This is a genomic window from Flavobacterium phragmitis, assembly GCF_900112575.1.
GTDB lineage: Bacteria > Bacteroidota > Bacteroidia > Flavobacteriales > Flavobacteriaceae > Flavobacterium > Flavobacterium phragmitis.
Genome location: NZ_FOMH01000002.1, coordinates 57672 through 288357, shown reverse-complemented (window position 1 = coordinate 288357; position 230686 = coordinate 57672). Strand labels below are relative to the sequence as shown.

Below are 230686 nucleotides of genomic sequence, written 5' to 3'. Positions count from 1 at the left end.
TCAAAAGCTTTTCAGCCAGATCGAGTTTATCATCATAAACCAGCATTTCTACTTGTACTAATTTTAAGCCTGTAGATTTTGGATGTTGGTCTAATGCAAGTTTTAAGGCCTTTTTTGCTAAATTAGCCTTACCTATGTCTAAATAATGAAGAATGATTTCTTCGAATTCTTCAGAATCAAAAAAGAGTACTTTGTTCGTTTTTAACATCGACTCAAATTTGGATAGGGATAGGTTATAATCTTCTTCTTCGTTGCTTAATTGCATACTTCGTATATTTGAAATTAGCCTGATATAAATTTAGGCAACCATATAATTGTTGTAAGGATAAGAAATTAATTGTTTTGAACAATTTAATTAACAATATATAGCGTTTTTTATTCTGTTTTGGGAAGAAATCTCTTTTATTATCAAGAGATTAGCTTCGATTTTGTCTTTTTTCTGTTAATGCTGAAAATGTTTTAACGAAATTAAAATACAGATAAAACAACAGTATCCATTTGAAAAAATCCGAAGTTCTATTTAGAATTCTTTTTCATTATTTCATCCATTACTTCTAAAATAATGGCACAGCCTTCACGAATTTCATCTTCTGAAATTGTCAAAGGAGGTGTAATTCTAATCGCACAACCTTCAAATAAAAGCCAGAATAAAATAAGTCCTCGATCTTGGCAGGTCAAAATTACTTCATTTGTAATTTCAGCCGATTCTGCCATAGCGGCCAGCATTAATCCTTTTCCTCTAACTTCTGTTATCAAAGGATGTACCAAAAGCGATCTGAAGAGTTTTTCCTTTTCGAGTGCTTCTGCCATTAAATTTGTTTCAGTTAATTCCTGCAAAGTAGCTAAACAGGCTGACGCAATGACAGGGTGACCGCCAAAAGTAGTGATATGACCTAATTTTGGGTTTTCGGTTAAAAGATCCATTCTTTCAGCAGATGCTGTAAAAGCTCCGACAGGCATTCCGCCTCCCATTCCTTTACCCATTACTACAATGTCTGGAACGACATCATAATTCTGAAAACCAAATAGTTTCCCCGTTCTACCAAAGCCTGGCTGGATTTCGTCGACAATCATTAAGGCGCCAACTTCTTCACAGCGTTTTTTGACTTTTTGAAGAAAATTATTTTCAGGTTGAATAAAACCAGCACCGCCTTGAATGGTTTCTAAAAGAATGGCTGCTGTTCGAGTGGTTATTTTTTGTAAATCTTCTTCGTTATTAAAAGTGATAAAATCGACATCTGGAAGCAGAGGTCTAAAAGCTTGTTTGCGTTCTTCAAATCCCATAACGCTCATCGATCCCATGGTATTTCCATGATAGGCGTTATGACATGAAATAAGCTGACTTCTTCCAGTCGTTCTTTTGGCCAATTTTAAAGCGCCTTCAATAGCTTCTGTTCCTGAATTTACTAAATATGTTTTGTTTAAAGATTCAGGAAGGAGTGAAGCCATCATTTTGCAATATTGAACCGCCGGACTTTGTGAATATTCGCCATAAACCATTACGTGAGAATATTTATCCAGTTGATTTTTTATAGCTTGATTTACTCTCGGATGCTGGTGTCCAAGCGTACAAGCCGAAACTCCGGCAACAAAATCTAAATATTTTTTATCGTTTGTGTCGTATATGTAAGACCCAATGGCATGAGAAACTTCCATTCCTAAAGGATAAGGAGAAGTTTGTGCCTGGTATTTTATAAAATCTGGATTCATTTTTTCTAAGATTCTAAGTTGCTGAGATTCTAAGATTCTGAGATTGATTTCAGCTCTTAGTATTTGAAATGGAAAACTGTGACTGCGACTGCAACTGAAAACTATTTTTGCTTAGGTGTTATTGCAGGTTTTACAGCGGGTTTCTTCTTGTCGTAATCTAAAGTTTCCTTTCTGACTTTCATTGGGACATTTTTGCCTTTTTCCTCTTCTTCTTTTCCTTGCTGAATTAGTTTTTCATTCATTTCATTTTCTTCTGCGGTGAAAATATCGTCTTTGGATTTGATACGTTCATTGCCACGCCAGACCATTCCTCGAAGCTTTCTTGCATTTTCCGGAAGCTCATCTTCAGGAAACATATCGCCGTCAACATTATTGAAAAGTGTAAGGGTTTCAATTTTATTGTTCTCCAAAATCAAATTGATTTTACTGCTTACGCTTTTATCAATTCCAACAAGTTCGTTTTGATCATTTCGGCTGTAATAAATGACCTCGGTGTTCTTGATTATATCAACGTAATGGAGTTTACCATCCTTAAATTTTCCAAACAAATTGAGTCCTTTGACTTGATTAAAACCTGTTCCGAGGGTGTCCCGCGAGATTAAAAAGGTGTTGTTGAGCACTTTTAAGGAATCTAATTTTCGTGTATTATTATCGCCAATTAGGTGCATGACATCGCCAGTTATCTGATTTTCTCCATTCCAAATAATTGGATTTCCGATCAATTTAGTTAAGGCTATTTTGGAATCAGAATGTATAGAGTCGCATTTTCCGCTCATATCAATTTTAAAGAAACGTACATTTTTATACGCTCTTAAAATTCTTTCGCCTTCTTTTCCGGTAACCATTAATTTTTGTCCGTGAATGTAAACCGAGTCATTTTCAACTAAATTGATTGCAACGGCTCTTTTGGTTACAAACATGGAATCTTTCAGTTTGTATAGCTCTGCATAATGCCCTTTTACAATTCCTTTATTGATAGAATCTGTAATCTTCACATTTCGTGTCGCCGATGCAAATTCGGTATTTCGGTTATAAAATAAACTATCGCCTTCTATGAGCCGATCATCATATTTGATATAGGATTTTCGGAGAAAATGTGCCAGGTTTTTCTTTGTGTCGTAAAACCCTTTTTCGGTATAAATATAGTTTTCTTTACTGGTAATAGTTGAAGGACCAAGCAGATAAGTATGCCCGGAATTACTGTAGTAATCCAAATGATTGGATTTAATTACATATTTAGGATTTGTAATAACTACTTCCGTCAGGAACTGAAACTTCTTTTGTTCGGCATAATATCTTCCGGATTTACTCACTAGAGTATTGTCCTTGTTTACGATAGTTCCTTTAGTATTATAGAAGGCTTCCTGAACATTTCGGTCAAAATTAATCGTGTCAGTTCGCAATGTAGCATCAGGCGAAGTTAAAACGGCATCTCCAGTTGCAAAAGCTTTTTTCGCATTCCCGCTATACTCTGCGTATTTACTGTTTAAGAATAAAGTATCTCCCTGTACTAATTGTACATTTCCAAACGCTTTTAAATAATTCTCTTTTTGAAAAAAATAAGCTTTATTGCACGTAAGCACAACGCCGTCATGATTTATTTTTACGTTTCCAGTTAACAAAAGCGCGTCTGGAGCATTAACCTGATCTACATCAGAATAATCAGCATTTTCAATGACGATTGTTTTCGGAGTTTGTGCAGGTTTTTTTTTTGCTTGAGCGAAAGTGAATTGAACGCTTAAAAAAGACAGACAAATGAATATGAAAAAGAGTGATTTCTTCAACTGATTAAATTTTTGTCAAATTTATAAAAAAGGTTAGAACCTGTGGTGGATATTAGCATTAATTTATAATAAGTCATCAACATTCCAATTGGAAAAATCGAGGGTATTTATTTTTTCAACAAAACAACGAACTCTCACGTTGTAGTTAAATTGTTTCGGTCTTAGAACGGTATAAAACGTATTAAAGTTGTTCTGAGTTTTAAAAAATGAGCTACATTTAGAAAATTGTTTTTTGAGCCTTTAGAGGTTTTTAGAGAATTATAAGCTATATTTAGATTAACCCATTATATGATAAGCAAAAGATTAATTACAGCTGGAATTACATTAACTGTACTGTTTTCAGCATGTAAAACACAAGATTTAAAAATGAGTACAGCAAAAAAAGAGACTACTGCAGAAAAGAAAGTTGTAGTTTATCAAGTTTTTACACGCCTGTTTGGAAATAAAAATAAAACGAATAAACCCTGGGGAACCATCGAAGAAAATGGAGTTGGAAAATTTAATGATTTTACAGATAAAGCACTTCATGAAATAAAAGATTTAGGAGTTACCTATATTTGGTATACTGGCGTACCTCATCATGCTTTGGTGCGTGATTATACGGCGTATGGAATTTCAAATGATGATCCTGAGGTAGTAAAAGGAAGAGCAGGTTCTCCTTATGCGGTAAAAGATTATTATAACGTAAATCCTGATCTGGCTGTTGATCCGGCAAAACGTCTTGAAGAATTTGAAGCCTTAATAAAACGTACTCATAATGCAGGTTTAAAAGTAATTATAGACATTGTTCCAAATCATATTGCGAGAAAATATGAAGGCAAATCTAATCCTGTAGGCGTAAAAGATTTTGGTGCAGATGATGATGTTTCAGTTGAATACAAACGGGATAATAATTTCTATTATATTCCAAGAGAGCATTTTGAAATTCCTGATGGAGATATTCCGTTAAACGGAGAAAAAAATCCTCTTATTGATGGGAAATTTGATGAAAACCCTGCGAAATGGACAGGAAATGGTTCACGTAAGGTAAAACCAGATCAAAATGACTGGTATGAAACTGTTAAAGTGAATTATGGCGTTCGTCCTGATGGCAGTAAAGACTTTCCAGAACTTCCAGCTGGATTTGACCAGAAAAATTATAAAGAACATTTTGCTTTTTGGCAGGACAAAGACGTTCCGGATTCTTGGGAAAAATTCAGAGATATTGCTTTGTACTGGACAGCAAAAGGAGTGGACGGATTTCGCTATGATATGGCCGAAATGGTTCCGTATGAATTTTGGAGTTACATGAACTCTTCAATTAAAATGAAGAATCCAAATGCTTTTTTATTGGCAGAAGTTTACAATCCGAATGAATATCGCAATTACATCCGTTTAGGAAAAATGGATTATCTATATGATAAAGTAGAAACTTACGATAAACTGAAAGATATTATTCAGGGAAAATCTTCTCCGGATGAATTAAATGATATTCAGAAAAGAATGACAGATATTGAACATCATATGCTTCATTTTTTGGATAACCATGACGAACAACGTTTGGCTTCGCCAGAATTTGCAGGAACTCCTGAAAGAGGAAAACCTTTGATGGTTGTTTCTGCGACATTGAGTACTTCGCCAACTATGATTTATTTTGGTCAAGAAGTAGGGGAGGCTGGAAATGAAGATGCCGGTTTTGGTAAACGCTCCAGAACCTCTATTTTTGATTATATCGGAGTTCCAAATCATCAGCGCTGGATGAATGAAGGTAAGTTTGACGGAGGACAATTATCTGATTCAGAAAAAAATCTGCGTGATTTTTACAAACGATTATTGAATTTTATAATCAACAGCAGTGCTTTAATGGGAAGTTTTGAAGAAATTCAATCTGCAAACCGTCAAAATCCGAATTATGATGCGTTATTGTATTCTTACGTTCGATGGTCAGAAAAGCAAAAACTGATTGTAATTGCTAATTTCTCTTCAGAAAAAGAAAGCGAATTTGAATTGAAAATTCCTTCGACTCTTATTTCAAAGTGGAATTTAAAAGATGGTTCTTATGTGCTCGTAGATAAATTATATTCAGTCAGTAAAACTTATCTTACCGTTAAAAATGGTGAAGGTTCGGCAAGAGTTAAAATCAAACCTTCTGAATCATTTATTTATGAAGTAAACTAAAATGAGATAAAATAAAAGAGAGCTTGCTTAAAACTGATTAAGGTTTAAGCAAGTTTTTTGTTTTTAAACTTCTTTTAAAAGTGAAAGGATTTCTTTGATTGAAAATTGAGCACCACAGACAAATTCGTCTGAAGCGCCATAATAAATAGTCAGCGTATCTCCGTCGGGTTCTATAATGTGACCATTTGTAAATACCACATTTCCAAAAAAGCCACTTAATTCGTAATCTGTTGTGGGAAACATAATTGGAACTTCGGTTCTTGAAATGACTTTGGCAGGATTTTCTAAATCTAAGAGAAAAGCACCCAGACAATATTGATGGGCTTCATTTGCTCCATGATAAATCTCGAGCCAGCCTTTTTCCGTTTTAATAGGTGCTGCACCGGCACCAACTCTTTTGCTGTCCCAATTTCCTTTTCTGGTTGTGATAATACATTGATGATTTCCCCAATGAAGACCGTCAGGAGATGAAGCAATCCAAATGTAATTTCCGCCGATATCAACACTGCTTGGACGGTGTAAGGCATAAAATAGTCCATTTATTTTTTCTTCAAAAATAGCGCAGTCTTTATTATGAGGAGGAAATATCATTCCATGTTTTTCGAAATTTTTCCAGTCGGTTGTAGTGCGCAAACCAACTCCAACGCCATTATTGGAGACCGAAGTAAAAGTCAGATAATATTTTCCTTCAATTAAAGAAACACGGCAATCTTCTATTCCAAAAGTTTCCAAAATTCCTTCACCTGCTAAATAGGGATAATTCTCAGGTTCATAGAAATGTTTTCCGTCTTCACTGCATAATAATCTGATATGAGATAAAGTGGTTAAATAATCAATTCCCTGATAATTAATAACTCGGGCATCAGTTGCTATAAGTTCGGGATGATCTTTTAGAATTTCTATGATTTCGATTAAACCATTTTCTGTTAGTATTGGAAAAGAAATAATATTTTCAGCTTGTTTTGGTCTTTCAGCAACTCTTACGGCCAGCCAGATTTTATTTTCAAATCGAAAAACGCCGGGATTTAAAAGACAGGTAATTTCTAATCCTTCTCTGCTTGGAGGTAAATCTGATGGTGATAATAAAGGGTTTTCTAAAAAACGATTGGCAATATCTTTCATGTTATTCGTGTTTAGAGTTACCCTTAAGGTATAAAAAAAAGCTGATACTTTTTTGGGTATCAGCTTTTTGTTTTATACTTTTTTGACCTTTTTCAGCGCTTCGACATAATATTCGTTCACTTTTTCCCAATTAATATGGTCGTAAAAAGCGTCAATATAAGTTCCTTTTCTGTTTTGATAATCCAGATAATATGCGTGTTCCCAAAGATCAATTCCTAAAATTGGTGTTCCTGGAATCAGAGCATTTTTCATTAAAGGATTATCTTGGTCTTGTGTCGTGGTGATCTGTAATTTTCCGTAACGATCCACAACAAGCCAAACCCATCCAGATCCAAATTGCTTTTCAGACTGCGCTTTAAACTGATTGGTTAGGTTACTGAAAGAACCAAACTCTTTGTTGATAGAACCTGAAAGCGTATCTTTTGGGGTTTGCTCTTTTGGAGTTAAAATATTAAAATAGAGTGTGTGATTGTAATAACCTCCAGCGTTTTGACGAAGTTTAGCGTTGTTTAAATCCATCTTTTTTAAAATATCCTCAATTGGCATATTTTCAAATTCTGTAGAAACAATTTCTTTGTTGAAATTGTTTGTGTAAGAAAGATAGTGTTTAGAATAATGCGTTTCCATGGTCAGTGACCTTATTGCAGGAGAAAGGCCATCATAAGCAAAAGGCAGTTTGGTCATTTCAAAAGAACCGGGATCAGCTTTAACTTCATTAGGTGAGCCTATAGTGATTTTTTCTTCTTTGGTTGGAAGAGGAACCTCAACTACTTCTGTCAGCTTGTCTTCTTTACAGGAAAATAATAGTAAAAATGAAGTTAAAGCAGTAAAAAGAACAACGTTTTTCTTCATAATGTTATTTATTTTGATGTTAATGAATTAATGATCTCGATATAATTTTCTTTCGCCTCATCAATCGACATATGGCTGATCTGCATCCAGGCATTGGTTTTGAAAGCGTCTCTCAAATCAAAATTTTCAGATTGATTATAGACAGCTGTACCAAAAGTTGCCTGTTTGTAAAAAGCATAAAGTCTTAACTGCACATCTTGCGGCAGTGAAGCCTGAGTCATTGTCATGGCAATTTCTACGGCTTCTGCAAAGCGAGTATCTAAATCTTTTTCAGTCATTTATGCTTTTGTAGCAATAATTGTTTTTCCACCAATCGCTTTTTGATTTAACTCAACGTTGATTGGGGTACCTAAAGGTAAAAATAAATCTACTCTTGATCCAAATTTAATGAAACCAGCGTCAGTTCCCTGAACAACCTGCATTCCTTCTTTAGCATAATTTACAATTCTTCTAGCTAATGCACCTGCAATTTGTCTGTACAAAACAGCGCCAAAAGTTTCGTTTTCGATAACTACAGTAGTTCTTTCGTTTTCTTCACTTGCTTTTGGATGCCAGGCAACAAGAAATTTACCAGGGTGATATTTACTGAATTTAATGATGCCATCCATTGCATAACGTGTTACGTGCACATTGATTGGTGACATAAAAATAGAAACCTGTAAACGTTTGTCCTTAAAATATTCTCCTTCATAAACTTCCTCGATAACCACAACTTTTCCATCGACAGGAGCCAGAATGTGATCACTGTTTCTAATTGCAATTCTTTTAGGATTTCTAAAAAATTGTAAAATAATGATCAAAATCAAAACCGCCGCAAATTGAACAAGCATTCTAAGCCATGCAATATCAATGAATTTATCAGCAATTAAAAGTACAGCTACAGTAAATACAGTACCTAGTAAAATGGACGGGCCTCCTTCTTTATGAAACATAATATAAAATTTGATAAAATAAAAATATAATGGGTGCTACAAATATAACACTATCTAATCGATCTAAGATACCTCCGTGGCCGGGCATTATGGAACCGCTGTCTTTTACACCGGCAATTCTTTTAAATTTAGATTCAATCAAATCTCCAATAGTACCAAAAATGCTGACAATTAAAGCGATGATGGTCCAAATTAAAATTGACATATTGCTAAACTCAGGTTTAGCCTGAATATAAAATTTCGAAATTAAAAAACCTGCAAATGCTGCAAAAACAACACCGCCAAGAAATCCTTCGATTGTTTTTTTAGGAGAAACACGTTCAAATAATTTATGTTTTCCCATTGATTTTCCAACCAAATAGGCAAAAGTATCATTGGTCCAGATTAAGACAAATAATCCAATGATAATTTTCGGATTATAATCGTTCGTTCCAAATGAAATTTTAACGATAAAGATAAAGGGAAGTGTAATGTATCCTAATAAATAGAGATATTTAGAAGAAGTACTTATTTTTTGAACAGAGTCGTAAAATAAAAAAATGATGCATTTAATGGAGACAACAATAGTAATAGCCAGAAGAATTAAATCCAGCTGTTTAATGTTGGTTTCTAAACTTATGTTCGAATTAAAAGAATCATTAAGATATTTACTTGTTTGTTTATTGTAATGACTAACGAGAATTGTTGATGTGTAAATGAGTAAACCGAAAAGAATAGAAAACACCTTATTTAGATTTACAATATTCGAAAACTCGTAAATCGTGATGATTAGGAAAACACCAAAAAGGATAATGAAGCTTTCAGTTGAAAACAGTATCGAACTTAATAATAGAGCGATATAAACAGCACCAGAAATGGTTCTCTTCAGCGTTTCGTTCATCTTAAAGGTCTTCTAAAAGCAGTAAATAAAGGTTTTTGGCAACACTTCCGTATTGCGTGAAGTCTTCTTCTTTAGCTTTTTCGAAATATTTTATTGTAGTGATGTTAGTAGGTATGTCTCTGTCGTACTTGCGTTTTATAGCGCTCAATCCATCACTTTTCATTGGAAGAATTTGGCTTGTTGTAGCTATAATAACAATATTTGCAGGTAATTCGTTTGGTTTATTCTGTCGAATTTGTTTAGATGAAAATAATATAGAACCTTCGTCGGCTATAAGATTTTCACAGCTGGCTAATAAGAATTTTGGATTTGAAGGCGCAATGTAAAATAATTTGTTTTCGTCTAATAAACCAAATAGTGCAGGTTCATAGCACAAAACTTCTTGTTCAAACCAGTCATTTTCTTCTAAAATGTTTTCAAACTGCTCAGTTACTTCACTTTTGTTTTCACAGTACAAAAATTTACCTCCATTTTTCTTGAAATTGAAAATAAATTGTTCGTCTAAAGATAAATGACTGTTCTGTGCAGAGGTACCTGCATATTCGCTTTCGTTCTCTTCGTCAGAAGGGGCTTCACTCGAGCCAAATATTTTTTTGAAAAAATTCATTTTTTATATGAAATACTTTACATGTTAATTGAAAACGTTCAAAGATAAAAAAATCTTAATTCAAAAGGGTGTTTTGAATTAAGATTTTGAAAAATATTGTGTATTTCTTGATTATTTATGAAACTACTTCTTCTAGATTTTTATCAAAAGTTCGTTTTCCAAAAATGTTTTCTAAGTCATCTTTAAAGATTACTTCTTTTTCAATCAGGATATCAGCAAGTTGGTTTAACTTGTCTTTGTTTTCTTCTAATATCTGAATGGCTCTCTGGTATTGGCCTTCGATTAATTCTGAAATTTCAGCGTCAATAATTTTTGCTGTTTCATCAGAATATGGTTTAGAGAAGTTGTACTCACTTTGACCAGTAGAATCGTAATAAGTAACGTTTCCGATTTTATCGTTTAGTCCGTAGATAGTTACCATAGCACGAGCCTGACGAGTTACTTTTTCTAAGTCACTCAAAGCACCAGTAGAAATTCTGTCAAAAGTTACTTTTTCAGCCGCTCTACCTCCCATAGTAGCACACATTTCGTCCAGCATCTGATCTGTTCTAACGATTTGTCTTTCCTCAGGTAAGTACCAAGCCGCTCCTAAACTTTGTCCACGAGGAACAATAGTCACTTTGATAAGTGGTGCAGCATGCTCTAACATCCAGCTTACAGTAGCGTGACCAGCTTCGTGAATTGCAATTGCTCTTTTCTCTTCTGGAGTAATGATTTTGTTTTTCTTTTCAAGACCACCAATAATTCTATCTACAGCATCAAGGAAATCTTGTCTGTCAACTGCTGGTTTATTGTTACGAGCAGCAATAAGCGCAGCTTCGTTACAAACATTCGCAATATCAGCACCAGAGAAACCTGGAGTTTGTTTAGCTAAGAAATCTAAGTCAAGACCTTCCACTTTTTTGATAGGAGCCAAGTGTACCTTGAAGATTTCAGCTCTTTCTCTAATGTCTGGTAAGTCAACAAAAATTTGTCTGTCAAAACGTCCTGCACGCATTAAAGCTTTGTCTAATACATCGGCTCTGTTTGTTGCAGCCAGAACAATTACGTTTGAGTTTGTACCAAAACCATCCATTTCTGTTAGTAATTGGTTCAAAGTATTTTCTCTTTCGTCATTTCCGCCAGACATATTGCTTTTTCCACGAGCTCTACCAACAGCATCAATCTCATCGATGAAAATGATAGCAGGTGATTTTTCTTTTGCTTGTTTGAATAAGTCACGTACACGTGAAGCACCAACTCCAACAAACATCTCAACGAAGTCAGAACCTGATAAAGAGAAGAAAGGTACTTGTGCTTCACCGGCAACAGCTTTTGCCAATAAAGTTTTACCAGTCCCCGGAGGTCCTACCAATAAAGCTCCTTTTGGAATTTTACCTCCCAGATTGGTGTATTTTTCTGGATTTTTAAGGAATTCAACAATTTCCTGAATTTCTTCTTTAGCACCTTCTAAACCAGCAACATCTTTGAATGTTGTTTTGATGTCTGTTTTTTCATCGAATAATTTAGCTTTCGATTTTCCAATGTTGAAAATCTGTCCGCCTCCGCCAGCGCCTCCGCCAGACATTTTACGCATAATGAAAATCCATACACCCACAATGATGATGATAGGAAGTAAGCTGATTAAAATATCGCTCCAGTTGTTTTTTTGAAGGAAATTAAAATCTTTTAGTTTGCCTTCGTTAACTGCTTTTTCCAGTTTAGTCTGAAAGATCTGATCATTACCAATTTCCAAAGTATAATGTGGACCTTTGTTTGGTTGTTTGAAAATATCTTCAGCTACTTTTTTATTAGCCGGGTCTTTAAGAGCAGCGGCATTTAAATATACTTCAGCTTCTGCTTTGTTGTAAACGATAACTTTTTCAATCTGACCTTTTTCTAATAAGGTGTTGAATTTAGAAGAAGTTAATTGTGCAGGTTCGCTTAAGCTAGATCCTCCTGTGGCAAAACTTATGAATAAAAAAACTAAAAGTATTGCGGTGTATATTAACCAAGGACTTATTTTAAATTTATTCGGATTTGGATTATTATCTTTAGCCATTTAGTGAAAGTTTCTTTAGTATTTGTTTTCGATTGTAGTGATCTTGGCGTCGCCCCAAAGGCTTTCGATGTTGTAATATTCGCGAATATGCTTTTGGAAAACATGTACTACAATGTGTACATAATCCATTAAAACCCATTCTGCGTTATCTGTACCTTCTACGTGCCAAGGTTTATCTTTTAAGTCTTTTGATACTGTTTTTTGAATTGAGTTTACGATGGCGTTAACTTGGGTGTTGGAGCTACCGTTGCAAATAACAAAATAGTCGCATACAGCTGTATCTATTTCTCTTAAGTCAAGAATATCGATATCATTTCCTTTTACTTCCTCAATCCCTTTGATTATGTTCGCCAGTAGAACATCATTATTAATAGTCTTTTTCGCCATGAATTATTTTATATGTGAATTTGTAAAGTTACCAAATTTTGTGATTATTTTTGAACCTTAACAAAATATTAAATTAAGATATTTAAATTATTTAATGAAACTAATCAAACTCGATGCCATAGATTCGACAAATGATTTCCTGAAAGCCTTGTCAAGTCAGGATGAACTGGAGAATTTTACAACGGTAACCGCTGAAAATCAGACAAAAGGCAAGGGGCAAATGGGCGGAAAATGGCAGTCTGAAATTGGTAAAAACTTAACTATGAGTGTGTTGGTGAAGGATTTTCTGTTTGACAACGAACAGGTTTTTAATTTAAGTGTTGCCGTTTCCCTTGCCGTTTCAGAGGTTTTAAAATCGTTAAATATTCCTGATATTTGTATTAAATGGCCAAACGACATTCTGTCATACAATAAGAAATTGGTTGGCATATTAATAGAAAACACCATTAAAAGCGATGGCAGAATAGTGTCAGTTGTCGGAATTGGGATTAATGTCAATCAAACCGATTATACAGATTTACCAAACGCTTCTTCTCTTGCCGTAATTTCGGGTAAAACTTTTGAGAAAGAAGAAATTGCTGTTTTAATTGTAGAAAAATTAAAAGAGAAAATTGAACTTTGGAAAACTTCTGCGGCGCTTTTATGGGATGATTATTTCAATTCTTTATTTAAAAAAGGTGTTCCAATGCCTTTTAGCAATCTGGACAATAAAAACTTCATGGGAATTATTCAGGGCGTTTCTTCTGTAGGAAAATTACAGGTTTTGTTGGAAGATGATTCTGTTGCTGAATTTGAGATTAAGGAAGTTAAGATGCTTTACTAAGTTACTAAGGTTCTGAGATGCTAAGATGCTAAGATTTTTTGCCACAAAGGCACTAAGTCGCAAAGGTTTTCTGTAGAGACGCACTTCAGTGCGTCTGTGTATTTTTGAAATCTCGCAAAGACGCTAAGTCGCAAAGTTTATAATTAAATTAATCTGCTTAAATCTTTTAAATCTGCGTGAAAAATGCTGCGTGTTTACGGAAAATTAATCTGCTCAATCAGCCAAATCTGCGTGAAACAAAAAAAACTTTGTGCCTTAGCGCCTTCGCGGCAATAACAAAAAAAAGCCCGATCGTTAAATCAGGCTTTTCATTTATAATTCACAATTAATAATTTATCATTATTATAGTTTGTTCATATTGTTTGCTAGAGTTTCAATAAACTTGCTTATTGGACCTTTAACCATCATGGCCATCATAGCATTGAATTCACCTTCAAAGAACAATTGAACAGCACTTTCCGAATCAGAAATACTATCAATTTTTGAAGTTAGTGTAAACGGAAGTTTATCACTTGCAGCACCCAAAACAATTTTGTTTGGAGCTACTTTGTCTTTCATTTTCAATTTGATTTCCGGCATGCCTTTTAATCCAAAAATAAAAGCATCTTCGCCAGTCACTTCAAATTTAGCGATGTTATCCGGCATTAATTTTTCAAAATTTTTAACATCAGTCAATTGATCGAATAAATCTTGAGCTGATTTCTGAACAGTAACTTTTGGACTTTCTAAGTTCATATAGTGTTTTTTGTTTTTGTTTTATCATGCGTTTTTTTACCGCAAAGTTCGCAAGGTCTTTTTGCTTTACTTTACTTTGGCTTTAGTTAAGTTCGCAAAGCTTGGATTAAATGAAATCCAAAATTTCTAAATCCAAATTCCCGAAAAAGGAGCGAAGCGACTTTTAGAAAATCTAAAATCTAAAATCTACTCCTGTCCCCAAGTTGATGGGCTAACGCTCCATTCTTGCAGAGTTGATTGTTGGTCTTCTGTGATATATTGTTTCTGAACCGCTAAATCCAATAGATTTTCGTAGTTACTTAAAGTGAATAAATCAACATTTGCTTCTTTGAAGTTTTCTTCTGCAACACTGAATCCATAAGTAAAAACGGCAGCCATACCTTTAATATTGGCACCTTCGTTTCTTAAAGCTTCTACAGCCATTAAGCTGCTTTTTCCTGTGGAGATTAAATCTTCGACAACCACAACATTTTGACCTTTTTGTAAAAAACCTTCGACTTGGTTTTGTCTTCCGTGTTTTTTAGGCTCTGGACGGACATATACGAATGGAAGACCTAAACTTTCGGCAACCAAAATACCAACTCCAATGGCTCCAGTGGCAACACCGGCGATTACATCAGGTTTTCCAAATTGTTTTTCGATGTTTTTGGCAAATTCATCACGAACATAGTTTCTGATGCTCGGAAATGAAAGAATTAACCTATTATCACAGTAAATAGGGGATTTCCAACCAGAAGCCCATGTAAAAGGATTTTCGGGATTCAATTTAATTGCATTTATTTGCAAAAGCAATTCGGCTGTTTTTTCGGCAGTATCTTTATTAAAAATCATAATACAAATGTATAAAGTTTTTGTAAACGACAAACCACTTTTTTTGACAAATGAAATCTCAAAGGAAACAGATTTCCAATTGTTCTTGTTGGAGAGTATTGATATCGAACAGCTTATCATAAAAATTTTTCAGAATAAAATTCAAAAAGCGATTCTATATCATCCAGACGAAAGTGAAATGATGAAAACCCTTAAAGCCAAAATTCCCGTTAATAAAGCAGGCGGAGGCTTTGTCTATAATAAGAAAGGAGAGGTTCTGTTTATCTTTAGAAACGGAAAATGGGATTTACCAAAAGGCGGAATAGAGAAGGGAGAGGACATTGAAACGACTGCAATGCGCGAAGTCGAAGAAGAAACTGGAGTAAATAAGTTAAGAGTTACCAATAAACTTCAGAAAACGTATCATATTTTTAAACGTAACGGAAAATACAAACTTAAAATTACACATTGGTTCGAAATGTTTTCTGATTTTGAAGGAACGCCACACGGCCAATTAGAAGAAGGAATCGAAAAAGTAGCGTGGTTAAACCCAGAACAAATTAAAGAGGCGCTTAAAAATTCATACGAAAACATTAAATTGTTGTTTGAAGAAGAAAAACCAATAGCAAAAATAGCTACGACTGTCCCGTATCATTCAGATAGAAATTCTAATAGTTAAATTTTTAGAGTTTTAAACTGAAATTTGTTCCAATATTTTTGGAAGTAAAAGCTAAATATTTAAGCCAAGCTAATATTACAAAAGTCTCGATAGATAATTCTAATCGAGACTTTTTACAAAAATGAAACTAATTCTATTTATATTCGTAAACAGACACAATCTTCATAGCAATATTTGAAGAAGACACGTATTCTGTTGTCGTTTTCGAAATTTTGCCATTACTATATTCGCGGTTAATTGTGGCATTTCTTGTACCCTCTTTGTAACTAGAAACTATATTTTCAGAAACTTGTGAAGTGTAATTTCCTCCATTTACTATTACCATAAAAAAACTATTCATTTTCCAAGCCTTTCCATACATATGTTTGGAAGGATCTGCTTCATTTTTTTCAGTGCCGTAAGTATAAGTCACAAGAGGCGTCGTAACATTTGTTTCAGCATTAAAAGAAGTTACAGCGACCAAATTTTGTCCTTCGTAGGTATATTGATACCTTAAAGAATTTGCTCTAGGAGGAGCGCCGTTTACCGAGATTGTTTTTTTACTAATAATCTGTTTGTTTGCATTTAAACCAAATTCGTATACTATAGCGTTACCATTGTAGTGCTTGTAAGTAACAAGAATAGTAGTTTCGTTATAGGTTATAGTATATTTTATCTCGCTATTATCACTAAAAACTACTGCAAATTCAGTTAAACGATCATTACTGTCAAAAGTATATTTGTTGGTAGAGAATAAAAAACCGTCAGGTTCATAATTAGAAGCTGTAGCAATTAAATTATTATTGTAGCTGTAATTTGTATGGCTCTTGTCTAAGTTTTTCACATCTTCCAGTTTACTATTTGAGTAATAGTATTTTGAAGAATCCCATAAAATATTATCTGCATAGTAATCTGTTGTAATAGAAACCAATTCAGATTCTTTAGAGTCATCATTTGTGCAGGAAACAGCTAAAAATCCAATTAGAAGAATTATTATTTTTTTCATTTTTTTTTCCTTTTAAGTTATATCTAGTAGTAAAATATTTTTTAAAAGGTTGCGTAGAAAAGCAAAAAAAATGTAAGAATTTAGAATTGACTTAAGTAAAAAAAAGCTCTAAATAACTTTACGTTTATTAGAGCCTTTTTACATTTGGTTTATGTTGGTTTATGGATTCTGTATTTAGGTTGTAAATGATTTCGTGTTTTGCTTTATCTGAAAAAATTACGGTTTAGAAAAATTCAAAATTGGCCCCCATGTTTCTCCTGAGATACTGTTGCCAACAGCCATTATTGAGCCACTTTTAAAGTCTGACGCAAAATGCACCGTAACCGTTGTTCCAGAAGCGGTTAATGAACCGTTATCGAAAGTGATACCGCTTCCTGAATAAACTTTCCATTCTCCAGGTGTGGCAAGTCCTCTAATATAGAGAGTATACTTGCTGGACTTAGATTTCACAATTGCCATTGAATTTGGCTCACAAGGATTCTCTCTTGTATATTGCGTTAAAGTCACAATTTTTGGATCAGCATCTTCAATACTCGAGGTGCATTTGAGATATAAAGGAGGTGAAAAATAATCATCTGGCACGTTGTAGGTCATTACCTCTTCATTGGAACATGAAGAAATTGTCAAGCTTATTGAGATCGTAACTAAAGCGAGAATCATATATTTTAGTGAGCTTTTCATTAGTATAGATTTTGAAGTTTATATTTAACAGTAAAATATTTTTTAAAAGGTTGCGTGCAAATGCAAAAAAAAATGAGAATAAGAAACAGATTTATTTTAGAATTAAAAAAGCCCAGCAAACTTTAGGTTTACCAGGCTCAATTTAAATTTTAAAAATCTCTTATTTATACTCGTAGATAAATTCAGATCTTTCTACATCTGTCGTTTCTCCTTCGATCGTTTCAGAATGTTTTCTCGTTTCTTTTACTAATTTATTTTGACTATTAAATTCATAATCAACCACCATATCGTAAACAGAGTCGTCATCAAGAATTGTAGTAGAAGATGCAATCAGATTTTCAGATGTTTCACCTTCAAACATATAAAGACGGTTAGTTACTTTTAAGCCAAGCAGATTCAATAAAAAGTTATTTTGTTTCCATTCTTTACCCAAAAGATCTTTTTTATAACTGTTGTCATTTTTTATTGCGCTATAAGTAATTTTTGCGTTCGATTTCGAGACAGCTGCAAGATTTCCGTTTTCATAATCAAATACCTCATCATCATTATAACTAATAATCTGATTATTGGCATCAAGCTTAAATTCATACGTTTTTGTACTAACAACAGGAGAAGTCGTCACTGTCGCAGTTATTTTATCGGCACTGTAAGCAAAAGTAATTTTTTTAGCAACGATACTTTTATCAGAAAAAGGCATTTCCTGAAAATCAATTATTCTGCCTGCGCTGTCATAAGCCAATTTTGTTGTTGTTGCCATTACACGTCTTGCATCATAATTTTGTATCTCACTTACCAAATTGTTGGTATAGGTATATTTACTGTAAGATCCGTCATTGTATTGAAAGAAAATAAGTTTTTCTCCAGAAAAGTACAATTTATCAGTCTGATAATTTTCGTCCTCTTCATCGTAATATTTTTGAGTTATAGTATACGAAATTGCATGTGCTCCCGGATCAAATGGTTCGTCCAAATTTAAATATGGTTCATAAACAGGATCATTGTTCGAGCAGGAAACAGCTAGGATTCCTACGATAAGAAATAACATTTTTTTCATATTTATATTTTTTAAATTATATCAATTAGTAAAACATAATTCAAAAGGTTGCGTAAATAAATAAGAAAAATTGTAAAAATAAATAGCTGGGCGTGCCACCATCCCGATAAGAGGGCAAATATACTTTGAGCTTATACGCCCTCTTATCGGGAAGCTGTCGGGCTTTCGCTGCTACTTCGGTAGCTTAGCTCTATCCCTCACGCGGAGACAAACTTTGTGGTTAGTTTGTTTTAAGTTTCAGGTTTCAGGTTTGAAGTTTTTACTTAAGAATTATTACCGTTTAAGTTGGTCAAAAGGTTGTTTTCATTAAAAACAGCATTGATAACATTTCCGTCTTTTTCTGCTTTAACTTCGTTTCCATTCGAAGTCAATTCGTAACCTTTTTGAGACAGATAATGGGTAAAAGCATTTTTATGATTCTGAATTTCAAATGTCGAAATCAGTTCAGGAAAAACAGTTAAAATTCTGGAGAATTCTTCACTTTCAGCTTTATCAATCAGATCCGATTTAATCGTAACCACCATTGTTCCCTGACCGTAATTTCCAAGATAATAACCGCTTCCATCAAACATTTCGGTTGCAATCATTCCAATTAAATGCAAATCATTTGGAACAGCGTCAAATTTGCCAACAGTCAATAAATCGATATTGTTTTCTTCGCCGTATTGTTTTAATAAAAGCGCTTGTTTCATAACAGATTCAGCATAACCGCCCGCTTTATTTTCCCAAAGCCAAAGCCAGGTTTCAGAAGAATGCGAAAACGAACCCAAAACCTGCATTGGAAATGTCAAATCGTCTCCAAAAGTTATTTCTTCTTTATTCATGTCAACATTCCATGAAAGTCCTCCAGTTACAGCATAAAGATTTCTTTGTTTTTCTAAAGCCAAAGCTCCGTATTTTTCTAAAAAATCATTCTCAGATACAAAGTGTTTCCTGCCATTTTGCTGATTAGTAGTTGATTCTGTATTTTCTTCTTTCTTTTTAAAAAGATTGTTGAATAGTCCCATTTTGTTACGATTTTTTAGAATTTTAAAATTGATGTTTTCAAATATAAGATTTTTAAAATAAGTCAGAAAAACATTAATTAAATATAAGTTTATTGTTGGAAGATTGAATTGCGTCCAGCTTTAGCTGGATAATAAAAATTAAAGAAGAAAAGGGCTTTAGCCAAACTTTCGCAGATTTGGCTAAAGCCTTTTTCAATTCGTATTTTGGTCCTCTAGCTAAAGCTAGGGGCTATTGAAATTACTTTGAGTCTTTGCTTGCTTCTACTTCTTTGTTTGTAACTTTTTTGATTTAGATAAAATTAACCGTTGAGAAAGAGAAGATTAAATAATAAGAAACAAAACTTAGTAACTCAGAATCTCAGAAACTTAGCAACTTATTTAATTTCATATATCAAAATCGTATTTTTGTTTAACAAGTAATATTTTAGAATTACGAGCACACTATCAAAACCAAGCCATATTAGGAAGAAAAACAAGTCGTATTCGTGAACTTCGTGATATGAAACAAGAAGCTTTGGCTCAGGCTTTAGGAACAAACCAACAAGCGATTTCTGCTTTAGAAAACAGCGAAACGATAGATGATGAAAAGCTAAAACAAATTGCAAAAGCTTTAGGAGTAAGTGTTGAAGCTCTTAAGAATTTTTCGGACGAAGCTGCAATTAATTATTTCAATAATTTTTATGATAATAGTGCACAAGGACAAATATTAAATAACTCTTGTACTAATCTTACTTTTAATCCTTTAGAAAAGTTAATAGAATCTTACGAAGAAAATAAAAAGCTTTATGAACGTCTAATTCAGGCAGAAAAAGATAAAGTAGAGTATTTAGAGAAGATATTGAAGGATAAATAGTTATTCTTTTTTACAATTTGAAAAAGCCTAATAAAATTTGTTTTTTTATTAGGCTTTTTGATTTTATATATTGTCGCTGGCGCGAGCGTCCCGCTCGTGTCCGTTTTACGTAATGATTTAGATTGCGTTCACGAGCGGGACGCTCGCGCTAGCAGGGGGAATTTTGAAATTATAAATTAGCTCCTAAAAGTTCTCGAAATTCTGTTCTAATGGCAATCATAATAGGTTGGATGTTTTCGTTGAGCCTTTTATAAGCTGATACAGTATTCTCTTTAATTTCTCTATTAGGAAATACTAATTTGTTAACAGGGTGATTTGGTTTATAGTCAATAGAGATTTGAAAAGATTCTTCCATAAACTCGGCAAGCATCGATTCAAGATTATTACTAAAAAAAATTAAATTGTCATCTATGTATTTTATCAGCTCTTCGTTTGAAGCTATAAAATTCATATGTAATCTTTCCTCGTTTTTTTCAAACGTTGTATTGCTTGGGATAAGTTTGATTTCAGCAACGAAAAGACCCAAATCGTTTCTAGTCTTATTTAATAATGAGTAAGTTTTTTTTAATACATTAAAACGCTCTTCGTGTAACTTGGTAAACTTGAAATTTTCCTTTGCTATTAACGAATCCAATTCTCTTTGAAATTTTGTAATTTCTAAAGAATGTTCTTTTTTGGTGTTTTCAAGTTTCTTGTCAAAAGAGCTTTTTATTCTTCCTTCAGTTATTTTTGTAATAATTAAAGTAATCAATGTGGGAACAATTGAATAGCTAAGAATATTAGTTAATAAGTTTTCCATATAGTAATATTTTAAATTAAACTTTTAGGAGGTTCTGAACGTATAGCTTTGCGTTCTTATCGCAAGCCCAGCCTAATCAAAAGCAAAAAAACTTAGCGCACTTTGCGTTAAAAAAAATTAGGCAATCCAATAGCGCGGATTTGCAATCCGTGCCCACAAAGTAAAGCAAGGTTGCTTTTTACAATTGTTTTCTTTACAAGTATAGATTAAAAACCTGTACTATTGTAATCTCAAATGTCTAATATAATTATCAAGTAAACCCTGAATCTGCTGGCTGGCAACAGGATTTGCAGAATGTACATTGAATTTTAGATTTTGTAAATCAATTCCGGATTCATAAACCAGCCATTTGGCGCAAGCGTAACCATCTTCGGCAACTTGATCATTTGCATCGAGACCTAAATCATTATCAAAGCTAATTAACTCAGGAAGGCCTTTTTCTAGAATTACCGCTTTAAAATCCTCAAAATTTCTAACTATAACAAAATCGTTGTTAGTGAGATTTTTGTAAACCATATTTACATCTCTAATATCGTCAAGAAAAAGTTTGTATGACATTTTTAAAGGCTTAAAAATTATTGAATATTTTGTCATTTCGAGTAACGAGAAATCGCACTATCCCGAAGCCTCGGGACGCGGAGAATTTTGACAATCTTTGTCGAGCTACGAGTGTGATTTCTCGTTCCTCGAAATGACATACTTTGTGCAAAAAACTTTAAGTAAGGACTTTGACGAAGTTCTAAGCATACAGCTTTGCGTTCTTATCGCAAGACAAACCCAATCAAAAGAAAAAAATCTTAGCGTACTTTGCGTTAAAAAAAAATCAGGCAATCAATAGCCATGCTCAATCAAAATTAAAAAAACTTAGCTTCCGATAGCTATCGGGATTGCGTTTAAATAAGCAGCATTCCAATCTGAACACTAAAAACTGTAAACTGCCAGCTATTTTTCTCTACTTTTGCAAAATGAACAAAAAACACCATTCCAACGATATACTTTCGAATTTAGGCATTGAAAACCTAAACGAAATGCAGGAAACTGCAAAAGACGTAATTCTTCACGATAATAACACTTTGTTGCTTTCTCCAACAGGATCTGGAAAAACATTGGCGTTTTTGCTTCCTGTTTTAGAATTATTGCAACCTGAAATCTTATCAGTTCAATGTTTGATTTTGGTTCCGTCGCGTGAATTGGGACTTCAGATTGAACAGGTTTGGAAAAAAATGGGAACGCAGTACAAAGTCAATATTTGTTACGGTGGCCATTCGATTGAAACGGAAATGAAAAACTTAAGCAATCCGCCGGCAGTTTTAATTGGAACGCCTGGAAGAATTGCAGATCATATCGACAGAGAAACTTTCAGAACAGATAAAATTCAGACTTTAATTTTGGACGAGTTTGACAAGTCGCTTCAATTAGGGTTTCATGAGCAGATGTCTTTTATTATCGGGAGATTACCGAAAGTTAATAAAAGAGTTTTGGTTTCGGCAACGTCAGATATTGAGATTCCGAAATACACACGAGTTGTAAATCCGACCGTTTTGGATTTTATTCCAGAAGAAGAGGAGAAAGAAAACCTTTCGATGAAAATGGTGCTTTCGCCAGCCAAAGACAAATTGCAGAGTTTGTTCAATTTGATTTGTTCGCTGAAATCAGAATCGGCTATTATTTTCTGTAATCACCGAGATGCAGCAGAACGTATTAGCGATACTTTAAACGAAAAAGGAATCTATTCGGTTTATTATCACGGCGGCATGGATCAGGAAGAGCGGGAGCGTGCTTTGATTCAGTTTAGAAACGGAAGTGTGACGTATTTGGTGACGACAGATTTAGCCGCCAGAGGTTTGGATATTCCAGAAATGAAACATGTTATTCATTATCATCTGCCTTTAAAAGAAGACGAATTCACCCACCGTAACGGACGTACAGCGCGTATGCAGGCAACGGGAACGGCCTATATTATTATTCACGAAAGTGAAAAACAATTCGATTATATCGATTACAAAATGGATGTTTTAGATGTTGAAGGAAATGTTTCACTGCCAAAACCACCGCAATTTCAAACAATCTACATCAGTGGCGGAAAGAAAACGAAACTGAATAAATTTGATATTGTGGGGTTCTTTTCGCAAAAAGGAAAACTAGAAAAGGACGATTTAGGTTTAATTGAAGTAAAAGATTTTGTTTCGTTTGCAGCTGTAAAATACAATAAAGTAAAAGACCTTTTGAAAAACATCAAAGAGGAGAAAATGAAAGGCAAGAAGTTTAAAATCGAAGTTGCCCGAAATGTCATCAAGAAAGTAGAAGACGAAAAGAGAGGAAAGTACTGATTTTGGATTTTAGATTTTACATTTTACATTTTGGAATTTTTGAAATTTATCCCTTTGTTTATCAGTGTTTTAGAATTGTGTAACTAAGTTTTACAATTTTATGTTAAAAAAATAATGTTTTGATAGGTGTTTTTTCAATATTTCTATGTTTTTTTGCTACAGAAAATTGTAAACCCCAAATTCCATTATGAAAAACATTATTACCCTTGCTGCTATGTTCTTTAGCTTCGTTTCGTTTGCACAAGTTAAGGTTCTTGAAACTGTTCCTGTTGAGAAATTAGGGAAAGTAAACAACAATTACATTCAAAAAGTTGGAGATGAGTATACGGTGTATTACACTATTATCCAAACTGATGAGGATTCTTCAAACCTAAGAAAATTTTCATTCAAAAACATTGACAACGCATACAACAATCTTTACAATATTATTGTTGGAGGATTTAATGCAACGCCTTTGTATGATATCAAATTAGAATTACCAAACAACTACATTTGGTTACACTATACAGGAAATGTTGTTCCAGACAAAGCAACAGTACAATTTATGGTTTCAAGTAAAGAAAGAGACGCAGATACAAACAATGTTTCTGAGCCATTCGTAAAAGACCAAATCAGTAAATTATTCCAGAAATAATTCCTTGAAGGTTCAAAGATTCAAAGTAACAAAGGGACAAAGTTTTTAAGCTTAGTTCTCAACACATAAAAACAAAAAAAGCTGTTCGATTGAACAGCTTTTTTTTTGTTTTAGGCTCAAAGGTTTGATTTCAGTTAGGAAACTTTGCCTCTTTAAACCTTTGTTACTTTGTCACTCAAAAGAATTATATTTTCTTAACATACTGTGTAATAATCACAATCTGCTGTCCGTCTACTTTTCCTTCGATATATTCAGCGTTTTCGTGGTCTAAACGAATGTTTCTTACGGCGGTTCCTTGTTTGGCAACCATGCTAGATCCTTTCACTTTAAGATCTTTAATTAAAACGACAGAATCTCCGTGTTGTAGTACTACGCCGTTGCTGTCGCGGTGAACCAATTTATTTTCGTCATCTTCTCCTTCTCCTGTTGCTTTTGCCCATTCCAACGTATCATCGTCTAAATACATCATGTCTAGCAATTCTTGAGGCCATCCTGCAGCGCGCATACGGCTTAACATTCTCCAAGCTACAACTTGAACCGGAATATTTTCGTTCCACATGCTGTCGTTTAGGCATCTCCAGTGATTTAAATCTACGTTGTCGGGATTTTCAATTTGGTCAATACAAGTGTTACAGGCAAATACAGATTCATCAAGGCCTCCTTTTCTAGTTGGAAGTACTTGATAAACTTTTAAATTCTCTTCAGCACCACAAAGTTCGCATTTAGCGCCACTTCGTTTGCTTAATTCTCTTTCGATACTCATTTTTTGGTGTTTATTTTGAAAATGCGAAATTACTTATAATTTGCTTCGCTTACAAGTTTATGTTTAGTTTGAAAATTATTAAAAGCGTTTGATAATTTTATTCTTTTGACGCACAAAATCTATGTGTTTCAAGAGCATTTTTTGTCTTATTTTTCCTTTACTCTAACAGCTTTTGGAACCAATTGTTCATATTCACCACCATGACGCAATACATCACGCACAATGCTTGAACTGATAAAAGAGGTACTTGCAGCCGTCAACAAAAAAACGGTTTCTATTTTTGAAAGTTTTCTGTTGGTGTGTGCAATGGCTTTTTCAAACTCGAAATCGGCTGGGTTGCGAAGACCTCTTAAAATAAAATTGGCTTTTTCTTTTTTAGCCAAATCAATTGTTAGTCCTTCATAGGTAATAACAGAAACTTTGGGTTCGTCTTTGAAGGTTTCTTCGATAAAACGTTTTCTTTCTTCTAAGGAAAACATGTATTTTTTTTCGGCATTGACACCAATCGCAATTACAATTTCATCAAACAAAGGAATTCCTCTTTTGATAATATCTTCGTGTCCAAGTGTAATAGGGTCAAATGATCCTGGAAATATGGCTTTTCGCATTTTTTTTCTTTTTTAAGGTTCAAAGCTGCAAAGGCACAAAGGCTCAAAGTTTTTATAAATTGACTGAAGCTTTGTTTTTTGAGTTTAAAAATTTTTATAGTTTGGAATTTGGTATTTTATTTTTGGAATTTAAATCTACGTTATTCTTTTGGTATTGATGGAGGGAACCCATTCGTCTTTATGGCAATCTTTACAAGTGGAAGTTCCTTTTTCTAATTTTTCAGTATTACCGCAAAAGGAACAGGAATATACTCCGTCTTCTGGGATAATTTTATTTTTTTTCTCAAAAAGTAAAGGCAGAATCGGCAATCCGTAGCCAACGTCTTTGTCTTCATAATAAAAAACACTGATTTCGCCGCTGGTTTCGATAAAAGCGTGTTTTACTTGTCCTAAATGCTCAATTGATTTGATTCGTAATTCTGCAAAAAACTCATCTTGTGCTAGACTTTCTTTCTTAAAACTGGTTATAGAAAACTTTCCGTCGTTAATCAGACATTCGGTTTTACCTTCTATAAATTCTTCGAATTTTTTGCTTTTTCCAGTAAGCCAGGTTACGGTTCTGTACAAAATGATTATGGTAGTAAAAACTATTGCTGCTGGAATAATTCCAACATCTTCATAAAACATAGGATCGCCTGCAGCAGAACCTAATGCAATGATAATTACAGTTTCAAAAATAGATAATTGTTTTACACCTCGTTTTCCTGCCAGTTTTAAGGTTAGCAACAAAATGGTAAACATAACAGTCGAACGAAAAATCACTTCCAAAAGAAAACTTTCCGGAAGACTGTTAAAAAAGACTCTATCCCATTCGAATATTTGGTTCATTTTTTTGAGGTGCTAAGTTGTTAAGGTTCTGAGATGCTGAGTTTTTATTTTGTTACTGGAATTTTGTATTCCGGTTTTTGTATTTCTAATGGATATTTTGCTCGCCTGATTTTTATTATTTCATTATTTTCATAAAGCTTAATGATTGCTTTTTTTGAATAAGAAACTTTTCGATCAGAGTAGTTTTCATTTTTATCCAAATCATCTACTTCATAAGGCAGATAAGCGTCAAAATCATTATGTGTTGTAAAAATACTGTCGGTTGTTATTTTGTCTATTTTCATGGTTGAATAATAACCGTTTGAGAATTTTAAATTATAGACATCTCCAACTTCTGGTTTTTTTATTAAAACAGCGGTTTCATTATTGTTTTTAATATAAACGTTTATGCTGTAAATAATAGCTAAAAATATTATAATACTTCCAGAAAACATCCAGACTGCACTTTCTAATTTTTCATTTCGTAATTTTTCTTGTGCGCCTGAAGATAAATCATCATAATCGAATAAACTTTGGCATTTATCACATTGTACATTTACATATTTTCCAACAGGAAAAAGAGGAATCGTTGTAATATGAGTGTACCTTTTGTATATACTAAAATATAGCGTATTGAAATTGCCACATTCAGGACATTTTTCATTTGAAAGTATCCCGTTTTTTACATTTGAATCTCGAGTTCCAACTAGAAAGATCATATTTATTTTAGGTTCGGAAATGCAAAGTTTAAATTTTTCTATAAAAAATAAGGTGCTAAAATCTTAGAATCTTAGCACCTTAGTATCTTAGCGACTTATTTCAAAGCTAACTCAATTGCATTTGTAAACAAATCTTCCAGAGAAATTCCTGCAGCTTTTGCTTGTTGTGGAATCAAACTTTCTGTTGTTAGGCCTGGAATGGTGTTCATTTCAAGCATATGAGGTTCGTCATTTACGATAATGAATTCGCTTCTTGAGAACCCTTTCATTTTTAAAACTTCATAAGCACGTTTTGCTGTATCTGCTACTTTTTTAGTTAGTTCGTCGGAGATTCTTGCTGGCGTGATTTCTTGCGATTTTCCTTCGTATTTTGCTTCGTAATCAAAGAAATCATTGTCTGATACAATTTCTGTAATTGGCAATACTTTAATTTCACCTTGGTAATTGATTACCCCTACAGAGACTTCAGTTCCGTCAAGGAAACTTTCGATGATGATTTCGTTGTCTTCTTTGTAAGCTACTTCAATGGCAATTGGAAGTTCAGCCTCAGTTTTTACTTTTGAGATTCCGAAACTTGAACCTGCTTTGTTTGGTTTTACGAAACAAGGCAATCCTACTTTTTTAACGATTTCTGCTGTATTGATTTCGTCTCCTTTGTTCAGGTAATAAGAAACTGCTGTTTTGATTCCGTATGGTTTTAAAACCGATAATAAATCTCTTTTATTGAATGTCAGAGCCGATTGGTAATAATCACAAGAAGATTGTGGCATTCCGATTAATTCAAAATAAGCTTGCATTAATCCGTCTTCGCCCGGAGTTCCATGAATGGCGTTGAAAACACAGTCAAAAGTGATTTTTTCACCATTTACAGTTACAGAAAAATCATTTCTATCAATTGGGAATTCGGCATCTTTATCGTCTACATAAACCCATTTTTCTTTAAAAATATGAATTCTGAATCCGTTGTATTTTGTTTTATCAAGATATTGATACACGACATTCCCGCTGATTAAAGATATTTTGTATTCGCTGGAATAGCCGCCCATGATGATGGCAATGTTTTTCATGTTTTTGTTTCAGGTTTTAATTTGTTTCAGATTTCAGGTTTCAAGTTTCAAGTTTTGTTGCGATTGTGAAAACTGATTGTTGAATCTTTTTTATTGAGTATATGATTTTTTAATAAATAACGTTCTTATGAAACCGAGAGTTCTAGCCCTGATAGAAGCGGCATCCTTTTGTGCCGGGGTTCGGCGCAAAAGATACAGCGGATAGCAGGAAACAGCTCCTTAAATTTGTCCTTCGACTTCGTTCAGGATTACAATTTAGGCACTTTCTTGTTTTAAACAAAATTATCATTTTTTTTGAAACGAAATACTTTATCTTTGTCGCTATTAAAAATAAATTTATGAGTTTACGTCAGTATTTAACAAGCCGAGTTTTTTTCTTGCAATTGCTTGCGGCCGCAGCTATTATCGCGGTAATTGGTTATTTATTTATGCATTGGTTGACTTTTACGACCGATCACGGACACGAAATCGAGGTTCCGAATTTGTCTAAATTAACTGAGGAGCAAGTTGAAAATAAATTGGACGAATTGGATTTGGATTATGTTCTATTAGACAGTGTTGATTACAGAAGTGAATACCCAAAATATAGTGTTGTAGAGCAAGATCCGTTGCCAGGAACAATGGTTAAAGTGGGTAGAAAAATTTATATCAAAATTAATGCGTCTGGATTTTCTTCTGTTAAAATTCCTGATTTAATTGAAAAAACATATCGTGAAGCAGTGCCAACTTTAAAAGCGTTAGGACTTGAGCCGGGAACGATTACGTATATTCCGAATCTTGGAAAAGATATGGTTTTGGAAATGCGTTTAAAAGGCAGAAATTTGAAAGTAGGAGACCGTGTTTTGAAAGCGTCTAAAATTGATTTGGTTTTAGGTGACGGAAAAGCAAGTTATGTAGATGATAGCCAGGCAGACAGTACTGCAGTGCCTGTAGAAACCCCACAAGATGAACAATAATATTGAAGAAAATTTAGATCTGGAAGACGAATTATTCGAACATTACAGATTTGAAGTCCCTAAAGGTCAGGCGTTTTTGCGTATTGACAAATATTTAATGTATTTGATTCCGAATGCCACACGAAATAAGATTCAGAATGCGGCAACGGACGGAAATATTTTTGTAAATGATATTCCTGTAAAATCAAATTATAAAGTTAAACCTTTTGATGTGATTACGATTATGTTGTCACATCCGCCATTTGAAAACCATATTCTTCCTGAAGATATTCCGTTGAATATTGTGTATGAAGACGATGCTCTTTTATTAATCAATAAAGAGCCGGGAATGGTAGTGCATCCGGGTCACGGAAATTATACCGGAACTTTGGTAAATGCTTTGGCGCATCATTTTGATAATCTGCCAATGAACAGTAGTGAACGTCCTGGTTTGGTGCACCGAATTGATAAAGATACTTCAGGACTTTTGGTGGTTGCCAAAACGGAAGCTGCGATGACGCACTTGGCAAAACAGTTCGAAGCCAAAACTACAGAGCGTGAATATATTGCTTTGGTTTGGGGGAATGTTACTGAAGAAAGCGGTACAATTGAAGGAAACTTGGCAAGACATTTAAAAGACCGTATGCAAATGGCAGTTTTTGACGATCCAGAAATTGGAAAACCGGCCATTACACATTATAAAGTTTTGGAACGTTTTGGTTATGTGACTTTGATTTCTTGTAAATTGGAAACGGGAAGAACGCACCAGATTCGTGCACATATGAAACATATTGGACATCCTCTGTTTAATGATGAGCGTTACGGCGGTCATTTGATTTTAAAGGGAACAACTTTTACGAAATACAAACAATTTATCGAAAATTGTTTTAAAGCTTTACCACGTCAGGCTTTACACGCTAAAACGCTTGGATTTGTTCATCCAAATACAGGAGAATTAATGCGTTTTGACACGGAGTTGCCAGACGATTTTAAAGAATGTATCGAAAAATGGCGTAACTATGTGAAGTCGCATAATACGGATGAAGAAAATTAAAATTGGATAATTTCTTAAACACAAATTCCACTAATTTTCACAGATTAATTTCGTGTAAATTAGTGGAATTTGTGTTTTAATTATAGTTGTTCTATTTTATTTAAATAGTTTTAATTTTTAGGTCTATTATTTTTACTTCTCCGTTGGTTATAAAACCTAATTTTCCTGTTTGGCTTAGGTTTTTATTTTCTAAAGAACATTCTAAGGAGGTTTTATTGTCTACTGAAAATAATAATTGGTTGTTTTGAACTTTAATTTTTACAGAATACCATTTGTTGTTTTGCAGTTCAATAGGTTTGTTGAAAAGGCTTTTTCCTCCTCTTTTACCATATTCGTTACTGTTTTTGTCGTAAACACCTTTTCCAATTACGATATTTTGATCTATTTGATAAAGATAGGTCCTGATGTAATTTCCTTTTTCTAAATTCAACATGACTTCGAATAAAGATTCCTTGGTCATATTGGCTTTAAATTCTATTTCATAGTTTTTTGGCAGTTTCTTTTTTGATTCTAAAACACCCCATTCCGAAGGAGATCCAGTTCCGATAATGGTGTCATTTTTTAAAATCCATTCTTTTGAATTAATTCTCCAATCTGACTTTAATTTTAAAGATGTATTAAGAGTATATTCTTTTTTTACTGTTGAAATTGTACCTGAGCAGGAAAACAATAACAGCTGTAAAAGAAACACTATAGAAATCTGGTTTCTCATTTTATTTTATGTAAATATTATTTTATTTGTCCTGTTGAGCCTGTTTCAGATGGTAGAAGTTCGAATACTGAAGTAGGAGCCAGGCCTTGTTCGATTCTATGTGAAACGTAGAGAATACTTACGTTTGTTTCTTGTTTAATAGTATTGATAAGCTGAATTACCAAATCTACGTTTTCGTCGTCTAAACCTTCTACAGGTTCATCTAGAATTAATAATGGCGGATGTTTTAAAACGGCACGGACAATTAACCCAACTCTTTGTTGTCCAATAGAAAGATCGATGAAACGTTTTTTACGCAAATGGGTCATTTCGATTACTTCCAGCCATTGCGTCACGATATTTTTTTGATGTGTTGTAGGTTCTGTGTAAAGTCCGATTTGGTCAAAGAATCCTGAGAGAATCATTTGTTCCAAAGTATGTCCTTTTTGAAACAAATCCATCATTGCAGTCGTATAAATTCCGATTTGTTTTTTGATGTCCCAAACGCTTTCTCCTGTTCCTTTTTTTCTTCCAAACAAAAATAAATCCTGTCCAAAACCTTTTGGATTATCTCCTGTGATTAAGGATAAAATAGTACTTTTTCCGGAACCGTTTGGGCCAATTAACTGCCAGAATTCACCTTGTTTTATCGTCCAAGAAATGTTGTCAAGAATCTTTCTTTCGTCATAACTTACCGAAACATTTTCCAGTCTGATTAATTCGTTTTCTGGAAAAGTATGAATTTCGGTCGCTTTAGGAATAGCAGTTGTATTTAAGGTTTTGAAATGATTTTCGCTTTTTACGAATGGATGCAGTTCAAATGTATTGTCTTTGATTTGCGCTTTGTTGGGAACAAATTCTAATACATCAACCGTACGGTTTAAAAGCTGAATAATGGCAATATCATTCGTCAGATCTTTTAAAGAATCGGCTAAAACTACTCTTGACGCCTGATCTAAATGGTCGAATGGATTGTCAAAAATGATGAAATCCGGTTTTTGATTGATACAGTATTTTAAAAACTCTTTTTTGCGTTCGCCTGAAGAAAACGTTCTGAGTTGTCTGTTTGAAGTAGTTGAAGCTTCTACGCTGTCGTATTGAAATTCTTTTTCGATGAATTTTTCAATCGCAATATCAGAGAATAATATTCCTTTTTGAGTGTTAAAAACGGCTAATTCTCCAGTTGCTTCGCCATTTAATATGTTGTCTATTAATTTCTTTTTATTTACCTGATTTGATAAAAGTATATCCCAGTGTTGCATTGTAATTTTTATTTGTATTATTTTTTTGCCACAGATTTTACAGATTAAAGTGATTTTTTTTAGCCACGAATTTCACGAATTCGCACGAATTTTTTCTCAGTTCTAATTCGTGGAAATTCATGTAATTCGTGGCAACGCATTTTTTTAATCCTTTTAATTTATAAATCCCGATAGCTATCGGGAGTGGCAAAAAATTATTCTTTTTGTTGAGTTGCCATTTCGCGGTCATTTCTTGACCATTCGCTCCACGAGCCTACATATAATTTCGGAATTGCAAGTCCGGCGTAATCCATTGCTAACAAGGTATGGCAGGCTGTAACTCCAGATCCGCAATGTACGATTATGTTTTCGTCTTTTTTATCTCCAATTATGGATTTGTATTTTTGAGCTAATTCTTTGGCAGATTTAAAGAATCCGTTTTCATCTAAGTTTTCTGTTAGAGGAATATTTACTGCGCCTGGAATATGCCCGGCGATTAAATCCAGCGGTTCTGTCAGTCCGTCAAACCTGTTTTTATCCCGAACATCAATGACAAGATTTTGATCGTTTTTACGCGCTTTTTCGACTTCTTCAATATCAGCTAATGGTAATTTCCATTCTTTAATTGGATAAGTTGTTTTTTGAACTATTTCATTTCCTGAATTAGTTGGAAAGCCATTCTGTAATGCTGCTTGATAACCACCATTTAAAACCTGAATTTTTTCATGTCCAACGGCACGCATCATCCACCAGAATCTTGCAGAGAAATTAGAACCATTTTTATCGTCGTAAACAATAATATGGTCTGAGGGTGAAATTCCTAAGTTTGAAAGAGTTTCTGAAAATTGCTCAACAGTTGGTAAAGGATGTCTGCCTCCATTTGCCGGATTTGCCGGTATCGAAGCCAAATCTTGGTTTAAATCTACAAATCGGGCACCTTTTAAATGTTGTTTCTGATAAACGTCAAAAGCATTCGAACCCGCTCTGGCATCAATTAAAATGACTTCAGAAAAATTTAATTTGTTCAATTCTTCAGCAGAAATGATGGGAGAAAGAGAAGTTGACATTTTATTATTTTTTTGAATTACCAAGCCAAAGCAATGCGTTCAGAATCATTTGACTTTGTGTTTTGTTTTCAAAAGTGTACGATAAGGTTTTGTTTGTTCCTCCTTCATAATCAATATCATTGTGTCCCATATTCACGTACAGCATTTTATATTTTTTGTTTGTCCAAACAACGGGATAATAACCGCTATGCCAGATTTCATGAGCTTTTGGACCAGTTCCTAATGGAAAACTAGATTCATCAATAGCCAATAAAATTTCAATGTCTGAATTTTTGGTTAAATCATTCGACCATCTGTACCATTCATTTGGAGCAGAAGTAAACTTTGTAGGCAGGTTTTTGGTTACAGCATGTTGACTTTCTACTCTCAAAACTGCTGAAGTTGGTTTCCAAGTATTGCTTCCATATTCGCCAGAACCCAAGAAAGTGTTATGATACCAATTCCAATCTTGTGGATAACTCGAATCATTTAAAGCAAATGCCGAAAAATGAAATCCGATGAAACCGCCACCGTTTTCCATATATTTTTGAAAAGCTTCTCGCTGTTCTTTTTTCTCAGGTCTTGTATCTAAAAACAAAACAACTTGATATTTTGCTAAAAACTTAGCGTTTAAATTATCCCAATTGCTGGTCGAATCGTACTGAAAATGATTCTCTGCCGCTAATTGCGGAAAGTATTTATTGGCTTCATGCACAAAACTAATATGTGCTTGATCGTTTTTTGCGGTATAAAAAGCAATCACTTTAAATTTTGAATGTTCTTTTTTATTTTGAGAAAAGCCAAAAAAAGAAACAATTAAAGCTAAAAGTAAAATGCTTTTTTTGAAGATGGTTTGGTGGTTTTGGTTGAAAATAGTCATGAATAGTGAAGCGATTAAACAGGAATTTTTTCGATTAAAATTTCATTTTCAGATTTGTCAAAATAAGTGCAGGTCATTTCTACAATATCCACACGCCATTTTGCTATACCACATTGTGCACAGTGATTGCAAAAGGTCATATAATCGGTTTCGCCATGCTGATGTTTTACCAGATTTTCTATAAACAATTCTTTGTTTGGAAAATCGGCTACTTTTATTTCAGGGTATTTTTCTTCGGCTTCAGCGGTATAATTATTTAAGCCATAGTAAACGACGCTTCCATCGTGTACATAAGTGTCATATCCTTTAACGCCTAAAATGATTAAGTCCTGAATGTAATTTGGAAAATCTGCTCCAGTTTTTACTTTAGCGTGTGCTTCTTTTATTTGGTCTATTGTAAACATATTTATATAGTTTTTTAGGTTAGGTTTTTTTCGCCACGAAATACACGAATTTGCTCTGATTTCTTTTTTATTTTGCCACAGATTAAAAAGATTAGCACAGATTAAATCATTTTAATCCTTTAATCTGTGGCAAAAAAATAATTCGTGGAAATTAGTGCAATTCGTGGCAAACAAAAAAAATATTATTTCAAAAATACGATTAATGATTTTATAAAAGGATCAAAAGATTCAATATGTGGTAAATGTCCGGTATTTGGAATTTCTACCAGTTTTGAATTCGGAATTGCCTTTTGTGTTTTCTTACCCAGCTCAGCATAATTTCCCATTGTTTTTCTTATTTCTTCAGAAACTAAAGGTTTTCCTAGAGCAGTTTTATCTCTCGTTCCAATTATTAAAAGTGTTGGGGTTTTAATGTTTTTAAATTCATATAAAACAGGCTGCGTAAAAATCATGTCATATAAAAGAGCAGAATTCCAAGCTACACGATCGTAGTTTGGAGCAGTTGTCCAACCAGCGCCGAGTTCTGCCCATTTTTGATAATCGGCATTCCATTTTCCGTCATAATAATTGGCCATTTGGTATTTTTTGATGCCCTCGTAATTTTGTTTTAATTCCGATTCGTACCACCAGTCAACAGGTTTATAAGGCACAATTAATTTCCAGTCTTCTAAACCAATCGGGTTTTCTAATACCAGTTTTTCTGTTGTTTCAGGATATAATAATGCGAAACGGGTTGCCAGCATTCCGCCCATAGAGTGCCCTAAAACAGTCGCTTTTTCGATTCCTAAATGATCTAAAAGCTGTTTGGTGTTTTGGGCTAATTGCTGAAAAGTGTATTGAAAATTATCCGGTTTTGTCGATTTTCCAAAACCAATCTGATCTGGAACAATAACACGAAAACCTTCTTTTGTTAAGGCTTTTATCGTCGTTTCCCAATAAGCACCATTGAAATTTTTTCCGTGAAGTAGTACAATATTTTTATTATTGTAATTGCTTGGTTTTATGTCCATGTAAGCCATTTTAAGCGCTTGACGCTGATTGCTTAATTCTAAAAAATGAACAGGAAAAGGGTATTCGTAATTGGTTAAATTAATGTCTAATTGCTTGATTTTTTGCTCTTGTGCCAAACAAAAAACAGGCAATAAAAGTATGAAGAGTTTTAAGTTTTTCATTTCAAAACGGTTTTTTATTAACAAACATAAAATTACCGCTATGCATTTTTAAAACCAAAAAATACGTTCTTAAAGTTATTACAAAAAAGCGATTGAGTTAACAATTAAGCCATTACAGCAATAATGTTAAGCGCAACTCTGCCAAGGTCTTTATCTCCTGTAATTTCCACTTTTTCCAGCGCTTCAATTGGCGACATTCCTTTAGAAAACAAAAGCCAGGCATCCTGCGGATTAATTTTTACAGTTGAAGCTGAATTGTCTTGAAAAGAATCTATAAATTCCCAGTTGTTTTCTTTTTTAATGATACTCCACTGACCGCCAATTTCTGTCGTAACAATCAAGGTTACAACTGAATTTACTGGAGCTTTTGTATTCCTGTAAGTATGCGGTAGCGCCTGTATAAAGGTCTCAATAAACGGATGGAATAATTCTTTAGTCATTAAACCTTGTTTTCCAACAGCGTCTCTAATTTGTTGCTGATGCAGGAATTTTTCGGTATATTCTCTCGCAATATGAAACCAGTTTAATGAAGTTTCCTGTCCAGCCCAAGCCACAGAAAATATCGCATTTTCAAATGGATCTAATATTTGTAAGTGTTCCGAATATTCTTTTCCTGTGCTTTCCAGTAAACTAATTAATACAGTTGGACTCAGTCTTTTTGTAGCATTCGTCCAAGTCATATTCAGCTGATTTAGGAAATCGACCAAATCTGGGTATGAATTGATGTTTTCCGGATTTTCTCCAAAATACCGATCTCTGGAAATCGATAATCCTCTTAAATTTCCGTCCAATAAATGGGATGCAATATCTTTAACCTTCCATTTTTTTGCTACAGTTTGGGCATTCCATTCTTCTTCTGTTAATGATTTTAAAAGATCAATTAACAAAGTATCCAAAATAGGGAAGAGGTGTAAAGTCTGAATCGGAATTATTTTTGAAGATTTCATTTCATTTATTTTTGATCAGGAATTTTGAAATCGCTGTTTTTTAAAGTCACAACACGCTGTGGGTATGGAATATCAATATTATTTTCGTCAAATCTTTTTTTGATGCTTTGCAGTAGATCACAATACATTACAAAACCATCGGTTGAGTTTTTTGCCCAAGCCCAGGCTTTTAGATTGACGCTTGAATCGGCTAAAGCGACTACGCGTGCCACAACCAGGGGCGTTTTTTCTTTTTTGGCTTCTGCAGTTCGCGTATCAATAAAAAGAGGATGTTTGGCGATTTCCTCTTTCATTATTTCTAATGCTTTATCCATATCAGAATCATAACCAATTCCGATTTCGATTATTTTACAGCATTTGGTATCGTGCATATTGGTATTGACAATAATCTGCGTACTAATTACGGAGTTAGGGATTATGATGCGATTGTTTTCGGCATCTTTCAAAACAACCTGTCTCAGATTAATATCTTCAACAGTTCCAACAAAATTGTTAATGGTGATTTTATCATTGATTTTAAAAGGTTTGAAAATCACTAAAAAAATACCGCTTACAATGTTACTCAAAGCTTGTTGAGAAGCCAGACCGGCAACAAGAGAAATAACACCAGCACCCGCTAAAAAGGAATGCCCAATGATTTTAAATTCTGGAATCTGAATCAACGCAAAAGCAAATCCCAGAATGTAAATTATCGTTATAATTAAATGTTTTAGGAACTTGAAACCAGTCGCATCATACTCTTTATTGGTTTCTTTTTTATATAAAAAATAACGAAGTACACGATCTGTAATTGCGCCAAGAATGATTGTAATTATTGCAATTATTGCTATAAAAATACCTATTCTGAAATCTTTTATATAATCAATCATAATTTCTGATTTTGTGAAAAAAAATCCAAAAAACAAATGATAGAATATTGCTTTTTGGATTTTATAAAGTTAAGATAAAAATCTACCTGTTGTGTGAAATTAATTGAAACACATAGAGACATAGATTTTTGCAGTCACCAAAGGCATTTCACTCCTAATAAAACACATATGTGTTAGAAACTAGTTTCTTTTGATTTCCTTTTTTAGATAAAAACAGAACTATGTTTCTATGTGTTTAATTAACCGCAATCAAATTAAAAATATTAGTGTTTTAGAGCCCTACAAAATCATCGCTTTTAGGGAAAATACTCAATGCCTGAATCGCAATTTCAGGAGTTGGAGAAGCCAGTTTACGCAGTTTAGTGTCCATCCAGGCTCCGTCAACCGTAATAGTGGCGCAAAGTGTATCGTCTTCTCTTCTAAACTCATGAATGATTGACCAGCGCGAAGCATCGGCTTTCATTTTGGATGTTTTGGTATGAATGAAGATTTTATCCGAAAGTTTTAATTCTTTTCTGAAAACACATTCTTCTCTAAATAAAACAGGTCCAAAACCTTGTGTCTGCATTACCTTTAAAGTTAGTCCTAATTCCTCAAGGATTTCAATACGATGCTGTGCACCAAAATCATAATAAGCACTGTGACGAACATGAAAATTAGGGTCAAGATCTGACCAGCGAAAAGATATTTCTTTTGTAAATGAAGCCATTTTGTAATTGTAATTTTAATTTGAAACCGAAATTACAAATAAAAAACGAGTTTTGTTAAGGTGTCATTTTTGATAATTCTATTTCTAACCTATCAAAATTCTCTTCATTCTTATCCACCACATACGGCTTAAGTTTTTGACATTCTTCGGCTGTTTCAAAAAGCATTTTAAAAATGACTTTTGTTTCGTTTTCAGAAATAGCTTCAAAGGTTGTCAGAATTTGAAAAAGTGGTTTCGAGTGACGTTTCCAAGCAATAAGATTCGGTTTTTCTATTTTTATGAATTCACATTCGTTTGCATAATTTCCAACTTCTGGACCATGCATAATAAAACGCCATTTTCCGCCTTCGCAAAAATTAAATTCATGAAAAGTATTGGTAAAACCTTTTGGTCCCCACCAATTTATCAAATGTTCTGGAGTGCTCCAAGCCTTAAAAACAAGTTCCTGCGGAAAATTTAAAACTCGTGTTGTAACGATTTCTGAATTGGGCGTTGTGGAAAGGATTTGTGAAGTCATTTTTTTATTCTTGAGGTTCCTCAAAGTTGTCGTAATAGGTAAAGTCTTTAGTGATTTTTCCGTTTTCAATTGTGAAAATGGTGCAAATCGGCAATTCAAATTTGGATTTGTCAGGAGCAGTTCCAGTAGAAACAAACTCTACAATAATATGTTTTTCGCCTGAAGGATAAATTTGCAGGATTTTATCATGAACATCTGGAAACATATCGCTCAATTCGGTATATTTTGTGATGATTTGCTGATGCGATTGTTTTACGATTCCGTTTCCTAGAGAAGGATCTTTAAATTCGGCATTTTCGACATACATTTCTGCCATTTCTTTCCATTTGTGCTGATTAAAAAGCTCGAAATATTCTTTTACTAGTTTTTCATTTTCGGATGAAGATACTGGAGTCATTTTTTCAGATTTTACATTATTACAGGAGGAAAAGGAGATTAAAATAATAAGAACGATTAAAATGTTTTTCATATTGGTTATTTTTAGAATAATAAAAAACTAATTTAGTAATTGTTTTTCAATTGGTTGATTTTCAGTATTGTTTTTCTGATTGTCCTTTTTATTTAATGTTCTAACAATCCAAGGAAGTGTAAGTCCTTGCCCGATTAAGGTAAAAAGTACTACAGCTACGGAAATAAATATAATAGCATTTCTTTCGGGAAAAGGGCTTCCGTCTTTCAGAAATCTGGGAAGTCCAATAGCGATAGCAAGAGATACTATGCCACGCATTCCTGACCAGCCTAAAATAATACTGTTTTTGAAATCGAGAAGTGCATCTTCACTGATTTTTCTTTTTCCTTTTCTAATTTTTTCAAAACCTTTCTGAAGATTAATTCTTTGAAGAAATATTCTAACAAATCGAATGAGTAAAGCGACAATCGTAATGATAAAGGCATAACCAATATAAGGAAGCAACATATCATTCTCAATATCTTTCAGTACATATCTAAAATTAAGACCAATTAGGATAAAGATTAGTCCGTTTAATAAAAAGATGATAATGTCCCAAAGATTTCGTGAACTGTTTTTTAAGCTCTCTGGAAATATCTTTTTACTAAAACGAGCAATCGCTAACCCTGAAATTACAACTGCGATTACTCCCGAAACATGCAGATGTTCTGCAATCAAATAGGTCACAAAAGGCATTAAAAGCATAAAACTAATGGTAACATTAGAATTTTTATGTACTTTTTTCAAGATGACAGCCAGAATTTTGGACATGACAAAACCAACTAAAAATCCGCCTCCCAATAATAAAACAAATTGCAAGGTTGCCTGCCAGATTACAAAAGCAGAACCCATTACGGCTGCAACAGCAAACCGATAAGCTACCAATGCAGAAGCGTCATTTATCAAACTTTCGCCTTCTAAAATGGTTATGGTTTTATGCGAAATATCCAGTCCTTTTGTGATACTTATAGCGGCAACAGCATCGGTTGCAGAAAGAATTGCCCCCAATACAAAGGCAAGAGGCCAAGTTATATTTGGGATTAAATAATGTGCCACAACAGCAATCCAAAATGTAGTAAGAAAAACTAAAGTTATTGCTAAAGTACTAATGGTGCTGATGTTGGTTTTGAAATCTTTAGGTGAAATATTAAAAGAAGCATCATACAGCAACGGAGGAAGAAATAGAAGAAAAATAATCTCTGGATTAATTTCTATTTCATTCATTGTTGGAATAAAACCAATTCCAACTCCCACAATTACAAGCAAAATAGGGTAGGGAAGTTTGGCTTTATCAGCAAAGGCAGATAATCCGATGACAATGGCGAGTATAAATATAATGATGCTGTAGTTTTCCATTATAATGAAGGAAGGTTTTTAAGATGGATTATTGTCTTCATTAAAAAACTCTATAATAGAAGTATTTTCAAATGAATGTATTTTCTTTTTTACTGGAGTTGTTGAAGAAGTTGTAGGTTCATCTTCTTTCATTGTGTTGGTTTCGGTTTCAGTTATTTCTCCTTTTTCAAAATCATAGGTAAGTCCAGAACGACCTCCGGCACCGCTATAGTAAGCCTCCATATAATTCAGAACAAGATCTTTTCCAACATATTTAAAAGTAGTTAATAGAGTACCGCTTGGTCCCATTCCGTATAGATTTATAAGCAGTTTGTCTTTTTCAATACTTATGTCTTCCGTATCATATAGCTTAAAATCATATTCATTATATGCTGCTGGCATAACTACATCAGAAACTTTATCCAAGCGATATGATTTGTCTGTATTTTGCAAAAGAATCAGCATAGGTCTTTTGGCAGTTTTGACGTCTTTGTGTTTTAAAACAACGGCAATGTCTTTTAAACCGTCATTATTTAAATCACCTTCAGCTTCATATTGAATTTCATAAATACCAAGTTTTGGAAGGAAATCAGTAGCTTTTTTTCCTGTTTCTGGATAGATAATATCAGCTTCCTCGGGATCGTTTTCTTCATATTCTTCGCCTGTTTCCTCAAATTCTTTATTGGCTGGAAGACTGTCGGTAACAGTAGTATTTTCTGAAGTGGTTTGGGTGTCTTTTTTACAAGATTGTATGATGAAAACAAGAAAAAGAGACAGTATGTATAGGATTGAGTTTTTCATTAATTTGGGCTTTTAGTATATTCTTCAAATATAAAATATTTCATGTAAGGTTTCTATGAGTAAAAGTCTATTTGTTTTCGGTCAGCTGTTTTTCTAAATTTTGAATTTCCGATCCGCCGCTTAGTTTTTTGTTTAAAACAGTTCCGTTTTCATCTACAAGAAAATGCCACGGAATGGCAAGTGATTGACTGCCAAAAATATTTCTTAAATCGTCGTCTAATTTTTTATTGGCTCTTATATGATATCCTTCTAAGTTGTAAAAATGTGCCATATCACGCCATTGTTTATCCTTGCCTTCTTTGTCTATCGAAATGTAAACCATTGTAATGTTTTTAGATTTCAGCAATTCATATAGCTTTGGGTTGTCTTTAAATTCTTCTTTGCAGGGACCACACCAGGTTGCCCAAACATCGATATAAAATGGTTTTCCATTTAATTTTTTTACCAGATCTTTTACGGAGTTTATTTCGGAAGTATTTTCTACAAATTTCACCTTCTCATTTAAAGGTTCTTCTTTTTTCTTGTGGAAAGAAATAATAGGAATAATTACGGGTTCAAGAAAATGAGTGTAAGAACTGGAAGGATATTCTTTTTTGAATTCTTCAAAAAGTTTTATTAGTTCCTGTTCATAGTTATTATTGATTGCTTCGTAATAAATATACGCTGCAAAATAATATTCTAATTGAGAACCGGATAAATGTTTTTTTGCATTCTCAATGTTATGAGTATGAATAAGTCCTTTTTTATTAAGTTCACTAAGAAAAGTAGTATTTATGTTATCCAGAATTAATTCATTATATCGTAAATAATTTTCTGTATAAAAATAAAACCAGGGAGATTTTAAAAGTTCAGGATTGGTTACCGGATTAGATTTGAAAATTGCAGACCAGAGTTCCGTATATTGAGTTTTATTTAAAGTATTCTTATTTTGAGATTCATTTAAATAATTGATAAAAGCGAAACTTCCCTGCGCTCCTTTATAGAAATAATCTCTGTCTGTTTCAACGAGACGGTAAAAATCTTTAGAAATAATCTTCTCTTTCAAAAGATCTTTAAAGCTTTGTAATTCATTTGTTCTGCTTGCTTCCAGTTTTTGTTTGATTACAGATGGAACACTGTCTTTGCTGTATTTTCTGGATTCGAGTTCAAAATGTCCTCCAACGATCATGCTTCTGTTTGGAATCTGATTGTATAATAGTTGCCCTTTTGCATTTTTTGATTCTACAATGAATTGATTTTTAGAATCTTCAGTGTTAATATGAACTTTATAAGTCATTCCAGGGTCAACAATTAAAGTTCCGAATGATTTGTATTTGTACGATAAATCAATAAAACAGGTTTGATTCACTTTGAGATTGATTTGAAAATTCCCTGAAGAATCCGGCTGAACAGAATCTGTAAAACCGAAATAATCAATTCCGCCGATTGGCAAAGTATATTCTATTGTTTCAGGAATCTTACCATTTATATTTCCTAAGATTTGAATACTATTTTTGGTCTGACCTATAAGAAAGGCAGGAAATAGAACGAATAAAACTGAAGAGAACCATTTCATTTTTTCATTTTTAAGGATTTTAAGTATCTCAAATATAATTTTTTTTGAGAGAAATTAAGAAGTATAATTGGGTTAATAAGTAAATAATGACATGTAAAACAGCGATATGCCAAGAATGTCAGGTTTGAAAAATGTCATGTTGGCAGATGAGATTTAGGCCTAGACAGTAAAACTGACAAATTATATTGCTTTTTTATATTGGCACAAAGATTGACTTATGCCACCTGAGTTATTAAAATAAAATCAAAAATTAAATATATAAAAAATGGGTAAAATAATCGGAATTGACTTAGGTACGACGAACTCTTGTGTTTCTGTAATGGAAGGTAACGAAGCAGTTGTTATCCCTAACGCAGAAGGAAAAAGAACTACACCATCTATCATCGCTTTTGTTGAAGGTGGAGAAATCAAAGTAGGTGATCCTGCAAAAAGACAAGCAGTAACGAATCCTACAAAAACGATTGCTTCTATTAAACGTTTTATGGGACACACTTTTGCAGAAACTGAAGGTGAAGCAAAAAGAGTTCCTTACAAAGTGGTAAAAGGTGACAACAATACTCCACGTGTGGATATTGACGGTCGTTTATACACTGCTCAAGAATTGTCTGCAATGACACTTCAAAAAATGAAAAAAACTGCTGAAGACTATTTAGGTCAAACAGTAACTGAGGCAGTTATTACAGTTCCTGCTTACTTTAACGATGCGCAACGTCAGGCTACAAAAGAAGCTGGTGAAATCGCTGGTCTTAAAGTTATGCGTATCATCAACGAGCCAACTGCTGCTGCACTTGCTTACGGATTGGATAAAAAAGGAAACGATCAAAAAATTGCTGTTTACGATTTAGGTGGAGGTACTTTTGATATCTCTGTTCTTGAATTAGGAGACGGTGTATTTGAAGTATTATCTACAAACGGTGATACTCATTTAGGTGGTGATGATTTTGACCAAGTTATTATTGACTGGTTAGCTGACGAATTCAAATCTGAAGAAGGAATTGATTTACGTTTAGATCCAATGTCATTACAACGTTTGAAAGAAGCTGCTGAGAAAGCTAAGATTGAATTATCATCTTCTGCTGAAACAGAAATCAACTTGCCATACGTAACGGCTACTGCTTCTGGACCAAAACACTTAGTGAAAAAATTATCTAGAGCTAAATTTGAGCAATTATCAGATGCATTAGTAAAACGTTCTATGGAGCCAGTTGCTAAAGCATTAAAAGATGCAGGTTTATCTACATCTGATATCGACGAAGTAATCCTTGTAGGAGGTTCTACTCGTATGCCAAGAATCGCTGACGAAGTGGAGAAATTCTTCGGTAAAAAAGCATCTAAAGGTGTTAACCCTGATGAGGTTGTGGCTATTGGAGCTGCTATTCAAGGTGGAGTTTTATCTGGAGATGTAAAAGATGTATTGTTACTTGACGTAACACCTCTTTCTTTAGGTATCGAAACTATGGGTGGTGTATTGACTAAATTAATCGAGTCTAACACAACTATCCCAACTAAAAAATCTCAAGTATTCTCTACTGCTGCTGATTCTCAACCATCTGTTGAAATCCACGTATTACAAGGAGAAAGAGCAATGGCTGCTGATAACAAAACTATCGGTCGTTTCCACTTAGATGGTATTCCACCAGCACCAAGAGGAGTTCCTCAAATCGAAGTAACTTTCGATATCGATGCTAATGGTATCATCAAAGTTTCTGCAACTGATAAAGGAACAGGAAAATCTCACGATATCCGTATCGAAGCTTCTTCTGGATTAACAGCTGAAGAAATCGAAAAAATGAAAAAAGATGCTGAAGCTAACGCTGATGCTGACAGAATTGCAAAAGAAAGAGCTGAGAAATTGAACGAAGCTGACAGTACTATCTTCCAAACTGAATCTCAATTGAAAGAGTTAGGAGATAAATTGACAGACGATCAAAAAACAGCTATCGAATATGCTTTAACTGAATTGAGAATGGCTCACCAATCTCAAGATCTTGACGCAATCCAAAAAGGATTAGACAATGTAAATGCAGCTTGGAAAACAGCTACAGAAGCAATGTACGCTCAAGGTGGTGAAGGTCAACAAGCAGCTCCACAACAAGAGCAGTCTTCTGGAGATAACGTGGAAGACGTTGAATTCGAAGAAGTCAAATAAGTGCTGATTAACATCAGTTAACAATAAGTGTTAAACCGCTGTAAACGTAAAGTTTACAGCGGTTTTTCTTTTTTATGCATTTTTGTTTCTGCTGTTTTTTAATCGTTTTTTATCATATATTTGTACCATATTTGTACCGGCACTTAAAAGGCGATAATGTGGCACTTATGTATACTTATGGCACTTAAATTGGAGATAAAGGCGATGAAAAGAATAAACAAACAATGTATCGTATGCGGGGAAGTGTTTCTGCCCAAGACCGTAACTTCTGTCTACTGCTCGCCAAAATGCAGTAAAAAAGCATACAAGCAGAAGATGAAGCAGCTTAAAAATGAAGCAGACATCAAAGCGATGATAGAGAAAATACCACAGGATAGGGCATTTCTTTCCGTCTCTGAGGCTGGCATGCTTTTTGGGATTGCCAAAAGAACCCTCTACAGGTTTGTGGGGCAGGGAAAAATTCCTTCGGTTAATTTGGGAACCCGCCTTGTAAGGATCGACCGCAGAGTCATGGAAGGGATGTTCGGCCCTGCCCGAAGCCTGCCGCAGGCTGAGAGCGCACCGAAGAAAAAATTATACAGCCTTGAAAAAGAAGACTGCTATTCGATTGGTGAAATTGCTCAGAGATTTCAGATATCTGAAGGTTCTGTCTACAGCCATATCAGGAAATATTCAATACCTACCAGGCAGATCGGAAAGCATGTATATGCTCCAAAAAGCGAAATTGATAACTTGTATAATGGAAATGATTTTATATGAAACAATTAGCAAAAACCAAGGTGACTGTGCGTCTTCGAAAAGCAGAAGACCGAGAGGAATGGTATGTCTACATAGAAAGCTATCCTGTTGAGGTTTCCGGAAAGAAAACGCCACAGAGAATCCGTGAATACTTAAACAGAACCGTAAAGACCGTGGAGTGGGACAAGCAGAGAACCGCCCGTACTGATGCGCAGGGCATAAAATCCTATAAGCCCAGACGCAGCGATAACGGAATAATAATCACCAGAAGCGAAACCGACCGTGAAATTATGCTCTATGCCGACGGAGTGCGTAAAATCAGGCAGAAAGAATACGATAATACAGATCTGTACAGTGATGCCGAGAACCTATTGGCTGAACAGAAAGAAAAAGCAAAAGAGGATTTTATCAGATACATTGCCTCTGTGGCAGCAAAAAGGCATGCCCGAAGCTCAAAATCCATTATGATCAATTGGGAGCGGACCAAAGAGTTTTTAAAAAGCTATTCCAAAGGCAGGCTGGTGTTTTCCCAGATTGACAGCAGAATGGCGGAAGATTTTAAGCTGTTTCTGCTGGCTGCGCCGCTCGGAGGAGGCAAAAAAGGGATACTTTCCCGCAACACTGCAGCAAGGTATTTTTCCATATTTAAAGCGGTTTTAAAACAGGCCTTTATCGACGGATATCTAACCGTTGATTTGTCTTCAAAAATAAAAGGCATACCTGAGCAGGAATCAAGACGCGAATATCTTACCATTAAAGAATTGAACGTGCTGGCTGAAACGCCCTGCGAAAAAGATGTCCTTAAAAGAGCCGCGCTTTTCTCAGCGCTTACCGGCCTGCGGCATTCCGACATCCAGAAGCTCCGCTGGAAAGAGATAAGCCTTGAAGACGACATGGCCAAACTGCATTTCACACAGAAAAAAACAAGGGGTGTCGAATATATGCCTATTTCCCAGCAGGCTTTGCAGCTCTGCGGAGAGCCAAGGCTTCCCGGGCAGCTTGTTTTTGAGGATCTGCCGGACCCGTCGTGGATTTCACGTCCTCTGAAAAAATGGGTTGAATCTGCCGGCATTAAAAAAAACATTACCTTCCACTGCTTCCGCCATACATTTGCAACACTGCAGCTGTCCAGCGGGACAGACATCTATACGGTCAGCAAAATGCTGGGGCATACCAACGTAAAAACGACTCAAATCTACGCCAAGGTAATAGATGAGAAGAAGAACAGAGCTTCTCAGGCAATACAATTGGAATCTTTAAAGAAAAGAGCGCAATGAAAATAAAGTACTTTGAATATATTGCAGTTTACCTGTCTGTTTTTTTAGTCTGTGTTTTTGTCGGTGCAATCGGAAGACTGGTGCTTTTGGAAAAAGGTGCGGATGAATATACGGCCGGCGTTTTCTTTTGGATCAGCACTGGATTTGGAGTTTTAATGTTTGCAATTCTAAGTTTATTTCTAAATGGTCTGGCTGAGAGATTGGTTAATCGTTTTTTGAAGGCAGAAAAAAATGAATCGCCTGAAAGCTGCATTGCAAGTAAGGACCATGTAAAAATAGAAGAGGAACGGCAGGATGCTTTAATCAAGTCAGAAATTCCTGAAAATAAGAATGCAGCCATTGATATTGAGAAGATAAGGAAAGAGCGGCAAAATGCAGCCAGAGATCAAAAACAGGCCAGAATTGATATCGCCATGCGATATGCGCATCAGGAGTTCGCGCCTTACATGTCGGATGATGATCTGGAGCAATTGGGCAGCAACGTAATTATATATGCTGAAGGCCTAAATTTTGAAAAGATTAAACCGGTAAAAGTAAAACAGCTGTCCAATCTGGATCTGTATCATTTTGGCTGGAATATCTGGAATTGCTTTAAAGCCACCAGACAGGACAGAGCCGCGGAATTTCTAAAACTGACTTTTGCTGAAGCTCTAAAAGATGTCGAGCAGAACAGCATTAAAACACATCTCAAAGATGATGAACAGAAAGGGCTTATAAAGATTATGGAAGATCTTGCAGATTTTTAAATACCAATAGGTTTAAAGCACTGTGTTTTTTAGGTGTTTCTGCTGTGAAGAAAGACACAGAAGAAACACTTTTTTCATTTGCACCATAACTGTTAAAAACGATAGCTATGGACATTAACGAAATCTCTTTTGAGAACCTGCCCAAAGCAGTAGCGCATTTAGTGAAAGAAATTGCCGAGATCAAACTTCTGATTCAGAATGTGCAGGTATATGAATCTAAAGAAAAAAGCATTCCTATCGGGGTTGAAGAAGCAAGCCGGCTGATAGGGAAAGCAAAGCCTACAATTTACGCTCTTGTAAAGCAGAGAGAAATTCCCTGCTATAAATATGGCAAAAAGCTGTATTTTTTTGAAGAAGAGCTTTTAGAATGGATTTCTAAAGGGAAAAGGAAAACCATGCAGGAAATCGAATCAGAAGCAATGAAATACAATGATAATCGAAATAAATAGAGAGATAAAAGCTGGCAAGAATACTTATATCACTTCATTGCATCATCAAAAAACATTTAATGCAAAGCGATAAGTTATTTTAGACTAAATACAGCTTTCTATTCAAATTTATTGATTTGATACGATTTCAACCGTTTCAAGGAGAGCAGGATTTGAACCTTAAGCCCGGAACCCCCTTATTTGCTGCGTTTGTCGTTTTTTAAAACCTAAGTTGCCATTAAACAAAATGGTTGATTTTTAAGTGTTAATACTTTGATTTTTAATGTGTTATTTTGTTTTTTGTTATTGTAATTCTTTTGCAGGTAATTTAATTGTTTTTCTTGTCAAATTGATTGTTTCGTCCTGTTTTTTTTTACCTGTATTGTATCTCGAAATAATTTAGTATTGATTTGTAATTATCCTGAGCAGTGAGACATGTGTCCATCAGGTATTCTTTTATATTATTCCATTCCTGAAGCCCCCTGTAATAAAACAGTTTTAGTTTTTCATCTATTATAAATGGGACTATATTGTTGGCCAGGCATTCCTTAAAAATGATTAATCTCCCTACACGGCCGTTTCCGTCTTGGAAAGGATGTATAATTTCAAATTTATAATGAAAATCGATAATGTCTTCGATACTTTTATTTTTTATCGCATGGTAATCCGACAATAGTTCTTTCATCTTTTGGGAAACTTCTTTCGGCGGACAGGTCTCATTGCCCCCCACTTCATTTGGCATTCTTTTGTATTCCCCTACATTAAACCAATCTTTTCCGCTATCAGAAGTTCCGGACTTTAATAAAAAATGGAGTTCTTTAATAATGGATTCATTAAGCTTGTTATTTGCTTTTTCAATAATAAAATCAATGCATCTAAAGTGGTTAGAAGTTTCAATAATGTCATCTACATTTACACTTTCTTTAGATGCCCCAATTGTATTGGTTTCAAAAATATATCTCGTTTGATCATGGGTTAGTCTGCTGCCTTCAATTTTATTCGAATTGTAGGTTAAATCTATTTGCGTGCGGTGGTAAATACCTCCTTTTAGCTTCATATTCTTTTGTTCTTTCAGAATTTCCAATAAAACATTTGCACTTCCTTTTTTATTTTCTTTTTGTGATATTACGGCATCTTCAGGAATATTCCATGTTTTACCGGTTAGGAAAGCCCCTTTTAATTTTCCTGTAGAACAATAATTACGAACCGTCCTTTCAGAGAGATTCAGTTTTTTTGCAAATTCGACTACTGAAAGATACTTCATGTTTTTATATATGATTCCGTTATCGGCAAATATACGTTAAAAATCTTGGGGAATAAATGTTTTTTTTTGCCGATATCGGAAATGTGTTGAACCAAACACTTTTTCAAAGTTAATTGCTCAAGGATATTATACAATGAAAAAACAGCTTCCTTCATTATAAATTTTATTTAAACCGCCTTAGCTTTTTGTGGCAAAATTGAAGGCAACTCCAGTCCTTTGTTTATTGCTAATTGAATTAAATAATAGTTTAGTATCTTAATTACGGCGAACCTTCCTTTACATTAAGTGATGCGTTATCAGAGCAGTTTTGCAGAATTTACATATTATAATTATTATATTTACTGAAATAACAGCTGTCAGTCTATGTACGAGGAATTAAAGTATTGGTATTTAAGGGATCATAAATTATTTAGAACACTTAGCTATTCGCAAATTAAGCAATTATGCATTATTACTGGTTTTAAAAAAGCAGCTAAAGGGGAGATTATTTATTTTTCCTCTTCAGATGTACCTCGTATTTTTTTACTCAAAAAAGGAAACATAAAAATTGTGGCTATTGATGATGATGGCAATGAAACAATAAAAGACATTATTCAAAAAGGAGATTTGTTTGGCGAATTGACTTTGGAAGCTGATAGTAAGGAAGAAGAATATGCAAAAGTACTTTCTGATGATGTTGTAATCTGCAGTTTTTTAATGTCTGATTTTGAAGATTTATTGCTGCGAAATCCTACTCTCGCAATTTCATATACCAAATTTGTTGGTTTAAAAATGAAACGGGTCAAGAACAGCTATGCCAATTTAATTTCTAAAGACGCCAAAACCAGAATGTATCAGTTCCTTAAAGACTGGGCAGAAAAAGAAGGTGTTAGAAATGGAAATACGGTAGCAATCGAAAATTATTTAACCCAAAATGATATTGCCCAGATTATCTGCACTTCGAGGCAAACCGCTGTACAATTACTGAATGAAATGGAAATTAACCAGCTGTTGAGTTACAACAGAAAGGAAATTATCATTCCTGATATTACCAAACTATAATTATTTTAGGCAAAGTGTAAATTAGACGACATTTTGCTTTTTCGCAGTGCTATAATTTTACATCATCAAAAAGATGTAAAACAAATACACTATGAAAAAAATACTTTTAATTTTTCTGACAGCCCTGACTTCGGCTGCTTATGCACAAAAACCGACTCCTAAATCGGCAGCGGATATTGCACCTTTATTGATTGGTGAAAAAATTCCAAATGCAAGTTTGAAAACACCTGAAAATGTAGATGTTAGTATTTTAGACCTGCTTAAAAAGAAAAAAACGGTTCTTGTTTTTTACCGCGGCGGCTGGTGTCCGTATTGCAATATCCATTTGCAGTCATTGGCCGGAGCCGAAGAACAAATTATCGATTTAGGTTACCAGATTATTGCTGTAAGTCCGGATTCTCCTGAAAATCTAAAAGCAACAGCAGAAAAAGACAAAGTAAAATACAGTTTGCTTTCAGATTCAAAAGGAACATTCATAAAAGCAGTAGGAATTGATTATCAGGCTCCCGAAAACTACAAAGAGGTAATTAACGTACATTCTAATGGAATCAATAACAGTTTACTGCCGGTTCCATCAGTTTTTGTAATAAGCACAGATGCTGATATACTTTTTGAATACATCGCACCTGATTTTAGACAGCGTATCTCAACAGAATTATTGGTATCAGTATTAAAAAACTTAAAATAGAGTAAAGATGAAAAAGCTGGCATTATTGTTATTGATTTTAATTTCAGGCAGTTCATTTGCTCAAAACGATGCAAAAAGAATCAGCCAGTATAATTTAGAAAACAAGATAGGTATCCAGGGTTATGATCCTGTTGGATATTTTAATCAGGGAAAAGCAGTTAAAGGGAAAAAAGAAGTTTTGGTTTCGTATCAGGGCGTGACTTATAATTTTTCTTCTGCTGAAAATAAAAATGCATTCTTAAAAAATCCATCAAAATACGAACCTCAATATGGCGGCTGGTGTGCTTATGCCATGGGGAGCACCGGAGAAAAAGTCGAAATAAATCCGGAAACTTTTAAAATTGTTGATGGCAGACTGTATTTGTTCTACAATGCCTATTTTAATAATACATTGAAAAGCTGGAACAAAGATCAGGATAATTTAAAAGGGAAAGCAGATACGAATTGGAAAAAAATATATAAAAACTAGGGTCATGAAAACACAAGTATTAACATGGGTTTTGAGGCTGACGGCATCTGTAATTTTACTGCAGACTTTGTATTTTAAATTTACAGGAGCACCAGAAAGTGTGTATATTTTTTCGACTTTAGGGATTGAGCCCTACGGGCGATTAGGATCTGGAATTGCCGAACTGATTTTTGCGATTTTAATTTTGATTCCTAAAACAACGTGGCTAGGCGCTTTAGGCGGAATTGGTGTTATGACGGGCGCTGTCTTTTCGCATTTTTTTGTTTTAGGAATTGAAGTTAAAAACGATGGCGGGCTTTTGTTTACTCTCGCTCTGATTACGTTTCTATGCTGTTTAGGATTGCTTTATTTAAATAAGAACAAAATAATTAACCTTCTAAAAACAAAATAATCATGCTGATAAAATCAATAAACCAAAGTTTAGATGAGTTAACAGATTTATTAAACCAGTTATCTGATCCATTATATTCAAAGCCTTGTGCGGCTTTGAGCAGCTCAAGTATTGGAGAACACATGCGCCATATTATTGAAATGTTTCAATGTCTTGAAAACAGTTATGAATCTGAAGTTTTAAATTATGACAGCAGAGAACGCAGCAAACGTATTGAAACCGAAACTCAATTTGCAATTGAATGTATTCTGAAAATAAAAAAAGGTCTAAAGTCACACAATAAAATTCTTTTTTTAGAACAAATGATTGACGGACTTACTTTCAGGATTCAGAGTAATTATTATAGAGAACTGCTTTATAATTTAGAACACTGCATCCATCATCAGGCTTTAATAAAAGTAGCTGTTTTGCAATTTGAAAATGTCTCATTAAATGAAAATTTTGGTGTAGCAAGTTCCACAATCGAATATAGAAAACAATGTGTACAGTAAGTTTTGTAAATAATAATGGGGCTGCCATTATTACCTCAAACAGGGATGAAAAAGTAATTCGGCCGGGCGCAATTGTGCCGCGAAATTACAGTCGCAACGGAAAAAAAATTATGTATCCTAAAGATTCAAAAGCGGGAGGAACCTGGTTTGCCGTTGATGAAAACGGAACGGTCGCGGTTTTATTAAATGGAGGAATTATAAAACATACGCCAATTCTTCCGTATCGAAAAAGCCGCGGATTAATTGTACTGGATATTATCGAAAATGATTCTCCAAAAGATTTTTGGAAACAGATTAATCTCGAAAACATAGAACCTTTTACGCTGGTTTTGTATCAGCAGAAAAGTTTATACGAACTGATCTGGGATGGTTCCGCCAAAAGAACAGCAAAGCTGGATGAAACGCAGAGTTACATTTGGTCCTCGGTTACTTTGTATCCCGAAGAGGTTAGAAAAAAACGATCTGATTGGTTTTTTGAATTCATCAAAGACAAAAATGAAATCTCGGCTCCGGATATGCTTCATTTTCATAAAAACACTCATACTGATGATGTGCAAAACGGTTTAATCATCAACAGAGAAAATATAATGAAAACCTTAAGTGTAACTCAGGTAGTAACAGAGCAAAATAAAGGTGCCATGAAATATTATGATTTAGTTAAAAACAAAGATTTTTCGGCCTCTTTTATTCAAATTTAAAATCGAAAACAATGAAGTTATTTTTTCATAAAGTTACCAATTGGGAATACTGGCCGTTTCAGGTTTTATATTTTCCCATTTATTTTCTTTGGGCCTATTACGCTATAAAGGCCAGATCTGTTTTTTTCTTTAATGCTTCCAATCCCAAAATTAAAAATGGCGGGTTTATGATGGAAAGCAAAAAACAGATTTACGATCTGCTGCCCAAAAAACATTATCCGAAAACTATTTTGATTCACGAGAATTCTGATTTTAAAGAGATCCTAAATCTATTGGAGGAAAATGAAATTGATTTTCCGTTAATCGCAAAACCCGACATTGGACTGAGGGGTTCTGGGGTAAAAAAAATCAAATCTGTTTCTGAGCTGGCTGATTATGCAGGTAAAGCAAACTTTGATTTTTTACTGCAGGATCTCATTTCGTTTGAAAAAGAAGTAGGGATTTTTTATGTACGCCTTCCGTTTCAGAAAAACGGAAAAATCACTGGAATCGTTTCTAAAGAATTTTTGATTGTGAAGGGAGACGGTAAATCTACCATTGAAGATTTGATTAAACAGAATCCAAGATTTGAACTCCAAATGGATGCTTTAAAAAAAGAATATGGAAAACAGCTGCAGCAGATTTTACCTCAGGATGAAACATTGAATTTAGTTCCTTTCGGCAATCATGCGCGCGGAGCAAAATTTCTTGACGGCAGTGAGTGGATAACGCCGGAATTAACCGAGACAATTAACAGGATTGCTGTTCAGATTCCGGAATTCTATTTCGGACGTTTTGATATCATGTATCATACTTTCGAAGAATTAGAACAGGGAAAAAATTTTCAAATAGTCGAACTAAACGGTGCGGCAAGCGAACCTACTCATATTTATGATCCCAAACATTCCCTATGGTTCGCATGGAATGAACTGGCCAGACATATAACCTATATGTATGAAATAAGTACGCAAAACCATAGAAGAGGAGTACCCTATCTGGATTATAAAACAGGCATCAAAGAATATAAGCTGCATGTAAGACACAACAGTAAAATTATAAATTTTTAAGATGAAACAGTTCATGAATTTTACCTCTGGATTTGTGGTAGGCTTTTTAGGATCGGTCCTGCCCGGGTATTTAAGTTTTGCCGGATTGGAAATTTATTCAGATTCAGGGCTGTATCATTTAATGCTTTTTTTATTGGGGATAATTTTTGTGGAATCTTTTGTTGTTTATTTTACCCTTTATTTTGCTGATGGCCTGGTAAGGATCAGGAAACTTTTAGTAATAATAGATATATTTTCAATAGTATTAATGTTTGCAATAGCCTATGTCTTTTATAAGGGGAGTGGCCATCAGACATCATCTTATGAATTTCTTATGCGATCCAGAAGCTATTCCCCTTTTGTAATGGGACTAGTTTTAAATGCTTTTAATTTTTTGCAGCTGCCTTTCTGGACAGCTTGGAATTTGTATCTGCTAAAAAAGGGGTATATTGATCCTAAAAAAAAATTGAAGCACTATTATTTAGCCGGAACTATGATTGGAGTTTTTCTGGCAATGTTGATCTTCATCGTCGTTGTGCATGCCGTTTTTCAGAACATAAATCCGTTTTATAAGTCTGCATTTTCTAATATGATCTCTTTATTTTTTATAGGTTTAGGAATTAACAATTTATATAAAGCATATCAGAAATATTTCAAATCTCATCCGATTAATTTAATGGATCGATAGAGAAGTGCCCGATCAGGATTATTCTGACCAGTCCCTAATCCATTTACCCACTGTCCGGCACCATTGGTCGTCGTCATTCAAACATGGAATTGCCAAAAACTCTTCTCCTCCTTTTGCTTCAAAATCTTCTTTGGCGCGCATGGCGATCTCCTCTAAAGTTTCTAAACAATCCGAAACGAAAGCCGGTGTTACAACCGCCAATTTCTTGATTCCTTTTGCCGGCATGTTATCAATTTCAACATCTGTATAAGGTTCCAGCCATTTATCGCCGGCTAAGCGGGATTGAAATGTCAGACTGTATTTGTCTTCTGAAAGACCTAATAATTTTACGACTTGTCTTGTTGTTTCGTAACATTGGTGACGGTAGCAGAATTCGTGCGCCGGCGATGGTGTGCTGCAGCAGGATCCGTCAATTTTACAATGCGATTTGGTCACATCGGTTTTGCGAATATGACGTTCTGGAATTCCGTGGTAAGAAAACAATAAATGATCGTAATCAAAACCATTTAAATGTTTCTGAATGGAATCGGCTAAGTTTTTGATGTAATCCGGTTTATTGTAAAATGCCGGAACATCTATAAATTTCATGTGAGGGAATTTCTTCTTGCGAATTTCTTCGGCCTTTACTAAAATAGTTAAAGTTGAAGCCATTGCATATTGCGGATACAAAGGAAAAAGCATTACGTCTGTAACTCCTTTATCACTTAATTCCTGAAGTCCTTTTTCTATTGTCATGCTTCCGTAACGCATCGCTAAAGAAACTGGAACATTTACAAGAGGCTGAACCTTTTTCTGCATTCTTTCAGACAATACTACCAAAGGAGAACCTTCATCCCACCAAATTTTTGCGTAAGCGTGCGCTGATTCTTCTGGTCTTTTTCTTAAAATAATACCGCGAACCAATAATGCTCTCAATAAATAGGGAACGTCGATCACGTATTTATCCATTAAAAATTCATCTAAATAAGGTTTTACATCTTTTGGAGTTGGACTTTCTGGAGACCCAAGATTTACTAATAATACGCCTTTCATTATCGTTTTTGTTTTAATTTTCCTCAAACTCAGTACTTGTTGCTTCTTAAAATTAATCAATATATTTTATTTATGCCCTAATCTATAAAAGCGATACTGTTCTTATGATTGGTATTAATGGACATCAGATATCTTTTTGGGGTTGTGGAAAATTTTTTCTTGAATCCAGCAATAAAGTGGCTTCCGGTGCTGTATCCTATTTTCAGCCCGACTTCATTTACATTGTAAGAACCGCTGTCCAATAGTTTTAAGGCGAAATCCATTTTGTAGTCAAACAGAAAACCGTATACCGTATCACCATAAATTTGTTTGAAGCCTATTTTTAATTTTTTCATATTCAGTCCAATTTCATCTGCCAGCTGCTGCAATCCTGGCGGTTCGGCCATATTAGCGATAAGTATTTCTCTGGCTTTTTTGATTTTCAGCACGTTATCTTCATCAATCAAAAATGGACATTGCAGTGCGTTTGGATCTTCCATTTTATTGAAATACAAACTCAATAATTCATATCCTTTTCCTTTATAATAAAGGTTCTTTAGGGAAGGATGAAGGCTGTAATGAAACAGCTGGCTCAAAACAACAGCCATAGAAGGACAAATGGTCCCTTCGGCATAATACTTTTTTTTCTTCTTATCGGGGCTTAAAATAGAAATATAATCTGCCTGAACGGAAAATAACGAGTGAAATTTATTAATCGAAACAATAACAGAAATCACCCATGAATTTGGAGAAAGTTCTAACTTAAGCAATGACTGATGCTGCAGATTGCACAAAATCAGGGATTTTTCCTCTTTCAATTCTAAAGCACAATGATCATGATTGGACAAAAACAATGCATTGCCTTTTAGTCCGAAATGAAACTGTAACAGGCCAGCACTAATTTCGTGCTGTGCAAAAAAAGATTCTGAACTGTCGTTCTGGAAACGAATAAGGGTAAGACCGTCCTCAATTTTTATTTCTTCCTGCATTTTTTTTATATAAAAAATTATTGACTTTTCAAGATAGTTTTTAGGCGGTTATTGCCTATTGGACCCTAAGACTGCGGCAACCTGGATATTTATTTTATTGGAAAGCTTGCTTTTAACCAAATTTGGGATTTCAATATTAAAATCACTGGCATTTACGCTGAAATTACATGAAATGCTGACCCCTGATGGTGATCTGCTTATCCTTGCAGCAGTATTTATATCCCTGGATTTACCGTGGAGTTGTAATTTGCCTTTAATGATAAAATCCTTAGCATCTGCGCTTAGGCTTTGAAGATCAAAACCTTCTATTTTTCCTTTAAATACTGCTTTTGGATATTGGTCACTTTCGATGTAATTTTCATTAAAGTGTTCTTCCATTAAAGCAACCTTAAACTGGAAACCTTTCATCAGGGCCAAACTTGCAATCTCTCCTGTTGCTGGATTCAAAACAAAAGTAACATTCTTGTTTACTGCTTTAACTTCTTCAAAAGAAGGAACGGAAGCTTCAAAAATGACTTTTGCTGATTTACTGACCATTTTTTCTTGTGATACGCCAATGGCGCAAACACACAGCATTGCAATAAGTATTGTTTTTTTCATTATTTCGCCTTTATTTTTTTATAAAATCATCCTGTTTTGCGCAGTCTTATTTTAAAACTGCAATAATTTGAATTTTGACTTTATTATCCAGTTTATATTTAATAAGCGCTGGAATTGGAATGTTGAAATCACTTGCATTTACTTCAAAATCAGATATAAGGGTGACTCTGGAACCCGATCTTGTAATTTTTGCATCGGCACTTATATCCCTGGATTTTCCATGCACTTCTAATTTTCCTTTTATGATATAATCTTTATAATCTTCAGTTAGATTTTTAATGTCGAATCCTTCTATTTGCCCTCTAAAAATAGCTTTTGGATATTTATCGGTTTCCATGTAATTTTCATTAAAATGTTCTTCCATCAATGCAATTTCAAACTGGAATCCTTTCATTAAAGCCAGACTTGCTACTTCTCCAGTTGCGGGATTCAAAACAAAAGTTACATTGCTGTTAGTTCCTGCAACCGGCTGAAAAGAAGGTACTGAAGCTTCCAGAGTTATTGTTGCAGATTTAGTTACTATTTTTTCCTGTGAAAAGACAATAAAAGAAGCCAATAGCATTGGCATTATTATGATTTTCTTCATGTTGCTGTTATAGATTATTTTTCTAATAATCCATCCTGATTCCATTTTTTTATAATGTCGATAGTAGCTTGAGGCAATCTTGGTCCACCTTGCGGCATTAAGGAACTATCTCCATTTTCTAAAGAAATTCGTGTCAGCAGTCCACGGTTTAAAACTGCATTTTTTACCTGTTCATAAGTAACTAAAGACATTGGCGCGCCATTTTTAGGAACTGCCGCATGGCATACAACACAGTTATTATCAATAATAGATTTTACATTTTGGTTGTATGTTGCCAAACCATTCATTGGTGTAGAGTCAATTAAAGTACTTGGATCGTCATTGGCACAACTTACAAAAATTGATGCTAATGATGAAATGGCGAAAAGGGTTTTTAAATTCATAAGATTGGTTTTTAGTTATAAATAAATGCATGATTTTTTTAAGGATCATCAGGCATTTCAAAATCATATACGTTGAAAAGAATAATACAGATTTGGCAAGAGGCATATTTAATGTTTTAAATCCAATAGGTATTTTTTAACGTAGATAATTTGAAATACTAAAAACCAGTTATGAGAAAAAAAATACTAATTGCAATTTTCCTTTTTATAATAATCGGAATTTCAGCGTACCTCTACATCTACAAAGGGCATAGAAATATAGAATCAGAAACTGCCGATTATGCTGTAACGGTCAGCGGACTGGAGAGAGAGTATACTTCAAACGACTCTCTGGCTTACATCAAATATCAGGACAAAACAATTGAACTATCTGCAAGGGTAACTAGTATCGATAAAGCCGGCAATGGTATTGTTATGGGCGAAAAAGTATTTGTGACATTCAAAGACCGTTTGCCGCAAAATATTATATCCGGGAAAAACCTAAAAATTAAAGGGCGTTTTTTAGGATATGACGAACTGCTCCAGGAATTTAAAATAGACCAATCTTCAGTTGTACACTAATGCAAATAACAATTTAAAACTAACCACATGAAAAACTTTATTCTACTACTTTTTTTATTTCCGCTGTTAACCTTCTCTCAAACCGATTTGCTTAATGGGGTAGAAACTCCTTCTGTAAAAGAAAAAGTGACTTCTGCATTCAAAGCCTTAAAAATTGTTAATCTCGAATCTACAAAATTGGCAGCAAAAGGCGATTTGTATTTTGTTGTTGCACATCGTTTCGGCTCAATTAAAGACGGCTTTGAAGGGTTTTACGGACTCGATAATGCCAATACGCAGATTAAATTTATTTACGGTCTAACAAATGGACTCAACCTAAGTGCCGCCAGGAGTGAATTTGCTTATGATTTTGCGACAAAGTATATGCTGTTTCCTCAAATAAAAGACGGTTTTCCTGTTACTATCGCGGGCTTTAATAGTTTGTCTATTAATAACACATTAAAAGAAAGCCTGTATCCGAAACTTCAATTTAAAGACAGGCTGACTTATGTAGCGCAGCTGCTGATTTCCAGAAAATTTTCTGAAAAGCTGTCTTTAGAAATTGTGCCGTCATTCTTTCATCAAAATTTTGTTGAAGACGTAGACCAAAGCAATTCCCAATATGCCATAGGATTTGGAGGGAGGTATAAATTCGCAAAGCGCTGGTCTTTAAATATGGATTATGCGGCGCATTTAAACAGGGCGCCAAATTCTCTTTATAAAAATCCGCTGTCTATTGGTTTTGATCTGGAAACCGGCGGTCATGTTTTCCAGATGCATTTTACCAGTTCACAGGCAATTGATGAGGCTGGGTATCTGGGAAGAACCACTGGCGACTGGACAAAAGGAGATATATTTTTTGGATTTAATCTTGCCAGGGTTTTCTAGTATCTGCTTTATAATTAAATTATTAGGTAATTTCTGTATTTAAAATGATTCTAAATTGATCGATTTATTGCTATTTCTAAAACCGCATTGATCAAGTACACGTAGATAATTTTAAAACCATAAAAATTATGAAAACTAATAAAATAATCAAAAAAGGACTTTTAATTCTGAGCGGCATATTTGTACTGTTTGCCGCGATTTTGCTTTTTCACATTATAACGGCCAAACCGCCCGTTTATGACACCCCGAATCTTCAGGTAAGCAGAATCGATTTTAAATCAGACATCGATTCTCTGCAGGCCAGAAAAATCTGTGCCGACCTGAGAACCATAAAAGGCCTGACATCAGATTCTATCATCGTTAAAAGAAATGTTGTGGTGTACTTTCACAATAATAAAATTACAAACTCTGAGAAAGTTTTCAACGAGCTGATGGCTAAAGGACGTTACGATGCGAAGCGTTATATACTGCCGGCAAATTTAGCAGACAAAGAAGTCTGCCCAATGAATCAAAATAGTTTGAGCTATAGACTGTCTCAAAAGATAAATCGTTTTTTTAATTAACCCTTTAATACTTTAAATTTATGAAAGTTTATTCAAAACTTACACTTAGTGTACTAATTGCTGCATCGGCAGCTATGATTTCCTGCAGCAGTAATGACGACGAAACCCCAGCACCGGTTAAAGCTTCTATCTACGAGCGTTTAGGCGGAACTAAAATGGTTTCTGATCCTGATAATTCCGGCCAGATGATCGAGCAGGGACGTTTAAGTTTCCGCAAAGTGGTAAATTCAACTATCGGATTGATTGTTGCTGATATCCAATCGAACGCATCAGGCAATCTGCAGGCACATTTTGCTCCTTTGCTGGCAGAAACGGGAACTACCCAGTCTACCAATATTGCTAAATTATCAGATAATCTGACTGATTTCTTTTCGTTTAATACGGGAGGAACAAATGCTGTAAATACATATTCTGGTTTGAGTATGTCAGCTGCTCATGATCCTGCAAAAAATCCTCGTATGGGAACAAAATCCAGCAATGCAGATTATACAAAATTTGAAGGATATGTTGGAGCTGCTGCCAATGCGAATGGCGTTGCTTCAAATACAGAACTTTATACCGATATAGTTGCTGTTTTGGAATCATTGAGAACTCCTATAGTTCAAAAATAAATTTCTTCTCAAAACGCTGCCTGAAAAAGGCAGCGTTTTATATTTCAATACTATTTGAAGTATATAAATATTTTTCAAAACCTGTTAGTTAGCTTTATAATACCTGGAAATTATCTAAAACCGCAGTTTAAGTACATTTATTCCATAGTGATCTAAAAAGCATTTCCGGCGCTGTTATATAAATCTGCAGTTACTAATTTTTGAACTTTTTAAGGAAACCATAAATATGGAAAATTTTACTATGTCCGGATCCACTACTTTTTACGCATTAGGGCTAAGCTATAAGAAAGCAGATGCAGTTATAAGAGGAAAATTTAGTCTAGATTCTAAAGCACAATCTGATTTATTGCAGCAGGCCAAGGCAGAAGGCATAGAATCACTGGTTGTTACTTCTACCTGCAATAGAACTGAAATTTATGGTTTTGCCCATCATCCTTATGAACTCATCAAACTGCTTTGCGAGAACAGCAATGGCTCTGTAGAAGAATTTCAGCAGGCTGCTTATATATATAAGAATGAAGAAGCTGTCAGCCATATGTTCCGGGTAGGAACAGGTTTAGACAGTCAGATTCTGGGTGATTTTGAAATCATCAGCCAGATTAAAACCGCCTTTAACAATAGTAAACGGGAAGGTTTGGTCAATACATTTCTGGACCGGCTGGTAAATACAGTTATTCAGGCGAGCAAAAAAGTTAAAACGGAGACGAAAATTTCTTCCGGTGCAACGTCAGTTTCTTTTGCATCAGTGCAGTATATCATCCGAAATGTGGCGGATATTGGAAACAAAAATATTTTGTTATTCGGAACGGGGAAAATAGGAAGAAATACGTGCGAAAACTTAGTAAAACATACTAAAAACAGCCATATTGCCCTTATAAACAGAACAAAAAACAAAGCCGAATTATTGGCTGGCAAGCTGAATGTTATTGTAAAAGATTATGCTGATTTAAAACAGGAACTGCAGCAGGCCGATGTGCTGGTTGTAGCTACAGGAGCACAAAATCCCACTATTGACAAAACATCGCTTGCTTTACAGAAACCCTTATTGATTCTGGATTTATCCATCCCGCGCAATGTAGATGCCAATGTAGAAGAAATACCCGGTGTAACTTTGATACATCTGGATGATCTGTCTCAAATTACGGATGACACGCTGGAAAGAAGAAAACTGCATATTCCTGCTGCAGAAGCCATTATTGATGATCTGAAATTAGAACTGAATACCTGGGTGAACGGCCGAAAATGTGCTCCGACTATTCATGCCTTAAAATCCAAGCTAAATGATATTGTATCAGCAGAATTTGCTTTTCAAAAAAGGAAAACAGCCCATTTTGATGATGCACAGATGGATTTAATCAGTTCAAGAATTATTCAAAAATTAACAAACCATTTTGCGAGCCATTTAAAAAATGAAAACACTTCAGTGGATCAAAGCATTGAATTCATTGAAAAAGTATTTCAGATAGGAAAGCTTGCACCGGATAAGGCTTCTTCACCAATAGAAGAAAAATACAAAATCAATCTGTCATAAATGCTTAATCAGCTTCAATTTCAAAGCTTACCAGAGTACTGAAACAAGCCATGCAAAAATAGAACCCGTCAGCTGCGCTGCACGCTGCGACGGGCTTGTCCATAAACATAATCTTCCAAAAAATGTTTACTTAATTCTGCATGGGAGTAATCAATTCCCCATTTTGTAAAGTTAGACCAATTGATTTGGTGATAATTACATAATTATTAATTAATTTTATAATTAGCTTTTCTACTAAAAATTGCCTTACATCATTGATTCATGTTATAAAAAAGGCGGGCCGTCGCACCAAACGCTTGAGGAGAAAACTAATTTTTTGTCTCAGCTGAGCAATAATTGATAATCGGAGAGTGAGAGCGGAAAATTCAATAAATTATAAATAGTTAACCATTTATAATGGATTTTCATTATTTCAATTAAATAGAAATTTAAATAAAAGGAGTATGGGGCTATTCCATTTTTGGTGTTCGAATCCTGTTGGCTTTTAACTTAGGCTGCGCTTCAGTTTATCTTATTTTTAAAGTGAATTTGGAAGATTACTATTTGAAATTATTGGTCAAAAACGTTTTATAAGCATCGTCGGCGTTGAACGCTAAAACGTAAACTTTTTAATTAAATAAAGTATCAGTCGAAAGTGTCTAATTATTTAAAGCAGGCTTTAAAATTCTACTTACGCTGCACAAATTTAAAATATTATCATTAGAAACTATTCAAATCAAAATTTGACGATGATTTTAGATTTTTTTACTACGACTAAGGGATTTGGGTAAAGTTCCGCCATTGAATCCCAAAAAGCGCATATTGAAAAGGATCAATATGCGCTTTTTAGTTAGGATTTTTATAGAATTAGACTTTTCCTAAAGTATAAAGCTGTTCCATTGTAGGTGTAAGGCTTCCCCCTGCAGGTTCCAGCGTGATGCCAAAAGCTTCAGCTGAATCGGTTTGGCTTACAGCGAAGATTTTTTGAGAGTTTTCTTCAAAATTATCCAGCAGACCAATACTTGTAGGAGTAAGCACCGGACTTAGTTTTAAAGACCAAACCTGGTAAACCATTCCTTTTGGTGGGTTTGGCAGACCTGCCGCGTCGATATAAGTCGTTTTTGTTTCTTTGTTCCAGTACACTTTTGCAAATGATGCCGGAGATATGGATTGTCCGTCCAGAGCAACGCTTGTGTTTTTAATGTCTCTCACAATGCTCAGATTTTTCTCAGTCTGTTTATTCTGCTGGTCTAAAAAAGCATATTCTCTTTCAATTTTATTTTTCTCGCCTCCAGCCTCAGAGAATGCCTGTTTGGATTTTGCCAGTTCTAAAGTCTGATATCCAAAACCTAAGAGCAGTAATACGGCAGCCGCCCAGCCCAAGTATTGCGGCAGGTTTGATGCTGGTTTTATATCGACAACTTTAGTATGTTTAAGCTCTAAACGCGCTTTTATTTTGTCGAAATTGGCAACCGAGTAGAAAGGTGAGAAGCTTGATGATAAGGCTGAAAGAGCTTTTTCTATAGCAATGATTTCACTTTTAACCTCAGGGTTTCCTCTGGCAAGTTCGGCGATTTCCAGGTTCTCTTTTTCTGTAAGCAGGCCGTAAACGTACAGTTCTAAAATGCCTGATTCAATATATTGCTTCACTTCCATTATATCTTTAAATAATTTCTTAAATCGTTGATACAGTTCCTATTTTGTGTCTTTACAGTTCCCAAAGGTATCGCTAACTCTTCTGAAGCTTCCTTCTGGGTATATCCTTTAAAGAACAGCAGATCAATAATCTCAATACATTTTGGTTTCAGTTTTTTAACGAACTCCTGAATACCAATTGCATCTAGTTTATTAGCTAATTTATTGCTGTCATCTAACATATTTACGAAATTATCCGAGGAAAGGTTTTTTCGGGTGTTGTTGAAATTTTTGGACCGCAGCTTGTCAATCGATGTATTCCTTGCAATATTAAGGATCCATGTGTAGAACCTGCCCTTGCTTTCACTGTAGCTATCGATATTTTTCCAGATTTTCACAAAGACTTCCTGCAGGACATCTTCGGCTTCTTCCCGGTTTTTTACCAGAACATTTATGACCGAAAACAAGCTTTTTGAGTACATATCGTAGAGATGGGTGAAAGCTCTTTCATCTTTTTTGCGGATTAATACCAATAATTCTTCTTGGCTCATAGGATTGGATTTAAAGCTTAAATAAATTTTAATTTCTCATAAAGCGGTAATGCCCGATAAAGGTAATTTATTTTTTACGCAAATAATCCAAAAGCAGAAATATAGAGTATCACTTAAAAAAAAGCCAATTTTCGAAGGTTTATGCCTTGAAGCTGTTTTTGCCTCGCACCACTTTTTATAGACTTCGTTAACAGTCTAGCAGTTGCTGCTGCGTTTTTTTTTTGTATTATACAGCGGCATTGGCGATAAACCTCTGGTGCAGAAGCGCATAATTCTGCACGGACTAAATTAACAAGGAATTTGGAACTGTCAGCCGGCATCTGATATCAGAGGCCGGCACAGTTTTTTTTGACATTATTTTTCAGCTGCTCTTCCCGAGATGCTTTCTTCCCGAGTGCTATAGAACTTGCGAAGCGATCTTTTGTCCCGAACATCGGCACAAAAGTATTTCCAATGCAGCCGGGCTGATATCATTGATTCGATTGCAGGGATAAAACTAAGATTATCCTAAAGGGCAGCTTTTTCAACTTATTTACTGGTAAACATTTCGTTTGACTGCTCTGCAGTAATATCAATGAATCTTTCGTAATGCTTCAGGACATCACTGATCAGTTCATTTTTAGTAAAATATTGCACATCGTATCCTGCTCTGGTATCGCCAAAGTAAGTTTTAGGATAGTAAGTTCTGCTGTTTTGGAATTCAGGCAGATTCTGCTCTTCAACGAGATTATTTGAAACCATTTTTGATTCGAGCTTAACGCCGTATATGAAATTATGCACCAAATCATGCGAAATTTTGAGCTCCACACTAAAAGGATCTGATAAAGATCTGATTGATGCCTGAATTCCCCTCAAAGCAAATTCATCCTTCAGTTCGGTAAAGGCCTGTTCTGCCTTAATGATAATAAATTCCTCTACAGAGCGCTTGTCTTTGAAAGCAACAATCTGTTTTAAGCGCTCTTTCCATAATTTTCCCGACCAAGGTACGGTCGATACGGAAAAATTGCGCTGGTAATATCTGTCATCGATAAAGAGGCCTTTCATTAGCGCAGCAGCCATAAAAAGCATGATCGCTGCAAAAGGCAGGGCAGTTATAAGTGTCATAGTCTGGAGTGCTTTCAGCCCTCCCGCCTTTAAAAGCATAAGGGCCAGAGCAGCAAGCAGTACGCCCCAAAATATTTTCTGCCATGTCGGGGAGGATTGAGAGTTTTTTGTAGCAATGCTGTCCATCACCAAAATTCCCGAATCGGCAGAGGTCATAAAAAATATAATTACAATCATGATAACCAGTGCCTTTGAAATCAGGGGAAAAGGCAGGTACTCCAAAAAGCTGAACATCAAAGCTTCAGAATTATTTACCAGGCTGCTTAGTCCTCCTGAGGCTATATGAAAGTCTGTCCAGATGGCGCTGCTGCCAAAGACGGACATCCAAATCAAATTGAATATTGTCGGCAGAAGAAGTACTGCCGCTATAAATGATTTTATAGTACGTCCCTTTGAGATGCGCGCTATAAACAATCCCACAAATGGTGCCCACGAAATCCACCATGCCCAATATAATATCGTCCAGTTGTAAAACCATGGCAGGGACTTTTCGTCATACACGTGTGTGTTGAAAGATATGGTGAAAAAGCTGCTTATATAATTCCCCAGACCCTCGGTAAAGCTTCCAATAATATATACGGTTGGTCCTGCAATGAGCACAAAAAGCATTAAGACTATCGCGGCCGTTGTATTAATATTGCTTAAAATTTTAATTCCTCTGCTGACTCCAGAAATGGCTGAGAAAATAGCCAGTGAGACCAATACGGCAACAATGCTCACCTGAGATATGAAGTTAGTGTCGGATACTATATTTAAAGCCTTAAGGCCTGAATTAATCTGCACTACTCCGAAACCTAATGTGGTTGTAATTCCAAAGAAAGTGCTGCACAGCGCAAAAACATCTATGGCATTGCCCCATCCGCTGTTAATTTTGTCTTTTAAGAGCGGATAAAGGCAGCTTCTAAGGGATAGAGGCAGGCGATAGCGATAAGTAAAATATGCAAGTGAGAGCCCCACCAGGCCATAAACTGCCCAGGCATGAATGCCCCAGTGAAAAAAAGTATATAATTGCGCATTTTTTGCCTGATTGATGTATTGATCGGCAGCAAATGCATCATCAGAATAATGGGACATAGGTTCCGCAACGGCAAAGTACATCAGACCGATTCCCATTCCCGCCGCGAAAAGCATGGATATCCAAGAGAAGAAAGAATGTTCAGGCCTGCTGTCATTATCTCCCAATTTGATGCTTCCATACTTGCTGAACATGAGATATACCAGAAAGATTACAAATATTGTAACGGACCAGACGTAAACCCAGTTCAGATTTATAAAAATGAAATTTTTAATATTTTCAAGTATTATTTCAGTTGGTTTGGGAAATAACACTGTAAATGCGCAGATTCCCAAAATAAATAGCAGTCCGGGAATGGTGACTCCTTTATCAAAAGTTGTTTTTTTATTATTTTTTTCCATATTAAGAGTTTTATGCAGACTGATCAGATAGCTTCCATTGTTGCTCGTATGTCCTTGTTTAGAAATCTGCATTACTGAATACAGCCTTAAGTGGTAGTTTCAGCGCTGCTTCGAATTTTGGTAAAGCGTATTAGAATTATAGCCGGAATTGAGAATTTAAACAGAATGCCATTCAGTTCAATCTGGATTCTTTGTCCATAACGATGGTTTGGGTAGGATAAGCAAAATCGATACCCCGATTCTCAAAAGCAGAAAAAATTTCAAGATAGACCTCCTGCTGGTTATCCATATAAAGGTTATAATCCGCATCAAGCACGTAATACACAAATTCAAAATTCAGGCTGAAATCGCCGTATCCCGAAAAGTGCCCTCTGTCAAATTGGAGCTGGGGCTTTGAGGATATAACTTCCCTTACAATTTTAGGTATTTCTGATAATTGGGAATGCGTGGTCTGGTAGGTAACCCCGAGAGAAAAAACAACACGTCTTTTTTCCATTCTTTTATAGTTTCTCAATCTGGAATTGGTAAGGTCCGTATTGGAGCAGATCAGCTGTTCTCCGCTTAGCGTGCGGATACGTGTGGTCTTGATGCCAATATATTCTATCACTCCATTGTCAGATCCCAATTGCACGAAATCGCCAATTTCAAAAGGTCGGTCAAAAAAGATGACAAAATAGCTGAAAAGATCCCCCAGAACGGCTTGTGCAGCAAGGGCAATTGCAATACCTCCGACACCCAGTCCTGCAATAAGCGTAGTGACGTTGTAGCCCATATTATCAATAAGGAATATAATGCCGCAAATCCATATAATAATATTGACAATGGCAATAAGCCCCCCTGCCTGTTTTTGTTTGCTTTCGCTTTCTTCGGATCTCTGGATAAAAGAATATACAAATTTTTTAAAGGCGGCACTGATAATTTTAAGGACAAAAAATGTAAAAGCAAACATGTAGGCGGTATGGATGACTTTAGCAATGTCCTCTGGAAGCTTAAGTGTGAGCAATGCAAAATAAAAAGCAGTGATATACAATATAGGCAGCACAGATTTATCTACCACTTCGATAATAAAATTATCCCAGGTAGTCTTGGTGTTCATAGCCCAGCGATTAAGCCTTTTAATTACGGTAGCTCTGACAGTCTTGACAATAATTACAGAAGCTATTATTATTCCGGCTGCTATTAGCCAGCTTATCATAGTGTTGTCTAAAAAGGTTGTTTTTAAGATATCCATAGAAAATTTTTAATATTTCGATTGAAAAAGATTAAACTAATGGAACACCTTCAATTACAGAAGCATAAAATAGATGCAAATTTTGCCATCAATATTTTTAGTTGAAAAAAGCTCAAAGAGTGCTGTCTCAAGACAGTGAAAGCTAGGAAATAATGATAAATATTAGATCAACGGTTATTGATATAAGCAGCAACGAATTATTTTTACACAACTACAATTTTGCAATAGGTGAACTGATAATTAGTATTTTCAAAGTTACCCATATAAAAAACCGATTCCAAGAAAAATTCTGAATACTTCTATTTTTTGAATATTTTCAGATAGCAGATGAATCAGCCTTATTGGACTTTTAGAGCTTTTGTTGGGTAAATTATTAATTTAGGCTTAACTTTGTGATTAGAGGTATTAAGCCTTATAAAAAAAAATAAAGGTTTAAAAGCCTTAAGCCATAGCTGATAATAACCTTTAATTTTTATGAAAAATCATATTGCTAAAAAACTGAATGAACTTCAGGCAACTGCCATCTGCGGCAATGACATTACCTCTTCCTGTCTGTACGTCTCTGCTCTTACCATTGGTTATGCAGGCCAGTATGCTTGGATCTCACTTTTAATTGTAGCATTTGTGCTGCTGCTTTTTCGGAAAATTTATGGTGAAGTTGTTGGCGCACTGCCTCTTAACGGAGGAGCTTATAATGTGCTGCTTAATACATCAACAAAAAAAATAGCTTCATTTGCCGCTATTCTGACCGTACTGTCCTATATGACAACAGCAGTTATATCAGCCACCGAGGCCATGCACTATCTCCATACCATATTTGACGGACTCAATATCCTTATTGCGGCGGCAGTCGTATTGGTTTTATTTACCATGCTTGCAATTATAGGAATAGGCGAATCGGCTACAGTCGCTGTGTGCATATTTGTAATTCATTTGGTTACACTGATACTCCTTGTAGTATTTTCAGTTTTTTTCGTTTTAAACAATGGATTAAATACTTTTAATCTTAACTGGGAACTGCCATTGAATTCAAATGGTATCTTATATACGCTTTTTTTGGGCTTCTCGGCAGCAATGCTTGGTATTTCAGGTTTTGAAAGTTCTGCTAATTTTGTGGAAGAACAAAGGGCAGGGGTATTTCCTAAAACCCTCAGGAATATGTGGGCGATTGTCAGTTTTTTTAATCCTGTGATTGCCCTTCTGTTAATTGCAATAATACCTATTGCCCGTCTTGGAGAGCATAAGGAATCGCTTTTATCGTATATGGGGCATGCCACAGGCGGAGAATGGCTTTCATGGCTGATCTCCATTGATGCAGTTCTTGTTTTGTGCGGAGCAGTTCTTACTTCTTTTGTAGGGGTATCAGGACTTCTTAAAAGAATGACTCTGGACCGTATACTGCCTAATTATTTTCTTAAAGAAAACAAAAGGGGATCAAGCTACAGGATCATAGTCAGCTTTCTGGTGCTCTGCCTGTCTGTTATGGCCGTTACTAAAGGGAGACTTGAATCATTGGCCGGTGTTTACACTTTTTCTTTTCTTGCCGTTATGGCGCTTTTTGGAATTGGAAATCTGCTTCTGAAAATAAAGCGCAGAAAACTGCCCAGACCTGAAAAAGCAAGGGGAATAGCGGTAGTGGTTGCGATAGCATTTATAATAATTGGATTTGCAGGAAATATTCTTCTAAATAAGACGGCTTTTTACACTTTCATTAATTATCTAGTGCCAGCAGCTTTATTTGTACTCATTATGCTAAATCGATCCATGCTGATACAGACTATGGTCGATATTTTGGAATATTTCTATGAACCTGTCCGCAGATTTGCCATTATAAGTAACCGCTATCTGCGAAAATTACAGCATAAAATCCATTCCCAGGAATTTGTATTTTTTACAAAAGGGGATGACGTGGCGATACTAAACAAAGTAATGCAGTATGTGCAGAACAATGAGACTACCAGAAGGCTTAAGATTGTAAATGTCCATCATGAGGGGAATAGCAATGAAGAACTTAAAAAAGATCTTGAAGTGCTTGACAGGGCTTATCCCGAGATTCATATAGAGTTTATCGAGCTTATTGGAATATTCGGTCCGGATCTTATAGATAAGCTTTCCAAAGAATGGGCAATCCCAAAAAACTTTATGTTCATCGCTTCTCCAGGGGATAAATTCTCCTATCGGGTGTCAGAACTCGGTGGGGTAAGGCTGATTATGTAGCAGTTGGAAAACAGTCGTTTATTTATTTTTGTTGCCAAAAAGCAGAAGCCCTAATGGTGTGAACTTCTGCTTTTAGCTCTAGGTAAACTGTTGCCTTTATACTAATGCCTGGATATAGAAATAATTTTCAGTAACAGTCCCGCTTTCCGGAATGTCAGGCATTCACTGCCAATAAAAGAAGTCATAACATAGCAGAACAGGAAATTGAAATACTGTTAATCAGAACAGGAATGATGCATTGTTAAGAAAAAAATAGCGTGCATCTGAGCAACATCTCAACACGATATTGCGTCCCCTTATGCAATTCCGTCTCAAGTGGATGGAAGTTACAGGCGTATCTTACCTGAAAGGCCAGCAATTACTATTGTACAGGCGCCTATTATGAAAAGGATGGGAAAAAATACACCCTTGCAGCTCCAACTGCTGGAATTATAGTGGAAAACCTTTCGGATGGCCGATGAGGCTACTATCGGGAAAAAGAAGCTAATGTTTTAAAATATGGCCTGCGTGAAGGATCTGCTGAAAGAGCACAGAAATGAAAACAAAACAGGCAATCAGGATAAAAGCGGTCTGGAAACAGTGCAGAATTAAAATTCTAAGCCGAAAGTTGCATGATCTGCAGAGGCTGGCCAAATTGGCAATAGCTGGTAAAGATGGAATGTATTATCTCAATTATTTTTTAACGGCCTCTGAAAATGATGCAGAGCTGATAAAATCATGATAGATGCAACGGAAGATTGCGGACAGACTCTATCGCCTCAAGGGCATACGCTTAGGAATTATACAGCTGGATTAATTTTAAATTTGATCCGGGATTAAGCGGAAAGCAGAAAAGAGACCTGTTGAAAAACAGGTCTCTTTTTCAAAAATAAATAAAAATGAAAACTACTAATTCCAGCCGCCTCCTAATGCTCTGTAAACATTTACAAAGGCATTCATCTGCTGTTTTTTGGTTTCAATAAGTTCAAATTTAGATTCTAAAGCATCTTTCTGAGTTAGCAAAACTTCCATATAATCTGCTCTCGCAGAACTGAAAAGGTTATTGGATATTTGTACAGACTCGTTTAAAGCCTGAACCTGTTTTGACTTCAAATCATAACTTTGTGCTGTATTTTGAATTTTAGAAAGCTGATTCGCAACTTCAACATAAGCGTTTACCAAAGTTCTTTCATAATTGTAAACTGCCTGAATTTGTTTGGCGCTTGCAGTAATATAACTAGCCTTAATAGCATTTCTGTTGATTAAAGGAGCAACCAAATCGCCCGCAATGGAATACAATAGAGATTCTGGAGAAGTCAGCAGATACTTGGCATTGAAAGCTTCATAACCAATTCCTGCTGAAATGCCCAGCGATGGATAAAATTTAGCTTTAGCGGCCTTAATGTCGAGTTTTGCAGCAATTAGCTCCATTTCTGCTTTTTTAATATCGGGACGATTTTCCAGAAGCTGGGAAGGTATTCCGGCATGAATATCTGCAGGAGCTATAGTACTGAAAGTATCGCTGTTTCTGGCAATTTTCTGAGGAAAACGCCCCAATAGGAAATTGATTTTATTTTCCGTTTCGGTTATATGCTGCTGTATTTCAAATTGCAGACTCTGCGTGCTTAAAATCTGCGCCTCAAATCTTCTTACAGCCAGTTCGTTTACCCTTGCCGCTTCTTTTTGTATTTTTACGACTTTTAAGGCATTGGTTTGGATATCAATATTTTGTCTTATAATTTCCAGTTGATTGTCCAAAGCCAAAAGTTCGTAATATGAATCTGCTATTTCTGCAATCAGATTGGTAACTACAAAATTCTTTCCTTCAATAGAACCTAAATAACGATTCAAAGCCGCTTTTTTAGCATTATGAAGTTTGTTCCAAATATCTATTTCCCAGCTTGATGTAAGGGCAAAGCGAAAATTTGGAAGCGGGTCCGGTGTTTCTTTACCAGGCATAATTTCTGTTGTAGCTTCACCTGAGCCTGTGCTTGTATATCTTCCGGATTTAGTGACATCAGCACCTGCACTAAAACCTACAAACGGCAGGTATTCTCCTTTTCTGGCTTTTACTTCACTTTTTGCAATTTCGATTTCCTGAAGTGTAATGTTTAACTCCTGATTATTTTTCAGTGCAATATCAATCAAACTGTTCAGGTTTTCATCCGTAAAATAAGTTTTCCATTTTACTTTTCCGGTATTGAGCGTGTCTAAACTGTTATTAGCGTAAGTTTCGGGTACTGTTTTGTTTTCATTTTTTTCTACTATAGCAGGAGTTTTACAGCCAACGATAGAGAGTAATACGCAGGCGATGCCTGCGTATTTTATATTTCTGTTATTCTTCATTTTCATCTATTTGATTGTTTTTCGAAAAATCATCTACATGATGCATAAACTCATCTACATGATGCATAAACTCATCAGACAATGAACTTTCTTCTTCTCCTTTAATTAGTTTTCTGCCTTCGGCCATCGAACCAAAGATGTAGTAAAGTCCCGGAACGATAATCACACCGAAAATAGTCCCGAAAAGCATTCCTCCAAGCGCAGAACCTCCAATAGTTCTGTTACCAATTGCACCGGCACCTGAAGCAAAAATCAAAGGAATTAAACCGGCAATAAAAGCAAATGAAGTCATTAAGATTGGTCTGAAACGCACTTTTGCACCTTCAATAGCCGCTTCGAGTATTGTAGCGCCCTGCTGATGCTTGAGCACCGCAAATTCAACTATCAGTACGGCATTTTTTCCCAGCAGTCCGACAAGCATGATTAGTCCGATTTGCGCATAAATATCGTTTTGTAATCCCATCATTTGAAGAATTACAAAAGAGCCTAAAATTCCAACAGGAATAGATAAAATTACAGACAGCGGAATAATAAAGCTTTCGTATTGCGCAGCAAGAACAAAATACACGAATGCCAATACAACAAGGAAGATGTAAAGTGATTCATTTCCTTTTGCGGCTTCATCATAAGATAAACCTTCCCAGGCAATATCATAGCCTTTAGGAAGTGTCTTAAGAGCGGTTTCCTGCACGGCTTTAATGGCATCTGCAGTGGTGTACCCTTTTGCAGGCTGTCCCTGAATAGCTGCAGAGTTGTACATATTGTATCGCGTTACCTCATTTGGTCCCTGCGTTTTCTTAAGCGTCATAAAAGCAGAGTAGGGTACCATTTCACCATGATCATTTTTTACAAAAAGATTCAGTACATCTGAAGGAAGTCTTCTGAATTTTGGATCAGACTGTACATACAATTTAAAGAAACGCCCGAATTTGATGAATCCTTGTTCGTAGGTACTTCCGATTAAAATATTCAGGTTTTCCATGGCTTTACCAATAGAAACTCCTTTTTGCATCGCCAAATCATTATTAATTTCCAGTTCATACTGTGGATAATTGGCAGCGAAGAAAGTAAACAGACCCGAAAGCTCTTTACGTTTCCCTAACTCAGTCATAAACTGTTTGTTGATTTTATCGAATTCCTGATAATTGGTACTCGTCGTTTTGTCTAATAGACGCATAGAGAAACCTCCTGAAGAACCAAATCCCGGAATTGCAGGCGGTTCAAAAAACTCCACAACAGCGCCCAGATCTTTTGATTTCTTCTCCAGTTCTTCCATGATTTCTGTTACAGAATGTTTTCTGTCAGACCATGATTTTAAGTTAATCAGACAGGTTCCTGCATTAGATCCTCGACCTTCAGTCATAATTTCATAACCTGCCAATGATGAAACCGATTCAACTCCTTCAACACTTTCGCAGATTTTCTGCAGTTTCTGTGCTACCTGATTGGTTCTTTCCAAAGTAGCTCCCGGTGGTGTCTGAATAATTCCGTAAATAGTTCCCTGATCTTCACTTGGAATAAATCCGGAAGGCAATACCTGATTTTCAATGAAAATAAAAGCACAGAATGCGATCAGGATTCCAAAAGTTAATACACGCCTGCTTACAATTGATTTTAGAACTGTCACATATTTTCCGGTAAGTCTTTCAAACCAGGCGTTAAAAGCATCTAAAGATTTTGTCAATATGTTTCCTTTTTTCTCTTTTCCACGATTGTTTTTCAAAAGGATAGCGCAGAGAACAGGAGTAAGGGTCAAAGCTACAATTGCGGAGATAATAATCGAACTGGACATAGTAACCGAGAACTGTCTGTAAAAAGTTCCCACCGGTCCTGACATGAACGAAACAGGAATAAACACAGATACCATTACGGCAGTAATAGCGATAATAGCACCTCCAATTTCGCCCAATACCAGTTTCACTGCATGATAAGGCGTAATATGCGGAAATTCTTCAAACTTGGCATGGACGGCCTCCACGACGACAATGGCATTATCTACCACGATACCGATTGCTAATACCAAAGAGAATAAAGTCACCAAATTGATAGACATTCCAAAAAGCTGAATCACAAAGAAAGCGCCAACCAAAGAAACCGGAACAGCAATAATTGGGATTAAAGTCGAACGCCAGTCACCTAAAAATATAAATACCACTAAAGCAACCAGGATGAAGGCGTCTCTCAAAGTATGTATTACCTGATCGATAGAAGCATCCAGGAACTGCGAAACGTCATAACTGATTTTATAATCCATTCCTGGCGGGAAGCTGCCTTTCATTTCTTCCAGTTTTGCTTTAACGGCATTGATTACATCGCTGGCATTACTTCCGTAATTTTGTTTTAATACAATTGCTGCAGAAGGATGTCCATCCAGATTCGAGTAAATATCAAAGAATTCACTTCCTAATTCTACTTTTGCAATATCTTTCAGGCGAATACTTTCTCCTTCAGAATTGGCACGTACAATAACATTTTCATATTCTTTAGGCTCGTCGTATCGTCCTTTGTAAGTCAGTACATATTCTAAGGACTGTGCTGCAATTCCGGAACTTTGTCCCAGTCGTCCGGGACGACCAATAATACTTTGTTCCTGAAGCGCTTCCATAACTTCTTCAACAGAAATTTTATAAGCTCTCATTCTGTCAGGATTCAGCCATACACGCATTGCATATTTACGGCTTCCTAGTATTTGCGTTCTCGCAACCCCTTTTACACGGCTGATTTCGGGAATCATTTTTACATCGGCATAGTTGTAGAGAAACTTCTCATCCATGCTTTTGTTTTTCGAATAAAGGTTCACATACATCAACATACTAGGCTGAATAGGAGTAATTACAACTCCTTCTCGTTGAACCAGTTCAGGTAATAATGGCATTACCTGATCGACTCTTGTTTTAACCCTGATTACGGCTTCATTAGGATCGGTTCCCGGTTCAAATATTATTCTGAGTGTTGCTTCTCCGGCACTTGTAGCATCTGTTGCCATGTAACGGACACCTTCTGTACCGTTAAGAGAATTTTCTAAAGTAATTAAGGTAGATTTCACCAATACATCGGCACTTGCTCCGGGATACGCAATAAAGATATTTACAGTGGTGGGCGCAATTTGTGGAAATTGCGATATAGGAAGCTGTTTGATGGACAGCGTACCTAGAAAGACAATTATAATCGAAATTATAATTGCAAATACGGGTCTATGTATAAATTTATTAAACATTGCTTCTTTTTTTAGATTCGGTTATTCTGCATATAGCTCTAAATTGGACATAACCGATTGGGGTTTTACCACTTCGTAGTCTATTTTGTCATTTTCTTTCACAAGACGAAGCCCTTCTAAAAGTATTTTATCATTGATTGATAAACCTTCTTTAATAACAAATAAATGTGGCATTTCGGCAGCAATAACCACCTCTCTTGATTTTACAGTATTGTTTTTGTCAATTACGTAAACATATTTTTTATCTAAAACCTCGAAAGTTGCTTTCTGAGGTATCAACATGGCATTTTTCAGTTCAATCGGCATCTGGATGCTTCCGGTTTCGCCATGTCTTAATAATCTTTTTGGATTAGGAAAAACGGCTCTAAATGGAATGTTTCCGGTTTCATTATCGAAATCCGCTTCGATAGTTTCAACCACTCCGGAATAAGGGAATTTTTTGTTATTGGCCATCAAAAGATTGACTTTCATCTTTCCACTTTTTTCAGCCTTTTCCTGATAATCCAGATATTCAGATTCCGGAACATTATAATATACCCACATCGAACTGTTGTCTGCCAGTTCTGTCAGCAATTCTCCTTCATCAACCAAACTTCCCTGACGCACATGAAATTTGTCTATAATACCGTCAAAAGGCGCTCTGATTTCTGTAAACTGAAGATGCACTTTGCTTAAAGCCAGTTCGGCGTCTGCTTTTTCCAGTTTTGCTTTTGCCATTGCCAGTTCGTTTGGCGAAACCACTTTTTCATCGGCTAATTTTTTTGCATTTTGGTATTCAATCGCGCTGAAACTTACTTCTGCTTTCGATTTTTTCATTTCTGCTTCGTAAAGTGCAGGCATAATTTTAAATAACAGCTGCCCTTTTTTTACCATTTGTCCTTCGTCAACATAGATTTTTTCGAGATAACCGCGTTCCTGAGCTCTTATCTCGATATGTTGGATGGAATGTATCTGCGATACGTAATCTTTTGTAATTGTAGTATCTCTTTCAATTGGAGTTGTAACCACAAATTTGGTTTTTTCTTCTTTTTCTTCTTCTTTTTTGGAGTTACAGCCAGCAAAAACTAAGGCGCACAAACTCATGATCATGAAAGTTCTTTTCATAATTATTTCAGCATTAAAATGTAATTTATTTTTGATTTTTAAATAAAAAGGCCTTTGGGAACAAGCCATAGGAGTTCATATCCGTCTACTTTCTAACTAAAGAATAACAGAGGATAAAACTATGAAGTGATTGGCTATTGGTAAGCAATAGCGTTAAAAATCAAATTCTAAATACCTGAAATAGCAGATAGACTTTGTTATCCAGTAAACTGAAAATTTTGCAGTCATTTACTTTTTGGGTAAAAGCAGTTGCGGAAACGGCAAAAGGACTATTGCGGTGGAAAGTTAAAAAGTAGTTGTTCTTAGCGATCTGTTTTTGGACTGTCGAAAAGTGTTCTTCATTTTCTTCGTTATCAAACAGGCACATTTTTCTTTTAAAAGTTTCAAATGAGCGGCCTGTTCCGAGTATTTGCTGATGTTCAATTCCATGAAAGGTGGCGCAGAAAGAGAGCTTCTTGTACGTAATGATAGAAGTATGTGCGTAACCGCTGCCATATCCGCTTAAAAGAATGACAATTGAAAGTAAAAGTTTGGTGCACCAGTTTTTCATAAGAGCCACAAATTTAATTAAATGATCCCATAAAAACAATGGTACGGATTTATAAATTAATAATAATCCTGTTTTATTAGTTTTGCCCTGCCATATTTTAGAATCCTGTTTTTTACGATGGTAAAAAGAGGCAATTCATTATTACTAGATGCCTTCTTCCAGGCAAATTTATCCTTAAAGACAGAAGAATATAAATGGTATTGGATACTGAGACTTCGTTGAGGCATCTGAGTGCGGTGATGCCGTTTTGCTTTCAGGTCATGGGGCTTATTCTGCTATTCAAAAATCATCGCTTTAAGCTGGTTTCGATAAGCTTCAAGGGCTGCTCCTTTCTCTATGTAGCCGATATAGACGCTGCCTTTTACAACAGGCAGATAAGCCCTGCTGCTGTTTTCCAGCTTCTGCATGACGGTTTCCATGCTTTCATCGTAGAAGATAATATCTTTTGGAGGTGTCATTAAGTCCCGGGCGGCTATGCGGCTGTCGCTGAAAATGATCTCTTTGATGTCACTGAAATAAATCACCCCCAGCAGTTTTTCTTGTTCCGTGACGGCAAACATACCCTGGTCGGAACTCTTTATTACGCTGCGCAGCTCTTCCAGATCAGTTTCTGGGGAAAGCGTTTTGGGATCTGGATTCAGTATGGAGTCCATTTTAAGTGTCCAGAGTATATTTGTATCCTTGTTGGAGGTAAATACATTTCCTTTTTTTACCAGACCCTTTACGTCAAGGGAATGCTTTTCAAATCTTTTTGAAATGGCAAAGCTTACAGAGGCCACGATCATTAGGGGAAGGATCAGGTCATAGCCTCCTGTTATCTCAGCAATAAGGAAGATAGCCGTAAGGGGTGCATGAAATAGGCCGCTTAATATGCCTGCCATGCCCACTATTGCAAAGTTGCTTACCGGCAGCTGGCTTAGTCCGGAGAGGCTTATAAGTTTTGAAAAGAAATAACCCGCATAGGATCCCAGGAAAAGCGATGGAGCGAAATTTCCTCCGTTGCCGCCGCTTCCAAGGGTTATGCCCGATGCAAAAGCTTTGAGCATCATGGAGCATCCCACAAAGGCAAGCAGCACCCATTGGCTGCTGCTGAAATCTTTAAAGAGTGTATTTTCCAGAAGCTCGCCGGGATTTCTATCTGCCAGTACTTTAATGCTCTCATATCCCTCCCCGAAAAGCGTGGGGAATATAAAAATCAGCATTCCCAACAGCGATGCGCCTATAAAAGCTTTCTGGTAAGGAGGGAAATTAAGACGGGAAAAGTAATGTTCGGTTCTCAGAAAATTACGGGAATAATATACGGAGATCATTCCGGTGAAAAGTCCCAATACAATTTAAAAAGGAATGTTATGGTAATCAAAAGTCTGTTTTCCACGAAAGGAAAGCAGGATTTCTTCATTAAGAAGCACGGTGGATACCAAGGAGCCCGTTGCAGCGGCAATCATGATGGGTGTGAAGGCAGAGATAGTTACATCTACAAGCAGCACTTCAACTGCGAACAGCACCCCAGCAATTGGAGCATTAAAGGCAGCGGAGATGCCTGCCGCTACCCCACAGCCCAGAAGCAGCGTCCGGTCCTTATAGCTAAGGCGGAACTGCTGGGCGAAATTAGATCCGAAAGCCGCGCCGGTTACCACAATTGGGCTCTCAAGACCTGCCGAACCTCCCAGACCGACTGTTAGTGAACTGGTCAGGATCTGGGCATACATTTGTTTTTTAGGTACCATGCTGGATTTTCGGGCAACCGCATAGAGGATCTGCGAGGTGCCTTTTTCAATAGAGCCTCCCAGAATTTTCTGCACTACCAGAACAGTCAGCAGTATGCCTATTACCGGAAGGATTGAGTTTATGAAGCTGAGCTTTAAAACGCTGTTGATGTATGATGCGGAATAATACACCCAGTGTGCAAAGTACTTTAAAACGATAACGGCAAATGCCGCCATGATGCCTACAAGAACACTGGAGAGAAAGATAAACTGTTTTGGAGGGAGTTTTTTTCTTCCCAGGACAAGCAGGGCTTCAATCTGTAAAATTTTTTTTCTAAACATAGGGGCAACGTAAATTATAAAGAGCTAGACTTTGGTAAATTTTTTTTTTTGAAGATTTTTTTATTCTCCTTTTTACGGGAAAAGAATCTTTCTCTTGTTTTGAGTTTTTTCAAAGATACGCCGTCATATTGTTTTTTCCGCAAAATTTAACATGTATTGCGGCAGCTGTCTCCATCTGTGTATTTTATTTGAAGAATAATTGTCTCGCTGATGGCTGACTTAAAGAGATTTATGTGTTTTAATGGTTGCGTCTGGATAGTGGCTAATTTTAATTTTATCTGCAGTCTAGTATTTGTTTGAAATAATAAAATATTTAAAAGAAAGCCAGTTCCTGTTTTGCTGCAGGGACTGGCTGTTTGTTTTCTGCTCGCCTGTTATTTCTCACGTTACCTAAAAGCGGTACAGGAGTCCGAATTGAGGCTGGTCGAAGATATTTTCAAAGAGGTTTATGTTGAGCTGGAAAGTGTCCGATGAGGGGCCGTTTTCAGGAGACACGCTGTTAAAGGACAATACATTGGCCAGAATAAAGGTGACTGCAATATTTCGGGTCACAAAATAGTTCAATCCGATATTGATGTCAGCAGTAATGCTGTTGTCGGTGTTGCTGCCCAGCACTGGGGTCTCCACCTTGTTTCTTCCGTATCCCAGGCCTGCTTCCGCATAGGATTTGAAACGTTTTTTGTCCAGTTCAAGGAAATAATAACGCGCAAAGCCTCCGATGCCGAAAACATTGGTTTTAGTGCCTGTAGATTCTATTTTGTTGCTGGAGTAGTCCAGTTTTGCACCAATGGCAAATTTATCTCCCAGCAGGTAGCCAAACTTAGGGCTAAACGCGTAAAAATCCTGGTCGCCCCCAGTACTGATCTTTATGGAGCCTTCTATAAACATGTCACCGCTTTTAAAGGTGATTCCTTTAGCAGAGTCCATTTCATCGTCAATCTCCTGCTGCTGTCCGTAAACTGCCAGAATAGAAAAAAATGCCGCAATAATGGTAAATAGATTTTTCATAATAAATGAGTTTAAAGTTACACCGCATAAATATATGAAAATTATGTAAGAAAATTTGTCTTTTAATATTTTTAATTGATTAATAGTTAGATTGTTGTCTTAAATAAAAAAGGAATTTGAACATTCACGGCGCGATAAATTAGTACTTTTTCCAGTAAAAAAATGAAACAAAAAAAGCAGAAATGCCCAGAAAAGCATTAAACTGTAAAGCTTAAGTTTAGTTTCAAAAATATGGCGGAAAGTATAATGGGTCAGGAGATAAGTTAAGTCATTCCCCATCGGTTCAGCATCATGGCGGTTTATTTATAATCTCTTGAGTTCTTTCTTTCTTTCTTTCTTTCTTTCTTTCTTTCTTTCTTTCTTTCTTCTGATGTGCAGTACAGAATCGGAAACGGTTTTTAAAGATCCAGGCGCTTTATCCTCACTCATTGGTTGGAGCAGTCTCTACATTTAATAAGTAAGGATTTTATGATATTGCTGCCGAGGCTGTCTGATATAAGAATCGGACTGTGACAAAATTTTGTAATGTCCGTTTTTAGTTTCATATATACAAGTATTTGGATTAGGAAAATAGATTGGTTTAGCGCTATAAAAATAAACTGCGGTTAAGGATTAAAAAAAACAGCTGTTATCCGCCCAAGACGAATGATGAAATCTTCAGATCTTTACTATTTGCTGTTAACCGCTCTGCCTGTTTGGGAAAAAGACAGCAAACCAAAATGAAGCCTTATACGACTTTTTAACGGCTTCCGAATATCTCTTTATGCCGCCTCTCTAGGTGCGAAAGCCGTTAAGAAAAGATATGATCTTCCGTATATTCTTCCGCAATTTGAGTCAAATATTTCTTTCAGCTGTCAGATTAGGTCATCAATTATTTATATGCCGGTTTTAACAGCGGATCTAAGCATGGTCTGAATTAAATCGTTGGATTTGAAAATCAATTTCATCTTTATCAGATTTAGAACCTACCTATTTTTCGGGATCGAGAAATAGAATTAAGCAGATCGTAACTGCAAATGCTTCTTTATTTTTCTCTGCGGCCTATGTAAAATAGTATTTCGCCGTCATCAACTGCAAGTCCCATATTTTTTTTCAGTATTGTGCCGCTTAGGGGAGCAGTTATTATTCTTACGTTCCTGCCGAAAACATCAGTTATATAGCCTATTTCCTCATCTTTTGTGACAATTCCTCCAGCCTTAAAGCTGCTGTGAAATAATCCTCTGCCTGTACTGGAGACAGAAACCTGTTTCGTATATCTGTGCTTAACTGGGGAAGCTGCCGCAACCTTTTTATTTTCATACATTTTCAATTCATGCATCATACGGTAAACAGCATTTTTGGCAGACAGAATATCTGTTTTTTCATTGCTGCCCAGTTTTCCTATGGCTATGCTCAAAGCTGGTATTCCCAGCCTTACAGCCTGCTTAAAAGCCTGACGTGCAGGTTGGCCTGAAGCCTGGGTATAAGGCTGGCTGACCACCGTGCTCAGACCGCTGATTTCGCTCAGACGTGCTGCAAGAAGCGTCTGGTTCTGAAACTCTTTATTATCATAATAGCAGGCATGTGCTATAAGGTTCTCGTTGACGCCCCCGCCATGCATTTCCAGAAATATATCGGTTGCGTCGAAAATTCCTGTTGTGATAAAATCGGCAGTAACTTCAGTAATGGTGCCAGCCGGGCTTCCAGGAAAAGCCAGATTTAGATTTAATTGGTCACCAGGACTTACAAACGGTGTCCGATTGTAAAAAGACTCCAGATTCATAATGGGAATTATGATCAGGCTGCCGCTTAGCTTTTCGGGATCTATTTCCCTGCGGAGCTGCAGCAAAGATGCGATTGCCGAATACCCCATGCCGTAAATCCCCGCCGAAATGGTAAAAGTCGGGCCTTTGTGTCTGCCGCTTATTAATGTAGCAGGAATATAAGCGAGGGAACTATCGGCAGCGGTCAGACGGAATATGGTATCTGTTATTGCTGACTGTTTTTGTTCTAAAATCATTTTTAATGTTTTTTTTTGAGATTCTGCTGTCTGGCATATAAAAAAGGATAATAAATAGAAGAGTAAATGTTTCATGAACTATGTTGTTTGGATGCTGATAAACTGGAAAAAAAAAGAGATGCTTGAAATTATGTTTCCCCGTTATATACTTGCTGTTTTACTATAATGAAATAAAGCTGATAAATGAATGCCTTTAAAGCCGGCAGAATAGAACCAATAATTGCAGCCACGGCATATTGCCCGCATCGAAATGCATTAGAATTTAAAGCTGTTTTTTATGTTAAATGATTATGAAATAAGACGCAGAAAAGTGGGCAGCTAATACTATAAGGATAAGAGTATGAAAAACCCCGGCCTTAAAATGCTTCCTGCTGCATATAAGAAGATCGTAAACGTCTTGCAGTCTCCTTGTCAAAAAATGAAGCAGGAATAATTTCCAAGTTCAGAAAAGATGAAAACGATATAAAAGACTGCAGCAGCCCAATGAAAAAAAGTTCTTTTTCCTAAAATATGAGGTCTTCCTTCTCTGGCTTTCTGTAACTGCGCCAAAGCGGCAATTTTCATTTGTCGGTACAAAGGCAGTTGCCTTAAATTTATTTTTCCTCTCTTGGAGGGAAGAGCTTATGCGTACTTTTTTTTTGCTGTGCGTCGCAGTAACGGATGTTGTTTCTGAATTTAGAGTTGCTAAGATTTCCAGTGCTGATCCCGTGAAAACTATTGAATAAATCTTATCAGCTTCACTTCCGTGCAGCACGCGAAGCGAGAACAGGAAAAAAATCAGTATTTTTTTTAAAAGACTCATCAGTGGGTCTGGAATCTGAATTTATTAAGTTTATTTCTAATAGAGGCCAAATATACTTCTAATATGGCAAAAAACAGCATTTAGATTTCAGAATATCGTTTAATGCATCAGACCGTCTGAAAGAAGGCCCTTCATTATTTCAAATGGCGGGTGATAAATTTTTGACTTTTGCAATTCAACCCCAGCTCAAAATATTTAAATATGGCGCTATTTTAGCGGTGTTCGCCAGACAAGCTCTTTTTAGAAATAGAAAAGGGGACCTGTAACTGAATATTTATTATTTTTCGGCTGCAGCGTCATCCATTTTTTTTTAAAAGCTGTTTCCAGGGGGTATGTAACTTTGATAAGCAGATAAAAGTCTTGGGAGTACCATCATGCTGGGCATTTAAGCCATTTTTTTAATCACCCGATTGCAGGTCCAACGAATAAAAAGTCTCGGCTGGTTACCAATTTTATGATTCTTTTAAAATTTGATTGCCTGCACTTAAGAGGGAGCATTCTGCGGTAGCAACGGGTAATTTACATGGATGTTCTTGGCTTTTCACACTGTAATGCCTATTTTTGTGAAATGGCAAAACTGATTAACCTTAAAATTTTCGCACATTTTTTTCAATCATCCTCATCGGGAGGCATACTGCTTCTGGTATGTGTTTTTGTATCGCTTTTGATAGCAAATACAGGATTGGGAACATATTTTAATGATTTGCTTGCCTACCCGCTGGGATATGAAACTGGGGAAGTGCATCTGCAGTATCCCATTCTGTTGTGGATCAATGACGGACTGATGGCTGTTTTTTTTCTGCTGGTCGGCTTGGAAATAAAAAGGGAAGTCATAGAAGGCGAGCTTTCCTCGCTGCGTCAGGCAGCCCTGCCTGTATTGGCAGCACTTGGAGGAGTTGCTGTTCCGGCGGCAATTTACTTTCTTTTTAATGGTCAAAATCCTCAGACTGCTAAAGGCTGGGGAATACCAATGGCTACCGATATTGCCTTCGCCCTTGGCATACTCTCGCTGTTAGGCGATAAAGTGCCATCTGGACTTAAAATATTTCTTGCCGCTCTGGCAATTGTGGATGATCTGATTGCCATACTGGTTATCGCTATTTTTTATTCTTCGGAGCTTCATTTTCTGTATCTGGGCTATGCGGGAGCTATATTTATTCTGCTTATGGTTTTTAACCGAATAGGGGTCAGGAATTTACTGTTTTATCTGCTTCCTGGCGCTGTAATGTGGTATTTTATCCATCATTCTGGAATTCATGCCACTATAGCAGGAGTGCTTGTGGCACTGACCCTGCCGACAAATGAAGAGGATACTGATTCGCCCCTGGAAAAACTCGAGCATGCCTTGACAAGACCGGTAAATTTTATCATTATGCCAATTTTTGCTCTGGCCAACACCAATATTGCTTTTGAACCGGAAATGCTCAAGGGGCTTACCGGAAATCTTGGTCTGGGCATAATCCTGGGGCTTTTTCTTGGAAAACCAGTTGGTATTTTTTTAATGTCGTGGTTCTCGGTAAAGATAAGGGCTGCAGACCTGCCCGCTGAAACAACATGGCTTCATGTCCTTGGGCTGGGGCTTTTGGGAGGAATCGGGTTTACCATGTCGATATTTATTGCCTTACTGTCCTTTTCCCAGCAGGCATTTCAGAATGAGGCTAAATTTGCAATCCTGATTGCTTCTATACTTGCCGGTGTATCGGGCTTTCTGCTTTTGAGCCTCTATAATAAAAAACAGCAGAAGAATTGATCTTACAGTTTACTGCCTTTTGAAAATTGCCGCATCTTTTACCGATAGGCGTGTATTGAGCCATTTTCGGAGTTTTTCATTTTCCTGCGGGGTAAGGCTCTTTGATCCGTCATAAATGACAGCGGTGATCGTTGCGGTGCTGTCCTTGTAATTTATCAGCGAGCTTTTTGCAATAGAAAGCGAATTGACATTGGGAAATAAAGTTCGTATTTCGCTTAAAATCTGTCTGCTGTCAAATTTGTTTTTTTTCAGCTCTTTTTCCAGCTGCACGATTTTTACGTCTTTCACATTCATTTCATTCTCGCTGCTCTTGATCTGGCTTAAAATATCGCCTTTTATGTCGTTGAAGCGATCCGTGCTGTCCTGCCTGATCTGAAGCTTGGTGCCCATCAGGTATTTATTGCGGTTCAGCCTGTTTTTAAGGTCTTTTATTTCTTCAGGTGAGAACCGTTTGGACAAAAAGGCGAGTTCGAGTTTTTTATTCGGAGAGTTAAAATCGGTTTTTTTATACACAACAGTATATCCCTTACTGCCGAATTCATCGTCAATAAAAAGATTCACGTTCTTTTTGAACTGCTGTTCGCGGTATAGGGAATAGGCCAGATAGCTGCTGGGCGCCAGCATTGCGGTAATTAGAAAAGCAATAGTGTATTTTACCCGTTTTTGGTGCTTCTCGTCAATTTGTTTGACTGCAGGATAGTTAAGGTATTTGATGATTAGAAAAGTAGCAATTCCGATAAAGACGCAATTGATGCAGTACAGGTAGAATGCTCCTAAAAAAAAGGACCATTGCGCGGTGGCAATTCCATACCCCGCCGTGCACAATGGAGGCATTAATGCCGTAGCGATAGCCACACCCGGAACGGGGTTGCCTTTTTCTGATCTGGTAACGGCAATAACCCCTACAACACCCCCGAAAAAAGCAATAAGGATATCATAGATATTGGGCGCCGTCCTGGCCAGCAGTTCAGACTGCACCTCCTTGAAAGGGCTCAGGTAAAAATATAAGGTCGACACCACAAGGCTTACCGCAGTGGCATTCAGAAGGTTTCGAAGCGATTTTTTAAGCAGTGAAAAATCATAAATCCCAAGAGCAAAACCAGCCCCTACTATCGGTCCCATAAGGGGGGATATGAGCATTGCGCCGATAATGACCGCAGTGGAGTTTACATTAAGCCCAACCGAGGCCACAATAATGGCGCAAGCTAAAATCCAAAGATTCGCTCCTTTAAAAGAAATGTTTTTCTTAACGGTCTCCAGGGTCTTTTCCCTATCGTCTTCCCCTTCCTTAAGATTTAGAATATCTGTAATTTTTTTCATGTTTTTTCCAATTAGCATTATCAAAGTATTGCAGGAGTCTTTTTTACTAAAGATAAAATTTATTTTTATACTGGCGGATAGTTTCAATAGAGTTTTACGATTTCCTGATCAATTCATCCTTTTTTGACAATAATAAACTCCTGACGGCTTCCAATTGACGGTATTTCAATGCCTGTTTTTACATTTTTTTCATCTTTTTACCGATCTGGCTTATTTTTTTGTATATTAAAAATCTAATCAATAAATAAGATGATGACAAAATTACGAATTTCAATAATCAACATTCATGGACTATTAAAAGGTTCAGGCTTGGAGATTGGTAGAGATGCCGATAATGGAGGACAGACAAAATATGTATATGAGCTTGCTGAATTTTTATCACAGCACCCCAGCGTAGAACATGTTGATTTATTTACCAGAATGATAGATGATCCCAGCCTTTCACCTGAATATGCCCAAGAGGTCGAAGCTGTAAATGAAAAACTGGATATACGCAGAATTCCATTTTTAGGAAAAAGATACAGGCCGAAAGAACAGCTATGGGAAGGCCTGGACACATTTGTAACCGGTATGGTGCAGCACATTAAATTCCATGATATATTCCCCCATTGGATCCACTCGCATTACGGGGATGCTGGATATGCCGCGGCAGAATTATCGGTGATTTTGAATATTCCCTTTGCCCACACCGGACATTCCCTGGGTTTTTATAAAAGAAAAAAACTGGCAGAAAACGGTATCTCGCAGCAAGAGATGGAGAAGAAATTTAAGTTTGAAGCCAGGATTGCAGCTGAGGAAAAGACACTGGAATTGTCAGAATTTATCATTACCTCCACAGAGCAGGAAATTGAAACCTATAAGCCTTATAAAAATTTCGCAATGGCCAGATATCATGCCATTTCCCCAGGCATCGATACACGTAAATTTGCCGCCTATTACCATCAGGAACAGGATTCAGAGAAGCAGATGCAGGAAGAGCAGCGGAAATATTGGGTGGCCGAAACGATTTCTAAATTTTTGATCAATCCCCATAAGCCTTTGATCCTAGCACTTTCAAGACCCGACCGCCATAAAAACCTGCATACTTTAATAGAAGTCTATGGAAAAGACAAGGAACTTCAGGCTATGGCCAATTTGGTTATTTTTGCGGGAATCCGTAAAGATATTTCAAGAATGCCGGAATCTGAAAAAGATGTATTGACCGATCTTCTTTTATCAATGGATAAGTATGATTTGTATGGAAAAATGGCAATTCCCAAAAAGCACGATGTGGAGAATGAAGTTTCCATTATTTATCGTTATGCAGCTGAAAAGAGAGGTGTTTTTGTGAATTTGACCCTGCATGAGAATTTCGGGCTCACCGTCATTGAATCAGCAAGTTCGGGTCTGCCTGTTGTGGTAACCAAAAATGGAGGGCCATCGGAGATTATCCCAACCTGCCAGAACGGAATATTGGTGGATCCCTTGGATGCGGCCCAGATAAAGAAGGCTTTACGCACTGTACTAACCGATGAGAACCAGTGGAAATATTTTTCCAATAACGGCGCCATCAACATTCAGAAACATTACAGCTGGCTGAGCCATGTCAACCATTATGTGGATCTAATAAATGAGAATTTATCACTTTCTTCCGGCGCAGGCATTAAAAAACAGCATTATCCCAACATTAATATTTCGAGATTAAAAAGAAAAGTGGAGAATTTATTGGTTTCTGATATTGATGGGACCCTTATAGAACCTAAATTAAACAATCCGGGATTAAAGGAGCTAAAAGCCCATTTGGTAAATCGTACTGGAAAAATGGCATTTGCACTGGCATCAGGAAGAAACTTAAGGCTGATAAAAAAGGTAATTGAAGAAGAGCGTTTTCCTGTACCTGATTTTATAATTTGTTCTGTAGGAACCGAAATCTATTACACCAATGGCAAGGATTATATCTTAGACAAGGGATGGTCCACTTTTTTGTCGGGCCGGTGGAAAAGAGAAGACGTGGAAAACCGCTTAAGAACCATTTCGTGGATAAAGCTCCAGGAAGAAGAAGCGCAAAATCCTTTTAAGATCTCTTACTGCTATGATAAGGACAAATACAATTATGACCAGCTTGTTGCCGCTTTGGGAAAAGGATGGTATAAAATCAATATTATTGCCAGCCACGGACAGTTTCTGGATATTATTCCAAAGAGGGCCTCTAAAGGAAATGCCATTAAATTTTTATGCCGTAAGTGGGCAATCCCCTTATCCAAGGTAATTGCAGCGGGCGATTCAGGCAACGACATTGATATGTTCAGGGGAGCCATCAAGGGTATTATTGTAGGCAACCGAAGTACTGAATTAGAGCATTACAAGACCACCAAAAGTATTTTTGTCGCAACAAGTCCGGCTTCCTCCGGAATATTGGAAGGATTAAAACATTATAAGATAATTAAGTAAATATGGGTTCAGGATCAGATTTAAAAGCTGGGTATTTGGTGATACCAATCTTTTTTATTGAAAAAACAGGCTTCTCATTAGTTTCGCCTGATTATTTCCAATCACAATTATATTGTCCGCGAAGTCTCACGGGATGGCCTTTTATGGAAGAGTGCTAAAGACGCTTTCTCTGCAGGGATCCCGGACAGTGGAATGATAATATGCTCTAGAAGATGAATGTGAGTGAAAGCAGAGTAACGGAAAGCTATGAAACCTACTATATATCAGCCAAAAGCGCAGTGATAAAGAAATTATCCAAAAAGAGTGAAGGGCAGTTTCGCAGCCTTTGATCATTGGGCAAAGGAAAATCAGTAGGGTCTTCCTTTAAAAAGCTGGACACCATATTGTAAAAGCAAATGGAGTTTTGATGCCCAAGCGGTTATGAAGTTTTTTATTTTGAAAGACCATCCCGCGATTTTATATGGGAAGCGCTCCTGGCCATTAAAACAATGGGGAAGGCTGGATTCGCAATCAAATGTGACCAGATGGGAGCGGCCTATTATATTTCAATCGATTTGAAAATATCTGCAGTTCAGGGCATTATTTAGCGAAAAGGATTTCAGGAAGAATTTTATTTTTGAAAATATTCAGGGCAATCAGCTGAAATCGTGTAAACTAAGGAGATTTATTTTAAGATATTCTGCCATGGCAATTATTGTGCGCTGTCAATCAATGGATGGGTAAAATTGACTTTACCTGATTTTAAATGCAACGATGGAAAAATTAGCGCATATTTCTGCTCGGCAATTATATCGGCGGAGAATTCAAAAATTCACATTATCCCTGAACCGGAAAATGAATATTAACTTCAGATCCCGATAAGGCATTTGAGAAGTTCTTAAAAAGGAAATTAGCAGAGGAAGAAGCGGCAAAGAGGTAAAATTTACCGCATCATTGAGTTCACTGCTGGGTTTTTAATTTAAAGTCTTATATTTGCAGAGAATGAAACAACCCGCCTTTATTTTCTCCCTTGCGGCTTCAAGGCTTTATAAGATAAAATAAAGAAGGTCTGCAGCATTTAAAGGTTAAATTATTATATCAAAAAAATATTAGAACCCGGACATTCGCTTCGGTTTTTTTTTATTGATTCAGTAAAGACCAGCTTTTCATCAGGCAGAAAAACGCAATCCTTTAATAGCAGAACTCCATAAGGAGGTTTTATAAAACCTCTCCCTTGATTTTCAGGCCAACCCTGCCGCCGGGCTGATTTACGGCATTGCTTTCAACTATAATGGTCTTGCGGACCGGGCCTGCGGGAATATTGCTGCACTTAATGCTGATCTTTCCTTTTTTACCCGGCATAATAGCCATGGAAGGTTTAGTGACCACAATATAGCTTGCCGTGGATTCTGCCCCTGTAATGAGTAAGGGTTCATCTCCTGTATTTTTAAATTCAAATACGCCTTCTGTGATTTCTGCTTTTGAAACCTGGCCGTAATCGATAGTGTTCTCTGGGGAGGAAAACTCAATTTTAGCGCCCTTTTGGCAAAAAGCAGCTGTACTTAACAATATTAGAAAAAAAGCATGATGTTTTTCATTTTGAAATATTTAAAGTTTTGTCAAATATACTTTTCTTAAATTAAAATCAAACTATTATTTTTTCTATGCCATTATTTTAAGATGTTTTCCTACTTTTTATTGGAAATCTTCGATTTATCGAGTCTGTTATTGAATATCAAGCAGTATTTTGAGTAAATTACAGATTTAAAAAAAAAAAGCTATGAAAAAAATGCCAATAATGGTGCTTCTTATCTGTGTATGTATTTCGTGTCAAAGAAAAAAGGGGGCTGAAGGACAAAATATTGAGGAATTTGGACACTTGAAAGATTCGATATCTGGCAATTTCCAACCATTCAGGCAGCCGGATGCATCAATATTGGGGTTTTGGAACAGTGAAATGCTCTGCAGTAAAGCTGATTGCGGGCTTTATGTAATCGGAGACCGGCGAAATGAAATCTGGGAGTTTATGGAGGACTCCGCCAAGGTATATGCCCATGCGCTGCACGGCAAAAAACTGCTGACTGTGTTCAGGGCAGTCTACAATGGGGATCAAATAGTGCTTGAATCCTGCAGGGACAGCCTCTCTGAGAATACCTTAAAAATCAATATTCTTTTAGATGATCTAAAAGACAATGTCATTAAAGGCACCCAGAAAATAACCATAGAGGATAACTGCATTTCCGTATTTGACGTGGAACTTACAAGGGCAGAAAAAGGCATATAGTATTAATGATAGTGCTCCGGCTGGCAAATTAAACTGCCGTGCTGCAATAAATATTTACGTATGATTTTGATGAACTTTATTTCTTTGCATAGAAAATACCCCTTTTGGTTTGAAAAAAATGCCTGCCGTATTTAATTTTGCCAATAATGCTGAAGGACTTTAGTATTTACACTCGATTTTCTGCTTATGATGCCGTTTCAGCACTTAATAATGGTCAAAGGGCTCTAAAGATTTTCAGATGACTTCATGATTGGAAAAGGAAGCAATTGTAAATATTTGTGGTTTCATTTTATAACTTGAAACCTATTTTTTAAACATAACATTTTTTGTATTTGTAATTTAGCGGCAGTAAATAACGATGTAATTTTTTCAATTATGGCTATTCCTAATGAATTATACAATGTAAAATTTGCAGAATGGAGCGAATCTATTCAGATTTTATACCTTGTGGATGATAAATTTAAAAAAATCTGTGATGATTACTGTGCTGCTAAAACTGACACAATTAAGTTTGAAAAAAGATTGGCGAGTAATTTTGACAAAAAAACTAAAAGTAAAAACTTAGAAAAGGAACTTGAGGAAGAAATATTGTTTTATCTGATAAGGAAAACGTAATGTAAATCATGCTGTTGGCAATTCAACAATCTGCTTCTTCGAAATCGGACGATTACAAACATTATCTGTAATAATATGAACTGCATCCGCAATTTAATGGGGAGAATATATTTAAAAAAGATTTTTTTCTGTTTATTTAAGTTTATGCCAAAAGGTTACGCCAATATGATTAAAATGCGCAAGGTAAATTAGTGGTAAGCTCATAGCTTTCAAATCTTTGAATTTTTTAAAATGAAATGTCCCATTGTATTCTGAACCGCCAGCCGCCCTGAAGAGGTAAGGTCTTATCTTGAAAATGGAAATTACTGACTTCGCCTGTAAGTTTGTTCTTATGGCCGTTAAAAAACCAATTGAAAGCCAGGGTTGATTCTGTTTCCAGATTTTCAGTAAGGTTTTTATCGGGTCTGTAGAGCGAGTGCCTGCCTGCGACTTCCAGTTTTTTAGGAAACCAATCGGCAATGGTATGAAAAAAATAACCGGCCTGGACATAATAGCCCATTAGTGTTGTTGTTTTATTTAAATTAAGTTTATCTATAATGCATTTGTGGTGCCATTCGCTCTGCCAGGAAAAACCTCGATACATTAAAGCAGTTTCCAAGTTGTATTGGTTTACCCTGTACTGTCCTGGATTTTCTTCTTCGAAACCATCGAGATGTCCTCCCCCTGATTGCGAAAAACGTGTATATGGGCTGCGATTTGTAACGGCGGCCAGTGCAATTATAGCAGCGGGCTTTTGATGAAATTCTAAATCACCGCCTTCAAAATCCAGCGTTCTTCCCAAAAAATTCCATTGGGCACGCCCAAAATACATTAGATTTTTATCATCGTTTAGAGTGCTTCCTCTTCCGGTTCCGGTTAAGGCCGCCAGCCAATAATTAAAATCCGCTATTCCTCTGCCTTTCAAATGGCCATAAATTTCAATCCCTATCTGCCTGTCAACGGTGAAATAGCGGTTCAATAGTGAGCGTTCCACCATTTGCTGTTCCCCGCTGCTGATAAAGCGCTCCCGGGTAAATTCAACTTTCCACTGGCCTGCTTTAAAACTCATCCATTTCCATTTCTCGACCATAATCCTAAAATCAAGCAGATTGGACTGGCTCAGTTCGTATTCCCAATAATAGCTTAGCCAGGGTTCGTATGCATGTCCTCCAACTTTAAGCCGTGCCCTGTTTATTTTGAATGTTGTTTGATTTTCCTGATTAAAATCATCATAGGTAAGAGGATCAGTATCAAAAGGACTGGAAAAGCGAAACTGCAGCCTGCTCTGCAGCTGAAGCGAGAATTTATTGTCTTTTGTCGCTAACTGGAATCCTTTCTTTCCATAACTTAAATCTATTGCTTTGGCAGTATCTTTTGGCGCTTGGCAAATGGCATTTGAAAAATAAAACAGTGCTAAAATACTTATGATAGACTTTCGAATTTTGCGGATAATTCTCATAGGAAGCAAATTAAGCATTAAAAAAAATCGATTACAAAATCAATTTTATCATATTTTTAACTAACTTAGTAAAGGTAATTCTTTCAAATTTAACTTTTTGTTTTATATAAATAAATTTCTATTTCAATAAAATGGTTGAATTGTGCGTCTGTAAAATTTAAAATGCAGCCAGAATTTAATCCGCAAAAAGCTAATTTTAGTAGTTTTTATAAAAGAACATATCTCTTTTATACGAATTGCTTTTACGGCGTTTTTGGAATTTGTCTTTTAAGAATACATCAGCAGCTATCTGTCGGAAGTTAATTGAAAACCAGAATAATAATATTTAAAAAGGCTAATAAAAAGTTTGTTTCAAATTATAACTTGCAACAAGTTCTGTGATTGTTTCGCTTGGGATTTTTATAATTTTATAAAAAAGCTGCTAGGAATGCAGCACTGCAGCTTTTGGTTAGCGCTGCGCATTTACAAGATTGATTATAAGCCATCTGCCAATATATTTCAATAGTATCTCTATTGTAAGATTACATTACGGATCAAAATTATTAATAATATCTGAGTTGTTTATACATTTAAATGAAAGGATTTATGAAATTATTTTACGCGCTATTTAATTATAAAAATCTATTCTTTTTTCTATTCTCGCTTTTGTGTCTGCTTCCGTTTTCAGGCTTCGCCCAAAACTGCACGGTAAATGCCAACGTCGACAGAATTATATGTCCAGGAGGAGAAGGCGGACTGCCCTATGATCAGTTTTTATTATTAGGAACAGCTAACGCAGATTCTGGATTAGGCTATCTGCAAAATCCCAAGTGGACACAAATATCCGGTCCGGCAGTTGTTATTGATGATCCGGGAAGCCTTCAAAGTCTGGTAAGAGGAGCCAGTGCTGGAAATACATATGGCTTTAGGCTGACTGCCCAATGTCAGGACGGTTCAACTGTCTTTGATGATTTTCAAATAACCATTAAGCCCATAACCCAGGCAAAAGCAGGAACGGACCAGACTTACTGCCAGGGCACGTACGTATTAAATGCAAATGCTGCGGGCGCATCTGAGACAGGAACCTGGACTATTCAAGGCAGTAATAATGCAGGGATATCGTTAATTAACCCCAATTCGCCAAATGCTTCAATTACAGTTTCAGGCGCTACATCCGGCACAACAACACTAAGATGGACGATAGTAAACAGCGCTTCGAGCTGTGAAAGTTTTGATGAAGTGGCAATTAGTGCTTTAGGAGGTGTTGAACCGGTAACGGCAGGTGCAGATATTACACTTTCAAACTGTTATTCCTCGACACAAAATGTTAATCTGAGCGGAAGCTTTGGCGGAAATTCTCCGGGACAGCAGCAGGGAACCTGGACGGTAGTTTCGGGACCAAATGTTCCGAATTTTTCCAACGCTAATGCCAATAATACAAATGTTAACGGTCTAATAGAAGGAACCTACGTTTTAAGATGGACTGTGGCTGGAAATTGTGCCAACGGAACTGATGAAGTAACCATTACAGTTCCAGCGCCAACTGCTGATGTAACCAACGTTCTTAATTCAAGACTAACCTATTGCGACGGCAGAACCTCAACCGTTTTACAAGGCACAATACCTTTGTACGTGAATGAAACTGTCCAATGGACTCAAACCGGTGGGCCGGTTACAGCGGTAATTGAGAATCCAACATCATCCTCTACATTAGTTACAGGAATGACAGCATTGGGTACCTATAATTTTTTATATACTTTAAGCAATACTCTAACAGGATGCAGCTCTACAGGAACTTACAGCGTTACCTTAGAGCAGACCATAGCCATCTCAGGCGGCCCGGATCAGACTTTGGGATGTAATGAATTTACAGCGACCATTCCCGTTACTGCATCAGGCAATGGGCAGATGAGCTGGCAGATTGTAAGCGGGCCTACACCTTATACGGCAACATATCCTTCATTTCCTACCCCTTTGGTTGATTTTCTGGGATCTGCTGTCACAATTGACAGTTTAAGAGTTTCAGGTATCTATGTGATCAGATTAGTGAAAGCCCCAAATCCTGAAAGCCATTGCGAAACGGTTTATGATGATGTTTCTATAGTCATTTCAGCAACGCCTTCGGCATCAAGCGGAGGGACAGTTCAGAATCTGGCCTGTAATTTAACAACAGCCCAATTGGCAGGGAATACACCGACCAGAGGACGCGGAACCTGGTCGCAGGTTTCAGGACCCTCTACAGCAGTATTTTCAGATGTTAAAAATCCTGAAACAACCGTGTCGGGTTTAATTAGCGGTAAATACAGGTTTAGGTGGACAATTTCTGGGGGTGCTGCCTGCGATATAACCCAAAGCATTGCCGAAGTTATTGTGTCCAGCGAGACGCCTACGCCCGCACAGGCAGGAAATGACCAGTCCATTTGTTTTGGCGCGCCTGTCCAGTTACAGGGAAACGTAGCACAGGCAAGTGAAACGGGAACATGGACTGTTTCTCCAAGTGCAGGAATAACGTTTAATAATGTAAACGACCCCAATGCAATCGCTTCCGGTCTGGCGCAAAATACAACTTATACCTTTACATGGACCATTGCAAATGGCTGCGGAAGCTCCTCTGATACGGTAGATGTAACCACCAATGCATCACAAGGTGCAACAGCAGATGCTGGTCCGGATCAATGCCTTGCTGCGGGAACGACATCGATGACCTTAGCTGCAAATGATCCGTCTCCGGGAACGGGGTTATGGATACAGACATCGGGAACGGCAGCTGCAATTACCAATCCAGCCCAATACAATACAACTGTAACGGGACTCACTGACGGAAATTATCAATTTCAATGGACGGTAAGCAGCGTTGGCTGTACAGATGCGCAGGATAGTGTTGCCATAACCATAGCTCCATCCATTACAGTTGCGCAGGCAGGAAATGATCAAAATATTTGCGGATCCACAGCCACTCTTGCAGGAAATGCTCCGGCAGCAGGAGAAACAGGTCTATGGGAATTTGTAAGCGGGGGAGATGGGCCCGTAATTGCAGATCCTACCAATCCTACGACGACCATTACAGGCTTGACGCAGGGATCCTGGGTATATAAATGGACCATTTCTAAAGGTGCATGTGCTTCCTCTTCAGATTCTGTACAGCTTAATATTAGCCAGGCGCCATCAGCTGCGGCAGCAGGACCAGATCAGACGGTTTGCAATCAGACAAACGCAACACTGGGAGCTACAGCGCCAGAGGAAGGGACAAATGGTATATGGACATTAGTCAGCGGGCCAAATTCTCCCGTTTTTTCTGATGTAGATGAGCCCAACTCAGTTTTATCCGGACTGGTAACAGGAGAATATATTTTAGAATGGATAACCTATACGGGCATAAACTGCCCTGTCAGTAAAGATCAGGTAAGCATAAAAGTGACAGAAGCTGCGGCCGCAGGATCAGACTATTCTACTTGCCTAACAGGGCCGCTTTATCTGGTTGGAAATCCAACCAGTACAGGAACCTGGAGCTATGTTTCAGGAGGAATCGGAGCACCGACAATTACGCCGACAGGAAATAATAGCGCAGCGGTAACAGGTTTAGTTCCTGGAGCATATGTTTTCAGATATACAATTGCAGCACAAGGTTCGTGCCCGGAATCTTCAGATGATATTCAGGTAACAGTTAACGGCCAGGCCTCAACTGCTGATGCAGGACCGGATCAGGTTTTGTGTAGCGCTGATCTGCCGGTGCAGGAAATTCAGCTTTCTGCTGCAAATCCAATTCAGGGAACGGGATTATGGACAGTACTTTCAGGCCCTTCGGGAGGAGCTTTTGATGATGCGGCGCTTCCAAATGCCAAATACATAAATCCGGGATTTGGAACTTATGTTTTCAACTGGACAGTAAGTTCTGGAAGCTGCAGCAATTCGGATCAGGTCAGGGTTGAATATGCCGCGTCTCCATCACCTGCCATTGCAGAAGGCAATAAGGCCATTTGCGGTTCGGTAACAGAACTTGCAGCTACACCTCCAGATGTTGGAACAGGAAAGTGGGCCCAGGTTTCAGGTCCTACAACGGCTGTTTTCAGTTCTGAAATTTTACCAACAACAACAGTTTCCAATTTAACCCAGACAGGAGGCGTATATGTATTTAGCTGGACCGTTGCAAACGGGAACGTTTGTACGCCAACAGCCACTACTGTCCAGATTACGGTTACAGCAGATTTAACGGTGCCTCAGGCGGGGCCGGACCAAACAATCTGTCAGTCTTCCACAGCAGCTTTAGCAGCCAACGCAATTTCAGCAGGAAGCGGGGAATGGTCGCAAGCCAGCGGACCGGCATTAGGATCTTTTTCTAATGCATCGAGTCCAACTTCTACTTTTACCCCAAACGGGGCCGGAACTTATGTTTTACGATGGACAGCCACTAATCTGTCCTGTTCCTTCTTTGATGATCTTAGCTTAACTGTTGACGCATTGCCAACAGCTTCTGCGGCGGGAGCGCCAATTTCGATATGTGAATTTCAGCCTTTAAACTTAAATGCAAATGCGCCAGCAGTAGGAACGGGGCTTTGGACACAAATTTCTGGCCCCTCAGCTGTAGTTTTTGAAACGCCATCATCTCCTGTAACCGCTGTTTTTGGCACTGTTCCTACAATCAGCGTTTTTGGACTCCCGGTAGAGGTGTATGTTTTTCGATGGACCATTTCAAACGGGTCATGTCCCCCAAGTTCCAGCACAGTATCTGTTACCATAGATCCTCTGCCTTCTTTGGCAGATGCCGGAGCTGATCAGACTATCTGTAATGCAGCTGCTGCAGTACTTTCAGGAAATGACCCCTCAGAGGGAACAGGAGAGTGGAGCTTTGTATCGAATGCAGGAAACACGGCAGTAATTACAGATCCAAACGCTTTTAACACAACAGTAACGAATATATCCATAGGTACAACAAGATTAAAATGGACCATCAGCAACGGTTCCTGCACACCATATTCAGATGAAGTGAATATCGTTCGGCCGGCAGATTTGACCACTTCCGCCTTAACAAGTGATGCTGTTATTTGTGAAGGAGGCACATTAACATTAAATACTACACCTTCAGGAAGCATTGCCCCCTATACCTATCAATGGCAGTCATCAGCAGACGGAACAACTGGCTGGGCAGATATTTCAGGACAGACCAGTCCATCATTTGCATCAGATAGTTCTTTACCCGCTGGCGAATATTATTATAGAGTAAATGTTTCCAGTACGTGCGCCCAGATAACCAGTAATGCTGTAAAACTTACCATAATTGAGGATCCAGCTGTTACCGCTCAGCCCGTAGGAAATACAATCTGTTCAGGCGGCACCCATACTATGAATGTTGCTGCGAGCACTGCAAATGCTGCTGCCGGAACAATTGCTTATCAATGGCAAAGCTCTGCGGATGGAATTTCAGGATGGACAAATGTTTCAGGAGGAAACGGGGGAACTACAGATACTTATACAACTGCTTCCTTAACTTCAAATTTATATTTTAGAGCGAGAATAACGCAAACCGGAAGCGGCTGCGAAACTTTTTCTAATGCCGCATTAGTGAGTGTGGCTGCCATCACAACGCAGCCCTCAGTTCCGCAGCCCGTTTGTGTGGGAGGCATAGTAAATTTAAGCGTTGCCGCTTCCTTAAATGGCGGTTCGGGAACATTGAGCTACCAATGGCAGAGTGATTCAGGTTCAGGATTTGTAAATGAATTGAATGCTTCGGCCACAACTCCAAATTTCACCTCAGATCCTTTAACGGGGAATACTAGTTTCAGGTGTTTGATTACCTCATCAGCAGCAAATTGCACGCTCACATCCAATGCCGTTACAGCGGCTGTTGCCGCTGATCCGTCAATTACAGTGCAGCCAGAAGGAGGATCGGTTTGTACAGGTGGAACCTTTACCTTGACAGTTGCAGCAGCTGGCGGAACTCCTGGTTTAAATTATCAATGGTTCAGCAGTTCAGATAATGTGAGTTTTGAATTAATTTCCGGAGCAACATCAAATACTTTTTCAACTCCGGCCCTTACTTCAGATACGTATTATAGAGTAGAGGTTTCGGCAGCAGGAAACGGTTGCGGTCTTACTGCATCGAATAGTGTTTTAGTTGATGTAATACCAGATCCAACTGTTACGCAGCAGCCAGTCGGAAATACGATCTGTTCGGGTGCATCCCACACCATGAATGTTACTGCTTCTGGCGATGATCAGGGAGGAACCTTAATTTATCAATGGCAGAGTTCAGCAGATGGAGCATCAGGCTGGGCAGATGTAACAGACGGGACAGGAGCTGCTACAGCTTCTTATACAACTGCGGCATTGAGTTCTACTTTATATTACAGGGTCAGAATCACCCAGGCTTTAAACGGCTGCGAGGTTTACTCAGAGACAGCTCCGGTATTTGTTGCCACCATTACAGCGCAGCCAGCCGATCCTGCGCCAATTTGCGTTGGAGGCATCGTAAATGTAACTATTTCGGCTTCCTTAAATGGAGGTGCCGGAACATTGAGCTATCAATGGCAGAGCTCGCCCGATGGTACAACCTCGTGGGCAGATGTGGACGATGGAACGGGGGCGGCTACAAACTCTTATACATCGGGAACATTGTCAGCGGATACTTTTTATCGCGCTATAGTAACTTCATCAGCAACCAATTGTACGCTAATCTCCAATGCTGTACAGGCAGCCGTGGTGGCAGATCCTGCAATAACAGTCCAGCCGGCAGGAACTACAATTTGCTCTGGCGGAAACTATACCTTATCTGTTACTGCAGCCAATGGCACACCGAATTTAACCTATCAATGGTTTAGCAGCACGGATAATAGCGCATTTAGCGCCATTTCAGGCGCTACAGCAGCAACTTACACAACACCGGCTTTAGCCCAGACCACCTATTACAGAGTTGATGTCGGTGCCGGCGGAAATGGCTGCAATACCATCACTTCTTCTGTTGCGACGGTTGTTGTTCTATCAGATATTTCGATTACGGTACAGCCCGCATTACGCACTAATATCTGCAGCGGGCAATCGGCAGCTTTAAATGTAGCGGCAAGCGGAGGTTCAGGAAACTATACGTATCAGTGGAAAAATTCAACAGTATTGGCGGGTCCTTACACAGATATTCCTGGAGCAGATGGGTCATCTTACACAACTCCGGCTTTAACCCAAAACACTTATTATGTAGTGGCGATTTCTGAAGGAACCCAGGGCTGCGACCCGGTAACGTCAAATGTTTCGGCCGTTATTATTCCAAGCATTACAACCCAGCCAAATGTTCCGGCTCCGGTTTGTTCGGGGGGGACGGTTTCATTATCAACAGCGGCTTCTGCCAATGGAGGTCCAGCTGCATTTGCCTATCAATGGCAAAGTTCCCAGGATGGCACAGCGGCTTGGACGGATGTTTCTACCGGAACCGGAGGAGCAACGGCAAATTACACCACAGCACCATTATCGGCCTCAACCTATTATCGCGCTGTAATAACAACGTCAAATCCAGCCTGCACCCTTGTAAGTAATGCTGTTATGGCAGCAGTAATCCCGGACCCGGTTATTACAGCCCAGCCAGCGGGAGGAAATATTTGCGAAGGAGGAATTTTTACAATGTCATCAGGGGTTGCAGGCGGCTCTGGAAATTTCACTTACCAATGGCAAAAATCATTGGATGGAACAGCCGGATGGGCAAATGTAACCGATGGCACAGGTGCTAATTCAGCAACCTATACAACGGGCAATATCAGTATAAATACTTTTTACAGATTGCGCGTAACGGATTCAGGAGCAGGCTGCGGGATTGTTAATTCTGATGCAGCAGAAGTAAATGTTTTTGAATCTCCTCTAATAAGCACCCAGCCAATGGATGGCGAAGTTTGCATTAACCAATCCAATACTTTTACGGTGGCGGCTTCGGGAAATATCCCGCCTGGCACTATATCCTATCAATGGCAGACGGCATCAGTCTTATCCGGGCCTTATACGAATGTAACCGATGGCAGCGGCGGAACAACAGCTTCTTACACCACCCCAGAATATTCAACTGCTGGCAATAGGTATTTTAGAGTTTTAGTTTCCCAATCTCAGGCAGGCTGCCAGACGATCTCAAACACTGTAACCTTAAATGTTTTTGATATGCCTGCCGCCCCAATTGGTGCAGTAACCCAGCAGCCTTCCTGTGCAAATGCGACAGGAACCATTGCCGTTACGAATCCTGATTTAGGAACCGGTTTTGAGTACAGTAAAGATGGAATAGCTTTTCAGGCGAGTAATATCTTTAGCGGACTGCCCTCAGGAACTATAACTATATATGTGAGAAGGGTCGGGTTAAATGCCTGTATTTCTTCCGGTACGCCTTTTAGCGTTTTTAATAGAATTTGTGCTGTTGCAGAAACTTTTGCTTCAATCTCCGGCGATCTTGGAGGAAATACGGGAACGCAGACTATTTTAGACAGCGATACATTGAATGGACTTCCGGTAACTGCGTCCAATGTTCAGGTTACCATAAATTCTATTTCAAGTTATCTGGCCTTTGATTCTTTAACCAACACGATTTCTGTAGCGGCAGGAACTCCGGCAGACGATTATACTTTAACGTATACCATCTGTGAAGCCGGAAATTTAAGCAGCTGCTCAACAGCAACTGAAACTGTAGCGGTGACAACTGCTGGGATTGACGCCAGAATTGATGTTGCGGTTCCTGCTGTTAATGGTTATACGGGAGCAAATAATGTTATTAATGCTTTAACAAATGACAGACTGGCAAGCGCGCAGGCTACGCTTTCCAATGTAACGCTTTCAGTGACCAGTCCGGCATCGCCAATTGATCCTGCTGTTTTGAACGTGCCGGTTTTAGATACTGCTACAGGAAATGTAAATGTGCCGGCAGGAACTGTAAAAGGGCTTTATGAAATTAAATACAGCATATGCGAAATTGCCAGTCCTTCCAATTGCGATACGGCAAGTATTTTAGTGCAGGTTGAGACTACAATTATTGATGCTGATGATGATACAGCTCAAAATATTAATGGTTATACGGGACAGATAAACGTGGTTAACGCCTTAACCAATGATAGTTTAAATGGAGTTCCAATTACAGCTGCAAATCTTAGTGAAATAATAGTTACACAGGAAACAGCCGCGGATGAAGCATATCCTGGAGCGAATGTTCCAGTTTTTAGTCCAGCAACGGGCTGGGTAAGCGTGCCTGCAGGAACGCCGGCTGATACCTATTATATTAAATACCACATCTGTGAAAAATTAAATCCGGCTAATTGCTCGGATGCCAGTATTGCAATTGTTGTCGATCCTGCTCCAATTGCAGCAAATGACGATTTGGTGGCAGATGTCAATGGTTACGAGGGGGCGGTTAATATAATTAATGCCTACACAAGCAATGATACTTTCAACGCAGCGCCAGTAAATATTAATTTAGCGGGACTTCTTACACCTTCAATTTTAATTCCTGCAGCACCAAAAACTCCCGGAGCTCCAGTTCCGGAACTGGTTGCATCTTCCGGACGAGTTACTATTCCGCCGGGAACACCTGCAGGCCAGTATCAGATAAAATATCAAATCTGCGAAAATCTTAATACGCCAGCAGTTCCTCCAACTGCAGGAGATTCACGAACTGGCAATTGCGATGATGCCGTAATTATTATAAATGTTATTGCGCCGCCAATTGTTGCTAATGATGATTCGGCTTCTGGAATCAACAGTCATGAAGGTGCAGCAAATGTTCTGAATGCTTATGATAATGACTCCTTAAACGGAGGAACACTTGATCTTAACGATATAACAGCAGCAGTTATATCAGCTCCAGGTTTAATAGGAGGAGGTCCAATTCCTTCATTCGATCTGGCAGGCGGTTCTGTCAGTGTTCCGCCTCAAACTCCTGCAGGAGAATATAAATTTGTCTACAGGATTTGCGAAACCCTAAACCCCGCCAATTGTGATCAGGCCGCTATAACAATTACGGTTGTTCCGGCACAAATTCTGGCAGCCGATGATATTCCTTCTGCTTCGGTAAATGGATTTACAGGAAACCCAAGTGTTATTAATGCTTTGGACAATGATACTTTAGATGGTGTATTAGTAGATCCTGCAGAGGTTGAAATAAGTGTCCTAACAGCGGCAACCCCTATCAATGGAAGCCCTGTGCCGATTTTAGATGCTTCAACAGGAAATGTGAGCGTTCCGGCCGGAACAGCCGCGGGCAGCTATTCAATAACTTATCGTTTAAGAGAAATTCTAAACCTCAGCAATAGTGATACGGCAATAATTTCAATAGAAGTTATTGCTCCGGCTATTGAAGCCAATGACGATACGGCTGCTAATATTAACGGCTATCTCACCACTGCAGATGCCATAAATGTTTTAGCAAATGATAATCTTAACGGGGCCTTAACCAACCTGAATCAGGTAACAGTTACAGTTGACACCCCGGCATCTTCAATTAATGGCGGACCAGTTCCAACATTAGAACCGCTTACCGGGATGGTGAATGTTGCGGCGGGAACTCCTGCCGGCGACTATGAAATTAGATATCATATCTGCGAAAAGCTAAATGCAGCAAATTGTGATGATGCTGCAGTGTTTATTAACGTAATTTCAGCCCCAATTGATGCCGTTGATGATACAGCAGGCAATATTAACGGTTTTCTGGGAGCAAACAATGTGGTTAATGCCTTAACAAATGATAAATTGAACGGAACTGCAGCCGTTCCTTCACAGGTAACAATTGGAAATATTGTTGCGGCAGCCCCAATTAATGGAGGACTGGTTCCTGTCTTAGATCCTTTAACCGGAAATGTAAATGTTCCGTCAGGCACAGCAGCAGGCAGCTATACAATTGGATATACATTAAGTGAAAACTTAAACACGGCTAATTCAGATACTGCTGAAATAACAATTATCGTAACAGCGCCAGCTATTATTGCCAATAACGATTCAGCGGGTAATATTAATGGCTTGGCTGGTGCCAATAATGTGCTAAATGCCATTGCAAACGACAGATTGAATGGTATGGATATTCAATTCAATGCAATTGATATTACCTCGGTGAGTACAGTAACGCCTGCAGGTTATGCTGCAGGAAATCCAGTACCGCTGTTAAATACTGCTGCAGGAACTGTTGATGTGCCCGCGGGAACATCAGCAGGAACCTATACAATTCATTATAGAATCTGTGAAAAACTCAATCCGTCCAATTGCAGTGAAGCTGATATTGCAATCACTGTTTTGGCTGCGGGTATTATTGCCAAAGATGATTTTGTGCAGAATATTAACGGATATGGAGGAGCAGACAATGTTGTAAATGCCCTGGCAAATGATTTGCTCAATGGCGCAGCGGTTTCATTCGCTCAGGTTAATATTGCCCATATCGGCACTACTGCCCCTGTAACTTCCACTAATGGAAATGTTCCTGTATTGAATACCATTACTGGAACTGTAGATGTCCCGCTCTTAACGCAGTCGGGTACTTATGTAATACAATATGAAATTTGCGAAAAACTGAATCCCGCCAATTGCAGCCAGGCTTCAATTTATGTTGTGGTGGACAGGCCTCAAATTGAAGCTGAAGATGATTTAATTACCAATATTGACGGATATCTTGGCGCACCAGAAGTATTGAACGCCTTCACCAGTAATGATAAATATGACGGGGGTGCTTTGACAGATATCAATTTGGTAATAAGAACGGTAGTTTCTCCGGCAGCTCCCATAGGCGGAGGGGCGGTTCCTTTCCTGCTGCCGGCAACCGGACAGGTATCTATTCCGCAGCGCACACCGGCAGGAACCTATCAAATCAGGTATATGATATGCGACAGGCTGAATCCTTTAAATTGTGACCAGGCCACTATCACTATTCTTGTTTTGGCTCCGCCAATTGCCGCCAATGATGATTTTGCAGACAACATTAACGGAAACACGGGGGCAGCCAACGTATTAAATGCTTACAGCAATGATACCTTGGATGGTTTGCCGATGGACTTTTCAGATTTCAGCGCAAAACTCATAACCCCTGCAAGCTCAATTAACGGAGCTCCGGTTCCAGTATTAAATGTTCTTACAGGAAATGTGGATGTTCCGGCCGGTACTCATGCAGGAACGTACTTTATTACCTATGAAATTTGCGGAAGCTTAAATTCAGGTAATTGCGACCAGGCAGTGATCACTGTGAGAGTTGCCGCCGCAACAATTGATGCCGTTGATGATAATGCGTCCGGAATTAATGGTTTTGCAGGCACTGCAAGCGCAATCAATGTTTTGGATAATGATACCTTAAACGGGGTTTTGGTAAATCCGGCTGAGGTTCTCATTACTAATGTTGTTCCTGCGGCTTCTATAAATGGAGGTACAGTTCCGGTATTAAATGCAGCAACAGGTGTGGTAAGCGTTGCTGCGGGCACCACAGCTGGAACCTATACCATTAGTTACAGATTAAGAGAAGCATCAACTTTATTAAATTTTGATGATGCCGTTATAACTGTTGTTGTGGATGCTCCTGAAATAGCTGCCAATGATGATGCTTTAGCCAATATCAACGGCTACATAGCTACTGCCAATGCTATTGATGTGTTAGCAAATGATACCCTTAATGGAGCAGCAGCAAGCTTAAGTAACGTTACCATTACTGTTGATGAGGCGGCAGCACCAATTAATGGCGGGCCAGTACCGACATTAGAACCCCTTACCGGAATGGTGAGTGTTGCGGCGGGAACGCCGGCAGCGGATTATGAAATTAAATATCGTATCTGTGAGAATTTAAATCCGACGAATTGCAATGATGCAGCAGTTTACATTACAGTTATCGGACCGACAATTCTTGCTGCTGATGATACGGTAGCCAATGTGAACGGTTATGCCGGTGCAGATAATGTAATAAATGCAATTGCAAATGATTTACTAAACGGCACCGCAGTTCAATTGGCTCAGGTAGCGATTACTTCGATGGGCACGGCAACGCCAGCAGATTATACTGCAGCAAACCCTGTTCCGGTACTTAATGCTGCAACAGGCAATGTTGATGTTCCGGCCGGAACTTCAGCAGGAATATATACAATCCATTATGGTATATGTGAAAAACTGAATCCAGGAAACTGCAGTGAAGCTGATATTACAGTTGAGGTAAGTGCAGCTGCCATTATTGCAAACAATGATATTAATTTAAATGTAAACGGTTATGTCGGATCGGCAAATGCATTGAATGTGCTGGATAATGACTCATTTAATGATTCATCAATAGAGGCAAAAAAAGCAAAAGCTGCCGCTATTAACATAAGTCAAATTACAATAACAGTTCTAAATCCGGCAGATCCGATCAACGGAAATCCAAATGTGCCTGTTTTGGATGCTGCAACTGGAATTATTAGTGTTCCTGCTAAGACTCCGGCTGGATTGTATACCATTCAATATCGAATTGCGGAGAACTTAAATCCATCTAATTTTGATGATGCAGCCGTATTTATTACCGTTACGGCCGCGGCAATTGAAGCCAATAATGATACCGTTTTAAATATAAATGGTTTTGATGGCCAGGCCAATATTGCAAATGCCATTGCAAACGATAATTTGAATGGAGCACCAGCGCAACTGGCAGAAATTGCCATTGCAGTGGTTACGCCTGCGGCACCGATTAATGCGGGTCCGGTGCCAGTATTGGATACTGTTTCAGGAAATGCAAGTGTTCCGACAGGGACTCCAAGCGGAACATATGCCATTCGCTATTCGATTTGTGAGAATTTAAATCCAACGAATTGCAGTGAAGCTGATATTATTGTTACGGTAATTTCCGGACCCATTATTGCCAATGACGATGCGGCAGGCGGAATCAATGGCCTGGATGGAGCATCAAATGTCGTAAATGTCTTAACCAATGACTTACTGGATAATGCCGCTCCAACTCTGGCGCAAATTAAAATAAATGTACTCTCGCCGGCTGACCCGATTGCGGCAGGAGCAGTGCCTGCGTTGGATCCAGCTACCGGATTTGTAAGTGTTCCGGCCGGCACATCATCGGGAATCTACACGATTGTTTATTCAATCTGTGAAAATCTGAATGCTCTGAATTGCGATCAGGCCGTAATTAAAATTTCAGTTTCACAGCCTGGAATTGCACTTGTTAAACGAGGAGTGTTCTCTGATACCAATGGTGACGGCTATGCGCAGCCGGGAGAGCTTATCCGCTATTCATTCCGAATCACCAATACCGGAGCAATAGACCTTGCTAATGTTACCGTTACCGATCCAAAAGCAGTAATTACCGGAAACCCAATAGCAGCATTAGCAACAGGGCAGTCAGATACAACAAGCTATACTGGAAGTTATGTCTTGACTCAGGCTGACATCAATGCAGGTTTCGTAGTGAATCAGGCTTTGGTAACTGCTCAGCCAGCTGTAGGGGCTGCTATTGAGGATTTGTCTGATAGTGATGATCCAGCGCTTATCGGTGATGATGATCCAACGGTGACTCCTGTTATTCAGTTTAAAGATTTGACATTGGTGAAAGGCGGACAATTATCGGGCAGCGGCGGGGTCGGCTCTGTAATCAATTATAGTTTCACCGTTCGAAACACCGGAAATGTACCCCTTACAAATGTTGTAATAGCAGACCCGATGCTGGCAGCGGCTTCAATAGCTGTAACGCCAAGTACATTGGCTCCGGGTGCAACAGGCACCGCGACGGCATCTTATACCGTTACCGCTGCTGATGCTGCCAATGGTGCAGTAATCAATACTGCTGTGGCTATTGGTGATGATCCGCAGGGAGGCTCTGTTACAGATGTTTCTGACAGCACAGATCCGGCTTTAACCGGTGATGATGATCCGACTGTTATCGATTTAACGCTAAGGCCATCAATAGCGCTTGTTAAAACTGCAGTATTCAATGATGAAAACAAAAATGGCTATGCCGAAATAGGAGAAACCGTTACGTATCATTTTGCTGTTACCAATACCGGAAATGTTGTTTTGGTAAACACTGTAATCAAAGATCCAAAACCAGGGTTAAGCATAACCGGAGACCCAATTATTCTAAAACAAGGCGAAACGAACACTGCTGCATTTGTAGGCACCTACGTCCTTACTGCTGCAGATATTGAGGCAGGCCTTGTTGAGAATCAGGCTGAGGTTACCGCCGTAAGTCCCGATGGATTAACAGCAAGCGATCTTTCCGACGATAATTCTACGGCAGAGAATGATCCGACAATTCTTTCTTTAAACGCTTGTAAGATAACTATTTATAATGCCGTTTCACCAAATGGCGACGGTCGAAATGAGGTCTTTAAAATTGATAACATTAAATGTTACACCGATTCTTACGTACAGATTTATGACCGCTGGGGCGTTCTGGTTTATGATGCTTACGGTTATGATAACGAATCGGTCGCCTTTAGGGGAATTTCTGAAGGAAGGGCAACGGTTAACAAGCAAAAACGACTGCCAGATGGAACTTATTTTTATGTGATCACCTATAAAACCTATCTCAATGAACCAATAAGCAAGACAGGTTATTTATATCTGTCGGGAAATTAATCTTAAAGATTCATGATTTAAATACACAATCTGCTATGGGAACTAAATTATTTGCCTTAATGACCATGCTCGTAACAGTCTGCAGCTATGCCCAGCAGGATGCCCAGTTTACGCAGTACATGTACAACACCATTACCATTAATCCCGCTTACGCGGGTTCACGCGGAGCGCTGAGCATTTTCGGCCTGTACAGAACCCAGTGGGTAGGTTTGGACGGTGCTCCTGAAACGAGCACTTTTTCCATAAATACGCCCTTAAACAGCAGCCGTTTGGGGATTGGGGTTTCGCTGATTAATGATAAAATAGGTCCGACAAATGAAAATAATTTCTCGGCGGATCTTTCCTATACGGTTCAGACCTCGGCAGATTTCAAGCTTTCCTTTGGGATCAAGGCAACGGCAAACCTGTTCAATCTGGATATTAGCAAACTCAACCCTGAAGATCAGGGTGATGCCCAGTTTCAGGATCTGGATAATAAATTTTCGCCGAATCTGGGGGCAGGAATATACTGGCATTCTGATAAGGCTTACCTAGGCTTATCGGTTCCGAATTTTATTGAGACCAATCGTTATGATGACAACGATGTAGCCATTTACAAGGATAAAATCAATTATTATCTGATGGGCGGCTATGTCTTTAATTTGGACAAGTATGAGTATTATAAATTCAAGCCTGCCGTACTGGCCAAGATGGTAGAAGGGGCGCCGCTGCAGGTTGATATTTCGGCCAATTTCATGTTCTTAGACAAATTTGTGCTGGGTGCGGCCTATAGATGGAGCGCTTCTGTGAGTGCAATGGCCGGATTCCAGATCACAGACGGCCTTTACATTGGATATGGATATGACCGGGAGACCACCAGACTCAATAATTACAATTCGGGATCCCATGAGATATTCCTGCGGTATGAATTTATCAAAAACAACAGTAAAATGACCACACCTCGTTTCTTCTAAAAACAAATGAGCATGAAAAAGCATCTATTTTTTTATACAGCCATTTTGAGCCTCTTGGGATCTGCCGGTTCTGCGCAGGAATCAAAAGTTAAGGGCGCTGATAAAAGTTACGGCAGCCTTGCCTATAAGGATGCGGCCAAATCCTATGAAAGGGCCGCAGAAAAAGGCTATAAGTCTCAAGAGATGTTTAAAAAACTGGGCAATTCGTATTATTTTAATTCAGACTATGAAGCCGCTGCAAGATGGTATGGGGAACTCTTTGCAAAGGATAGTGCAGCAGGGTCTGAATATTATTACAGATATGCCCAGTGTTTAAAATCAATTGGCGAGCTGGAGAAGGCTGGGAAAATTATGGATGAGTTTGCGGCTCTCTATAAAAATGACAGCAGGGGCAAACGCTATAAAGAAAATGCAGATTACCTCGAACAGATCAAGGCCAATTCGGGCCGTTATACGGTAGGCGATGCCGGGTTTAATTCAAAATATTCGGATTACAGCACCATAGTTCATGATAACAAAATCTATTTCGCTTCTGCCAGGGATACAGGGAATTTTGCAAAGCGGAAGCACAAATGGAATAACGAATATTTTACCAATTTATATGCGGCTGATCAGGACCCATCCGGGGCCGTAAAAATCAAATCGGTACTGAATTCAAAATTCCATGAATCCTCGCCGGTTTTTAGCAAAAACGGCCGTACGGTTTATTTTACAAGAAATAATTATGCAGAGGGGAAAAGGGGCTGGGATGAAAATAAAGTGACTTTAGTTAAGATTTACAAGGCAGAACTTGAAAATGGCAAATGGGGCAATATTGCCAGTCTTCCTTTTAACAGTGACACGTACAGCACCGCACACCCTGCCTTAAGCGATGATGGAAAGACGCTTTATTTTGCCTCGGATATGCCCGGCAGCTTTGGGCAGTCCGATATTTATAAAGTCAGCATAAACGCTAATGGAGCATACGGAATTCCCCAGAATATGGGACCAAGCATCAATACTGAAGGCAGGGAAACTTTTCCTTATGTTACCAGTGAGGATGAAATTTATTTTGCCTCTGACGGGCATCCCGGCCTTGGCGGATTAGATGTCTTTGTGGGGAAAATAGAGGACAATGGCACCATTAGCGATATCCAGAATCTCGGATCAGATATTAATTCCCCTAAAGATGATTTTGCCTATGTAATCGATCCGCTTACACGAAAAGGGTATTTCAGTTCCAATAAAGAGGGTGGGCAGGGTTCTGATGACATTTATAAGTTTACAGAAACCAGAAAACTAAAATGCATTCAAAATTTGGAAGGAATAGTAACCGATGCTCAGAGCGGTGCTTTTCTGCCCGATACAAAATTGATTCTATATGAAAAAAATGAAATCAAATTTACTGCATTCTCTGATGCGTCGGGCCTTTATAGCATACCCGCGCAGTGCGGTAAGACGTATACGATACGTGCTGAAAGGAGAACTTATGACAAAAAAGAAATAAGCGTGGCTGCAGCGGCCCTTAATGGAAAAACCAATGTTCCCATTGCCCTTAATAAAGCAGCCTGCCAGCTGGCTGTGGGCACTAATCTGGCCAAATGCTTTGGAATTAAAGTAATTTACTTTGATTTAGACAGATCCGATATTGTTGACCGGGCGGCAATGGATTTGGAAAAAATTCTGGCTGCCTTAAAGGAAAATCCCACAATGAAACTCGATATCCGCTCCCATACCGACAGCCGCGGTTCTGATAAATACAACGAATCCCTATCGCAGAGAAGAGCCAGATCAACAATGCAGTGGCTGGTTTCAAAAGGCATTGATTCCGATAGGCTGAGCGCTAAAGGATATGGGGAAAGCCAGCTAATAAATGCATGCTCGGATGGGGTGAAGTGTTCTGAAGAAGAGCATCAGGAGAATAGGCGAAGCGAATTTATTATCACTCACATCTAATTGTTTTATGATGGCTATTTTCTTCCAAAACTCTTTGCAATGCCAATTCCGATGGTCCATGTATCATAAGCATTCCATTTAAAGTCATAGCCAAAGCTTCCAAGCACTTCCCAGCCTTTCGGGAGTTCATATCCGTATTCGGCGCCTGCACGGGTGAGCAGAAAATCTTCCTCTTTGGCAAATTCACCGCCCATTCCCAGCAGAAAACTCCAATGTCCATTGAGTTTGTAAATTCCGACAAGGGCAGGAGCAATTGGATAGCTGCGCTCAATGGTTTGTTTTTCCTCACCGCCGGCAAGATTCTTCTCGACCGCAAATTTCTCAATTATAAAGTCGGTGTGCAGGCCGGCTGCCCATTTAGGGCTGAAATGATAAGTATAATCAATGCCCCAGGCAGGCAGAGAAAGCACTTCTCTTTCACCGTCCTGGTTTCTTCCTTCAAAAACATGGGCGTGGCTAAGCACTAAAGCCAGCTGGTGATGAGGGGTAAATGATTCTTCACTCTGCTGGGCCAAAGATTTGAAAGGCATTAAAAAAAGGTTTAGGCAAAAAAGAAAAAAGCCTGTTTTACTTGATTTAAAGAGCATCTGTTTTATTTTTAGGGGTTTTAAAAAAAAATGTACTGCTTACTGGAAAGGGTGCCTTGGTCCGAAGGAATATGATACGGTAAGCGAGGGTCCGTTATAGCCCCATTTAAAATACCCCTGAAGCCTTTCTTTTTGGGCATCGACCTTAAAATTCAGGCCTGTATAACCCAGAGCCAGCTCCAGATTTGGAATAACCTGATAGAGGACTGATAGATTGTAGCTGATAATCTTGCCGCTTATGTCATTTATTTTCAGCGAGAGGTAGCTCACATTTCCCGTTAAGGCCAGCTTGTCGGTAAAGGCATAGCCTCCCCATATTCCAACGTCAGGCAGGGGCGCGGTAAAATCAAATCCGTCATTATAGCCCAATTCTGCTGTGGCTCCTGCAAGGCTGATCCCGACATCGCTTCTCAGGATATGGGCACCTATCATCAGTCCAAGCTCATATTTTGGATCCAGAAGCAGGGCGTAGCCGTATGAAAAACGATAGATGCTGGTTTCAAAGAAAGAGTGTACACTGGCATCCACCGGATAGGTATGGTCCCCGAATTCAATATCCCTTTTGAGCTGGTAGGAAGTTGTTCTTTTCAGATGAAAATAACTCAGGTCAAATCTGGACCGCCGAGAGGCACGCCACTGGATGTCACTTAAAAAAGTACTCGATGATTTTCGAAAACCCAGATCATCTTCAAAATCAATCTCGGTGCCGAAGGTGCCGTTTTGGCTGCCCACCTCGATAGTGGTATTGTTGACCGGAATAAAAAGCCCGACAGTTGCCTTTATGCGTCTGGCAAACCAAGGGGGGACAGGTTTTGTTCTTTGGTATAAATAATCGTCTGCCTTACTCTGCACAGAAATGTTATTTTCGGACAAGTAAAAGCTGCTGCTGTCGGCTAAATGGTCTGTCTGCTGCGCAGCTGTTTTAAACGGCAGGAGCCACACTCCAATGAGAAGCGCACACATTGTTGCATATTTAAGTTTCATAAGTTTTCATTAATTATTACCAGTTTGAATTTTCAACACTGTCTTTATAAAAATAAAATGGAGATATTCATTGCTATTGAAATATCTCCATTTTACCCACTAACTTAATCTAGTCTCTTTTCATAGCTCTTTTTGCTTCGCTGTTTAAATCAGTATATTCGATTTTGCCCACGTTAATGCCTACTCCAAGAATTTCACCTCCTTTAAATTCTCCTGGAGTTTTATATTCGCTGCTAACGGCATCGCCGCTGTCAAATCCGACACAGAGCCCGTCTCCTGATAGCGTGAATTTACCGCTTTGGGTTCTCATTGGACCGGAAGCCACTTCTTTTCCGTCAATGTATAGTTTCATTGTTCCTAGTGATTCGCCGTTTGGGCCTGCTTTTTCACGGGTAAATTCCATACCGAAGACATGTTTTCCAGGCGTAATATCAACATTTGAAACGAATTTCTGTTCTGGCGGGATTCCTAAGAAATTGTACACATAATATAATTTTTTGTTTTTCAAAAACAGGGAGTGTCCTCCAAAACGGGATCCGTGAGCAAAAATTACTCCCGAAGCATTCGCATCTTTTACATCGACATCGGCAACAATTTTATAATTGCGGCCTCGCACATTTACCGCAACGCCTTCAGGCACCGGTGCGGTTCCAGGATAGTAAACGTACTGGTCGCGTGGAGCTTCTGAGGAAGGTCTCTCAATTCCCAAAATTTCGATGGCAGCGCGGTCATCCAATGGCAATACAAGATTTTTAGCCGCTTCTGTATTCCAGTCGGCAATCAATTCTTTTAATTTTTCAGGATTTTTCTTAGCTAAATTGTTGCTTTCAGCTCTATCGACATCGGTATTATATAGCTCCCAGACGTCATTATCAAAGTTCCCTTTTCCAACAAGCGGTGCGTGAAGGGCAACTGCTTTCCATCCGTCTTTCCATAAAGCGCGGCTTCCCAGCATAGCAAAATACTGGATGTGTTTTTGGGTTTTTGCATCGGGAGCAGCGTCAAATGTATAACGCATAGACACTCCAGATAATGGGTACTGCGGAACTCCTTTGTAGACTTTAGGCATTTCTACGCCGCAGATGTCAAGCAATGTCGGAACGATATCCGTTGAATGGTGAAATTGATTTCGGACTTCGCCTTTTGCCTTAATCCCTTTAGGCCATGAAATTACCAGCGGGTCACAAGTTCCTCCTGCATACTGGCTGTATCTTTTGAACATTTTAAAAGGAGTTGAGAAAGCGGCCGCCCATCCTGTAGGATAGTGTTCGTAAGTATCAGGACCTCCTAATTTGTCAATGAGCTTTAAATTTTCTTTCAATTCGTCCGGATATCCATTGAAGAATTTGTTCTCGTTTACAGAACCTGAAGGAGAGCCTTCTCCCGAAGCTCCATTATCTGCGGCATAAATGATAACGGTGTTTTCCAGCTGACCGGTTTTTTCCAAATAATCAATTACGCGTCCCACCTGGGCATCGGTATATTCTGAAAATCCGGCGTACACTTCAGCCAATTTTGAGAATAGTCTCTTTTCGTCGGCGCTTAATTTATTCCATTCTAGAACAGCGTCGCCTTCATTGGCAACATTCTTAGGCAGAGGATTAAATGGAGCGTACTTAGTCCCGGCAGGAATCACTCCTTTTGCTATCATACGAGGCAGAACCCATTGTCTGTACGCTTCATAACCGTCATCGAATTTTCCTTTGTATTTATCTATATATTCCTGCGGGGCATGGTGCGGCGCGTGATTGGCACCTGGACAGTACCACATAAACCAAGGCTTGGACGGATTGGTTGCCTGCTGGTCGCGAAGATATTCTAAAGCATGGTCTGCTAAATCTTTAGACAAATGATATCCTTCTTCCGGGCTTGCCGGAGCATCAACAAAATGATTGTCCTCCACTAAATCTGGATACCATTGATTGGTCTCTCCTCCAAGAAATCCGTAATATCGGTCAAATCCCATCTGCAGGGGCCAAGTGCTGCGATTTCCTCCAGATGCTACATCCTGCTCTGGAACGTTATGGTCTTTTCCGATCCAAAAAGTGCTCCAGCCGTTATCCTGCAAAACCTGCCCGATAGTAGTTACCTGTTTTGGCAGCCTGCCGCTTGCTCCCGGGTATCCTGCCGCAGTTTCGGTAATTGCCGCCATTCCGTTTAGATGGTGGTTGCGGCCTGTTAATAATGTAGAACGTGTTGGCGAGCATAAGGCAGTGGTATGCCATTGCGTATATATCAGACCGTTATCTGCCAATTTCTGCATGGTGGGCATATTAATAGCTCCTCCATATGGGGACCATGCAGCCAATCCAGTATCATCGTATAATATAAATAAGATATTCGGGGCGCCCTTTGGGGCTACCTTGGGCGTATAAGGAGCCCAGTCTTCTTTAGAATCGCGAACATCAAGACTGATTTTTCCTTTAAATGTCTCCTTAGTTACCTGCTGGGGATCTGCCTGTGCCAGTATTCTATAAGGCACGCTGAAGAAAAATAGGCATAAAGCTAAAAGCATTGCGCTTTTTTTAGGTTTGGTATTTTTTTTGGCGTTCATAATGATTTGTATTAGTTAATATTAAATCTATTTCATTACTGAGAAAATAACAGCCCGGGAAAAAGGTCTTTTTACAATACAGCAGAGCCATCTATGGGGCTTTCAAAATTGCTTGGGCTGGTAGAACAAAAAAATGTAAGGCAGGTAGTTTTTTAAAGCATAAGCTAAGTTAAGTAAAAAAAAAATAAGTAAATGCATTGATATTTAAATATTTGATGTTTTTGTTAGCAGATTGTTCCTGTTAATTAAAATTTAAAAAAAAAGATCTCTAAAAATTGATTTTTATTCTTAATTATTTTATTTTTAATGTTTTATGTAAGTTTACGGTTTTAAGGAACTAGCAGGCAGATAAATTTTATTTGTAAGAAGTGAATTTTCCGTATCGGGAATTATACATAGATAATTCCTATAATTAACAAAGGGTGTATGTTTTGTTTTTTTATTAATCTAAAATCATTTATAATGGAAGACGTAAATAGAACAGTAAGAAAAGCCGCCATATGGTGCCTGTCGGGAATTTTATTAATTTCCTTTGAAGCCGCAGCGCAGCGCCATCGAGGGGGAGCGAACAGGCCAGCTGCAGGCGCCCATTCCAGACCCGCACCAAAAGCAAGACCGTCTGCTGCTTCTAGGCCAGCCGCTTCAAGGCCGGCCGCTTCAAAACCAGCGGCAGCAAGGCCGAAAAACAGCAGTGCGGCAGTGACAAGAACCAAGCCTGCTGCGGGCGGCAATTCCAAAATAAACAATAAGAAAAGCACGGTAAACCGAAATTCGGGGATTGCAAAGAATACTTCAGGCAGAAATGTGAATGGGAAGGCAGGCACCGCCAATAGAAATAAAAATACCAATATCAGCGGGAACACGGTCAATAGAAATAGAAATAACATCAGTATTGACAGGAGCAGGGATATTAACATCAACCACAATAGAAATACCGTAGTGAGAAGAAATACCGTTGTTTATGCGCGTCCTCCTTACCGTTATGGCGGTTACAGGTACAATACGTACCATCCGTATTATTTCCATCCCTACAGGCCTTTCTATTGGGGGCCGGTCTGGCATCCGTGGGGATTTTTTGTAACCACGTTGGCCGTCACCGCCATTGTGGTGAGTGTTGAAAACAATCAGTACCATTATGATCAAGGGGTATGGTATGCACCTTCCAATGGGGGGTACACCGCTGTGCCGGCACCCGTCGGGGGAACGGTAAACAATATTCCCAGCGGTGCTGAAACGGTCAATACCGGGACAGTCAACAATTATTACTATGGAGGGACGTATTATGAAAAAGAAGGGAGCACTTATAAAGTGGTAGCTCCAACAGCGGGCACACTGGTGGATAATCTGCCCGATGGAGGTGAAGAGGTTACCATTGGAGATGTGAAATATGTAAAATTTGGAGAAACCTATTACCAGCCCGTACAAGTTGATGGCAAAAACAAATACGAAGTTGTTTTGGTCGAAGAAGACAAATAATTTTATGCACGGACGTTTTTCTGTGAAATATGTCTGGTCTGGGAATAGATAAGATGAAAACGTAATAAATTAATGCCTTCAAATTAAGAGAATGAACAGAAATGGAGAAATAATAGTGATAGAGGACGACGAGGATGACAGGCTTATGCTTGGGGAAATTTTTGAGAGCCTGGATATTCCCAGTAAAGTGACCTATTTTTCTGATCCAACTAAGGTTATGGGGTATTTGTCCGGTACAAAGGTGAAGCCTTTCCTTATATTGTCGGATATCAATATGCCGGGGCTCAACGGCTACCAGCTCAGGGAAAAAATTCTCAGTGATGGGGAATTGGAAAAAAAATGCGTGCCGTATATTTTTCTGTCCACCTCAAAGGCTCCTTTGGATGTGGAAAAGGCATTTTCGTATCCCATACACGGCTATTTTGAGAAAAAATTTGATTTTAAGGAGTATCAGAATATTATCAGTGGGATTGTGCAATACGGGAAGAACAGCAGCACGCTTAATCTTTAATTTAAGCAGAGCCGGGTTAAAAGGCGCGGCGTTGCATTAGAATTTTTAAAATAACCAGCGCATAAATAAAATCAGATAAGATGAAAAAAACAAATAATGCAAGACCTTCCAAACTGCTACTGTTTTTTGCTTTGCTGATCCTGGTGGCGGGCTGCAAAAAAGACAGCCTGAAACAAGAAAATCCTGCCCCAGACATCAGACAGCCTTCAGCATCGGGCATGGATCCTCTGCCTTCATGGAACGACACTAAAGTAAAAAAACAAATTCTGGCATACATCGCAGATGTGACCAATTCGGAAAGCTCAAATTTTATCCCGGTAAAAGACCGTGTTGCCGTTTTTGACAATGATGGAACCTTATGGGCTGAACAGCCGTTTTATTTCCAGCTTTTCTTCGCTATGGACCAGGTAAGAGCCGCCGCTTCCAAACATCCTGAATGGAAAAATAAACAGCCCTTTAAGGATGTTCTGGAAAATAATATGCCCGGGCTTCTTAAACAAGGCAAAGCAGGGCTGCTTGAGATCATTGCCGCAAGCCATTCAGGAATGACAACCGACCAGTTCGAATCTGACGTAAAAAAATGGATCAGCACAGCGCAGCATCCCACAAAAAAGAAATTATACACTCAGCTCATTTATCAGCCGATGCTTGAGCTGGTAAGATTTCTGCAGGCCAGAGAGTTTAAGGTATTCATTGTTTCAGGCGGGGGAATTGATTTTATGCGCGCATGGGCAGAGGATATCTACGGCATTCCCAAAGACCAGATTGTGGGGAGCACCCTGCAGGCTAAATATGAGTATAACAATGGAAATCCTGTAATTACCAAGCTTGCCGCTCTTGATTTTAATGATGATAAAGAAGCAAAACCTGCAGCAATAGAAAAGTATATAGGCAGAAAGCCCGTATTTGCGGCGGGGAACTCTGACGGTGACCTGCAGATGCTGCAATGGACCGCCTCCAATAAATATAAAAATTTTGAACTCTATGTGCATCACACGGATTCGGTTCGCGAGTGGGCCTATGACAGGAAATCTCCCATCGGAGCTTTGGATAAAGGTTTAGATCAGGGGAAAGCTGAAAACTGGGCTTTTGCAGATATAAAAACGGACTGGAAAGCCGTTTTTGCGGCCGATCAAAAAAAATGATATGAAATGGTTTATATATTCCATGCCGTTAAAATATTTGGCCGCAGCAGGGTCTTCTTGATAAAGGCCCTATAGGATTTCTTTATCTCTGTTAAGGGACAGCCGTAAAAGCAGCGAGATCTGCATATTCATTTTAACATCAATTTCAATTATGAGCCGGTTTAGCAAGTTTTTTATTTCATTCTGCACGCTTACAGCATTTCAGGCAGCAAGCGGCCAGCAGGAAGCACCCTATACGGTCGGATTCATTCCGGCTTCAATATCGGAGGCCGATATTGCTTTTCCCGTTTATGAAAAATGGCACCTGAGCGCGCAGACCGATATGCAGCTGGTAACCCAGGGCTCTTATGATACAAAGAATCCCTTTGAATATACCCAGCGGGTGGTAGTGAGACCCTGGCTTATCTATTCGGGGTTTAAGAATATAAAGCTGTGGCTGGGATACGCTCACAACCAGAAATATGCCGTGCGGGAAATGGGCAATTATGAAACCTTAGAAAACAGGCTTATCCTAATGGGCACTTTTTCCCAGAATATGCCCAGAGGAAATATTTTTGAGCAGGTTCGTTTTGAAACTAAATTTTTTGATGACCGCAATGGGGTCCATCAGACTGTTCCCAGGATCAGAATGAGGTTTGGAGTGAACCATTTTTTACCCCAAAGCAAAAGCAAACCTCTTTTTTTGGCTCCAAACATTGGGTATTATGCCGAATTAATGCTCAAATTTGCTTCCAAGGATTACGCCACGGAGCATTTTGACATCTTTAGGCTCTCGGCATACTACACCGCCGGGATTACTCCCAATATCCATTTTTTAGCGGGCATTATCGGGCAGATGCAGCTTCGCACAAACGGGACACAGTTTGATGTTTATTACGGTCCGATGGTGTCGATTAAGTATACTGTCAAACCCAAGGAAAGGGAGACTTTTGACAGTGTGGACGGTGGAGCGGACTGATTGTTTTGTTTTGGTTGGTGAAAATGTTTTACTCTAATATTAAACCTTATTGATATGAAAAAAATTTTAAGGCAGGTGGAGCGCAACTGCATATCGGGGGCTCTGGTGCTGCTCCCTCTGGTTGTTTTTTTTATGATACTGAAAAAAGTCTGGTTCTTTTTCCAGAACTACGGAGAAAAAGCCGCCCATCTATTCCGCTTTGATCAGATTCTGGGCGTATTTGCCAGCGACATTATCGGGGGTATTCTACTGCTGCTGCTCTTATATTTCAGCGGTTATCTGCTGCACCTGACCTATATCAGAAAATTTACCGGATGGATCGATGATAAGCTGATGGTCTTCCTGCCGGGATATGAAAAGAATAAAAAAATAGCAGAGGATAAACTAAAGGCAAAAGAAAAAAAAGCAAGCACCGATCTGCCGGTGCTCTTAAAGAATGGGGATTATTGGCAGCCTGCGCATCTGATAGAAGAAGGTGAAGGGGGAAGCGCGGTTGTTTTTGTCCCTGCAGCGCCTTCTAAAGAACATGGGCAGATTTTTCTTGTAAGCGCTAAAGATATAAAACGCCTTCCCAACAGCACGCTGGCAGAGATTGACGGCAGTATAAAATCACGCGGAAGAGGACTGATAGATTTAAGTTAGTGCTGCCTCACAGACTAAGGTCCCGGCATAATGCCGTAATAGTCAGCCATAACAGTTCAGAGCAAATAACAGCAATAAGCATGCTGCAGATAAAATGTAACTTGGCATAAACTTTAGCATGGAAGAATTATGGGAAAGAAAATAGCGTTAATGTTCCTTATTGGGTTTTCGCATAGTTACAGCCAGTCAGATAAGCTGAATCAATTCTGGAACGAATATGCATTTACTGCAGATCTCAGCCAGAATTGGGTTCTTGAACTTGATGCGGGCTTAAGTTCGAGCAGTATTCCGGATAATCCGAATATGTTTCACAATATTACGCAGGTCTATTTCAGGGCCTGGGCGCATTATTATCCGGCCCAGAGATGGAAACTTTCTATTTTCTATGCTTATTTCGGCAACAGGAACGTTCCGGAATTAAGCCAGGAAAATACTCCTGAATTACGAAGTGCAGTTCAGGTCACCTATAGTTTATTTACCCAAAAAAGCTTTAAGGTGAACCTTCGTGGCAGGTTTGAGGACAGGCATCTTAAAAACGAATCTTCAAATTTTGAAGCCGTAGAACGTTTTCGGTTTCAGGTCAAGGCCGTATATCCGCTTAACTTTTTAAAAGTAAATAAAATTCCAATTTATTCATTTGCATCTGACGAAGTTTTTTTCAAAACCAAAAGCGCGGTAAGCGGACCTGATTTTTTTGACCGCAACCGCTTTACCGTGGGGCTCGGCATATCACTCAATAATGATATCCAGATTGAGCCTTCGTATGCGCGCGAGGTAATGCCTAGAGAAACTTCGGATCAGCTTGTCAATGCCTTTCAGCTTAATTTTATTTTTAATAATTTCTTTTCTAACCTTACAAAATCATTTAAGCGGACCAAAACAAGCGTTGATGACGGAAGCAGCGGAATTTAAGCAAAAGGGGCATGAAAGATCACGTTCTTACTTTCTTTTGCAAAACCCTGAAGATGTGCAGTCCGTTGGGGCACCTATTATGAAAAAGACGTTAATGTCTGTAAAGTTGCAGTTCCGGCAGCCAATGCAATTCCAGAAAGGCTGCCAAAAAAGGGAGGCAAGCAGCTGCCATCGGAGATGTTAAGTGCATCAAATTTGGAGAAGCATATCAGATCGTACATGCAGAAGACGGAAAAACAAGTGCGAAGCGCTACAAGCTGAGAAAGAAATCTGATTTTTAAAAAACATTAAACAATACCAAAATTATTGACCATGAAGAATAAACCCTTTTGGCTTTTTGCGGCCCTGGCACTTTTCATTATTTCACTTGCTTACGGTTACACTAAATTAATCGTGCCTAAAAAAGAAACAGCAGATGCTGTGCAATGTCATGAAACTCCAAATATAGGATCGCCTTCTACATTTCAACCAACCATTGAAAACAAGCACAAACCAGCAGGAAAAGCGCCCAAAGGCATGGTCTGGATTCCCGGCGGAGAATTTTCTATGGGAAGCAGTGCTGAAGATGAAAGTTTGTGCAGCATCAAAGGGGTTACAAAAGATGCCGCGCCAATACACCGCGTGTATGTTGACGGTTATTATATGGATGAATCCGAAGTAACTAACGAAGAGTTTGAAAAATTTGTTAAAGCAACCGGATATGTAACTGTTGCAGAACAAAAACCGACAAAAGAAGAGTTTCCTGATGCAAGCGAAGAAGATTTAATTACGGGTTCCGCGGTATTTACCCCTGCTTCATCTGCAGTTAATTTGAATAATTTTCTGCAGTGGTGGCGCTATGAACCCGGCGCTGACTGGAGGCATCCTGAAGGACCTCAAAGCACTATTAAAGGAAAGGGAAATTATCCTGTAGTTCACGTAGTTTACGAGGATGCTGCCGCATATGCAAAATGGGCTGGAAAAAGGCTTCCGACAGAAGCAGAATGGGAATTTGCCGCACGTGGGGGAAAAACTGGAAATTTATACGTTTGGGGAAATGATTTAAAACCTAAAGGGAAATTTCAAGCCAATATTTACCAAGGGCATTTCCCAATAAAAGATCGCGATACGGGAGAAGACGGATTTAAAGGAATTGCTCCAACAAAACAATACGCTCCAAATGGATATGGTTTGTATGATATGGCTGGAAATGTTTGGGAATGGGTAAATGACTGGTACAGCATAGATTATTACAGAACCTTGGCAGAAAGCGGCAAAACAGCCAAAAATCCGCAAGGGCCAGACGCTTATTATGATCCCAGCGATCCCACACAAATAAAACGCGTGCACAGAGGCGGCTCATTTTTATGCACAGACCAATATTGCACCAGATATATGGTTGGAACCAGGGGAAAAGGGGAAATCAGATCTGCAGCAAACCATGTTGGTTTCAGATGTGTGAAAGACAAATAGCATTTATCGTTCTGCTTCATCGAACCGGCTTGAGAGCTGTTATTTTCTAAAGTAAGCCGCTTTGAAAAAAATAAGCAGTAATTTAGAAAACTCAGCTGTGTTATAAATGGCATTATTTGTTTTTCAGGCTCAAATCATATAGAAAGGTAAATAAGATGGCAACTAGAGTTAAAATAATTCCGAGATGTAAATTATTGCAGAGGTAATGAACTCCGTTTATTTTAAAAATTAATAGAAAATTTGCGGGAAACAATAGTCCTGCAACTGTAAATACAGACCCTGAAATCATTAAAAGCAGAATTAGGTACTTCATGAAAAATTCTATTTGCGTGAGTTGCAAATATAGAAAATAAGTATCTCTTTTTGGGTTAAAATATTGGTTTTTAGATTTTTAGAGTGTGTTTTTTTTGTTTTTAAAATGAACCGGCTTTTAATTGAGAATGCAGCAATTTAAAGATGATAAATTTATAAAGTAATAATTCTGGGCCGCATTTTGAAGAGCGAATGCTCTGCGATTTTCAGTAGGCAAGAATTTGATCTTAATGATTTAACAGGCATATAGAAAGTTATCCGTCACAAGTATGCCACAATAGTTGGAATGGCAGATTTTTTGAAATAATGCTAAATTTTTTGCAGCAGAAATAGTATCAGCTCCAAAGAACAGGCGCCATGTTTTGGCGCAAAATTAGGCTGTCCAAAAAATCTTTAAAAGACCGCTGATTTTCTTTCGGTAAAATTAAAGGCAGCCCCAACATGGGGGCGCTGCCGGCAAGATCTATAGGAAGAAAATTATTTATCTTAAAATTATGGAATGGCTGAAATCTTTTTGGCATTTATGCACTACATTTGATAAGCACAAAACCGATTCAAGATGATAAGTTCAGAGAATTCCCGCCCGTCCGCTGAAGGGGTAAATGAAAAAGAGCCTGTAAAGATTATACTGGCCGAGGATGATAAGGACGATCAGGAATTATTCATCGATGCCCTGGATGAGGCGCAGGTCCCCTCAGAGGTAACCACCGTTGAAAACGGGCAGCAGCTCATGGACAGCCTCAGAGACAAATCCCAGCCAGATCCCGATATTATTTTTATAGATGTCAATATGCCTGTTAAGGGGGGCAGGCAGGCGCTGGAAGAAATAAGGGGCGATAAAGATTTTCGGGACATTCCTGCCGTTATGATCTCCACCTGGAGCCATCCTTCGGATATTGAAGAGAGCTTTGAAAAGGGGGCGGACCTTTATGTCCAGAAGCCCAATTCTTTTGCAGGCTTTGTGATGGTGATAAAGAAAGTCTTCTTTCTGCACTGGGCAAAAGCTTTATTGAGGCCGGCCATAAATTTATTTTTTGTTTCGGAAAAGAATACCTCCCAGGGTGACTTCTAAGGGCTTTTGCCTGCGTTATACGTCTATTTTGCCCTTGTGATGCTGCTTTAGCCATTTTTCCATTTTCTGGAGCAGCTGGATCTGCTCTGGATCCCCTGAGGGGTCTGAAAGCCCGGTGATGGTTCTCTTGTAATTGAATCTTTTATCTTCGAAAAGGCAGGTGAATTTCGGAAACTCGTTGTGGGATACCAGCCAGGTGTCCTTTCCTGCATTTTCAATTTTAAATTTTTTCATTTCCGTCATCTTTTTAATCTCTGCAGACAATCAGCTGCGAATGCATCTGGGCTGTTTTTTGCCGCTCAGTTTTGAACTGCAAAAATAGAATATTATTGCAGGTGATGGATAGTAAAGAATGCAGAATATTTGAATTTTATATGGTATCTGCCTTCTGTTCTAAAGGCAGGGTAACGGTAAATTCCGCCCCATTGCCATTTTCTCCGGCAGCAGTTATTTTTCCATTATGCCTTTCGGCAATTTTTCTGCACAGTGCCAGACCAAGTCCGTTTCCCTCGTACTGGTCTTTGGAGTGCAGCCTTTCAAATGCCGTAAAGATCTTTTCAGCGAACCGGCCATCGATTCCAATGCCATTGTCCTTTATTTTTATCTGCACAAAATCTTCCCCTCCAATATGGATTGTGCTGTTTGTTATGGTCACCCTGGGCGGCTGGTCCGCTTTTGAAAATTTTAGGGCATTCTGGAGGAGGTTATAGAAAAGCTGGCTGATTAGAATCGGCGCTCCCTGAATTTGCGGCAGGTCAGAAGCAATTAAAACAGCGCCTTTTTCTTTTATGACCAGTTCCAGATCTATTTTTATATTTTCAATAACCTCATTGAGATCTATGGCTTCGATATGCTGCAGGGTTTTATCTACGGTCGAATAGGTCAGGATCCCTTCAATAATATTCTCCATCCTTTGGGCGGACTGGGCTACTTTATGAAGATATTTTTCAGATTTGCCACTGGCGCTTCCTTCCATATCATCTCTTAAGAGGGTATTGAAAATTTTAATTTTTCGCAGCGGTTCGCGAAGGTCATGGCTCACCACGCTGGCAAAATGCATAAGGTCTCTGTTGGAGCGGTTGAGTTCATTTGTGCGGCTTTGGACCTGCTTTTTTAATTCTTCCTGAAATTCTCTGTGCTCATGGATATCCTGCACAATGCCTATTATGGTTTTGGGGCTGCCTTGTTCATCCTTGATAATCCTGCCGTTAATTTTGGTCCAGCGGTGCGGGCGGCCGTCATTTAAAATTCGGGCTTCGTAGCATATTTTCCCTGTCACTGCCGCTTCTTTATGCGCCTTTTCCCGCGCCGGGAGGTCATCGGGATGCAGTTTTGCAATTAAATCTTCATTGGTTGCATCACCTGAAATGGAACAAATGGCATCGAAGCTTCCCGATGTTTTGATTTTCTTTGTGGCAAGGTCTATTTCGTAGCTCCCTATGCCCGAACTCTCAATGGCCATCTTAAGTTTTTCATTGGAATGCTGCACTTCCTCTTTGGCCAGCTGCAGATCCGTGACATTAGTGCCCGTATTAAGTACGCCGTATACTTCTCCCTTCTCATCAAAGAGGGGTATAAAGCTGTAATTGAAGTAATGTTCAGTCATCACACCGTCTATCGCCAGATCTACTTTTTTGGCTGCGGCATGAAAGGCGGTGCCGGTTTTAAGCACGCCCAGCGCCTCATCGAGAATCTGCTGCTTTTCAATTTCTGGAACAACCTCAAGATAGGTTTTTCCAATAACATCATTCCCTTTTCCATAGGTTTTGATCATGGCGGCATTGGCCAGTTCAATTTTAAGATTATCTCCCACATATACCCCTACGGGCATTGGAATAGCGTCAATTATACTTTGCAGAAGCCTTGGATTATGGTGCATAGCGTTGGGTTTTATTTAGTTCTTATGGCTAATCTAATGTTTTCTAATATTTTACTGTTATGCTGGCGGCGTATAGTGTATCATAATTCCAATAATTGAAAGCTGAATTGCAGGTGCTTTGACAAGAGCCGCTTCCATTATTTCATGACGGATCTTTCTCTTCAATGATCACAACTGAAAAAACCGTCAGACAGATTGCATATCAGACGGGCATCCATAATAAACATAATCTTCCATTTTATGTCCGCTTAAAATTTCTCCGCAAACCGCAGGGAATTAAAAGATAAATAAGCGCAGAATTGGTGATGGAATGAACGGTGCCGTACTATTTATATGATATGGTTTTTTGTATTTTGTATCGTAAAATTATATTCTGCCAAAGCACAGCCTTAAGGCTGAGGATTGCAAGCAAATATGAGGCTTAAGATGGTTTTTCTTTTTATATGAATAAGATTTGTTTTTACATAATTCGCATTATATTGATTCATAGCGGATACGGGAAGGCTCACAGCAGCTGCCTTAAGAAGCTTTTAAGATTTTTTAAAACGCAGATTCATATGGGGCTGGCGCAAAGCCGCCACTTTCAATTCTCTTTTCGTTTTGAAAGTTTTCCACTTGCCATTCTTTTGCCTGCGCATCAGGGACTAAAAGTTTTGAATCGGCAAGAGAATTCTAATTGGATTGAGGTGGTGCAGATGCCAGCCAACTATCATTATGCAAATTGGCCGACCAGCTTTTAAATTTCTTATATTTAATTCTGATCGATGCGCTAAAGCCTGGCAGCTAAGGAATCATAAAAAAAAGCAAAAAGGAGCTTTTAATCAGAGTTCCCTTTTGTTGATCCAAAAAAATCACCGGACCTATGGAAAATCAGGACAGAAAATTTTCCACTGCCGCGTTCAAGTCTTTGCGCAGCAGCTCAATGGAATACTGTTTGGTCAAGAACTGCGCCGCCAAGTGATCCTGAGCAAATGCTTTGTCTATTTCGCTGGATGATGTACTGTATATAATTACCGGAATATCCTGCAGCGCCGCTTCTTTTTTGATCTGCTTTAGGAAGCTGCGTCCGTCCATAACGGGCATATTGAGATCAAGGAAAATCAGATCAGGCTTTGTAAAACTGCCGGATCGTAACTTTTCAAATGCCGCTGCGCCGTTTTCGGCCTGCTGAAATGCAATTAAGGGATGCTCCTGGCTGAGAATTTCCTCAAAAATTTCGCGGTCGTCGGGATCATCATCAATTAAAAAAATGGTTTTCATCTAGGGATTGTAATGGGCAGCAAAGATATAGTTTTCCGTTTCATTATCTTACAATTCCTTATTTTATTTTTCATGAAGCCTTGGGAAAATCAATGTAAAAGCGGTTCCGACCCCTTCCTGAGAGGAAGCGGTGATCTCACCTTTGTGGTTCTGCATGATCTTGCGGCACATGGCCAGTCCGATCCCCGTTCCGGAGTACTGGTCATTGCCGTGCAGGCGCTGGAAGATATTAAATATCTGTTCGGCATGCTGCTGGGAGAAACCTATCCCGTTATCGCGCACCTCTATTTTTATGTGCTCAAGTTCCAGATCCAGGGCGTGGAGCCTTTTTTCGGATTCTGCCATCGGCTGGGCCGTAATGCTGATCTGCGGCGGCGCATCAGGTTTGGTGTATTTCAGGGCATTGGATACCAGATTGCCGAAAAGCTGCGACATTTGAAGGGGGATTGCTTCCACAATAGGGAGCTCTCCAATCTGCACCACGGCATTTTTCTGTTCAATAATAAGCTCAAAGTCCGTCAGGACATCGGCTACTGCATCATTAAGGTCTACCGGTTCAAACTGCTGGGTGATATTGGCCAGTTTGGAGAACTGCAGCACATCCTTGATCAGGTTTTCCATTCTTCGCGATGAGGTCAGGATTTTGTCGATGTAGAACTGCACCTTCTGGGGATTTTTATCCAGATTGCTTCTCATCATATCGGTAAAAATGCTGATTTTCCGTATCGGTTCCTGCAGGTCGTGGGAAGCGATATAGGCGAATTGGGAAAGCTCGCGGTTGCTGGCTTCGAGTTCAGCATTTGCTGACACGAGCTCTGCAGTCTTCTCTTTTACCTTAAAGGCAAGTTCCTGCTGCAGGCTGCGCTGTTTGGTCACATCCTGTGCCGTGCCGCTGAGCGCGGCTACAGATCCGTCCTTACTGTAGAGCACCTGCGCATTGGCATGGATGATGCGCTGCTGGCCGGTTATCTTGTTTACGATCTCAAATTCATAATCGTAAAAATGCTCGGACGATCCGCTGAGTGCCTCTTCCAGTGCAAGGGACACCTTATCGCGGTAGGGCGGCGAAATACGCTCCAGGAACTGCTCGCGTGGGGCGGTGCTGGTGTCCATTCCAAGCCAGTTTTTAAAACGCTCAGAGCAGGTGATGGTTTTTTCCCCGGCGTCAAGGGTCCAGGTGGCGAGTTCGGCCAGTTCTATGGCGCCGGTGAGCGCCAGTCTGGTCTCTTCGAGTTTTTTGGAAGCCATGACCTGATCGGTAACATCGACGGCAATGTCCATTATTCCGTAAATTTCTCCCTTTGAGTCTCGTATCGGGGTATAGGTGAATTCAAAATAATAGGTGCCCAGCTTTCCATTGACTTTCAAATCGGCAGGCACTGCGTGTCCATAGTAGGTTTCTCCTGTACGGTAAACTTCCTGGAGCAGGTCCATAAATGGCTGCCCTTTAAGCTCGGGGACCGCTTCTTCCATGGGAAGGCCGATAACGGAGCGGTCCTTGCCCCAGTAGCTGACCATAATGTCGTTGGCAATCTCTATTTTCATGTCCAGACCCGTAAAGAGGCAGATCCCGAACGGTGACTGTTCGACCATGGCACTGATCTTATGCTGGCTTTCAGTAATGGCTTTACGCCCGGAGATGATCTCGTCCATATCCATACAGAATCCTGCATAACCGCCGTAATTCCCATCGCTGTCAAAGAACGGATCTCCTGCGGCCCTGCACCAGATGAGTTCGCCTGTATTTTTTTCGGCCCTGAACAGCACGTCAAAATGTTTCCTGCTTTGGATAGCGTCCAGAAATGCTTTTTTAGCCTGCAGATAGTCCTGTTCATAAATTACGCGTGTCCATCTGCCTGCCAGCAGTTCCTCGTACGGAAGTCCTGTAAATTCAATAAGGGTCTTATTGAAATAGGTCATCATGCCCTGGGTATTGCAGAGCCATAAACCGGTCGGTGAGCTGTCGGTCACATTTTTGAAAAGCACTGCGGCGTCCCGCTGCGCCTGCTGCAGGCGTGACTCGGCGAGCCTCAGCGCATCACGGTTTTTCTCCTGCTGGGAGATATCGGCAATGGTGCCTGAGAATGCCGATGTTTTTCCATCCGAAGTAAGGATTCTGGCTGCCGACACGGCAATGCGGTGTATGCTGCCATCGTCCCAGATGACCCGGGGCGTGTAGAAAAAGGAGCCGTTTTCGATTCCGTTCTGGATAGCCTGGGACCGCAGCTGCAGGTCCTCGGGATGAAGGTATTTGAGGAAATCCTTCCTCTTGCAATTCTTCTTGATGCTGCCTGTGAGCAGCAGGCTGAATTCGGGGGAATAGTCTATGGTGTTGTCGGCGAAGTCGATGTTGAAAAGCCCAAGTCCCATACTTTTTATGGTAAGGTCGGTGAGCTGTCTTGATTTTTGGAGTTCCTCGGCCGCTTTTTTATGCTGGGTAATGTCCTGCAGTGTGCCGTTAAAACGGTAGGCCGTTTTGTTTTGGTCAAACCATGCTTTTCCCAGGGCATGCACAATACGGCGCTTTTTAGTTTTAGGATGTACGATGGTATATTCAATATCATATTTGCCGCCTGACCCATAATCCAGGGCCTTCCGGATGCTTTCCATTACGCGCTGCCTGTCCCAGTCGGCAATGGATTCAAGTGCTATGGGCAGCTGTATTTCCTCATCGGATTTAAGGCCGAACCATTTTTTGAGTCTTGCATTTGCACCAAAGCGGTTTGTGGCCGGGTTCAGGTCAAAGGTCCCAAATTCGGCAGCAGTGATGGCGAATTCCAATTCGTCCCTGTTTTCCTTAAGTATACGGCTGTGGTTTACTTTTTCAGTAGTTTCATTGCAGATCACCAATACGCCTTTGATCTGCCGCTGATCGTCCCTGATGGGGCTGTAGCTGAAAGTCCAATATGCGTCGTCCATTTTTCCGTTGCGCAGGATCGGCATCAGCAGGTCATCGTACCACACGCTTTCCCCAGTGCTGAGCACCTTTGTGATAAGAGGATAAATAAAGTCCCACATTTCCGGCCAGCAGTCGATGCCTTTTTGTCCCATGGCTTTGGGGTGTCTGCCCTGCGTGCCAAAAATGGGGCTGTAAGAGTCGTTATAGAACTGGATCAGGCCATCCCCCCACCAGAGGAACATCGGAAATTTTGAGGATACGATGGTGGCTATTGTATTTTTGAGGCTTTCGGGCCAGTTTCTGGGACTTCCCAAAGCATGGTTTTCCCAGTCTATATTTGCAATAAGCTCGGCAGATTCTCCTCCGTTCTGAAGAAAGTAATATTCGGAATTCGTAAAGTCTTGGTTCAAGTCTGTGGTTTTAGGCAGGGGCGCTGCAGGGCAGCAGCCTTAGCTTTTCTGTAAAAGTAAGCAATTTATTTTTCCCAGTCGTTTTCGGCAAAAAGCAGGTTTTCCTGCTCATCGGCATCTTTTCCCAGTCCTTCGGGCGCATAATTTTTTTTTTCGTATTCCATGATTTTAGCAATTTTGATGCGTCCTTGATCAGGAAGATTTTTTCTAAAATTAATTTTTTTTGCTTCCCTTGGTTTTATACAATTCTATTTGAATCTTCTAAAATTTTCACATTGCGGAGTCTGTTTTTTAACACATCCGTGTTTTGAATATGCTTTCTAAATAATTATATTTGATTCAGGAAATATGCCAAAACAAACAGGCCAATCTTTTACAATGGAAAAAGCGATACAGCTAAAGGTGAGAAAAGATTTGGATGCCAAAATGCAGCACACCATTCTTAAGCTCAAGGGCAGCCTGATATCAAAGGGCTATACTGAGATCATCCATATCCTGGACCAGGATGAGGAGTATCATCTCAACACTTTTGAAACGGCCGCTGAAAAACGCAATGAAGCCCGGCAGTATATTGCCGCCTTTATCGACAGGGAAAACCTTGCCGATACTATAGAGGTACGATAAATTATGTTTAAAGAAGCATCGCAGAGAAAACAGCGCCGGCAGCGGGCAGTTTTGCTCATTGCTTTTTTTTTTAAAGAGGCTGCATGCTGCTATCGGTTTATTTTTTCCGTGTGGTGCTGATAGAGCCATTTTTCCATTTTCTGGAGCAGCCGGATTTCATTTAGGTCCCCTGCAGGGTGGGACAGCCCTGTGATGGTCTTTCCATAGTTGTATCTTTTATCCGCAAAGGAGCAGGTAAACTTGGGGAACTCGTTATGGGATACCAGCCATTTGTCGTTGTCTTGTTTTTTAATTTTAAACTTTTTCATTTTGCCATAATTTCCCAGACAGGCGCTCCGATTAGAGAAGACTGCTGTTTGAGGCTGTCTGCGCGGCCGGGTTTTTAAACTGCAAAATTAATGGATTATTGCAGTTATTTTGTTATATAATTTATAGATGGGGATGTTTTTTGACGCCGTTTATTATCGCTGAGATACATCAGCCGGATTTTGGCAGGTCCCTTTTTTTATGGCTGTCTGCATAAAAGCAGGCAGAGTTCTGTAAGGTCTGGATTAATCGGTATTGGGAAAATTGCTGTGGAATTTTATTCGGAGCAGTCATCACTGTTAATTGTAAATTATGCTTTTTTTTGGAGCTTTTTCCCGCTATCCGTTGCACCCGAGCGAAAGCGAACTGGCGAAGCAATCTTCTGCGCCGAACCCAGGCGCAGAAGGATTTCCACTGCTGTCGGGGCTTGGGACTCTGAGGAGCCCTGTTTTGTTTTGACAACTATCTGTCAGTCCTCCCTTATTTTGTCACGGTGGTTTTTACCCCACTAAATCATTTCTGAGATCATATCGTGCAGTGTATAGCAGTACACAGAAGCTGTGCACTCAACTGTTAACTGTTGGAGGTAAGTTTTTATACATCCTTGGTAAATAATGTATTAAAAAAAAACACGACAAAAGATGATGTTTTTCTTTTGTCCCGACTAGTGACCCAGACGGGACAAATTTCAACAAAATTTATGGAAGATTTGAAGAGATTGGCTTACTGGAAGTAGAGGCTGTCTTTCATTGACTTTATAAATTTGGTTTGGCTATCCTGCTGGGGATCGATGGAAAAGTTATTGAATAGTCTATTTAAACAGAACAAACTGTATTAATTTTTTAATCATAAAATTTGATGGCAGCTCCAGTATTGTCGTTTATCTTGACCCGCCATTTATCGGAATTATGATAATTTGAAGGAGTAAGTTGTAAATGTTTCCCGCCTATGAGCTATAATTTTGCACTTATTCAAAATTTAACTATATAATGAAAACGCACGAAAAGAAAAGAATTAATGAAATAGATAAAGCGCAGGATTCAATAAATAGAAAAAGCATGATGATAAATGTGATGGTTTTTTCGATACTGTCGTTTATAGCGGTGCTACTCATTACAATTATCGTTTAACGGCATTTGCCTGCGATTTGTTTAGCTTTAGTTTGCTGATAAAAGAATTTTACAAAATTTCTGACTTTCAATAGACGCCTTTAGGCGGCAAGGGCTGCTAATGGCATTTTTTAGGAGCTTTTTCCGCTATTCCGTTCTGATCTTCTTGGACCTGAGTGCAAAAGGATTTACGCTGCTATCAAAGCTAAGCAGCTGACCGGATAGTTTGGTGACAAATAGCGGAATATGCAATATGCTGTTCTTTGGAAATATTAAATAGTTTACCAATTGGTAATCCTAAATGAGTTTTTAGTAAAAGCAGTGAGCCCGAAATAAATCGGGCCCCTTATAATCAAATTCAATTGCAATTCTAAACCTTTGGAATCATTCGTGATTAAATCCGTTTTTTTTTTTTTGCTATCTTATGCTAAACTTTCTCCTATAAGAAGGCGGGTGCTGAGAACAACCCTGTTCCAAAGATTGATGGTAATTACGGCCGTTATTATATCTGCTATCTGGTTTTCGCTGAAATACAGCAGAGCCTTTGAATAGGTTTCATCCGTTAGTCCATTCTCATGGATCAGCGTTATTTCTTCGGTTACCGCCAGTACTGCTTTTTCCTCTTCTGTAAAAATGTCCCCGGCTTCCCTCCATGCACTCAGGAGAAAAATGCGCTGGTTTGTCTCGCCGTTTTTAACGGCATCTTGAGTGTGGATGTTGATGCAGTAGGCACAGCCGTTGATCTGCGAGGCACGTATCTTTATGAGTTCTTTGGCTGTCTTGGATATGGAAATCTTTGAGAGGTAGCTTTCAAGGCCGATCATCGCTTTTAGTGCATCCGGGGCGGCCTGCTTAATGTTAAGTCTTTTTTGCATGGTATTATTCTTTTAAAATTGTTTCATGCAAAATTGAATAATAAGAAAATAAAAAAACTTAAACTGGTTTAAGAAAGAAGCTTTTTGCGGATTTCGCTTAAATATTCGGGAGTGAATCCCAGGTAGGAAGCGATCAGGTATTGGGGAACACGCTGGATGAATTCGGGGTGGTTTCGGACTGCCTGAAAATAAAACTCTTCCTTGGAGAAAGAGAAAAGAAATTTGATGCGTTTCTGGGCGGCTGCATAAGCCCGCTGATAGACAAAACGGAAATAGCGCTCCATTACCGGAAACTCCTCCAGCAGCTTCTGCTGGTTCTCCGAAGTGATGTAAAGCAGCGTGGATTTCTCTACTGCCTGAATAAAAAATTCTGTCGCGAGCCGGTTCTCGTAGGCGAAGTTATCGGTAATCCACCAGGTTTCTATGGCAAATTCAGTGGTCTGCTCGGTGCCTTTCTCATTAATATAAAACTTTCTAAGCAGGCCTTCCAAAACAAAATAATGATGCCGGCAGATCTGTCCCTCCTTTAGCAGATTTTCTTTTTTACACGTTTCTTTTATGTTGAAGTATTTTTTGATCTGCTCAAAGTCATTGTCTGAGACCTGTGCGAACTTGGCTATATGGTTTTTGAGTATATTGTACATCCGGAGTAAATGACATATTGGTTTTGACTGTTTGGCCAGCTTTTTAATCCGAATGGTGCCGCTGGCGCGCTATCAGACAAATATAGCAATAAAAAGCATAGTAATGTTTCGATATTAAGTTTTACGCGGTATTTTATTACAGTGTCTTAAGTTAATTTTGAAGCTTAATGCACCGATACTGCATTTCACGCAGATTTTGAAAATCTATAAACAATCATATGTATAGCATTATACATATTTATGGACTGATAATGGTGAAAATTATATTAACACTTTTTTTACTAAAGAAAAAATTTTCTCCGAAATGAATGATAATAACACTAGATTCTATCTTATTTGTTTATGAAAGTGATGCACCGATTCTGCACCCATATTTATAGTAATGCTATTTATATTTTTCTAGCTATTCAAGCCTTTATTTAATATACTCGAACCTAAAGTTCCTAGATAGTAATTTACCTAGGCTTTTGATTGTTAAAATATCATGTGCCACGATTCTGCCACAAAACTAAAGCTGGCGAGAAATAATAAAATTACGCCTTAACTTTCTACGACGGATTAGGTCCTAAATCCAGTTTAATAGAAACTTCTACTGGTTGAGAAGAAATGGAGTTTAATAGCAGTTTTTTAATAATTTTTTAGTTAATGTTTCTATATTTAGCCTGTTTTTTTATAATAGTTCGGCTGTGATGATAGAAGGCAACTTTAAACAATGTGCTTGTTTCTTTACAAAAGGCAATAAACTCCCGGTGAGTTTGTGTTATAAAACGAAAAGATTTGTAATGCTGCATTTCGGCGAAATGTTAACTTCCGATACCATATCGATCTTTAAGAAACAGGCCTATTTTTGTGTCTTTAATTCCTTTAACTATATTGTCTTGTCCACGAACCATTATATAAAGACCTCCAATCAGCCTGATATTGAAGTCCATATTGAAATTTAATGTAGAAAGATTAAAATGTACAGGTTGAAAAAGCATGATTATTGTTACAATACCTACCAAAAATTCAAAAACTCCATAACTCAACTTTCTTCTTTCTCTAAAAACAAACAATCCAACTGCAGCGATGATAATAACAATAATGGTTCCCCATACATTAATTGTCTGTAGAAGTATGTCAATGTTTTTATAGATAACAACAGCTGTCAAGGTTGTAATGGTGCCTGTAAAAATTCCTGAGAAGAATGTCTTTTTTTCTTTCTTTTCGTAATTTGAAATTTCTTTTTGTACTGTATCAGCTGAATTTTTAGTAGGTTGTACAAAATTTGCCAAAAGATTATTTATGTCATCTTCATGCAAGATTTCTATATCATTTTCCTCTGCTACCTTCCAAATCACTTTGTCTTGTGTGGCTATTTTGACCTTGTCCCCCTTATTAATTAACCCTAAGGCAATGGCAATGATTGAAATGTCTGGACCACTTAATCTAGTATTGTTAACTAATTCTCGGTATTGTCTGTAAAAAGGTGAATCGGGATTTATTATCGAAATTGTGCCCTGAACAGATGCTTTAGTGATTAACTCAATTCTTTTGTCAAAAGGTGCGCCACGTTGAACTGCTCTAGTATTTAGTTCTTCTATGACATCCATTGGAACCAAAAAATTCATGCCAGGTATCTGAAGTCCCAGAATCTTTGGCTGTCTTAAAATAATATTTGAGTCTAGAATTATATTTGTCATTTTGAGACGTGCTGTTTTTTATAAATCGCTATACAATAGTACATAAAAAATTGAAGTGTACTTAACATGATCTCCAGTATTAAATCATTTTATATAAAAACATGATAATGACGCCATTTTACGTGGTATTTACCTGGGAATTCAACGCAGTTCGCTTTTCTTTGTATTGATTTACTGCCTTTTAAATTTGTACTTTGACTTATATTTAACTATTCGGCTTATTTTTATTTTAAAGAAAATGCTAGTTCTTTATTAGAATTGTAAAGTCGTTTTTAATCCTTTCTATGATTTTATCAGGAATCTCAAAAATCATGGCTGTTTCGGTCCAGTAATCTATGGTCTGCTGAATTTCACTAATTATCTGTGTGTAATTTTTAATTGTGAATTTTTCAGCGAGTGCTTTTACATCTTCAAAATTTATGTCATCTTTCTTGCCGTTAACAGACAGTACCCTATAGCTCTTTTTATAATTTATTAAGGGATTTAGCGAGTAAGTGATATCATAAGCGGGAGCAAGGTTCCAAGTGTCTGTTAGCTCATCATATATTAAGCTCTGGTTTTTAAAATGATCGTCCTTATTGCAGAATATGATGTTGAAAACCATTCTTTTAAAGAGCTGTACTGATTCAGCATGCGGAATATTAAACAGCAGCAGAAGTCTGAATAAATTTTCATATTCGTTCACACTAGATGCGCTATCTGCATAATCCCAGCCAGTAATTCCTGAAATGGTCAGCACATGTTTTTTTTTGCCGTCCACTCTGTCAAAGCGTTTGGTGGCAAAATGTTTTCCATCGATCATTTTGGATTCCATCATGTTGATGCCCGCTTTCAGGGCAGTGCGATAATAGCAGTATTCAATGAGCTCTCTGTTATATGGAACGTCTTCAAGGTTTAGTTTGACAAGATAATGATTGTAATGCTCTGAATAGTTTATATCGCCAGGCACTATTGAGCCGTTTTCTTTGTTTTCAGAAATTAAGATTTTCGGACGTGCTCCCCCTGCTGAAGAGCCTATCTTGAAGACAGTGAGAAGGGATTCATGGTCGAGTTGGGCTGCGGAAGTGTTTTGCTTGGTATCCAGCACTTTCTTCAAAACTTCGACAATCTCATCGATTTCAATTTCTTTATTATATGGAATTCTTTTTCCTGGCCTGTATTCAAGTGCACCCATTCCTCTATCGGCGGTGTAGGCAAGCTGTTCAAGTACAGTTATTTTAGCGTAATCTTTATTGTTGCTCTGCAGCCATTCATTAAAAATGATGCTTCCGAAAAAATCGGGAAGAGAATCAGCTATCATGGGCGGAAGCCCTTTGAAGCTCTCGCTGTTGTATTTCCTGAAAATCTGGCTCTGCTCTATTCTTTTAATTATGCCGGTCTGGGAAGGAAATAGATTAGTCATTTTTCCTGATGCGAGAAATTCAGGTTTATACTGGAAGGTCACCGTATTGTTAGATTTTTCAAAATACAGCATTCCGATTTCCTGACCGAAGCAGTGAACTGTTATGAAATCGTTTTTAGGCATTAATAAAGGGATTTAAAGTTATCATAATCATCGATCTTCTCACGAAGAAAACGACTTAAAGCATCAAGCTCATTAAAATGCTGCCAAATGAGAAGAAGGGTGTCAATGTTGAAATTTTTTCCTGCTTCAACATTCTGAATGGTGATTCTTGAAAGATTTAGCTTTACTGCCAGATCGTCTTGGGAGATCTTTGCAGACTTGCGCATTTTTCTGGTCAGCAAACCTAGATCTTTCTTAATTTCGCTGATACTTTCTATATTAAAGAAAAACATTTTTTGAATATTTTAATATGCAAATATAGCGATTTCTGCTTAAATGCATGTTATAATTAACTTTTTCTGTTGGTTAATATTTTTGCATATTTAAATATGCATTTAGCCTTTTGTTTAGAAATAAGTATAGTATAATGTGCTTTTTAGAGTACTTTGAATTCCTTTTTTAATTTTGGTTGCCACGCTATTAATCTATTATTTAGACTAACAGAAAAAGAAAAAAAAGAGAGGATATTGAGATGATATCTCCCTAAAGATCTTCTGTACTGATCAGTTAGGAATAAGTGCCTGAATGTAATTAAGCATAGTAAGGTACAGGACAAATTTGCTTCTTCAAATGTGATTTCACTTTTGGAAGAGGACAGTCTGTTCCTGGAAAAGGTTTTAGAGAAAATCGTCAGGCGACTTTATATTGCCATCGATACCCTCAACCAGATGTAAAAAAAGGGGGGCATGAATTTAATCTCCTCATTACGGTTTTCCTCAATTCTGCTAAAGCAAAAATTGATACTTTAGCAGTTGTATATTTTTTAATTCCATAATAAATAATGTAATTTTCACTTTCAAATATATCGGCAAGTAAGTGCGGCAAGTATACCTTTTCGATACCTTGAGTATGGAAGACCAGGACAAATACATCCTTGAGATCATGTATGAAGAGTCCAAGTTGAACTACCTCTTCCAGAAGGATGTGCCGTGCGGCAAGAAGACCAGGTGGAATAAACCAATTTTTTGCTTCAGTCGGGCAGCAGTTATGTTAAAAAAATAAGAGCGTGAAATTCAAATATTATGGAATTTTAAATCATTTTAGTGCTGGTTTTACTTTTGCATCCGTACAGCCGGGTCTTTCAGAAAGTGCTTTTTCTCCTAATTAAGTTATATTCTCGCGGTTGTTGCTGATTCAATAATTAATTTGGGATGCGGGCCGCTTGCAGTGATAGGCTCATAGAGATATTTTTGTTAACCCTCTACATTGTCTTATTTAGATAATTTCGATCTTTAAGTTTAATTTTAAAACTTGCCTTTTAAACAAGAAAATAAATAACACTTTTCTGGCTGCTGTTTTTTTAGGGACGTAGTTTATATAGCCGTATTCATTTAAATCTTTTATGCACCTGTGATAGGTGGCAGGGCCGGTTATTCTGGCTGTTTTCATAATTTCATGCCTGCAGGTTTTGTATTATTCTCTAAGTTTATTTTTTTTTGGAGCTGTTCCCGCTATGCGCTGCAATCTTTTGCGCCGAACCCCTGCGCAGAAGGATTTCCGCTTCTATCGGGGCTAAAAAGTTAAATAGACAATTTTTAATCGTAAAATTTGCCATTAAAAACTAATTGAAACAAATTAGGGGGTTGCAGATTCAGTTTCTGCTCTATGATTGGTGGTCGAACCCTGCTAAGTTATCAAATGAGAAATCAATAATTTATAATGTTTTTATTGTAAATTCTTGATTTTGTGTGGTTTTTTCTTTGTTCTAGACTTGTTTAAAAGAGAAAAATAAAAGCAAAAATGATCCAAGTTACCGTATTTAACGGCGTAATAAAAAAATGGCGCCAATTGTCTTCAATAGGCGCCATTTGGATGTAGTGCCCCCTAAAGGACAGATTACAAACCATTTCATGGAGGATTTAAAGAGATTGGCATACTGGAAGTAGAAGCTGTCTTTATATGGCTTCAACTTTTTGGTTTAGATGTCCTGTTGGGGATTGATGAAAAAATATCTAGTTTTTTTGCAATGAGCTATAAATGTTCTATTCATGTTCTTAACCCTTTATCAATGTGGTTTTTTAATTGTTACAATACTTGCCTGAAAATGTACAGTTAAGTATTGTAATGAAAATAATTCCAGTAGAAATTTTAGCCATTTTGTTTAATCTTTTACTATAAAGATTAAATAAATTACATTCATTTATCGTTAAATATAATCGAATTTCGTTTTTTCAAACAAACTATACACTTTATGACGCAAAGAAACGGGGGTGACTTCAATAAAATAAGTCAGCAGTTCTTTTGTTGTTGGGTAATTAGAAGTTTTTGATTTCAATATTCCGTTAGAATTGTTCCAATCCCGGATAAAACTTTTTAAAGCAAAATTCACCTTTTCTTCCCCAATATAATTTTGAAGAGCGTACATAACTAAAATTCCTTTTGTATTGAATATATAATCTTGTTTTTCAACTAATTCTAAAGGAACTTCTTGTTTGTGGTATCTTTTCTTTGCCTGCAGATAGACTTCTTGTTCTTTTTGCAGAAGCTGCTCTATTTTTTCTTTGGAATATTTCTTTTTCATGACCATTAAGGCAGAATATTGGGCCAGGGTTTCCAAAATCATATTTTTTCCTTGAACATTTGCCGCCTGCAGCTGCATTCCCCACCATTGGTGTGCTAATTCATGCGCTGTTCTGTAGAGAATAATATCCACATCTGATTGGTCATCAATATTGAGCATAAACTCATTGGATTCCGAAAATGTCACTGCACCGGAGAACGACTCTGCTTGCTGGGTGTAAGCAGGAGTTTCTATGATTCGAATATTGCTGTGCTTATAAGGGCCGTAATTTGCAGAAAAATAATCAAAAGATAATTTGGAAGCCTGTATCATTCTCTCCACGTTATATTGATGTCCTTTTTGATAATAGATTTCTAAATCTACCGGGACTGCCGAACTATTATTTTTAGGGTACCATCTGCTTTTGGAAACTTCATAATCTGCCGATATTATCGCATACTGATTTACTATGGGTTTATCTGTTTTATAATGGAAATAGGAACGACTGCCTAATGTCCATCTCTTTTGTAAAATGCCTGAGGAAATTGCCTTTTGCCTTTTTTCTGTCCCGATAGTAACTTCAAAATTGATTAAATCAGCGCTGCCTCCGGCGGCTGCATAAGTTAATTCCGTTTTATCGTTTCTTTTGGTCATTCCTTTTGCGGGAGGCAGTTCAAATTCTGCCCTGATTCTAGTATCATCAAGCTCATGTTCTTTGCTGTAGCCCAAAGTTGGAAATGCTTTATTTGTCAAGAATGTGCCATTTTGAAGTACACTGCTGTTAGAATCATTTTCTTTGAAACCTTTTGTTGTATAGGTCTGCTTAAATTTCATTTTAACGGCTTCACCCCCCTGTAATGCTTTCTTTAAGGTGTAGATGTAAAAACCGTATTGGTTATAGTGTTTATCTAAAAAAACTTCCCGTCCAAAATTTATTTCTTCTAAATTTATTTCCGGGCCCAACGGTTTTTGCAGATAGATTTTATAAATAGGTTCTTTTAAGGTATTGCTAAGGATGTAATAACCCTGAACGGTATAAGCTCTGGTTTTTGGATACAGCTCAACTTGCAGCTTAACATCGGTAATTTTAGGCTGCGGCAGATATTCAAACCTTTTGAGCTCTTTTTCATAATCTGCCTTAAATTTTAATTCTTCAGCCGTGTTTTGATATTGGTTGAGGATATTGGTATTGTAGAAAATATAACTTCCCAACAAAGTAAATACCAGTAATAAGGCCAATACAAATTGGAGCAAGGGTTTTGTAAATCGCTGCCTACCCAGCTCGATGCGTTTTTTTAAGCTGGTCTCAGTGCCCCTGACAGAGAGAATCGAGGCAAGGATAAGCAAGAGAATGCCTAATGCAATCCAATATGCCTTAATCCATAAATAGGATGCTAGAAAGTGACCGTAACCATTCATGTCCGAATAGGAACCCAGACCGCTCCCGGCAAATTTGTAAAGATCGTGCTCGAAACCAAAGAATTCTGAAACAGTATTTAGGATTACAAAAACCATTACAAAAATAAAGCCCGTGAATTTATTATTTGTGAGCGCTTGAAAGAAAAAGGATATAAAGGTGTACAAAACCAGAAAAGGAAAAAACTCAACAAAAAAGCCATAGAAATAAACATCCAGTTCATGGTGATACCAGCCATTTGCCGTTTGAAAGGCCATCCCAAATATAATCAGAGAGAGTATCAATACGATGTATATCAATAAAAGGCCAAGGAATTTGCCCAGCAGGATTATAATATCTGATATGGATGCTGCGCCATAGATTAAATCCAGTTTAATTTCTCTTTCTTTCCAGATGAGCTCGCCTGAATAGAAGATCAGTATTATTGCAAAAAAGTAAAGCGATAATTCTTTTAATTCTTTTATAACAAGATAGGTTTTAGGATAACTGGCAACATCATATGCAATATTCAGATTAATAGAGTTTATTAAAATGATAATCAATGCACAGACGATAATAGCCCAGAACGATACCTGCTTACAAATAGATATAAAATAAAACCATGTAAGCTGTAATAGCTGAACAAATTGTGTTTTAAAATTATACTGTATTAATACAAATGATATTTTGAGATTCTCGTCAGCGGCAGTATTTAAGTCATAGATAGTATTTATCTTTTTCTTTTCAGGTGTTTTATTTTTTGCTGCACTAAAATCAAACTTGAAGTATCCTATTATTAAAATAAGCAGTCCCAGAAAACTCCAGAATAATTTATTGTATAGAAGCACGCCGCTAAATGGAACGAGCATTGAATTGCGTTCTGTCGCTGTAAACAAGGCATTCATATCAGTGAGCGTTGTCAGGGAAAAAGGGTCTAAAAGGGCCTGCAGGAAATCGTTTTTTATAGATTTTGTCAATAGAAAGGGAACAAAAAGAAGTACTCCCTGTGTATAGACCACCATTAGGTTTCTGCTTAAAGCGCCGCTTACAAAAAACAATGCCGATCCAAAAAACAGCATGGGCAGCACTACAGTTATAAAGGGCTGAAGGTAAGCTGAAAAGTTAAAAGGCATTAAATTTTCGGGATAACGCCAAGGCATAAATTCTCCTAAAGCAAATCCTAATAAAAGCCCTGTAAAGACAAACAGTAACACTGCAAAAGAGCCCAGAAACCGGCCTGCTAAATAATCCCGCTTTTGGATTGGATTAACAAATAATAGGGATTCTACATTGTATTGATAGTCCCGCAATACTGAAACACCCATAATCAAAGAAGTCACCATCATTAAAATTGCGGTAACAGCAGCCATTGCTTTTGCTATAACTATAGGCGCATTTGTTTTTACGGAACCCATATCGATCCCTTGAAAGACAAAGTCCACACCGGCAAGGGAAAAGAAGAATATAAAAATAAAGAAGATATAGGTCTCAGGGCGTTTTATCCTGTATTGGATTTCGAATTTAAATATGTCGTACCACATGGTTAATCGTTAATTTTGATAGATTAGAATAGAAATTTTTAATTGATTAAGTATTCAGGAGAATTAAAGGTGCTTTTTAGAACTGGAAAGAATCTGGGAAAAGTACACATCTTCTAAACCGGCATTTACTGAAATAAAACCATTTTCGGGATTGTTTTCGCTTATGACATGAATTATAGGTTTTCCAAGAAATAATTTTTCCGCAATTACTTTATATTCTTTCTTGTACTCTTGCAATTCATTTTTATGAATTGTTTTTTGATATATTTTGCCTTCTGTCTGGTTTATTAATTCCAGAGGATTTCCTTTAAGAAGCACTTCTCCCTTATTGATGATGGCCATATTGGTGCACAATTCCTTAACATCATCCACGATATGTGTGGATAATATTACCACTGTCTTTTCACTAAGTTCGCTCAAGATGTTATAAAACCGGTTTCTCTCAACAGGATCGAGTCCGGCAGTAGGCTCATCAACAATAAGCAGTTTTGGGTTATTGAGTAATGCCTGCGCGATGCCAAAACGCTGTTTCATTCCTCCGGAAAATCCGCTGAGGTTTTGGTTTTTTACCTCATATAGATTAGTCTTATGCAAGAGTGCATCCACTATTTCGCGGCGTTCTTTCTGCTTAGTGATTCCTTTTAAGACAGCTAAATGATGCAGGAGGACTTGAGCAGAAATTTTTGGGTACAAACCAAATTGCTGGGGCAGGTATCCCAATACTTTTCTTAGTTCATGTTTCTGCTTTAAGGCATCTATATCTCCGAGTTTCACACATCCGGAGTCTGCCTCTTGTAATGTGGCGATTGTTCTCATTAAAGTTGATTTTCCCGCGCCATTGGGGCCTAAAAGACCAAACATGCCTACCGGAATATCCAGCGTTATGTTTTGCAGTGCTTTTACACCGTTAGAATAAGTTTTAGAGAGATTGGAAATGTTAAGACTGTTCATTTGATTGAATTTAAATTTTAAGCAAACCTATGGCCTTAGCTGATCCCAATAAAATAAATGTGATGAACCGGTCTGTTTTGTGACACGAAGACGTCCGGTGCCCATAAAGTGTTTTCATCACTTATTTATGGCAGTTGGAAGCGCTGTGCGCATTGTTTGACAACTTATTTTACCAATAATTTTTATTAATTTACATTTGTGATTATGATTTTAACAGTAAACAGCAACAGGAGGAATATCATCGGGGCAATTGCTTTAATTTTGGCGGCAGTCCCAATAGCGGCAATATTTTTTATCGTAATTACCTCAAATAAGGATTCTGTAGTGCTTTTTGAAAACTATAGTCCAAAAGTCAGCATTACGATCATCAGTTTTTATTTCCTGCTCTATCTGGCATTATTTTGCTTTGGCATTTATTGGCTGGTAAAACAAGTTCTGTTTATTATTAGATTAAAGAGCGAAAACGGGAAAATGGAACTGCTGCAACTGCAGAATCAGGTAAATCCCCATTTCTTTTTTAATATGCTCAATAATTTGTACGGATTGGTGGCAAAAGATCAAAAAAGAGCTCAGGAATTAATTTTGAAACTTTCCGATATGATGCGTTACAGCATTTATGAAGGCCGGAAGGATTTTGTTACCATAGCAGAGGAAGCGGCCTATTTGCAAAACTACATCGACCTGCACACAATGCGTTATCACAAAAAGATAAACGTAAGTTTTGAAACTACCCTGGAGGATGATAAGCTTAAAATAATCCCTTTACTTTATATAATGCTTTTAGAAAATGCGTTTAAACATGGCGTAGAAAATTTAAGAAAAAATGCATTTGTCAATATTAAACTTAGCTCAAATAATAATATTATATCTTTTGAAGTGGAAAATAACTATGATGCAGATTTAGCAGATCAGTCATCTGGTATCGGTATTAAGAATTTGAAAAGAAGATTAGAATTGGCTTATCCAAAAAAGCATGAGTTCTGGGTTTCAAAAAATGATACCACATACAAAGCACATTTAATCTTAAAATTATAATGATCAGGTATTTAATTATAGATGATGAACATATAGCCCATGCTATTATTGAGGAGTACTGCAGCATGCTTCCCAATATGCAGTTAAAAAAGAATTGTTATGATGCCTTAGAGGCCCTTGATTATTTAAGAAATCATACTGTAGATTTAATTTTCTTAGATCTAAATATGCCCAAATTAAAGGGATTTGATTTTTTAAAAACACTGGCATCTGCACCCAAAATTATTGTTACGACGGCTTACCAGGAGTACGCAATTGAAGGTTATGAACTAAATATTATTGACTACCTCTTAAAACCATTTGGTTTTGAACGTTTTTTAAAAGCGATAAACAAAATTTCCAGTTTGACTTCTAAAGTAAGTATCAATCCTGGGCAGGATGAATATTCAAGAAGCATTTTTTTACGTGCAGATAAAAAATACATACAGATTTTTATCGGTATGATCTTATTTGTTGAAGCATCAGGAAACTACGTTAGAGTCATTACCAAAAATGATAATGCAATACTTGTTAGAGAAAAATTCTCTGATTTAATGGAACTGCTGCCTAAGAATGATTTTATGCAGGTACATAAATCCTTTGCTGTTGCCATTAAGCACATTAAAAGTGTGGAAGGAAATAGAATTATAATGAGCGATTTTACAATTCCTATTGGTAAATTATATAAAATGAATGTAAATGGATTATTAAATTCAAAATTATAAAAGCATTATAATGTTTTCTTTATAAGTTTGTCCAATAGGTACTTTATATTTATCAATTAATATCCTGTTGCCTTCTATCTGTTTGATTTTATTTTTAGCAATAATAAAAGATTTATGGGTTCTTATAAAATAAGGTTTCGGAAGCAGCTGTTCCAAGGCAGAAATTTTTTGAGGACTGACAATCATCTCATTCTTTAAATATACTTTAGTATAATGCCCATAAGCTTCTATAAACAATAAATCTTGAAAATGAATTTGATGGTGCTTTTTATCACCTTTTAAAAAAAAGCTATTTATATTTGGTTCTGCTTCGTTTGGAGGCAATGCAGCACTACTTTTTTTATTTTGAGCACTATCAAATGTCTTGTTAATGGCTTTTAGAAATCGGTCAAAGCTAAAGGGCTTTAGTAAATAATCAGAAACATTAAGTTCATAACCCTCTAAAGCAAATTCTTTATAGGCTGTGGTCACTATTATTTTAGGTGGATTGGGTAATGTTTTTAAAAAATCAAATCCCTTTAATTTGGGCATATTGATATCTAAAAACAGAAAGTCTACTGCATTTTTATTTAAGAATTCTATAGCTTCAAAGGCATTATAGCAATTTCCTTTCTTTTGTAAATGGTGCAAGTTTTCACAATAGTTTTCAATAATACGATGCGCAATAGGTTCATCATCTATAATTAAAAAGTATATCATGTCATTTCTATTTTTAGCTGTAATTTATAAATAGAATCTGTAATGTCAATTTTCATTTGGTGTTTATTAGGATATAATAGTTTCAAACGCTGTTTTAAATTGTTTAATCCAATACCGGGAGTTTGAGATTCCCGCGCTTCAAAGTTATTCTCAATGTCAAAACAGATTAGATTATTATCAGTTTTTATATTAATGTGAATATAAGCATCTTCCGTTAAACGCTCTACTCCATGCTTAAAAGCATTTTCTAAGGGAATAATAAATAGTAATGGCGCAATTTTATATTCAGCTTGCCCCTCATGATTAAAAGAAATATCGACCCTTTTTTGATATCGTATTTTATGTAAATCAATGTAATTCTTTAAATATTCTATTTCATCCTTTAATGGTATGATATCTTCTTTTCCCATATAAATGGTATAGCGCATTATTTCAGATAATTTTAAAACAACATTTGGAGCATCCTCGGATTTCTCTATTATTAAACCATATAAATTATTTAAAGTATTGAAAAAAAAGTGCGGATTGATTTGGCTTTTGAGTAACGATAACTCTGCTTTGGCTTTTTTTGACTCAGTTGTTTTGAGCCATTTCCATTGCTGATAGTACCAAATTAAAAGTAACACGAAAAAGGGAGCAGTCAGGATAATTTTAATCTCTTTTTCCTGCTGAAAATAATTATTAACATTAGTATGAACCCTTATATAGTAGAAGTAGCCTAGAGCCAGAACATAAAAACCGAGTACAATCAATGCATGCTTCTTAAAATAGGAAGGCGCTATAATGGAAAAAAAAGATAATCCAACACCAGCTAATCCTACAAATGTTACTGGATTATCAATTATTTTGGAATTCATGTCGTTTATAATGATTGCCAAAAAAAAGACAATCAAGATAAGCAGCTTTAAACTAGTGGCTTTATGCTGTTTTAAAAATGAATAATAATGAATAGGCAGTGAGATTATCAGCCAGCTAAAAATGAAACTCAGTGTGTTGGACAATAGGGCGGTATTATCAATATAAATAAAATGAAAATATAACAAAACAACCACTATTATCCTTTGGATCACCAATCCATATATAAAAGCTTTGTACTTTTTAAGAAATTCAGCCATGAGTCAAAATTAACAAAAATTGACTTTTTTTCTCTACAATGTGCATCAATTCGCTTAAATGAGACATAAACACTAATATTTTCGACTTCAACTAGATTTGATTATGCAAATTAATTGTATGTGCTAACTATTTAAAGGTTCATGAAAAAAGTTTTAAACCATTTTAGTCTGCAGATAGGTTTGCTGTAAATTATAAATATTTAAAAATAAAACATTATGAAAAACTATTTTAAAATGATGCTGCTAATGCTGCTTTTAATTGTACAAAACACAATGGCGCAAGACAGTAAACGGCTTTTGGATACAAAAGACAGAAAGGCCATTGTATCGGCAGTGAAAGCTCATATTGAAAAATCTTATATCAATTTAGATTTGTCAAAAAGAATGATAATTGAACTGGATAAAAATTTAAAATCTAATAAGTATCAGAAAATTACAAGTCCTATTGAATTCTCTGAAATAGTAACCGAAGATTTACAAAGTATTAGCAAAGATCTGCATCTAAAAATTCGATTTGAACCCGAGCATATTGCCAGGGAGAAGAATGTTATTTCTCAGCAAGCGCAATTAGAAATGGAGAAAAGAATGGCTTTGCAGATGGCGGAAATTAATTACGGATTTAAAGAGGTGAAAATATTGGACGGAAATATAGGCTATTTAAGCCTAAACCAGTTTGCCGATATAAAATATGCAGAAGAAACTGTTGCAGCTGCAATGAATTTCTTAAGCAATACCAGTGCAATTATTATCGACCTGCGCGCAAATGGCGGTGGCGTTCCAAGTATGATGCAGTTATTATCGAGTTACTTCTTTGATGAAAAACCTGTTTTATTAAGTGATTTTTATGAACGGGAAACCAATGAAAAAACACAGCTATATTCGTTTGAAAATGTAAATGGAAAACGAAGTGCAGACAAACCTCTTTATATTTTAACCAGTAAACGCACTTTTTCAGCGTCAGAAGCATTTACTTACACATTAAAACATTTGGACAGGGCAACAGTAGTAGGAGAAACCACAAAAGGCGGTGCTAATAGAACAAAACGAATTAATATAGATAACGGATTCACAATATCAGTGCCTTACCTGCAGCCGATCAATCCGGTGACAAAAACCAACTGGGAAGCAAAAGGGGTTCAGCCCAACATAGAAACGAGTGAAAAAGATGCATTTGTATATGCGTATATAGATGCTGTAAAAAAAACAATGAAAAAAAATACGAGTAATGTATTGAACAAAATTGGCTATGCATTTATGCAGGACAAACAAATGGATAACGCACTGATTGTATTTCGGGAGAATGTAAAATTATTTCCAAATGATTCCAATTCCTGGGATAGTTTAGGTGAAGCGTATTTTTTGAATGAGGATAAAGAGAATGCCTTGAAATCATATAAAAAGTCTTTCGAATTAGACTCAGGTTCAGAATCTGCAAAAGCAATGATTCAGAAATTGGAAAGTATGAATTGACAAGATATCTATAAACAAAAGTAAGATGAATGTATTAATCCAAAAAAATATATAAAAAATGGCGCCAATTGTCTTCAATCGGCGCCATTTGGCTGTGGTGGCAGGAACGGACAAATTTCTATAAATTTTATGGAAGATTTCAAGAAATTGACTTACCATATATAGTGTCTGTCTTTCCTTGCTTTATGAATTTGGTTTTGATATCCTGTTGGGGATTGGTATAAAAATCTATTTGATTTTTTAAGACAGCTTAAATAGAATCCGCCTTAGCTTTGTGCGGCACTTTTGCAGGAAGCTCCAATAGTCGATTTGCCACGGTTTTGCAGCAAAACTTTGCCTTGTGAAATATCTTTATAAACCGCCTGAGCTTTTTGCGGTAAAATTGAAGGTAATTCCAATATTGTACAGCCATTTGACCAACTGAATCGATATAATTAAATTGCAGATCTGCTCTGTCTTAATGGAAGAGAAACTCTAAATTCTGCACCTTTATCTTTTTTTCCGGAAGCGGTGATTGTTCCATTATGCCTTTTTGCTATTTTTCTGCAGAGCGAGAGACCCAGGCCGTTTCCTTCATACTCATCTTTGGAATGCAGCCTTTCAAAGTCATTAAAAATCCTTTCAGCGTAGACTGGGTCCAGTCCGATTCCATTATCCTTAATGATGATCCTTAAAAAGTCCGAACCATTATCCTTTATAATCGACGATTTTATGGTAACACGCGGGGGCTGATCCGGTTTTGAAAACTTTAGGGCATTTTGAATAAGGTTGTAAAAGAGCTGGTGTATTAGAATTGGTGCCTCTTGGATATCAGGAAGTTCTCGGGTAATTAGTATGGCTCCTTTTTCTTTTATGATAAGCTCGAGATCGGTCTTAATATTTTCAAAAATCTCATTGAGATTTATTTTTTCAACAGTCTGTATGGATTTGTTAATAGTGGAGTAGGCTAAAATCCCTTCAATAATATTCTGCATTCTCTGTGCACTCTGATCCAGTTTGTCAAAATATTTTTTAGATTTTTCTTTTATAAAATCCTGCGCCTCATTTTTTAAGAGATTATTGAAAAACTTAATTTTCCTTACAGGCTCTTTAAGATCATGGCTGACAATATGTGCAAAATGCAGAAGATCATCATTGGAGCGGCGAAGCTCTTCTGTGTTTTGTGCAACCTGTTTTTTTAATTCTTCCTGAAACTTCTTCTGCTCATTAATATCCAGAATAGTTCCTATAATGGTCTGGGGCGATCCATTTAAATCACGAATAATCTTTCCGGTTATTTTTACCCACTTCTCAGATTGGCCGCTGCTGATTATTCTTGCTTCATAAGATATCAGCCCTGTAATTTCGGCTTCTCTATGTGCATTCTCCCGGACAGCCAGATCTTCGGGGTGGATTTTTGAAATTAAAACATCAATATCTTTGAGTTCATCAACTGCTAGAATCTGCTTAAAGTTTCCGCATGAAACAACTTCTCTGGTTGTTAGATTTATCTCGTATGTTCCGATGCCCGAAGCATCAATTGCCATTTTAAGCCTTTCATCTGCCTTAAGGGTCTTCTCTCTGGATTCATGAAGTTCTGTTACATCTGCAGCGGTATTAAGCACGCCGTAGATATTTTTATCTGAATCGTAAAGCGGAATAAAACTATAGTTAAAGTAATAGTATAAAATTACACCATTTCTGCTGACTTCTACTTTTTCATCCCGGGCCTGAATTGGTATTCCCGTTTTTAAAACGCTAAGAGCCTGATTAGATAAATATTCTTTTTTAGAATCTGGAAGCACTTCGCTAAATGTTCTGCCCAGCACCTGCTTTCCTCTGCCCCAGGTTTCGGTCATAGCTTGGTTAGCAAATACAATCATAAGATTATCACCAGTATAGACGGCCGTAGGCAGAAGGGTATTGTCCGCTATGTCTTGCAGAAGAATCGTATTTGGATGCATAGATTATGTTTTTTGGTGCTGTAAAGTTATCCTAAAGCGGCACTGACTGCATTATGCCGGCTTACTAAGATGTTTCATAATTCCCATGTTTAATGTGGAAATTGTGTAAGCTTTTTATGCAGAAATAAACTAATTTCTAAACTCAGTCCAGCAACAATTAATAAAAGGGATCTGAGAGGGGAAGATATAAGTAATCATTAAATGAAAGGTAATTTTCTAAATGGGTATCATTATTTGTCAATGAATCAATTCAATACAATTTAGGATAATAAAAACTTAATCCTGACTCTATTCCTCGTGTTCGAATCCTGTTAAGTTATCTAATTATAGATTGAAAATTCATTTTATTTTTCTTTATGATACGTATTTTTCTGGCTTTTTCTTTATTTAGAGTAATTATAAAATAAGGATATAAAAGCAAAAATGATTGAAAAGGGAGAAATAGGAATTGCCAGAAGATTACACGATATTACTACAGGAGAATGACATTTTTTCTGCTTAAAAACCTTGGAGCTGACGTACTGATCGATTGCAAAACAATTGATTTTGAAACTATACTTAAAGATTATGATGTTGTTGTAAACAGCCAGGATCAAAAAATACTTGAAAAATCGTTGAATGTTTTAAGACCAAATGGAAAAGTAATTTCTATTTCAGGACCGCCGACACCTGAATTTGCCAAAGAAATGGGACTGCCTTGGTATTTAAAAATCATTATGTCTCTGCTTAGTTATGGCGTAAAAACTAAGGCTAAAAAAAAGCAGGTGCACTACAGTTTCCTATTTATGAGGGCTGAAGGATCTAGTAGAGGAAAATTATAAAAAAGAACTTAAAATCTGCCATTATGCAGAACTTATGCAGATCTCTTCCAGGACATTATCGGGTCTTACCAGCCAATTATTAGATAAAAGTCCCTCTGAGATTATCTGCGAAAGGATTATTGCAGAAGCAGAAAGATTGCTACTTGGCACCAGTTACAATATCAGTGAAATTGGAAATTGCCTGGGTTTTGACGATGACTCTTATTTTGTAAAATATTTTAAAAAATATACCGGTATCTCACCTTTAGATTTCAGGAGATCCAGCTTAAAAGAAATATCTTAATATTAAGCAATACTGATAATCCTTGAGCGTATTATCAATCATTTAGTTCAGAACAGAAAATAATTATTTGCTTTTTTATTATCCATAATCAAACTGGTCAGGACCTGCAATAGGAAAAGATCCCTTAAATCATTCTTTGATTTGCATCTATATTGATGAAGCTTATCACATATGCCAAATAATTTATTTAATGTTTTCCGTTTCATGGTTTTATATTAGCGGAATGCTTAAAAAATTAATTTAATAAGGCCAAAAGGCTCTTGAATTGTTTTATGATAAAAAAAAAAGCACCTGTCAGGGACAGATGCTTTATCAAAGTTATAGTATATTAAGCTATCACTACATTTACTGCGTTCGGCCCTTTTTGGCCTTCTTTTATGTCGTATCGAACCGAGTCGTTTTCACGGATATTTTCCGATAGGCCTGAAACATGGACAAAAATTTCATTTCCTCCGTTATTTGGCGTTATAAATCCGAAACCTTTATCTTCATTGAAGAATTTTACTGTACCTTCCTGCATCTTAAATATTTAATTTGTTCAAATGTAGTGTATTGAAATGCGGTAAAGGGTAAAAAGAAATTAAATTGTGTTTTTATTAACTTTTAGGAAGAAGTTTAAAGGCATAACTGCTGGTCTGCATGCTTTTTTATATTCTTTTTTTATAATTAACAAAGGTTATGAATATTGGCATTATTTTATCTGTTTGCATCGCCGGCTTCTTTAAAGTTTATCAGGCAGGTGAATTGTTTTAGCTTGGTAAGCTGCTTTTTAAGCCCCTGTCATTTTTTATTTTAATTATCCCCTTAAGGCTTACGGTGCTCTGGTCATTATCTGGATTTAAAACGATATATCCCTGCTGTTCCAAAAATATTAAGGCATCTACTGTTTCTGCATGCTTCAGCTTTTCAAGAGACGGATCGCCAATATTCATGCCTGAGGTTTTAAAAACCGGGTTAAGCAGTTCTGAGAGCTCTTCAAAAGTAAGGCATGAATTAATATTTGCTGCAAGTAATTGAAGTATTTTATCAGGAAGCACAAAAGTTTTTTCCACAAAATATTTTTTTTAAAAATAAGAAAATTGAATCAAAAATAAAAAAAATGGGAAGCTATTTTTTTATATAAGGTTTTAAATCACAAAGCATTCCTCCCTCACTCCTGTAAAAGGTGTGAGCTGAAAATAATCAGTTTAGAATTTTTAAGGAAAAAAAAGCAGGCAGTAAGTAATTAAGATGCCAAAGAGTGCTCTGCATGACAGATAATCCTTGCTGAATTTGAATCCATTTTTCCTGGCAGGCGATCATGTAAAACAGGCTGACGGCATAAAGCAAAATTTTAAGTTCGGCTGGAAGTACTATTTTATAGCGGCCAGGCAGAGTTTTGATATTTTTTAGGAAATTTTTACGGTCTTTGCAGCGTTAATTTGTATATGAATCTATGTAAAATCTAGAGATATGGAGATAAGCTGCGAAGAATTATTATGGGAGATTATTTTTTTGCTTCACGAAAAGATAAAGGATTTTTACATGCATTCTCCAATGGAGTGCTATAAAACCATGAATATCCAGTTTGCAGGCTTTACGCAGCGGGTGCCGCAGTATTATATTGCTTCATGCCTTAATATCAGTACCGTGTACCTGAGCTGCCTGGAGTATGCCATGAAAAAAAACATCCAAACAGTTAACATTTGTTATTGCATGAAAACCTCAGGTTTATTTATTTGCAGTAGTGCCTGATTCAGCATGTTCGTCAGCATGCAAATTTAAACGTAATTAAATGCAGATTTATGTACAGCAGAATAAATGAAAATATAAAAACAATCAGAGAACTTAAAAATTACACCCAGGAGTATATGGCCTTAAGGCTTAATATCACACAGGCGGGCTACAGCAGGATTGAAAAAGGCTCAAACCGATTGAGTTTTGAAAAGCTGGAAGAAATTGCCGCAGTCTTTGAAATGGATGTTAGAAACATCATAAAGTTTGACATCAGTCATTATGTGGAACCCGGCTTTAAAAGCATTGCCGGCACAGGACAGGGCAGTGTTTTAAACAGGCTCTACAGTGACAAGATTGCCCTTCTGGAGAAACTGCTGGAAAAAACCGAAAGGGAACTCAATCTTTATAAAAATAAATTCGGGTGCCTTTAAGAGAGTTTTCCTCTGGCTTAGAGCAGGCTGCGGCGGCAATGCCTTTGTGGTGCAGGGGCTTGAAATCAGTTAAGAAAAAGTTTTAATTACGGTAAGATTCCTGTTTTTGTTCAGGTTCCGGAAAATTGTGTATATTTAATTATTAGTAATCTTTTGTATCATCAGATTTTAAAGTTTTAAGTCAATATAGATTATAGATATAGCTTTTTAATTTTAAGATTCCTTAAACTTATACTATAAAATAGAGAATATTACGCCATAAAGCTATGAAAAATATCTATTTTGCCGATGACGATCCTGATGACAGGGAAATTTTTGCCGAGATTTTTTATGAGATGTTCCCTTTGGCGGGCCTGAGGCTTTTTGAAAACGGCAAAGCGCTTATGGAAGCCCTGTCTGTAAAACCGGATCCGCTTCCAGACCTTATCCTTCTTGATCTGCAGATGCCCTTAAAAGATGGTTTTGAATGTCTTAAAGAAATACGCAGCTGCTCAGAAGATATAAAAGACATTAGGGTTATTATTTTTTCCACCTCGGGAAATCCCCGAACTATGGAGCGTGCCTTTGGTATGGGGGCGGATTTTTATGCCGTCAAGCCCGTCTCATACAGTGATTTAAAATTCCTTATACGCAGAGTCATGGAAATTGACTGGAAGGATCCCCATGCGGGTCATGGTTTCCTTTTAAGCTGAAATTTTTTATTTTATTCAAAGGATGATTTGAAGTGGCCCGGCCGGCCTGCTGCTTAGCAGCCGTGGCTGTATTTCTCTGCGCAGTCAAAGTTTTTGCGAGGGGCTAGGCAGTGAGTGCCAAGGCAGAGCAGCCGGATCTGCCGCTGCAGGTATTTTTAATCTCAGGGCACAAGTGATATTATTATCAGTTTTACTTTCAGCATTCACTCCAATTTTCTTTCAGCGTTCATTGCCGCAGTCTGCTGTTATATCAAAGTACTGAAAAGAAACAAGGGATATTGAGCTTTAATGGATTGCGGACATATTTGAAAGACAGAGCTTTTTTACAGTCTGGTGCACAATGCCCTGAAATTTTCCAAGGCAGAGGTACCGCCCCGTGTGGCTATCGCCTGCAGTATCATAGAAGACGAGCAGGGGGATTGGATGCAGATCAGTATTGAGGATAATGGCATCGGGCTTGATGATGCTAACAGTGAGCGGATCTTCACGTCCTTTGACTGTCATCATTCCAAAGACCATTATGAAGGCAGCGGTGTGTAGCTTTCGCTCTGCAGGAAAATTACTGAGCAGCATGGCGGCACCACAAAAGCCAAAGGACCAGGGCTCGGTCTTTACGTTGCTGCTGCTCTTAAAGCAGCGGAGCAGCACATTTTAGGCCGTACAGGTTATTTTTTAACATTCAGGCATGCCTGGGTTAGCTTTTTAATAATTATATTTGATTTATAATCACAGCGGTTTATCACCGTAAGTTTTTTTTACAATGCACAGACAAGTACAATTCAGGGTGAGAAAGGATCTGGAGCCTCAGCAGCAGCTCAGGGTAATTAAATTAAAAGGAAGCCTTATTTCAAAAGGCTATACCGAGATTATCCATATCATGGACCAGGACGAGCAGTATCATATCAATACTTTTGAGACCCAGGCCGATAAAAGAAATGAAGTGCAGCAGTATATTGAGGCCTTTATAAGTGAGCAGAACCTCTCGCAGACCATATCAATAGATTACCCAGCTTAACTCAATTAACTCAGGATTTTTACCCAGGCCCGTCTGCTGTACCCAGGCGGGCTTTTTTGTTTTTGGTATCAAAGATCCGAAAAACCGTTTTCTTCACATCAGAAGGCCGGAGCATCCCATACGCCGGGGCAGCTTTTTTTATACCCTAACAAGTGAGCTTTGGTTTTCATTGCGGTCCGATGCAGGAAGCTGTCTTTTTAATTCGGTTTATTATGAAAACGGCCCTCTGCGGGGAGGCATTACTGGTTTTAATTTCATTGCTGTATTTTGCAGATGCAGCCTGCCGGTAAGATCAATGGGTGTAAAATTCAGTGTTTTAAGAAAATTCCGGGTGGAGTTTCCAGAAGCCTTGTGATCGGCAATAAAAAATATTTCTTCCCTATTTGTATGGGCCGTGCATTTGCTGTCAGCTTTTAAATCTATCGGATTGAAGAGCTTTACAATATGGGCCTCGGGGAGCAGCGATGCCGTAATTTTGTAGGTCATTGCATGGGTTATGCCCGATAAAAGCGAGTGGGGATCAAAAATCAGGCTGCTGGTATGCAGGATTATTTTTCCTGACATCTCCGGCAGCTTCTTCAAGATACACTCCAGATCATCCTTTGCAAGGAATAAAAGTATGATATCTGCTGCCGCTGCCTTCTCAAGGGAGCCAAGGGCGGCATTGGATCCCATTTTTGCAGTAACTTCCCTTACAAGGCTGTTGCCCCTGGGATTGTGCAGGGTAATTTTATATCCTGCCCTGGCAGACCTTATGGCCAGTTCAAGGGTAAGGCTGCCGATTCCTATGATTCCAATTCTCATAATTATTTGGGTTTAATGATACAGGGCGCATTATATAGAACATACACACTCTCAGCCTTGAAGCTCGCGCCGTTTTTTTTTTAAAGATTTTTTTAATCAGACTAAAATTAGTACAAATGCCTTGCAGACCTGCCCGTATTTTTACCTGTTTTTGGATTTTTTTTCAAAGACCTGGTCTGATCTCCGGTAAAGGCGGCAGAATTGTCAGCGAGGCCATAGTGCTTTATAAAATCTGGCCGGCGGTTTTTTTTGAATTATTTGTGCCTGCTCTTTGCGGGCTAAATTTCCTGCTGTTTTTAATATTATTGGTTTACAGGAATCTTCTAAGCATTTTTGCGCTACATTTGATGAGTTTAAATCCGCTTTGAGATGATAAATTCTGAGAATGCCCGCACGTCCCCTGAAGGGTTAAATGAAAAAGAGCCGGTAAAGATTATACTGGCCGAGGATGATACCGAAGACCAGGAATTATTCCTTGATGCCTTGGAGGAGGCTGAGGTGCCCTCTGAGGTAACGACCGTTGAAAATGGTCAGGAGCTCCTCGATACGCTCAGGGATGAATCCAAGCCCAATCCCGATATGATTTTTATCGATATCAATATGCCCGTTAAAGGAGGGAAAGAGGCGCTGGAGGAAATAAAGAAAGACGATGGGCTTCGGGACATCCCGGCCGTTATGCTTTCCACTTGGGATCATGCTTCGGATATTGAAGATGCCTTTGAGAAGGGGGCCGACCTATATTTGCAGAAACCCAGTTCTTTTGCCGGATTTGTGCTGCTGCTGAAAAAAGTGTTCTTTCTGCACTGGGCCAAAGCCTTGATGGGGCCGGTTAGAAATTTATTTTTTGTCTCGGAAAAGCATTTGTCAAACCGGGAATGACCGGGGCTTTTTCACTGTGCATTTTAATGGGATCAAAGTCATGCAGCATGATCTGTGTTGTCCGGATCAAAGTCCTCAAAAAAGAGAAGCAGGCAGGTCTTCGTGTAATGGGAATCATATTATCACAATAAAGTGCAGGTATCAAATTAATTTTTTCCTGGAACTGTCCCCGCTCTCTGTTATAATCTTTTGTAGCGGACCACGGCGCAGAAGGATTTCACTGCCAATCGGGGCTAAAATCTGGCGGGCATTTTTTTTTGCTGATCAAAAAAAATCTGTTTTGTAAGAGAGCATCATTTTGGTAAGTTGTGGTTTCAAAAGGACACAATGCAGGGATAGTTTGGTCTTCATTGGTTTACCAGGTATTCTGTAAAACGATTTCTCCTACTGATTCGTTTTTATCTGCCACTGTTTTTAGAATGCTGTACCAGGTATAATTTTCAACTGTAATTTCAATAAGATAAGGCTGCGCGCTAAGGTTTTTTATTAAAAATTCCCCATTATGATCCCAGACCTTAAAATCCTGGATTTTTTTTCTCTGATCTGTAAAAGCATTAAGCTCGAAAACCTTAATGGAAAATGATTCAATAGGATTGAATCCGCTATCTACAATCCTTCCCCAGATACTGAAGCTTTCCTTCTGTGATTGAGCAGTGAAAAGGGGCATAAAAATAAGGGTAATTAAAAGTATTCTTTTGATCATAATATTTGATATTAGCTCATATTTACAGGCCTTTCTTGACATAATGAGGTGCCTGGGAAGTCCATAAGTGAATTTTATCACAGAAGTAGGCTCTCCCGGCATCCAGGAGGCAGTGTTTTTAATTTTTATAATTGATCCTGATGGTTTTAAAGTCTCCTCCGCTGCTGTCTGCTGTAAAGAGCCCTATTTTTCCCTGTGATGCACTGCTAAGTTTCTGCACTGTGAGGGAAGGCTGGGCCGCATTGTTTATAAAGGCTTTGACAGTTGCGCCCTCAATTACTAATTTCATTGTAAACCAGCCGTTGGGGTCTGGCGGATTTATGATTTCTTTCTCAAAAACCGCATTGCTCTGCTTTCTTAATCTATCCCAGGTAAAATCGGGATGGGAAATATACTGTACGGCATGAATTCTGCGTATGGAATCTTTAGCAGAGAAATTAAAAGGACGGCAGTAGACAGCATCATAAGTGCTGTCATCGGCACGGTGAAAGGCAATCCCTATAAAACTCCGCTGGAAAACGTCTTTTCCCCGCATTTGGATTTCAATTGTACCGTTTTTAAAGTCCTTAAAAGGCAGCCATACAAGGCCTTCCTTTTTGCTTTGGGCTATTTTTAGATAGGCTCCGCTGTCACTGGAAACAATTTTTACCTCTCTGTTTACCGGTTTCAGCTTACCTTTTTTGTATAAATCAGCAAGTTCAATGGTTTGCCGCTGCTGTCCAAATAGTAAGCAGGGGAGCAGTATCAAGGTAAACATTAAGGCAGATCTGGTGCTGTTTTTCATGGATAGGCTGTTTTGGAAAAATATTTTCATCCGCAAAAATACAATACAGCCCAAAGGGAATAATTACCGGTTAGATAACAGAACTACCATTTTGATAAGCATTCCTGAATTCTTTTGGGGAAGTCCCGGTCTGCGCCTTGAAGAAACGCGTCAGATGATTGGCCTGGGAGAATTCAAGCCGGTACGAAATTTCATTTACATTAAGCCTGGTATAACACAGCAGGGACTTTATTTCAAAGAGTATAAATTCATTTACCATTTCAGAAACGGTAACTCCGAACTGCTTTTTGATGCATTTATTGAGCGTAACCCTGCTGATGCCCAGCTGCCGGGCGTAATAGTCGATGTTTCTTGTCCTGCGGACTTGCTTCTGCAGGATCTCCTTGAACATAAATGCAGTACTGTTATTTTCTGTTTCGCAGCAGAGAAGGTAATGCGATGCATAGGCCCTGTTGAGTTTGATCAGTACAGCATACAGCAGTGCCCTTATAAGGTGGTCGCTGTCTGACCTGAATGTTTTTATCTCAGCGAGCAGCTCGCCGATTATATTCTCCAACTGTGAAAAGAAATCATCACTAACCTTGATAGAGAGCGGTTTGGTTTTGTTGTAGAAATACTGTAGCCTGAAAGTGAAGAGCTTGTCAGAGAAGAAATCAGACAGGAAGCTGTCCTGGAAAAAAAGGAAAGAACACTCTATTTTAGTCTTGTCCAAAAACCATTTTCTTTTTTGAAATGGAGAAATAAAAATCACGGTATGGTCTGAAATTTCAATTCGCTGCTGGTCAAGTTCTAAAATCCCGTTTCCTTTAGAGAAAAATATAATTTCGTAGAAATCGGTATCATGAAGCTCGCTTTCAAAAAAATAGTATGGAATGTCCCTGTAAGTGCCTGTATCGATAAGCAGCTCAGCTTTATATTTGTTTTTTAAGAATTTAAATCTCTTCATTATCAGTATGTTTTCCGCATGATCATATAGGCTGCAAGGCTGTAAAAATAGTTATTTAAACCCGGATTATGCCATAGCCCGGACCGCTGTTTAATTATTCAAACAGCTTACAGGTGCATAATACTGCATTAAAAGGATTAAAACCAATACGGCGCCCAGATTGGGGCGGTCAAAAAGAACGGTGCTGAATATCCGCTGTATGCTTTCAGCGGCATCTTCTGGAGGCGGCCGCTTGATAATATAACCGGTAAAAAGTAAAATATAAGATGCAGGTATAAGGATGCCTTTTAAAACAGCGCCGCACATTCAGGGCTGTTCGCTTTGGTTTTCACTTGAAATTTGCTGCGCATTTGCTCTCATAAGCATATAAAAATCTTTTAGGTGCCACCAGGCCGGACACATATCAAGGCTTCCTTTGTAATTCTTAATAGTGGCGTAGCAGCTCTTTAGAAATGCCTGTGAATCTGTAATTTTGGCCCAGGGCTTCCAGTCCACTTCTTTGGTCGGGGGAGCGGTTTCAAAATAACGTTTTATTTCCTCGGTTGTCATGGGGCAAATTTACGCAAAATGGGCAGTCCTGTCAAGGGATTTGAGCCTCTACTGGGCAGGTGTTTTTCTTTTGGCAGACTGTTTTTCATACGTATCTGAGAGTCAAATAGGTATTTTTATAGATTTGATTCCAGTTCTTTAAAAGCATTTCTAATAAAACCTTCCTTATCAGCATTCATCTGTGCCAGCAATTCTTTTCTTTTTTCAGGAATGTCGGTATACTTTTCCGCCCAAAGATTAATTTCAACAATTATTGGAATTAAATCCATTCCTTTCTGCGTCAATTGATATAATACTTTGGCTTTACTGTCAGGATGTTCCAGTTTCTGGATAATTCCGTTTTCTTCCAATGAAAGCAGCCGGGCAGCCAAAATGTTAGTTGCTATTTTCTCATCAGACTTTGCCAATTCGCCATAGGTGCATTTTTTTTTAAGCATCAAATCCCTAACAATCAGCAGTGACCACTTGTCTCCAAAGGCTTCAAGTGAAAAACTTACCGGGCAGTCTGATCTTTTTTTTTTAGTTTTCATAAAATAAATTTAAAACACTTGCTTTTTGCAAGTAAATGTATTTATATTTGCACTTGCATTTCGCAAGCAAATATAGAGATAATAAACTAAATAGAAAAATTATGGAATTAAAAGGTAAGACAATTTTGATTACAGGCGGCTCTGCCGGAATTGGATTAGAGGCTGCAAAACAATTCATTGCAGAAGGCGCTAGGGTAATTATAACAGGCAGGGACCAGAAAAAACTTGATCTGGCTAAAAAAATGTATCCGTCACTAACAGCAATCAAAAGCGACGCTTCAAATAAGGAAGCTGCCGAAGCATTATATAGAGAAATTGACCAATTGGGAGGCATTGACATTTTGTACAACAATGCCGGAATTATGAACGGCCTGGACAATTTAGGCATAAGCAGTACAAAACATTTTGAAAAAGCGGCCGCAGAGATTAATACCAATTATTTAGGGATTGTACTTTTGAATAATCTATTTATGGATATGCTGCAGTCCAGAAAAGAAGCAGCTATTATCAATACCTCATCAATCTTAAGTTATACGCCGTCGATTCTCGTGCCGACCTATTCAGCTTCCAAAGCTGCGGTTCGTTTTTACACAGAAGCATTAAGAGAACATTTGCACGTTATCAGAAGTAATGTGAAAGTATTCGAAATATTGCCGCCTCTTGTAAAAACCAATATGTCAGAAGGCATGGATGGCAAATCGATAACGCCTGATGTTCTGATAACGGGTCTAATCAAAGGTTTGAAAAGTGATACCTATACAATTCGTATTGGAGATACAAAAGCCATTTATCTGCTGAACCGCTTTTTGCCAAAGATGGCACATAAATTAATAAATCCAAAGGGGGCAAGTCTTAAACAGCATCTTAATCAACTTTAATTGGTGGTGTATAAAAAATGAACATTGTTCATTTAATTTTATATCTTTGCTTTTTACATTTAGTTTGCTAAGGATAAAATTAATAGATATATGAGTACAGCCGAAAGAAAAGCACGGGAGAAAGAGGCCTTGAGGGCGCTGATACTTAAGGCAGCTAAAAAGCTTTTCGTAGAGAGGGGAATTGATCAGACCACCATAAGGAACATAGCAGATGAAATTGATTACAGCGTAGGTACGGTATATGTCTATTTTAAAGATAAAAATGCCATCCTGCATGATCTGCATTCAATAGGTTTTCAGGAACTGGGCAGTTATTTTCAGGATCTGTTTAGCATAAAAAATCCAAAAGAGCGGTTAAAAAAAATGGGGAGTTCCTATATAAAATTCGCTTTAGAAAATGCAGAAATGTATGACCTGATGTTCAACTTAAAGGCGCCCATGGAATTTCTGGAAAATTCTGATACTGACAATTGGGATGAAGGTGCGGTGACTTTCAGCTATGTCAAGAAAACTGTTGAAGAATGCATCGTAGAAGGCCATTTTGCAGAGCATAATGCAGAGCCGCTCTCTTTTATGGTCTGGAGCCTGGTTCATGGAATGTGCTGTCTGGAAATCAGGCAGCGAACGAAGGGAGTAAAATTTACAAATCCGGATACCATATTATTTGATGGATATAATGAGTTTTTAAAAATAATAGAAAAACTGTAAAGTTTTTTTTATTACAAAAAATGAACAACGTTCAAATTATAAACAACGTACAAAATGAAGATAATTTTAAATTTAACCATGCTGTGTTTTGGATATCTCGGATATTCGCAAAGCATCTTAGACAGTTATATACAGACTGGCTTAAAAAATAATGAAGTAATCAGGCAGCATAATTTTGACATTAATAAAAGCATGTATGCCTTAAAAGAAGCGCGAGCTTTATTTTATCCAACAATTTCCCTAAACGGAAGTTACACCAAAGCAGAAGGCGGAAGGACAATCGATATTCCGATTGGAGATATGCTGAATCCGGTGTATAGCACTTTAAATCAGATTACCAATTCTAATGCTTTTCCAATGCTGGAAAATCAGTCGGTCTTGATAAATCCGGACAATTTTTATGATGCTAAAATTCATACCGCGATGCCGCTTCTGAATTTTGAAATTATTTATAATAAAAGAATAAAAACCCAGCAGACGACGCTTCAAAAAATAGAACTCGAAATTTACCAAAGAGAGCTGGTAAAGGAAATTAAAATTGCCTATTACAAATACCTGCAGTCGGTTGAAGGTATTAAGATTTATCAAGATGCCCTGGCTTTGGTAAAAGAAAATCAAAGGGTAAATCAGGCTTTATTTAAAAATGAAAAAATAAACCGGACTGCGGTTTTAAGAAGCGATAATGAGGTGATCCGCATTCAGGCGAATTTAGAAACTGCCAGACAAGCCAGTAATAACGCCAGATCCTATTTTAATTTTTTACTGAATCAAAAACTTGATGCCGCAGTAGAAACTGATCAGAGTGAAGCACCGCCAATAGAAGTACTTTCAGAAAATACCCAAAATAGAGAGGAGCTGCAAAAGCTCACCCAGGCAAAAGAAATAAACGAAAATATAAGCAGACTAACCAACTCGTACTGGCTGCCAAAAGTAAATGGCTTTGCCGATTTCGGAATTCAGGATTTTGATTTTGAAGCAGATAAAAACTCACGCTATTATTTTGCCGGAGTGGCGCTGGAGTGGAATATCTTTTCGGGAAACAAAAACAAATGGAAGCTGAAACAAGTTGAAGAAGACAGTAAAAAAATCATCTCGCAAACTGATAATGTAAAACAGCAGCTGCTGCTTCAGTTTCAGGTTTCACAGAACAATCTAAAATCGGCTTTAGAGCAATTCTATGCTGATAAAAATCAAAAACAGTCGGCCAAAAAATACAATGATGACATTATCAAATTATACAAGGAAGGTCAGGCAATATATATAGAACTGCTGGATGCACAGAACCAATGGGTGAATGCCCAGCTTAACACTAATATTTCGCTTTATAACTCCTGGATTGCTTTTGCAGAATTAGAAAGAGCCAACGCCACTTTTACTTTTAACTAAAAACAAAAAACATGAAATTAACGATTCGCAAATATCTAAAAAAACATATCGCAGTCTCCAAAAAAGGGTTGGGTATATTGCTTGCTTTAACGCTTTTTTACGCCTGTAAAGAAGAAAAAAAGGAAAATTCGCCCTTTGAAAGCGAAGATGTCATCCCGATTAAAACAGCTCCGGTCGAATCTTTTGCTCTTAAAAATACCATAAGCGCATCAGGGTTGGTAATAACAGAAAATCAGGCCAATTACGGATTTAAAATAGGAGGGATCATCAGTCGTATTTATGTTGAAGAAGGACAGTTTTTTAAGAAAGGACAGCTTCTGGCATCATTAGACGAAACAGAGATTAATGCCGGATTGAACCAAACCGATTTGAATCTCAAAAAGTACGAGCGTGATTATAAACGAGCAAGCAATTTGTACAAAGACAGTGTGTATACATTAGAACAGCTTCAGAATACCAAAACGGGTCTTGACATTGCTAAAAAGCAGAAAGATGCAGTGGCTTTTAATGCACGTTATTCTAAAATTTATGCTGCTGCGGATGGTTTTGTTTCGAAAAAAACAGCAAACGAAGGAGAAGTAGTTGGCGCAGGATCGCCAATTCTGGCTATAAATGAAACCAGCCAGAACAATAATTATCTGCTAAAAGTAGGATTGACAGACAAAGAATGGGCCGCGGTAAAAGCAGGGCAGAAAGCCACTGTGACGCTTGACGGTTATCCTGATGAAAAATTCGATGCCTTTATTTTTAGAAAATCGCAGGCGGCAGATGCGGCATTGGGCTCCTTTCAGGTCGAATTAAAACTGAACCTTAAAAATAGCAGACCAGCGGTGGGAATGTTTGGAAAAGCTGAAATAAAGGCAGAACAATCAGAAGACTTCATTATCATTCCGTACAATTCGCTTATTGAAGCTGACGGAAACAAAGCGTTTGTTTTTATTGTGGAAAACAACAAAGTAAAACGCCAGCCGGTGACCATTAATAAATTTGAGAACAATAAAGTATTCATAAAAGAAGGTCTTCAGAAAACAGATCAGATTGTGATCTCCAACAGTGCTTATCTCAACGAACAATCAACTATCAAGATCATTAAATAATCAGTATTATGAAAATAACAAACTTTGCTGTTAAAAATTATCAGTTTACGCTGATTATATTTCTGCTGGTTTCTGTGGTAGGGTATCTTACGTTGTTTACCATGCCCAGGGCGGAAGATCCTTCAACGCATCCGCCGCAATATTTAATTACGGTAATCTATCCCGGGACAAGTCCGAAGGATATGGAGGAGCAGGTTGTAAAACCAATCGAGAATAAAATTTACGGACTCGAAAACATCGAAAAAATATTAACCACAGTAGAAGACGGTGTTGCAGCTTTTCAGGTAAAATTTAAATACGGAGTAGATGTTGATAATAAATATCAGGAGATTTCTACGGAAATGAATGCTCTTAAAAACAGCGAACTTCCAAAAGATATTTATCAGATAAAAACCGAAAAAATTGCTTCTTCTGATGTGAAAATCCTTCAGATAGCGTTGGTTTCAGAAAATGCATCAGACAAAAAACTTCGTGATGAAGCGGATAAACTTAAATCTAAAATTGAGAAAATTACCAATCTGAAAGATGTAAAATATGCTGGAATTCCCGAGCAGGAAATTCGTATTGATTTACAGCTGGAAAAGTTGGCCCAATTAAAAATTCCGTTAAATGTAGTCATGGCAAGCCTGCAGAGCGAAGCGGCCGATATTCCAGGAGGAAGCATTGATTTAGGCAGCAAGGTATTTAATGTAAAAACCAGTGGTAAATTTAAAAATGCGGACGATGTATCCAATACAGTAATTTACAATGCTAACGGTAAAATAATCTATATGAAAGATGTAGCCGAAGTAGGCTATAAGTCACAGGCTGTCGATCATATTACCCGCATCAACGGACACCGATGCGTGCTGGTTACAGCTGGTATGAAAGACAATGTAAACATTACAGATGTGCAGAAAGAATTCCTGCCGATTGTAGATGGATTTTCTAAAGAATTGCCGTCAAACATCAAATTAGTAAAAAACTTCGATCAGGCCAATATGGTATCGCAGCGTCTGGGGCATTTAGGTTTTGATTTTACCCTTGCTATTGTTTTGGTAATTGTCACCCTGCTTCCACTGGGTTTAAGAGCTTCGGGAATTGTGATGATTTCCATTCCGTTATCCCTCGCCTTAGGATTAATTGCAATGAATGCTTTTGGCTTTTCTTTAAATCAGTTGAGTATTGTTGGTCTTGTGGTAGCTTTGGGATTGCTGGTGGATGACAGTATTGTGGTAGTCGAAAACATAGAGCGATGGCTGCGGGAAGGACATTCTAAAATGGATGCAGTCCTTAAAGGCACCAGACAAATCGGAATTGCCGTTGTAGGCTGTACTGCAACACTTGTAATTGCATTTTTGCCGCTGGCTTTCCTGCCGGATGTTTCGGGAGAATTTATCAGAAGTCTTCCGATGGCAGTTATTACCAGTGTACTGGCATCGATGATTGTCGCTTTGACTTTGGTGCCGTTTTTAGGAAGCCGATTTTTAAAAACGCACGATCATGCAGCAGGAAATATTTTTCTTCAGTATCTGCAAAAATTCCTGACCAGAGCATATCGTGATATTATGCCCAAAGCATTAAAATATCCTAGAACAACTATTGCTATTTCTATAGTTTTAAGCATCACTGCTTTTGGATTGTTTAAAGTAACGGGTTTTAAATTATTTCCAACTTCAGAAAAACCGATGTTTCTTATCAATATAAAAATGCCCCTTCAGGCCAATATTTCAGAAAGTGGCCGTGTGGCCAAAATTGTAGAAGCAGAGCTTAAAAATCATAAGGAAATTGTGTATTACACTTCGAACGTTGGTAAAGGAAATCCGCAGATTTATTATAATGTGCATCCGCAGGATAGAAAACCCGATTTTGCGCAGATTTTTGTCCAGCTCCAGGATGAAGCTAAACCATCAGAGAAAACAGCTTTGATTGAAGAACTTCGAAATAAATTTAAAACGATGCCTTACGCAAAAGTGGAGGTCAAAGATTTTGAACAGGGAACACCATTAGAAGCTAATATTGTCGTAAGATTATTTGGTGAAGATCAGGAAGTGTTACGTAAGCTTTCCTCACAGGTAGAAACTATTCTGAGAAAGCAGGAAGGAACTGTTTACATCAACAATGAACTGAATACGTATAAAACTGATGTTAAAGTTAAAATCAATAAAGAAAAAGCCAGAACATTGGGCGTATTGACCAGCGATGTAGATAAGGTAATCCGTCTTTCGGTAGCAGGATTAACAGTCGGTGATTATATAGATGACAGGGGAGATGCTAGAAATGTTACGCTGACATTGCCCCGAGATAAATTCTCGAACCTTGACGCTTTGAAAAACCTGTACGTAAATAACCTTCAGGGAACTCCGATTGCCCTGAACCAGATTGCTGAAATTTCGTTTGAAACTTCTCCAACGGCGATTAACCATTTTAATAAATCACGATTTTCCAAAGTAACCGCTTTATCGGCAAAAGGGTATTATGCCAATGATTTATTGACGCACATTGTTCCAAAACTGGATCAATTGAAAATGCCAAAAGGGTATTATTACAAACTATCGGGCGAGAAAGAATCGGAAGGCGATGCGCTGGGCGGTAACTTTTTGGCAGTCATTATTTTGAGTACCTTTCTGTTTGTTGCAGTTTTACTGCTGCAGTTTAAAACTTTCAAAGGAATTATTATTGTATTATCGATCATACCGCTGGGGATTTTAGGAGGTGTGCTGTTATTGCTTCTCAATGGAAGCCCGATGTCTTTGGTTGCTATAATCGGTTTCATTGGTCTTTCGGGAATTCAGGTAAAGAATTCTTTGCTGCTGGTGGATTTCACCAATCAGCTGAGACAGGAAGGACACTCGATCGACGAAGCTATTGCAATTGCAGGAGAAACGCGTTTTCTGCCTGTAGTACTGACTTCAATTACTGCAATCTGCGGTTTGATTCCGATTGCACTAAACTCAAATCCTTTGATCGCACCATTGGCAATTGTGCTAATTGGGGGGTTAATCAGCTCTACAATATTATCACGAATTGTAACGCCGGTCATGTATAAATTGATTCCTCCCAGTATTGAAAAGATGTAATGAGTCGGAAGTGCTTAATAAACAGGGTATATTATATGTAGATAATGGCGCCAATTGCCTTCAATTGGCGCCATTTGGCTTTTATGAGAGGAATGGGACAAATTTCTATACATTTTATGGAAGATTTGAAGAGATTTGCTCCCTATCTTTAGTGTCTGTCTTCATGGGCTTTATAGATTTGGTTTAGATGTACTGTTGGGGATTGAGGGAAAATTAATTACAATTTGGCTGGATTATTCTTTTTGCATTTTGTAAAGTTTTAAAATAAAGCGGTGGCTTTTTCATATTATTATCCAGTAGGTGCTGATTGGCAGCGTTTAGCTCACTATTAAGCGAAAACGGTGGCAAAAGAAGCAATTTAGGAATTTACAACAGTTCAATAGGGTTTATTGCATTTGATATGGAATACCCGCATATTAATTACAGTAGAATATAGGAAATTTTATCGCGCTGATTTGCGCATTGGATAAGAATTTCAATATTTTTACCTAATATATTATAGTGTTAGGCAATAATAAAGTATGCCGATAGCAAATTATCCATAAGCATAAAAAGAAAAAACAATTCATACTTATAATTACAATATGTTAAAAGAATTCTCGTACAAACAATTCGGCAATTTAAATTTTACAAAACAATCCTTTGAAGAAGGCGGATTTGATTCTGTGGAGGAACATATCAAAATTTTATTCTTGCCTAAAAACGCTATTATTCAGGTTGATTTTCAAGAGATAGAAATGAAGACTGATTCCTTATTGTTTATAAATCCAAAGGTGGTGATAAAGCCCTGCGAAACCAAAGCGGGACAATTATTGCATTTCAATCGGGATTTCTACTGCATAGAAATTCACGATAAGGAAGTAGCCTGCGACGGAATTTTGTACAATAATGTTTTTGAAATTCCATTCATTGCATTGGACGAAAATCAATCGGAGGATATTCAGAAAATAATCCGGGAAATTCAATTTGAGATGAAAAATGAGGATGCAAATACTGAGGAAATGCTTCGTATACTGTTAAAACTCATCATACTGAAATCGACCCGAATTTGGAAACACCAGCACCGATTAGCTGAGGATAGCCAGCAGGCCGATGTGCAGTTTTTACGGAAGTTCAGCAAACTGGTTGAACAGCATTTCAGGATGCTACATACGGTTGCGGACTATGCCGATTTACTGTCTGTAACTCCCAAAAATCTCAGCAAGAAAATTGGAATGGTCAGCAAGAATACTCCCAATGATATCATTAAGGAAAGGATTGTTCTTGAAAGCAAAAGGCTCCTTGCACATACACAGATGACGGTAAAGGAAATTGCCTATAGCCTGAATTATGAAGACGATGCTTATTTCATTCGTTTTTTTACAAAAAACACGGGACTCTCCCCAATTTCATTTAGAAAACAGTTTTAACTATACAAAGCACGGCCATTCAAGCCGTGCTTTTTTTATGCAAACAATTAAAAAGGCTTAACCGACGCTTTGTTCAAAATAAAGGAAAAAGATGCAGTCCAAAGAGAAATGCGTCCATTGAGGCGCCTGGGTATTTAAGCGATTTCATCACCGGATTGAGACAGCAACAATTTTAAAGAAGGGAAAAAAGTGCAGTTCAAAGAGAAAACCATCCATTGATGGGCGCCCGGATTAATCCCAACTTTGCCTTATCAAAAAAACAATAACATTTAAATATAAAAAACATGAACAAGTTTACATTAAAAGACGGAACAGAAATTTACTTCAAAGATTTAGGAGCAGGACAGCCAATTTTCTTTCACCACGGATGGCCGCTGTCATCTGACGACTGGGATGCCCAAATGATGTTTTTCCTTAATCAGGGTTACAGGGTAATCGCCCACGACAGAAGAGGCCATGGAAGATCTACTCAAACATATAAAGGCAACGACATGGATACTTACGCACAGGATGTGGCTGAACTGGCTGAGTTTTTGGATCTTAAAAATGCAATCCATATCGGGCATTCAACTGGCGGAGGAGAAGCTTTGCGTTACGCGGCACAATATGGAAAAGGACGTGTGTCAAAAGTCGTTTTGATCAGTGCCATTACCCCTTATATGATTGCGGACGAGAGAAACCCAAATGGTGTGCCATTGGCTGTATTTGATGATATCCGCTACAATACTTTACACAACAGACAGCAATTTTACCAAGACCTGACTATTCCTTTTTATGGCTACAACCGTGAGGGAGCGAATGTAAAAAAAGGAATTCAGGACAACTGGTGGAGACAGGGAATGATGGGCGGCATCAAAGCGCAATATGATTGTATTGAAGTTTTCTCTGAAACTGATTTTACTGAAGACCTTAAAAGCATTGATGTTCCAGTATTGGTTCAGCATGGTGACGACGACCAGATTGTGCCTTATGAAACAACTGCTGTAAAAGCGGCTGAGCTTTTGAAAAACGGAAAACTGATCATTTATCCTGGCTTCTCACACGGTATGCCGACTACTGAAGCTGAGACTATCAACAAAGACATTTTGGAATTTATCCAGTCATAAATCAAGAAAGGGAAAAAAGTGCAGTTCAAAGAGAAAACCATCCATTGTCCTTTCCTGCACTTTGCTCCAACTTTGCAACATCAAATCACAATGACCAAATTATTTAAAAAATAATAATCTAAAATTTAGAAAAACATGAAAAATTTAATTTTATCAATCGGTTTATTTACAGCAGTATTATTTAGCAGCGTTTCGTCTGCACAGACAAAAAGAGTTCCAGCATCTTATGGAAGAGAAGAATATGTAGAAGTTGAAAAAAATGTAAAGCTTCACGTTACCGACCTTGGCGAAGGACAGCCAATCGTTTTGATCCACGGATGGCCATTGAGCGATGCAATGTATGAGTATCAATATGCTTACTTTACTCAACAAGGATACAGAGTTATCGGAATTACCTTGAGAGGTTTCGGATTATCTGACAAGCCGGCAGGAAAATACAATTACGATGTTTTTGCAGACGATATCAAAGTGGTTCTTGACAAATTGAACATTCAAAACGCAACAATCGGAGGATTTTCAATGGGAGGTGCGACTGTAGTTCACTATGTGGCCAAATACAAAGCGGCACACGTTTCTAAACTGGCTTTATTCGGAGCGGCAGCGCCAACATGGACAAAAAGAGCCGATTTTAATTATGGTTTTTGGAGTAAAGAAGATGTGGACGGATTAATCCAATTGAACAATACCAACAGACCTCAATTATTGGAAAACTTTGGAAAAATATCCCCTGCTAACGAAACAAGCGTTTCTCCCGGATATGGCGCATGGTTAGGTACTATTCAGGCACAAGCTTCGCCTTATGCAATGGCTGAAGGATTAAAAACGCTTAGAGACAGCGACTTGAGAGAGGATTTGAAAAACATCACAATCCCAACACTAATCCTTCACGGAAAATTGGATAAAATATGTTCTTATGAATTAGCTGAACAAATGCACTCCCTATTAAAAAATTCTACATTGGTACCTTTGGAAAAAAGCGGCCATGCTTTGTTCATCGAAGAATTAGATAAATTCAATTCAGAGTTATTGAAATTTGTAAAAAAATAAAAATTCATAGAGGTTAGTTTTAAAAAATTAGCCTCTTTTTTTATCCTTTAAAATAGAATAGAGATGAAAAAAATAGCATTATTTCTAGCCATATTAGTTTTCGCTTCCTGCAGTAATACCAAATCCATAATTGCTGTAAACCATTCCAATCTGCCAAAAGCAATTGGCCCATACAGCCATTCCACCAGTTTTGCAGATTTAGTGTTTGTCTCGGGGCAAATAGGCGTTGATCCAAAAACAAACACTTTGAAAAATGGAATTGAAGAACAAACCATTCAGGTTTTCGAAAACTTAAAAGCCGTTCTAGAAAATAACAGCTCCGATTTGGATCATATTGCTAAAACCACGATTTTTATTACCGACATCAAGCAGTTGGAAACCGTGAACAACATTTACGGAAGCTACTTCCACAATCACTTTCCCGCCCGAAGCACAATTGAAATAGTTTCACTGCCAAAAAACGCGAGTATTGAAATAGAATGTATTGCGTTGAAAAAACAGCATTAGCCATTTTTTTTAAAGTTTTATGAATATGAAAGTTTCCATTAAAAGCATATTGAATGCAATTCTATTTTAGCATTGGATTTATCAGGGGAGGTATGGCCGGTCTGAAAGTTCTCTTGCACTTTTTCTTGGCTTTTTAAGATAAAACGGTGTTTTAATTGAGCAAGAAACGGGTTTTTAATAAGAAAAACAGAATATAAATTTGTTTAGATTTAAAATATAAAAAATATGAGAAAATTTAAAATTGTTCCGTTGTCTAAAGAGTTTGTAAGCAAAATCAGGAAAACAAATATTGATGATTTTGGCAATCAGGTTTATGAGCAGCTAGCAACGGGAAAAGGGCCGTGCCGGATTTCGCTCAAACCATTTACTATCGGTCAGGATATTCGTTTGGTTTTTGCTTACAGTCCTTTCTCACAAAACAATGCTTTTAATCAATCCGGACCAATATTTATTCATAAAGACCAAGTGGAGCAATATTCGGATATTTACAATTTCCCCGCAGCATTAAAAGCAGATAAAGAAAACTTCCCTTTATCCCTGATCGGCTACAGCAAAGAACAAAAAATGATTTTTACTACATTAGTTGGCAATAATGATATCGATTTGCTCATTGCTGAAATCTTTGAAACAAAAAGCGATGTTGAATATCTTCATGCAAGAAATTCGGAAGCCTGCTGTTTTATTTGTAAAATCGAAAGGGTATAGTTATGTGCTTCCAAAAGTAAATTGCTTATCGTTAGTTTTATATGGCAATTTTTCAGCAGATGTTCCCGCTGTATGATCCAATCTTTTGCAGCGAACACCGGCACAAAAGGATTTCACTGCTATCGGGGCTAGGGCTGCCGCAGAGCCCCTTTTTTTTTGTCTTGGAGGACAGCACATTCAGACACAAATGCTGTAGTTGTATAAATACTCAATTTTCGTTTTTAAAATACCTTCTGCTGCATCTTACAAAGCTATTATTACCTCCAGGCACAAAAATAAATAGGTTTTGCGGCTTCAGAAGCAGTGAATCTATGCGATTTATTTTATTGAAAGGAAAATTACGATAATTTATTAAAATAAGATTCAAAATTGACTGCTTTGAATCTTACTGCTGATACGATTCAAAAAAAACGGGATTCAGAATTGATTAATAAAACATGAAGCAAGGCAATGATAACAGCACCCGGTAAGAGGCTGATAACAACTGTATGAAATAATTCAAAATTATGATATTCACTTATGTTTGGTATAATAGCTATGCCATCATTTTCATACTTTAATTTAAGCGATAAAAATACTGCTGTAGATGCGAAATGAAATCCGTTGACAAAAAGGTGGAGAATGTATTCCCATCGCGGCAGCCCTCCCATAAATGCCCTGCTGTCTTTTTCAATGTAAGCATCAACTGCGAGAACTAAAAGATCAAAAAACACAAGCACCGTACCAATTATAAAGCTTATGCTGCACTCTTGCCTGAGGAAGAATAAATATAAAATCGCAGGAAAGAAAACTGCTCTTATCGTATGTGTAAGATGCTCTGCTCTGCTCTGGGGATGATTGTGAAGCTTGTATTTAAAAATATGAAGATACAAGCCGTCATATACTGCAAGTATTGAGAAAAGAATAAGTAAAACGGTGGTAATAATAATTGCTGTTTCCATTTATTTGAATTTATCAGAAGCAAAAATAGTGCGGCAGCCGGTCTGTTTGAAAGGACAAATGTCCTCGAATTTACTTAGTGATTTCTTTTCTAATCCTGCTGAGCGTTCTTCGTGTTATGCCAAGATAACTTGCCATATCCTTTATCGAAACTTTATTTATAATGGAAGGCTGCTCTTTGAGCAGCCGCAGGTATTTTTGTTTTGCAGTTTCATTACACAGAACACTTGCATACTGCTCCATTACCATATACTGCCTCTCGGCAATTGTCCGTCCGATATTCTGCCAGATAGGACTCTGCTGATATAGATTCTGAAGGTCAGTGTAATTGATTGTTATAAGCTCAGTGTCTTCAACTGCCTGAATGGAAAGTTCTGAAGGCTGCTGCGAGATAAAGCTTTTATAGGAAGCTGTGAGATTATTTTCTTCACAGAAGCAGGAAGTCATTTCTTCATATTTTTCATTTATATAGTAGGTCCTGAGCAGTCCTTTTTTAATAAAAGCCGCCTCATTAGAGGTTTTGCCGATCTCTGCAAAATAACTGTTTCTGGGTAATGTCCTTGCTTTAAAATACTGCCTGTAATTTTCAAATTCCTGATCGCTGAGAGGCACGATGCTCTTTAAAAATAATTTAAAACTTTCCATAATTGGTTTTATTTCAAGATTTTAATATGCTTTTCTAAGCATAAATGCGTAAACGTCCGGGAGAGGGCTTTCTTCAATAGCGCGGGCTGTTTTTTCAATATCATACGGCACTCTAATGAATTCTACTTTAATGCCGTCTTTTTTGGAAAGATTGCTGCTTTTTTCAATGGTTATCACAGCATAGCAGCAGTCTGGATTCTTATCTTTTGGTTTTCCAACCGACCCTGCATTAATGGCATGGAAATAACTGCCTTTTTTATTGGGATTTTCCAATATGCGATGATACGGCAGGTGAGAATGTCCGCAGATTAGAATGTCTGTATTGGAATCAAGAAAGATATCAGTGAAATCTTTCTCATTTTTATCCTCAAGCAGATATTCCCTGCTGCTGTAAGGGCTTCCATGAACCATCAAAATCTTTATAAGTTTGTTAGCCGTCTGATATTCAAGTTTAATATGGGCAGGAAGAGCAGAAAGATATTTTATCTGCTCTTTGCCCACAATCTGGTATGCGTAGCTTTCAATGTCATTTGAACCGTCATTGTGTATCTCGACAGCCTTGACATCGTGATTTCCTGCAAGGGTGGGAATATGCTTTTTACGGATCTCATTGATCACGGCATTGGGGCATAAATTGTAGCCTACTAAATCTCCTAAGCAATAAACAGCGTCAATATTCTGCTCTTCAATACTTTTTAAGGTCTGCTCCAATGCGGGGAAGTTCGCATGTATATCCGATATTATTGCAATTCTCATTTTTTTAAGCAGTTTCTGGAGATACCTGTTTTGTGAAATACTTTTTTCTGAACCAGAATGCAAGGTTTACCAGTGCTATAAGAGCAGGCACTTCTACCAGAGGACCTATAACTCCTGCAAATGCTTGGCCGCTGTTTATTCCGAATACTCCAATTGCCACGGCAATGGCAAGTTCGAAATTATTGCCGGTGGCCGTAAATGCTATAGAGGCTGCCTTTGAATAGTCAGCCCCAAAATATTTTCCTGTAAAAAAGCTGATGATAAACATTAAAGTAAAGTAAATCACAAGCGGTATTGCAATACGAACAACGTCCATAGGGATCTGAACAATAAGTTCCCCTTTCAGGCTGAACATTACAATAATTGTAAATAGCAGTGAAATAAGAGTAATTGGCGAGATAAACGGCACGTACTTATTCTCAAACCATTCAGAACCTTTTAAAGCTATCAAAGCATAACGGCTTATGACTCCCAGAGCAAATGGAATACCTAAATAGATACCGACGCTCTCGGCAATCTGTGCAATGCTGATGTTCACTTCAAAACCATCATATCCAAAATAGGGAGGCAGGATGGTTATAAAAAGGTAAGCGTATACACTGTAAAGCAGCACCTGAAAAATACTGTTAAGAGCAATAAGTCCTGCTGCATATTCACGGTTTCCGTCTGCCAGATCGTTCCATACCACAACCATTGCGATACAGCGCGCCAGACCGATCAGGATCACTCCAATCATGTATTCAGGATATCCGTTTAAAAACAGCAACGCCAATAAAAACATTAAGATAGGGCCTACGATCCAGTTCAGGAATAAAGAAGCACCTAAGACTTTAGTGTTTTTGAAAACCTGACCCATCTGCTCGTATTTTACTTTTGCCAGAGGCGGGTACATCATCAGGATAAGTCCTATTGCCAATGGAATGTTTGTGGTGCCGCTGGAAAAAGAATTGATGAAATCTCCGCTTGAAGGAATAAAGTATCCTATTGCCACGCCTACAGCCATAGCAAGGAAAATCCAAAGGGTTAAGAAGCGGTCAAGGAAGCTTAATTTTTTGCGTCCGACCACTGGTGCACAGTTATCTGCTGCCATTTTATTTTTTTATTTGTGAGAATACGTAAAACATTTCAGTTCCTATCTGCCCGCTGCGCTCCAGATAAGTTTCTTTCTGCTGTGGCGTTCCGTCAGAAATTTTTGGATCTTCAAAAGTGATCGGAATTCTTTTCTCAGCGCCTGCTATAAAAGGGCATCCGCCGTCAGCCTGCGAGCAGGTCATTATGGCTGCGAATCCGCTTTCAGGATTGAAGTCATCATCATAGGTTTTGGAAAAACCGATGACAGGAAGCGCGTCAGCTGCATATTTTATGGAATAAACAGGGTTTGATCCATCTGAAAGGGTTTTGATATTGAATCCTGAATCCTTCAAAGTCTCCGCTGCCATTGGAAAAAGGGCAGTAGCCTCGGTTCCTCCTGAATAGCATGAAACGTTTTTGATGTTGTAATAGGCAGCCGCAGTCTGCGCCCAAACCTGCGAGAGATGGCTTCTTCTGGAATTGTGCGTGCAGATTAGGTTTAGTCTGGTTTCCAGATTGCTGTCCGCTTTAGTCTGAATGAAGTCGATTAATGGCTGCAGGACTGCTTTGCGCTCTTCGGAGATCTGCTTAAAATCAAATGATTTAACGGTATTCTCAATTTGTGGAAATAACATAGTTTTTTGGCTGTAAAGGTTTATTGATTTTCTGTTTAATGTTTAGCAGCATCCTCCGCCCGGAGTGCATGAAGCACCATTATCAGTATTTAACTGAGATAATTTTACTTTTGGCTTATCAGAGGCAATACCGCACTGCTGCTGAGCAAGGCAGGCTGTCTGTTTATTAATTAAAGTGAAGTTTCTGCCGTTAAAATCTAAATCGTATTTGCCGATAGTAGTGTTCTGGTACTCCACTTCAATTTCGTTGTCTTCAATTCCCAATACTTTTTCTGAAAGCTCAATGATGTGGATCAGCTTCTGTGGTTTAAGCCTGTGCTCGTAGTCGTTGGCATCCCAAAGCTGGAAGTTTACAGCAGTTTCTTTTCTTACTGTTCCTCCGCAGTCGATGAAGTTTTTGGTAACTAAGCCTACTTCGGTTACGTGAAAATATTCCGGTACAAATGTGCCGTCCGGCAGTTCAAAATTTACAGCTTCCACTGTTTTAAGCACTTCTTTAATTTCTGAAAGTTTCATAATTTTTTATATTTAGTTAGACTATATTTTTTATTAAATAATTAGGGAGCTTCTTCTTTCAAGAAGCGCAGTATCCCTCCAGATACCATTCTGTTTTCCGATTTTCTCCCTTGTTCCAAGTATCCTGAAGCCTGCTTTTTCATGGATGCGCAGGCTTGCTGTATTCTCGGGAAAGATCCCTGCCTGAAGCGTCCAGATTCCTTCCGCTTCGCTCTGTCGGACAAGTTCATTTAAGAGGGTAAGCCCGATTCCCTTTCCCGAATGTGCAGGATCCACGTATACACTCACTTCTGCAACTCCCGCATAAACGCAGCGGGAAGAAACAGGGGTAAGGGCAGCCCAGCCAATCACTTTGCCATCTTCCTGCATTGTAATTCTGCAGGATGCCAGATGGGACTGGTCCCAGTCTTCCCATGAAGGAGCGCTGGTCTGGAAGGTGGCATTGCCGGTGTCGATTCCTTTTTGGTAGATTATTTTTACCTGATCCCAGTGTTTGTCCGAAAGTTTTCTGATTTCCATATTTTTATAGATTAGCAGCATTCGCTTCGCTTTTTTGCCAGATGATCTGATATATGCTCAAAGAAGCCTTTTATCTTTTCAAGTCCAGGTTCATTGATGCAGTAGCAGATCGAGTTTCCTTCGATGCTTCCTTTAATCAAACCTGCATTCTTTAATTCTTTCAAATGCTGTGAAACTGTCGGCTGTGAAAGCGGAAGTTCGTTTACGATATCTCCGCAGATGCAGGCATCGACTTTTAATAGATATTCCATAATGGCAATACGCGCAGGATGGCCTAACGCTTTGGCTAAAACAGCCAGCTCATTCTGGCTTTCTGTAAAGTGATCCGTTTTTGTTGCTCCCATCGTTTTATGTTTATATTGCAATATTACGATATAAAATTTAAAGAAAAAAGATTTTATGTTTTTCTTTTGCAGTGTAAGATGCATTAGGTAATCATTGCATAAAAATAGCAGATGCAAAAATAGCAGTGAAAAAAAAATATTGCTCTTTTAATAGCCTAATGAAAAATTAAATTTCAATTCTCCTAAAACAGCCATTGCAGAATCTCTTTTTTATGTAGTATTGCAAAAGCTTAGATATTGACCATGTAAGCATTATTTGGTTTATGATAAATAGCCGCTAAAAGGGATAGTAAGAACGGAAAAGTTTGGGACAAGCCCATTACCGGCGCTGTAAATCATTAAATGGGCAAAATGAAAATATAAAAAAAAGGAGTACTAAATTTAATATATTCGCTTATAAATAAATATATTTACCTGATAGTAAATGTTTTAAATCAATTTTATGAAAAAAGGCAAAAACAAAATATCTTACCCGGCAATCCTTGCGATTGCAGTGCTAGTGGTTGGCTTTAGCGGCTGCAGCGCGCATATCCATACAGCATCCTCCGGTAAAGTTCCTCCGGGGCAGGCAAAAAAAATAACTGGCGATAAAAGCGCTAAAGCTTATGCTCCGGGACAGCAGAAAAAAAACTAGCGTCAGGAAACTTTCACCCAGCCATTTACCATCTTGCCTGAATGGGCTTGCGATTCATATTTAATTCATGGGTAGAGCTCGTCTGCAGCATAAGAAGCTTATTTTGATATAGTGTTTTCGTACGGTTTTTTGATGCATGCATTCACTATGCATATATTATGGCCTATTTTTATATTCTTTACTGTTAAGGAAGATAGGCGTTTTATAATTGATCGAATCAAGAAATAATGCTGCTGTTTCTGCCGCTGCGGGACAGTTCGTGCTGTAGTATAGCGTACAATTTGCGCTGCTGCATGCAGATTTTGTCAAACTGCTGTAAATTTGAACCACATCCGCATCTCTTAGCGCTTTGTAAAGGAATAACGGTAAGGGCAGTTTTTTTTCATTTGCCCGAATCCTAATATCGCGCTTCTGAAAATAATACTGGTGAAAAAATACCATTTTTCCTGCGAGGCAGGGCAGAGATGCGCTAAGCAGATAACTCTTTTCTTTGGGAGAAAATATGAATAATATATCGGCTGATGCAGCAAGTTCGAGCGGGACTGCGCGGGCCTTTTTTCCTATTTTTCCAACAGTTGCATTGCAGATGTGAATACATTCGATAGAGCCGACCAAAATATCATAACCTGCATCGGCACATCTCTGCGCAAAATCTAGACTGAATATCCCTAGACCTATTATGCCTACGATAGGCTTTTTATCCACTGAAAGCATTAAGTATTGTTTTTAATTAAAATTTGCATTATCGCAATATCCAAAGTTATAAAAAGCAAATAAACGTAAATAGCATTTAAATTACTTTTGCATGAATATTACTTTTATATACGGTTTGATTGCCATGCTGCTAGCAAAAGGCGAACAAAATTGTTTTTTTTCTTAGTGAAATATCTGGAGAATAAAATGGGAATTAATCAGTTTTATTCTCCTTTTTACGGGAAGAGAATCTTTCTCTAGTCTTGTATTTTTTGAAAGATACGCCGGTGAGGGCGGGCACTGCTTTGGCCGCCCTTTTAACCCGTTTTGAATTGAAAATTTATCTTTTCTATCTGTGCTTTTGAAATCCGTCTGGAGCAGCTGTTCCAGCAGATCAAAAAGAAAGCGGATGCGCAACATTCAATGCAAGCGTAACATTCCGCAGCTGCTGCCTTGCAGTTGGATGCCAATAAAAAATTAGCTATTTTTATGCCTATAACTTAAAAGCCGGATGTTATGGATAGAGATTATCAGAACCCAAATATCTTTGAAGCGGATTATGCATGCAGGATCCAGACTTTTGAGCAGTATCTGGAAAACCCGCTGGCATCGCAGGAGCATTATGCGCACTATAAAGCCGGACTTGTGCCCAGCATCTTTTACGGGCATAACCTGGAGGCAGTTTTGGAGCTGTTGCGAAAGGAGTTTGACGAGATACTGGCCAGACTCGACAGGTATGAAGATAGCGGCAATGACCTTCCCATGCTCAAATCGTTTGCAAATACGGAAAGGGGCCTGCGAAAAGTCCTTGATGCCAGCCAGCTTCAGGATTATGCGGACCTATTGGAATGGTCATTCGGACATCAGAGGTCAGATGCGAAAGCCGCTGCAGTCAGCAGGTTTTTCCTTCCCACCGCTATACTGGACGGCTATATCTTCCATGTGGAGCAAATATATGGAAAAGGCATTCTTGACTAAGCATCCATCAGCGGAAGTAATTTTTATGCACTATATATCCTGCGAGCAAATAAAGGAGCTTGGTAGGGATGAGTCTAAATTTGTTAGCCCATGATTTTGCTGAATTTCTGGTTTCTACGTATAGCTTGCGCCACGATTCTGCCACAAAACTTGAATTAATGGCTATTGTAATTTTTTGCCTCTGTTTAATATGCTCGAACCTAGTCTTTTTAGCTATTGATTTTATTGAGTATATCCTATTTCAGAATCGGTGTGCTATGATTGTACCACAAAACGTTTCTCAAAGAAAAAAACTTTAAATTCGCCTTAAATATTTGTGGCATAAATGGTATCAATTCCAACCCCGATGTGCCACGATTTTGCCATAAAGTTTAGTTTACAAGTTGTAAAAATCTTTAGAAGCGCAATTTGGCAGCGGGAAGCATTCAATGAATAGTAATGTGATTTAAGAATCTGGTTGATCCTTATAATATGAATTACAAATATTAGCGAAGGAGATATCTGGTTATAGCACAATAGTAGTGAACCAGTGTAGTATTAGTGAGTGCAATTTCATAGCTCCGGGATATAAATATCAAATGTCGCACCTTGATTTTCTGCTCCGGATGCGGTAATTATTCCATTGTGGTTTTCAACAATCTTTTTTACAATTGCCAGACCAATACCGGTACCCGAATATTCTGTTTTGCTATGCAGTCTTTGGAAGATTTGAAAAATTTTATCTTTGTATTTCATATCAAAACCGATTCCATTATCAGCAATGCTGATATGGCAGTATGTACAATCAGCCTCTGCACCCAGATTTTTAATTTCAAATCCGTTTATTAGACTTCCATTTATTAAGATATGCGGCGGTATCCCTGGTTTGGAATATTTGAGCGCATTTCCAATCAAATTATTAAAAAGCTGTTTAAACTGAAAAGGAATCACCTTTGCTTTGCATAAATTGTGAATCTCTACAACAGCATTGGTTTCTTGTATTCTTTCCCTGTAATCTTCCTTAATTTCTTCCGCTAATTCCTGCAGATTTTTCATCACAAATACCTTGTCTGTCAAATTTGTTCTGGAATAAGCTAAAAGATCCTGTATTAAGGACTGCATTCTGTCTGCAGCAGCATTGATCTTTTCAAAATATTCTTTGGCAGCTGCAGAGAATTTCATTTCTTCGGTATCATTGAGCCTGCTGATAAAAGTTTGAATTTTTCGCAGAGGTTCCTGCAGATCATGACTGGATACATATACAAAAGATTGTAATTCAATGTTCATTTTTACCAAATTGACATTGGTGTTCTTCAATTCGGCTGTGCGCTCACTGACTTCTTTTTCTAATTCTTCCGTAAAGGTTTTTTGCTGCTGGATATCGGTACTGGTACAAACCCATTTTTGTATTTTTCCTGCTGCATCCTTTTGAGCAATTGCGCGGCTATAAAACCATCTGTATACTCCGTCATGCCGCAGCAAACGATGCTCCAATAAAAAGTCATCACCTGTAATTAAGACGCTGGTCCAATTGCTGTCAAATTGCTCAATTTCATCTGGATGGATGAGTTTTTGAAAACCTCCGGCATTTAAATCACGATAATTAATTCCTGCGTAGATCAAGACCGAAAGATTAAAATAATTCAAGGCCCCATTGGCATCTGCAGTCCAAATAAGTTGAGGCAGTGAATCGGCCAGCAGCCTGAATTTCAATTCGCTTTCCATCAAAATTTCGCTGTGATTTTTTTCTTCAGTTACATCTATTAGCGTTCCTATAATTTTTAGAGGTTCATGAGTAGAATCGAAAAATATTTTTCCATGCGACCTTATCCATCCCAGCTCGCCATTATTTTTAATGACTCTCGCCTCATATTTATAAGTTCCGCTCTGCATCGACAGTTCAAAAGCTTTTTCTACAACGTCAGCTATATCGTCTGGATGAAACTGGCTGATCATATCAGCATAAGTAAGCTGTACATTTTTTTCATGTCCAAAGATGGTTGCCAAGCTTTCGGAATGTATCATCTTGTGGGTCTGGAGATCCAAGTCCCAGGTTGCGATTTGGGCAATTTCCGCTGCTAATCGGGTTCGTTCTTCAGCTTCTTCCTTTTTTTTTCTAGCTTCTGCTTTTTCCGTCACATCATTCATGGCTACCAGAATGCCTTCGATTTTTTCGAAATCGTTGCAAACGGCACTATAGCTGGAAGTCCAGTAGCTATCTACCATTTTTCCGCTTCTAAAAATCGGAACCCGCTGGTCTTCATGCCATGAAGCTTCTCCACTTTTTAATACGTTTTTTATTATTGGAGAAATGATATGCCACATTTCCGATAAAGATCCGGCTCGGGATTTTCCCAGTATACTGGAATGTTTGCCTCGTATACCCATACTGTCAAGGCATGCGTCATTGTAAAAACAAGTCATATCCTTGCCCCAAAACAAGAACATGGGAAACCTCGAATTAAGCATAATTCCCAGTGCAGAACGTAAACCCATACTCCATTTATCCATTTCACCAACACTTGTACTGCTCCAATCAGCAGCTCTTATGACAGCAGTCATCTCGCTATCTTTTAAAAAAGAATTATATTTTTTACTGAACATATTAAATAGGAATTATAACATTGTTAATAGAAAGGTATTTATTAATCTAAACATTTTCCACCGATATTGATGATGAATTTTGTGCCTCTGTTAAGCTCACTCTCCACCTGTATGTTTCCACCGGCAGCATTTATAATTTTTTTAGCCAGATAAAGTCCAATTCCAGATCCCTCAATATCTTGATGGAGCTTTCCATACATATCGAAAATCTTCTCCATTCCCTGTTCAGTTATTCCGCTGCCATTATCCTCTATTGTCAACATACATTGAGTTCCTTTCTTAAATGATTTAATTGTAATTATGGGAGGATTGTTACTGCGGAATTTTATTGAATTGGCTATCATATTATATAGTACGCTTCTGAGATTTTTTTTCGAAAACCGTATCTCATTTATTTCAAAATCCCTAGTGATTTTTGCTCTTGAAGCTAAAATCGCATCTTTAAGGCTCCATTCAATAGTATCGACTATTTCATTTAAATTAACCGATTCAAGGGCAATCATATCATTTTCCACCTTTGCAATTGTTGCAATATCTGTAATTAGTCCGCGGAAGCTTTTTATTGAACTATTAATAATATTCAAATAGTTAGAATATGTTGGATCGATTAAAGGCATTTCATCGTTCAAAATTCTAATGGTGGTCTCAATATTGCCTAAAGGAGTTAGAAGATCATGAGAGGCTGCATGGATAAAATGGTCTAAATCTTCATTAATCCGCAGCAAGCTTAGATTTTTATCGTTTAATTCAGATTGGGTATGTTTTAATTCGGTAATATCATTAAAAGTTATAATCGCACCATTATTATTTTGGTTTGTCTGAATGTAGGGCATTACCATAACCTGATACCATTTGCCGTTGACAGCTTGAATTTCCTTAGTAATTACCACTCCTTTTTCTAAAACCAGCTCTGTGTCGGCAATGATAGTGTCAAATTTTATGTTTGTAGAAATATGGGTAATGGGTCTTCCAATATCTGTTTCCAGTAAGTTGATGTGTTTAATGGCTCCAGGAGAAAATTTCATCAGCCTCATTTCGTTATCAATAAAAAGCTGGCCATTGACATTACTCCTAAAATAGTTATTAAGGTCATCATTGATTTCGAGCAGTTCCTTGTTTTTTAACTGATAATCGGCGTTTATAGTATTTAATTCTTCATTTACTGACTGCATTTCTTCATTTGTACTCTGCATTTCCTCGTTTGCCGAAATTAATTCTTCATTAAAAGACTGCATGTTTTCATTTGTAGCATCTAATTTGTCATAAGAGGCAGTTAGTTCTTTCTTGATTCCTTTTAATTCTTCTTCCAGTATTTCGGTATACTTGTTGTGGAATTCTTTTTCATTGAACACTGCGTATTCATTTTTATCAGCCATTAGGCTGCTGTCATCATTAAAAACTGCAATTAATCCCTTAAAGTTGAAATCAAGCAATACGGGACTAACCGAAAGTTTTATTTGCGACACAACACCGTTCTGATTAATCAATATCCCTTTGACTCCTTTAGTTTGATTGGTCTTCAATGCCTCTCTGCTCAATGAATTGTAAGCCAATGCAAGGGGAGTGGGAAGCAATTCTACCAAATTGGTGGTGAAGTTTTGCTGAATCAGGTATTTAGAAGTATTTCCGTAGGTTTTTATAACGGTATTTTCGTTATCCACGCAGACAGCAAGATAATCCATTGCGTCAGCCAGGGCAATGTTTATTTTATCAGTTAGCGAGTTGTGTAAAAACCTTGAAGAATCGGCTTTCTTGACAGAGGCCTTGTGAGCTACATCAAGCATTTCAGGGAGAGCAAAAGTTCCAAAGGTTGCTGTGCGCTTGTCTTTGAGACTTTTATAGATACGGTATTTTTTATCGACAATTTCCAAGTTTTCGATAATAGTCAATGGATTTTCGCTCGATCCTAAAAATAAATAGCCGTTAGTCTTAAGACCAAAGAGCAGCATGGCATATACCTTTTTTTGTAGTACAGGAGTCATATAAATCAGCACATTTCGGCAGCTGATAAAATGCATATTGCAATAAGGCGGATTTTTGACAAGATCGTGCTGGGCGAATATAAGCATCCTGCGTATGTCAGGTCTGACGATATAATCATTTCCTTTTTGGTCAAAATATTTTTTTAAGTGGATCGGATCTACATTTTTCATTCTATCTTCGCTGTAAATGCCCTTACCTGCCTTTTTCAAGGCTGCAGCATCAATATCGGTTGCAAATATTTTTACAATGGTATCCTTAAATTTTCCTTTTAACTGCTCTTTCAACAAAATGGCCAGCGAATAGGCTTCTTCTCCTGTAGCACATCCCGCTACCCAAATTTTGATTTCTTCGTGGGGCAGCATGTTTTTCAGCAACTCTGGGAATACTTTTTGCTCTATCACCCCGTAAGCATCTTTATCTCTAAAAAAGGATGTTACGCTAATCAAAAAATCGTTGGCTAATGCCTGAACTTCATCGGGAGTTATGATCAATATTTCCAAATATTTTTCCAGTGCGAAGATATTAATGGATGCTGCACGTCTTTTTGTTCTTCTAAGAAGGGTCGTCAGCTTGTAATCGGAGAAATCAAAGGATAATTTCTCCTTTATGAAGCTGGTAATCTGAAACATTATTTTTTCTTCATTTTTATTTTCGTCCAATACCGCTTGATTATGATCTATATAAAATTCAATTGCACTTGGCATAAAAGCGGGTTCTAGAACCAAATCCACCATATCGGTCGCAATGGCGTGTGCCGGCATGCTGCTGAATTCTGTTGTTTCAGGATTTCTTGCAATAATCATTCCTCCGGCCTCTTTGATAGCTTTAATGCCTTGGGTGCCATCCGACCCTAAGCCTGAAAGAATGATGCCAATAGCATTTTTGCCACAGGCTGCTGCAAGCGAATTAAAGAAAGTATTGATAGTCAGATGCGGTCCCTTCATTTTGCTTTTATCTGTCAGATAGAGTTTATAATCTTTAATGGTCATAAACTTATTATTGGGAATGAGATACACCACATTGTTGCAGACAATCATACCTTGTTCAGCTTCTTTTACCTCAAGTCTGCTGTGCTTTGAGAGCAGCTCAACCATTCGGCTCTTAAAATCACTCGATAGATGCTGGACTATTATATAAGCGGCACCATCGAGTGGAGTGTGCTCAAAGAAAGTGTTAATCTCTTCCAAACCACCTGCAGAAGCTCCGATAGCAATAATATAATTAGGTCTTTTCATAAGTTCTTTAATGGATTATGCCAATTTTGAAAGTGGTGGATTTAAATTTAAGAATTGAATATTCTTTTATTAAATAGTTTTGTAAAGGATGAATTCGCAGCGCTTTCCATTTTTGGCTGGATACCTGCATTTATATAAGAAATAGGCCTGTATTTGCAATTTAGAATGCCTTGGCAGTGTATTTGATGAGTATTTGTCCAAGTTTATTTCCATATCGAATAGAAATAAATCTATAAGCAGCAAATTTTATGATGAAGCTTTTTGAGATAGTTCTCTTTTCTTTGTAAGGTATTGTTTTTTAACGCCAATTCATAATTTTTTGAGGTATTAATTAATTCTTTAAGTTCCTTTTTTCTGTCAGTGTTCCAGAAAAAAGATTTTTTTTAAACTAATGTTAATTTTTCTCTGTCTTTAAGGGCTAAATTGCTGGAAATAATGCGAATTGAACTATTATCGCCACTGTAATTATAATGCGCTTTTAACCTTGTTTTTAGGATGCAGAATTACTTATGAGAATAAAATCCTCAATATTAGTAGGTTCCCATTTTAATAACGTTATCTTTGAGCAATTAAATACATTAAAATGCAAGAAGGTACAGTAAAATTTTTCAATGAAGAAAAAGGATTCGGATTCATAACTCCTAATAATGGAGGGGCCGAAGTTTTTGTTCATGCTTCAGGTCTGTCAGAAAACATCGCTCAAAACGATGCAGTACGATATGACGTAGAAGAAGGCCGTAAAGGTCCAAACGCAGTAAACGTAGTTGTAGCATAATATACTATCACAGTTAACTTATAAAGGCACCTCTAATCAGGTGCCTTTTTTGTTTTATGGATGTGGTGTATATATTATTAGTATTTATTTTTCAGGAGCTCTTCCCGCTGTAAGATGCACCCGAGCGACAGCGAACTGGCGAAGCAATCTTTTGTGTCCAGCCTCGGGTCAATTGTATGTAATATTATTTTTTAGGAGCTTTTTCCCGCTATCCGCTCTAATCTTCTTTGCCGAACCCGGCGCAGAAGGATTTCCACTGCACACAAGCGAAGCGAACTGGCGAAGCAATCGGGGCTAGAGTATTGGCTTGCATATTTTTTTGACAGGCAGCGACAGAGAAGGTATGAATTAGCCAGCTAATTAAACCAAACTGGTGTACTGCTAATCATAAATGAGAAAGTGACCGAAAAATCCATACAGGATTCAAAAAGAACATTTGAAAAAAAAATAGCAGCGCAATAGAAGGAAAAATATTTTTTTAAGGACAACGGTAATACTATTATAATAAATTCACGAGTTTTTGAAATGGGCAGATACGTGAACATTTAGAACAAATTCAACAATTATTAGTCCTATATCGTTGCACCCGAGCGCTGGCGAACCAATAAAAAACAATATTGGCATTTGCTTTTTTCGGTAAATGCCAATAATTTTAACCATTAAAAATGATGTTAAGGCATGAAATCGAAATTGCTTTTTTTTTACGAAAAATTACTCAATAACTATTATTATCATCTTAACTATGATCAGGAGACTTCCAAAAGATATGCCTATGCGGCAATTAGGAATATTCTGGGCATAGCGGCCTTTATGTTTAGCATGCTGTTTTTTGTAATTATCACCTGTCTTTGCAGCATCAATGTAAATATTAAGGGAAATAGGCTCTCAGCTTACCTTATCATGGCCATTTTAATGGTCTGGTTTATTTATTTCTGTAAAAAGACTCTCAAGCCATTGTTTGACGGCATAGAACTTAAAAGCGAGAAAACGCCGAAAGATAATTTCTTTACGATATTGCTGCTTTCGGTTGGATTGTTTGCAGGGGGAATGTTTGTGATAGCCAGACTGGCAGCTATTTATTTTTGCGGATAATAAGCAGATCATGAAAATGGAAATAAACCAATTTATTGCTTCAGCCGGGCAGCAGGTATATTAAAAAAATAAGGGCAGGAAATTCAAATATCATGAAATTTTAAATCATCTTAGAGCTTGTTTGTTTTGCAGCCGCAGAGCCGGGCCTTTCGGAAATTGCTTTTTCTTCTAAATCAGGTTCGCGGCTTATACAGCCGTATTGATTTAAATCCTTTATGCATCTGTGATAGGTGGCAGGGCCGGTAGTATTATTTTAGGTTTAATGTTGTTTTTCAGGAGCTTTTTCCCGCTATGCGTTCCACCCGAGCGCTAGCGAACTGGCGAAGCAATCTTCTGCGCCGAACCACGGTGCAGAAGGATTTCCACTGCTATCGGGGCTAAAAAAAGTGCTAACGGCTGTTCGGAGCAAACCAATTTTTTGACTCAGTCGAGCAGCAATTAATAATTGAAGTTATCAGAGCTAAATTCAAGTAAATGTTAAACCATTTTCTAAATTAAATCGAATTATTTACCATTTGAACAAAAGTAAAAACACTTTAAAGGAATGTAAAACTTTATATCCTTTATATTTTTGGTGTTCAAATCCTGTTAAGTTGTTGAGACCTAACAGGACAATTCTCGAATCATTTTCTTGATGATTTGAAGAAAATAAAAATCACTGAATACTAAATTTTCTGGTTCTAAATATCTGGGATAATCTCCTTTGAAATTTTTAAAAATATACTTGCAGATGTTTTTTTGATTAAAACATTTTTTTGATTTCTTTAACAGTCTATGTAAGATAGTAGTTAATATTCTATATATTTGAGGAGCTTTAATATTAACAAAACATTACCTATGAAAATAAAACTACTTTATTTAATATTCTTTGTCAGCGTATCTTCTTTTGCCCAACAATACACCCTGATTCCCGATGCATATTTTGAGGCAGAACTAATCCGTCAGGGAATTGATTCAGGCACACCAGATGGTAAAGTTTTAACTTCAAAAATAAATACCCTGACTACTTTAAATGTTAGGGGAGTCGGTTTCATTGCCGATTTAACCGGGATTCAGGATTTCACTGCTTTAAAATCTTTGTTTTGTGATAGCAATCAATTAACGTCTTTAGATGTTTCCGAGAATACCGCTTTAACCTACTTGAGTTTTGGAAGCAATTACTTAACAACTATAGACGTTTCCAAGAATACTGCTTTAACAGAGTTACGTTGTTATCATAACCTACTAACAGTTTTAGATGTTTCTAAGAATACTTCTTTAACAATTTTACATTGTTATAATAATCAACTAAAGAACTTAGATCTTTCCAAGAATACTGCTTTGACATATTTAGATTGTTCTGATAATCAATTGGTAAGTCTTAATTTGAAAAATGGAAATAATTCTAAATTATCAACCAATAGTGCCTTTGATAGTAATAGCTTAAGCTGTATTCAGGTAGATAATGTGGCTTATTCTACTGCCAATTGGACAGCCAAAGATGCTGAGGCAAGTTATAGTTTAGACTGCTCAGCTTTTGTTCAATATACCCTTATTCCTGATGTGAATTTTGAGAAGAAGCTGATTTATTTAGGAATTGATTTTGGAGCAGTTGATGGAAAAGTGCCAACAGCTAAGATTGCTGCATTAACTTCTTTAGATGTCTCAAGCAGTTCTATTACTAATTTAGCTGGAATTCAAGATTTTACGGCTTTACAGTTTTTAAATTGTAATGGCAATCAATTAACGTCTTTAGATGTGTCCAAGAATATTGCTTTAACAAGATTATATTGTGAATCGAATCAATTAACGAGTTTAAATGTTTCTAAGAATACCGCTTTAGAGCAATTAACGTGCTATTCCAACAAATTAACAGCTTTAGATGTTTCGAATAGTTTAGCTCTGACATTGCTGTATTGTTATTCTAATCAATTAACGGCTTTGGATGTTTCTAAGAATGCGGCTTTAATAGAATTATACTGTTATTCCAATCAATTGGCAAGCTTAAATGTTTCGCAAAATGTTTCGCTGACAGAACTAAGATGCCATAATAATCAATTAATAAGTTTTGATGTTTCTAAAAGCAGTGTTTTAACCAAATTATATTGTTATTCCAACCAACTAAAAACTTTAGATGCTTCTAAGAATACAGCTTTAACCGACCTGTATTGCTATTCTAATCAATTAACAGATTTAGATGTTTCTAAGAATATGGGTTTAAGAAATATAGACTGCAGTTCGAATCAGTTAACGAGTTTAAATTTGAAGAATGGACGCAATGAATATCTCAATACCAAAAACTTTAAAAGTAACCCTGATTTAGGATGCATTCAGGCAGATAGCGATTATTATTCGAATAACACTTGGAAGTCATATAAGGACGCTTCTGCAAGTTATAGCAGAGATTGCTCAGCATACACCGTTATTCCTGATGTGAATTTTGAAAAGAAGTTAATCTCATTAGGAATTGATTTTGGAACTCCTGACGGAAAAGTGTTAACATCCAACGTTTATTGGTTAAACGACTTGGATGTTTCCTCCAGTTCTATTAGTGATTTAACCGGAATTCAAGATTTTAGAAATTTACAGACTTTACATTGTGAAAATAATCAATTAACGAGTTTGTATATTGCTAATAGTTTTGCTTTGGTAGAATTATATTGTCATCAGAATCAAATAACGGCTTTAGATGTTTCAAAGAATGCCGGTTTAGTATATTTAGTTTGTTATTCTAATCAATTAACGGCTTTAGATGTTTCTAAAAATATTAGATTAACAAAGTTAGATTGTTATGATAATCAATTAACGGCTTTAGATGTTTCTAAGAATACCAGCTTAGGAACTTTTTATTGCTATAATAATAAATTAAGAAGTCTAAATATGCAGAATGGAAAGAATGCTTGGTTTGTAAGCACCAATAACTTTACAAACAACCCTGATTTAACCTGCATTCAGGTGGATAATGCTAGTTATTCTACCGCAAATTGGGCTACAGCCAAAGATGCTACTGCAAGTTATTCGCATAGTTGCCCTGCCGTTATTGAAGTTAATGGTGAGTTCGAGAACAAGTTAATCGCTTTAGGGATTGATACTGTTAAAGACGGTTCTGTTTTATTGTCCAGCATAAAAAATGTAACCAGTTTAGATATTTCCAATTCCGGTATTACCAGTTTATCAGGTATCCAATATTTTTCAAACCTGGAAACCTTAAACTGTCAAGGAAATTTATTGACTTCAATAGATGTATCTTCTAACACGGCACTGAAATATTTAGATTGTTCAAAGAATCCACTATCGATTTTAGATGTTTCTAAAAACACCCAGCTTACAGAACTGTATTGTGATGGTATGGTAACAACCAATAAAAAAATCAATGCCAAAACCAGCGTTTCTAATCAACTAACGGCCTTAGATGTTTCTAAAAATGTATGGTTGACTAAATTGAGTTGTTCTAACAATCTAATAGTAAGTTTAGACCTTTCTCAGAATACTCTTCTTACAGATGTGAATTGTTCCAATAATAAATTGATCTCTTTGAATTTAAACAATGGAAAAAATAGCAAACTAGCTACTGTCAATTTCAAAACAAATGCTTCACTATCCTGTATTCAGGTAGATGATGCTGCTTATGCTAATGCCAATTGGTCAACAGCCAAAGATGCATTAGCAATTTATTCGAAAACAACTTGCACTTTAGGAATCGAAGATTTAATTTTTGACAAAATTGACATTTATCCTAATCCGACCAAAGGAGAATTATATATTGACAACATTGTGCTAGAAAAGGCAAATGTGTACGAAACATCAGGAAAGTTGGTAAAAACTGTCAAATTTGCTAATGGCTCAAACACTAACAGCATCAATTTATCAGGATTCCCAAAAGGAATTTATTATGTGTATTTAGAAAGTGAAGGTTATGCTGTTGCTAGAAAAATAATTGTCGAGTAAATTAAAAAGCAAAAGGCATTTTACCATAACGGGATTCGAACCTTGTTCTGCTGCAAACACTGTCATTTATATGTTCTGCAAAATTGAAGTTGCTAGAATCGAACCACAAAAAAACCTGAGAAATATAGATTTCTCAGGTTTTATTTTTTTTAGTAGCGGGAATGGGACTCGAACCTCTCAGCAAAATAAAATGACTAAAATAAAAACAGTGTAATACAGTTTCAAACCTAACTTGTTAGCTATTCAATTCAGTGGATTTCTGTTTTTCAAAAACTCAATGTGCTTAGATTATGCCAGAAATCTTTATTGCTATTTGTATAGTAGTTCTTGATGTATACAGTTTCGAACCTAAGCTTGGCAGACCGCCATTTTACTAAGGTTCTACTTTTCAAGAATATCATGTGCCACGATTCTGCCGGAAAATTTAAGTTACTGAACATTTATAAAAAACTGATCTAATTTTTGCAGCCCAAAAAATAGCAGCTCACTTTTAAACAAGAAAATAAATGACGCTTTTCTGGTTTCTGTTTTTTTTAGGATGTAGTTGATATAGCCGTATTCATTTAAATCCTTTATGCACCTGTGATACGTGGCAGGGCCGGTTATTTTCATTGTTTTCATAGGATAAAGAACGCTATAGTCCTGCGAAAGACAAGGGCAGAAATAATCGGGTATTAAGTTAATCGGGTGTTAAGAGCTGCCGCTGGAAATTAATTCGGAGCGGCCGGCATTATCAATTGTAATTGTAATTGTATTTAGTATTATTCTGTAAGTTTATTTTTTTTGGAGCTGTTCCCGCTATGCGCTCTAATCTTCTGCGCCGAACTCCGGCGCTGAAGGATTTCCGCTGCTATCGGGGCTAGAGCTGCAGGCCCTATTTTGCGTTGGAGAATTGTAAAATTGAATTCAATTGTCGTATTTCTAATTTGCAGACGGTGCAAAAATAAAGCAGCTATTACGTAAGATATTTTTTTTGCTTTTTTATGTCTATAAAAAAAGGATTCTAAACTTGGACAGGATTGTAATGGAAAGTGATTTAGGTCGAAATTAAGATTAAAGAGTTATGGTATGTTTGAATTTCTTAACTTTGCATTATGAAAGAGATCATAACAAGAGAAATTTCGCAGTTTAACAATGAATTGAAACTCCAGGGTTTTAAGGCATTTCAGATAGAGGATGATGGCGCAGAAACCAGAACCTACAGCAGAAAGGAATTTTATAAAATCTGTCTGACTACGGGAAAAAGCAAGATTCATTATTCTGATAAAACCTATGAGCAGGAAGGAACGATTCTTTTTTTCGGAAATCCGCACATTCCGTATTCGTGGGAAACCATTTCCACAGCATACGTTGGTTACACCATTTTATTTTCTGAGGAGTTTTTTAAAAATTCCGAACGTTCTGAAAGTCTGCAGCAATCTTCCTTTTTTAAAATCGGCGGGACGCCTGTTTTGAAAATCACAGAAGAGCAGAGAGGGTTTCTGAATACTATTTTTCAGAGAATGATTGCCGAGCAAAAAAGTGATTATGTATTTAAGGATGAACTGATTCGTAATTACATCAGTCTTATTATTCACGAATCTTTAAAGATGGAACCTTCTGAAAATTTCGAGCAAAACAAGAATGCCTCATCCAGATTAGCATCTGTGTTTTTAGAACTTCTGGAAAGACAATTTCCTATTGAAACCACTTCGAGTCCGCTTCAATTAAGAACGGCGCAGCATTACGCCCAGCATCTCAATGTGCATATTAATTACCTGAACCGGGCCGTAAAAGAAGTCACGGGAAAATCAACAACTACACATATTACAGAGCGAATCATCACAGAAGCCAAGGCGCTGCTGCAGCATACCGATTGGAGTATTTCTGAAATCGCCTACGCGCTGGGATTTGAATATCCGACCTACTTTAATAATTTCTTCAAAAAAATTACCGGAACCAATCCAACCGCATTCCGTTTAGCAGAAGTTTGAATTTCTTAAGCTTTGGTTTGATAATCGTTACTGCCATCCTTAAAGGCAGCCTTATCTTTGTATCTGAATATTTAGTTCAAATATTATGTCAGATAAAGACCCTATTTCCGCTGCCTGCTCATCCCAAATAGATATTTTCGGGAGGCTTTTATCAGGTGAAACCATACTTTCAAACGATCCGCAGCTAGGCAGATTAAGGGATGAAGCATTTGCTGTCAAAGCATTGCTTACCCAGATGAACAATGCTGTAAATCCTCAGGAAATTACAGAGATATTAGGCACAATTTTAGATAAAAAAATCCAGGATGTAACCGTATTTACACCTCTTTACATCAATTGCGGAAAACACATTACAATTGGAAAAAATGTTTTTATCAATTTTGACTGCACTTTTCTGGCATTGGGCGGGATTACCATTGAAGACGACGTTTTAATTGGCCCTAAAGTCACTCTTGTTACCGAAAACCACCCATTAGATCCCAAGGAGAGAAAAGGATTGACTGCTAAACCCATCCACATCAAAAAAAATGCATGGATTGGTGCCAATGCCACGATTTTGCCCGGCGTTACCATTGGGAAAAATGCAGTTGTCGCGGCAGGGGCAGTTGTTTCCAAAGATGTTCCCGATAATACGATTGTTGGCGGGATTCCTGCAAAATTCATTAAAAATGTTTAACCTTAAAAGATAGATTATGAAACTGAAATCTCTTCTGACGGTTATGGCTGTTCTTTTCGTTCTTTCTTTCTGTAATGCAGGCTGTGGCAATGACAATCATACAGCACCGCAAGACAATAAGAATGAAAATGAAAATACTAATACTAATTCAGCATCAAAAATGAAAATAACAATTGGCACAGCAGTTTTCACGGCAACATTGTATAACAATCCCAGTGCAGCTGCACTTAGAGCAATGCTTCCCCTTACCATAGATATGGCTGAACTGAATGGCAATGAAAAGTATTACAATTTCCCCAGTCCGCTTCCAGCAAATGCTTCAATTGGAGGTGATATAAAGCCGGGCGATTTAACGCTTTATGGCGGCAATGTACTGGTGCTTTTTTATAAAAGTTTCAACACTTCCTATAGTTATACAAAACTGGGATATATTGGCAACCCTGCGGGACTGGCCGCTGCATTGGGTAATGGAAATGTGATTGTGAAATTTGAAAACAAATAAAATGGAGTCTTATGAAAAGTAATTTTAAAACAGCATTTTTATTCATAATGTTATTAGCAATGGCTATTGCTTGCAGCGAGAATAAAAACCAGGAAAAAATAAATGGAGATAAAAGCGGACTAACTCAAATTTTCCCCAAAGGAAAAAAAGGTTCAAGCGAGACATTTACCGGAAATGCATACAATACCGGTTTGGTTGATGCTGACAGCGTTTTTACAACAGCGGTTGGCAATGTGTATTTCCAGCCTGGTGCAAGAAGCAACTGGCACAGCCATCCCGCGGGTCAAATCCTTCTTATCACTGATGGGGCTGGCTATCATCAGATTGAGGGCAGGCCTATTGAAATTATCAAAAAAGGTGATGTCATAAAATGTCCGCCAAATGTTAGGCATTGGCACGGTGCAAGTGCTGATGTAGGTTTGCAGCAATTATACATCGTTCCAAACACCGAAAAGGGGATTGTAAACTGGAACGAAGCGGTAACCGATAAGGTGTACCAAAGTGCTCAATAGTTTTCCAAAAGAATTTAAAATAAATACAATTAATTGTGGAAAGTAATATAAAAGACGAAGTAGTAATCATTACAGCAGCCAGCAGCGGGATGGGAGAAGCATCTGCCAAGTTATCTTTCGACCAACAGCACAGGAGCTTGAGTAAACCTCTGTGCAAAATTTAGGAAAGGGATGGTGAATCGGTAAAATAGATAACTAAGGAGTAATATTTAAAGTATTAAAAAATAATTCAGCATAAAATGAAAAAAGCATTGGCAGTCACAATATTGTTTCTGATAACAGGGCAGTTATCTGCACAAAAAACAAAATTAAATACACAAAAAATGAACACTTCAAAAGAGCACTATACATTCCAGTTAAGCGATAAGGTAACCCGTCAAAAAGTGAGCTTTAAAAACCGTTACGGCATTACATTAAGCGGAGACTTATACCTTCCGAAAAATGCTGTAACTGAAAAATTAGCAGCATTAGCGATCAGCGGGCCATTTGGGGCAGTAAAACAGCAATCATCAGGATTGTATGCCAACCAAATGGCGGAACGCGGTTTTATTGCTTTGGCTTTTGACCCGTCTTATACAGGCGAGAGTAGTGGCGAGCCAAGAAATCTGGCATCTCCTGAAATCAATACGGAAGACTTCAGCGCCGCGGTTGATTTTTTAGGACTGTTGAAAAACGTTGACAGGAACAAAATTGGGATCATCGGGATTTGTGGTTTTGGCGGTTTTGCCTTAAATGCTGCAACTATTGATAAAAGGGTTAAAGCGGTTGCCACGACAAGCTTGTATGATATGACCCGCGTAATGTCCAAAGGATACAATGATTCAGTAACTCCGGATCAAAGAACCAAAATACTGGAAGCTTTGGGTGAGCAGCGCTGCAAAGACGCCGAGGCTGGAAAACAAGCCGATGGGCCAAGAAATCTGCCCGAAAAATTAAAAGGTGATGAACCGCAATTCGTAAAAGAATATTTTGACTATTACAGGACACCGCGCGGTTTTCAGGTTAATTCCGTAAATTCAAACGGAGCCTGGCTTGCAGCCAATCCAATCTCGTTTATGAATATGCCAATACTGACTTACGTAAAAGAAATTTCTCCAATACCAATGCTATTGATTGCAGGAGAAAAGGCACATTCAAGATATTTTAGCGAAGATATTTTTAAAGTGGCAGGCCAGCCGAAAGAACTGATCATTATCCCAAATGCAGTTCATGTGGATCTCTATGATAAAATAGATGTGATTCCGTTTGATAAGTTAGAAAGTTTCTTTAACGATAATTTGAAATAAGATATCAAACGCTTATTGAAAAAGCGGAACCTGCCTTTAAACAAGAAAATAAATGACGCTTTTCTGGTTTCTATTTCTTTTGGGGATATAGTTTATACAGCCGTATTCATTTAAATCCTTTATGCACCTGTGATACGTTACAGGACCGGTTATTTTTGCTATTTTCATAATTTCATGCCTGTAATGGTGGGGGAATGTTATTTTAGGTTTAATATTATTTTTAGGAGCTTTATCCCGCTATCCGCTGCAATCTTTTGCGCCGAACCCCGGCGCAGAAGGATTTCCGCTGCTATCGGGGCTAAAAAGTTAAATAGACAATTTGGAATAAGCCAATTTCTGACCTCAATGGAATAACAGACAATAGTAAAAGTTATTTTTGCAGCCCAAAAAATAGCAGCTCCACTTTTAAACAAGAAAATAAATGACGCTTTTCTGGTTTCTATTTCTTTTTGGGATATAGTTTATATAGCCGTATTCATTTAAATCATTTATGCACCTGTGATACGCGGCAGGGCCTGTTATTTTGGCTATTTTCATAATTTCATGCCTGTAGGCTCTGATAGGATTGATGTTGCCCTTATTTGCCCTGAACTGGAGCAGTGCCGCAAAAATTCCAATATGGGTAATCTTGGCGGGCTGTCCTTTATTGAATGTAAAGCGGATAGGCGTTTGTTTTACAGAACAAGGGCTGCATTTACAGAACAGCGGTCAGGTGATCAAGGGGGAAGGATTAATCGTGTATTAGGATTTTTTGCGGAATCTAATCTGTATGATTAGCATCGTCAATTGTAATTGTGTTAATATAATTTTCTAATTTTAATTTTATTTTTTTAGAGCTTTTCCCGCTATCCGTTCCACCCGAGCGCTAGCGAACTGGCGAAGCAATCTTCTGCGCCGAACCCCGGCACAAAAGGATTTCCACTGCTATCGGGGCTAAAAGTTGAATCCGTTTTTGGAAATAAACCAATTTCTGGCCTCAATGGAACAAGAGAGAATAGTAAAGTGATAGAGCTTCTTTTTAATTTAAAAAAAGGAAAATTAGTTTAATGTACTCGAACTTTGATACAGCAATTGTTGTTTTTAATAAGTATTTCTTATTTCAGAATTTGATGTGCCGCGGTTTTGCCACAAACTTGCAACGATGAAAAAAAAGCGACAATATTCGCCTTAACTATTTGTGGGAGAAACAGTATCAAGTCCAAAATTTCATGTGCTATGATTCTGCCACAAAACTTTGCAAGGTGAAAGATTTATAAACGCATCTTAGTTTTTCGTGACAGAAATGGGATCAATCCAAGGTCCTTTTTACAACAAACTGCGTGCTTTTTAAATTATATTTTTTTGTGTTTTTTGTCCTGAGTAGTGACGGGGACAGGACAAATTACAACATCATTTTTGGATGATTTGAAGCAATTGGCTTTCTATATGTAGTGTCTGTCTTTCCATGGCTTTGCAAATTTGGTTTAGATGTCCTGTTGGGGATTGATGTAAAAAAAATATAATTGATCGATTTTTTATGGAATCAAACTAACATGCAATTCTACAAATATTATGGTGAATTTGAAAAGATTGTTGTAGTTACGCTAGAATTGTCTTTCTTAGGCTCTATGAATTACTTTTATACATTTAGGTTTTGTAGCACAAAAGTAATCCCTTTCATTGGCCCCCATCCGCATAATAAAGAGCACAAGAAAATGGTTCTTTTGTGTTTAAAAAAATTGGTTGCAAATTAGAATCTGAAACCAATTTTGCGTTGCGCATTGTAGATTCTGCGTCTTTCACTGGCCGGTGGTCATTACTATATAAAACAAACCGTGTTGTTAAAACAGGTAAATATACTCGATTGTAATATAGTTTTTATGGTTATTTTTGAGAAGATATAAAACGAAATTGCACTAGTATACTTTAACCAGGATACGCGAATATTTATGTCGGATGTTTGCAGTTGGCAGTAATTTTTAAAAGACAAATCAAATAAAAAAATGAAATTTAAAATTTTTGGAATAGTCTTAATGACTCTTTTAATATTTACTACAGTCAAAACTAAAGCTCAAAATGTACAACAACTTGGGGCAAATTACTTTTCTGCTGGTATTCCTTCAAACAACTTTCAATTCTATGCAATGAATAGTAGGCAACGAAACATGAATTGGTGTTGGGCAGCTTGTATTCAAATGGTTTTGAATTACAATGGACTATATGTCACACAAGAAGACATTGTTATGCGTTGTTTTGGAAGTTTAACTGATCACACAGGTGGACCAAGAGAAATGTTTACAGCACTTAGTGGTTGGGGATACAACGTTTATGGCGGTATTTCTACAATTTACACAAATAATTATCCGACTAATGCTAATGAGATACAAGCTTTCTTAGGATCAAACAGACCTCTTATTGTTGGCCTTAACCAGCCTAATTCAGATATAGGACACGCTTACGTTTTGACAGCATTGTTTTATTCATTGACTTACGATTATTATGGGAACGCTGTTGTAATTCCAGATAAAGTAGTTTTGCGAGACCCTTGGCCGACTAATCCTTCACGATTAGAAATGAGTTGGTATGAGTTTGTGAGTAGAGTTAATATGTGCTATAAAGTCTGGGTAAATTGATGAAACAGAAAAACAAATATTTTTTTGTGTCAAGAAAGCAATTTTAATAGAAAACCACAAAACAAAATGGTAATGTTTCAAAGCTAGTGATAAGAGATTTTAGATTTCTACCTTTTGGAATTGAATGAATTTTAGGAATAAACAAAATTATAATCAATAGTACTCATGTTTTTTGTTTTAATATTGCCCGCTCCTCCCAGTGTTCCTAATGAAACGCTGTGCAAACGTCTTCGACTTTGCACAATTTTTTTGTAAATCAAAATCTCTTAAAGTCTCCCGACTTTAAATAATTGTTTGTGCAACTTGGCTTTGTTAAGAAAGGGAGAAGCAACCAAAGATTCTTTTGTTGGTTTGTAATTTAACAGCCTAACGATAGCACCAATGGGAGAACTTCAGAAACGGTTATAATTTAAAATAATAAAAACAAACGTCTTAATATTAAAACATGATTTCACAAAATTGCACTTTTACAGTAAATTGGGGATTCAAATTTCTTTTTTTAATTGCATTTTGGTTTCCGAGTCATAGATTGTATAGTCAGCCAATCGTTCAAACTGAAACGGAAATCCTGTTATTCAGGGCAATTTATGAAGGTGACAGCGTCAAGGTAGAACAGTTACTGCAACAAGGTGTTTCGGCAAATACACGTTATTTTACCAATGTAACCGCCCTAGGATATGCTGCTAGCAAAAGTAAATTAAGTATTGTTCAATCGCTGGTTAACCACGGTGCGCAGATTAACGCAGTAATACCGTTAACGATGTTGCCAAGAACTGCTTTGGGAGTTGCCGTTGTACAACAAAACCTGCAAATGATGAAATACCTGATGAGTAAAGGTGCTAAAATCGATGTAGAAATCTCTACAGAGGGATGGTGGGGAAGCGGAACTCCGCCTAAGATGTATTATAGTGCACTCACTCAGGCAGTAATGGCTAATAACCTCGAGGCGGTGAATTACTTATTAGAGTTTAATCCCGAGATCAACCGGGTAGCTACTGGTATGGAAGGTGATTGGGCCCAAGGAAAAACGCCACTAATGATTGCAGCCGCATATGACCATGAAGAGATTGCTTTGGCCCTGCTTAATAAAGGGGCAAAGGTGAACGATTTTGGTACAACTCTCTTTAAGCCAGGTCCTTGTTTATCACCATTGATGGAGACAGCCATGACAGGTAATACTAAATTACTAAAAGAGCTGATTGATCGTGGTGCTGATGTGAACGCGAAAGATGTGAATAACAATACAGCTTTTATATGCGCGGGGGCAAGGTCAAAAACGAAAGCAGCAGAATTATTGCTAAATAATGGAGCAATTGTGAATTCAGTAAACTCTGAGGGATTTAATTCCTTACTTGCGAGTATAGTCTTGCACCAACAAGATATTTACAGAATACTATCGAATAGGGCTTCTGCAATAGACCAGGTTTATCAGGTAAGAGGACTTCTTGGAATCCGACAGAACTGGGTGAAACCGGACACTCTTAAATTGATCAGTGATCTGGACTTTGCTCTTATAGAAAATGATCTTGAAAGGCTGCTTCTTGGGAAGGACAAATTCGTAGATAAGGTGAATATACTGGATCAACCCGAATTGTTCCAGCAACATAAAATTCAAAATATTGAGTTTACACAGTTTGTACTGAGCAAAGGAATTAATATTCATCAGAAAACATCCGCTCAAAAGACCGCAATACAGCTGGCCCAGGAGTTGAACCTAACTGAAACAATGGAACTTTTGTTAAATGCAGGAGCCGATGAATCAAGCGTGCCTCCTATTTTTTTATTCAAAATGGCGATAGAGAATAAAAATATTAATAAACTAAAGGCCTATACAAATAGTCACCTAGGATCACTCAGCGCTGTAGATAAGTGTGAGCTTATATCGTGGGCAGTGTGTACTGGAAATACTACAGCATTAAGGTTCCTTTATTCTAAGGGCGTAAAGCCGGATTGTGCTGACAAATTGGGGATAACACCCTTACACAATGCTGTGTTTACGGGTGACGAAGCTCTTGTAGATACCTTGTTATTAATGAACGTAAATAAAAACAGGCGCGATAAATATAATGTGCAGCCCTTTCATATTGCCAAGCTTCTCAATAAAACGAACATTGCCCAAAAGGTAAAACCCGATTCTCTATATGTGCTTACTGTGTTTGAAGTGACTAAAAGTATAGCTGAAACTGAATTAAAAGACCTTATTGTAAAAGATGCATTCAAAGGAGGGCAAATGAATGACGGTACGATATATGTGTATTCATCGGCCATCGAAAAGAATTCAACTGTACGGAGCCCGTTATTGTCCTGGCTATATCAGTCCCATAACGATAGCGCTAAGCTAAAGTATATTGAAGGCTTATTGAGCCGACCCTTTCTCGTTCTCAATCCAAATGGATCGAGCATAAATTTATTTAGACAAAATCAAAGTTATAACTCATATCCAGTAATGCGTTTTACGGGTGAGGCTGAGTATAAAAACGGGAGAAATAATACTAAGTCTGCATCGATCTCAGGAGCTTATAAAGTTAGAGAGAAGGAAGATAAGGAGGATTCGTGGGATGCACCAGCCTCCAGTATGATTGAGATATCCGGAACATTGACAAACTGGGTTGGCTCGCGGGCTTTTTGGGTCGGCTCCAGTGCGTTTGCCGCTGCCGGAGGAGGATGGGATAATCACTGTATCACAGTAATAAATGGAAAGTGTTATGGTTTTAAAGACGCGGATGCCACTACAGCATGGGCGAAATATTCAATAAAAGGCGAATATAAGATACCGAAGGTTACTCTTTTGGATAATAAGTTCAATGTGTCGTTCCCAGGTGTGAAGGTAATCAACGAACCTAATTGTATACCTGTAAAGGTGATTCAAAACGGACAAGAAAAAATAGTGCAGCCAGGAAAAACGATGGAGTTTAACCGGCAGAACGGAGATATTACTATTATTGATGAATGGAACGATAAAGTTGAAGCCACCGGAAAGGGTAGCGACAGCCGGCTTAAGCATTCAACATTTACAGTAGTATTTCCTCCAACAGAAGATATTGAAAGCCCTTTGTCGGGAGGAGCGATTTTTGAGGACCGGTTAAGAACGTATTGTCATATTAACTCTCTTCGGTACTGGATGGAGCAAAGAGCCGATTCACTCAGCGGCGTGGAATTATATTCATTAGCTACACATGTACACCTGTTGTCAGAGAAGGCCCGCGATAGGTATAAGAATGTGATTAAGGCTGAATTGATAGGTGTTGTGGATTTTTTTGAGAACACACAGCTAAAAGACCTGAATAACGCTCTGCTTTCGCTGGTTGAAATGAATAATGTAGAAAAGCCTGATATTATTAACCGATTAGACGCTATTCTTAATTCGAGCAAAACGGATAGCATAACCAAAAAGGCGATACTTGTAATACGCAATCAGATAGATGATCTATCAATGAGCGATGCGTTGCTTAAATTGAGAGAGTATAAAAAGGATTACCTCACCCGCTTCTATAAAAAGGTAGATTCCTATAATCTGCTTTTACTTGAATACTGCCTATACATTCCTAACGAGCAAATAAAACAACAGTTATTACTGGACCGTATTCCTGTATTTAACGAACATCTTCAACAACCTACTAAAGAGCGCCTTAATATATGAGTAAGTTACGTTTACGATTTGTCTTTTTACTACCTCTTTGTTTAAGTCTCAGCAGCTGCGGGCCAAATTTCGGGGACGAAATTTACGATTGGGTAAAGAACAACGCGCGCAGTTATTCGGAGAAGCTGACGCGGGCGGATTTACGGGTGAGATGGCTTAACCAGTTTACGGAATCTTTCCGGACAATTTCCTATTACCAGGAACAAATAAACTGGGAATTGGCTAAACTAAAAAAGGAACTAAATACTATTGACGAGGAGCCCTCTAATAAGCTGGAAAAGGCTTTGCGGCAATACGACTTGTGCGTCATGGTTTCGAATGAGTTAATAAGAATTAAAGAACTGGTGGATGAGACTGACTATTTATTCAAAGAGCTGGATAGCATTGGCAGTATTAAACAATTTGAAGATGCGGGCTTAAGAGCTGTGGGAAAGGAAACGCTTCTCCGCTCATTTTTCGAGATTGGCTCACAAAGCGAAGAGATCAATAAGCTGCGGTACCAGAAACTTTTTCATGTCAAATATTCGCTGGTAATTGGTGATGACGGGAAGGTAGACCAGCAGGCAGCTCCGAGTGAAAATGGCACTGGCAGCTATTCAGGCGACAGTATGGGGGAATCATTGGAAAAGTTTTTTGCTAATTTTCCTGTTACGGCACCATTTTATGCTATGTTTGTTGAAGACGATATTAAAAAGCAAGTGGAAAGGGTAAAGGACGCCCTTAATCTTTTCGATAAGTTAAGTCTGACACCTAAGGATCAATTCATTATTTCGCAGGAATACCTGAAAGAGGCGCGTGACACTTATAAAGATTATCGTGTAAAAACGCAGGATCTTCAGGCAGTTCAGAAAAGCACATGGAAATTGTTGTGGCAGGTGACTTCGACGTACCGATATAATGCTGAAACGGCAATAGCACCTTATAAAGCCCGCCTTGCAGAAGCCGAATTTCTCGGCAGTGAGGAGATACAGCGTATAATGGACGAAGAATCGCGGTTTACTATGAAGAATGAAATTATCAGTATGCTTTCGCAGCTGGTAAAGCTTCGCGGAAGTATCACCAATGAGGATGACCCATTTAAGAAGGTTGAATTGACGGAGCGGTATGGTGACGCCTGCGTGGAAGCGGAGTGTATCTTAACGAATTTACACGGCCGTATGGATCTTGCCCCAATATATACCGATATTGAAAGGTATCAATCGAAGGTGCAGGAATATAAAAAAGAATCTATCCTATTAAAAAATGAGCTTGTTATCAAATAAACGATCCAGATTATATGTTGTGTTACTGCTGCTATATTCCATAGAAGGATTTACACAGGTGTATATTAGCGGTCCGTATACAAATCCTATGTTTACTATTGGGTTCAATAATAAGTCCTTCATAAGAACTCAGCCCTCCAACCTGCTTTATAATTTCCATGATGGAGGGCTTGATCAAGATGTTTGCGTGCCACAGGTTAATTTTGAAATTCCAACAAAAGAAATGTTGAGGAATGTGGGTGATAATATGGATAACAGGATTAATTCTCTTCATACGCAAGAAGACGGTGTTCGTGCCAGCATTGCGATGAAAATGCCTTCTATACTCACTCACAATCAAAAGCAGATTGAGCAAGGAAATGTTTTGAAAAACGATCTGCAAATTATAGCAAATCAACCTCCGATGGTTTTGGACAAGCTTCGCCAGGATCAACGGGAAGCTTATGTTAAAGGCGTTCAACAACAAAGGAGTGCTTCGGAGAAAGAACTGCAAAGTGCGATGAGCAAACGCAAGTTGTCGCAGGAAGCTGTATCGGATCTTAACCGAATAAAGAATGATCTTCTTGATGAAACAAGCTGGCACTCGAGTGATTGGGCACTTATATCTTCATTAGTGGCTTCGAATATCAATGCTCATTCTAATTTGATATACGATCTCCTATCGATTAATCCAGCCGTTTCTAATAACCCTGTAATCGGTACGGTTTCGGAGATTAAAGCTCTCTTCGAAGAATCATTGATAAACGGGACTTTAGATCCCTCAGTTATACGAAATGGATATATTAAAGCCCGCTCTATTGACGCTCTTACGGCCGGTAATGATTTATTGGGTATGACCAACGCTTTTTACAATTATGGCAAAAGCGTGGCGGATATGACAAGCGCACCAGACGACCAGAAAGCAATGAGGCAGGAGATAAAACAGCAGCTTTTAATGATTGAACAGGAAATAACAAAGTACAACCTGCGGATAGAATCTACCAATGCAGTTATAGAGTACCATAAATTTATACAGGAGGCAATAAAGAATTATTTTAAAATTAATGGTATTAAGGAAGATGGAACACCAGCGCCAACTCTAAAGGATCTTCCGCCACTGCAGCAAATCACTCCCGGAGGTTTCACGGGAATTTCCCTGAGACTGCAAGATCAGGTATTCGGCAAAGAAACTTCCTATACCGATCGTAGTATAGCCAGCGAAAAAGCAAAGACAGAAAGCGACTTTACTCGCGCTCTTGATCGAGTGAAGGAATTCACTTCTCATGGGCAACCAGACCCCGTTTTCTCCTCATTGAGCAGTTATGAGGAAACCAAACGGCAGGCAGAAATGTGCATACAATATGCAGGTAATATAACCCGTGATATTGAAAAGATAAAACGAGACTATCCGAATACTGACACAAAACTAATTATGGAGTGGCTGCAGGCCGGAAAGGAACTTCGTTATATGGCGGATCAGTATTTGCCGTATTCGGATAAGCAATTTCGATTTACTACAGTAGATATGGATTTGCTTAGAAATGAGATTACGCTTGCTATAAATTATGTGAAACAAAATGAGCCAATACCTGATTACGCCTGCAATATTTACACCGCAACATTGCTTAGTAAAATATACGGTGTAGATCCAAGCTTATTTAAACATAAGAACGGGGATTGGTTAAATGCCAGCGAAATTGCAGCACGGGCTTCAATGGAAGCGCAATTTAATGCTATTGGAACGGCGCTTAACCAAGGAAATCTGGATAAAGCTGCCTATCTGGCTACAATAGGCAAGCCGGTAATTGCCGTTTATTACTCGGTAACCGGACATGGACACATCAGCCTTCTTTTGCCTGGATTAAATGCTGGAGCAGCTTTCAAATCTAGCTCATGGGATATGTGGGTTCCGTTGATTACGAATTATTCTTTAACGACCTCCGGAGAATGTACAAATTGCTTTATGGAAGGGAAAATGTCGGATGCTTTTTCGAAGAGAAAGGCAGAGACTACAGTACTTTATTGGATTGGAAAATAGAAATAAACCAATTTCTTCCATCAGTCGAGCAACAATTATCTGTGCTGTGTTATTAGGTTTGATATTGTTTTAGATCTGCTGAAATTTTAGATTTAATTTTATTTCTGGGTTTATATTGCTTTTTTGGAGCTGTTCCCGCTATCCGCTCCAATCTTCTGCGCCGAACACCGGCGAAGAAGGATTTCCGCTTCTATCGGGGCTAGGGTGTCTGATTTGATGATTTTGGCAGATGGGGGACAGTGCGTTATGGGCTTTCCTTTTGAAATAGTAATTGGTGTGCCGCTTGGCGATATTAAATGGGTTTTTTCCGTAAAAGGTAAGCCCGAAACAAATCGGGCTCATTAACATAATTCTAAATTTCTGTGTGCTGCTTGATTCAGCCAGCTTTTTTTGCAGTGTTATGCAAGGCTTTGTCCAATAGGCAGGCGGGTGCTCAGCACAACCCTGTTCCAAAGGTTTATCGCAATTACGGCGGTTATGATATCTGCAATCTCGGATTCGCTGAAAAACTGCAGGGCATTTGAATAGGTCTCATCCGAGAGCCCTTTCTGATGGATCAATGTTATCTCCTCGGTTATCCCCAGCACTGCTTTTTCCTCTTGTGTAAAAATATCGCCGGCTTCCCTCAGAAATAAATCAAATGTAGTATCAGTAGAACAGCAAATTAATAAGTAGTTTAATAAGAAAAGTAATCTTCCCATTCTTCGAATAATTTACATGTTTTCTAATTTTGAAAAGAGATGGGATCCGTATGCAGTTTCGGACCTAATCATGGGAGATGATGATTTTGCTACAAATGTTGCTGTTTCAGAATTTAAAGTGCCACGATGTTGCCATAATCTTAAATCACTAATACTTCTAATATTTTTTGAGTTAGTAATCATTGGAACCTTATGTTTTTAAATCTCTTTATGCAATGTTATAATTAACTGCTTGAATCTTGATAATATTGGTCCGAATCTTAATGCTTAAAATGGGTCTCCTCGTAGATTTTATGCTATTAAATTAGCAGGAATAATGTGGGCTATCGGTCAGATTTTAAATATTTCATCTTTTTCAAAATCTTCAAATAGTTACGGTCTAAGCTTTTAGCCACAAAAAAGGTGTCAACTCCAAAAGAAACCTAAAGAAAAATTTAAGAATAATATATTTTGGGGAAGTCTTCTGCAAGTAGGAGATTCAGAGTGCATTTACTAAACGAAATTTTTTTTTGTAAGAACATTTAGGTTCTGTTATTTTAAAATATGTCAGAACAGTTAATTGTTGTTTATTTTTATTGATTGATAAATATTGTGAATAATTATGTGTTTTAACTTAAAAAGTGTTTAATAAATATTTTTTATATTTTTTTGTTGTTTATGTTTTAAAAACGCGTATACTTGTAGTCATTTTGACTGTTAGTTTTTTTGTAGGATTTTGAATTTTTATAACGAATAAAATATATGAGAAAAACATTTTTACTTTTATTTGCTTTTAGCACCCTACTGATAAAAGCACAGCAGAAAATTACATTTGGTTATGATAATGCAGGAAACCAGATTAATAGGGTATTATGTGTAAACTGCAGTGCCAAAACTGCAGTGGCAAATGAAGAAGTTTTGGTTAGCGAAACTGAAATATTTTCTAGAGATGATTTCTTTTCTTATTACCCTAATCCAGTTAGAGAGGAGCTTTATTTATCATGGAATACCTTGAATGATAAAAAGATCAATTTAATTAGTGTATACTCTATTTTGGGTCAGCAGGTGGCTGTATATGATGTGTCAAAAATCAATAGCTTATCAATTTCTTTTCAAAATTTTCCATCGGGAGTATATTTGGTTTTAGCAGATTTTTCTAACGGAGAAGAACAAACGATTAAAATAATTAAACAATAATTTTCGTATGAATAAATTTTACTTTTTTTTATTTTTTTTCATTGCAAATATTTGTTTTTCTCAAAGCTTTCACGACAGCCAAGGTAAGCTTGAAATTACTAATTCAGGACAAGCAAATTATACAATTCCAATCGCTATGCCTCCAAGCATTAAAAATGTTGGGCCCGTGGTTAATTTAGTTTATGCCAGTGGGCAGATGGGGGGAATCGCTGGACAAGGCTGGAGTATTAACTCAATATCTAATATTAGCCGAATTTCAACAAGAAGAGATATTGATGGATATGTGGATGGAGTAGATTTTGATGAAAATGATAAATTAGCAATTGATGGACAGCGATTAATTTTAAAAAGCGGGATATACTGGAATGATGGATCAGTGTATGAAACAGAAGTCCAATCTAACATCAAAGTTGAATTAAAAGGTAATGGAAGTTCAATTTATTTTATTGTGACTGCTCCAGATGGATCCCGTTCTTGGTATGGCAATTTTGACGGAGTGGGCGGCTACGATTCAAGCGCATTTTACATTGTCAGGTTTGAAGATGTAAATGGAAACTATATAAAATACTCATACAGTAACCCATTTAATAAAACTCTATGCATTGATGAGATTAAATTTAGCGGTAATACTGGCGGCGCAGCTCTTTTGAACAGTATTAAATTCAATTATAAGCCAGCAAAAAGGAATGAGTCAGCATATATAAAAGGTTCGAAGATTGAAAAGGCAGCAATTTTAGATTTTATTGAAGTAAGAACAGGGGGGCAGCTCTTTCGCAAATATCAGCTTACACATATTTCCGATCCTCAGCTTTCGTATGAGTATGTCAGTAAGATTCAGGAGTTTAATGGGGCACTAGAATCTGCAAATCCTATAGAGTTTGAATATAAAACTACACAGAGCAATAATGCAAATTCTGAGACTACAATTTCGTATTCCAATAATCTTGTTTTCAATGATATTGATTTTTCAGGTGATTTTGATGGCGACGGCCATTTAGATTTTGTAACCAGTAATGAAGTTTATACTAAAATGTTTCAAGGTAGTGCGGGAACTGCACCTGTTTCAATTACCAGCCTTCGCGGGACAGAAGGTTTTTTCGGCGCAACAACGATTAGCAGCGGAAAACTCAATCAGTTTCAGTCCTTGGTTACAAAGAATCTAAGATATTCTGTCCAGCTAAAATTTGATGTCTATAATCTTGTAAATAATACGCCAGTTTTTAGTTATGGAAAAACGTTAGCATCTTTTAATGATAATCTTATCTATAATACACTTCCGTACGAAGTGCATAATGCTCAATATGTTACTGAAACGGAAGCTGTCTCTTGGGGATTATATTCAAACCCAGATAGATATACTGTTACAAATGGTCCACTTTCTAATTCTAATACCAGCTTGTATAAGGAATTCTTAGAAGGTGATTTTGATGGGAATGGTATTTCTGAAGTATTAGTGTTACAGCCAACAATTGAATATCAAACAAGAATAACGAATTATTATCTGCAGAGTAACACTACAGTTCCTATAGCAAAATTGACAGATACATTTATTAAACCCTCAGGTGCAATTCATGCATACATGGTCAATTTGGATCCTTCTGCGGGTACCGCTCAAGGATCGAGCGGATTTGTAAAACTTGATACCTCTAGCAATATTTTATATGGAGAGACAAGACTTGTAGCAGATTTTAATTCAGATGGCAAATCCGATCTATTGGTAATTACTGCGGGTAAGGAATATAAAGTTATAACATTCAAACAGCTAACTTCAGCTCCTTGGGTACAAATGGAAGTGATAGGCGAAGGAATTTTAGATTTATATTCCAAAACCAAAACGCTTCTCATTGGAGACTACAACGGAGATGGCAAATCAGATCTTATGATTCCTGATACTGAAGGAGGCTCAGGACAAATGGGTTGGAGTATTTACTATAGCAATCCAAACCCTTCAGGAGGTCAATTTTTTGTTAAAGAACAGCATAATATTGTTGAATATTGGCCCGATACCAAGGACACATACGATCACAAGCAGTTTAATAAGTATTATGCGTTGGACACAAATGGTGATGGAAAAACTGATCTGGTTAGGGTTTGGGAAAAGATTTACCGTCCTAATCCAGTTACTGATGCTCAAAATTATGACACGCAATGGATCGTATCAACTTTTGCTAATAATATTGGCAACACTTCCATTACAGGAAATAAGTTTACGGCGGAATATACTTCACCCTGTTATGGAAGCGCACCTCTTCAAATCTGCAACCATAATAATGATTCTCCTGATTTGCCTTATCCTATAGTATCAAAATATAAATATATGGGGGCAAATACTGAACTTTTGATGGTAAGAAATCATCATAATCAGCTTACCTATGTTAATTTTACCAAAGATGTAAGCCAGGATATTCTTATGACAAAAGTAACCTCTTCTGTTGGAGCTGTAAGCGATGCTATTTCTTATGCTGCCATTGATCCTGGAGATTCGAATAATGGATTTGGAAACTTAAATGAATTTTATTCATCATCTCAAAGCGTTTCATATCCAAATGTAGAAATAAAGAAAATGCCAAACTCATATTTAGTTTCCATGGTTGCAAATACTTCTGAGGGAACTACAAAGTATCAGGATTTTAGATATAATGGCCTTTTAGTGAATTTAGATGGTTTGGGCCCTTTAGGTTTTATAAAAATGGCGAGAAGTGCATGGTACTTGAATGGATCTGCCAAAAGAGTCTGGAATGTTATTGAAAATGAGCCTGGTCTTAGAAATGCGATTAAAAGAACATATACTGAGCTGCTTAATGCCGGAAATGCGTTTTCTTTTGTAAATTCTGGAAATCCTTCAGGAATTATCAATTCGTCCGTTAACAGCTATATATCATCTGCTTCAGGTGGCGTTTATACTCTGCTGTTGGATAATAAGGTAACTTCTGATTACATTACTGGAGTTTCAACTAAGGTGAGCTATCAGTATGATAGTATTTATAAATTGCCTTTGGTAACCAAAACAGAAAATTTTTCTGGGAGCACTCTACAGGGGACTATTACTACAACTGAAAATTTCACCCATAATCCTTCAGGAATTGGAGCCGATTATTTTATTGGACGCCCCTCTGATCTGAAGGTGCTTCATTCAGCCTATGGAGATACATTTGAAACTTTTGAAAAATATACTCATACAGGAAATAAGATCAGTAAACTAGAAAAAAAAGGAAATACTGCGAATAATGTTTATGTGACTGAAGATTATGAGTATGATATCTATGGCAATTTACTAAAGAAGACACTGAGTTATCCTGGTGCGCTGCCGTTGACTCCGTCAAGAATAGTGGAGACTACTTACGATGCGACAGGGAGATTTATTAAAACGACGAAAGATATTGAGGGTTTTGTTTCCACTAATAATAGCTATCATCCTCTGTATGGTTTAGTTACTTCGCGCACAAATCCACAAGGGGCCCAAACAGTAACTGTATTTGATAATTGGGGCAAAATATCTAAAGAAACAGATTATTTAGGGAAAAATATTAGCTATGCCTATTCAAAAGCATCGGGAGAATATTCAATTACTCAAACTGGTGATGACGGCATGCAAAGTTTAACTGTCAGTGACGCTCTGGGGAGGATAAAAAAAACAGGAAAAAAAAATATAGATGACACTTGGTCCTACAAAAATACAGAGTATGATTTTCTGGGAAGGAAAATTAGAGAAAGCGAGCCATATAATTCTGGAAGCCCATCATTATGGAATACTACTTCATACGATGATTATAATAGAACCCTTTCAACTGTAACTGCAGTTGGGAAGATTACCAATATAACATACAATGGTCTCACCGTAACCGCTTCAGATGGAACAAAAACTACCAGTTCAACCAAAAATGCTAATGGAGATGTTGTCAGTGCATCAGATAATGGCGGTCAGATTAACTATAATTATTACGCCAATGGGAATGTCAAAGATTCGGAGTATTTAAATACTAAAGTCAGTGTAAAGTACAATGAATGGGGTATAAAATCTGAACTGACTGACCCATCTGCAGGAACCTATTTATATACCTACTATCCATCTGGAGAAATATGGGAAGAAACGACACCAAATGGTAAAACTACATACACCTATAATTCGTCAGGAAAAATTTTATCTAAAACCATATACGGAGTAAATACAGATAATCAGACCAGCTATAATTATGACCCTTTAACAAAACTACTTGCATCAAGTACATTTACGGATAATATCGAAGGGAAAACAATTTCATATTCCTACGAGTATGATTCTCCATACAGAAGATTAACAAAAACAATTGAGGCCACACCTTATGCAAGATTTGAAAAAGAGATACTTTCTTTTGACGATTTCGGAAGGGTAAGCACAGAAAAATTTACTGTAATAAGTGGAGGCAAAACGAGCTCTAAAACTATTACTAAAAGATATAAAAATGGCTATTCTTGGGCATTATTTGACGGGAACACCCGTCTTTGGATGAATAATACAGTAAACGCCAGAGGACAAGTGACAAATGAGAGTTTAGGGAATAATATTAATGTAAATAATTCCTATGATCAGTACGGATATATTACGGAGAAAAAAAGTGTTTTAGGTTCATCCAATGTAGTATTGCTTACTACCCTTTTTGATGCTCCAACAGGAAACTTAAGAAGCAGAAGCTCAAATCTTTTTTATCAGTTGGAGGAATATGGATATGATAATTTAGACAGACTTACTACCCAATATATTAATGAGGAGTTCATAAACAGTACTTTCAGTACGAATAGTACGGAAGGATTTGAACCTCTAAATGGTGCAAATGTAAATGCAAGTGCCGGACAGCTTAGTATTCAGGCCACTGCAGCAGGCTCAGGGCTTAAAAAAAATGTTATTTCTAGTTTGGCGGCAGGTGACCAGTTAATTTTAAATTTTAAAGTGCAGAGGGTTCTTGCTGCGGATAATTTAAATGTATATGTTCAGGAAATAGATCCCACAACTGGTACTGGTATAAAATATTTGAAAAGTGTAGTAAGCACCTCAAGAGACGTGTATGTACAGCATACTGTTGTTTTAGGCGGAAGTACTCTTCTGCTGACAATTGAGAAGCAGAATACAACTTCTTTAAATGTTTTTCTTGTTGACAATTTTACAGCTTTTAAAAAGATTACAGTTTCACAGGCTTATGATAATAGAGGAAGAATAACTTCCAATCAAACTGGAACTTATAATTATACTAATTCCAGTAAATTATATCAAAATACATCAATAATTGTTTCTTCTGATGCTTTATCTTATTATCAGGGCAGGCAAACTCAAAGCATAACTTATAATTCTTTTAAAAGTCCTTATGAAATTACTGAAGCGGGGATAGATAAAATAAGTTTTACTTATAATGATAATAATGATCGCAGCAGTATGTTTTATGGCGGTATAAATGCAGTGAAGACACAGAGGCCAAATAGAAAAGACTATTCTTTTGACGGATCGATGGAAGTTAAAACTGCTTCGGGAAGCGTCGAATTAATTACATACATAGGTGGCGATGCATATACGGCTCCATTAATGTTGAAAAGCGATGGTACAACGGAAAATTATTTTTATTTGCATAGAGACTATCAGGGAAGTATTGTTGCTATCACAAATAGTTCCGGCTCTATTGTTGAAAAAAGATTGTTTGATTCATGGGGCTTAATTTTAAAAATTCAGGATGGCTCGGGGAATGCTCTTTCGCAGTTGGCTATTACTGACCGCGGTTATACTGGACATGAGCATCTTCAAAGTGCAGGTCTAATTCATATGAATGGTAGGCTATATGACCCTATCATCCGTCGTTTCCTTCAGCCTGATAATAATATTCAAGAGCCATACAATACTCAGAATTTCAACCGTTATGGATACTGTCTGAATAATCCATTAAAATATACTGATGTCAGTGGCGAATTGTGGGGAATGGGAGAGCTTTTGTCAGCAGTCGTCATCGGGGCAATTATTTCTGCTTCCACTTATGGAGTCATGGCAGTTACAGGACATGTGGATTTTACAGTTGGCGGATTGGTGAAAGCCACTTTTATGGGGGCTTTAAGCGGTGCTGTAACTTTTGGAATAGGTTCTGCGACTCTAAACATTTCGAATTTTTATCTACGGGCAGGCGCACAGGCTCTGCTGCATGCTGATTTTCAGGGAATGATGGCAGGGGTGCAAAATGGCAATGCAGTTTCAGGTATGGTTTCAGGGGCGTTAAGCAGCATTGCATCAAGCGCGTGGACGGGAGGCGGAGCAGACAGTGCCTATCATGGAATGGGTAAGTTTGCAGAAAGCAAAGGGGGGATGATTCTTTTTGGCACAATTTCGGGAGGCGCGGGTGCAGAACTCTCTGGAGGCAATTTTTGGCAAGGAGCCGCAACAGGGCTATATGTAAGTGCATTAAATCATGGAATGTCTCATTTTCAAAAACAAAATGTTGATATGGATAAACTAATTGCATCCTATCCTGGAGATGAAACTAGCCAGATTTCATCAACCCAAGCTTTTGATATTGGAGGAACTGTAAAAGATCATTATGATCAATATGTTAAAGAGCACCCAGGGGAAGCTCCCAATGCATGTGCACTCAGGGTTTCAATAGCTTTTAATAAAGCAGGCTATCATATCAGATACAGCAAAGGTAATACCTTTACAGATAAAGATGGTTTGAATTATTATTTAAGTTCAGAAAAAATGGCTGAAAATCTTCCCAAACAGTTTAATTTAACGTTGAGTAAAACCACTAAAAATTCTTCGTTAAGTGCATTCAATAAAATTAAAGGAATATATTTTATGCAGCCAATTTCTCCAAAAGTATTTGGAGCATTAGGCCATATCTCTTTATGGAATGGAAGCGCCGTTCTAGGAGGACATTCTTACGCTGATTCCCCTCAGTTTTATCAGGCAACGCTATATTATGTTAAATCAAATAAACCTTAAAAAAATGAAAAAAATATTGTTTTTAATTTTAATGTTTAATTTCATTAAAGTTTTTTCCCAGACAGCTACTCAAGAACAAATTGCAAAGGCATGGTTTGATGATTATGCGGTCTGCAAATGCATTACTCAAACAAATTGGATCAATGGGATAAAAAGCGAAGATAAAAGCATTCTCTTTTACAATAAAAAATTAAGCCTAAATCCAAATAATTTTGAAACTCTGGAATCTTTTATAGATTCATATATTAAAGAAAAAATTAAAGGTAAAGGCATGGTCTTAAAAAGCTGCATTAGTATTAAATATGACGATGATTTTAAAAATTTGGTTTTAAAAATTCTAAAGACGGATACAATTATAAAAAGTGCAATTTTTGAATCTCCTAAATAAAGAGAAAAAAGTTTTTTGTAATGATAAGGAATCATAGAAGGGAATATGAAGAAATGTTTTAGAAAGGCTCCAAATATTTTGGAGCCTTGAACATAAGAAATATTAAATATTTCTTATAAGTATTTAGTTGTCTCGCAGTATACTGACAATTAATATGTTTTGGTAGTAATGTTTCGAACCTAAGCTTGTCAATAATTGATTTTGCTGGATTTCCTGTTTTCAAAAATACCTTGTGCCACGATTTTGCCACAAATCTCAGAGTACTGATGTTTATAAAAAACTGATCTAGCTTTTGCACCAAAAAATAGCAGTTCCGCTTTTAAACAAGAAAATAAATGACGCTTTTCTGGTTTCTATTTTTTTTAGGGACGTAGTTTATATAGCCGTATTCATTTAAATCCTTTATGCACCTGTGATAAGTGACGGAACCGGTTATTTTGGCTATTTTTAATCGGTAGGAGGAATTTTTATGCAATCTGATCGGATGATTAGCATCGTCAATTGCATTTAATATTTTTAATATTATTTTTTGGGAGCTTTTTCCCGCTATCCTCTGCAATCTTTTGCGCCGAACGGCGGCGCAGAAGGATTTCCGCTTCTATCGGGGCTAGGGCCCTAGTTTGCATAATTTTCTGAAGTATGATCCTAATTGAGCTGTGATTGCAAAGCTGGCATGCTATGGGGATAAATTGTAATTGAAATGAAAAATTAAAAGAGTATCAATGTGATGGAGAACAACCAAAACAGGCTTGGTATATGTCAGAGCTGTCATATAAGCTGACAAAATGTTTCAAATAATTATCTTTTCTTTGATAAAACTGATATCTATAGAGCGTTATAATTAAATGTGGTAATTAGGATAATGTATGGCACGGATTTTGAACTAACTAAGTGCCTTCAAAATAGTTTGGAGGGTTGAATGTTTAAGTTGACTATTCTGCCTATCGCGACAGGCAGAATGTGATTTATGACATATACTGCAATTTCTGAACCAAAGGGAAAGAAATATTTCGCTAAGATATGAAATATCAGACATAATGTCAAGATTAAAGTTGCTTTCATAACATTTCTATTGTTTGTAAGATTTCCCAGGCTCTGTCTGGTATGTCCGAGCAGGTGTAAAACATTTCTGCAAGGTTTCAAGGCACACAAAAGCAGTTCAGTCAGACTGCCGGTAATCTTGGAAAGGTTGGAATTAAAAAAGCCAATCTGAAGTGCTGAGAACACAATTCTATCAGCCAATGTGAGGATTAAGGCATGAATGGGTGTAAACCCCAAGACGATGGAAATCGGTCGTCTGCCAAGCAATGTTTAACATTGTACATCAGCAGGTAAGGTTAATGACTGATACTGCTTTCCTGCTGGTGTCCCTATAAAAAAATAATGAATCAAACACTACTTTTTAATGAGGATTTATGGGAGCGTTATGTGGCGAAGACTGCCGAAAGCCAGGAGAGTTTTGAACTGAAAACGTATCCACACCTAGATCCTTATTTTAATTTTTTTAAAAACAGCAGTGACATCAAAAAGCTTGTGTCAAATAGAGTGCTTATGGAAAAGCATTCTTTTCTTCCTTTTGTAAAAATACTAACCAAAACACCGAGATTCAGATTTCAGGAAAACGAAAAAATGTATGGTCTGGAAACTAAAATAAGACCCATCGCTTTCGCTTCCCATTTCGACTCTTATATTTATGGTTTTTATTCTTTTGCTTTGACCGAAAAGTACCAAGAGTATGTACATGAGAAAGGTTTTAGTGAATGCGTGCTGGCCTACAGGTCTGATCTTGACGGGAAATGTAATATACAGTTTGCAAAAGAAGCATTTGAAGCTGTGAGAAAAAAGGCCTCAGCTAATGGTCACTGCACTGCGATTGCACTTGATATTACCGGTTATTTTGATAATATTGACCACACGATTTTAAAAGACAAATGGTGTAAAACATTAAACATTCAGGAGCTGGCAAAGGACCAGTATAAAATTTTCAGATCTCTTACAAAATACAGCTACATAAACCGAGACAGTATCTTGAAGCATTTTAAAATAGATTTAAAAACAGCACCTCACTGGAACTCGCTTCTAGATCTCATACCTGACGATGCAGCCGGCCCAACGTTCAACAATAAGTTTGATCTGCTCCGAAAAAGAAATCTTTTGACGGTCAATCTTCCTAAAATTTCGCAAGGAGGAGAGAAAAGTTTCCGGGGAATACCTCAAGGCTCGCCTATGAGCGCATTGCTGTCAAATATTTACTTGATTGATTTTGATGAAAAGATATTTAATCTCAGTATCGAGCTGGACTTTACATACAGGCGCTACTGCGATGATCTTTTAATAATCTGTGACTCTGAAAAGGCAGCGCAAATCAATGAAATTGTTCTAAAGGAAATAGCTGCCTATAAACTGGTTATTCAGACAAAAAAAACTGAAATAATCCATTTCAGGCCTGCATTATCCGGAAAAATCAGAGGATTTAACCAGAAGAAAATTGAAAAATTTTCACCAGTTTTCACTTCGCAGAATGAGCAGCAGTATTATAAGAATCTACAGTATCTCGGTTTTGAGTTTAATGGAGTCTCGATTTATATCAGGCCAGGAAGCCTTTCCCGCTATTTCAGGAAAATGAAGGGCAGGATTGTAAAGACTGTTATGATGGCCTACAGCGATAAATCAAAGAGGGATAAAATACTCAAAAAGCAGATATTTGAAAGATACTCGCATTTGGGAAAAAGGAATTTTCTTTCTTATGCGGTAAAGGCCTCAAAGAAGCGTTATTATTCTAAATCAATTAAAGCCTATCGCGAAGGGATGGATTCCAAATCCATTAGAAAACAGCTCTCTGCACATTTTGCAATTCTGGAAAAGGAGATTTTAATGAAATCTTTCACACAACACGAGTATAAGGAATATATATACACCAAAAAAAAAGAACAGGGACGAAGAGTGAGCAGAAAAAGAATGAAGTATTGAATTTTATCAGATCCATGGGAGTTACACCAATTTTTTGCTTCGGTCGAGCAGATTGTTTTTGCATTAGTTAGACTTTCGAAAGGGTTGGATAGTTAGTTATGTTTTTTTTGTCTTTAGTTTTCTCCTTTTTTTGTGATTGTTTTTAGTTTTTTTAAGATTTTTATTAAGCATGATTTTGGCCGGTGTGTATTCAATTCTTGGAAAATGAAATTAATTAACATGTTTATGTGGAAGGCAGCATTAAGGAATATGATGATTTTATTTTTGAAAAAATGATCGTCAGGGCCAATCCGCACATGCCGCTAAAGCTAAAGAAGGAGAAATAAAAAATCATCATATTTTTTATACCATGAGATATGCAGTTTTTATTAAAACCCTGCGAGATTTAACAAACAGCCCATTTCTTTCAAAAGATATTCAGGATGTAGCAGTACAAATTGCGTCAAATATAACAATGCATATCCATTATAATTTTTGTAAGTTATTAAGCAAGCTTATTGACGATATTTATAAAGCATATAATGATCATAAAAAACAGCGGATTATGAGCTTTTTACAGAAACATTTCGTTACAGCACCTTATGGCATGTATTTGAATTAGTACGTAAGAAGCAGAGGATTATCTGCTTCTAAAAGAAAAAAATAGAAAGCATTTAATGATTGATGAAAACTGGTAAATCATTTTAAGCTAAATGATATGATGAAATGAAGGCTGAGATTTTCATAATTTTTATATTAAAGATCAATCATAAAAAAAAGGTCATATCTATGGGAAGTGTTACATATAATTTTTTGGCAGATAGCTTATTCTTTCATGAGAATAGTATTGAAAATAATTTTGTTAAGGAAACTGATGAAAGAATCGAAAGGGAATTGCAAGATTACAGGAAGCATTGCATTGATAATTATGACCAATTAATTAAAGAAATTGTCGAACGGGATTCTTTCTTAAAAGTTTTTTCGTCGTCAGACGAAATCCCTCTCAGACTGCTTAAGCAGACATCGCTATATATAGATCAATTTATTATTAAAGATCCCCTGTTTTCTTTGACAGATTTTCAGTCAGAAATAAGCAATGTAACTGGGAAATATCTGGGATACAAAAATGATGGGATAATTAATAGAAATAGTCTTAAAAAGGCATCATTGCATTTAAAGGAGATAACGCCTATGGTTGCAGGTAATTATATAAAGATCTTTCCTCTAAGTTATCATTTTGAAGCGCCTAAACAGATTCCGCTAAAAATGCCTGTTGATTACTATAATGGGGTTCTTCCTAAAGAAATTATGGATTTTTTCTGGGATAATGTTTCTGTCCGTTCAATGGAAAAATTTAAATCCGGTGATGGTTGGCAGGTTATGGAGAAACTGTACCCTTGCAGAAGCATTGTGGTCGATTTTAAGGAAACGAATTTCAAGTCAAGCATGATTTATCATTTGTTTCAGACGGAAGTGCTAAGCATGGATGAAACAACAGGCACAGTTACTTTTAGTCATATGTTGCCTGACTCAGCACCCGAAATAGATCATTTTAACGCTTGGGTTGCACAGTCAATAAATTCAACATCTAAAAATTTTTTCGATGGGATTTTTAAAGAAAATTTTATTTCCTCTAATCTCAATTCAACTTATTTATGCGATAATGATTTTACAAGTAAATTAATATCTCAGAACTACAGTGTAAAGGAAACAATTCAGACCGAAACAGCCAATAGAATAATCAATTTTGACTTGCCATTTCTTGATAACATTGATATAGAGAAGCTGATGAATGTCAGGGAAATGGATTCAGGAGTCTTTACAAACTTTCGAATTGAACTTGAAAAACATTTCAGAGAATTAAGGACAATAAGCGATCCAAAAATTATCCAGCAAAAGACAGAAAACATTTTTCATGAGTTAAATGATGTGCAGGTTCAGAAAATTAAGCAAAAAATAAATCATATCAATAAGCAGGTTTTTGTTAACTCGTTGGTTGGAATTGGTGGTTTGGCAGGCGGTTTTTCAACAGGTGGCTTTAGTTTGCTGGCAACAGCTTTAGCTTTAGGGAAGGGGTATAAGGATTATCAAGATTATAAGGAAAAAGTAAAAGAAAATCCATCATATTTATTATGGAAAATCAAAAAAAAAATAAATTTCTATTCATATCAATGATTTTGTAAATAAAATAATAACTCTTATGTAACAATAAACCATGAAAATTGACTTTGGTAAGAATAAAAAATTTTTAGAAAACTTAAATCCTGTAAATTGTATTTTCTGACAAAGAAATCGTATGGATATACTATTTGAAATATAATTATTTTTAGAGGGCTGTATAGTAAAAATTTCGTATACAGTTTCGAACCTAAACTCGTCAGTACTTTATTTTGCTGAGTTTTTAGATTCCTAAAATTGTAAGTGCCACGATTTTGCCACAAAACTCAGATCACTCATATTTAATGCATCATAGAGTTCTAAAAGTTTCAAACCTAAACAGCCCTGCCGATGAAAAGCAGGGCTGTCGTTTTATAATAAAGCAGGTGAATTTTCGTGTCTTTTTTAGACGGCTGTTTCGGCTTCCGCTTAGGAAATTTCTTCGCTGATTGCTGCGTCCGAATTGTGCTGTACAGGGGGCTGTTCTTCCGCAATTTCCCCAGAAGCATTTTCTTCCGATTGATTTCCTTCTGCAGCGGCCGTCTGCTGGGAGGTTTTCTTCATCAGGATATAAAAATCCCTCAGATGCCACCATGCAGGACAGCGGTCCATAGGACCGTTGAAGTTCCTGATTCCGATATAGCAGCTCTTTAAAAACTGCTGGGTATCGGAGATGTATGCCCACTGGGTCCATTTCACTTCCTTGGGCGGGGGATTGTTTTCAAAATGGCGTTTGATGTCTTCGTAATTCATGCCGCAAAATTAGCGGATTAATTCCGGATTTACGAGGCTTTTTGGCACATTCAATTCGGCTCTATTAGAGAAGGTCTTTAAGAATATGATACTGCAGAATTTTTTTGCGTTTCATGGCAAAGAAATGGTATTAAAAAATATTATTTTTAGCTTTATATTATTTTTTAGGAGCTTTTCCCGCTATCCGCTTCAATATTTTACGCCGAACCCCGGCGTAAAAGGATACCGCTATTATCGGGGCTAATACTAAATTGTCAAATTATTCTATATATGAAAACAATGGAGGATTACAGAGCCCTGCAGATCTCCAGTTTGGAGTTGATGAAGAGCTGCACATGCATAATCATGACCGATACCTCAAATTATAAGGCGCATGGAACTGGCGTATTTGTTCATATAGGCGGGCACTATTTTCTTGTGTCGGCGGCCCATGTTCTGGAAAGGCATGGTGAGTTTTTTATCTTCCTTTCTCAGGAATATGAAATAATAAAGCCCGGCGGAGATACCTACATCAACCGTACCGAAGATCGGGAAAAGGATACAATTGATATAGCGGTTCTTCGTTTGGATGCGGACTGCCTGCCGCATATCCTGCGTTCCTATAGTTTTCTGCAGGCTGAGGATCTGGCCATCAATCATATATTCCAAAATGAAGAATTTTACACCTTTCTCGGATACCCTGCAACGAGGGCAAAAGTCCTCTATAAAACCGATATTTTCGATGTGACTACGTTTTTCCATTTCACAGCCCCTCTGCATAGTGAGAAATATGCAGGGTTTGGCAGTAATCCGCATGTGAATGTTATGGTGGCCTACAATAAAAAGTCAGCCTATGACAGCCGAAAAGGCACTTTCGGCACAGGGCCGGATCTATACGGCATCAGCGGCTGTGGGCTATGGTTTACAGATCCTTTAGATTTGAAAACGGGAATAATAAGGCCTAAACTGGTGGCAATAATGACCGACTGGTCCATAAAAAACCGAAATATAATAATAGGAACCCGGATCGATGTGGTGACAGGTATGATAAAGAAGTTTCTGGATATTGATTTTCCGGATTCAAGCATTGTAACTGTCAGCTGAATTTTAGATCTAGTTTTTGCAGCCCAAAATATAGCAGCTCCACTTTTAAACAAGAAAATAAATGACGCTTTTCTGGTTTCTGTTTCTTTTGGGGATATAGTTTATATAGCCGTATTCATTTAAATCCTTTATGCACCTGTGATATGTGGCAGGGCCGGTTGTATTACTTTAGGTTTAATGTTGTTTTTCAGGAGCTTTTTCCCGCTATTCGTTCCAATCTTCTGCGCCTAAACCACGGCGCAGAAGGATTTCCGCTTCTATCGGGGCTAAAAGGGCAGGGCAGAAGAACAGAGATAAATCAATTTTGAAGCTCAGTATAATAACAATAAAACTGCGTAATACAGTTTCGAACCTAAGTTCGGCAGCAATTGATTTTACTGAGTTTTTAGTTTTGAAAAACTGCAAGTGCCACGATTTTGCCACAAAAGTTAAATTGCTAAATACTTATAAAAAACTGCTCTAATTTTTTTTGCCCAAAAAATAGCAGCTTCGCTTTTAAACAAGAAAATAAATGACGCTTTTCTGGTTTCTGTTTCTTTTGGGGATGTAGTTTATATAGCCGTATTGATTTAAATCCTTTATGCACCTGTGATACGTGGCAGGGCCGGTTATTTTGGCTATTTTCATAATTTCATGCCTGTAGGCTCTGATAGGATTGATATTGCCTTCGTTTGCTCTGAACTGGAGCAATGCCGCAAAAATTCCGATATGGGTAATGCTTATGCGCTGATCTTTTTCAATTGATCTGAAGAATTCCGTTAAAGGGTTTAACTGTTCCATCACTGCTGCATTTTAGATTTTATTCCTTTTTGGACGGATTGTTTCGGAAATGCTGCTGCCTGGTTTTTTGATGAAGCTGTCTGGATTTTACGAAAATGACGGTCATAGATATTCAATGATCTAAACTGAGGATTGGCCTCTATATAAATCTGATTTTCTCGTCCATTTTTAATCAGCACAGCAGATACGCTGTCACCCTGCCTTAAAGCATTTTTCAGTTTCTCCATTTCATATTGGCTGGATATCTCTTTTAAAGTAATGGCCTTTAAAGTCTTTTCTAAATCATAGGCATAGTCATTTCGAAATTCTTTTAAGTGATAACTGCCCGAAGCGTCTCTGTCATTAAAGTCGAGCTGAAACCATGATTGGTTATGCTCAACTGAGCGGCCTGACAATAAATTATAAGCTTCATTCACCTTAAAATTGTTTTCCTGCCCATTTTTAAAATAATATTCCCTGCTGTCTTCTGGTCTAGAATTATTCTGCAGGCTGCTTTTAAATCCATCAACTTCAAAATGCCCTTCAGCATTTTTTGAAAAGGAAAGGCTATGAGTGATCTTTTCTTTTTCATTAAGGCAGTACGATAGAGGAATGCTGAAATTTTCCTGTTCCTTGCCAATAAGATTTTTTAATTTTTCGGATAAATCAGGAAAGCCGATACGCTGCACTTCCTCATTAAGGGAATTGAAGTTTCTCTCGTTTTTTTTTGCCTCACTGAGAAGTGAAAGCTGATTTTGCGTGCTGGTGATTATTTTCCTCAGGATACGTGAAATGAGACTTGGATACAATTGTTTGGACATTCTTTGGATTTCCATTTTAAGGACTCGAAGCGTATGCTGCTCCTCAATATTTTTTGAAGATCTGTATTTCGTTCTGATTCTCTCGAACTGGCGCAGTTTCTCAGCCAGTAAAGATCTGTTTTCTGCCGGAGTAATTGAAAAGAGCGTACCCAAACGCTCTTCTCTTGCTTTCCATTGGCTGAATTCCATTTCTACTCTATTTGCGGGAAACTGCGGGTTCATCATCTAAACTTTAATAATTTTAAAATCTCTAAACTGAATTAGACTGCTGTCTTCTTTTTTTTGGTTTGTTCGCCGAAGGGGTTTCACTGTTCTCGTCAGTGCTCTCAGACTGTTTTTTCTCTGATTGTTTTTCAGATTTTTTTTCTCCTTCTGATTTTTTCTCTTCCTTGCTTTCTCTATGATTGATGCGCTGGAGGTTTGCATCATATACATTAAGAGTCTTAAACTGCGGATTTGCTTCCACGAACATTTTGCTTTCAACGCCTCCCACAACAAAAGTCACCGACTGAAGATTTCCTTTTTTAAGGGAATTCATCAGGTCTTCCTTATACTGAGGCGTATTGAGTTCTTTTATGGAGTGCTTCTCAAGGCTCGCTTCCAGATCATAGCCGTAATTCTGATGGTAGTGGTTGATTTTGAAATTGCCCGAGTTGTCGGTTTGTTTGAAGTCTATTTTGATCCACGAATTGTACGTTTCGCCTTCTTTATTTTTAAGGTCTTTGTTTACTGAACGCCCTTCCATCAGGTTATAAGCTTCTTTGAGCGTAATGCTTGTGCCGTCATTGTTGATGTAAAACGTCTGTTCCAGTCCCGGCTTGTTTTCTTCTTTCTGGAGATTCACATGATAGGAATTAAAAAAGTACATATCAGTCTGGTCTGACTTCTTGAAGTTCAGCTCAACCGTTACGGTATCTCTGTTTGGAACGCCATTGTTCATAATGCCGGTGTGCATGATTTTAAAATCCTTATCACCTTTCAGCATGTTTTCTCTCAATTCGGTATCGAAAGTTTCTCCAAATCCAGTATATTTCAGCTGGTCTTTCAGGTATTTTAAATTAGTCTCATTCATAATGTTTGTATTTAAGTTATTTTCTGGTAATTGCTTGTTTTCTCTTGACAGACGGACAAACTCCGTAAGATCAAGTTTCTGATTGCTGTACAGATCAATACCGCTCTTCATGACTGTCTTTAAGTCCTTTATAAGCGAATCGATCGGCACGCTCTTAAAATAGTCGATATCATTCCTTCCTGCGAGACAATGGTCCTCTGCGCCCATTGATGTCCTGAAAAAAGCAATGTTATCGCAGTCAGCTGATAGATTAACAGGGTGCGCCGCATAGCGATAGCCTAGTGAAGCCATTTCCTCTGCAAAGCTTAACAGCGTTTCGGTTTCACTGATATTTATATTCATAAGCTGCTTTTTAAGTTTTTTAGGATGGTGCCGGGATTATGGCAGCGGGATTACTTTATCGGCCAGATTTTTTTTAATGCTGGCTTCCAAATGCCTACCGCCATTCTTTTCCAGCAGCTGGAGCGTTAAAAGCTTATTGTCTGGAATGGTAAATTTCTCCAGTGCAAAAACTTTTACTACTTCAGACTTATCAGGAATCACCGCAATTGATGAAGTGCAGTACAGCGGCTGGATCTCAATTTCCTGCGAGGCAGTTCGTTTTGATTTTCGCTGGTCTCTTATGAAAAAACGCAGCTGGTCGATATCGTAATTAATTTTTGACTTATTCTCAAATACTACACGCAGATACAGCACATCCTCATGTATAAAAATGCCGCTGACCTCCAGTTTTATCTGAAACTTAGCTTTTTTTAAACCGCTGGTCTTTATTTTTTTTGATAGTGCCAGTGAAGCAGACTGTTCTATTTTTTTCTGATTTTCGTTTTCTAGAGTGAATAGTACATCCTTACTCGCCGCCGCAGCATTTTCTGCTTTTATATTCAGATCAGGGCAGTCTTCATTGTAGTTCAGTACAAATACATACAATTTTGCATCAGAGGTGACTACCGTCAGGTTAGTCTGGAAAAAATATTGTCTCGCCGCTTTTACAAGCAGAATATTCTCCACCCCTTTGGCTTTCTGCACCAGCACATCAGCACTGCCTTTATCGATGCTTTTAATCGGGTAGGGAAAAACGATGCTGGTGGTCTTCGAATAGCCGATCTGAAGATTTTTATAGCGGTCTTCATAAAAAACAGTTTCCCTGCTCTTTAGCTGGGGATGAGCCCAAACAGAAACCAGCAGCAGACCCATTAAAAACAAATAATTAATTCTTTTCATCTTATTCTATTTTATGGTTTTAAATTCTTTTGTTTTTCATCATATAACAGCACCTTGTATCCTGCTTTTACCGCAACTTTTATGAGTTTTACCTTTTTGCTCATAAGACTTTTGGCCGCTTCAATCCCCATTCCCGCAGCCTGCGCTCCCCATGAATCGGTAACACCGGTAAGTCCGAGAGTCTGAATCGAGCGGTCGGCAGATGCTTTGGCCACATCCCTGCTAATGGCACCCGGAATATATATGCCCTCAATACCGTCCATATCAAAGACCGAGAGCTGCACCGGGAAAATGGAACCATGATGCTGGAGGTTTTCTATCTTTATTTCAAGCCTTTCACCTTTCAATGCCGCTATACCGTATACAAAAGTGTTTTTGGGTATTGTTGTTTCCTGAAGCGTAATATCGGCAGTGAGCCTTAGTTTAACCACCGATCCATTTACAATGGTCTGTGTTTCGTGCACAGCGGCTTCAAGTGCATTCTGCGGATGATCTGGGTGTAAATCCTCATCTTCAGTGAAAAAAGCGTTCAATTTCAAATTGTCTGCGGGTTTTGTATTTTCTTGAAGTGAGCTGATATTATCTGCTTTACTTTTTAGGTTTACAGAATATACTTTTCCTTTTTTTTGTTCGGAATTCTGTTTTAAACGTTCCTGCACTCTTGAAGGATGCTGGATATCCAGTATATTTTCGAGCATCCCGCCGAGCTGCTGCAGTTCCGGGTCCGGCTGAGTTTCGCCCATTGCAGACATCATCTGTTCTAACCTTTTTATTTGAGAGGAAATTTCATTTGATGAGCCGTAGTTTTCGAACTCCCTCATATCCTGGCCGTAATTTTTAACCGGCATCGGCCCGCTGATGGTTTTCTGAAGCTGCTGCAGTTTTTCATAGATTTTCTGCTCGTTTCTGTCCTGCGGACTTGCTGCATTCAGACCAGTTCCCTTTTTTGAAAAACGCTGGGATGCAAAATCAGGACTTGAAAACTCTTTCAAGGATTCTTCCAGAACTTTTTGATTGGAATAATTGGGATCTTTTTTAATCTGCTCCTGCAGTTTGATTGAATCCACTGCTGCCTTATCATAATAGCTCATTTTATCCAAAGAGGAATCTTCCTTAAAGTTGGGAAGCGGCAGTTTAAAATTAAATCCTTTCTTTATTTCATTTTCAGCCGCTGCGGCTTCCATTCTTCCTCCTCCAAGGGTGTAAAAAAGAATGGTGATAAAAGGAAGTGCGATGATTGGCAGAGCCAGAAACATTTTTCGTTTTTTTGCTTCTTTAATTGATATCGTCTTCTGTTCCATGTGTTTATTTTTTAATCGATTATTTTAATTTTTGCAGTCTGCTTTGAAATTTTAACCTTCTGGGCTTCCTTTCCTGAAAAGGCATTATAGAGGTTATAAAGAAGATAGCCTGCTGATAGGATAACAAATAAGCCGAGAAGAAAAATGAGCTTCCTTTTTGAACACCCTTCCGCCAGAGTGCTCATTTTTTCAGACCATTTTTTTTGTGCAGAGAGATAGTGCCTATGGTATGTAAATGCAGTTTCTCTTTTTTTAAACAGTGATTTCATAACCTCTCATTTTCGGTTTTCAACAGTTAAATCCCGGTTTTCAATCGTATTGAAACGTTCGATTAAAAAACCATGCGGATTGTTGTCGCTTCTTGATACATTGCGAAGGCTTCCTTCCGTGATCAGGCTTCTTTTCAAAATGCTCGTGGTTCTGATAATGTTCTGCTGCGAGAAGCATTTAAAACGGTAGGGGTAGTCCCGGGTATCGACTGTTACACTGTCAATCTGGATGGTCTGGCTTATATTGCCTGAAATGATTCCGGAATAAAAACCGTTTTCTTTCAGGTCATCATAAATCCTTTTAGCGCTTTCGTCCGCCAGATAAAGCGCTTTGGTGACATTGGTTTTAATGACCTTATCATCCGGGTCCAGGGTAAAGAAAAACTGGTGAAAAGTTTTAATATGGTCTTTTGCTTCAACAGACACATTATCCTTTCTGTCCGACGCATAGGCTTCCAGAGCTTTTCCTGCCGCAAGGATGTATATCTTATCCTGCATGCGGCTTACAGTCTGAAAACTTCTGTTCAGGGTGTAACAGCAGATCAAAGCGCAGCATATAATAACAAGCATCGTAAATCCTCTGACATATTTAAATGCAGTGTCTATATTTTTCATTTTGGTGAACATGAGCGGATCATTTAAGTTTGTTTTGAATTTCCTTTGAGCCTCTCGCTCATATAATTTCCTTTCTCCTCAAAATAGGGTGAAGAGGCTGAAGATGCAGACATGCTCTGCGACATCCTTCCAGCGGCATTTCCCATTGAATCCAGAACCATTGCGGTTCCCTGTGATGTCTTGGAAACCGCTGAACTTGCTGAGGTGCTGAATAGGGTTGTGGTTTTCTGGGCCAGGGCTCCGCCGCCTCCCGCATGGACTATGTAATTGGCAACGGACGGAACGGTGAAGTACCCTATAATGCCGATTATCATAAAAATAAGGTAAGACATATCGGTCCTGCTGAAAAAGGTATCACCGGTAGCCTGCACTTGGGATAGATCCAGTTTGAGCATCAGTTCCTGAATCTTGCCTATAATGCTGCCGAATATATTGGCAACCGGCAGCCACAGATAAATATTGATATATCTTGCCAGCCAGACGGTAAGGGTATGCTGGAATCCGTCAAAGACCGCTATTCCGAAAACGAGAGGTCCCAGGATGGAGAGGACAACCAGCTGAAATGTTCTAAGGGTATCAATGCATAAGGCCGCGGCCTCGAACAAAACCCTCAGGATCTCGCTCATCCATTCCTTGACTGAGTTTCTAAAACTGTAGGAAGCCTTTTCCATTGCAAATTTGATGTCGTTACCTATTCCTGCCAGCATGCTCTCATCCGAAGGGTCGGCTCCGTCATGGGTGTATTTATACCATCTGTCCCGGTCCCCGGCGCCGGCCGCACCAACATACATTTTCCAGGGATCTGTTTCTTTAACTGCCTTTTCTTTTTCTTTTAAGAGGACCGCAACTGCATTATTGGATCCTGTGACCATAGCGGCAGTTGCCGTAACTGTGGGCTTCATAACCCCGTTGATAAGAGCAAGGACAGACGGGAAAATCATGATGCAGAACCCGATTACAAAGGGACGGAACAGCGGATAGAAATCAATCGGTTCGGCGCTTGCTATGTGCCTCCACACTCTGGAGGCGATATACCAGATGGTTCCGAATCCTGCGATTCCCTGACCCACTGCCAGAAGATTGCTGCACAAAGGCATCATTTCGTCGTAAAGCTGTTCTAATACGGAATGAAGGCTCTGCATCTCATCGCCTAATCCCTGAGCCTTTGTCAAAAAAGGCAGCAGGAACAGAACTATAAAGTGAATTCTGCTTTTGTTTTTTAATGAAAGTTTCATATCCTTATTTTTTTAATTGCTGAAGGCCTTTAGAAGCAAGCACATCATTTCTTTCTTTTGCCCGCTGCAGCAGCAGTATGTTAGAAGAGGCATTAAAATCCCGCAGAAACACCAGTTTATCCTGCATCTCAAGAAAAATAGCATCTACCGCTTCAAGCCGTTCATCATCTGACATTCTCAGCTTGTCTGCTGTAACCACCATTGTAAGCTCATCAAGATTGCGAAGGCTCAGGTTCAGCAGATTGCCGTAAACGGATTCAAAGTACTTCAGCTCCTTTTCATTGAAGTTGCCGCCTTTTGAGAATCTGCTCAGTCCGTTGCGGGTTTCTTTTACCAGCAGGATCTGATAATTGATAATTTCTCCGATTTTTTTGTAGTTCTTTACCGCAGGGCTGACCTGCATCAGGGCGTCTAAAAAGGTTTTATGAAGGCTGAAATTCCCTTCAGACATTTCTTTGACCGTCCTGTATCCACCGGAAAGCAGTTCATATCCCTTTTTCATATCACTGAGAATCTTTTTGAACTGCGATAATTT

191 protein-coding genes and 3 pseudogenes (2 of these 194 only partly in view) are annotated in these 230686 nt (G+C 37.7%); 86 read left to right on the top strand and 108 right to left on the bottom strand.

The genetic code is table 11. From position 1 onward, the window contains the following. The 3 genes from BM289_RS04150 to BM289_RS04140 all read right to left on the bottom strand — a co-directional run. On the bottom strand, positions 1-265 hold the 5' end (the start) of the coding sequence (locus BM289_RS04150) for a tetratricopeptide repeat protein (RefSeq protein WP_091491100.1). 1130 nt of this gene lie to the left of the window's left edge; 265 of the gene's 1395 nt are visible here — the first part of the coding sequence; it begins with the start codon at positions 263-265; the stop codon falls past the left edge of the window. 251 nt (positions 266-516) lie between these two features. Continuing rightward, positions 517-1710 (bottom strand): aspartate aminotransferase family protein, encoded by a 1194-nt coding sequence (locus BM289_RS04145; protein WP_091491098.1) that lies wholly within the window; start codon positions 1708-1710, stop codon positions 517-519. 101 nt (positions 1711-1811) lie between these two features. After that, positions 1812-3494 carry an OstA-like protein gene (locus BM289_RS04140; RefSeq protein WP_091491096.1) on the bottom strand — a complete coding sequence of 561 codons (1683 nt, stop codon included), beginning with the start codon at positions 3492-3494 and terminating at the stop codon, positions 1812-1814. Positions 3495-3782: 288 nt separating this feature from the next. Here BM289_RS04140 and BM289_RS04135 point away from each other — a divergent pair, with 288 nt between their 5' ends. Then, the gene (locus BM289_RS04135) at positions 3783-5651 is read left to right on the top strand and encodes an alpha-amylase family glycosyl hydrolase (protein ID WP_091491094.1); all 1869 of its coding nucleotides are present in this window, start codon (positions 3783-3785) and stop codon (positions 5649-5651) included. Between the two features lie 63 nt (positions 5652-5714). Here BM289_RS04135 and BM289_RS04130 read toward each other — a convergent pair whose 3' ends face one another. From BM289_RS04130 to rsfS, 8 genes are all read right to left on the bottom strand, one after another. After that, positions 5715-6773 carry a glycoside hydrolase family 130 protein gene (locus tag BM289_RS04130; RefSeq protein ID WP_091491093.1) on the bottom strand — a complete coding sequence of 353 codons (1059 nt, stop codon included), beginning with the start codon at positions 6771-6773 and terminating at the stop codon, positions 5715-5717. Between the two features lie 72 nt (positions 6774-6845). Further along, positions 6846-7625, bottom strand: coding sequence for a superoxide dismutase (locus BM289_RS04125; protein WP_091491091.1), 780 nt, complete (start codon positions 7623-7625; stop codon positions 6846-6848). A gap of 8 nt (positions 7626-7633) precedes the next feature. Further along, positions 7634-7903 (bottom strand): acyl-CoA-binding protein, encoded by a 270-nt coding sequence (locus BM289_RS04120; RefSeq protein WP_091491090.1) that lies wholly within the window; start codon positions 7901-7903, stop codon positions 7634-7636. Further along, entirely contained in the window at positions 7904-8557 is a 654-nt protein-coding gene (locus BM289_RS04115) for a phosphatidylserine decarboxylase family protein (RefSeq protein ID WP_091491088.1), read from the bottom strand. Further along, complete coding sequence (locus BM289_RS04110) at positions 8547-9437, bottom strand: phosphatidate cytidylyltransferase (RefSeq protein ID WP_091491087.1); 891 nt, start codon at positions 9435-9437, stop codon at positions 8547-8549. Before BM289_RS04110 ends, BM289_RS04115 begins: the two co-directional genes overlap by 11 nt. Before the next feature lies 1 nt (position 9438). Beyond that, the gene (locus BM289_RS04105; RefSeq protein ID WP_091491085.1) at positions 9439-10044 is read right to left on the bottom strand and encodes a lactate utilization protein B/C; all 606 of its coding nucleotides are present in this window, start codon (positions 10042-10044) and stop codon (positions 9439-9441) included. Positions 10045-10159: 115 nt separating this feature from the next. Continuing rightward, positions 10160-12085, bottom strand: coding sequence for an ATP-dependent zinc metalloprotease FtsH (gene ftsH / locus BM289_RS04100; protein ID WP_091491084.1), 1926 nt, complete (start codon positions 12083-12085; stop codon positions 10160-10162). Positions 12086-12100: 15 nt separating this feature from the next. After that, on the bottom strand, positions 12101-12472 hold the full coding sequence (gene rsfS, locus BM289_RS04095; protein ID WP_007809313.1) for a ribosome silencing factor: 372 nt from the start codon (positions 12470-12472) through the stop codon (positions 12101-12103). Between the two features lie 94 nt (positions 12473-12566). Here rsfS and BM289_RS04090 point away from each other — a divergent pair, with 94 nt between their 5' ends. After that, on the top strand, positions 12567-13295 hold the full coding sequence (locus BM289_RS04090; RefSeq protein WP_091491082.1) for a biotin--[acetyl-CoA-carboxylase] ligase: 729 nt from the start codon (positions 12567-12569) through the stop codon (positions 13293-13295). Positions 13296-13637: 342 nt separating this feature from the next. On the opposite strand, the gene BM289_RS04085 is transcribed toward BM289_RS04090, so the two are convergent. Next, complete coding sequence (locus tag BM289_RS04085) at positions 13638-14030, bottom strand: orotate phosphoribosyltransferase (RefSeq protein ID WP_091491080.1); 393 nt, start codon at positions 14028-14030, stop codon at positions 13638-13640. Between the two features lie 186 nt (positions 14031-14216). Then, positions 14217-14861 carry an orotate phosphoribosyltransferase gene (pyrE, locus tag BM289_RS04080; RefSeq protein ID WP_091491079.1) on the bottom strand — a complete coding sequence of 215 codons (645 nt, stop codon included), beginning with the start codon at positions 14859-14861 and terminating at the stop codon, positions 14217-14219. A 7-nt stretch (positions 14862-14868) separates the two neighbouring features. On the opposite strand from pyrE, the gene BM289_RS04075 reads away from it, so the two are divergent. Further along, entirely contained in the window at positions 14869-15519 is a 651-nt protein-coding gene (locus BM289_RS04075) for an NUDIX hydrolase (protein ID WP_091491077.1), read from the top strand. A 133-nt stretch (positions 15520-15652) separates the two neighbouring features. Here BM289_RS04075 and BM289_RS04070 read toward each other — a convergent pair whose 3' ends face one another. From BM289_RS04070 to BM289_RS04055, 4 genes are all read right to left on the bottom strand, one after another. Then, positions 15653-16504, bottom strand: a complete 852-nt coding sequence (locus BM289_RS04070) for a hypothetical protein (protein ID WP_091491076.1) — start codon at positions 16502-16504, stop codon at positions 15653-15655. Positions 16505-16720: 216 nt separating this feature from the next. After that, positions 16721-17185: a hypothetical protein gene (locus BM289_RS04065; RefSeq protein WP_143102041.1), complete on the bottom strand. Its 465-nt coding sequence runs from the start codon at positions 17183-17185 to the stop codon at positions 16721-16723. 160 nt (positions 17186-17345) lie between these two features. Continuing rightward, on the bottom strand, positions 17346-18239 hold the full coding sequence (locus BM289_RS04060) for a hypothetical protein (RefSeq protein WP_091491072.1): 894 nt from the start codon (positions 18237-18239) through the stop codon (positions 17346-17348). 263 nt (positions 18240-18502) lie between these two features. Then, positions 18503-19246: a DUF6882 domain-containing protein gene (locus BM289_RS04055; protein WP_091491071.1), complete on the bottom strand. Its 744-nt coding sequence runs from the start codon at positions 19244-19246 to the stop codon at positions 18503-18505. A 429-nt stretch (positions 19247-19675) separates the two neighbouring features. On the opposite strand from BM289_RS04055, the pseudogene BM289_RS04050 reads away from it, so the two are divergent. Next, positions 19676-20099: pseudogene (locus BM289_RS04050) on the top strand (helix-turn-helix domain-containing protein). Positions 20100-20268: 169 nt separating this feature from the next. Here BM289_RS04050 and BM289_RS04045 read toward each other — a convergent pair. Then, positions 20269-20898: a hypothetical protein gene (locus BM289_RS04045; protein ID WP_091491069.1), complete on the bottom strand. Its 630-nt coding sequence runs from the start codon at positions 20896-20898 to the stop codon at positions 20269-20271. Positions 20899-21117: 219 nt separating this feature from the next. Beyond that, on the bottom strand, positions 21118-21456 hold the full coding sequence (locus BM289_RS04040; protein WP_244165321.1) for a cyclic-phosphate processing receiver domain-containing protein: 339 nt from the start codon (positions 21454-21456) through the stop codon (positions 21118-21120). A gap of 407 nt (positions 21457-21863) precedes the next feature. On the opposite strand from BM289_RS04040, the gene BM289_RS04035 reads away from it, so the two are divergent. Together BM289_RS04035 and BM289_RS04030 are read left to right on the top strand one after the other, a co-directional pair. Next, a complete protein-coding gene (locus BM289_RS04035; RefSeq protein ID WP_091491065.1) occupies positions 21864-23228 on the top strand; it encodes a DEAD/DEAH box helicase in 1365 nt (454 codons plus the stop codon). Positions 23229-23415: 187 nt separating this feature from the next. Next, positions 23416-23862, top strand: a complete 447-nt coding sequence (locus BM289_RS04030; RefSeq protein WP_091491064.1) for a hypothetical protein — start codon at positions 23416-23418, stop codon at positions 23860-23862. A gap of 184 nt (positions 23863-24046) precedes the next feature. Here the strand turns inward: BM289_RS04030 and BM289_RS04025 are convergent, their stop codons facing one another. The 5 genes from BM289_RS04025 to BM289_RS04005 all read right to left on the bottom strand — a co-directional run bounded on the left by BM289_RS04025 (position 24047) and on the right by BM289_RS04005 (position 27826). Then, complete coding sequence (locus tag BM289_RS04025) at positions 24047-24625, bottom strand: PhnA domain-containing protein (protein ID WP_091491062.1); 579 nt, start codon at positions 24623-24625, stop codon at positions 24047-24049. 146 nt (positions 24626-24771) lie between these two features. Next, a complete protein-coding gene (gene coaD / locus BM289_RS04020) occupies positions 24772-25233 on the bottom strand; it encodes a pantetheine-phosphate adenylyltransferase (RefSeq protein ID WP_091491061.1) in 462 nt (153 codons plus the stop codon). 135 nt (positions 25234-25368) lie between these two features. Beyond that, the gene (locus BM289_RS04015; RefSeq protein ID WP_091491059.1) at positions 25369-26061 is read right to left on the bottom strand and encodes a DUF421 domain-containing protein; all 693 of its coding nucleotides are present in this window, start codon (positions 26059-26061) and stop codon (positions 25369-25371) included. Between the two features lie 44 nt (positions 26062-26105). Continuing rightward, positions 26106-26759 carry a hypothetical protein gene (locus BM289_RS04010; RefSeq protein ID WP_091491058.1) on the bottom strand — a complete coding sequence of 218 codons (654 nt, stop codon included), beginning with the start codon at positions 26757-26759 and terminating at the stop codon, positions 26106-26108. A 95-nt stretch (positions 26760-26854) separates the two neighbouring features. Beyond that, on the bottom strand, positions 26855-27826 hold the full coding sequence (locus tag BM289_RS04005) for a D-alanine--D-alanine ligase (protein ID WP_091491056.1): 972 nt from the start codon (positions 27824-27826) through the stop codon (positions 26855-26857). 338 nt (positions 27827-28164) lie between these two features. On the opposite strand from BM289_RS04005, the gene BM289_RS04000 reads away from it, so the two are divergent. Next, positions 28165-28782, top strand: a complete 618-nt coding sequence (locus BM289_RS04000) for a PASTA domain-containing protein (protein ID WP_091491055.1) — start codon at positions 28165-28167, stop codon at positions 28780-28782. Continuing rightward, positions 28772-29815 (top strand): RluA family pseudouridine synthase, encoded by a 1044-nt coding sequence (locus BM289_RS03995; RefSeq protein ID WP_091491053.1) that lies wholly within the window; start codon positions 28772-28774, stop codon positions 29813-29815. Before BM289_RS04000 ends, BM289_RS03995 begins: the two co-directional genes overlap by 11 nt. Positions 29816-29915: 100 nt before the next feature. Here the strand turns inward: BM289_RS03995 and BM289_RS03990 are convergent, their stop codons facing one another. The 14 genes from BM289_RS03990 to BM289_RS03925 form a co-directional block, all read right to left on the bottom strand. Further along, the gene (locus BM289_RS03990; RefSeq protein ID WP_091491051.1) at positions 29916-30527 is read right to left on the bottom strand and encodes a hypothetical protein; all 612 of its coding nucleotides are present in this window, start codon (positions 30525-30527) and stop codon (positions 29916-29918) included. A gap of 17 nt (positions 30528-30544) precedes the next feature. Then, positions 30545-31768 carry an ATP-binding cassette domain-containing protein gene (locus tag BM289_RS03985; RefSeq protein WP_091491050.1) on the bottom strand — a complete coding sequence of 408 codons (1224 nt, stop codon included), beginning with the start codon at positions 31766-31768 and terminating at the stop codon, positions 30545-30547. Between the two features lie 194 nt (positions 31769-31962). Next, on the bottom strand, positions 31963-32814 hold the full coding sequence (locus BM289_RS03980) for a sulfurtransferase (protein ID WP_091491547.1): 852 nt from the start codon (positions 32812-32814) through the stop codon (positions 31963-31965). Positions 32815-32818: 4 nt separating this feature from the next. After that, positions 32819-33673, bottom strand: a complete 855-nt coding sequence (locus tag BM289_RS03975) for a ThuA domain-containing protein (RefSeq protein ID WP_091491048.1) — start codon at positions 33671-33673, stop codon at positions 32819-32821. A 14-nt stretch (positions 33674-33687) separates the two neighbouring features. Continuing rightward, positions 33688-34077, bottom strand: coding sequence for a DUF1398 domain-containing protein (locus tag BM289_RS03970; protein ID WP_091491046.1), 390 nt, complete (start codon positions 34075-34077; stop codon positions 33688-33690). 182 nt (positions 34078-34259) lie between these two features. Continuing rightward, positions 34260-35249: an alpha/beta fold hydrolase gene (locus BM289_RS03965; RefSeq protein ID WP_091491045.1), complete on the bottom strand. Its 990-nt coding sequence runs from the start codon at positions 35247-35249 to the stop codon at positions 34260-34262. A 104-nt stretch (positions 35250-35353) separates the two neighbouring features. Then, a complete protein-coding gene (locus BM289_RS03960; RefSeq protein ID WP_091491043.1) occupies positions 35354-36196 on the bottom strand; it encodes a maleylpyruvate isomerase N-terminal domain-containing protein in 843 nt (280 codons plus the stop codon). Between the two features lie 5 nt (positions 36197-36201). Then, on the bottom strand, positions 36202-37065 hold the full coding sequence (locus BM289_RS03955; protein WP_091491042.1) for a mechanosensitive ion channel family protein: 864 nt from the start codon (positions 37063-37065) through the stop codon (positions 36202-36204). A gap of 271 nt (positions 37066-37336) precedes the next feature. Continuing rightward, positions 37337-37774 (bottom strand): acyl-CoA thioesterase, encoded by a 438-nt coding sequence (locus BM289_RS03950; protein ID WP_057122622.1) that lies wholly within the window; start codon positions 37772-37774, stop codon positions 37337-37339. Between the two features lie 55 nt (positions 37775-37829). Next, positions 37830-38291 carry an SRPBCC family protein gene (locus BM289_RS03945; protein ID WP_091491040.1) on the bottom strand — a complete coding sequence of 154 codons (462 nt, stop codon included), beginning with the start codon at positions 38289-38291 and terminating at the stop codon, positions 37830-37832. 4 nt (positions 38292-38295) lie between these two features. Then, a complete protein-coding gene (locus tag BM289_RS03940; RefSeq protein WP_091491038.1) occupies positions 38296-38760 on the bottom strand; it encodes a nuclear transport factor 2 family protein in 465 nt (154 codons plus the stop codon). Between the two features lie 27 nt (positions 38761-38787). Next, complete coding sequence (locus BM289_RS03935) at positions 38788-40095, bottom strand: Na+/H+ antiporter (protein WP_091491037.1); 1308 nt, start codon at positions 40093-40095, stop codon at positions 38788-38790. 18 nt (positions 40096-40113) lie between these two features. Continuing rightward, a complete protein-coding gene (locus BM289_RS03930) occupies positions 40114-40875 on the bottom strand; it encodes a hypothetical protein (RefSeq protein ID WP_091491036.1) in 762 nt (253 codons plus the stop codon). Between the two features lie 67 nt (positions 40876-40942). Further along, on the bottom strand, positions 40943-42430 hold the full coding sequence (locus BM289_RS03925; protein WP_091491035.1) for a TlpA family protein disulfide reductase: 1488 nt from the start codon (positions 42428-42430) through the stop codon (positions 40943-40945). 265 nt (positions 42431-42695) lie between these two features. Here BM289_RS03925 and dnaK point away from each other — a divergent pair, with 265 nt between their 5' ends. The 5 genes from dnaK (at position 42696) to BM289_RS03900 (ending at position 47789) form a co-directional block, all read left to right on the top strand. Next, positions 42696-44579: a molecular chaperone DnaK gene (dnaK, locus tag BM289_RS03920; protein ID WP_091491034.1), complete on the top strand. Its 1884-nt coding sequence runs from the start codon at positions 42696-42698 to the stop codon at positions 44577-44579. Positions 44580-44756: 177 nt separating this feature from the next. Beyond that, a complete protein-coding gene (locus BM289_RS03915; RefSeq protein WP_244165320.1) occupies positions 44757-45338 on the top strand; it encodes a helix-turn-helix domain-containing protein in 582 nt (193 codons plus the stop codon). Beyond that, complete coding sequence (locus BM289_RS03910; RefSeq protein WP_091491032.1) at positions 45335-46594, top strand: site-specific integrase; 1260 nt, start codon at positions 45335-45337, stop codon at positions 46592-46594. The genes BM289_RS03915 and BM289_RS03910 overlap by 4 nt, the downstream gene beginning before the upstream one ends. Then, the gene (locus tag BM289_RS03905) at positions 46591-47340 is read left to right on the top strand and encodes a hypothetical protein (RefSeq protein ID WP_091491031.1); all 750 of its coding nucleotides are present in this window, start codon (positions 46591-46593) and stop codon (positions 47338-47340) included. Before BM289_RS03910 ends, BM289_RS03905 begins: the two co-directional genes overlap by 4 nt. A 107-nt stretch (positions 47341-47447) precedes the next feature. After that, positions 47448-47789, top strand: a complete 342-nt coding sequence (locus BM289_RS03900) for a helix-turn-helix domain-containing protein (protein WP_091491029.1) — start codon at positions 47448-47450, stop codon at positions 47787-47789. Between the two features lie 352 nt (positions 47790-48141). Here BM289_RS03900 and BM289_RS03895 read toward each other — a convergent pair whose 3' ends face one another. Further along, entirely contained in the window at positions 48142-49032 is an 891-nt protein-coding gene (locus BM289_RS03895) for a Fic family protein (protein ID WP_091491027.1), read from the bottom strand. Between the two features lie 363 nt (positions 49033-49395). Here BM289_RS03895 and BM289_RS03890 point away from each other — a divergent pair, with 363 nt between their 5' ends. The 8 genes from BM289_RS03890 (at position 49396) to BM289_RS03855 (ending at position 54523) form a co-directional block, all read left to right on the top strand. Continuing rightward, positions 49396-50073: a Crp/Fnr family transcriptional regulator gene (locus tag BM289_RS03890; protein WP_091491025.1), complete on the top strand. Its 678-nt coding sequence runs from the start codon at positions 49396-49398 to the stop codon at positions 50071-50073. A gap of 91 nt (positions 50074-50164) precedes the next feature. Next, complete coding sequence (locus tag BM289_RS03885) at positions 50165-50761, top strand: peroxiredoxin-like family protein (protein WP_091491024.1); 597 nt, start codon at positions 50165-50167, stop codon at positions 50759-50761. Positions 50762-50768: 7 nt separating this feature from the next. Further along, positions 50769-51230 carry a YHS domain-containing (seleno)protein gene (locus tag BM289_RS03880; RefSeq protein ID WP_091491022.1) on the top strand — a complete coding sequence of 154 codons (462 nt, stop codon included), beginning with the start codon at positions 50769-50771 and terminating at the stop codon, positions 51228-51230. Between the two features lie 4 nt (positions 51231-51234). Beyond that, on the top strand, positions 51235-51621 hold the full coding sequence (locus tag BM289_RS03875) for a DoxX family membrane protein (RefSeq protein WP_091491020.1): 387 nt from the start codon (positions 51235-51237) through the stop codon (positions 51619-51621). 2 nt (positions 51622-51623) lie between these two features. Beyond that, on the top strand, positions 51624-52112 hold the full coding sequence (locus tag BM289_RS03870) for a hypothetical protein (RefSeq protein WP_091491017.1): 489 nt from the start codon (positions 51624-51626) through the stop codon (positions 52110-52112). Next, positions 52100-52810, top strand: a complete 711-nt coding sequence (locus BM289_RS03865) for an NRDE family protein (protein ID WP_091491008.1) — start codon at positions 52100-52102, stop codon at positions 52808-52810. Before BM289_RS03870 ends, BM289_RS03865 begins: the two co-directional genes overlap by 13 nt. An 11-nt stretch (positions 52811-52821) precedes the next feature. Beyond that, positions 52822-53856 carry an ATP-grasp domain-containing protein gene (locus BM289_RS03860; RefSeq protein ID WP_091491006.1) on the top strand — a complete coding sequence of 345 codons (1035 nt, stop codon included), beginning with the start codon at positions 52822-52824 and terminating at the stop codon, positions 53854-53856. A gap of 1 nt (position 53857) precedes the next feature. Beyond that, positions 53858-54523 (top strand): hypothetical protein, encoded by a 666-nt coding sequence (locus BM289_RS03855; RefSeq protein WP_091491004.1) that lies wholly within the window; start codon positions 53858-53860, stop codon positions 54521-54523. An 18-nt stretch (positions 54524-54541) separates the two neighbouring features. Here the strand turns inward: BM289_RS03855 and hemH are convergent, their stop codons facing one another. The 5 genes from hemH to BM289_RS03830 form a co-directional block, all read right to left on the bottom strand. Next, entirely contained in the window at positions 54542-55555 is a 1014-nt protein-coding gene (gene hemH / locus BM289_RS03850) for a ferrochelatase (protein WP_091491001.1), read from the bottom strand. A gap of 77 nt (positions 55556-55632) precedes the next feature. Continuing rightward, the gene (locus BM289_RS03845) at positions 55633-56523 is read right to left on the bottom strand and encodes an AraC family transcriptional regulator (protein WP_091490999.1); all 891 of its coding nucleotides are present in this window, start codon (positions 56521-56523) and stop codon (positions 55633-55635) included. 48 nt (positions 56524-56571) lie between these two features. Beyond that, positions 56572-57123 (bottom strand): YceI family protein, encoded by a 552-nt coding sequence (locus tag BM289_RS03840; RefSeq protein WP_091490997.1) that lies wholly within the window; start codon positions 57121-57123, stop codon positions 56572-56574. Between the two features lie 46 nt (positions 57124-57169). After that, on the bottom strand, positions 57170-57709 hold the full coding sequence (locus BM289_RS03835; RefSeq protein WP_091491543.1) for a YceI family protein: 540 nt from the start codon (positions 57707-57709) through the stop codon (positions 57170-57172). 14 nt (positions 57710-57723) lie between these two features. Next, positions 57724-58092 (bottom strand): hypothetical protein, encoded by a 369-nt coding sequence (locus BM289_RS03830; protein ID WP_091490994.1) that lies wholly within the window; start codon positions 58090-58092, stop codon positions 57724-57726. Positions 58093-58263: 171 nt separating this feature from the next. Here BM289_RS03830 and BM289_RS03825 point away from each other — a divergent pair, with 171 nt between their 5' ends. The 5 genes from BM289_RS03825 to hemA all read left to right on the top strand — a co-directional run bounded on the left by BM289_RS03825 (position 58264) and on the right by hemA (position 62225). Further along, a complete protein-coding gene (locus BM289_RS03825; RefSeq protein WP_091490992.1) occupies positions 58264-58653 on the top strand; it encodes an OB-fold protein in 390 nt (129 codons plus the stop codon). Positions 58654-58680: 27 nt separating this feature from the next. Then, a complete protein-coding gene (locus BM289_RS03820; RefSeq protein WP_091490990.1) occupies positions 58681-59520 on the top strand; it encodes a DUF5777 family beta-barrel protein in 840 nt (279 codons plus the stop codon). Positions 59521-59648: 128 nt separating this feature from the next. Further along, positions 59649-60083 carry a hypothetical protein gene (locus tag BM289_RS03815; protein ID WP_091490988.1) on the top strand — a complete coding sequence of 145 codons (435 nt, stop codon included), beginning with the start codon at positions 59649-59651 and terminating at the stop codon, positions 60081-60083. A 20-nt stretch (positions 60084-60103) separates the two neighbouring features. After that, entirely contained in the window at positions 60104-60694 is a 591-nt protein-coding gene (locus BM289_RS03810; RefSeq protein WP_091490987.1) for a globin family protein, read from the top strand. Positions 60695-60920: 226 nt separating this feature from the next. After that, on the top strand, positions 60921-62225 hold the full coding sequence (gene hemA / locus BM289_RS03805) for a glutamyl-tRNA reductase (RefSeq protein ID WP_091490985.1): 1305 nt from the start codon (positions 60921-60923) through the stop codon (positions 62223-62225). A gap of 846 nt (positions 62226-63071) precedes the next feature. Here hemA and BM289_RS03800 read toward each other — a convergent pair. From BM289_RS03800 to BM289_RS03785, 4 genes are all read right to left on the bottom strand, one after another. Beyond that, the gene (locus BM289_RS03800; RefSeq protein ID WP_091490983.1) at positions 63072-63860 is read right to left on the bottom strand and encodes an anti-sigma factor; all 789 of its coding nucleotides are present in this window, start codon (positions 63858-63860) and stop codon (positions 63072-63074) included. Next, positions 63860-64390, bottom strand: a complete 531-nt coding sequence (locus BM289_RS03795; protein WP_091490982.1) for an RNA polymerase sigma factor — start codon at positions 64388-64390, stop codon at positions 63860-63862. Before BM289_RS03795 ends, BM289_RS03800 begins: the two co-directional genes overlap by 1 nt. 528 nt (positions 64391-64918) lie before the next feature. Then, a complete protein-coding gene (locus BM289_RS03790; protein WP_091490980.1) occupies positions 64919-66910 on the bottom strand; it encodes a BCCT family transporter in 1992 nt (663 codons plus the stop codon). A 172-nt stretch (positions 66911-67082) separates the two neighbouring features. Beyond that, positions 67083-68141: a mechanosensitive ion channel family protein gene (locus tag BM289_RS03785; RefSeq protein WP_091490979.1), complete on the bottom strand. Its 1059-nt coding sequence runs from the start codon at positions 68139-68141 to the stop codon at positions 67083-67085. Between the two features lie 474 nt (positions 68142-68615). Here BM289_RS03785 and BM289_RS03780 point away from each other — a divergent pair, with 474 nt between their 5' ends. The 3 genes and pseudogenes from BM289_RS03780 to BM289_RS03775 all read left to right on the top strand — a co-directional run bounded on the left by BM289_RS03780 (position 68616) and on the right by BM289_RS03775 (position 71079). Then, entirely contained in the window at positions 68616-70358 is a 1743-nt protein-coding gene (locus tag BM289_RS03780; protein ID WP_091490977.1) for an APC family permease, read from the top strand. Positions 70359-70756: 398 nt separating this feature from the next. Further along, a pseudogene (locus BM289_RS25830) lies at positions 70757-70819 on the top strand (hypothetical protein); the annotation flags it as partial. A gap of 74 nt (positions 70820-70893) precedes the next feature. Further along, complete coding sequence (locus BM289_RS03775) at positions 70894-71079, top strand: hypothetical protein (RefSeq protein ID WP_091490976.1); 186 nt, start codon at positions 70894-70896, stop codon at positions 71077-71079. 167 nt (positions 71080-71246) lie between these two features. On the opposite strand, the gene BM289_RS03770 is transcribed toward BM289_RS03775, so the two are convergent. The 8 genes and pseudogenes from BM289_RS03770 to BM289_RS03740 form a co-directional block, all read right to left on the bottom strand. Then, positions 71247-72683 (bottom strand): TolC family protein, encoded by a 1437-nt coding sequence (locus tag BM289_RS03770; RefSeq protein WP_091491541.1) that lies wholly within the window; start codon positions 72681-72683, stop codon positions 71247-71249. Then, the gene (locus BM289_RS03765) at positions 72673-75900 is read right to left on the bottom strand and encodes an efflux RND transporter permease subunit (protein ID WP_091490974.1); all 3228 of its coding nucleotides are present in this window, start codon (positions 75898-75900) and stop codon (positions 72673-72675) included. The genes BM289_RS03770 and BM289_RS03765 overlap by 11 nt, the downstream gene beginning before the upstream one ends. Positions 75901-75921: 21 nt before the next feature. After that, positions 75922-77004: an efflux RND transporter periplasmic adaptor subunit gene (locus BM289_RS03760; RefSeq protein ID WP_091491540.1), complete on the bottom strand. Its 1083-nt coding sequence runs from the start codon at positions 77002-77004 to the stop codon at positions 75922-75924. A gap of 160 nt (positions 77005-77164) precedes the next feature. Next, positions 77165-77554, bottom strand: coding sequence for a hypothetical protein (locus BM289_RS03755; RefSeq protein ID WP_091490972.1), 390 nt, complete (start codon positions 77552-77554; stop codon positions 77165-77167). A gap of 275 nt (positions 77555-77829) precedes the next feature. Continuing rightward, positions 77830-79602, bottom strand: a pseudogene (locus BM289_RS03750) (chloride channel protein). Between the two features lie 390 nt (positions 79603-79992). Continuing rightward, positions 79993-80610, bottom strand: coding sequence for an outer membrane beta-barrel protein (locus BM289_RS03745; RefSeq protein WP_091490971.1), 618 nt, complete (start codon positions 80608-80610; stop codon positions 79993-79995). 303 nt (positions 80611-80913) lie between these two features. After that, entirely contained in the window at positions 80914-81039 is a 126-nt protein-coding gene (locus BM289_RS25735; RefSeq protein ID WP_262489164.1) for a hypothetical protein, read from the bottom strand. 595 nt (positions 81040-81634) lie between these two features. Continuing rightward, a complete protein-coding gene (locus BM289_RS03740; RefSeq protein WP_091490969.1) occupies positions 81635-82684 on the bottom strand; it encodes a M14 family metallopeptidase in 1050 nt (349 codons plus the stop codon). A 1250-nt stretch (positions 82685-83934) separates the two neighbouring features. On the opposite strand from BM289_RS03740, the gene nhaA reads away from it, so the two are divergent. After that, a complete protein-coding gene (gene nhaA / locus BM289_RS03735; RefSeq protein ID WP_091490968.1) occupies positions 83935-85161 on the top strand; it encodes a Na+/H+ antiporter NhaA in 1227 nt (408 codons plus the stop codon). 9 nt (positions 85162-85170) lie between these two features. Here nhaA and BM289_RS03730 read toward each other — a convergent pair whose 3' ends face one another. Beyond that, complete coding sequence (locus BM289_RS03730) at positions 85171-86481, bottom strand: DUF389 domain-containing protein (RefSeq protein WP_091491538.1); 1311 nt, start codon at positions 86479-86481, stop codon at positions 85171-85173. Positions 86482-86730: 249 nt separating this feature from the next. Here BM289_RS03730 and BM289_RS03725 point away from each other — a divergent pair, with 249 nt between their 5' ends. Beyond that, on the top strand, positions 86731-88911 hold the full coding sequence (locus BM289_RS03725) for an HAD-IIB family hydrolase (RefSeq protein ID WP_091490966.1): 2181 nt from the start codon (positions 86731-86733) through the stop codon (positions 88909-88911). A gap of 1197 nt (positions 88912-90108) precedes the next feature. Here BM289_RS03725 and BM289_RS03720 read toward each other — a convergent pair. Further along, positions 90109-90459: a DUF1573 domain-containing protein gene (locus BM289_RS03720; protein ID WP_244165319.1), complete on the bottom strand. Its 351-nt coding sequence runs from the start codon at positions 90457-90459 to the stop codon at positions 90109-90111. Positions 90460-90670: 211 nt separating this feature from the next. Between BM289_RS03720 and BM289_RS03715 the strand changes: the two genes are divergently transcribed. Together BM289_RS03715 and BM289_RS03710 are read left to right on the top strand one after the other, a co-directional pair. Continuing rightward, positions 90671-91174, top strand: coding sequence for a hypothetical protein (locus BM289_RS03715; protein ID WP_091490962.1), 504 nt, complete (start codon positions 90671-90673; stop codon positions 91172-91174). 375 nt (positions 91175-91549) lie between these two features. Then, entirely contained in the window at positions 91550-91789 is a 240-nt protein-coding gene (locus BM289_RS03710; RefSeq protein WP_244165318.1) for a hypothetical protein, read from the top strand. 226 nt (positions 91790-92015) lie between these two features. Here the strand turns inward: BM289_RS03710 and BM289_RS03705 are convergent, their stop codons facing one another. Further along, positions 92016-93227, bottom strand: coding sequence for an OprO/OprP family phosphate-selective porin (locus BM289_RS03705; protein ID WP_091491537.1), 1212 nt, complete (start codon positions 93225-93227; stop codon positions 92016-92018). A gap of 585 nt (positions 93228-93812) precedes the next feature. Here BM289_RS03705 and BM289_RS03700 point away from each other — a divergent pair. Genes BM289_RS03700 through BM289_RS03690 form a run of 3 tightly spaced genes read left to right on the top strand, consistent with a single transcriptional unit; the run spans position 93813 to position 111625 of the window. Next, positions 93813-108737 carry a DUF7507 domain-containing protein gene (locus tag BM289_RS03700; protein WP_143102040.1) on the top strand — a complete coding sequence of 4975 codons (14925 nt, stop codon included), beginning with the start codon at positions 93813-93815 and terminating at the stop codon, positions 108735-108737. 35 nt (positions 108738-108772) lie between these two features. Continuing rightward, entirely contained in the window at positions 108773-109690 is a 918-nt protein-coding gene (locus BM289_RS03695) for a PorP/SprF family type IX secretion system membrane protein (RefSeq protein WP_091490957.1), read from the top strand. A 12-nt stretch (positions 109691-109702) separates the two neighbouring features. Then, the gene (locus tag BM289_RS03690) at positions 109703-111625 is read left to right on the top strand and encodes an OmpA family protein (protein WP_091490955.1); all 1923 of its coding nucleotides are present in this window, start codon (positions 109703-109705) and stop codon (positions 111623-111625) included. A gap of 14 nt (positions 111626-111639) precedes the next feature. On the opposite strand, the gene BM289_RS03685 is transcribed toward BM289_RS03690, so the two are convergent. The 4 genes from BM289_RS03685 to BM289_RS25780 all read right to left on the bottom strand — a co-directional run bounded on the left by BM289_RS03685 (position 111640) and on the right by BM289_RS25780 (position 116637). Further along, complete coding sequence (locus tag BM289_RS03685; RefSeq protein WP_143102039.1) at positions 111640-112212, bottom strand: hypothetical protein; 573 nt, start codon at positions 112210-112212, stop codon at positions 111640-111642. A gap of 39 nt (positions 112213-112251) precedes the next feature. Beyond that, a complete protein-coding gene (locus tag BM289_RS03680) occupies positions 112252-113196 on the bottom strand; it encodes a hypothetical protein (RefSeq protein ID WP_091490952.1) in 945 nt (314 codons plus the stop codon). Positions 113197-113305: 109 nt separating this feature from the next. Next, a complete protein-coding gene (locus BM289_RS03675) occupies positions 113306-115750 on the bottom strand; it encodes an arylsulfatase (RefSeq protein WP_208610229.1) in 2445 nt (814 codons plus the stop codon). Between the two features lie 389 nt (positions 115751-116139). Beyond that, positions 116140-116637, bottom strand: a complete 498-nt coding sequence (locus BM289_RS25780; protein WP_317043561.1) for a hypothetical protein — start codon at positions 116635-116637, stop codon at positions 116140-116142. On the opposite strand from BM289_RS25780, the gene BM289_RS03670 reads away from it, so the two are divergent. The 8 genes from BM289_RS03670 (at position 116555) to BM289_RS03630 (ending at position 124230) form a co-directional block, all read left to right on the top strand. Then, a complete protein-coding gene (locus BM289_RS03670; protein ID WP_317043559.1) occupies positions 116555-117226 on the top strand; it encodes a DUF6515 family protein in 672 nt (223 codons plus the stop codon). The genes BM289_RS25780 and BM289_RS03670 overlap by 83 nt on opposite strands. A 91-nt stretch (positions 117227-117317) precedes the next feature. Next, positions 117318-117737: a response regulator gene (locus BM289_RS03665; protein WP_091490948.1), complete on the top strand. Its 420-nt coding sequence runs from the start codon at positions 117318-117320 to the stop codon at positions 117735-117737. A gap of 80 nt (positions 117738-117817) precedes the next feature. Then, complete coding sequence (locus tag BM289_RS03660) at positions 117818-118882, top strand: HAD family hydrolase (RefSeq protein ID WP_091490947.1); 1065 nt, start codon at positions 117818-117820, stop codon at positions 118880-118882. Between the two features lie 151 nt (positions 118883-119033). Further along, positions 119034-119840, top strand: coding sequence for a DUF2490 domain-containing protein (locus BM289_RS03655; protein ID WP_091490945.1), 807 nt, complete (start codon positions 119034-119036; stop codon positions 119838-119840). Between the two features lie 54 nt (positions 119841-119894). Continuing rightward, the gene (locus tag BM289_RS03650) at positions 119895-120482 is read left to right on the top strand and encodes a hypothetical protein (protein WP_091490943.1); all 588 of its coding nucleotides are present in this window, start codon (positions 119895-119897) and stop codon (positions 120480-120482) included. Positions 120483-120611: 129 nt separating this feature from the next. Further along, positions 120612-121394 (top strand): DUF2490 domain-containing protein, encoded by a 783-nt coding sequence (locus tag BM289_RS03645; RefSeq protein ID WP_091490942.1) that lies wholly within the window; start codon positions 120612-120614, stop codon positions 121392-121394. Positions 121395-121706: 312 nt separating this feature from the next. Beyond that, positions 121707-122846 (top strand): formylglycine-generating enzyme family protein, encoded by a 1140-nt coding sequence (locus BM289_RS03640; protein WP_091490940.1) that lies wholly within the window; start codon positions 121707-121709, stop codon positions 122844-122846. A gap of 871 nt (positions 122847-123717) precedes the next feature. Further along, a complete protein-coding gene (locus BM289_RS03630) occupies positions 123718-124230 on the top strand; it encodes a response regulator (protein WP_091490936.1) in 513 nt (170 codons plus the stop codon). 15 nt (positions 124231-124245) lie between these two features. Here the strand turns inward: BM289_RS03630 and BM289_RS03625 are convergent, their stop codons facing one another. The 4 genes from BM289_RS03625 to BM289_RS03605 all read right to left on the bottom strand — a co-directional run bounded on the left by BM289_RS03625 (position 124246) and on the right by BM289_RS03605 (position 130678). Then, on the bottom strand, positions 124246-124464 hold the full coding sequence (locus BM289_RS03625; protein WP_143102038.1) for a hypothetical protein: 219 nt from the start codon (positions 124462-124464) through the stop codon (positions 124246-124248). 136 nt (positions 124465-124600) lie between these two features. Beyond that, entirely contained in the window at positions 124601-126109 is a 1509-nt protein-coding gene (locus BM289_RS03620; protein ID WP_091490933.1) for a PAS domain-containing sensor histidine kinase, read from the bottom strand. 870 nt (positions 126110-126979) lie between these two features. Continuing rightward, positions 126980-127369: a response regulator gene (locus BM289_RS03610; protein ID WP_091490930.1), complete on the bottom strand. Its 390-nt coding sequence runs from the start codon at positions 127367-127369 to the stop codon at positions 126980-126982. 63 nt (positions 127370-127432) lie between these two features. Beyond that, positions 127433-130678 (bottom strand): PAS domain S-box protein, encoded by a 3246-nt coding sequence (locus BM289_RS03605; RefSeq protein WP_091490928.1) that lies wholly within the window; start codon positions 130676-130678, stop codon positions 127433-127435. 378 nt (positions 130679-131056) lie between these two features. Here BM289_RS03605 and BM289_RS03600 point away from each other — a divergent pair, with 378 nt between their 5' ends. Both BM289_RS03600 and BM289_RS25555 read left to right on the top strand, forming a co-directional pair. Then, entirely contained in the window at positions 131057-131302 is a 246-nt protein-coding gene (locus tag BM289_RS03600; protein WP_091491534.1) for a hypothetical protein, read from the top strand. 1295 nt (positions 131303-132597) lie between these two features. Beyond that, positions 132598-132738, top strand: coding sequence for a hypothetical protein (locus BM289_RS25555; RefSeq protein WP_208610228.1), 141 nt, complete (start codon positions 132598-132600; stop codon positions 132736-132738). Positions 132739-133139: 401 nt separating this feature from the next. Here the strand turns inward: BM289_RS25555 and BM289_RS03595 are convergent, their stop codons facing one another. From BM289_RS03595 to BM289_RS03565, 7 genes are all read right to left on the bottom strand, one after another. After that, the gene (locus BM289_RS03595; RefSeq protein WP_091490926.1) at positions 133140-133592 is read right to left on the bottom strand and encodes a carboxymuconolactone decarboxylase family protein; all 453 of its coding nucleotides are present in this window, start codon (positions 133590-133592) and stop codon (positions 133140-133142) included. A gap of 68 nt (positions 133593-133660) precedes the next feature. Beyond that, the gene (locus BM289_RS03590; protein WP_091490924.1) at positions 133661-134236 is read right to left on the bottom strand and encodes a Crp/Fnr family transcriptional regulator; all 576 of its coding nucleotides are present in this window, start codon (positions 134234-134236) and stop codon (positions 133661-133663) included. An 803-nt stretch (positions 134237-135039) separates the two neighbouring features. Further along, on the bottom strand, positions 135040-135918 hold the full coding sequence (locus BM289_RS03585; protein ID WP_091490923.1) for a PIN domain-containing protein: 879 nt from the start codon (positions 135916-135918) through the stop codon (positions 135040-135042). A gap of 241 nt (positions 135919-136159) precedes the next feature. Beyond that, complete coding sequence (locus BM289_RS03580) at positions 136160-137443, bottom strand: type II toxin-antitoxin system HipA family toxin (RefSeq protein WP_091490921.1); 1284 nt, start codon at positions 137441-137443, stop codon at positions 136160-136162. Next, positions 137443-137715: a helix-turn-helix domain-containing protein gene (locus BM289_RS03575; protein ID WP_091490920.1), complete on the bottom strand. Its 273-nt coding sequence runs from the start codon at positions 137713-137715 to the stop codon at positions 137443-137445. Before BM289_RS03575 ends, BM289_RS03580 begins: the two co-directional genes overlap by 1 nt. Positions 137716-139628: 1913 nt before the next feature. Continuing rightward, positions 139629-142919, bottom strand: coding sequence for an ABC transporter permease/M1 family aminopeptidase (locus BM289_RS03570; protein WP_091490917.1), 3291 nt, complete (start codon positions 142917-142919; stop codon positions 139629-139631). A gap of 63 nt (positions 142920-142982) precedes the next feature. Further along, positions 142983-143870, bottom strand: a complete 888-nt coding sequence (locus BM289_RS03565; RefSeq protein WP_091490916.1) for an ABC transporter ATP-binding protein — start codon at positions 143868-143870, stop codon at positions 142983-142985. 204 nt (positions 143871-144074) lie between these two features. On the opposite strand from BM289_RS03565, the gene BM289_RS03560 reads away from it, so the two are divergent. Both BM289_RS03560 and BM289_RS03555 read left to right on the top strand, forming a co-directional pair. Further along, entirely contained in the window at positions 144075-144905 is an 831-nt protein-coding gene (locus BM289_RS03560) for a sensor histidine kinase (protein WP_091490914.1), read from the top strand. Then, a complete protein-coding gene (locus tag BM289_RS03555; protein WP_091490913.1) occupies positions 144905-145609 on the top strand; it encodes a LytR/AlgR family response regulator transcription factor in 705 nt (234 codons plus the stop codon). The genes BM289_RS03560 and BM289_RS03555 overlap by 1 nt, the downstream gene beginning before the upstream one ends. On the opposite strand, the gene BM289_RS03550 is transcribed toward BM289_RS03555, so the two are convergent. Both BM289_RS03550 and BM289_RS03545 read right to left on the bottom strand, forming a co-directional pair. Beyond that, a complete protein-coding gene (locus tag BM289_RS03550; RefSeq protein WP_091490911.1) occupies positions 145604-146308 on the bottom strand; it encodes a LytR/AlgR family response regulator transcription factor in 705 nt (234 codons plus the stop codon). The genes BM289_RS03555 and BM289_RS03550 overlap by 6 nt on opposite strands. After that, the gene (locus BM289_RS03545) at positions 146305-147423 is read right to left on the bottom strand and encodes a sensor histidine kinase (protein WP_091490909.1); all 1119 of its coding nucleotides are present in this window, start codon (positions 147421-147423) and stop codon (positions 146305-146307) included. Before BM289_RS03545 ends, BM289_RS03550 begins: the two co-directional genes overlap by 4 nt. 216 nt (positions 147424-147639) lie before the next feature. Between BM289_RS03545 and BM289_RS03540 the strand changes: the two genes are divergently transcribed. Beyond that, positions 147640-148893, top strand: a complete 1254-nt coding sequence (locus tag BM289_RS03540; protein ID WP_091490907.1) for a S41 family peptidase — start codon at positions 147640-147642, stop codon at positions 148891-148893. Positions 148894-149159: 266 nt separating this feature from the next. On the opposite strand, the gene BM289_RS25730 is transcribed toward BM289_RS03540, so the two are convergent. After that, on the bottom strand, positions 149160-149291 hold the full coding sequence (locus BM289_RS25730) for a hypothetical protein (RefSeq protein ID WP_262489163.1): 132 nt from the start codon (positions 149289-149291) through the stop codon (positions 149160-149162). Between the two features lie 36 nt (positions 149292-149327). Then, entirely contained in the window at positions 149328-150836 is a 1509-nt protein-coding gene (locus BM289_RS03535; RefSeq protein WP_091490906.1) for a PAS domain-containing sensor histidine kinase, read from the bottom strand. Positions 150837-151318: 482 nt separating this feature from the next. Here BM289_RS03535 and BM289_RS03530 point away from each other — a divergent pair, with 482 nt between their 5' ends. Together BM289_RS03530 and BM289_RS03525 are read left to right on the top strand one after the other, a co-directional pair. Next, the gene (locus BM289_RS03530; RefSeq protein ID WP_091490904.1) at positions 151319-151657 is read left to right on the top strand and encodes a zinc-binding dehydrogenase; all 339 of its coding nucleotides are present in this window, start codon (positions 151319-151321) and stop codon (positions 151655-151657) included. Between the two features lie 34 nt (positions 151658-151691). Beyond that, on the top strand, positions 151692-151940 hold the full coding sequence (locus tag BM289_RS03525; protein WP_091490902.1) for a helix-turn-helix domain-containing protein: 249 nt from the start codon (positions 151692-151694) through the stop codon (positions 151938-151940). Positions 151941-152268: 328 nt separating this feature from the next. Here the strand turns inward: BM289_RS03525 and BM289_RS03520 are convergent, their stop codons facing one another. Both BM289_RS03520 and BM289_RS03515 read right to left on the bottom strand, forming a co-directional pair. Then, positions 152269-152460, bottom strand: coding sequence for a cold-shock protein (locus tag BM289_RS03520; protein ID WP_091490900.1), 192 nt, complete (start codon positions 152458-152460; stop codon positions 152269-152271). Between the two features lie 229 nt (positions 152461-152689). After that, the gene (locus BM289_RS03515; protein WP_091490898.1) at positions 152690-152992 is read right to left on the bottom strand and encodes a hypothetical protein; all 303 of its coding nucleotides are present in this window, start codon (positions 152990-152992) and stop codon (positions 152690-152692) included. Between the two features lie 732 nt (positions 152993-153724). Here BM289_RS03515 and BM289_RS03510 point away from each other — a divergent pair. The 4 genes from BM289_RS03510 to BM289_RS03495 all read left to right on the top strand — a co-directional run bounded on the left by BM289_RS03510 (position 153725) and on the right by BM289_RS03495 (position 155794). Continuing rightward, positions 153725-154087: a helix-turn-helix transcriptional regulator gene (locus BM289_RS03510; protein ID WP_091490896.1), complete on the top strand. Its 363-nt coding sequence runs from the start codon at positions 153725-153727 to the stop codon at positions 154085-154087. A gap of 266 nt (positions 154088-154353) precedes the next feature. Continuing rightward, positions 154354-154779 (top strand): response regulator, encoded by a 426-nt coding sequence (locus BM289_RS03505; protein ID WP_091490895.1) that lies wholly within the window; start codon positions 154354-154356, stop codon positions 154777-154779. A gap of 333 nt (positions 154780-155112) precedes the next feature. Continuing rightward, positions 155113-155319 carry an ATP-binding protein gene (locus BM289_RS03500; RefSeq protein WP_244165317.1) on the top strand — a complete coding sequence of 69 codons (207 nt, stop codon included), beginning with the start codon at positions 155113-155115 and terminating at the stop codon, positions 155317-155319. Between the two features lie 220 nt (positions 155320-155539). After that, entirely contained in the window at positions 155540-155794 is a 255-nt protein-coding gene (locus BM289_RS03495) for a hypothetical protein (protein ID WP_091490891.1), read from the top strand. Between the two features lie 210 nt (positions 155795-156004). Here the strand turns inward: BM289_RS03495 and BM289_RS03490 are convergent, their stop codons facing one another. Continuing rightward, a complete protein-coding gene (locus BM289_RS03490; RefSeq protein WP_091490889.1) occupies positions 156005-156598 on the bottom strand; it encodes an NAD(P)-binding domain-containing protein in 594 nt (197 codons plus the stop codon). Between the two features lie 369 nt (positions 156599-156967). Between BM289_RS03490 and BM289_RS03480 the strand changes: the two genes are divergently transcribed. Beyond that, positions 156968-157477: a response regulator gene (locus BM289_RS03480; protein ID WP_091490885.1), complete on the top strand. Its 510-nt coding sequence runs from the start codon at positions 156968-156970 to the stop codon at positions 157475-157477. Positions 157478-157832: 355 nt separating this feature from the next. Here the strand turns inward: BM289_RS03480 and BM289_RS03475 are convergent, their stop codons facing one another. From BM289_RS03475 to BM289_RS03450, 5 genes are all read right to left on the bottom strand, one after another. Beyond that, a complete protein-coding gene (locus tag BM289_RS03475; RefSeq protein ID WP_143102036.1) occupies positions 157833-158180 on the bottom strand; it encodes a carboxypeptidase regulatory-like domain-containing protein in 348 nt (115 codons plus the stop codon). A 118-nt stretch (positions 158181-158298) separates the two neighbouring features. Continuing rightward, positions 158299-158964: a hypothetical protein gene (locus tag BM289_RS03470; protein ID WP_091490881.1), complete on the bottom strand. Its 666-nt coding sequence runs from the start codon at positions 158962-158964 to the stop codon at positions 158299-158301. Between the two features lie 70 nt (positions 158965-159034). Next, positions 159035-159910: a helix-turn-helix domain-containing protein gene (locus BM289_RS03465; protein ID WP_091490879.1), complete on the bottom strand. Its 876-nt coding sequence runs from the start codon at positions 159908-159910 to the stop codon at positions 159035-159037. 306 nt (positions 159911-160216) lie between these two features. Then, the gene (locus BM289_RS03455; RefSeq protein WP_091490876.1) at positions 160217-160459 is read right to left on the bottom strand and encodes a DUF6965 family protein; all 243 of its coding nucleotides are present in this window, start codon (positions 160457-160459) and stop codon (positions 160217-160219) included. A 116-nt stretch (positions 160460-160575) separates the two neighbouring features. After that, on the bottom strand, positions 160576-160989 hold the full coding sequence (locus tag BM289_RS03450; RefSeq protein WP_091490874.1) for a winged helix-turn-helix transcriptional regulator: 414 nt from the start codon (positions 160987-160989) through the stop codon (positions 160576-160578). A gap of 101 nt (positions 160990-161090) precedes the next feature. Here BM289_RS03450 and BM289_RS03445 point away from each other — a divergent pair, with 101 nt between their 5' ends. From BM289_RS03445 to BM289_RS03400, 10 genes are all read left to right on the top strand, one after another. After that, the gene (locus tag BM289_RS03445) at positions 161091-161867 is read left to right on the top strand and encodes an SDR family oxidoreductase (RefSeq protein ID WP_091491532.1); all 777 of its coding nucleotides are present in this window, start codon (positions 161091-161093) and stop codon (positions 161865-161867) included. Between the two features lie 90 nt (positions 161868-161957). After that, positions 161958-162575 (top strand): TetR/AcrR family transcriptional regulator, encoded by a 618-nt coding sequence (locus BM289_RS03440; protein ID WP_091490872.1) that lies wholly within the window; start codon positions 161958-161960, stop codon positions 162573-162575. Between the two features lie 54 nt (positions 162576-162629). Next, positions 162630-163961 carry a TolC family protein gene (locus BM289_RS03435; RefSeq protein ID WP_091490871.1) on the top strand — a complete coding sequence of 444 codons (1332 nt, stop codon included), beginning with the start codon at positions 162630-162632 and terminating at the stop codon, positions 163959-163961. Between the two features lie 11 nt (positions 163962-163972). Next, positions 163973-165058, top strand: a complete 1086-nt coding sequence (locus BM289_RS03430) for an efflux RND transporter periplasmic adaptor subunit (protein ID WP_091490869.1) — start codon at positions 163973-163975, stop codon at positions 165056-165058. 8 nt (positions 165059-165066) lie between these two features. Continuing rightward, positions 165067-168117, top strand: a complete 3051-nt coding sequence (locus BM289_RS03425) for an efflux RND transporter permease subunit (protein WP_091490867.1) — start codon at positions 165067-165069, stop codon at positions 168115-168117. 584 nt (positions 168118-168701) lie between these two features. Beyond that, positions 168702-169526 (top strand): helix-turn-helix domain-containing protein, encoded by an 825-nt coding sequence (locus tag BM289_RS03420; protein WP_091490865.1) that lies wholly within the window; start codon positions 168702-168704, stop codon positions 169524-169526. Between the two features lie 284 nt (positions 169527-169810). Continuing rightward, positions 169811-170632 carry an alpha/beta fold hydrolase gene (locus tag BM289_RS03415; RefSeq protein ID WP_091490863.1) on the top strand — a complete coding sequence of 274 codons (822 nt, stop codon included), beginning with the start codon at positions 169811-169813 and terminating at the stop codon, positions 170630-170632. 135 nt (positions 170633-170767) lie between these two features. Then, positions 170768-171679, top strand: coding sequence for an alpha/beta fold hydrolase (locus tag BM289_RS03410; RefSeq protein WP_091490860.1), 912 nt, complete (start codon positions 170768-170770; stop codon positions 171677-171679). Between the two features lie 63 nt (positions 171680-171742). Further along, positions 171743-172186, top strand: a complete 444-nt coding sequence (locus tag BM289_RS03405; protein ID WP_091490858.1) for a Rid family detoxifying hydrolase — start codon at positions 171743-171745, stop codon at positions 172184-172186. Positions 172187-172411: 225 nt separating this feature from the next. Beyond that, positions 172412-172891 (top strand): DUF1203 domain-containing protein, encoded by a 480-nt coding sequence (locus BM289_RS03400; protein ID WP_091490857.1) that lies wholly within the window; start codon positions 172412-172414, stop codon positions 172889-172891. 401 nt (positions 172892-173292) lie between these two features. Here BM289_RS03400 and BM289_RS03395 read toward each other — a convergent pair whose 3' ends face one another. From BM289_RS03395 to BM289_RS03360, 8 genes are all read right to left on the bottom strand, one after another. After that, positions 173293-173832: a hypothetical protein gene (locus tag BM289_RS03395; protein WP_091490855.1), complete on the bottom strand. Its 540-nt coding sequence runs from the start codon at positions 173830-173832 to the stop codon at positions 173293-173295. A 70-nt stretch (positions 173833-173902) separates the two neighbouring features. Then, positions 173903-174475: a Crp/Fnr family transcriptional regulator gene (locus BM289_RS03390; protein ID WP_091490853.1), complete on the bottom strand. Its 573-nt coding sequence runs from the start codon at positions 174473-174475 to the stop codon at positions 173903-173905. A gap of 21 nt (positions 174476-174496) precedes the next feature. Next, the gene (locus BM289_RS03385) at positions 174497-175231 is read right to left on the bottom strand and encodes a metallophosphoesterase family protein (RefSeq protein ID WP_091490851.1); all 735 of its coding nucleotides are present in this window, start codon (positions 175229-175231) and stop codon (positions 174497-174499) included. A 4-nt stretch (positions 175232-175235) separates the two neighbouring features. Further along, a complete protein-coding gene (arsB, locus tag BM289_RS03380) occupies positions 175236-176321 on the bottom strand; it encodes an ACR3 family arsenite efflux transporter (protein ID WP_091490849.1) in 1086 nt (361 codons plus the stop codon). A gap of 1 nt (position 176322) precedes the next feature. Beyond that, positions 176323-176937, bottom strand: a complete 615-nt coding sequence (locus BM289_RS03375) for an arsenate-mycothiol transferase ArsC (protein ID WP_091490847.1) — start codon at positions 176935-176937, stop codon at positions 176323-176325. Between the two features lie 42 nt (positions 176938-176979). Then, complete coding sequence (locus BM289_RS03370; protein ID WP_091490845.1) at positions 176980-177453, bottom strand: DUF6428 family protein; 474 nt, start codon at positions 177451-177453, stop codon at positions 176980-176982. 33 nt (positions 177454-177486) lie between these two features. Beyond that, positions 177487-177993: a GNAT family N-acetyltransferase gene (locus BM289_RS03365; RefSeq protein ID WP_091490843.1), complete on the bottom strand. Its 507-nt coding sequence runs from the start codon at positions 177991-177993 to the stop codon at positions 177487-177489. Then, positions 177984-178316 carry an ArsR/SmtB family transcription factor gene (locus BM289_RS03360; protein ID WP_041515706.1) on the bottom strand — a complete coding sequence of 111 codons (333 nt, stop codon included), beginning with the start codon at positions 178314-178316 and terminating at the stop codon, positions 177984-177986. The genes BM289_RS03365 and BM289_RS03360 overlap by 10 nt, the downstream gene beginning before the upstream one ends. A 442-nt stretch (positions 178317-178758) precedes the next feature. Between BM289_RS03360 and BM289_RS03355 the strand changes: the two genes are divergently transcribed. Then, positions 178759-178950: a hypothetical protein gene (locus tag BM289_RS03355; protein WP_091490842.1), complete on the top strand. Its 192-nt coding sequence runs from the start codon at positions 178759-178761 to the stop codon at positions 178948-178950. A gap of 156 nt (positions 178951-179106) precedes the next feature. Here the strand turns inward: BM289_RS03355 and BM289_RS03350 are convergent, their stop codons facing one another. Continuing rightward, entirely contained in the window at positions 179107-179664 is a 558-nt protein-coding gene (locus BM289_RS03350) for a Rossmann-fold NAD(P)-binding domain-containing protein (protein ID WP_091490840.1), read from the bottom strand. 495 nt (positions 179665-180159) lie between these two features. Here BM289_RS03350 and BM289_RS03345 point away from each other — a divergent pair, with 495 nt between their 5' ends. Beyond that, positions 180160-180621: a hypothetical protein gene (locus BM289_RS03345; protein ID WP_091490838.1), complete on the top strand. Its 462-nt coding sequence runs from the start codon at positions 180160-180162 to the stop codon at positions 180619-180621. A gap of 552 nt (positions 180622-181173) precedes the next feature. Here the strand turns inward: BM289_RS03345 and BM289_RS03340 are convergent. Together BM289_RS03340 and BM289_RS03335 are read right to left on the bottom strand one after the other, a co-directional pair. Next, entirely contained in the window at positions 181174-183162 is a 1989-nt protein-coding gene (locus BM289_RS03340) for a sensor histidine kinase (RefSeq protein ID WP_244165316.1), read from the bottom strand. An 83-nt stretch (positions 183163-183245) separates the two neighbouring features. Beyond that, positions 183246-186422, bottom strand: coding sequence for a chemotaxis protein CheB (locus tag BM289_RS03335; RefSeq protein WP_091490834.1), 3177 nt, complete (start codon positions 186420-186422; stop codon positions 183246-183248). Between the two features lie 583 nt (positions 186423-187005). Here BM289_RS03335 and BM289_RS03330 point away from each other — a divergent pair. The 12 genes from BM289_RS03330 to BM289_RS03265 all read left to right on the top strand — a co-directional run bounded on the left by BM289_RS03330 (position 187006) and on the right by BM289_RS03265 (position 206696). Further along, on the top strand, positions 187006-187197 hold the full coding sequence (locus BM289_RS03330) for a cold-shock protein (RefSeq protein WP_091490833.1): 192 nt from the start codon (positions 187006-187008) through the stop codon (positions 187195-187197). A 678-nt stretch (positions 187198-187875) separates the two neighbouring features. Then, positions 187876-188289 carry a hypothetical protein gene (locus tag BM289_RS03325; RefSeq protein ID WP_091490831.1) on the top strand — a complete coding sequence of 138 codons (414 nt, stop codon included), beginning with the start codon at positions 187876-187878 and terminating at the stop codon, positions 188287-188289. 837 nt (positions 188290-189126) lie between these two features. After that, positions 189127-192216 carry a T9SS type A sorting domain-containing protein gene (locus tag BM289_RS03320; RefSeq protein ID WP_091490830.1) on the top strand — a complete coding sequence of 1030 codons (3090 nt, stop codon included), beginning with the start codon at positions 189127-189129 and terminating at the stop codon, positions 192214-192216. Between the two features lie 1094 nt (positions 192217-193310). Next, positions 193311-194189: a helix-turn-helix domain-containing protein gene (locus tag BM289_RS03315; protein ID WP_091490828.1), complete on the top strand. Its 879-nt coding sequence runs from the start codon at positions 193311-193313 to the stop codon at positions 194187-194189. A gap of 85 nt (positions 194190-194274) precedes the next feature. Next, on the top strand, positions 194275-194865 hold the full coding sequence (locus BM289_RS03310; RefSeq protein ID WP_091490827.1) for a DapH/DapD/GlmU-related protein: 591 nt from the start codon (positions 194275-194277) through the stop codon (positions 194863-194865). A 16-nt stretch (positions 194866-194881) separates the two neighbouring features. Beyond that, on the top strand, positions 194882-195367 hold the full coding sequence (locus tag BM289_RS03305) for a cyclophilin-like fold protein (protein ID WP_091490825.1): 486 nt from the start codon (positions 194882-194884) through the stop codon (positions 195365-195367). 11 nt (positions 195368-195378) lie between these two features. Beyond that, positions 195379-195879 carry a cupin domain-containing protein gene (locus tag BM289_RS03300; protein WP_244165315.1) on the top strand — a complete coding sequence of 167 codons (501 nt, stop codon included), beginning with the start codon at positions 195379-195381 and terminating at the stop codon, positions 195877-195879. Positions 195880-196118: 239 nt separating this feature from the next. Beyond that, positions 196119-197165: an alpha/beta hydrolase gene (locus tag BM289_RS03295; RefSeq protein WP_091490824.1), complete on the top strand. Its 1047-nt coding sequence runs from the start codon at positions 196119-196121 to the stop codon at positions 197163-197165. Positions 197166-199288: 2123 nt separating this feature from the next. After that, positions 199289-199777, top strand: coding sequence for a C39 family peptidase (locus tag BM289_RS03280; RefSeq protein ID WP_208610227.1), 489 nt, complete (start codon positions 199289-199291; stop codon positions 199775-199777). Positions 199778-200222: 445 nt separating this feature from the next. Next, positions 200223-203417 carry an ankyrin repeat domain-containing protein gene (locus BM289_RS03275; protein ID WP_091490817.1) on the top strand — a complete coding sequence of 1065 codons (3195 nt, stop codon included), beginning with the start codon at positions 200223-200225 and terminating at the stop codon, positions 203415-203417. Continuing rightward, the gene (locus tag BM289_RS03270) at positions 203414-204679 is read left to right on the top strand and encodes a hypothetical protein (RefSeq protein ID WP_091490815.1); all 1266 of its coding nucleotides are present in this window, start codon (positions 203414-203416) and stop codon (positions 204677-204679) included. The genes BM289_RS03275 and BM289_RS03270 overlap by 4 nt, the downstream gene beginning before the upstream one ends. Next, positions 204660-206696 carry a hypothetical protein gene (locus BM289_RS03265; RefSeq protein ID WP_143102035.1) on the top strand — a complete coding sequence of 679 codons (2037 nt, stop codon included), beginning with the start codon at positions 204660-204662 and terminating at the stop codon, positions 206694-206696. The genes BM289_RS03270 and BM289_RS03265 overlap by 20 nt, the downstream gene beginning before the upstream one ends. Positions 206697-207094: 398 nt before the next feature. Here the strand turns inward: BM289_RS03265 and BM289_RS03260 are convergent, their stop codons facing one another. Continuing rightward, on the bottom strand, positions 207095-207397 hold the full coding sequence (locus BM289_RS03260; RefSeq protein ID WP_244165314.1) for a carboxymuconolactone decarboxylase family protein: 303 nt from the start codon (positions 207395-207397) through the stop codon (positions 207095-207097). 741 nt (positions 207398-208138) lie between these two features. Here BM289_RS03260 and BM289_RS03255 point away from each other — a divergent pair. From BM289_RS03255 to BM289_RS03220, 5 genes are all read left to right on the top strand, one after another. After that, the gene (locus BM289_RS03255) at positions 208139-208573 is read left to right on the top strand and encodes a T9SS type A sorting domain-containing protein (protein WP_091490812.1); all 435 of its coding nucleotides are present in this window, start codon (positions 208139-208141) and stop codon (positions 208571-208573) included. A gap of 7 nt (positions 208574-208580) precedes the next feature. Further along, complete coding sequence (locus BM289_RS03250) at positions 208581-215528, top strand: T6SS effector amidase Tae4 family protein (protein WP_091490810.1); 6948 nt, start codon at positions 208581-208583, stop codon at positions 215526-215528. A gap of 4 nt (positions 215529-215532) precedes the next feature. Then, on the top strand, positions 215533-215916 hold the full coding sequence (locus tag BM289_RS03245) for a hypothetical protein (RefSeq protein WP_143102034.1): 384 nt from the start codon (positions 215533-215535) through the stop codon (positions 215914-215916). 1383 nt (positions 215917-217299) lie between these two features. After that, the gene (locus BM289_RS03230) at positions 217300-218886 is read left to right on the top strand and encodes a reverse transcriptase/maturase family protein (protein ID WP_091130006.1); all 1587 of its coding nucleotides are present in this window, start codon (positions 217300-217302) and stop codon (positions 218884-218886) included. Positions 218887-219654: 768 nt separating this feature from the next. Further along, positions 219655-221040, top strand: a complete 1386-nt coding sequence (locus tag BM289_RS03220; protein WP_091491529.1) for a hypothetical protein — start codon at positions 219655-219657, stop codon at positions 221038-221040. Between the two features lie 411 nt (positions 221041-221451). On the opposite strand, the gene BM289_RS03215 is transcribed toward BM289_RS03220, so the two are convergent. Beyond that, positions 221452-221775, bottom strand: a complete 324-nt coding sequence (locus BM289_RS03215; protein ID WP_091129998.1) for a DUF6965 family protein — start codon at positions 221773-221775, stop codon at positions 221452-221454. Positions 221776-222045: 270 nt separating this feature from the next. Here BM289_RS03215 and BM289_RS03210 point away from each other — a divergent pair, with 270 nt between their 5' ends. After that, positions 222046-222858 carry a hypothetical protein gene (locus tag BM289_RS03210; protein ID WP_143102033.1) on the top strand — a complete coding sequence of 271 codons (813 nt, stop codon included), beginning with the start codon at positions 222046-222048 and terminating at the stop codon, positions 222856-222858. A 495-nt stretch (positions 222859-223353) separates the two neighbouring features. Here the strand turns inward: BM289_RS03210 and BM289_RS03200 are convergent, their stop codons facing one another. The 9 genes from BM289_RS03200 to BM289_RS03160 form a co-directional block, all read right to left on the bottom strand. Further along, positions 223354-223638, bottom strand: a complete 285-nt coding sequence (locus BM289_RS03200) for a hypothetical protein (protein ID WP_091490801.1) — start codon at positions 223636-223638, stop codon at positions 223354-223356. Continuing rightward, positions 223638-224627 carry a hypothetical protein gene (locus BM289_RS03195; protein WP_143102032.1) on the bottom strand — a complete coding sequence of 330 codons (990 nt, stop codon included), beginning with the start codon at positions 224625-224627 and terminating at the stop codon, positions 223638-223640. Before BM289_RS03195 ends, BM289_RS03200 begins: the two co-directional genes overlap by 1 nt. Before the next feature lie 61 nt (positions 224628-224688). Then, complete coding sequence (locus tag BM289_RS03190; RefSeq protein ID WP_244165313.1) at positions 224689-225621, bottom strand: hypothetical protein; 933 nt, start codon at positions 225619-225621, stop codon at positions 224689-224691. Between the two features lie 267 nt (positions 225622-225888). Continuing rightward, entirely contained in the window at positions 225889-226731 is an 843-nt protein-coding gene (gene traN / locus BM289_RS03185) for a conjugative transposon protein TraN (protein ID WP_091490795.1), read from the bottom strand. Positions 226732-226742: 11 nt separating this feature from the next. Continuing rightward, positions 226743-228032: a conjugative transposon protein TraM gene (gene traM, locus BM289_RS03180; protein ID WP_091490793.1), complete on the bottom strand. Its 1290-nt coding sequence runs from the start codon at positions 228030-228032 to the stop codon at positions 226743-226745. Positions 228033-228043: 11 nt separating this feature from the next. Next, complete coding sequence (locus BM289_RS03175; protein WP_091490791.1) at positions 228044-228301, bottom strand: hypothetical protein; 258 nt, start codon at positions 228299-228301, stop codon at positions 228044-228046. A gap of 6 nt (positions 228302-228307) precedes the next feature. Next, positions 228308-228916, bottom strand: a complete 609-nt coding sequence (gene traK, locus BM289_RS03170; RefSeq protein ID WP_244165312.1) for a conjugative transposon protein TraK — start codon at positions 228914-228916, stop codon at positions 228308-228310. Positions 228917-228939: 23 nt separating this feature from the next. Continuing rightward, positions 228940-230151: a conjugative transposon protein TraJ gene (gene traJ, locus BM289_RS03165; protein WP_091490787.1), complete on the bottom strand. Its 1212-nt coding sequence runs from the start codon at positions 230149-230151 to the stop codon at positions 228940-228942. Between the two features lie 4 nt (positions 230152-230155). Beyond that, a protein-coding gene (locus BM289_RS03160; protein ID WP_091490786.1) for a hypothetical protein crosses the window boundary here: on the bottom strand, positions 230156-230686 show its 3' portion. Its footprint extends 105 nt past the window's final position; the window shows 531 of its 636 coding nt (coding positions 106-636); its start codon lies off the right edge, out of view — the gene reads right to left on this strand; the stop codon is at positions 230156-230158.

Excerpts from the sequence above, each read along its gene's own strand:
- BM289_RS04145 (WP_091491098.1), bottom strand. The coding sequence starts at position 1,710 with ATGAATCCAGATTTTATAAAATACCAGGCACAAACTTCTCCTTATCCT.
- BM289_RS04135 (WP_091491094.1), top strand. The coding sequence starts at position 3,783 with ATGATAAGCAAAAGATTAATTACAGCTGGAATTACATTAACTGTACTG.
- BM289_RS04130 (WP_091491093.1), bottom strand. The coding sequence starts at position 6,773 with ATGAAAGATATTGCCAATCGTTTTTTAGAAAACCCTTTATTATCACCA.
- BM289_RS04125 (WP_091491091.1), bottom strand. The coding sequence starts at position 7,625 with ATGAAGAAAAACGTTGTTCTTTTTACTGCTTTAACTTCATTTTTACTA.
- BM289_RS04120 (WP_091491090.1), bottom strand. The coding sequence starts at position 7,903 with ATGACTGAAAAAGATTTAGATACTCGCTTTGCAGAAGCCGTAGAAATT.
- BM289_RS04115 (WP_091491088.1), bottom strand. The coding sequence starts at position 8,557 with ATGTTTCATAAAGAAGGAGGCCCGTCCATTTTACTAGGTACTGTATTT.
- BM289_RS04110 (WP_091491087.1), bottom strand. The coding sequence starts at position 9,437 with ATGAACGAAACGCTGAAGAGAACCATTTCTGGTGCTGTTTATATCGCT.
- BM289_RS04105 (WP_091491085.1), bottom strand. The coding sequence starts at position 10,044 with ATGAATTTTTTCAAAAAAATATTTGGCTCGAGTGAAGCCCCTTCTGAC.
- ftsH (WP_091491084.1), bottom strand. The coding sequence starts at position 12,085 with ATGGCTAAAGATAATAATCCAAATCCGAATAAATTTAAAATAAGTCCT.
- rsfS (WP_007809313.1), bottom strand. The coding sequence starts at position 12,472 with ATGGCGAAAAAGACTATTAATAATGATGTTCTACTGGCGAACATAATC.
- BM289_RS04090 (WP_091491082.1), top strand. The coding sequence starts at position 12,567 with ATGAAACTAATCAAACTCGATGCCATAGATTCGACAAATGATTTCCTG.
- BM289_RS04085 (WP_091491080.1), bottom strand. The coding sequence starts at position 14,030 with ATGAACTTAGAAAGTCCAAAAGTTACTGTTCAGAAATCAGCTCAAGAT.
- pyrE (WP_091491079.1), bottom strand. The coding sequence starts at position 14,861 with ATGATTTTTAATAAAGATACTGCCGAAAAAACAGCCGAATTGCTTTTG.
- BM289_RS04075 (WP_091491077.1), top strand. The coding sequence starts at position 14,869 with ATGTATAAAGTTTTTGTAAACGACAAACCACTTTTTTTGACAAATGAA.
- BM289_RS04070 (WP_091491076.1), bottom strand. The coding sequence starts at position 16,504 with ATGAAAAAAATAATAATTCTTCTAATTGGATTTTTAGCTGTTTCCTGC.
- BM289_RS04065 (WP_143102041.1), bottom strand. The coding sequence starts at position 17,185 with ATGAAAAGCTCACTAAAATATATGATTCTCGCTTTAGTTACGATCTCA.
- BM289_RS04060 (WP_091491072.1), bottom strand. The coding sequence starts at position 18,239 with ATGAAAAAAATGTTATTTCTTATCGTAGGAATCCTAGCTGTTTCCTGC.
- BM289_RS04055 (WP_091491071.1), bottom strand. The coding sequence starts at position 19,246 with ATGGGACTATTCAACAATCTTTTTAAAAAGAAAGAAGAAAATACAGAA.
- BM289_RS04045 (WP_091491069.1), bottom strand. The coding sequence starts at position 20,898 with ATGGAAAACTTATTAACTAATATTCTTAGCTATTCAATTGTTCCCACA.
- BM289_RS04040 (WP_244165321.1), bottom strand. The coding sequence starts at position 21,456 with ATGTCATACAAACTTTTTCTTGACGATATTAGAGATGTAAATATGGTT.
- BM289_RS04035 (WP_091491065.1), top strand. The coding sequence starts at position 21,864 with ATGAACAAAAAACACCATTCCAACGATATACTTTCGAATTTAGGCATT.
- BM289_RS04030 (WP_091491064.1), top strand. The coding sequence starts at position 23,416 with ATGAAAAACATTATTACCCTTGCTGCTATGTTCTTTAGCTTCGTTTCG.
- BM289_RS04025 (WP_091491062.1), bottom strand. The coding sequence starts at position 24,625 with ATGAGTATCGAAAGAGAATTAAGCAAACGAAGTGGCGCTAAATGCGAA.
- coaD (WP_091491061.1), bottom strand. The coding sequence starts at position 25,233 with ATGCGAAAAGCCATATTTCCAGGATCATTTGACCCTATTACACTTGGA.
- BM289_RS04015 (WP_091491059.1), bottom strand. The coding sequence starts at position 26,061 with ATGAACCAAATATTCGAATGGGATAGAGTCTTTTTTAACAGTCTTCCG.
- BM289_RS04010 (WP_091491058.1), bottom strand. The coding sequence starts at position 26,759 with ATGATCTTTCTAGTTGGAACTCGAGATTCAAATGTAAAAAACGGGATA.
- BM289_RS04005 (WP_091491056.1), bottom strand. The coding sequence starts at position 27,826 with ATGAAAAACATTGCCATCATCATGGGCGGCTATTCCAGCGAATACAAA.
- BM289_RS04000 (WP_091491055.1), top strand. The coding sequence starts at position 28,165 with ATGAGTTTACGTCAGTATTTAACAAGCCGAGTTTTTTTCTTGCAATTG.
- BM289_RS03995 (WP_091491053.1), top strand. The coding sequence starts at position 28,772 with ATGAACAATAATATTGAAGAAAATTTAGATCTGGAAGACGAATTATTC.
- BM289_RS03990 (WP_091491051.1), bottom strand. The coding sequence starts at position 30,527 with ATGAGAAACCAGATTTCTATAGTGTTTCTTTTACAGCTGTTATTGTTT.
- BM289_RS03985 (WP_091491050.1), bottom strand. The coding sequence starts at position 31,768 with ATGCAACACTGGGATATACTTTTATCAAATCAGGTAAATAAAAAGAAA.
- BM289_RS03980 (WP_091491547.1), bottom strand. The coding sequence starts at position 32,814 with ATGTCAACTTCTCTTTCTCCCATCATTTCTGCTGAAGAATTGAACAAA.
- BM289_RS03975 (WP_091491048.1), bottom strand. The coding sequence starts at position 33,673 with ATGACTATTTTCAACCAAAACCACCAAACCATCTTCAAAAAAAGCATT.
- BM289_RS03970 (WP_091491046.1), bottom strand. The coding sequence starts at position 34,077 with ATGTTTACAATAGACCAAATAAAAGAAGCACACGCTAAAGTAAAAACT.
- BM289_RS03965 (WP_091491045.1), bottom strand. The coding sequence starts at position 35,249 with ATGAAAAACTTAAAACTCTTCATACTTTTATTGCCTGTTTTTTGTTTG.
- BM289_RS03960 (WP_091491043.1), bottom strand. The coding sequence starts at position 36,196 with ATGAAATCTTCAAAAATAATTCCGATTCAGACTTTACACCTCTTCCCT.
- BM289_RS03955 (WP_091491042.1), bottom strand. The coding sequence starts at position 37,065 with ATGATTGATTATATAAAAGATTTCAGAATAGGTATTTTTATAGCAATA.
- BM289_RS03950 (WP_057122622.1), bottom strand. The coding sequence starts at position 37,774 with ATGGCTTCATTTACAAAAGAAATATCTTTTCGCTGGTCAGATCTTGAC.
- BM289_RS03945 (WP_091491040.1), bottom strand. The coding sequence starts at position 38,291 with ATGACTTCACAAATCCTTTCCACAACGCCCAATTCAGAAATCGTTACA.
- BM289_RS03940 (WP_091491038.1), bottom strand. The coding sequence starts at position 38,760 with ATGAAAAACATTTTAATCGTTCTTATTATTTTAATCTCCTTTTCCTCC.
- BM289_RS03935 (WP_091491037.1), bottom strand. The coding sequence starts at position 40,095 with ATGGAAAACTACAGCATCATTATATTTATACTCGCCATTGTCATCGGA.
- BM289_RS03930 (WP_091491036.1), bottom strand. The coding sequence starts at position 40,875 with ATGAAAAACTCAATCCTATACATACTGTCTCTTTTTCTTGTTTTCATC.
- BM289_RS03925 (WP_091491035.1), bottom strand. The coding sequence starts at position 42,430 with ATGAAATGGTTCTCTTCAGTTTTATTCGTTCTATTTCCTGCCTTTCTT.
- dnaK (WP_091491034.1), top strand. The coding sequence starts at position 42,696 with ATGGGTAAAATAATCGGAATTGACTTAGGTACGACGAACTCTTGTGTT.
- BM289_RS03915 (WP_244165320.1), top strand. The coding sequence starts at position 44,757 with ATGGCACTTAAATTGGAGATAAAGGCGATGAAAAGAATAAACAAACAA.
- BM289_RS03910 (WP_091491032.1), top strand. The coding sequence starts at position 45,335 with ATGAAACAATTAGCAAAAACCAAGGTGACTGTGCGTCTTCGAAAAGCA.
- BM289_RS03905 (WP_091491031.1), top strand. The coding sequence starts at position 46,591 with ATGAAAATAAAGTACTTTGAATATATTGCAGTTTACCTGTCTGTTTTT.
- BM289_RS03900 (WP_091491029.1), top strand. The coding sequence starts at position 47,448 with ATGGACATTAACGAAATCTCTTTTGAGAACCTGCCCAAAGCAGTAGCG.
- BM289_RS03895 (WP_091491027.1), bottom strand. The coding sequence starts at position 49,032 with ATGAAGTATCTTTCAGTAGTCGAATTTGCAAAAAAACTGAATCTCTCT.
- BM289_RS03890 (WP_091491025.1), top strand. The coding sequence starts at position 49,396 with ATGTACGAGGAATTAAAGTATTGGTATTTAAGGGATCATAAATTATTT.
- BM289_RS03885 (WP_091491024.1), top strand. The coding sequence starts at position 50,165 with ATGAAAAAAATACTTTTAATTTTTCTGACAGCCCTGACTTCGGCTGCT.
- BM289_RS03880 (WP_091491022.1), top strand. The coding sequence starts at position 50,769 with ATGAAAAAGCTGGCATTATTGTTATTGATTTTAATTTCAGGCAGTTCA.
- BM289_RS03875 (WP_091491020.1), top strand. The coding sequence starts at position 51,235 with ATGAAAACACAAGTATTAACATGGGTTTTGAGGCTGACGGCATCTGTA.
- BM289_RS03870 (WP_091491017.1), top strand. The coding sequence starts at position 51,624 with ATGCTGATAAAATCAATAAACCAAAGTTTAGATGAGTTAACAGATTTA.
- BM289_RS03865 (WP_091491008.1), top strand. The coding sequence starts at position 52,100 with ATGTGTACAGTAAGTTTTGTAAATAATAATGGGGCTGCCATTATTACC.
- BM289_RS03860 (WP_091491006.1), top strand. The coding sequence starts at position 52,822 with ATGAAGTTATTTTTTCATAAAGTTACCAATTGGGAATACTGGCCGTTT.
- BM289_RS03855 (WP_091491004.1), top strand. The coding sequence starts at position 53,858 with ATGAAACAGTTCATGAATTTTACCTCTGGATTTGTGGTAGGCTTTTTA.
- hemH (WP_091491001.1), bottom strand. The coding sequence starts at position 55,555 with ATGAAAGGCGTATTATTAGTAAATCTTGGGTCTCCAGAAAGTCCAACT.
- BM289_RS03845 (WP_091490999.1), bottom strand. The coding sequence starts at position 56,523 with ATGCAGGAAGAAATAAAAATTGAGGACGGTCTTACCCTTATTCGTTTC.
- BM289_RS03840 (WP_091490997.1), bottom strand. The coding sequence starts at position 57,123 with ATGAAAAAAACAATACTTATTGCAATGCTGTGTGTTTGCGCCATTGGC.
- BM289_RS03835 (WP_091491543.1), bottom strand. The coding sequence starts at position 57,709 with ATGAAGAAAATCATAATAATGCCAATGCTATTGGCTTCTTTTATTGTC.
- BM289_RS03830 (WP_091490994.1), bottom strand. The coding sequence starts at position 58,092 with ATGAATTTAAAAACCCTTTTCGCCATTTCATCATTAGCATCAATTTTT.
- BM289_RS03825 (WP_091490992.1), top strand. The coding sequence starts at position 58,264 with ATGAGAAAAAAAATACTAATTGCAATTTTCCTTTTTATAATAATCGGA.
- BM289_RS03820 (WP_091490990.1), top strand. The coding sequence starts at position 58,681 with ATGAAAAACTTTATTCTACTACTTTTTTTATTTCCGCTGTTAACCTTC.
- BM289_RS03815 (WP_091490988.1), top strand. The coding sequence starts at position 59,649 with ATGAAAACTAATAAAATAATCAAAAAAGGACTTTTAATTCTGAGCGGC.
- BM289_RS03810 (WP_091490987.1), top strand. The coding sequence starts at position 60,104 with ATGAAAGTTTATTCAAAACTTACACTTAGTGTACTAATTGCTGCATCG.
- hemA (WP_091490985.1), top strand. The coding sequence starts at position 60,921 with ATGGAAAATTTTACTATGTCCGGATCCACTACTTTTTACGCATTAGGG.
- BM289_RS03800 (WP_091490983.1), bottom strand. The coding sequence starts at position 63,860 with ATGGAAGTGAAGCAATATATTGAATCAGGCATTTTAGAACTGTACGTT.
- BM289_RS03795 (WP_091490982.1), bottom strand. The coding sequence starts at position 64,390 with ATGAGCCAAGAAGAATTATTGGTATTAATCCGCAAAAAAGATGAAAGA.
- BM289_RS03790 (WP_091490980.1), bottom strand. The coding sequence starts at position 66,910 with ATGGAAAAAAATAATAAAAAAACAACTTTTGATAAAGGAGTCACCATT.
- BM289_RS03785 (WP_091490979.1), bottom strand. The coding sequence starts at position 68,141 with ATGGATATCTTAAAAACAACCTTTTTAGACAACACTATGATAAGCTGG.
- BM289_RS03780 (WP_091490977.1), top strand. The coding sequence starts at position 68,616 with ATGAAAAATCATATTGCTAAAAAACTGAATGAACTTCAGGCAACTGCC.
- BM289_RS03775 (WP_091490976.1), top strand. The coding sequence starts at position 70,894 with ATGAAAACAAAACAGGCAATCAGGATAAAAGCGGTCTGGAAACAGTGC.
- BM289_RS03770 (WP_091491541.1), bottom strand. The coding sequence starts at position 72,683 with ATGAAGAATAACAGAAATATAAAATACGCAGGCATCGCCTGCGTATTA.
- BM289_RS03765 (WP_091490974.1), bottom strand. The coding sequence starts at position 75,900 with ATGTTTAATAAATTTATACATAGACCCGTATTTGCAATTATAATTTCG.
- BM289_RS03760 (WP_091491540.1), bottom strand. The coding sequence starts at position 77,004 with ATGAAAAGAACTTTCATGATCATGAGTTTGTGCGCCTTAGTTTTTGCT.
- BM289_RS03755 (WP_091490972.1), bottom strand. The coding sequence starts at position 77,554 with ATGAAAAACTGGTGCACCAAACTTTTACTTTCAATTGTCATTCTTTTA.
- BM289_RS03745 (WP_091490971.1), bottom strand. The coding sequence starts at position 80,610 with ATGAAAAATCTATTTACCATTATTGCGGCATTTTTTTCTATTCTGGCA.
- BM289_RS25735 (WP_262489164.1), bottom strand. The coding sequence starts at position 81,039 with ATGAGTGAGGATAAAGCGCCTGGATCTTTAAAAACCGTTTCCGATTCT.
- BM289_RS03740 (WP_091490969.1), bottom strand. The coding sequence starts at position 82,684 with ATGAAACATTTACTCTTCTATTTATTATCCTTTTTTATATGCCAGACA.
- nhaA (WP_091490968.1), top strand. The coding sequence starts at position 83,935 with ATGGATGTTCTTGGCTTTTCACACTGTAATGCCTATTTTTGTGAAATG.
- BM289_RS03730 (WP_091491538.1), bottom strand. The coding sequence starts at position 86,481 with ATGAAAAAAATTACAGATATTCTAAATCTTAAGGAAGGGGAAGACGAT.
- BM289_RS03725 (WP_091490966.1), top strand. The coding sequence starts at position 86,731 with ATGATGACAAAATTACGAATTTCAATAATCAACATTCATGGACTATTA.
- BM289_RS03715 (WP_091490962.1), top strand. The coding sequence starts at position 90,671 with ATGAAAAAAATGCCAATAATGGTGCTTCTTATCTGTGTATGTATTTCG.
- BM289_RS03710 (WP_244165318.1), top strand. The coding sequence starts at position 91,550 with ATGGCTATTCCTAATGAATTATACAATGTAAAATTTGCAGAATGGAGC.
- BM289_RS03705 (WP_091491537.1), bottom strand. The coding sequence starts at position 93,227 with ATGAGAATTATCCGCAAAATTCGAAAGTCTATCATAAGTATTTTAGCA.
- BM289_RS03700 (WP_143102040.1), top strand. The coding sequence starts at position 93,813 with ATGAAATTATTTTACGCGCTATTTAATTATAAAAATCTATTCTTTTTT.
- BM289_RS03695 (WP_091490957.1), top strand. The coding sequence starts at position 108,773 with ATGGGAACTAAATTATTTGCCTTAATGACCATGCTCGTAACAGTCTGC.
- BM289_RS03690 (WP_091490955.1), top strand. The coding sequence starts at position 109,703 with ATGAAAAAGCATCTATTTTTTTATACAGCCATTTTGAGCCTCTTGGGA.
- BM289_RS03685 (WP_143102039.1), bottom strand. The coding sequence starts at position 112,212 with ATGCTCTTTAAATCAAGTAAAACAGGCTTTTTTCTTTTTTGCCTAAAC.
- BM289_RS03680 (WP_091490952.1), bottom strand. The coding sequence starts at position 113,196 with ATGAAACTTAAATATGCAACAATGTGTGCGCTTCTCATTGGAGTGTGG.
- BM289_RS03675 (WP_208610229.1), bottom strand. The coding sequence starts at position 115,750 with ATGAACGCCAAAAAAAATACCAAACCTAAAAAAAGCGCAATGCTTTTA.
- BM289_RS25780 (WP_317043561.1), bottom strand. The coding sequence starts at position 116,637 with ATGTTATTTCTATTTCTATTGACCGTGTTCCCGCTGATATTGGTATTT.
- BM289_RS03665 (WP_091490948.1), top strand. The coding sequence starts at position 117,318 with ATGAACAGAAATGGAGAAATAATAGTGATAGAGGACGACGAGGATGAC.
- BM289_RS03660 (WP_091490947.1), top strand. The coding sequence starts at position 117,818 with ATGAAAAAAACAAATAATGCAAGACCTTCCAAACTGCTACTGTTTTTT.
- BM289_RS03655 (WP_091490945.1), top strand. The coding sequence starts at position 119,034 with ATGAGCCGGTTTAGCAAGTTTTTTATTTCATTCTGCACGCTTACAGCA.
- BM289_RS03650 (WP_091490943.1), top strand. The coding sequence starts at position 119,895 with ATGAAAAAAATTTTAAGGCAGGTGGAGCGCAACTGCATATCGGGGGCT.
- BM289_RS03645 (WP_091490942.1), top strand. The coding sequence starts at position 120,612 with ATGGGAAAGAAAATAGCGTTAATGTTCCTTATTGGGTTTTCGCATAGT.
- BM289_RS03640 (WP_091490940.1), top strand. The coding sequence starts at position 121,707 with ATGAAGAATAAACCCTTTTGGCTTTTTGCGGCCCTGGCACTTTTCATT.
- BM289_RS03630 (WP_091490936.1), top strand. The coding sequence starts at position 123,718 with ATGATAAGTTCAGAGAATTCCCGCCCGTCCGCTGAAGGGGTAAATGAA.
- BM289_RS03625 (WP_143102038.1), bottom strand. The coding sequence starts at position 124,464 with ATGAAAAAATTTAAAATTGAAAATGCAGGAAAGGACACCTGGCTGGTA.
- BM289_RS03620 (WP_091490933.1), bottom strand. The coding sequence starts at position 126,109 with ATGCACCATAATCCAAGGCTTCTGCAAAGTATAATTGACGCTATTCCA.
- BM289_RS03610 (WP_091490930.1), bottom strand. The coding sequence starts at position 127,369 with ATGAAAACCATTTTTTTAATTGATGATGATCCCGACGACCGCGAAATT.
- BM289_RS03600 (WP_091491534.1), top strand. The coding sequence starts at position 131,057 with ATGGAAAAAGCGATACAGCTAAAGGTGAGAAAAGATTTGGATGCCAAA.
- BM289_RS25555 (WP_208610228.1), top strand. The coding sequence starts at position 132,598 with ATGAAAACGCACGAAAAGAAAAGAATTAATGAAATAGATAAAGCGCAG.
- BM289_RS03595 (WP_091490926.1), bottom strand. The coding sequence starts at position 133,592 with ATGCAAAAAAGACTTAACATTAAGCAGGCCGCCCCGGATGCACTAAAA.
- BM289_RS03590 (WP_091490924.1), bottom strand. The coding sequence starts at position 134,236 with ATGTACAATATACTCAAAAACCATATAGCCAAGTTCGCACAGGTCTCA.
- BM289_RS03585 (WP_091490923.1), bottom strand. The coding sequence starts at position 135,918 with ATGACAAATATAATTCTAGACTCAAATATTATTTTAAGACAGCCAAAG.
- BM289_RS03580 (WP_091490921.1), bottom strand. The coding sequence starts at position 137,443 with ATGCCTAAAAACGATTTCATAACAGTTCACTGCTTCGGTCAGGAAATC.
- BM289_RS03575 (WP_091490920.1), bottom strand. The coding sequence starts at position 137,715 with ATGTTTTTCTTTAATATAGAAAGTATCAGCGAAATTAAGAAAGATCTA.
- BM289_RS03570 (WP_091490917.1), bottom strand. The coding sequence starts at position 142,919 with ATGTGGTACGACATATTTAAATTCGAAATCCAATACAGGATAAAACGC.
- BM289_RS03565 (WP_091490916.1), bottom strand. The coding sequence starts at position 143,870 with ATGAACAGTCTTAACATTTCCAATCTCTCTAAAACTTATTCTAACGGT.
- BM289_RS03560 (WP_091490914.1), top strand. The coding sequence starts at position 144,075 with ATGATTTTAACAGTAAACAGCAACAGGAGGAATATCATCGGGGCAATT.
- BM289_RS03555 (WP_091490913.1), top strand. The coding sequence starts at position 144,905 with ATGATCAGGTATTTAATTATAGATGATGAACATATAGCCCATGCTATT.
- BM289_RS03550 (WP_091490911.1), bottom strand. The coding sequence starts at position 146,308 with ATGATATACTTTTTAATTATAGATGATGAACCTATTGCGCATCGTATT.
- BM289_RS03545 (WP_091490909.1), bottom strand. The coding sequence starts at position 147,423 with ATGGCTGAATTTCTTAAAAAGTACAAAGCTTTTATATATGGATTGGTG.
- BM289_RS03540 (WP_091490907.1), top strand. The coding sequence starts at position 147,640 with ATGAAAAACTATTTTAAAATGATGCTGCTAATGCTGCTTTTAATTGTA.
- BM289_RS03535 (WP_091490906.1), bottom strand. The coding sequence starts at position 150,836 with ATGCATCCAAATACGATTCTTCTGCAAGACATAGCGGACAATACCCTT.
- BM289_RS03530 (WP_091490904.1), top strand. The coding sequence starts at position 151,319 with ATGACATTTTTTCTGCTTAAAAACCTTGGAGCTGACGTACTGATCGAT.
- BM289_RS03525 (WP_091490902.1), top strand. The coding sequence starts at position 151,692 with ATGCAGATCTCTTCCAGGACATTATCGGGTCTTACCAGCCAATTATTA.
- BM289_RS03520 (WP_091490900.1), bottom strand. The coding sequence starts at position 152,460 with ATGCAGGAAGGTACAGTAAAATTCTTCAATGAAGATAAAGGTTTCGGA.
- BM289_RS03510 (WP_091490896.1), top strand. The coding sequence starts at position 153,725 with ATGTACAGCAGAATAAATGAAAATATAAAAACAATCAGAGAACTTAAA.
- BM289_RS03505 (WP_091490895.1), top strand. The coding sequence starts at position 154,354 with ATGAAAAATATCTATTTTGCCGATGACGATCCTGATGACAGGGAAATT.
- BM289_RS03495 (WP_091490891.1), top strand. The coding sequence starts at position 155,540 with ATGCACAGACAAGTACAATTCAGGGTGAGAAAGGATCTGGAGCCTCAG.
- BM289_RS03490 (WP_091490889.1), bottom strand. The coding sequence starts at position 156,598 with ATGAGAATTGGAATCATAGGAATCGGCAGCCTTACCCTTGAACTGGCC.
- BM289_RS03480 (WP_091490885.1), top strand. The coding sequence starts at position 156,968 with ATGATAAATTCTGAGAATGCCCGCACGTCCCCTGAAGGGTTAAATGAA.
- BM289_RS03475 (WP_143102036.1), bottom strand. The coding sequence starts at position 158,180 with ATGATCAAAAGAATACTTTTAATTACCCTTATTTTTATGCCCCTTTTC.
- BM289_RS03470 (WP_091490881.1), bottom strand. The coding sequence starts at position 158,964 with ATGAAAAACAGCACCAGATCTGCCTTAATGTTTACCTTGATACTGCTC.
- BM289_RS03465 (WP_091490879.1), bottom strand. The coding sequence starts at position 159,910 with ATGAAGAGATTTAAATTCTTAAAAAACAAATATAAAGCTGAGCTGCTT.
- BM289_RS03455 (WP_091490876.1), bottom strand. The coding sequence starts at position 160,459 with ATGACAACCGAGGAAATAAAACGTTATTTTGAAACCGCTCCCCCGACC.
- BM289_RS03450 (WP_091490874.1), bottom strand. The coding sequence starts at position 160,989 with ATGAAAACTAAAAAAAAAAGATCAGACTGCCCGGTAAGTTTTTCACTT.
- BM289_RS03445 (WP_091491532.1), top strand. The coding sequence starts at position 161,091 with ATGGAATTAAAAGGTAAGACAATTTTGATTACAGGCGGCTCTGCCGGA.
- BM289_RS03440 (WP_091490872.1), top strand. The coding sequence starts at position 161,958 with ATGAGTACAGCCGAAAGAAAAGCACGGGAGAAAGAGGCCTTGAGGGCG.
- BM289_RS03435 (WP_091490871.1), top strand. The coding sequence starts at position 162,630 with ATGAAGATAATTTTAAATTTAACCATGCTGTGTTTTGGATATCTCGGA.
- BM289_RS03430 (WP_091490869.1), top strand. The coding sequence starts at position 163,973 with ATGAAATTAACGATTCGCAAATATCTAAAAAAACATATCGCAGTCTCC.
- BM289_RS03425 (WP_091490867.1), top strand. The coding sequence starts at position 165,067 with ATGAAAATAACAAACTTTGCTGTTAAAAATTATCAGTTTACGCTGATT.
- BM289_RS03420 (WP_091490865.1), top strand. The coding sequence starts at position 168,702 with ATGTTAAAAGAATTCTCGTACAAACAATTCGGCAATTTAAATTTTACA.
- BM289_RS03415 (WP_091490863.1), top strand. The coding sequence starts at position 169,811 with ATGAACAAGTTTACATTAAAAGACGGAACAGAAATTTACTTCAAAGAT.
- BM289_RS03410 (WP_091490860.1), top strand. The coding sequence starts at position 170,768 with ATGAAAAATTTAATTTTATCAATCGGTTTATTTACAGCAGTATTATTT.
- BM289_RS03405 (WP_091490858.1), top strand. The coding sequence starts at position 171,743 with ATGAAAAAAATAGCATTATTTCTAGCCATATTAGTTTTCGCTTCCTGC.
- BM289_RS03400 (WP_091490857.1), top strand. The coding sequence starts at position 172,412 with ATGAGAAAATTTAAAATTGTTCCGTTGTCTAAAGAGTTTGTAAGCAAA.
- BM289_RS03395 (WP_091490855.1), bottom strand. The coding sequence starts at position 173,832 with ATGGAAACAGCAATTATTATTACCACCGTTTTACTTATTCTTTTCTCA.
- BM289_RS03390 (WP_091490853.1), bottom strand. The coding sequence starts at position 174,475 with ATGGAAAGTTTTAAATTATTTTTAAAGAGCATCGTGCCTCTCAGCGAT.
- BM289_RS03385 (WP_091490851.1), bottom strand. The coding sequence starts at position 175,231 with ATGAGAATTGCAATAATATCGGATATACATGCGAACTTCCCCGCATTG.
- arsB (WP_091490849.1), bottom strand. The coding sequence starts at position 176,321 with ATGGCAGCAGATAACTGTGCACCAGTGGTCGGACGCAAAAAATTAAGC.
- BM289_RS03375 (WP_091490847.1), bottom strand. The coding sequence starts at position 176,937 with ATGTTATTTCCACAAATTGAGAATACCGTTAAATCATTTGATTTTAAG.
- BM289_RS03370 (WP_091490845.1), bottom strand. The coding sequence starts at position 177,453 with ATGAAACTTTCAGAAATTAAAGAAGTGCTTAAAACAGTGGAAGCTGTA.
- BM289_RS03365 (WP_091490843.1), bottom strand. The coding sequence starts at position 177,993 with ATGCTGCTAATCTATAAAAATATGGAAATCAGAAAACTTTCGGACAAA.
- BM289_RS03360 (WP_041515706.1), bottom strand. The coding sequence starts at position 178,316 with ATGGGAGCAACAAAAACGGATCACTTTACAGAAAGCCAGAATGAGCTG.
- BM289_RS03355 (WP_091490842.1), top strand. The coding sequence starts at position 178,759 with ATGAAAAAAGGCAAAAACAAAATATCTTACCCGGCAATCCTTGCGATT.
- BM289_RS03350 (WP_091490840.1), bottom strand. The coding sequence starts at position 179,664 with ATGCTTTCAGTGGATAAAAAGCCTATCGTAGGCATAATAGGTCTAGGG.
- BM289_RS03345 (WP_091490838.1), top strand. The coding sequence starts at position 180,160 with ATGGATAGAGATTATCAGAACCCAAATATCTTTGAAGCGGATTATGCA.
- BM289_RS03340 (WP_244165316.1), bottom strand. The coding sequence starts at position 183,162 with ATGACTGCTGTCATAAGAGCTGCTGATTGGAGCAGTACAAGTGTTGGT.
- BM289_RS03335 (WP_091490834.1), bottom strand. The coding sequence starts at position 186,422 with ATGAAAAGACCTAATTATATTATTGCTATCGGAGCTTCTGCAGGTGGT.
- BM289_RS03330 (WP_091490833.1), top strand. The coding sequence starts at position 187,006 with ATGCAAGAAGGTACAGTAAAATTTTTCAATGAAGAAAAAGGATTCGGA.
- BM289_RS03325 (WP_091490831.1), top strand. The coding sequence starts at position 187,876 with ATGAAATCGAAATTGCTTTTTTTTTACGAAAAATTACTCAATAACTAT.
- BM289_RS03320 (WP_091490830.1), top strand. The coding sequence starts at position 189,127 with ATGAAAATAAAACTACTTTATTTAATATTCTTTGTCAGCGTATCTTCT.
- BM289_RS03315 (WP_091490828.1), top strand. The coding sequence starts at position 193,311 with ATGAAAGAGATCATAACAAGAGAAATTTCGCAGTTTAACAATGAATTG.
- BM289_RS03310 (WP_091490827.1), top strand. The coding sequence starts at position 194,275 with ATGTCAGATAAAGACCCTATTTCCGCTGCCTGCTCATCCCAAATAGAT.
- BM289_RS03305 (WP_091490825.1), top strand. The coding sequence starts at position 194,882 with ATGAAACTGAAATCTCTTCTGACGGTTATGGCTGTTCTTTTCGTTCTT.
- BM289_RS03300 (WP_244165315.1), top strand. The coding sequence starts at position 195,379 with ATGAAAAGTAATTTTAAAACAGCATTTTTATTCATAATGTTATTAGCA.
- BM289_RS03295 (WP_091490824.1), top strand. The coding sequence starts at position 196,119 with ATGAAAAAAGCATTGGCAGTCACAATATTGTTTCTGATAACAGGGCAG.
- BM289_RS03280 (WP_208610227.1), top strand. The coding sequence starts at position 199,289 with ATGAATAGTAGGCAACGAAACATGAATTGGTGTTGGGCAGCTTGTATT.
- BM289_RS03275 (WP_091490817.1), top strand. The coding sequence starts at position 200,223 with ATGATTTCACAAAATTGCACTTTTACAGTAAATTGGGGATTCAAATTT.
- BM289_RS03270 (WP_091490815.1), top strand. The coding sequence starts at position 203,414 with ATGAGTAAGTTACGTTTACGATTTGTCTTTTTACTACCTCTTTGTTTA.
- BM289_RS03265 (WP_143102035.1), top strand. The coding sequence starts at position 204,660 with ATGAGCTTGTTATCAAATAAACGATCCAGATTATATGTTGTGTTACTG.
- BM289_RS03260 (WP_244165314.1), bottom strand. The coding sequence starts at position 207,397 with ATGGGAAGATTACTTTTCTTATTAAACTACTTATTAATTTGCTGTTCT.
- BM289_RS03255 (WP_091490812.1), top strand. The coding sequence starts at position 208,139 with ATGAGAAAAACATTTTTACTTTTATTTGCTTTTAGCACCCTACTGATA.
- BM289_RS03250 (WP_091490810.1), top strand. The coding sequence starts at position 208,581 with ATGAATAAATTTTACTTTTTTTTATTTTTTTTCATTGCAAATATTTGT.
- BM289_RS03245 (WP_143102034.1), top strand. The coding sequence starts at position 215,533 with ATGAAAAAAATATTGTTTTTAATTTTAATGTTTAATTTCATTAAAGTT.
- BM289_RS03230 (WP_091130006.1), top strand. The coding sequence starts at position 217,300 with ATGAATCAAACACTACTTTTTAATGAGGATTTATGGGAGCGTTATGTG.
- BM289_RS03220 (WP_091491529.1), top strand. The coding sequence starts at position 219,655 with ATGGGAAGTGTTACATATAATTTTTTGGCAGATAGCTTATTCTTTCAT.
- BM289_RS03215 (WP_091129998.1), bottom strand. The coding sequence starts at position 221,775 with ATGAATTACGAAGACATCAAACGCCATTTTGAAAACAATCCCCCGCCC.
- BM289_RS03210 (WP_143102033.1), top strand. The coding sequence starts at position 222,046 with ATGAAAACAATGGAGGATTACAGAGCCCTGCAGATCTCCAGTTTGGAG.
- BM289_RS03200 (WP_091490801.1), bottom strand. The coding sequence starts at position 223,638 with ATGGAACAGTTAAACCCTTTAACGGAATTCTTCAGATCAATTGAAAAA.
- BM289_RS03195 (WP_143102032.1), bottom strand. The coding sequence starts at position 224,627 with ATGGAATTCAGCCAATGGAAAGCAAGAGAAGAGCGTTTGGGTACGCTC.
- BM289_RS03190 (WP_244165313.1), bottom strand. The coding sequence starts at position 225,621 with ATGAAGAGCGGTATTGATCTGTACAGCAATCAGAAACTTGATCTTACG.
- traN (WP_091490795.1), bottom strand. The coding sequence starts at position 226,731 with ATGAAAAGAATTAATTATTTGTTTTTAATGGGTCTGCTGCTGGTTTCT.
- traM (WP_091490793.1), bottom strand. The coding sequence starts at position 228,032 with ATGGAACAGAAGACGATATCAATTAAAGAAGCAAAAAAACGAAAAATG.
- BM289_RS03175 (WP_091490791.1), bottom strand. The coding sequence starts at position 228,301 with ATGAAATCACTGTTTAAAAAAAGAGAAACTGCATTTACATACCATAGG.
- traK (WP_244165312.1), bottom strand. The coding sequence starts at position 228,916 with ATGAAAAATATAGACACTGCATTTAAATATGTCAGAGGATTTACGATG.
- traJ (WP_091490787.1), bottom strand. The coding sequence starts at position 230,151 with ATGAAACTTTCATTAAAAAACAAAAGCAGAATTCACTTTATAGTTCTG.